The sequence below is a fragment of the Vibrio hepatarius genome, assembly GCF_018860525.1.
Taxonomy (GTDB): Bacteria; Pseudomonadota; Gammaproteobacteria; order Enterobacterales; family Vibrionaceae; genus Vibrio; species Vibrio hepatarius_B.
Genome location: NZ_JAHKPM010000032.1, coordinates 57,672 through 219,222, shown reverse-complemented (window position 1 = coordinate 219,222; position 161,551 = coordinate 57,672). Strand labels below are relative to the sequence as shown.

At 40.2% G+C, this 161,551-nt stretch carries 154 protein-coding genes, 4 tRNA genes and 2 pseudogenes (1 of these 160 running past the window's edge); 48 read left to right on the top strand and 112 right to left on the bottom strand.

Annotated elements, in window-relative coordinates; genetic code table 11:
- Positions 1 to 12: 12 nt before the first annotated feature.
- The 5 genes from tuf to KO511_RS09745 form a co-directional block, all read right to left on the bottom strand.
- The gene (tuf, locus tag KO511_RS09765; RefSeq protein WP_215987243.1) at positions 13 to 1,197 is read right to left on the bottom strand and encodes an elongation factor Tu; all 1,185 of its coding nucleotides are present in this window, start codon (positions 1,195 to 1,197) and stop codon (positions 13 to 15) included.
- Positions 1,198 to 1,300: 103 nt separating this feature from the next.
- Positions 1,301 to 1,376, bottom strand: a tRNA-Thr gene (locus KO511_RS09760).
- A 13-nt stretch (positions 1,377 to 1,389) separates the two neighbouring features.
- Positions 1,390 to 1,464, bottom strand: a tRNA-Gly gene (locus tag KO511_RS09755).
- Positions 1,465 to 1,498: 34 nt separating this feature from the next.
- Positions 1,499 to 1,583 (bottom strand) — tRNA-Tyr (locus KO511_RS09750).
- A gap of 35 nt (positions 1,584 to 1,618) precedes the next feature.
- Positions 1,619 to 1,694 (bottom strand) — tRNA-Thr (locus tag KO511_RS09745).
- 207 nt (positions 1,695 to 1,901) lie between these two features.
- On the opposite strand from KO511_RS09745, the gene coaA reads away from it, so the two are divergent.
- Positions 1,902 to 2,825, top strand: a complete 924-nt coding sequence (gene coaA / locus KO511_RS09740; protein WP_215987242.1) for a type I pantothenate kinase — start codon at positions 1,902 to 1,904, stop codon at positions 2,823 to 2,825.
- A 95-nt stretch (positions 2,826 to 2,920) separates the two neighbouring features.
- Here the strand turns inward: coaA and KO511_RS09735 are convergent, their stop codons facing one another.
- A complete protein-coding gene (locus tag KO511_RS09735; protein ID WP_215987241.1) occupies positions 2,921 to 3,268 on the bottom strand; it encodes a 5-carboxymethyl-2-hydroxymuconate Delta-isomerase in 348 nt (115 codons plus the stop codon).
- 248 nt (positions 3,269 to 3,516) lie between these two features.
- Between KO511_RS09735 and tpiA the strand changes: the two genes are divergently transcribed.
- Together tpiA and KO511_RS09725 are read left to right on the top strand one after the other, a co-directional pair.
- Positions 3,517 to 4,287, top strand: coding sequence for a triose-phosphate isomerase (tpiA, locus tag KO511_RS09730; protein ID WP_215987240.1), 771 nt, complete (start codon positions 3,517 to 3,519; stop codon positions 4,285 to 4,287).
- A gap of 107 nt (positions 4,288 to 4,394) precedes the next feature.
- A complete protein-coding gene (locus KO511_RS09725; RefSeq protein ID WP_215987239.1) occupies positions 4,395 to 5,738 on the top strand; it encodes an MATE family efflux transporter in 1,344 nt (447 codons plus the stop codon).
- A gap of 24 nt (positions 5,739 to 5,762) precedes the next feature.
- Here the strand turns inward: KO511_RS09725 and rraA are convergent, their stop codons facing one another.
- From rraA to efp, 3 genes are all read right to left on the bottom strand, one after another.
- Positions 5,763 to 6,281 (bottom strand): ribonuclease E activity regulator RraA, encoded by a 519-nt coding sequence (gene rraA, locus KO511_RS09720; RefSeq protein WP_215987238.1) that lies wholly within the window; start codon positions 6,279 to 6,281, stop codon positions 5,763 to 5,765.
- Between the two features lie 76 nt (positions 6,282 to 6,357).
- Complete coding sequence (locus tag KO511_RS09715; protein ID WP_215987237.1) at positions 6,358 to 7,275, bottom strand: 1,4-dihydroxy-2-naphthoate polyprenyltransferase; 918 nt, start codon at positions 7,273 to 7,275, stop codon at positions 6,358 to 6,360.
- Positions 7,276 to 7,394: 119 nt separating this feature from the next.
- Positions 7,395 to 7,961, bottom strand: a complete 567-nt coding sequence (gene efp, locus KO511_RS09710) for an elongation factor P (protein WP_125319369.1) — start codon at positions 7,959 to 7,961, stop codon at positions 7,395 to 7,397.
- A gap of 33 nt (positions 7,962 to 7,994) precedes the next feature.
- Here efp and epmB point away from each other — a divergent pair, with 33 nt between their 5' ends.
- Positions 7,995 to 9,017, top strand: a complete 1,023-nt coding sequence (epmB, locus tag KO511_RS09705; RefSeq protein WP_215987236.1) for an EF-P beta-lysylation protein EpmB — start codon at positions 7,995 to 7,997, stop codon at positions 9,015 to 9,017.
- 86 nt (positions 9,018 to 9,103) lie between these two features.
- On the opposite strand, the gene pfkA is transcribed toward epmB, so the two are convergent.
- The 3 genes from pfkA to KO511_RS09690 all read right to left on the bottom strand — a co-directional run bounded on the left by pfkA (position 9,104) and on the right by KO511_RS09690 (position 11,853).
- Positions 9,104 to 10,066: a 6-phosphofructokinase gene (gene pfkA / locus KO511_RS09700; protein ID WP_215987235.1), complete on the bottom strand. Its 963-nt coding sequence runs from the start codon at positions 10,064 to 10,066 to the stop codon at positions 9,104 to 9,106.
- A gap of 270 nt (positions 10,067 to 10,336) precedes the next feature.
- A complete protein-coding gene (gene fieF / locus KO511_RS09695; RefSeq protein ID WP_215987234.1) occupies positions 10,337 to 11,245 on the bottom strand; it encodes a CDF family cation-efflux transporter FieF in 909 nt (302 codons plus the stop codon).
- 110 nt (positions 11,246 to 11,355) lie between these two features.
- On the bottom strand, positions 11,356 to 11,853 hold the full coding sequence (locus KO511_RS09690; protein ID WP_215987233.1) for a CpxP family protein: 498 nt from the start codon (positions 11,851 to 11,853) through the stop codon (positions 11,356 to 11,358).
- A gap of 184 nt (positions 11,854 to 12,037) precedes the next feature.
- On the opposite strand from KO511_RS09690, the gene KO511_RS09685 reads away from it, so the two are divergent.
- The 4 genes from KO511_RS09685 (at position 12,038) to trmL (ending at position 15,363) form a co-directional block, all read left to right on the top strand.
- Positions 12,038 to 12,727, top strand: coding sequence for a response regulator (locus KO511_RS09685; protein ID WP_215987232.1), 690 nt, complete (start codon positions 12,038 to 12,040; stop codon positions 12,725 to 12,727).
- Positions 12,727 to 14,106, top strand: a complete 1,380-nt coding sequence (cpxA, locus tag KO511_RS09680) for an envelope stress sensor histidine kinase CpxA (RefSeq protein WP_215987231.1) — start codon at positions 12,727 to 12,729, stop codon at positions 14,104 to 14,106. Before KO511_RS09685 ends, cpxA begins: the two co-directional genes overlap by 1 nt.
- 78 nt (positions 14,107 to 14,184) lie before the next feature.
- A complete protein-coding gene (locus KO511_RS09675; RefSeq protein WP_215987230.1) occupies positions 14,185 to 14,802 on the top strand; it encodes a superoxide dismutase in 618 nt (205 codons plus the stop codon).
- An 84-nt stretch (positions 14,803 to 14,886) separates the two neighbouring features.
- Positions 14,887 to 15,363 carry a tRNA (uridine(34)/cytosine(34)/5-carboxymethylaminomethyluridine(34)-2'-O)-methyltransferase TrmL gene (gene trmL, locus KO511_RS09670; protein ID WP_215987229.1) on the top strand — a complete coding sequence of 159 codons (477 nt, stop codon included), beginning with the start codon at positions 14,887 to 14,889 and terminating at the stop codon, positions 15,361 to 15,363.
- A gap of 72 nt (positions 15,364 to 15,435) precedes the next feature.
- Here the strand turns inward: trmL and trpS are convergent, their stop codons facing one another.
- The 12 genes from trpS to pilM form a co-directional block, all read right to left on the bottom strand.
- Positions 15,436 to 16,452 carry a tryptophan--tRNA ligase gene (trpS, locus tag KO511_RS09665; protein ID WP_215987228.1) on the bottom strand — a complete coding sequence of 339 codons (1,017 nt, stop codon included), beginning with the start codon at positions 16,450 to 16,452 and terminating at the stop codon, positions 15,436 to 15,438.
- 109 nt (positions 16,453 to 16,561) lie between these two features.
- On the bottom strand, positions 16,562 to 17,248 hold the full coding sequence (locus KO511_RS09660; protein WP_215987227.1) for a phosphoglycolate phosphatase: 687 nt from the start codon (positions 17,246 to 17,248) through the stop codon (positions 16,562 to 16,564).
- A 5-nt stretch (positions 17,249 to 17,253) separates the two neighbouring features.
- Positions 17,254 to 17,925: a ribulose-phosphate 3-epimerase gene (rpe, locus tag KO511_RS09655; RefSeq protein ID WP_215987226.1), complete on the bottom strand. Its 672-nt coding sequence runs from the start codon at positions 17,923 to 17,925 to the stop codon at positions 17,254 to 17,256.
- 99 nt (positions 17,926 to 18,024) lie between these two features.
- The gene (locus KO511_RS09650) at positions 18,025 to 18,852 is read right to left on the bottom strand and encodes a Dam family site-specific DNA-(adenine-N6)-methyltransferase (RefSeq protein ID WP_215987225.1); all 828 of its coding nucleotides are present in this window, start codon (positions 18,850 to 18,852) and stop codon (positions 18,025 to 18,027) included.
- A 70-nt stretch (positions 18,853 to 18,922) separates the two neighbouring features.
- The gene (locus tag KO511_RS09645; protein WP_215987224.1) at positions 18,923 to 20,422 is read right to left on the bottom strand and encodes an SPOR domain-containing protein; all 1,500 of its coding nucleotides are present in this window, start codon (positions 20,420 to 20,422) and stop codon (positions 18,923 to 18,925) included.
- 42 nt (positions 20,423 to 20,464) lie between these two features.
- On the bottom strand, positions 20,465 to 21,553 hold the full coding sequence (gene aroB, locus KO511_RS09640) for a 3-dehydroquinate synthase (RefSeq protein WP_215987223.1): 1,089 nt from the start codon (positions 21,551 to 21,553) through the stop codon (positions 20,465 to 20,467).
- Positions 21,554 to 21,584: 31 nt separating this feature from the next.
- The gene (aroK, locus tag KO511_RS09635; protein ID WP_125319353.1) at positions 21,585 to 22,103 is read right to left on the bottom strand and encodes a shikimate kinase AroK; all 519 of its coding nucleotides are present in this window, start codon (positions 22,101 to 22,103) and stop codon (positions 21,585 to 21,587) included.
- 243 nt (positions 22,104 to 22,346) lie between these two features.
- Positions 22,347 to 23,702 carry a type IV pilus secretin PilQ gene (locus KO511_RS09630; protein ID WP_252724304.1) on the bottom strand — a complete coding sequence of 452 codons (1,356 nt, stop codon included), beginning with the start codon at positions 23,700 to 23,702 and terminating at the stop codon, positions 22,347 to 22,349.
- A gap of 9 nt (positions 23,703 to 23,711) precedes the next feature.
- On the bottom strand, positions 23,712 to 24,215 hold the full coding sequence (locus tag KO511_RS09625) for a pilus assembly protein PilP (RefSeq protein ID WP_215987222.1): 504 nt from the start codon (positions 24,213 to 24,215) through the stop codon (positions 23,712 to 23,714).
- Positions 24,205 to 24,792 (bottom strand): type 4a pilus biogenesis protein PilO, encoded by a 588-nt coding sequence (pilO, locus tag KO511_RS09620; protein WP_215987221.1) that lies wholly within the window; start codon positions 24,790 to 24,792, stop codon positions 24,205 to 24,207. Before pilO ends, KO511_RS09625 begins: the two co-directional genes overlap by 11 nt.
- Positions 24,785 to 25,342, bottom strand: coding sequence for a PilN domain-containing protein (locus tag KO511_RS09615; RefSeq protein ID WP_215987220.1), 558 nt, complete (start codon positions 25,340 to 25,342; stop codon positions 24,785 to 24,787). The genes pilO and KO511_RS09615 overlap by 8 nt, the downstream gene beginning before the upstream one ends.
- A complete protein-coding gene (pilM, locus tag KO511_RS09610) occupies positions 25,332 to 26,255 on the bottom strand; it encodes a pilus assembly protein PilM (protein ID WP_215987219.1) in 924 nt (307 codons plus the stop codon). The genes KO511_RS09615 and pilM overlap by 11 nt, the downstream gene beginning before the upstream one ends.
- Positions 26,256 to 26,397: 142 nt before the next feature.
- Here pilM and KO511_RS09605 point away from each other — a divergent pair, with 142 nt between their 5' ends.
- Positions 26,398 to 28,926 (top strand): penicillin-binding protein 1A, encoded by a 2,529-nt coding sequence (locus KO511_RS09605; protein WP_215987218.1) that lies wholly within the window; start codon positions 26,398 to 26,400, stop codon positions 28,924 to 28,926.
- A 90-nt stretch (positions 28,927 to 29,016) separates the two neighbouring features.
- Here KO511_RS09605 and oxyR read toward each other — a convergent pair whose 3' ends face one another.
- Positions 29,017 to 29,907, bottom strand: a complete 891-nt coding sequence (oxyR, locus tag KO511_RS09600) for a DNA-binding transcriptional regulator OxyR (RefSeq protein WP_215987217.1) — start codon at positions 29,905 to 29,907, stop codon at positions 29,017 to 29,019.
- Positions 29,908 to 30,059: 152 nt separating this feature from the next.
- Between oxyR and KO511_RS09595 the strand changes: the two genes are divergently transcribed.
- The 3 genes from KO511_RS09595 (at position 30,060) to KO511_RS09585 (ending at position 32,717) form a co-directional block, all read left to right on the top strand.
- Positions 30,060 to 30,788: a glutathione peroxidase gene (locus KO511_RS09595; RefSeq protein WP_215987216.1), complete on the top strand. Its 729-nt coding sequence runs from the start codon at positions 30,060 to 30,062 to the stop codon at positions 30,786 to 30,788.
- Positions 30,789 to 30,859: 71 nt separating this feature from the next.
- Entirely contained in the window at positions 30,860 to 32,332 is a 1,473-nt protein-coding gene (locus tag KO511_RS09590) for a dihydrolipoyl dehydrogenase (RefSeq protein WP_215987215.1), read from the top strand.
- A 133-nt stretch (positions 32,333 to 32,465) separates the two neighbouring features.
- A complete protein-coding gene (locus tag KO511_RS09585) occupies positions 32,466 to 32,717 on the top strand; it encodes a DUF3624 domain-containing protein (RefSeq protein ID WP_215987214.1) in 252 nt (83 codons plus the stop codon).
- 181 nt (positions 32,718 to 32,898) lie between these two features.
- Here KO511_RS09585 and argH read toward each other — a convergent pair whose 3' ends face one another.
- From argH to argC, 4 genes are all read right to left on the bottom strand, one after another.
- Entirely contained in the window at positions 32,899 to 34,773 is a 1,875-nt protein-coding gene (gene argH, locus KO511_RS09580) for an argininosuccinate lyase (protein ID WP_215987213.1), read from the bottom strand.
- Positions 34,774 to 35,008: 235 nt separating this feature from the next.
- Positions 35,009 to 36,223 (bottom strand): argininosuccinate synthase, encoded by a 1,215-nt coding sequence (locus tag KO511_RS09575; protein ID WP_215987212.1) that lies wholly within the window; start codon positions 36,221 to 36,223, stop codon positions 35,009 to 35,011.
- Between the two features lie 59 nt (positions 36,224 to 36,282).
- The gene (argB, locus tag KO511_RS09570) at positions 36,283 to 37,077 is read right to left on the bottom strand and encodes an acetylglutamate kinase (RefSeq protein WP_215987211.1); all 795 of its coding nucleotides are present in this window, start codon (positions 37,075 to 37,077) and stop codon (positions 36,283 to 36,285) included.
- A 25-nt stretch (positions 37,078 to 37,102) separates the two neighbouring features.
- The gene (gene argC / locus KO511_RS09565; protein ID WP_215987252.1) at positions 37,103 to 38,107 is read right to left on the bottom strand and encodes an N-acetyl-gamma-glutamyl-phosphate reductase; all 1,005 of its coding nucleotides are present in this window, start codon (positions 38,105 to 38,107) and stop codon (positions 37,103 to 37,105) included.
- 154 nt (positions 38,108 to 38,261) lie between these two features.
- Here argC and argE point away from each other — a divergent pair, with 154 nt between their 5' ends.
- The 3 genes from argE (at position 38,262) to KO511_RS09550 (ending at position 43,184) form a co-directional block, all read left to right on the top strand.
- Positions 38,262 to 39,398, top strand: a complete 1,137-nt coding sequence (gene argE / locus KO511_RS09560) for an acetylornithine deacetylase (protein ID WP_215987210.1) — start codon at positions 38,262 to 38,264, stop codon at positions 39,396 to 39,398.
- 215 nt (positions 39,399 to 39,613) lie between these two features.
- A complete protein-coding gene (gene ppc, locus KO511_RS09555; protein ID WP_215987209.1) occupies positions 39,614 to 42,247 on the top strand; it encodes a phosphoenolpyruvate carboxylase in 2,634 nt (877 codons plus the stop codon).
- Between the two features lie 397 nt (positions 42,248 to 42,644).
- Positions 42,645 to 43,184: a PadR family transcriptional regulator gene (locus tag KO511_RS09550; protein WP_171360240.1), complete on the top strand. Its 540-nt coding sequence runs from the start codon at positions 42,645 to 42,647 to the stop codon at positions 43,182 to 43,184.
- 56 nt (positions 43,185 to 43,240) lie between these two features.
- Here the strand turns inward: KO511_RS09550 and cysE are convergent, their stop codons facing one another.
- From cysE to epmA, 5 genes are all read right to left on the bottom strand, one after another.
- Positions 43,241 to 44,062 carry a serine O-acetyltransferase gene (gene cysE / locus KO511_RS09545; RefSeq protein WP_171360239.1) on the bottom strand — a complete coding sequence of 274 codons (822 nt, stop codon included), beginning with the start codon at positions 44,060 to 44,062 and terminating at the stop codon, positions 43,241 to 43,243.
- Between the two features lie 57 nt (positions 44,063 to 44,119).
- A complete protein-coding gene (gene gpsA / locus KO511_RS09540) occupies positions 44,120 to 45,154 on the bottom strand; it encodes an NAD(P)H-dependent glycerol-3-phosphate dehydrogenase (RefSeq protein ID WP_215987208.1) in 1,035 nt (344 codons plus the stop codon).
- 218 nt (positions 45,155 to 45,372) lie between these two features.
- Positions 45,373 to 45,840: a protein-export chaperone SecB gene (gene secB / locus KO511_RS09535; protein WP_215987207.1), complete on the bottom strand. Its 468-nt coding sequence runs from the start codon at positions 45,838 to 45,840 to the stop codon at positions 45,373 to 45,375.
- Between the two features lie 137 nt (positions 45,841 to 45,977).
- Positions 45,978 to 46,412, bottom strand: coding sequence for a rhodanese-like domain-containing protein (locus tag KO511_RS09530; RefSeq protein WP_215987206.1), 435 nt, complete (start codon positions 46,410 to 46,412; stop codon positions 45,978 to 45,980).
- Between the two features lie 111 nt (positions 46,413 to 46,523).
- Entirely contained in the window at positions 46,524 to 47,495 is a 972-nt protein-coding gene (gene epmA / locus KO511_RS09525) for an elongation factor P--(R)-beta-lysine ligase (protein WP_215987205.1), read from the bottom strand.
- 412 nt (positions 47,496 to 47,907) lie between these two features.
- Here epmA and frdA point away from each other — a divergent pair, with 412 nt between their 5' ends.
- From frdA to frdD, 4 genes are read left to right on the top strand one after another with little or no spacing between them, the layout of a single operon-like run.
- Entirely contained in the window at positions 47,908 to 49,713 is a 1,806-nt protein-coding gene (frdA, locus tag KO511_RS09520; protein WP_215987204.1) for a fumarate reductase (quinol) flavoprotein subunit, read from the top strand.
- Positions 49,713 to 50,477, top strand: coding sequence for a succinate dehydrogenase/fumarate reductase iron-sulfur subunit (locus tag KO511_RS09515; RefSeq protein WP_215987203.1), 765 nt, complete (start codon positions 49,713 to 49,715; stop codon positions 50,475 to 50,477). The genes frdA and KO511_RS09515 overlap by 1 nt, the downstream gene beginning before the upstream one ends.
- Entirely contained in the window at positions 50,474 to 50,857 is a 384-nt protein-coding gene (gene frdC, locus KO511_RS09510) for a fumarate reductase subunit FrdC (RefSeq protein WP_215987202.1), read from the top strand. Before KO511_RS09515 ends, frdC begins: the two co-directional genes overlap by 4 nt.
- A gap of 12 nt (positions 50,858 to 50,869) precedes the next feature.
- A complete protein-coding gene (frdD, locus tag KO511_RS09505) occupies positions 50,870 to 51,247 on the top strand; it encodes a fumarate reductase subunit FrdD (protein ID WP_215987201.1) in 378 nt (125 codons plus the stop codon).
- A gap of 94 nt (positions 51,248 to 51,341) precedes the next feature.
- Here the strand turns inward: frdD and KO511_RS09500 are convergent, their stop codons facing one another.
- The 6 genes from KO511_RS09500 to priA all read right to left on the bottom strand — a co-directional run bounded on the left by KO511_RS09500 (position 51,342) and on the right by priA (position 58,384).
- Positions 51,342 to 52,025 (bottom strand): nitroreductase family protein, encoded by a 684-nt coding sequence (locus KO511_RS09500; protein WP_215987200.1) that lies wholly within the window; start codon positions 52,023 to 52,025, stop codon positions 51,342 to 51,344.
- 169 nt (positions 52,026 to 52,194) lie between these two features.
- Positions 52,195 to 53,526, bottom strand: a complete 1,332-nt coding sequence (hslU, locus tag KO511_RS09495) for an HslU--HslV peptidase ATPase subunit (protein ID WP_215987199.1) — start codon at positions 53,524 to 53,526, stop codon at positions 52,195 to 52,197.
- A gap of 38 nt (positions 53,527 to 53,564) precedes the next feature.
- Positions 53,565 to 54,107: an ATP-dependent protease subunit HslV gene (gene hslV, locus KO511_RS09490; RefSeq protein WP_215987198.1), complete on the bottom strand. Its 543-nt coding sequence runs from the start codon at positions 54,105 to 54,107 to the stop codon at positions 53,565 to 53,567.
- A gap of 156 nt (positions 54,108 to 54,263) precedes the next feature.
- Positions 54,264 to 54,806 (bottom strand): SPOR domain-containing protein, encoded by a 543-nt coding sequence (locus KO511_RS09485; RefSeq protein ID WP_215987197.1) that lies wholly within the window; start codon positions 54,804 to 54,806, stop codon positions 54,264 to 54,266.
- Positions 54,807 to 54,930: 124 nt separating this feature from the next.
- Complete coding sequence (gene cytR / locus KO511_RS09480; protein ID WP_215987196.1) at positions 54,931 to 55,938, bottom strand: DNA-binding transcriptional regulator CytR; 1,008 nt, start codon at positions 55,936 to 55,938, stop codon at positions 54,931 to 54,933.
- Positions 55,939 to 56,185: 247 nt separating this feature from the next.
- The gene (gene priA / locus KO511_RS09475; protein ID WP_215987195.1) at positions 56,186 to 58,384 is read right to left on the bottom strand and encodes a primosomal protein N'; all 2,199 of its coding nucleotides are present in this window, start codon (positions 58,382 to 58,384) and stop codon (positions 56,186 to 56,188) included.
- A gap of 281 nt (positions 58,385 to 58,665) precedes the next feature.
- Between priA and rpmE the strand changes: the two genes are divergently transcribed.
- Together rpmE and KO511_RS09465 are read left to right on the top strand one after the other, a co-directional pair.
- Positions 58,666 to 58,881, top strand: coding sequence for a 50S ribosomal protein L31 (gene rpmE / locus KO511_RS09470; protein WP_125319321.1), 216 nt, complete (start codon positions 58,666 to 58,668; stop codon positions 58,879 to 58,881).
- Between the two features lie 243 nt (positions 58,882 to 59,124).
- Positions 59,125 to 60,402 (top strand): malic enzyme-like NAD(P)-binding protein, encoded by a 1,278-nt coding sequence (locus tag KO511_RS09465; RefSeq protein WP_215987194.1) that lies wholly within the window; start codon positions 59,125 to 59,127, stop codon positions 60,400 to 60,402.
- 141 nt (positions 60,403 to 60,543) lie between these two features.
- Here the strand turns inward: KO511_RS09465 and metJ are convergent, their stop codons facing one another.
- Positions 60,544 to 60,864, bottom strand: a complete 321-nt coding sequence (gene metJ / locus KO511_RS09460; protein ID WP_125319319.1) for a met regulon transcriptional regulator MetJ — start codon at positions 60,862 to 60,864, stop codon at positions 60,544 to 60,546.
- Between the two features lie 219 nt (positions 60,865 to 61,083).
- On the opposite strand from metJ, the gene KO511_RS09455 reads away from it, so the two are divergent.
- The 3 genes from KO511_RS09455 to metF all read left to right on the top strand — a co-directional run bounded on the left by KO511_RS09455 (position 61,084) and on the right by metF (position 65,788).
- The gene (locus KO511_RS09455) at positions 61,084 to 62,253 is read left to right on the top strand and encodes an O-succinylhomoserine (thiol)-lyase (RefSeq protein ID WP_215987193.1); all 1,170 of its coding nucleotides are present in this window, start codon (positions 61,084 to 61,086) and stop codon (positions 62,251 to 62,253) included.
- Positions 62,250 to 64,661, top strand: coding sequence for a bifunctional aspartate kinase/homoserine dehydrogenase II (locus tag KO511_RS09450; protein WP_215987192.1), 2,412 nt, complete (start codon positions 62,250 to 62,252; stop codon positions 64,659 to 64,661). Before KO511_RS09455 ends, KO511_RS09450 begins: the two co-directional genes overlap by 4 nt.
- Positions 64,662 to 64,897: 236 nt before the next feature.
- Positions 64,898 to 65,788: a methylenetetrahydrofolate reductase gene (gene metF / locus KO511_RS09445; RefSeq protein WP_215987191.1), complete on the top strand. Its 891-nt coding sequence runs from the start codon at positions 64,898 to 64,900 to the stop codon at positions 65,786 to 65,788.
- 94 nt (positions 65,789 to 65,882) lie between these two features.
- On the opposite strand, the gene zapB is transcribed toward metF, so the two are convergent.
- Together zapB and KO511_RS09435 are read right to left on the bottom strand one after the other, a co-directional pair.
- Positions 65,883 to 66,125 (bottom strand): cell division protein ZapB, encoded by a 243-nt coding sequence (gene zapB / locus KO511_RS09440; RefSeq protein ID WP_215987190.1) that lies wholly within the window; start codon positions 66,123 to 66,125, stop codon positions 65,883 to 65,885.
- Positions 66,126 to 66,475: 350 nt separating this feature from the next.
- Positions 66,476 to 66,886, bottom strand: a complete 411-nt coding sequence (locus KO511_RS09435; protein WP_215987189.1) for a hypothetical protein — start codon at positions 66,884 to 66,886, stop codon at positions 66,476 to 66,478.
- 229 nt (positions 66,887 to 67,115) lie between these two features.
- Here KO511_RS09435 and glpX point away from each other — a divergent pair, with 229 nt between their 5' ends.
- Positions 67,116 to 68,123 (top strand): class II fructose-bisphosphatase, encoded by a 1,008-nt coding sequence (gene glpX, locus KO511_RS09430; protein WP_215987188.1) that lies wholly within the window; start codon positions 67,116 to 67,118, stop codon positions 68,121 to 68,123.
- A gap of 129 nt (positions 68,124 to 68,252) precedes the next feature.
- Here the strand turns inward: glpX and groL are convergent, their stop codons facing one another.
- From groL to KO511_RS09325, 21 genes and pseudogenes are all read right to left on the bottom strand, one after another.
- Complete coding sequence (gene groL / locus KO511_RS09425) at positions 68,253 to 69,899, bottom strand: chaperonin GroEL (protein WP_215987187.1); 1,647 nt, start codon at positions 69,897 to 69,899, stop codon at positions 68,253 to 68,255.
- Between the two features lie 81 nt (positions 69,900 to 69,980).
- Positions 69,981 to 70,274 (bottom strand): co-chaperone GroES, encoded by a 294-nt coding sequence (locus tag KO511_RS09420; RefSeq protein ID WP_125319272.1) that lies wholly within the window; start codon positions 70,272 to 70,274, stop codon positions 69,981 to 69,983.
- Between the two features lie 200 nt (positions 70,275 to 70,474).
- Positions 70,475 to 70,810: a DUF3135 domain-containing protein gene (locus tag KO511_RS09415; RefSeq protein ID WP_215987186.1), complete on the bottom strand. Its 336-nt coding sequence runs from the start codon at positions 70,808 to 70,810 to the stop codon at positions 70,475 to 70,477.
- Between the two features lie 270 nt (positions 70,811 to 71,080).
- Positions 71,081 to 72,139, bottom strand: coding sequence for a UDP-N-acetylglucosamine--undecaprenyl-phosphate N-acetylglucosaminephosphotransferase (wecA, locus tag KO511_RS09410; RefSeq protein WP_215987185.1), 1,059 nt, complete (start codon positions 72,137 to 72,139; stop codon positions 71,081 to 71,083).
- Positions 72,140 to 72,576: 437 nt separating this feature from the next.
- A pseudogene (locus KO511_RS09405) lies at positions 72,577 to 72,849 on the bottom strand (UDP binding domain-containing protein); the annotation flags it as partial.
- Between the two features lie 99 nt (positions 72,850 to 72,948).
- Positions 72,949 to 73,959 carry an NAD-dependent epimerase gene (locus tag KO511_RS09400; RefSeq protein ID WP_215987184.1) on the bottom strand — a complete coding sequence of 337 codons (1,011 nt, stop codon included), beginning with the start codon at positions 73,957 to 73,959 and terminating at the stop codon, positions 72,949 to 72,951.
- An 11-nt stretch (positions 73,960 to 73,970) separates the two neighbouring features.
- Positions 73,971 to 75,137, bottom strand: a complete 1,167-nt coding sequence (locus KO511_RS09395; RefSeq protein ID WP_215987183.1) for a nucleotide sugar dehydrogenase — start codon at positions 75,135 to 75,137, stop codon at positions 73,971 to 73,973.
- A 61-nt stretch (positions 75,138 to 75,198) separates the two neighbouring features.
- A complete protein-coding gene (locus tag KO511_RS09390; protein WP_215987182.1) occupies positions 75,199 to 76,314 on the bottom strand; it encodes a glycosyltransferase family 4 protein in 1,116 nt (371 codons plus the stop codon).
- Positions 76,315 to 76,385: 71 nt separating this feature from the next.
- The gene (locus KO511_RS09385) at positions 76,386 to 77,363 is read right to left on the bottom strand and encodes a glycosyltransferase (protein ID WP_215987181.1); all 978 of its coding nucleotides are present in this window, start codon (positions 77,361 to 77,363) and stop codon (positions 76,386 to 76,388) included.
- A 140-nt stretch (positions 77,364 to 77,503) separates the two neighbouring features.
- Complete coding sequence (locus KO511_RS09380; protein ID WP_215987180.1) at positions 77,504 to 78,070, bottom strand: acyltransferase; 567 nt, start codon at positions 78,068 to 78,070, stop codon at positions 77,504 to 77,506.
- A complete protein-coding gene (locus KO511_RS09375; RefSeq protein ID WP_215987179.1) occupies positions 78,060 to 79,313 on the bottom strand; it encodes a hypothetical protein in 1,254 nt (417 codons plus the stop codon). Before KO511_RS09375 ends, KO511_RS09380 begins: the two co-directional genes overlap by 11 nt.
- Positions 79,314 to 79,318: 5 nt before the next feature.
- Positions 79,319 to 80,158, bottom strand: coding sequence for a glycosyltransferase (locus KO511_RS09370; RefSeq protein ID WP_215987178.1), 840 nt, complete (start codon positions 80,156 to 80,158; stop codon positions 79,319 to 79,321).
- On the bottom strand, positions 80,155 to 81,396 hold the full coding sequence (locus KO511_RS09365) for a hypothetical protein (protein ID WP_215987177.1): 1,242 nt from the start codon (positions 81,394 to 81,396) through the stop codon (positions 80,155 to 80,157). Before KO511_RS09365 ends, KO511_RS09370 begins: the two co-directional genes overlap by 4 nt.
- A 9-nt stretch (positions 81,397 to 81,405) precedes the next feature.
- A complete protein-coding gene (locus tag KO511_RS09360) occupies positions 81,406 to 82,410 on the bottom strand; it encodes a hypothetical protein (RefSeq protein WP_215987176.1) in 1,005 nt (334 codons plus the stop codon).
- A 2-nt stretch (positions 82,411 to 82,412) separates the two neighbouring features.
- Entirely contained in the window at positions 82,413 to 83,813 is a 1,401-nt protein-coding gene (locus KO511_RS09355) for a hypothetical protein (RefSeq protein WP_215987175.1), read from the bottom strand.
- 576 nt (positions 83,814 to 84,389) lie between these two features.
- Entirely contained in the window at positions 84,390 to 84,623 is a 234-nt protein-coding gene (locus tag KO511_RS09350) for a hypothetical protein (RefSeq protein ID WP_215987174.1), read from the bottom strand.
- Entirely contained in the window at positions 84,595 to 84,744 is a 150-nt protein-coding gene (locus KO511_RS22530) for a hypothetical protein (protein ID WP_354668157.1), read from the bottom strand. Before KO511_RS22530 ends, KO511_RS09350 begins: the two co-directional genes overlap by 29 nt.
- Positions 84,745 to 85,790: 1,046 nt before the next feature.
- The gene (gene rfaH / locus KO511_RS09340; RefSeq protein WP_215987173.1) at positions 85,791 to 86,309 is read right to left on the bottom strand and encodes a transcription/translation regulatory transformer protein RfaH; all 519 of its coding nucleotides are present in this window, start codon (positions 86,307 to 86,309) and stop codon (positions 85,791 to 85,793) included.
- A 273-nt stretch (positions 86,310 to 86,582) separates the two neighbouring features.
- Entirely contained in the window at positions 86,583 to 88,751 is a 2,169-nt protein-coding gene (locus KO511_RS09335; protein WP_215987172.1) for a polysaccharide biosynthesis tyrosine autokinase, read from the bottom strand.
- Between the two features lie 39 nt (positions 88,752 to 88,790).
- Positions 88,791 to 89,231, bottom strand: a complete 441-nt coding sequence (locus KO511_RS09330; protein WP_215987171.1) for a low molecular weight phosphotyrosine protein phosphatase — start codon at positions 89,229 to 89,231, stop codon at positions 88,791 to 88,793.
- Positions 89,232 to 89,293: 62 nt separating this feature from the next.
- Positions 89,294 to 90,430 carry a polysaccharide export protein gene (locus KO511_RS09325; RefSeq protein WP_215987170.1) on the bottom strand — a complete coding sequence of 379 codons (1,137 nt, stop codon included), beginning with the start codon at positions 90,428 to 90,430 and terminating at the stop codon, positions 89,294 to 89,296.
- Positions 90,431 to 91,224: 794 nt separating this feature from the next.
- Between KO511_RS09325 and KO511_RS09320 the strand changes: the two genes are divergently transcribed.
- The 5 genes and pseudogenes from KO511_RS09320 (at position 91,225) to tnpA (ending at position 95,725) form a co-directional block, all read left to right on the top strand.
- Positions 91,225 to 91,476, top strand: a complete 252-nt coding sequence (locus KO511_RS09320; RefSeq protein ID WP_215987169.1) for a hypothetical protein — start codon at positions 91,225 to 91,227, stop codon at positions 91,474 to 91,476.
- Between the two features lie 99 nt (positions 91,477 to 91,575).
- Positions 91,576 to 92,232, top strand: a complete 657-nt coding sequence (locus KO511_RS09315; protein ID WP_215987168.1) for a YjbF family lipoprotein — start codon at positions 91,576 to 91,578, stop codon at positions 92,230 to 92,232.
- 5 nt (positions 92,233 to 92,237) lie between these two features.
- Positions 92,238 to 92,969: a capsule biosynthesis GfcC D2 domain-containing protein gene (locus KO511_RS09310; RefSeq protein WP_215987167.1), complete on the top strand. Its 732-nt coding sequence runs from the start codon at positions 92,238 to 92,240 to the stop codon at positions 92,967 to 92,969.
- Positions 92,966 to 95,173 carry a YjbH domain-containing protein gene (locus KO511_RS09305; RefSeq protein ID WP_215987166.1) on the top strand — a complete coding sequence of 736 codons (2,208 nt, stop codon included), beginning with the start codon at positions 92,966 to 92,968 and terminating at the stop codon, positions 95,171 to 95,173. Before KO511_RS09310 ends, KO511_RS09305 begins: the two co-directional genes overlap by 4 nt.
- A 154-nt stretch (positions 95,174 to 95,327) precedes the next feature.
- Positions 95,328 to 95,725: pseudogene (tnpA, locus tag KO511_RS09300) on the top strand (IS200/IS605 family transposase).
- A gap of 229 nt (positions 95,726 to 95,954) precedes the next feature.
- Here the strand turns inward: tnpA and KO511_RS22290 are convergent.
- Together KO511_RS22290 and KO511_RS09290 are read right to left on the bottom strand one after the other, a co-directional pair.
- Positions 95,955 to 96,719 (bottom strand): Wzz/FepE/Etk N-terminal domain-containing protein, encoded by a 765-nt coding sequence (locus KO511_RS22290; protein ID WP_354668156.1) that lies wholly within the window; start codon positions 96,717 to 96,719, stop codon positions 95,955 to 95,957.
- Positions 96,720 to 96,956: 237 nt separating this feature from the next.
- Entirely contained in the window at positions 96,957 to 97,391 is a 435-nt protein-coding gene (locus KO511_RS09290) for a GNAT family N-acetyltransferase (RefSeq protein WP_215987165.1), read from the bottom strand.
- Between the two features lie 59 nt (positions 97,392 to 97,450).
- On the opposite strand from KO511_RS09290, the gene murB reads away from it, so the two are divergent.
- The 3 genes from murB to pssA all read left to right on the top strand — a co-directional run bounded on the left by murB (position 97,451) and on the right by pssA (position 100,906).
- Positions 97,451 to 98,494: a UDP-N-acetylmuramate dehydrogenase gene (murB, locus tag KO511_RS09285; protein ID WP_215987164.1), complete on the top strand. Its 1,044-nt coding sequence runs from the start codon at positions 97,451 to 97,453 to the stop codon at positions 98,492 to 98,494.
- A complete protein-coding gene (gene birA / locus KO511_RS09280) occupies positions 98,494 to 99,456 on the top strand; it encodes a bifunctional biotin--[acetyl-CoA-carboxylase] ligase/biotin operon repressor BirA (RefSeq protein ID WP_215987250.1) in 963 nt (320 codons plus the stop codon). The genes murB and birA overlap by 1 nt, the downstream gene beginning before the upstream one ends.
- 109 nt (positions 99,457 to 99,565) lie before the next feature.
- Positions 99,566 to 100,906, top strand: coding sequence for a CDP-diacylglycerol--serine O-phosphatidyltransferase (gene pssA / locus KO511_RS09275; protein WP_215987163.1), 1,341 nt, complete (start codon positions 99,566 to 99,568; stop codon positions 100,904 to 100,906).
- 28 nt (positions 100,907 to 100,934) lie between these two features.
- Here the strand turns inward: pssA and KO511_RS09270 are convergent, their stop codons facing one another.
- The 31 genes from KO511_RS09270 to KO511_RS09120 form a co-directional block, all read right to left on the bottom strand.
- Positions 100,935 to 102,875 carry a nucleoside-diphosphate sugar epimerase/dehydratase gene (locus KO511_RS09270; protein ID WP_215987162.1) on the bottom strand — a complete coding sequence of 647 codons (1,941 nt, stop codon included), beginning with the start codon at positions 102,873 to 102,875 and terminating at the stop codon, positions 100,935 to 100,937.
- Positions 102,876 to 102,936: 61 nt separating this feature from the next.
- Positions 102,937 to 103,485, bottom strand: a complete 549-nt coding sequence (locus KO511_RS09265; protein ID WP_215987161.1) for a sugar transferase — start codon at positions 103,483 to 103,485, stop codon at positions 102,937 to 102,939.
- On the bottom strand, positions 103,482 to 104,438 hold the full coding sequence (locus KO511_RS09260) for a UDP-glucose 4-epimerase family protein (protein WP_215987160.1): 957 nt from the start codon (positions 104,436 to 104,438) through the stop codon (positions 103,482 to 103,484). The genes KO511_RS09265 and KO511_RS09260 overlap by 4 nt, the downstream gene beginning before the upstream one ends.
- Positions 104,435 to 105,175, bottom strand: coding sequence for a glycosyltransferase family 2 protein (locus KO511_RS09255; RefSeq protein ID WP_215987159.1), 741 nt, complete (start codon positions 105,173 to 105,175; stop codon positions 104,435 to 104,437). Before KO511_RS09255 ends, KO511_RS09260 begins: the two co-directional genes overlap by 4 nt.
- 6 nt (positions 105,176 to 105,181) lie before the next feature.
- On the bottom strand, positions 105,182 to 106,372 hold the full coding sequence (manA, locus tag KO511_RS09250) for a mannose-6-phosphate isomerase, class I (RefSeq protein WP_215987158.1): 1,191 nt from the start codon (positions 106,370 to 106,372) through the stop codon (positions 105,182 to 105,184).
- An 84-nt stretch (positions 106,373 to 106,456) separates the two neighbouring features.
- Complete coding sequence (locus tag KO511_RS09245) at positions 106,457 to 107,884, bottom strand: phosphomannomutase (protein WP_215987157.1); 1,428 nt, start codon at positions 107,882 to 107,884, stop codon at positions 106,457 to 106,459.
- Between the two features lie 20 nt (positions 107,885 to 107,904).
- On the bottom strand, positions 107,905 to 109,335 hold the full coding sequence (locus KO511_RS09240) for a mannose-1-phosphate guanylyltransferase/mannose-6-phosphate isomerase (RefSeq protein WP_215987156.1): 1,431 nt from the start codon (positions 109,333 to 109,335) through the stop codon (positions 107,905 to 107,907).
- Between the two features lie 156 nt (positions 109,336 to 109,491).
- The gene (gene fcl / locus KO511_RS09235) at positions 109,492 to 110,457 is read right to left on the bottom strand and encodes a GDP-L-fucose synthase (RefSeq protein WP_215987155.1); all 966 of its coding nucleotides are present in this window, start codon (positions 110,455 to 110,457) and stop codon (positions 109,492 to 109,494) included.
- Positions 110,458 to 110,468: 11 nt separating this feature from the next.
- Complete coding sequence (gene gmd, locus KO511_RS09230; RefSeq protein ID WP_215987154.1) at positions 110,469 to 111,575, bottom strand: GDP-mannose 4,6-dehydratase; 1,107 nt, start codon at positions 111,573 to 111,575, stop codon at positions 110,469 to 110,471.
- Position 111,576: 1 nt separating this feature from the next.
- Positions 111,577 to 112,818: a glycosyltransferase gene (locus KO511_RS09225; protein WP_215987153.1), complete on the bottom strand. Its 1,242-nt coding sequence runs from the start codon at positions 112,816 to 112,818 to the stop codon at positions 111,577 to 111,579.
- Positions 112,799 to 113,833: a glycosyltransferase family 4 protein gene (locus KO511_RS09220; RefSeq protein ID WP_215987152.1), complete on the bottom strand. Its 1,035-nt coding sequence runs from the start codon at positions 113,831 to 113,833 to the stop codon at positions 112,799 to 112,801. Before KO511_RS09220 ends, KO511_RS09225 begins: the two co-directional genes overlap by 20 nt.
- Positions 113,826 to 114,770 (bottom strand): acyltransferase family protein, encoded by a 945-nt coding sequence (locus KO511_RS09215; RefSeq protein ID WP_215987151.1) that lies wholly within the window; start codon positions 114,768 to 114,770, stop codon positions 113,826 to 113,828. Before KO511_RS09215 ends, KO511_RS09220 begins: the two co-directional genes overlap by 8 nt.
- Positions 114,745 to 115,527 (bottom strand): glycosyltransferase, encoded by a 783-nt coding sequence (locus KO511_RS09210; protein WP_215987150.1) that lies wholly within the window; start codon positions 115,525 to 115,527, stop codon positions 114,745 to 114,747. Before KO511_RS09210 ends, KO511_RS09215 begins: the two co-directional genes overlap by 26 nt.
- A complete protein-coding gene (locus tag KO511_RS09205) occupies positions 115,517 to 116,725 on the bottom strand; it encodes a glycosyltransferase family 4 protein (RefSeq protein WP_215987149.1) in 1,209 nt (402 codons plus the stop codon). The genes KO511_RS09210 and KO511_RS09205 overlap by 11 nt, the downstream gene beginning before the upstream one ends.
- A complete protein-coding gene (locus KO511_RS09200) occupies positions 116,722 to 117,480 on the bottom strand; it encodes a class I SAM-dependent DNA methyltransferase (protein ID WP_215987148.1) in 759 nt (252 codons plus the stop codon). The genes KO511_RS09205 and KO511_RS09200 overlap by 4 nt, the downstream gene beginning before the upstream one ends.
- On the bottom strand, positions 117,477 to 118,580 hold the full coding sequence (locus KO511_RS09195) for a DegT/DnrJ/EryC1/StrS family aminotransferase (protein ID WP_215987147.1): 1,104 nt from the start codon (positions 118,578 to 118,580) through the stop codon (positions 117,477 to 117,479). Before KO511_RS09195 ends, KO511_RS09200 begins: the two co-directional genes overlap by 4 nt.
- On the bottom strand, positions 118,577 to 119,008 hold the full coding sequence (locus KO511_RS09190; protein ID WP_215987146.1) for a hypothetical protein: 432 nt from the start codon (positions 119,006 to 119,008) through the stop codon (positions 118,577 to 118,579). The genes KO511_RS09195 and KO511_RS09190 overlap by 4 nt, the downstream gene beginning before the upstream one ends.
- Positions 118,986 to 120,218: a glycosyltransferase gene (locus KO511_RS22430; RefSeq protein ID WP_215987145.1), complete on the bottom strand. Its 1,233-nt coding sequence runs from the start codon at positions 120,216 to 120,218 to the stop codon at positions 118,986 to 118,988. The genes KO511_RS09190 and KO511_RS22430 overlap by 23 nt, the downstream gene beginning before the upstream one ends.
- Positions 120,219 to 120,240: 22 nt before the next feature.
- Positions 120,241 to 121,131, bottom strand: coding sequence for an FkbM family methyltransferase (locus KO511_RS09180; protein WP_215987144.1), 891 nt, complete (start codon positions 121,129 to 121,131; stop codon positions 120,241 to 120,243).
- Positions 121,131 to 122,798 carry a hypothetical protein gene (locus KO511_RS09175; RefSeq protein WP_215987143.1) on the bottom strand — a complete coding sequence of 556 codons (1,668 nt, stop codon included), beginning with the start codon at positions 122,796 to 122,798 and terminating at the stop codon, positions 121,131 to 121,133. Before KO511_RS09175 ends, KO511_RS09180 begins: the two co-directional genes overlap by 1 nt.
- Positions 122,795 to 124,303: an oligosaccharide flippase family protein gene (locus KO511_RS09170; RefSeq protein ID WP_215987142.1), complete on the bottom strand. Its 1,509-nt coding sequence runs from the start codon at positions 124,301 to 124,303 to the stop codon at positions 122,795 to 122,797. Before KO511_RS09170 ends, KO511_RS09175 begins: the two co-directional genes overlap by 4 nt.
- Positions 124,300 to 125,517: a hypothetical protein gene (locus KO511_RS09165; protein ID WP_215987141.1), complete on the bottom strand. Its 1,218-nt coding sequence runs from the start codon at positions 125,515 to 125,517 to the stop codon at positions 124,300 to 124,302. The genes KO511_RS09170 and KO511_RS09165 overlap by 4 nt, the downstream gene beginning before the upstream one ends.
- Positions 125,510 to 126,487, bottom strand: coding sequence for a GDP-mannose 4,6-dehydratase (locus KO511_RS09160; protein ID WP_215987140.1), 978 nt, complete (start codon positions 126,485 to 126,487; stop codon positions 125,510 to 125,512). Before KO511_RS09160 ends, KO511_RS09165 begins: the two co-directional genes overlap by 8 nt.
- Before the next feature lie 111 nt (positions 126,488 to 126,598).
- Positions 126,599 to 127,630 carry a nucleotidyltransferase family protein gene (locus tag KO511_RS09155; protein WP_215987139.1) on the bottom strand — a complete coding sequence of 344 codons (1,032 nt, stop codon included), beginning with the start codon at positions 127,628 to 127,630 and terminating at the stop codon, positions 126,599 to 126,601.
- A gap of 157 nt (positions 127,631 to 127,787) precedes the next feature.
- Entirely contained in the window at positions 127,788 to 128,456 is a 669-nt protein-coding gene (locus tag KO511_RS09150) for a PIG-L deacetylase family protein (protein WP_215987138.1), read from the bottom strand.
- Positions 128,453 to 129,340, bottom strand: a complete 888-nt coding sequence (locus tag KO511_RS09145) for a methionyl-tRNA formyltransferase (protein WP_215987137.1) — start codon at positions 129,338 to 129,340, stop codon at positions 128,453 to 128,455. The genes KO511_RS09150 and KO511_RS09145 overlap by 4 nt, the downstream gene beginning before the upstream one ends.
- Before the next feature lie 239 nt (positions 129,341 to 129,579).
- Entirely contained in the window at positions 129,580 to 130,260 is a 681-nt protein-coding gene (locus tag KO511_RS09140) for a cytidylyltransferase domain-containing protein (RefSeq protein ID WP_215987136.1), read from the bottom strand.
- Complete coding sequence (locus tag KO511_RS09135; protein WP_215987135.1) at positions 130,257 to 131,315, bottom strand: N-acetylneuraminate synthase family protein; 1,059 nt, start codon at positions 131,313 to 131,315, stop codon at positions 130,257 to 130,259. Before KO511_RS09135 ends, KO511_RS09140 begins: the two co-directional genes overlap by 4 nt.
- Positions 131,312 to 132,772, bottom strand: coding sequence for a NeuD/PglB/VioB family sugar acetyltransferase (locus KO511_RS09130; protein WP_215987134.1), 1,461 nt, complete (start codon positions 132,770 to 132,772; stop codon positions 131,312 to 131,314). Before KO511_RS09130 ends, KO511_RS09135 begins: the two co-directional genes overlap by 4 nt.
- A gap of 2 nt (positions 132,773 to 132,774) precedes the next feature.
- The gene (locus KO511_RS09125; protein WP_215987133.1) at positions 132,775 to 133,920 is read right to left on the bottom strand and encodes a LegC family aminotransferase; all 1,146 of its coding nucleotides are present in this window, start codon (positions 133,918 to 133,920) and stop codon (positions 132,775 to 132,777) included.
- A gap of 12 nt (positions 133,921 to 133,932) precedes the next feature.
- A complete protein-coding gene (locus tag KO511_RS09120; RefSeq protein ID WP_215987132.1) occupies positions 133,933 to 135,123 on the bottom strand; it encodes a UDP-N-acetylglucosamine 4,6-dehydratase in 1,191 nt (396 codons plus the stop codon).
- A 138-nt stretch (positions 135,124 to 135,261) separates the two neighbouring features.
- Here KO511_RS09120 and rfaD point away from each other — a divergent pair, with 138 nt between their 5' ends.
- From rfaD to KO511_RS09075, 9 genes are read left to right on the top strand one after another with little or no spacing between them, the layout of a single operon-like run.
- Positions 135,262 to 136,203, top strand: coding sequence for an ADP-glyceromanno-heptose 6-epimerase (rfaD, locus tag KO511_RS09115; protein WP_215987131.1), 942 nt, complete (start codon positions 135,262 to 135,264; stop codon positions 136,201 to 136,203).
- A 36-nt stretch (positions 136,204 to 136,239) separates the two neighbouring features.
- Positions 136,240 to 137,373 (top strand): glycosyltransferase family 4 protein, encoded by a 1,134-nt coding sequence (locus KO511_RS22525; protein WP_354668155.1) that lies wholly within the window; start codon positions 136,240 to 136,242, stop codon positions 137,371 to 137,373.
- The gene (locus tag KO511_RS09105) at positions 137,303 to 138,598 is read left to right on the top strand and encodes an O-antigen ligase family protein (protein WP_215987130.1); all 1,296 of its coding nucleotides are present in this window, start codon (positions 137,303 to 137,305) and stop codon (positions 138,596 to 138,598) included. Before KO511_RS22525 ends, KO511_RS09105 begins: the two co-directional genes overlap by 71 nt.
- Complete coding sequence (locus KO511_RS09100; protein WP_215987129.1) at positions 138,591 to 139,145, top strand: acyltransferase; 555 nt, start codon at positions 138,591 to 138,593, stop codon at positions 139,143 to 139,145. The genes KO511_RS09105 and KO511_RS09100 overlap by 8 nt, the downstream gene beginning before the upstream one ends.
- A 21-nt stretch (positions 139,146 to 139,166) precedes the next feature.
- Complete coding sequence (gene waaF / locus KO511_RS09095) at positions 139,167 to 140,195, top strand: lipopolysaccharide heptosyltransferase II (protein ID WP_215987128.1); 1,029 nt, start codon at positions 139,167 to 139,169, stop codon at positions 140,193 to 140,195.
- A 6-nt stretch (positions 140,196 to 140,201) separates the two neighbouring features.
- The gene (locus KO511_RS09090; protein WP_215987127.1) at positions 140,202 to 141,221 is read left to right on the top strand and encodes a glycosyltransferase family 9 protein; all 1,020 of its coding nucleotides are present in this window, start codon (positions 140,202 to 140,204) and stop codon (positions 141,219 to 141,221) included.
- Between the two features lie 2 nt (positions 141,222 to 141,223).
- Positions 141,224 to 142,003 carry a glycosyltransferase family 32 protein gene (locus tag KO511_RS09085; protein ID WP_215987126.1) on the top strand — a complete coding sequence of 260 codons (780 nt, stop codon included), beginning with the start codon at positions 141,224 to 141,226 and terminating at the stop codon, positions 142,001 to 142,003.
- Positions 142,000 to 143,274, top strand: coding sequence for a lipid IV(A) 3-deoxy-D-manno-octulosonic acid transferase (gene waaA, locus KO511_RS09080; protein WP_215987125.1), 1,275 nt, complete (start codon positions 142,000 to 142,002; stop codon positions 143,272 to 143,274). The genes KO511_RS09085 and waaA overlap by 4 nt, the downstream gene beginning before the upstream one ends.
- The gene (locus KO511_RS09075; RefSeq protein ID WP_215987124.1) at positions 143,271 to 143,951 is read left to right on the top strand and encodes an acyltransferase; all 681 of its coding nucleotides are present in this window, start codon (positions 143,271 to 143,273) and stop codon (positions 143,949 to 143,951) included. The genes waaA and KO511_RS09075 overlap by 4 nt, the downstream gene beginning before the upstream one ends.
- Position 143,952: 1 nt before the next feature.
- Here KO511_RS09075 and KO511_RS09070 read toward each other — a convergent pair whose 3' ends face one another.
- The 9 genes from KO511_RS09070 to KO511_RS09030 all read right to left on the bottom strand — a co-directional run bounded on the left by KO511_RS09070 (position 143,953) and on the right by KO511_RS09030 (position 152,082).
- Entirely contained in the window at positions 143,953 to 144,687 is a 735-nt protein-coding gene (locus tag KO511_RS09070) for a glycosyltransferase family 25 protein (RefSeq protein ID WP_215987123.1), read from the bottom strand.
- 8 nt (positions 144,688 to 144,695) lie between these two features.
- A complete protein-coding gene (locus tag KO511_RS09065; protein ID WP_215987122.1) occupies positions 144,696 to 145,697 on the bottom strand; it encodes a glycosyltransferase family 2 protein in 1,002 nt (333 codons plus the stop codon).
- The gene (locus tag KO511_RS09060; RefSeq protein ID WP_215987121.1) at positions 145,697 to 146,557 is read right to left on the bottom strand and encodes an NAD-dependent epimerase/dehydratase family protein; all 861 of its coding nucleotides are present in this window, start codon (positions 146,555 to 146,557) and stop codon (positions 145,697 to 145,699) included. Before KO511_RS09060 ends, KO511_RS09065 begins: the two co-directional genes overlap by 1 nt.
- Positions 146,557 to 147,096, bottom strand: a complete 540-nt coding sequence (locus tag KO511_RS09055; protein WP_215987120.1) for a dTDP-4-dehydrorhamnose 3,5-epimerase family protein — start codon at positions 147,094 to 147,096, stop codon at positions 146,557 to 146,559. The genes KO511_RS09060 and KO511_RS09055 overlap by 1 nt, the downstream gene beginning before the upstream one ends.
- Before the next feature lie 54 nt (positions 147,097 to 147,150).
- The gene (rfbH, locus tag KO511_RS09050) at positions 147,151 to 148,464 is read right to left on the bottom strand and encodes a lipopolysaccharide biosynthesis protein RfbH (protein WP_215987119.1); all 1,314 of its coding nucleotides are present in this window, start codon (positions 148,462 to 148,464) and stop codon (positions 147,151 to 147,153) included.
- Positions 148,464 to 149,546, bottom strand: coding sequence for a CDP-glucose 4,6-dehydratase (gene rfbG / locus KO511_RS09045; RefSeq protein ID WP_215987118.1), 1,083 nt, complete (start codon positions 149,544 to 149,546; stop codon positions 148,464 to 148,466). Before rfbG ends, rfbH begins: the two co-directional genes overlap by 1 nt.
- Positions 149,547 to 149,549: 3 nt before the next feature.
- The gene (gene rfbF, locus KO511_RS09040) at positions 149,550 to 150,323 is read right to left on the bottom strand and encodes a glucose-1-phosphate cytidylyltransferase (RefSeq protein ID WP_215987117.1); all 774 of its coding nucleotides are present in this window, start codon (positions 150,321 to 150,323) and stop codon (positions 149,550 to 149,552) included.
- A gap of 19 nt (positions 150,324 to 150,342) precedes the next feature.
- On the bottom strand, positions 150,343 to 151,308 hold the full coding sequence (locus tag KO511_RS09035; RefSeq protein WP_215987116.1) for an FAD-binding oxidoreductase: 966 nt from the start codon (positions 151,306 to 151,308) through the stop codon (positions 150,343 to 150,345).
- A gap of 78 nt (positions 151,309 to 151,386) precedes the next feature.
- The gene (locus KO511_RS09030; RefSeq protein WP_215987115.1) at positions 151,387 to 152,082 is read right to left on the bottom strand and encodes a 3-deoxy-D-manno-octulosonic acid kinase; all 696 of its coding nucleotides are present in this window, start codon (positions 152,080 to 152,082) and stop codon (positions 151,387 to 151,389) included.
- A 93-nt stretch (positions 152,083 to 152,175) separates the two neighbouring features.
- Between KO511_RS09030 and KO511_RS09025 the strand changes: the two genes are divergently transcribed.
- Both KO511_RS09025 and KO511_RS09020 read left to right on the top strand, forming a co-directional pair.
- A complete protein-coding gene (locus KO511_RS09025) occupies positions 152,176 to 153,246 on the top strand; it encodes a glycosyltransferase family 9 protein (RefSeq protein ID WP_215987114.1) in 1,071 nt (356 codons plus the stop codon).
- A gap of 22 nt (positions 153,247 to 153,268) precedes the next feature.
- Positions 153,269 to 154,054, top strand: coding sequence for a glycosyltransferase family 2 protein (locus KO511_RS09020; RefSeq protein ID WP_215987113.1), 786 nt, complete (start codon positions 153,269 to 153,271; stop codon positions 154,052 to 154,054).
- A 49-nt stretch (positions 154,055 to 154,103) separates the two neighbouring features.
- On the opposite strand, the gene KO511_RS09015 is transcribed toward KO511_RS09020, so the two are convergent.
- The gene (locus KO511_RS09015) at positions 154,104 to 155,138 is read right to left on the bottom strand and encodes a glycosyltransferase family 9 protein (RefSeq protein WP_215987112.1); all 1,035 of its coding nucleotides are present in this window, start codon (positions 155,136 to 155,138) and stop codon (positions 154,104 to 154,106) included.
- Positions 155,139 to 155,248: 110 nt separating this feature from the next.
- Between KO511_RS09015 and coaD the strand changes: the two genes are divergently transcribed.
- Positions 155,249 to 155,743, top strand: coding sequence for a pantetheine-phosphate adenylyltransferase (gene coaD, locus KO511_RS09010; protein WP_125320271.1), 495 nt, complete (start codon positions 155,249 to 155,251; stop codon positions 155,741 to 155,743).
- 23 nt (positions 155,744 to 155,766) lie between these two features.
- Here coaD and mutM read toward each other — a convergent pair whose 3' ends face one another.
- From mutM to radC, 5 genes are all read right to left on the bottom strand, one after another.
- On the bottom strand, positions 155,767 to 156,573 hold the full coding sequence (mutM, locus tag KO511_RS09005; protein ID WP_215987111.1) for a bifunctional DNA-formamidopyrimidine glycosylase/DNA-(apurinic or apyrimidinic site) lyase: 807 nt from the start codon (positions 156,571 to 156,573) through the stop codon (positions 155,767 to 155,769).
- Between the two features lie 30 nt (positions 156,574 to 156,603).
- Positions 156,604 to 157,089 (bottom strand): hypothetical protein, encoded by a 486-nt coding sequence (locus KO511_RS09000; RefSeq protein ID WP_215987110.1) that lies wholly within the window; start codon positions 157,087 to 157,089, stop codon positions 156,604 to 156,606.
- A gap of 215 nt (positions 157,090 to 157,304) precedes the next feature.
- On the bottom strand, positions 157,305 to 157,475 hold the full coding sequence (gene rpmG, locus KO511_RS08995; RefSeq protein ID WP_004410866.1) for a 50S ribosomal protein L33: 171 nt from the start codon (positions 157,473 to 157,475) through the stop codon (positions 157,305 to 157,307).
- A gap of 13 nt (positions 157,476 to 157,488) precedes the next feature.
- Positions 157,489 to 157,725 carry a 50S ribosomal protein L28 gene (rpmB, locus tag KO511_RS08990; protein ID WP_125320274.1) on the bottom strand — a complete coding sequence of 79 codons (237 nt, stop codon included), beginning with the start codon at positions 157,723 to 157,725 and terminating at the stop codon, positions 157,489 to 157,491.
- A 279-nt stretch (positions 157,726 to 158,004) separates the two neighbouring features.
- Positions 158,005 to 158,670 carry a RadC family protein gene (gene radC / locus KO511_RS08985; protein ID WP_436840216.1) on the bottom strand — a complete coding sequence of 222 codons (666 nt, stop codon included), beginning with the start codon at positions 158,668 to 158,670 and terminating at the stop codon, positions 158,005 to 158,007.
- 229 nt (positions 158,671 to 158,899) lie between these two features.
- Between radC and coaBC the strand changes: the two genes are divergently transcribed.
- The 3 genes from coaBC to lpxL form a co-directional block, all read left to right on the top strand.
- The gene (gene coaBC, locus KO511_RS08980; protein ID WP_215987108.1) at positions 158,900 to 160,105 is read left to right on the top strand and encodes a bifunctional phosphopantothenoylcysteine decarboxylase/phosphopantothenate--cysteine ligase CoaBC; all 1,206 of its coding nucleotides are present in this window, start codon (positions 158,900 to 158,902) and stop codon (positions 160,103 to 160,105) included.
- Positions 160,106 to 160,288: 183 nt separating this feature from the next.
- Positions 160,289 to 160,879 (top strand): nucleoid occlusion factor SlmA, encoded by a 591-nt coding sequence (gene slmA / locus KO511_RS08975; protein ID WP_125320277.1) that lies wholly within the window; start codon positions 160,289 to 160,291, stop codon positions 160,877 to 160,879.
- Positions 160,880 to 160,887: 8 nt separating this feature from the next.
- Positions 160,888 to 161,551: the 5' portion of an LpxL/LpxP family Kdo(2)-lipid IV(A) lauroyl/palmitoleoyl acyltransferase gene (gene lpxL / locus KO511_RS08970; protein ID WP_215987107.1), read on the top strand. The gene runs 287 nt beyond the window's last position; the window shows 664 of its 951 coding nt (coding positions 1-664); its start codon is at positions 160,888 to 160,890; the stop codon falls past the right edge of the window.

Below are 161,551 nucleotides of genomic sequence, written 5' to 3'. Positions count from 1 at the left end.
AATTCCTATGAATTAGTCGAAGATCTTAGCAACAACACCAGCACCTACTGTACGGCCGCCTTCACGGATCGCGAAACGAAGACCATCGTCCATAGCGATTGGTGCAATTAGCTCTACAACCATCTTGATGTTATCGCCTGGCATTACCATCTCTACGCCTTCTGGTAGTTCGATGTTGCCCGTTACGTCCGTTGTACGGAAGTAAAACTGTGGACGGTAACCTTTGAAGAATGGCGTGTGACGACCACCTTCATCTTTAGACAGTACGTATACTTCAGACTCAAACTTAGTGTGTGGAGTGATTGAACCTGGCGCCGCTAGTACTTGACCACGCTCTACTTCATCACGCTTAGTACCACGTAGAAGTGCACCAACGTTCTCTCCCGCACGACCTTCGTCTAGAAGTTTACGGAACATCTCAACACCTGTACAAGTCGTTGACGTTGTTTCTTTGATACCAACGATTTCTACTTCGTTACCTACGTTTAGAATACCACGCTCAATACGACCTGTTACTACTGTACCACGTCCTTGGATTGAGAATACGTCTTCGATTGGCATTAGGAATGGTAGATCGATTGCACGCTCTGGCTCTGGAATGTAAGAATCTAGAGCTTCTGCTAGTTCAACAATCTTCGCTTCCCACTGCTCTTCACCGTTTAGAGCTCCTAGTGCTGAACCTTGGATAACTGGTAGGTCATCACCTGGGAAGTCGTACTCTGAAAGCAGTTCACGTACTTCCATTTCTACTAGTTCTAGTAGCTCTTCATCGTCAACCATGTCACATTTGTTCATGAATACGATGATGTATGGGATACCAACCTGACGACCTAGTAGGATGTGCTCACGAGTCTGTGGCATTGGGCCATCTGTTGCAGCAACAACTAGGATACCACCGTCCATCTGTGCAGCACCTGTGATCATGTTCTTAACATAATCCGCGTGTCCTGGACAGTCTACGTGTGCGTAGTGACGTGATGGAGTGTCGTACTCTACGTGAGAAGTAGCGATTGTGATACCGCGCTCACGCTCTTCTGGAGCGTTATCGATCGATGCGAAGTCTTTCGCAACACCGCCGTACACTTTAGCAAGAGTTGTACAGATTGCAGCAGTTAGAGTGGTTTTACCGTGGTCAACGTGGCCGATAGTACCAACGTTTACGTGCGGTTTCGTACGTTCAAATTTTTCTTTAGACATGAGTTGTCCCTCTAGGTACGGATTGAGGTGGCTTTGATGACCACGCAACCAAAAAGTATTGGTGATAAAGTATATATCAAAAGGAAAAGTTTGCTTTTAGAGCTGGTGCTGATAGGCAGACTCGAACTGCCGACCTCATCCTTACCAAGGATGCGCTCTACCACCTGAGCTATATCAGCACTCATAATAGAGTGGAGCGGGCAGCGGGAATCGAACCCGCATCATCAGCTTGGAAGGCTGAGGTAATAGCCATTATACGATGCCCGCAACGCGTAACTCTGTGAGCTATTCCTAAATAATATGGTGGGGGGGGACGGATTCGAACCATCGAAGGCAGTGCCGGCAGATTTACAGTCTGCTCCCTTTGGCCACTCGGGAACCCCCCCAAATTTTCAAACCATTATAAACAAAAAAAATATAATGGTGCCGACTACCGGAATCGAACTGGTGACCTACTGATTACAAGTCAGTTGCTCTACCTACTGAGCTAAGTCGGCATAAGTGGAGCGCATTCTAGTGAAGGATGCGCTACCTTGCAATAGGTAAATCAAAAAAAAACGTTTTTTTACTGGGTTTACGGTTGTTTGTTGAAAATTCGAGCAAACAAGTCGCTAAAATAACCTATTTTCGCCCCTTATGTTTGGCAATTCGCTTAGGTTATTGTATTTTCGCAGCTCTTACCGCGAACCTCAGTTAGGAAGACTATGACTCCATATCTCTCTTTTACTCGCCAGCATTGGGCAGAATTACGTAATTCTGTGCCCATGACACTTTCTGAGCAAGATCTCATTGAGCTACAGGGTGTGAATGAAAGCCTAACTATGAAAGAAGCAGTTGAAATATATCTACCACTTTCTCGTCTACTTAACTTATATGTAGCAGCAAGGCAGAGTCGTAACTCCGTACTCAATAACTTTCTTGATAACTCAGAAAAGGCGCCACCTTTTATCATTGGAGTTGCAGGAAGCGTCGCGGTAGGAAAAAGCACAACGGCACGGCTACTTAAAGAGTTACTCTCTCGCTGGGATAATCACCCCACAGTAGAGCTCGTAACAACAGATGGATTTCTATACCCAACCAAAGAATTAGACGATAAAGGAATCCTACACCGAAAAGGCTTCCCTGAATCTTATGATATTAAACGTCTTATCGAGTTTGTATCCGATGTCAAAGCGGGTAAACCTAACCTAAAAGTGCCTGTGTACTCACATATCACATACGATATTACTGACGATGTTAAAGTCGTCGATCGACCTGACGTACTTATTATTGAAGGACTTAATGTATTACAAAGTGGAATGGACTACCAAGATGATCAGCATAGAGTGTTTGTCTCCGATTTTCTTGATTTCTCTCTGTATGTAGATGCTGAGAGTAATGTTATTGAGCAGTGGTATGTTGAACGTTTTCTCAATTTCCGCTTAGGGGCCTTTACTGAACCTGGATCTTTCTTTAGTCATTATACAAAACTCAGTGAGCAAGAAGCGACAGAAGAAGCGCATCATGTCTGGCGATCCATTAATGGCATCAATCTTAGAGAAAATATATTCCCCACAAGAGGACGAGCCCAGCTCATCTTGAAAAAGGGGCAAGACCACACGGTAGAAGAAATCTTGCTAAGAAAGTAGCTAATCAAAAAGGACTAGGGTTGCCCATTTTTGCCACCCTAGTTTAAAAGCCATATAGTCAGCCATCGCCAGAGTTAATCCCATTTTCACTCAAGCTAGTTGAGTACTTTTTGAAAACATTCCCGATCCATATCTCGGATATTAATTGTTAAACTATGTACTTCTCCAGCCTGCGCTTGAAGAACTTCCATTAACTGACACGATAGCTGCTGTTTTTGTTGTTGCGTTCTTCCGTCAAGTAAATCAAAACTAACGTGAATAAAATCCTCATTATTACCTGTATCGCCTATTAACCAATCCTGGCAACGGAAAGAGCGAGATTTTACCGATTCAGCATCAAACAAACCGCAGCTAAGTGCCACATGATGCAAAGATTTAAGAAGATTTCTTACATCCACCACTTTCTCTACAGTATGAGCGTATTCCATGACTAAATTAGGCATAGTATTCCTTAGTAAGTTTTAAATATACACAAGCCATATAACTATGACGGTTGCGATTTATTGTTCCAAAAACCAATAAACACTATCAGCTTCAATTTATAATGCCGAGGTTACTACACATAAACTGCTTCATAGATCACTTACGCCAAGCCAATAAGTCATGACGCTAATCATGATCTCGCTAGTTTTATCTGTTATATTCTTACGAAGATTTTTTACATTAATTTATTAATTACGGAGATATTCCTATGCGTCGTCCTGTAGTCATGGGTAACTGGAAGCTTAATGGTAGCAAAGCGATGGTGAATGAGCTGATAACTGGCCTAAACACCGAACTTGAAGGCATCGACGGTGTTGATGTGGCTATAGCTCCACCAGCACTTTATATCGATCAGGTAGAAAAACTGATCGCACAAGGAACTAACAACATCATCCTAGGTGCACAAAATGCCGACCTTAATAATAGCGGTGCATTTACTGGTGACATGTCTCCTGAAATGCTCAAAGACTTTGGTGCCACTCATATCATTATTGGTCACTCAGAGAGACGTGAATACCATAATGAATCAGACCAATTCATTGCCAAGAAATTTAACTTCTTAAAAGAAAATGGCCTTAAGCCAGTTTTTTGTATCGGCGAATCCGAATCTCAGAATGAAGCGGGTGAAACAGAAGCAGTTTGCGCTCGCCAAATCAATGCCGTAATCGATACGTATGGCGTTGAATCATTGAACGGTGCAATTATCGCATATGAGCCAATTTGGGCTATCGGTACAGGTAAAGCGGCAACTGCTGAAGATGCACAACGTATCCATGCATCCATTCGTGCTCTTATTGCAGAGAAAAATTCTGCTGTTGCTGAGCAAGTCATCATTCAATACGGTGGTAGTGTCAAGCCAGAGAATGCACAAGCTTATTTCTCTCAACCAGATATCGACGGTGCACTTGTCGGTGGAGCATCACTTGATGCTAAAAGCTTCGCTGCCATTGCTAAAGCCGCTGCAACTGCGAAAGCATAGTGCTTTAATTTATAAGATAAAGGTCAGTATCTACTGGCCTTTTTTGTGTCTTGTTCCTCAATCAAGTATCCTACCCTTTTCTTCGTCCATTAGAGCTGTTGTTCGAGATGCAAGATAAGCATGGCCTGCTAACTGGCCCTATCCCACAAGTGCTCAGACAGATGACCATTCCGATGATATTCGGCATGATTTCTATTCTAATGTTTAATTTAGTAGACACTTTTTTTATTTCTTTATTAGGTACTAAAGCGCTAGCATCAATTAGCTATACCTTCCCTGTTACCTTCGCTCTAAATTGTATTACCATGGGTATAGGTGTCGGTCTATCAACGATCATTGCGCATCTGCTTGGTCAAGATAAAACGGTGGGCGCTGCCCGCTTTGCAACTCATGGTGTATTACTTGCCGTAGTATTAATTACCATCACATCTGGGTTAGGCCTCGCAACTATCCACTCGTTATTCACTATGTTGGGCTCTCCCAAAGAACTACTACCTTTAATTGATCAGTACATGCATGTCTGGTACCTCAGCATTCCACTACTGGTTATCCCTATGGCTGGTAACAGTGTGATACGAGCAACAGGAGATACCAAAACGCCGGCCAAGATCATGATACTCGCTGGTATCATTAATGGTGTACTCGATCCTCTATTTATATTCGGCTGGGGGTCTTTTCCTGAGCTTGGCATTCAAGGGGCTGCAATTGCCAGTGCACTAAGCTGGTTAGGTGCATGTATTTGGTCATTGTATATTCTCATCCGGCGTGAGCGTATGCTGGCACCACCTTGTGCACGTTATCTTATTAGCGACTGGAAAAAGATTCTTAAGATTGGAACTCCTGCAGCGCTCTCCAATGCAATGATTCCGTTATCATGCGCATTATTGATGCTTTTGATTTCCAATCATGGCACAGCGGCAATCGCAGCATTTGGAGCTGCCCAGCGGGTAGAGTCGATTTTAATTCTAGTCTTAATGGCATTGACGTCAGCCCTTACCCCCTTCATCGCGCAAAATGTCGGAGCTGATAACCACCAGCGCAGCTTTGATGGCTTATTTATCAGCATGCGCTTTGCCCTTATTTTTCAAATGGGGGTTTTTATCGCCATTATTCCACTTAGTATTCCTCTGGCATCACTCTTATCTCAAGAACCATCGGTTAAAAGTTTACTCTGGCACTATCTATTAGTTGTACCATTTAGTTATGGTTTTCAGGGCATAGTCATGTTGCTTGTGTCTGGGCTCAATGCATTACACGAACCTTTAAAAGCATTTCAGTGGAACTTTATGAGGCTATTTTTGTTTATATTACCAGGGGCATGGCTAGGCAGTTCTTGGCTTGGGATCGAAGGGCTATTTATCGGCATTGCCCTTGGTAATATGCTAGGAGGGATACTGGGTTACTTGTACGCCTTACAATTAAGGCGGCGCTATTTATTGCAAACCATCTAATGTAATCGAGAAATACTAACCCACTCACTCGGCTAGTAGTTCATCTTCTCCAACTTCAAGATCAACATCTAATCTCTCTTGGGAAAGAATAACACCTGTGTTATCTGCGTATAAGAAGTCTTCTGGAAGAAAGGTTACCCCCCCAAAATTCACCGCAACATCAACCTCACCTAACCGCTGTGATGTGGCACCAACAGGGATTGAGGCTAACGCTTGAATACCGACGCTCATATCTTCAAGTTCATCCACTTCACGAACACAACCGTATACCACAACCCCTTCCCATTCGTTCTCTTCTGCTATCGAGGCTAGTTCAGCATCCACTAATGCACGACGTAATGAGCCACCACCATCAATAAGCAACACTCGATCTCGGCCATCTTGTTCAAGAACTTCCCGAACCAAACCATTATCTTCAAAGCACTTAATAGTAGTAATCTGTCCGGCAAATGAGGCACGACCACCGAAGTTGCTAAACATTGGCTCTAGCACATCCACTTGCTCTGAATATATGTCGCATAAAACCGACGTATTGTATTCCATAGTGTTCCTTCCCATGCGGTTCGTCATCTCAATCGAGTATATAGGCACATTAAGTCATTGCAATGGCAAGTCTCAATTAACTGACCAGAGTTTGAGCTATAACCACTCCTGCAAACAATAAATTTGTCACCAGAGAACATTTAACGATAACAGGCATCATAGGAGCAATTTGTTTAGGCCGCTGTGTATCCCACACTGACTTGCCATGCTTATATATCATAAAAGGACTCAACAAGAAGGGGAAACTAAACCATAAAGATACTGGCTGAAGTATTAAATAACTAATAAATGCTAACAAAGACCCTACTAACAATAATGCATGGTATTGTTTGGCATTATGAGACCCTAACCTTACAGCAACCGTTCGCTTACCACACTCTTTATCATTTTCGATATCACGCATATTATTGATATTAAGCACAGCGACAGCCAGTAGTCCACAGCCGATAGCGGGGAGCCCTAGTAGAGGGGTAACCAGGCCAGTATGAAGAAAAAAAGTACCTATCACACCAAGTAAACCAAAAAATAGAAAGACAGCAATATCCCCCAGGCCTGCATACCCATAAGGTTTGTTACCAACGGTATACGCTACTGCAGCAATAATTGCCAATATACCCAGCACTATAAAAGCCAGAATATTATTTAAGCTATCAAGGGCATAAAAAATTAAGGCTAGCCCAGATAATACGGTCAAAAGAATAGTGATCATTATCGCTTGCTTCATATAAGCCCGTGTCACCGCTCCAGATTGAAGAGCACGCACAGGACCAAGACGCATATGATTATCGGTACCTTTAACCGTATCACCATAATCATTGGCCAGATTCGATAATATCTGTAGTAGTGTCGCGGTCAAAAAAGCGAGCAGCGCTATCACCAAGGAAGCTTGATGAGAAGAATAGGCAAGCGCACTTCCCGTTGATATCGAAACGAAAGCGAGTGGTAATGTTTTAGGTCGAGCGGCATTGAGCCATATATCTAACGATTTCTTCATGCTCAACAGTGTATCTTTATGGTGAACAGCAACCATTGTGATACATCAAAAAAACAGTGTAAACACAAAAAAAGCCACTTAAGTGGCCTTTGTTGTTAGATGGATAAACCAAATAAGTGTTATTTAACGCGACCTACATATTCACCTGAGCGAGTATCTACCTTAATCACTTCACCAATGGAAATAAACAAGGGAACACGAACCACAGCACCGGTAGACAAAGTAGCAGGCTTACCGCCTGTACCTTGAGTATCACCTTTTAATCCAGGATCGGTTTCAGTCACTTCCAGTTCAACAAAGTTAGGTGGCGTAACCACGATAGGATTACTGTTCCAAAGCGTTAACATACAAGTATCATTTTCAACCAACCACTTCGCATTATCACCCAGTGCTTTTTTATCTGCTGCTAACTGCTCGAATGTTTCATTATTCATGAAGTGGTAGAATTCACCATCGTTGTACAAATAATCTAGGTCAATATCCATGACATCCGCAACTTCAACAGTGTCACCAGATTTGAATGTCTTCTCTAGTACCTTACCTGAAAGCAGCTTACGGATCTTAACGCGGTTAAATGCTTGGCCTTTACCTGGTTTGACATACTCATTTTCGAGAATGACACAAGGCTCATTATCAAGCATAATTTTGAGACCACCTTTGAATTCATTTGTGCTAACCGTAGCCATTTTTTCCTCTTACCATTCTTCGAGTTAAATTTAATGCAGCATATCATAACCCGAAAAGTTGATTCTGTTGAGCAAAACTGGGTCAAACAACTAGCGAATGGGATCTCGGATCCTGAAAAACTTCTACAAATTCTTGAGATTGACCCCTCTCCATGGCAACGCGGATTTGCCGCCAGAAAGTTATTTTCTCAGCGTGTACCACAAAGTTTTATTAATAGAATGGAAAAGGGAAACCCATTTGATCCTTTATTACGTCAAGTATTGCCTTTAGAAGAAGAATTTGAAGTACACACAGGTTACTCAAACGACCCTCTTGAAGAGCAAGATAATTCTATACCTGGGCTGTTACACAAATACCGCAGTCGCGCACTAATGATCGTGAAGGGAGGCTGCGCGATTAACTGCCGTTATTGTTTTCGACGCCATTTTCCCTATGATGAAAACAAAGGCAGCAAATCAGTTTGGATGCAAAGTCTGGCCTATATCCAAGATCACCCAGAGCTGAACGAGGTGATCCTATCTGGCGGCGATCCTCTGATGGCAAAAGACCAAGAGCTGGATTGGCTAATTGAAAATATAAGTGCTATTTCGCACATCAAACGACTACGAATTCATACACGCTTACCTGTCGTCATTCCAGACCGAATCACTCTGGCGCTAAAAGAGCTGCTTTCCAGCACTCGTTTGCAAGTCATTTTGGTCACTCATATTAATCATCCAAATGAAATCAATCCGGATTTAAAAAAAGCGTTATATGGTTTACGAGATGTAGGTGTCACTTTGCTCAATCAAGGGGTAATGCTCAAAGGAGTCAATGACAATGTTGATACACAAGTGTCATTAAGTGAAGCTCTATTTGATGCGGGGGTGCTTCCCTATTACATGCATGTTCTCGATAGAGTTCAAGGCGCGGCACACTTTTATATCTCTGATGATAGAGCAAGAGCAATTATGTCAGGCGTGATTGAACAAACATCTGGTTACTTGGTACCTAAACTAACTAGGGAAATTGGTGGTAGAGCGAGCAAAGTCCCTCTCGATCTTCAGCTTGAATAAATAGTTTACTGATAAATTTTCAACCACTATTTTGATGACCAAAAGCCAGTGGATTCCACTGGCTTTTGAGTAAAAACTAGCAACGACTAAAATAGTTCTTCTGCAACCTGATAAAGGTCTTCGCGCACTGGGCGCTTCATATTTTCAATCGCATCAATAATATCATGATGAACAAGCTGCTCTTTTTGAATACCAACACAGCGACCACCTTGACCTTTCATTAACAGGTGTACCGCATAGTTGCCCATACGAGATGCCAAAACACGATCGAATGCCGTTGGGCGTCCACCACGTTGAATGTGTCCAAGTACCGTTGCTCGTGTTTCCCGCCCAGTAGCCTGTTCGATCTCTTTAGCTAACTCATTAGCGTCCATCATCAGCTCAGTCAAAGCAATGATCGCATGCTTTTTACCTTTCTTGATACCATCTTGAATATTACTGATAAGCTTTTTTTTATCTAAACCAGTTTCTGGAGTAATAATGTATTCGCAGCCACCAGCAATGGCTGACATAAGAGTCAAGTCACCACAATGGCGGCCCATGATTTCAACAATAGAGATACGCTGATGTGACGATGAAGTATCACGTAAACGATCAATAGCATCGATCACTGTATTAAGTGCTGTTAGATAGCCGATGGTGTAATCAGTACCTGCGATATCATTATCTATAGTGCCTGGCAAACCAACACATGGATACCCCATTTCTGTCAGCTTCTTAGCTCCCATATAGGAACCATCACCGCCAACAACGACTAAAGCTTCAATCCCATGTTTTTGCAGATTTTCAATCGCTTTCTCTCTTACTGCAACATCTTTAAATTCTGGGAAACGCGCTGAGCCAAGAAAGGTCCCACCTTTATTGATCACATCAGAAACGCTTGAACGATCAAGTTTCTTGATCCTATTTTCATACAGGCCAAGGTAACCGTCTTGAACACCATAGACCTCTAAACCTTCCGATAGCGCCGTACGCACCACACCACGAACTGCTGCGTTCATTCCCGGTGCATCACCGCCGCTTGTCAAAACACCGATCTTTTTAATCATGCTCACCCTCAATTTTTTGGGAATCTTATTTCAATTTTTACGTCAGCAATTTTCATGATTATTACTGACAAGATCCTTTTATCTACACAATATGTTACCTTGAAGCACAAGGAATACTACTTTTATTTGCGTCAAAATATGTAACTTTGCTACTTATGTAAGAGTATTACAGTTCATCCCAAACAAAGATTTGATACATATCAGGATAGCTGCAAATTATCGAATCGCTGCAAAGATCATTAAAGGGTCAAATTACTCTCGCTAAATCTATTACCAGCTGTGCGCTTTTTGATCTTTTTCTGGGCCAAGTACCACCGAATATGGGTCTTGATGAATCAAGACATCAGCATGTGGAAAGCGCTCTAAAAGCTTATGCTCAACCATATCTGAAATTCGGTGAGCTTCGATAAGTGGCATTTGGTCTTCAAGCTCTAAATGAAGCTGAATAAAACGAGTTGGTCCAGACATACGAGTTCGCAGTTGATGTACACCCAAAACTCCTTCAACAGAGAGGCAATGAGTTTTTATCTCTTCTAATTCATCATCAGGGAGTTTACGGTCTAATAACGTTTGAGTCGCTTCACGCACCATCCGCACTGCGCTATATAAAATGTACAGACCAATACCGATAGCAAACACGGCATCAGCTTGATTAACACCAAACCAATTTAAAGTTAAAGCCAACATAATCGCAGCATTCATATACAAGTCAGATTGGTAATGAAGAGAGTCTGCAGCAATCGCCTGACTACCGGTTTTTTTCACTACATGTTTCTGAAATACGACTAGACCGAACGTTACTAAAATAGCAAATAGGCTCACATAGACCCCATATTCCGGAGACTGAAGTTCATGAGGCCTAAAAAAGCGTTCAACGCCATTTAGAATGAGAAACACTGCTGAGCCAGAAATAAACATTGCTTGAGCAAGAGCAGCCAAAGATTCAGCCTTTCCATGTCCAAAAGTATGTTCTCTATCAGCAGGTTGAAGTGAATACCTCACTACCACTAGATTAACCAAAGAAGCGGCTATATCAAGCATGGAGTCAATCAAAGAAGCTAATAAGCTTACCGATCCTGTGACCCACCATGCTGCCAACTTGGCAATAAGTAGAATGGTCGCAACGATTGTTGCCGTCCAAGCAGCAAGAGTGACTAAACGTGCATATTCGTGTTTCATAAGTTAAAGGCTTTCAAAGCATTGCTTTAAGTTAAGTATAACCTCGTCACGAGTTGAATAAAAATGAAACTAAAAAGACGGCCAAAGGCCGCCAAACACATAACTTCACATTAACTTTTCGTTAAACGTTCTTGCCGTTTTTGAGCCCGTTTTTCATCACGTTCCTTCTGCACTTCGATATATTTAGTTTTTTGTTCCGGAGTCAAAACACTCAATAATTGATGCTGTTTTTCTAACAATTTAACGTTGTGTTCTGTCTGCTTTTCAAGCATGACTTTAGCAAGCTCGTGCGCTGCTTCCTTGTCAAATGAGTCGGCCAGTAGCAATGCTTGCATTTTTTCTTTATGAGCCTGCCTCTCTTCTTGATGAACTGCAAAATTCTCTTGGTATTGCGCTTTAAAATCTTTTTTCATCGCTTCACGCAAGTCTTTCAGTTGTGCCTGCTGTTCTTGTGTTAAATCCAGCTCACGCATCAGACCACGATCAAGAGTGAATTCTTTATGTCCTTTCTTACCATGTTCCTTGCCATTATTGGCAAATACACTCACAGAACCAAGAGTCAATGGAAATATAACCATAGCTAATATTAACTTTTTCGCTGTTTTCATATTCAAACCTTTCCTATCAAAGAAATAAACTTTGCTGCTTGGCAGCTCTGACTCTAGCATAGGATTGGTAATGTAAAGTGACGTCTAGGGAGAGTAAAAAATCGTAAAGAGGCAAGATTAAACTAAAGCTCAACCTAATTAATCAGTACTATTAAGTGAAAGGAAACAATCGAGGTTACATTGTATGGCACATATTCTGTTGGTTGATGATGATACAGAGCTCACTGCTTTACTGAAAGAGGTATTAGCACTAGAAGGTTATAGCGTATCTGAAGCCAATGATGGTGAGGCCGGACTCGAGGCGATACACAAAAATATTGATTTGGTACTTTTAGATGTGATGATGCCAAAGCTCAATGGCATCGAAACACTAAAGCGCTTACGTGAGCAGTGGGAGACCCCAGTATTGATGCTGACTGCCAAAGGTGAGGAAATAGACAGAGTGATTGGCCTTGAACTTGGGGCAGATGATTATCTCCCAAAACCCTTTAGTGATAGAGAGTTACTGGCTCGTATACGCGCAGTTTTACGTCGAACTCAATCAAAAAAAACCAATCCGAAAAGTATTGATTGTATTGAGTACCAAGATATCAAAGTTTTCCCTGGCAAACAGGAAGCATACTGCCAAGAGAAATACCTTGAATTAACCACAACTGAGTTCGCTTTACTAAGTCACTTCGTGCAACATCCCGGTGAAACACTCACTAAAGAAACACTCAGCTTAGATGTACTTGGTAAACGTCTCGCAGCATTTGATCGAGCTATCGACATGCATGTATCCAATTTACGTAAAAAACTCCCTGAAAGACAAGATAGAAAACCACGCATTAAAACCTTGCGCGGGCGTGGTTACTTATTAGTTGAGGAAAACTAATGCGCCTACCTAAGATCACTAGCCTTTACGGGCGTATTTTCGCTATCTTTTGGTTCACTATGTTTTTAGTCTTAGTTGCAGTGCTGTCTTTACCTCACTTAGATCCCAGAAGATCAAGAGATATACCTGCAACTCATTATACGAAACTGCTCGAAGCCAAACAAAAAATTGAAAAGCGCTTTGCTCCTGAAAAAGATCTTAGGCGGATTATTTTTCAGTTGGAGGGCCCACGCCGATCACCGAGAGATCCACGTCCACGCTTTGTGCTTACAGATCTTGAGGGTAATATTTTAACCACCCAAGACCGAAAAGATTTTAAACTCAAAGCCGTACAAAACTTTATTACCAGCATCGAAGATCCAGAAAAGCCCAAACAGCGGCTGTATGGACATTACATGGTTGCAGGACCTTTGCCAATCACGCTAGCGCAAAATGAGCTCTTACTTTACATCGGGGTAAAGTGGAATCAACCTCCACCTTTTCTATTACGCCTATTCGATAAACCATTTCAATTATTATTCGCCGTCATGCTAGTCAGTACACCTCTTTTGTTGTGGTTAGCATGGGCGCTAAGCCAACCAGCTCGCAAACTTGAGCGTGCAGCTAAACGAGTCGCAAAAGGCGAATTTTGTGTCGACCCCGAGTTAGAAAAAGGAACCTCGGAATTTAGACAAGCAGGTAAGAGCTTCAACCAAATGGTTGAAGCAGTAAATCAAATGATTTCAGGCCAACAGAGGCTATTATCTGATATTTCACATGAATTACGCTCCCCTCTCACACGGTTGAGGATGGCAACCGCTCTGGTATCACGAAAACAGGGAGATAGTGTTGAACTTAATCGCATTAACACAGAGGCTCAGCGACTAGAGCAGATGATTAGCGAACTACTAGATCTATCACGAATGCAATTAGATAGCCATGTTTCAAGAGAGCAGCAACCTCTCAGCAGCTTATGGGAAGCTATTCTATCAGATGCTCAATTTGAAGCTCAGCAGATGAGTAAATCTCTTATCTATACAGATATCCCAGAACGGGTAATTTCTGGCAACCCCAAACTCCTTATGAGCGCACTAGAAAACATTGTGCGAAATGCTATCTACTATGGTAAAGATCTCATCCAAGTTTCTTTAATAGTGGAATATGACCGACTCACCATTACTGTAGATGACAATGGCAAAGGCGTTCCAGAACAGGAGTTAGACGCCATATTTCGCCCTTTCTATCGGGTATCTACCGCTCGCGATCGTCACAGCGGAGGTACTGGCCTGGGTCTCGCGATTACAGAAAATGCCATTCGTCAGCACAGTGGGGCAATAAGAGCACAACGTAGCAAGCTTGGAGGCTTAAGTATGGAAATCACTCTCCCTCTGAGTGGATAGAATAACCTTACAAGATCACAGTTGATAATGGATCTCATTATCATTTAATCTATATCCTCTAAATAAGGAGGATTGACTATGACCCATACTTTTCCACATTTACCTTATCCCTATGATTCTCTTGAGCCATACATTGATGCTAAAACCATGGAAGTACATTATAGCAAGCACCACCGGGCTTACTTTGATAAGTTCATGGCAGCTATCCAAAGCACTAAATTAGAATCTACTTCTTTGTATGAAATATTCGCCAATATGTCACAACACCCCCCAGCAATACGTAATAATGGTGGAGGGTTCTACAATCACATTCTATATTGGAACTGCATGACACCAAATGGAGGCGGAGCACCAACAGGCAAGATTAATGATGATATTATTTCGACATTTGGCAGCTTTGAAACATTTCAACAACAGTTCACTGAAGCCGCTATTAATACTTTTGGTTCAGGCTTTGCTTGGCTAATTGTCAAAGATGGCCAGCTTAAGATTACCTCCACTAGTAATCAAGACAATCCTTTAATGGACGTTGTTACTGTTCAAGGTGAACCCATCTTGGCTCTCGATGTTTGGGAGCATGCGTATTACATCAGCTATCAAAACCGTCGACCAGAATATATTGAAGCTTGGTGGAATGTAGTTAATTGGGATGCCGTTAGCGAGAATTACATCCAAGCTCTTGCCCAAAATAAATAGCAAAACTCAATCTGCGCACTTGGCGGCTCCCCCAAGCCGCCTTATAATTTCCAGCCTAATTCCAAATAGCGCAAGACCAACACAATGTTTGATATCGCTTTGTATGAACCAGAAATTGCCCCGAATACTGGTAACATTATTCGCTTATGTGCCAACTGTGGTGCCAACCTTCACTTAATTGAGCCACTTGGTTTTGATTTGGAAGAAAAAAAAGTTCGCAGGGCTGGGTTGGACTATCATGATCTTGCGAGAGTGACTCGCCATCAAAACTACCAAGCATTTATCCAACACCTAGAAAAGCAACGAAGCGAGTTTCGTATCTTTGCCTGCACAACGAAAACGACAGGTCATCATGTCGATACCCAATATCAAAAAGGCGACGTGCTATTATTTGGCCCAGAAACACGTGGGTTGCCCGCCGAACTGATTGAAAATACACCTATGGAGCAGCGGATACGCATTCCAATGATGCCAGATGCTCGCAGCTTAAATTTGTCTAATGCAGTGGCCATCATTGCGTTTGAAGCTTGGCGTCAAATGGATTTTGCAGGTGCTCAGTAAATATCAGTTAAACAAAAGACAAAAACGGACTCGAATGAGTCCGTTTTTTGAATGTTCTTTAAGATTTTAATACTACGGACGGGCAACAAAACCGACAGCTTGATAGACCTTACTCAAGGTTTTCGCCGCACGTGCGGAAGCCTTTTCAGCTCCTTGCTTCATAACACTGTCCATATAAGAACGATCGGCGCGAATACGGTGGTATTCCGATTGAATTGGCTCTAGCATTGCGACTAAAGCTTCACCGACATCTTTCTTGAATGGACCATACATTTCAACGCCTTTATATTGCGCTTCAATTTCTTCAAAGCTCATTCCAGTTGCCACGGAATAAAGTCCCATCAAGTTAGATATACCTGCTTTATTCTCCCAATCATGAACAATACGTGGCGGTGTTTCAGTATCAGTTTGAGCCTTATTGATCTTCTTAATAATTGATTTTGGTTCTTCCAATAACGTGACAACATTCTTACGATTATCGTCTGATTTGGACATTTTCTTGGTTGCATCCTGCAAACTCATAACACGTGCATTCACTGTGGGAATATAAGGCTCAGGTACAGTGAAAATCGGCGCATCTGGCGCATAAATGTTATTAAAGCGAGTCGCGATATCACGCGCCAATTCTAGGTGCTGTTTCTGATCGTTACCCACAGGTACTTGGTGAGCTCCATACAGCAAAATGTCTGCCGCCATCAGAACAGGGTAACCAAATAAACCCGCATTCACATCATTGGCATATCGAGCAGATTTATCTTTAAACTGGGTCATTCGACTCAGCTCTCCCATTTGGGTATAACAATTAAGAAGCCAGCCCAACTGCGCATGCTCTGGTACATGAGATTGAACAAATAGCGTGCTCTTTTGTGGATCAACACCAACGGCCAGACAAATCGCCAATGCATCTAGCGTCGCTTCATGCAGTGCTTTAGGGTCCTGGCGAACCGTAATCGCATGAAGGTCAACCACACAGTATTGGCAATCATAATCGTCTTGCATCTGTTGCCACTGACGTAGAGCACCCAAGTAGTTACCGATACTTAGTTCACCTGAGGGTTGAACACCACTCAATACAATGGGCTTGCTCATGAGAATGATTCCTTGACTTCTTAATCTAAAAAATGAAAAAACCGCATAGCTTGTCTACCACGCGGCGTACTCAGTGTACTCATTAACGAGTATTTTGGAAGATCTTTTGTTACAACGGCGGACAAACCTGAGCAACATCGAGCAAATCAGCAATGCAATCTGATACAAAGTCTGGCTTTGAATCCGAGATCGGCTCGCCATGATTGTAGCCATAGGTAAGTCCAAATGATAAGCAGCCAGCATTTTTTGCAGCTAAAATATCATTTTTTGAATCTCCAACCATCAACATCTGCTCTGGCTGTAACTCATACTTCTCAAGTAACCAGTTAAGGGCAATAGGGTTTGGCTTCTTATCAGGAAAAGTGTCACCACCAATAACATCACTAAAAAAGCTATCGATTTGATGCTTTTCCAATACATCAGGAACAAATTTAGACGGCTTGTTGGTCACCAAAGCCATCACAAAACCTGCTTGATGAAGCTGCTCGAGAGTTAGCCTAACTTTTGCGTACAAGTGGCTCAGCTGATGTCCAGTTTTCTCATAATAATCATCAAACAGCTGACGAGCCTTAGCTTGGAGCTCAGGATCTAAATCGGGGTTAACTTCAATGCTAGCACTCAAGGCTCTCGCGATAAGCACATCAGCACCATTACCAACGTAGTCACGCACTTGTTCTTCGGTAACACGAGGAAAACCAAGGGCTTGTACTGTCTGATCTGCAGCTACAGCAAGATCTGGCACACTATCAAGTAAAGTGCCATCGAGATCAAACGCGATCAATTTTATATTACTCATCTAAGCTACCTTACCTTTGCTAACTCTGCACGCATTTGATCAATCACTTGCTTATAATCTGGTTGATTAAAAATCGCCGAACCTGCAACAAACATGTCCGCGCCTGCTTGAGCAATTTCTTTGATATTTTCGACCTTAACCCCACCATCAATTTCTAACCGAATATCGCGTCCAGACTGTTCGATTAGGCGACGCACCGCTTTGAGTTTATCAAGCGTTTTAGGGATAAATGATTGCCCACCAAAACCAGGATTAACTGACATAAGTAAAATCATATCGAGTTTATCCATAGTATAATCAAGGTGAGATAAAGGTGTGGCTGGATTCAATACAACACCTGCTTTACAACCGTGTTCTTTGATAAGCTGTAAGGTGCGGTCAACATGCTCAGAAGCTTCGACATGAAAGGTAATCATAGAAGCGCCCGCTTTGGCAAAATCTGGAATAATGCGATCAACAGGTTTTACCATCAAATGCACATCAATTGGCGCAGTAATGCCGTAATCACGCAACGCTTGGCAAATAGGAGCACCAAATGTGAGGTTAGGTACGTAATGATTATCCATCACATCAAAATGAACCACGTCTGCCCCTGCAGCGAGGACTTTATCAACGTCCTCACCAAGACGTGCCATATCAGCAGATAAAATGGATGGAGCGATAAGGAAATCTTTCATACCGGACCTCTAATTAATGTAGGCAAACTCAAAAGACCAATTTAACCACATTCTACCGAAGCAAAAGCACATAAGATAGCTTAGATAAGCGAAATGTCGCTAACGGTGATCGCTTGGTCTAAACAAAGCTAATAGCTCATCAACTTTATTTCTTCCTGCTCCATTGCGACTAATGGTGCGCTTCACTTTAACAACATTGAGCTCTGCACCATGATACAAACGACGTGTCAAAGTGGTGTCATGGTTAGAAATCAAAACAGGGATATGACGCTCTTTAGCCGCCTTTTCTGCCACATCAGCAAGCGCAGCCTGATCATCTAACGTAAATCCGTTACCTGAATAAGAAGTAAAGTTAGCTGTGGTTGATAAAGGCGCATAAGGCGGATCGCAATAGACCACACTCCCTTTGCGTGTGCGCCTAAATGTGTCCGTGTAACTTTCGCATACGAAAGTAGCCTTTTTAGCTTTATCTGCAAAAAACTCTAATTCAGCTTCTGGGAAATACGGTTTTTTATACGAACCAAAAGGGACATTAAATCCCCCTTTTTTGTTATAACGACACAAACCGTTAAAACCAAATCGGTTCATATAAAGAAAAGCTAGTGAACGGTACATAACATCATCAGTGCCGTTGAACTCTGCTCGAACCGATAGATAAAACTCTTTACGATTGTTTTGGGCAACAAACCAACGTTTCGATTCAGATATATACTTTTGAGGGTTTTCTTTCAGTAAGTTGTAAAGGTTAATTAGATCTGGGTTAATATCTGCAAGAAGATAATGCTCATAATCTGTATTAAGAAAAACAGAACCAGCTCCAACAAAAGGTTCAACTAGCTTCCGCCCTTCTGGTAAGTACCGCTGGATATCTTCAACAAGTCCATATTTTCCACCAGCCCATTTCAGAAAGGCACGCTGCTTCTTCATCTAATGCTCTAAATCAATCAACCAAAATTAAGGCTGCGAAATGTAACATATTTTTTGTCTCAACTCAGCGTTATTTCACTCGTTCAATCTCTCGATGCACTTGACTGAGCGACTTCGCCCAAGGCTCCAATTGCTGTAAATCTGCTGGCAAGGATTCTACAGCATCTCTGGCAACCTGAATTGTTGGGTAGTTTTGATAAGTGATGATAAACCACTCAGCTTCACTGCGTAAAGTTGGGTAGATATATACGCTACCTGCCAATTTGTGTTTATCCAAAAAAGTCTGCACTTCTTCTAGAGATTGAACTGCTGCCAATTGTAATGTGTAACTCCTTGAAGATAAGCGCTTTAACTCACTTTTGGAAAAAGAAAACGCTACCACGGGTTTGATCTGCTTTTCGGGTTCAGATACAAGCGTTTCAGTCAGTGAAGCGCTCTCTTTCTTTGCAGGCAAAATACGAATATTGGGATTAGAAACCGGTTTCTCGACCGCCAATGTGTCGGCCTTTTCAGGTTTACCTTCTATTAACGCATCAACAACTTCAGAAGTGATCACAACACGCTGCTGACCATCATGAGCATTACCTACACTAGAGGTTTGTTCTGTCACCTTAGGAGGCAAAGCCTCTGAATCATCGTCCATCGATACTACCATTTTATCTGTATCAGCCTCAGATACAGAGTCAGGTTTTTGTAACGAAATATCAGATTCGCTATTTTCAGATAATCCAGGTAGTACTGCCTCTTCAGACTCATCTGCCATTTGAAGTGACTTTTTCTCTGGCGAAGGCTGAGACATCATCCACCAATAACCTCCTCCTATGAGGAGAAGCAGAGTAATAACAAGTAGTGCAATATTGACTGGTGAGCCAATTATTGAACGAATAATGATCCTTTTTTCCACTTTATGGTCCCCTAAAGCCATAATGTCACCCGGCTGTAGGGCAACGGTACGATATGCATTACGCACGCGCTTTTCTTTCTCATCTTCGACAAAGCGAATCACTAGATGTTCAAAAAATCGATCGGCTTCATCTTGGCTCAATGGATCTATCTCTAAATCTATTGGCTTATGATCTTGACCATAACTCAAGCGCGTCAGTAACACATCAAGTGAATTAGACTGAGCAAATAAAACCACATTAACTGTCCAAGCAGGGTTGTCTTGCGCTTCAAGAATCAACATCCACAGCTCTGAAACAAATGATTCTTTCAACTGTTGAGCATCATCAATAACAATGACAACATCACAGCCTTCTTCATTAATTTGGCGAGAAAAGCTTTCAGTCAAAGGGTCGGTGGGATCAAACATCGGCTCTGAAAAAAGCTGCGTCAAGATCATTGTGCGCCGCTGTTGATCATCTTGATTAGGGTGGCACATTAACAAGGATTGGTTTTTGTCGGTGGCCCAAGCTTCCAAATAACGTTGGGCTAACCAAGATTTACCAGATCCTAAAGCACCACCAACAGTGACTAGATTCGAACCAAAATTAGTCAGTAATTGCATACGCTCAAGCAGCTCTACTTGAGTATCTAACTCCAACACACGGGATTCATGCGTTAAGCTCATTCAAACCATCCTAATAACAGCCTACTGTCTAAAGCAAACAACTCATATATTGCGACAAAAATCGATTGCTTGTCGAATAATCGATTCAGGCACACCTTTAACAACTTCGGCGCTACCAATTCCAGTAGGTAACACTAAGCGCAGCTCACCAGAAAGTACTTTCTTATCACGCATCATATGTTTCATGAAATCGTCAAAAGTCATCGTATCTGGTGTATGTACAGGCAATTGCGCTTTCTTTAGTATAGAGAGAATTCGCTCTACTTGCTGCTGTGTAATAAGACCTTGAAGTTGAGCGGTTTTAGCGGCCATCAAAGTACCAGAAGAGACGGCTTCACCGTGCAACCACTTACCATAGCCCAACTCTGCCTCAATCGCGTGGCCGAATGTGTGCCCTAGATTTAGTAAAGCCCTAAGCCCAGACTCTTTTTCATCTTTCGCAACCACCTCCGCTTTGATTTGACAACAGCGTGCAATAGCATAAGTCAAAGCTTGTTCATCTTGCGCGTAAAGTTTATCAAGGTTTTCTTCCAACCAGGCAAAAAATACCTTGTCGTAAATAATCCCATACTTTATGACTTCAGCGACACCAGCAGCAAATTCTCTGCGTGGTAACGTGGCAAGGCAATCTGTATCAATGATTACTGATTTAGGCTGATAGAAAGCCCCTATCATGTTTTTGCCTAATGTGTGGTTGACCGCAGTTTTCCCTCCAACAGACGAATCGACTTGAGACAACAATGTTGTCGGGAGCTGGATAAAATCAACCCCGCGTTGATAGCACGCCGCAGAAAAACCTACTAAGTCACCAATGACACCGCCGCCGAGGGCAAGGATGACGACATCACGAGAAAAGTTACCTTCAAGAAGGTAACTCATCACAGTATCGAAAGTTTCCAGTGATTTATATTGCTCACCATCTGGCAGCTCAAGTACAGAGACATCACAACCAAAGTGACCAAGAAGGGTTAGCACTTTATCAGCATACAGAGGAGCGACTGTGACATTGGTAATCACAACCACTTTTTGTTTTGCCGGCAAAAATGAAAGGTGGGCCGGATCATTAAATAATCCGGCACCAATTAAGATTGGATAGCTACGCTCACCTAAACTGACCGTAATCCTTTCCATGGGTATTCTCCAGTTGCTAATATTTAACGTGTTAACGTTCTTCTAGCATTTTTACAATCTGGTTGGCTACCACTTTTGCACTTTGATCGTCAGTTCGCACTGTGTAGTCCGCAATTTCCTCATAAAGAGGGTTACGTTCACCAGCCAGCGACTCAAGCACATCACGTGGACTATCCGTCCGTAATAAAGGACGTTTTTTGTCACGATTTGTGCGTGCAAGTTGCTTTTCGATCGTTGTCTCTAGATAAACAACGATCCCGCGCGCGGAAAGACGATTGCGGTTTTCTTTACTATTAATAGAACCACCACCCGTCGCAAGAACAATTCCTTGCTCCTCCGTCAGATCGTTTATCACCCCCTCTTCACGTACACGGAAGCCGTCTTCGCCCTCGACATCAAATACCCAAGCGATATCTGCACCAGTGCGTTCTTCAATTACGGTATCCGAATCGACAAACTCCATGTGAAGTTGTTGAGCCAAGTGTCTACCAATTGTACTTTTGCCAGCACCCATAGGGCCGACAAGAAAAATATTGCGTTTTTCAGCCATGTTTAGCAGTAATTTACAACGTTAATTCAATGACATCGCCACAAGATAACCAGAAATCTCTGGCCTATGATATGCTTGCAGCACCAATTCCTCACAGATAATTCGTGATAAGACCCGAAATTATCTAGGTAAGGTGACACTATTGCAAATTTATTTTCATCTGTTTTTTAATTTGCTAGGGCCTAAGCACCTTTTGTGGTTGATTTTTATGCAATATAAAAGCATTTAATCCACCGCTTGGGCCTAGGGAACAATCACGGTTGGTGTAACAAAAATAAGCAATTCACTCTTACCCATTTGCTGATAGCTCCGCCTAAATAGGCCTCCTATCACTGGAATGTCTCCCAAAAGTGGCACCTTTTCAACAGTATCCGACACACTGTGTTGATAAATCCCTCCTAATACTATTGTTTCACCATCATTAATAAGCACCTGGGTACCTATCCGCTGAGTATCTATAGCCACGGCTTCACCTGTGCCTGTTTTCACAACTTGGCCAGGCCTATCCTGCGTAACCTTTAAATCTAAAATTAAACGGTTGTCAGCCGTAATTTGTGGCGTTACTTTAAGACTTAAAACCGCCTTTTTAAAATTGACGCTTGTCGCTCCACTTGATGCTGCTTCCAAATATGGAATTTCCGTACCTTGTTCAATATAGGCAGGTTGCTTATTGGTTGTAATCAAACGTGGACTAGATATCACCTCAGCACGAGCTTCTCTTTGCAACGCTGACAGCTCAAGGTCAAGCAAGATACCACTACTCAATTTAGCGACTTGCAAGGCAATTGTCGAGGCAGTACTAGAAGTCACAGCAAGATCCACATTAAGAAATTCATCAAGAGCCGCTTCACTTTCCGTATATAAACTAATATTGGATAGGTTATTTTCGATTGACCCTCCAAGAGAATAACCACCATTCATCGCGCTTAGTCCCCAGCGAACACCAAGCTCTTGTACATCCCCTTCGCTTAAACTGACTATACGCGCTTCAATTTGTACTTGCTTAACCGGTACATCTAGCGCCGCTATGATAGGCTTCATCGCACTAATATAAGCCATTTGATCTCGAATCAGTAAAGAATTAGTTCTTACATCTACCGATATAGAACCAAATTCAGACAACATGGAGGTTGTAGCCTCATTGCCAAGTATATCAGCAATATCCGCCGCATCAGCAAAGCGCATGGCAATAATGACTGACTCAATCGATTCTGAGTTATGAGAAAGCTTGTTATTAAGCATGCCTAGTTCAGATTTTGGTAATACTAGCAAACTATCACCAACTCGACGCTTCTCAAGCCCTTTAATCAATAAAATCATATCAAGTAAGTGCGACCAATATACCTCTTTAAGCCTAAGCGTCACTTTTCCAGATACAGAATCAGATACAACTAAATTAAAATCACTATATTCGGCAAGCTGTTGCAATACACTTCGAACTGGGATGTCCTGAAAGTTAACAGATAATTTTCGGCCAAGGCGATCATCTTCTGATGTATCAGATTGAAAGGCAACGATAGTTTCAGCACGAATATATACAATTGAAAGCAAAGAAATACTTATCAACATCGTAATTTTTTTTATCACGCCATGCATCATAAGTATGTCCTACTCGGAAATGGTAAGACTGATATTATTCACCAATCGACACACCTCATGTTGAGCCTCCCATTGACCTATCTGGACTTCATCAGAGGAAATATTGGTGATGATAGCTTGATTTAAACCAATTTCTTGTCCGACTACGCCAGCTCTAAGTATGCCATCAGGGAGCTCTATCATAGCGATATATTCACTTTGTCGGTAAATAACACCTGCCAGTCGCAGTTTTTCTAATGGGAAAACAATCGCAGCATGTACAGAAGGTTTAGCGGTCATTGAATCGCAGGGTGATGGTTCAGACAATAGCAAAGGAACCGAAAAAGGATCGCGTTTCAGCGGTAGTTTTATATCATTCAGATAATTATAATTTTGTATGGATTGGCCCATAACATCATTCTTAATCACCAAATTCAGATGAGAAGTCATGTCACCTTTTGCTTCCAAAGATAGTGAGTTGACCTCATAGCCCAGCAGCAAGCCACTGAGAATAATAATAAGTTCAACTCGCATTTTTATTCCCTAAACTCTCCGCTAAAAAAAACACATTACCTTGCACATGTAGCGCATTATCATGTCTATCGACACGGCTCCATTGAAGCTTATCGAAATAAATCAAATAAGGGCTTTTAGCCGTCGAACGGAAAAAATCAACCACCTGCGAGTAATGGCCATGGAGTTCAATCTGAAGTCCTAAGATGGGAGCAATATCAGTACTATTGCTGTCACCTTGAACGATGCTAGACAAGTCTAAAGAATGTTGCTCTGCTATTTGACTTAACCGCTTTACTATTTGGGGTAAACTCTCTGAACGAGTGACTTGGGCTCGCAAGCGTTTTTCGGTCTTTTTTAAGTCGGCGAGTTCTCCTGAAAGTTTATCTAATCGTACCTTATTATCATTTGAATTTAGAACCTGTATCAGTTGAATCTCTTTTTCTCCAAGAGACTCCAGTACCTTTAGCTGTGGATTAAGGTATACAAAAAAAGCAACGACAAAGATAAAGATAAGATAACCAGCAAAAAAGAGACACTGAACCGATGTGCTCAACTTAGCAAGAGAAAGTAAAGAAAAATATTGTCTATTACTCATGAATACGCTCAACCAATTCAAACAAGATGGTAAAAAACAGATAATTATGCTGAGTACTTGAGTCATTGCCACGTAATTGCTGCACGGTAACTGCATTAGCACCAGGCGATTGATTTAAAAGAGTTAGCAGCTCACTAAGATTTGCGGAAGTCGCGGTTATCCCTTTAAGTTGAACCTGGTTGCCAGTTAAACTAATTTGATTGAGATACACTCTCTCAGGTATGGTTTCAGATAACATAAGCATTAAATCTAAAGAACGGAAACGCTGAACATCGAACCGAATTAAAGTGCTTATAGCAGATTCTATTTGCTCTATATTCTGTTGGGTCAGCTTTCCTCGCTCTTTCTGTTCAACAATCCATTGACTTCGCTCACTAAGTAGAGCTACTCGCTCTTGTTGTTTCTCCACTTTTGAAGCTAGATATTTTGCTAAATAAATACAGGTGAGAGCACCCACTATAGTGACGACACACAAACGAGATATTAAAATACGAATCTGATATCCACGGCGTTTTTCTCGCCATGGGATAAGGTTGATGTTATAACTCATAAACTTGCTCCAGCCATTTGATACCACTTAAGGCCAGGCTCAAAGCCCTAGAATATTCACCAAGTGTCTGAACTTGATGATTGGTTTTAAATCTTACTAACTCGGGCAAATTTAAAAATACACAATCAAATTTCGCCTCTGGTATTGACTCACATATTCGATCTGGATTTAACCTACTTTCTCCAGTAAGCCATACCCCGCTAGGTTGTATATTAAGTAACTGAATATGACGATAGAGGCTCCTTAATCCGTCTAAAATTGTGCTTTTTTCGTCTCCCACCTCAAGATGATGATAAACACTCCCCTGCACTTTGGATTCAAAGTACATAGACAAGTGAGAACCATTAAAATCAATAAGTAACCAATTATGTTGTTGATAATAGTCAACAGCTTGTCGCCAAAGCTGGCTAAGGTTGTAGGAGTATGGATTGATGAGTAAGGGAGTTAGTTTCGCTTGAGAACAGGCAGCCATCAGACCATCAATGTCATACTTGCGAGTGGCATAAACTTGATATGTATGCTTGTTATTTTCATCATGGTTAGGTAAAACAATAAAATCAAAATAGAGATCGTCAACCTCAATTAAAGAATGTTGCGAAAAAGCTTGTTCAATAGCAAAAAGAGATTCCTCTTCACTTAATCCGCTATCTAACTGTAATTGCTTAGTTATTATCGCATTATCTGGAATGCTTAGGCACACTTTACGACTAAATAAGGGTAAAGCCTTTCTTAGTTCTTTTAGATTCTTTACAATTTCCTGATAATTTAACCTGTCGTTATCAGTAAGAATATCGTCGTCAATAGCTACTTGGTGATAACAAACCAGTTTGCAAGTGTTTTTTCCAGGCTTTAACACCACGGCTCGAATATACCGGTGGTTAATGTCAACGCCTGTAATTAATGATTGGCCCATGCTGCTCAGCTCCGTCAGGTTAACGTAGCCCACTAATTTAATTCCATTTATTTAGTGGGCGCATAAACACATATGAGCTACGTTTTTAGCTTAAACTGTACGAGTTTGCATAACGTAAGCGTAATTAATCAGGGATTCTCCGGTGAAGTTCATAAAGCGATTGTTTGTTTTCGTATTGGTTTGCACACTGCTTGGGATTGGTACCATTTTTGGTTTCTATCTTTATGTCAAACCTGAGTTGCCCGATGTAGCAACATTAAAAGATGTCAAACTGCAAACACCCATGCAGATATTCAGTCAAGATGGCAAACTCATCTCACAGTTTGGTGAAAAACGTCGTATTCCAGTGACCTATGATGAAATCCCACCACATCTAATTGAAGCACTAATTGCGACAGAAGACAGTCGATTCTATGAGCACCCCGGGATAGATCCTATCGGCATCACTCGAGCAGCACTTGTCGTAGCGATTTCAGGTTCAGCAAAGCAAGGAGCGAGTACCATCACACAACAACTCGCCCGTAATTTCTTCCTTTCTAATGAAAAGAAGATCATGCGCAAAATAAAAGAAATTTTTATCGCCATTCATATTGAGCAGTTATTAAGTAAACAAGAAATTATGGAGCTGTATGTCAATAAGATTTTCTTAGGCTATCGCTCCTATGGTTTTGGCGCTGCTGCGCAAACATACTTTGGTAAAGATCTTAAGGATCTTACGCTTAGTGAAATGGCAACGTTAGCCGGAATGCCGAAAGCTCCATCAACAATGAACCCAATATATTCACTTCAGCGTGCAACAAATCGTAGAAATGTCGTACTACAGCGCATGATAAATGAAGAATACATCACTAAAGCCGAATTCGAACAAGCCCGTAGTGAAGTGATAATGTCACGCTATCACGGCGCTGAAATTGAACTCAAGGCTCCATATGTCGCCGAGCTTGCTCGATCTTGGATGGTTGCACAATACGGAGAAGATGCGTACACCTCCGGTATGAACGTTTATACGACTGTGGACTCTAAATTGCAGTCTGCTGCTAATCAATCAGCAATCAATAACTTACTTTCCTACGATGAGCGACATGGCTATCGAGGCGCAGAGAAAACTCTTTGGTCACAAGGTCAAAAGCCCTTCGATACAGAAAAATTCGATGAAATATTAGCCAAGGTGCCGACATACGGAGAACTCACTCCAGCCATTGTTACTGACGTCACCGTTCAACAGGCCCAAATATGGGTTAAACATCAAGGCTACCAGACACTTGAGTGGGATGGCATCAAATGGGCTCGTAAATTCTTAACTGACGAACGTCAAGGCCCTGCACCAAGCTCAGCAACTGAAGTTCTCGCTACTGGAGAGCAAATTTGGGTGCGTAAGAGAGAAATTCAACACCAAGAAAGCCAAGAAACTAGTACGAGCTGGAAGTTGAGCCAAGTCCCTAATGCCAACACTGCATTTGTGGCCATGAACCCTGAGAGCGGTGCAGTACTTTCTCTCATTGGGGGGTTCAACTTTGTACATAACAAATTTAACCGTGCTACACAGTCAGTAAGACAAGTCGGATCAAGTATTAAGCCGTTTATATACTCGGCAGCAATAGATAAAGGGCTAACGTTAGCAACCTTGGTCAACGATGCACCTATCAATCAGTGGGATAAAAGCCAAGGAACAGCTTGGCGACCAAAAAACTCACCGCCTACCTACATAGGCCCAACCCGTTTAAGGATTGGTCTTGCACAATCAAAAAATGTTATGGCAGTACGAGTACTGCGTGAAGTTGGCTTAAATGAAACACGCAAGTATCTGACTCGTTTTGGTTTTAATCTTGATCAATTACCACGCTCAGAAACCATAGCATTAGGGGCGGGTAGCTTAACACCAATGAAAATGGCTCAAGGCTATTCTGTATTTGCCAATGGGGGTTACTACGTAGAACCCTATTACATAAGTAAAATTGAAGGCCCATTTGGTGATCTAGAATTTGAAGCTGAGCCTAAACTCATTTGCCGTGAGTCCTGCTCAGAAAATGATTTAGATAACCTAGATAATGAATTTTTAGAACAAGACGTTGACCCTAATAATGCTAATCAAGCCGCTCAATACGCTCCAAAAGTCCTTTCTGAACAAACCGCATTTTTAGTGCGAGAAATGATGTATAGCAATATCTGGGGAGGAGGAAACTGGAGCGAAAAAACTGGCTGGAATGGAACTGGGTGGAGAGCACAAGCACTAAAACGCCGTGATATAGGTGGAAAAACCGGTACAACCAATGATTCCAAAGATGCTTGGTACAATGGCTATGGGCCTGGAATGGTTGCCATCTCTTGGGTAGGCTTTGATGACCACACCCGTAAGCTAGGACGAACCATACCTAATAGCAACCTTAATAAAGAGCAAATTTCTGGTGCGGAGGCTGGTGCAAAGACCGCTCAGCCGGCTTGGGTTGACTTTATGAAAGCAGCACTTACTGATGTACCCACTCAAGAAAAAGAGATCCCTGCCAATATTGTTCGAGTAAGGATAGATCGTAACTCTGGCCTACTAACCAACAAATTTGATTCAAGCTCAATGTTTGAATACTTCGTTGAAGGCACAGAACCAGTCGACTACGTCAGCGATGAAGTAATGGATACCATTTATACCTCAACAGAAAACGAAGAACTGTTTTAAGTATTTATATCGCAGGATTAAACTCTTAGAACTTAGGAATACGACTACCAAAACCTCAAGCAATAGATTTGGATATTAAAATATCCAAATCTATTGCCTTTCTAACTGCTGCTTTATTGTTCCTGCTAACTGTTCAAAACGAGCTTTGAGCGGAGAGCCCGGACGATAAGCAACCACAATGCTCCTAGAAGGCACGGGATTGATCGCTTTCACATAGCAAACACCATCTTTATATTTTTCTTTTGGTATTGAAAGTTCAGGTAACAAAGTGATCCCTCCACCTGCAGCAACCATGTTGCGTAACGTTTCAAGACTCGTCGCTTTAAACCGTTCATCATCTTTTGCCCCAGCGGCAAAACAAAAGCCCAAGGCTTGGTCTCTCAAGCAATGTCCATCACCCAATGCAAGTACTGTTTTACCATTAAGTTCCAACATATCGATTTCATCTAGTTTTGACCATTCATGATCACATGGAACGGCAACACTAAGAGGCTCTTCATACACTTCAATCTCCTTGAAGGGTTCCGTCTCAGCAACAGAAGCCAACACCAAGCAATCCAGTTTTCCATCCTCTAGTTGCCTGACCAATTGATTAGTTTGAGCTTCGTGCAAAAATAACTCAAGATCAGGAAATTTCTCCTTTAACACAGGAACAATCTTGGGCAACAAATAGGGACCAACCGTGGGAATAAAACCAATATGCATAGGGCCTGTCATCGCCTTACCTTGACCACTCGCCATATCTCGAAATGTTTTTACCTCCGACAAAATTCGTTTCGCCTGCCCGACTAACTGAAGGCCAGCATCAGTAAATAATACTCGACGGCTACTTCGCTCAAGCAAAGCTGTACCTAATTCATCTTCTAGCTTACGAATTTGACCACTTAAGGTTGGCTGGCTAACAAAACACGCTTCTGCCGCTTTACGAAAGTGATTATGCTCTGCTAATGCCACCAGATACTCAAAATCGCGAATGTTCATTCTCAGCTACCTAAATAAAATAGAAAAATCCTATCGATACCATAGCATTAAACGATTGGAGCTATCAAAGTAAATTTAAAATAATAGCCTCATCAACATCAATCACATTCACTGCTGATAGACCTTATTCAATATTATCAAAGGAAACCACAATGCATACATCGAAAGAAAACCACAGTATACCGCAAGTCACATTCCCAACTCGTCAAGGCGATGCTTGGGTAAACGTCACCAGTGAAGACGTTTTTAAAAACAAAACTGTGATTGTCTTTAGTTTACCAGGAGCCTTCACCCCAACTTGTTCATCTAGCCATCTACCACGCTACAATGAACTATTTCCTGTTTTTAAAGAGCATGGCGTAGATGAAATTTTATGTGTCTCTGTCAATGATACTTTTGTTATGAATGCTTGGAAAGCGGATCAAGAAGCCGAATTCATCACCTTCTTACCCGATGGTAATGGTGAATTCACTGATGGTATGGGCATGCTGGTCGATAAAAATGATATTGGCTTTGGAAAACGCTCATGGCGCTACAGCATGTTAGTAAAAAATGGGGTTGTTGAGAAAATGTTTATTGAGCCTAATGAACCTGGCGACCCATTCAAAGTTTCTGACGCTGACACTATGCTCGCCTATATTGCCCCAGAGCACAAAGTGCAAGAGTCAATTACCGTATTCAGCAAACCTGGTTGCCCATTTTGCGTTAAAGCAAAACAGAGTTTGATAGACCACAACCTTCAGTATGAAGAAGTCATATTGGGTAAAGATGCTACCACCGTCAGCTTACGTGCAATTTCCGGACGTGCCACTGTGCCACAAGTTTTTATTGGTGGTAAACATATTGGTGGCAGCGAAGAACTGGATTCCTACCTAAACTAATTCAAGCTCCCCCTCAATATCACCATCGAAGTGATGTATCACTTCAATGGTTCTTAAGACAGGAATCTAAAATGAAACAGCTTAATGTCGATGTTGTAGTGATCGGTGGCGGTACAGCAGGTCTTGGGGCCTACCGTGCTGCTAAGGCGCACACATCAAGTGTAGTGATGATTGAAGGTGGTCCTTATGGCACTACCTGCGCTCGAGTAGGTTGTATGCCATCTAAATTGCTTATTGCAGCAGCCGAAAGCGTCCACCAGATTGAAAAAGCTCCCCTATTTGGTATCCACCCACAAGGCGACATAATCATCAATGGTCGCGAAGTTATGGACCGAGTCAAACGAGAACGTGATCGTTTTGTCGGTTTTGTCCTCGAAAGTGTCGATGAAATACCAGCTCAAGACAAAATTAGTGGGTATGCTCAGTTTATTGATAACAACAAGTTACGTATCGATGATCATACAGAAGTCATCGCCAAGCGCACCATAGTCGCTACAGGCTCTCGTCCTGCCTACCCTAGTGCTTGGGATGAACTGGGAGATCGCCTGATCATTAACGATGATGTCTTTGAATGGGATGACCTACCAAAGTCAGTTGCTGTATTTGGCCCTGGAGTAATTGGACTAGAGCTAGGTCAGGCGTTGCATCGTCTTGGTGTAGAAGTCAAGCTATTCGGCCTTGGAGGTCAAGTCGGTCCTCTCACAGACCCTGAAGTGATGAGCTATGCAGATAAAACCTTCAAACAAGAGTTTTATCTCGATGCCAACGTCAAAGTGGAACAAATGAAGCGTATTTCAGCCTCTGATGGTTCAGGTGAAGATAAAGTTGAAATACAATTTATCAACCATGGTGGTGAGCTAGAGACATTCATTGTTGACTACGTTCTTGCCGCAACAGGTCGTAGACCTAATGTAGACAAGCTAGGGCTAGAAAATACATCCGTTAAGTTAGACGATCGTGGAGTGCCAACGGCGGATCATTACACGCTACAAACATCTGTAGGTAATATATTTATTGCAGGTGATGCAAGCAACCAAATTCCTTTACTTCATGAAGCCGCAGATCAAGGTCGTATCGCGGGTGATAACGCAGGGCGATATCCCGATATCCGCGCTGGACTTCGCCGCTCATCTATTTCTGCCGTATTCTCGGACCCACAAATAGCTATGGTAGGCGAAAGCTTCAAGCAGCTTGAAGTACGATTAGGAAATTGTGGCTGCTTTGCGACAGGTGAAGTCTCTTTTGAGAATCAAGGTCGCTCTCGAGTCATACTACGCAATCAAGGGCTTTTGCATATTTACGGTGAGCAAGGGACTGGTCGCTTCCTCGGAGCTGAGATGATAGGACCAAACGCAGAACATTTAGCCCACCTACTCGCTTGGGCACACCAAAACAAGATGACAATATCCGAAATGCTTGATATGCCCTTTTATCACCCAGTGATAGAAGAGGGAGTAAGGACCGCGCTACGTGATCTGAATGCCAAATTGCATTTAGGCCCAGAGATGATCAGGCACTGCCTCGATTGCGGTCCTGGCTGCTAACCTAAATACTATCGATAATGATAAAACGAGCCACTGGCTCGTTTTTATTTTTATGAAAAACAACTAGTTGCGAGAAGGACTTTCAACTAAGCTTGATGCATTACCTCAATTTTACTATCCAGAAATCATACATATGACATGCAAATATTGTGATGGAAATTGGTTTTGGAAAAAAATAGGCCGATGTAAACGCTGCATTATACAGCTCACTTGCCTATCCGTTATTAGTTGGATAATTTGGTGGTATGCAGGAAAAAGTAACCCTAAATCTATCGAATCTATTTCGTTAATAGTCGCAGGGGCTTCGGTTCATGGGTTACTATTTCTTCACCTTTGGATACGCTTCATCGTCTTGCCATGGCGACATAACAAACGAAAGGTTTAAAACTAAACTTAACATATTCCGCAAAATTGAAGCGAAAAAAAGCCCCAAAGCCAATTTCGGTTTTGGGGCTCTCTTAGATAATTCTAAGAAAAAGCAGTGGTATATAAATAGACTCTGCTTTTTTCATAAGGTTCCACAAAAATGCGATCTTTTTTGATCTTTTTAAAAACGACTCGACTAATTACGCAACATTTGCCCGTGCTATCGACTTTTCAACCAAGTTAATCTCTAGTGCTACTTCATCGCAAGCATGTTGACGAGGACATTGTTCACAGTCTTTCAATACCTTTTCAGGCAACAAAGATTTAGATGTAGGCAAAAATTGCAGCTTCATAAAAAATTCAGGGGTTCGAGTCAGAACAAACACCTTTTTAATTGCCATTTGGCGCGCTTTCTCAACCAAGTAATGCACAATTGCACTACCTTGCCCTTGGCCTTGCCAGCCAGCCTCAACACCTAAAGAACGAATTTCTGCCAAACCTGAGTCATATACAAAGAGAGAAGCACATCCGGTTACTTCACCATGATGTTCAGCAACGACAAATGATCCTATGTCACGTACCAACTCGTTGCGAGAGCGTGGGAGATTTTCCCCCATACTCGCCCAGTAAGCAACCATACCTTCTAGAGATTCTGTATCAGTTAAGCGAGCCGGACGAACATTTACTGCGTAAGCATCGCGTGCAATCAAACGGCCTTCTGCTTGTTCAACCGCATGAGATACCTGTTTTGGCGATACCCCACCTAATGCGCTGCGTTTCTCCAAGCACGAGTCAATAGTTAAGATGCCATAAACATCCTTTTCAATACTGGATGAAAATTCTTTTAGCTCTTCAATGGATAACTCTTCGAGAGCACATCCCTTAGCAATAGCACCAACAACAGCGACACCAACAATATGGTGAGCTTCACGAAATGGAATACCTTTAGCCACAAGATAATCCGCTAGTTCAGTGGCATTTGCATAACCTTGCTTTGCTGCTTCTAGTGTCCGGTCACCATTAACTTTAATACCATCAAAACATAATGCCGCCATTTCTATACAATCGTTCCAAGTATCTAAAGCATCAAACAGACCTTCTTTGTCTTCTTGCATATCTTTGTTATACGCAAGTGGCAAAGCTTTCACCGTCATCATCATTCCAGCCAGTGAACCATAGACACGACCAGTTTTACCACGAATCAACTCTAGCGCATCCGGGTTCTTCTTTTGTGGCATCAGTGATGATCCAGAAGTCACCGTATCAGCAAGCTCAATAAAGTTAGACTCACCAGAGTTATAGAAAATCATATCTTCAGCCAAACGAGATAGATGCAACATAGAAATCGACGCCACTGACATCAATTCCATAACATGGTCACGATCTGAAACCGAATCAAGTGAGTTTCGCGTGGCGCGGTGAAAACCAAGGTTGTGCGCAAGCTTTTCTCGGTCAATTGGATAGGCAGTACCAGCCAAGGCTCCAGAGCCAAGCGGACATGTATCTAAACGTTCCATTGCATCTTGCAAACGAGAATAATCTCGCTCAAACATTTCTAGATAAGCTAAACACCAATGGGCAAAGGTCACAGGCTGTGCACGTTGTAGATGAGTATAACCAGGTAGGACGGTGTTCTGATGGGCTTTTGCTACGGCTACCATTTGAGATTGGAGGCGGTCTAAAGCCATGAGTAGTTGCTGACCCTGTTGACGACACCACAACTTGAGATCGGTCGCGACTTGGTCATTACGAGAACGACCAGTATGGAGCTTCTTCCCTAGATCCCCAACTTTGCCTATCAATTGCTGTTCAACCCAAGAGTGAATATCTTCTGCATCAGAGCTTAGAATCTGGTGGGGATCTTCCATAACCGCCAGTTTGAGTTCATTTAGTGCTAGTTCAAGTTTTTGTTGTTCTTGCTCATTGATAATATCTACAGACAGAAGTGCTTTGGACCAAGCAATCGATCCAACAATGTCTTGTTCTGCCAATCGGAAATCAAAGCGCAATGAATCGTTAAATTCTTTGAATCTTGTATCTGCTGCTTGGGTAAATCTTCCACCCCATAATGCCATTGCGTCTCTCCTGATTACCAGTGTTCACTCACTCTGTGAACCATTACGTTATCTATATCACTCTGGGTTCAACCCAGTTTTATCTTTGGCTCAAAGTTACGGCAAATTACACAAAAGATAAAGTATAAATTCATTATTTTAACATATTTATTCAAGACAACATGAAAGTGACAGTATTATAGGCAAATAAAAAAGCCCAATTGCAAAGGCAAATGGGCTCTTTTATTATTGACTGTTAATTTTTTTGGCTATTAAGTGCTCGAATGCGACTAGAAAGCGAGTAAAGACGAATAAACCCTTCTGCATGGCTCTGATCATAGACTTCATCCTCACCAAAAGTTGCAAACTTCTCACAGTATAAACTGTTTTCTGAATGCTTCTGGGTCACTATTGCTTGACCCTTGTAAAGCTTAACAACCACTTCTCCATTGACATCCTTAGCCAATTCCTCTGAAGCTGCCAAAATTGACTTACATAAAGGAGTAAACCAACGGCCATCATAAACAAGATGAGAAGCCTTTACGCCAAGTTCTTCACGAAACTCAAAAGCAGCTTTATCGAGGACCAATTGCTCAACCGCACGCAAGGTTTCCATCATAATGGTCCCTCCAGGAGTCTCGTAGCAGCCACGAGACTTCATACCTACCAAACGATTCTCAACAATGTCGATACGGCCAATACCATGCTTAGCGCCCTTCTGGTTTAAATAGACTAGGGCGTTGTATGGTGTCATATTTTCACCATCAACAGCGACAACTTCACCCTTTTCCACCTTCAAAGTAACGTATTCTGCCTCGTTAGGCGCTTGCTCAGGATCGACCGTCCAAACCCAACAGTCTTCATTTGGCGCATTCCAGGTATCCTCAAGAACACCACCTTCTGTTGAAATATGCCAAGCATTTGCATCACGCGAATATATTTTCGTCAATGAAGCACTACATGGAATATTGCGCTCTTTTAAGTAATCAAGGCACTCTTCACGACTAACAAGATCCCATTCTCGCCAAGGCGCGATAACCTTAAGATCTGGGGCTAATGCCGCGAATGCTCCCTCAAAACGCACCTGGTCATTACCTTTTCCAGTACACCCATGACATAAAGCATCAGCCCCTACTTTACGTGCCACTTCTACCTGAGCTTTTGCAATAATTGGCCTAGCCATTGATGTACCAAGCAAGTATTTACCTTCGTAATACGCACCAGTTTTTAACGTTGGATAAATATAATCTGCGACCATTTCTTCTTTTAAGTCAGCGATATAGCACTCAGATGCCCCCGACGCTTTTGCTTTTTCTTCAATACCTTGCAACTCTTCATCACCTTGGCCTACATCTGCGACAAAGGCTACCACATCACAATCATAATTTTCTTTTAGCCACGGAATGATCACCGAGGTATCAAGACCGCCAGAGTATGCGACGACAACTTTATTTATTCTTACTTTGCTCATTTTTCTCTCTCTCCAAAATCTCAGCGCTGCACATGGCGGTCAGTGCTGTAGGTAACTATCTAATTATTAGGTAAAAACTGAGTTCCGATACTTTGCCCAGCAAATAGCTTGGCGAGATTTTCTGGGTAACGCCAAGTGGCTATCTCAATTGAACGCCCAAGAGTCGTAGCAGCTTCCAGAGCAGAATTCACCTTGACAACCATGCCATCGGTAATAACACGCCCATCAATAAGATTTTGCGCTTCTTGCTCATTTAGGCTCTTGATAAGATGTCCCTTACCATCAAGCACACCACTAACATCTGATAGCAGCACAAGTTCAGCATCCATTGCGCCTGCAACAGCAACCGCCGCCTGATCAGCATTGACATTCATCATCTGCCCGTTAATTGTCAAACCAATGGAGCTGATAATAGGCAAAGCACCCGTTTCAAAAATCGCTTGCAGTAGTGTCGAATCTCCAGGAGTAACCTTACCAACAGCCCCAAGTTGTGGATCTAATTCATGTACTTGGCATAAACCACCATCGGCAAGGCATAAACCAATAGTATTCAAACCATCTTTAATTGCTTGCCCTTGAAGCATTTTGTTTGCTGTTCCTGCCAAGGCACCAGCAATCAAAGGAATTTGCTCGTATGGTGTTACACGCAAGCCATCTTTTTTCACCGTTTCCAATTGCAACTTAGCCATAAGCTCGTCCACCAGGTAGCCACCTCCGTGAACGATCGCAATGGGTCGCTGAGCCAAAGTTTGATAGTCAGCAATTGCACAAAACACCTGACTTAAGGTCTCTGTACATGACAATGCAGCACCGCCAAGCTTAATCACTAATGGAGTTTGTTTTTTATTTGTCATTATTTTTCCTTTTTTACCCACCGATTTACGCAAGGGCTGTTAGCTCTGGAAATCCATAGTGGATATTTAAGCATTGCATCGCTTGACTTGAAGCACCTTTGAGCAAATTATCAATCGCAGAGACTACAATGATGTGTTCGCCCTGAACCTTCCAACCGATATCGCAAAATGGGGTGTTTTCTACATTCTGAATGCTTGGTAATTCCGACGATAATAAACGTACAGCAGGCTTGTCTTTGTAGGCCATACTAAATGACTGTTCGATTTGTTCCTCGTTGACACCTTCAGCTAACTTCATCGTTATCGTCGCAAGAATACCCCGCTTAAAATTACCAAGATGAGGCGTAAAAATAACCTCAGTACCAAGATGGCTAGCAATCTCAGGTTGGTGTCTATGATTAAAGACTCCATAGGGTTTTAAACTGACTTCACAATAGCTATTAGTCATAGATGCCTTTCGACCTGCGCCGGACACACCACTGGTTGCATTTATGATTGGCCATTGTTGAATATCCAAAAGTTCAGCATCGACTAAAGGTTTAATGGCAAGTTGTGAAGCCGTGGGATAACATCCCGGCACTGCGATCAACTGAGCTTTATTAATGCTGTCTCTGTTCCATTCAGCCAAGCCGTAGGCGGCAATCTCGAGACAATCCTGATGCTGATGTTGAAAACCATAAAATTGTTCGTAAAAACCTTCTTGCTTGACTCTAAATGCACCTGACAAGTCAAAGACTTGGCATCCATTTTCAAGAAAAATAGGTACTAAGTCATGACTGACTTGATGGTCGGTAGCAAGGAACACCACATCATTTTGAGAAGCAACCAATTCTGGATTTTTCAAAGGTTCAACCGATTGCCTCATCACACCTAATAGCTTTCCATGTAACTGGGAAATGCACTTTCCTGCATCTACACTCTTGGCTGAGACATACAAACCAGATAGGGTAAGTTGTGGGTGTTTATGAACCATAAGTGCGAGTTCAGCCCCGGTGTAACCGCTAGCGCCAATAATTGTGGTTTTGAGCATATCGAACATTCAATTAGACCTTTAAATATTACCATCATTCGTGATTATAAATTTAAAAAACACCACACTTAACGGTTTTTTATTCATTAAAAATGATTTATTATGTCTTTTACCTTCATTAATCATTCATGTCAACAGTCAAAGCGAACTTAATATGCAATTACCTAGCTTTATGGAGGTCTATAAGGGCCTGATATCAACGTCTTCAATTAGTTCAACCGACGCAAGTTGGGACGAAGGCAACGCTAATGTCATAGACAAACTAGCTTGCTGGATGCAAACGATAGGATTTGAAATTGACATAATCAAAGTCTCAGAGGGGAAATTTAATTTACTCGCCAAAAAAGGAATGGGTGAAGGCGGGCTACTACTCGCAGGTCACAGTGATACCGTCCCTTTTGATCAAGGCCGCTGGAATTTTGATCCTCACAAACTCACTGAAGCTGATAATCGCTTTTATGGTTTAGGGACAGCGGATATGAAGGGCTTTTTTGCTTTTATCTTTGAGGCCGTAAAAAAAGTCGACTGGAGTAAGCAAACTAAGCCACTGTACGTACTAGCGACCTGCGATGAAGAAACCACTATGCTTGGTGCGCGGCATTTTACTGACAATACCCCGATAAAACCTGACTACTGTATTATCGGTGAACCGACAAGCCTAGTCCCAATACGTGGCCACAAAGGACACATGGCTAATTCAATTCGGGTAACAGGAAAATCTGGGCATTCATCCGATCCAGCCCTTGGCGTCAATGCCATTGAGATTATGCATGAAATCCTATTTGCCATGATGCAACTGCGCGATAAACTGATTAAGGAATATCATCATCCTGGATTTGCGATCCCAAGCCCAACTCTAAATCTCGGGCATATACACGGAGGAGATAGTGCTAATCGAATTTGTGGCTGCTGTGAACTGCACTATGACGTACGCCCTCTACCAGGAATTAGCTTGGACAGTTTAGACAATATGCTACGCGGAGCTCTAAAAGACATCGAAGCAAAGTGGCCCGGAAGAATCGAAATCACCGCACTGCATGAGCCCATCCCTGGCTATGAGTGCCAAAACAATCAACCATTTATCACTGGTGTAGAGGAGATATGCGGCACCAACAGTACAACTGTAAATTACTGCACAGAAGCCCCTTTCCTTCAGCAACTTTGTCCTACATTAGTCCTAGGCCCAGGTTCTATTGAACAAGCTCACCAGCCTGATGAATTCCTTGCATTTGAGTTTATAGAGCCAACGATAAACGTGCTTTCTAAGGCAATGTACAAATACTGTTTCTAGATTAAATCTGGCTGGTATCTTTTCCAGCCACCCACCACCATCTTGTAATTAAATTTCAATATGTATCAACAAAAACACACTATGGAATAAATCACATAACCTTGTTGATACTTGCAAACTTAGCCAACAGCATTTGACTCTCATTAATATTTTTCGCTAGATTGTCTATTCAACAAGGAACAATGGATGTAATTTTTTTACAAGGTAGGATAATAATGAACGAAAAATACTCTGCTCTTCGAAGCAATGTTAGCATGCTAGGACACTTGCTTGGTAACACCATCAAGGATGCTCATGGTGATACCCTTTTGGAAAAAGTAGAAACAATTCGTAAGCTTTCAAAATCTGCTCTTGCCGGTAATCAATCAGATAGAGAAAACCTAATTGATGAAATTAAAAACCTACCCGATGATCAACTCACACCCGTTGCTCATGCCTTTAACCAATTTCTGAATCTAACCAATATGGCGGAACAATACCACACGATTTCCCGCCATTATGATGCACATGTTTGCGAGCCTGACACCATTAGCACATTATTTTCAAAACTCAGCAACAATGGAATTAGTAAACTCGATACTGCTCAGGCAGTTCGTGAACTCAACATTGAATTAGTCCTCACAGCGCATCCAACAGAAATAACGCGCCGTACTATGATCAATAAGTTGGTTAAAATCAATAAGTGCTTGTCAAAATTAGAATTAAATGAAATCTCGAGTAAAGAACGCCTTAAAACAGAACGGCGTCTTGAACAACTAATAGCCCAAGGTTGGCATTCTGATACAATTCGTCAGCAACGTCCGACGCCACTAGATGAAGCAAAATGGGGCTTCGCTGTTGTCGAGAATTCGCTGTGGGAAGCCGTTCCAGATTTTCTACGAGAACTTGATAGCCGAGTGCGTGAATACCTGCAAGAAGGCTTACCTATTGATGCTCGGCCGGTTCATTTTTCCTCATGGATGGGAGGGGATCGTGACGGCAACCCATTTGTAACACACACCATTACCCGTGAAGTCATGCTACTGTCACGATGGAAAGCCGCAGATCTCTACCTTGGTGATATTAATGACCTAATTAGCGAACTATCAATGACACGCTGCAATGAGGTGGTACGTCAATTAGCAGGCGAAGACGAGCATGAGCCTTATCGAGCCATTCTTAAACAGTTACGCGCTCTACTGACAGAAACCAAGCAAACCCTTGATGAGAAAATTAAAGGCCATAGCCTTACCGCTAAGGCACCGTTACAGACAATAGAGCAATTGTGGCAACCACTGTACGCCTGCTATCAGTCTCTTCATCAATGTGGGATGGGTATTATCGCGGATGGTTCCCTCTTAGATACACTTCGACGCATCAAAGCGTTTGGTGTCCATTTAGTCCGCTTAGACATTCGCCAAGAAAGTACCCGTCATTCTGATGTTTTATCTGAACTTACACGCTATTTGGGTATTGGTGATTATAATCATTGGAACGAACAAGATAAAATCGCCTTCCTGACCAATGAACTCGCCTCTAAAAGGCCATTGCTACCGAGAAATTGGCAACCATCAGAACCAGTGCAAGAAGTGCTAGACACCTGCCAAATCATAGCAAAACAGCCTCGTGAAGCATTTGGTGCGTATGTGATATCAATGGCACGTACAGCATCAGATGTCCTAGCAGTACATCTGCTACTTCAAGAAGCTGGCTGCCCATACCGAATGGATGTTTGCCCACTATTTGAAACTCTCGACGATTTGAACAATGCCGAGTCAGTCATCAAACAGTTGATGGGAATTGATTTATACCGTGGCTTCATTCAAAACCAACAGATGGTAATGATAGGGTATTCTGATTCAGCAAAAGATGCCGGGGTTATGTCTGCTGGATGGGCTCAATACCATGCGATGGAATCATTGGTAAAAGTTGCAGATGAGGAGGGTATTGAACTGACCCTATTCCATGGCCGAGGCGGAACAATAGGTCGTGGTGGTGCTCCTGCACACGCAGCATTACTTTCTCAGCCTCCCAAAAGTTTAAAAGGCGGGTTAAGAGTAACAGAGCAAGGTGAGATGATTCGTTTTAAACTAGGCTTGCCTGACGTTGCTGTCAATAGCTTTAACCTCTACGCTAGTGCTATTTTGCAAGCCAATTTGTTACCACCACCTGAGCCAAAACAAGAATGGCGCGATCAGATGAATCTTCTTTCTAAGGTCAGCTGCGAAGCCTATAGAAATGTGGTTAGAGGCCAAAAAGACTTTGTTGCATATTTTCGCCAAGCAACACCAGAACTTGAACTAGGTAAATTACCTCTGGGCTCTCGCCCTGCGAAACGAAACCCAAACGGTGGCGTAGAAAGCTTGCGTGCGATTCCGTGGATTTTCTCATGGAGTCAGAACCGCTTAGTACTGCCCGCTTGGCTCGGAGCTGGTGCAGCCATTCAACATTCAATCGACAGTGGACACCAAGTGTTACTTGAAGAAATGTGCCGTGAGTGGCCATTTTTCTCCACACGATTAGGGATGCTAGAAATGGTTTACACTAAGTGTAACTTGGAGATCTCTCGCTACTACGATGAGCGCTTAGTCGAACCTAAGCTACTTCCTCTCGGAGATAATTTGCGCGAGCAATTGAGTAAAGACATCAAAGCAGTATTAAATGTCGAAAATAATGAGAATCTAATGCAAAGCGATCCCTGGGGGCAAGAGTCAATTCGCTTACGCAATATCTACGTAGAACCACTCAACATGCTACAAGCAGAATTACTCTATCGAACCCGCCAGAACAACTCAGCATCTCCAGAACTTGAAGAGGCCTTGATGGTCACCATTGCTGGTATAGCCGCTGGTATGCGAAATACAGGCTAAAAACCCATAAAAAGGATAAATTGAGGCTGCCAACATAGGCATCCTCAATGCATCCGATGCTAAAAACACCAAAACAACAAGAATAATAAAACAAATACCAACAAAAAAAACAAGAAAAACAGAATAATAATCTGATATAATAATTTATTGAGCTAATTATCAGTTTTTTAGCTCAATTAGTTTTTCTATTCCACTTTATGCTTATTATTTAGATATAATATTGCTCCTTTGCGATGAACAATAAAATTATAAATCGCTCTAGGTGATAAAACGGCTTTTAAGGTGACATGGCCAACTTTGTTGGCGCTGCTAAATATTTACTGATGATAAGTGCCATAGAAGCACAACAGTAATCAAGCAGTTATTAAGTATTTATTTGACCATTTGGATTAAAGACATGTCATTACCACACGTTATCCTAACAGTTCTCAGTACACGCAATGCAACTGGATATGATATCACCAAAGAATTCTCAGCCACTATTGGTTATTTTTGGAAAGCAAGTCATCAGCAGGTCTATCGCGAGCTCAACAAAATGGCTCAAAACCAGCAAGTTACTTGTGTTTTAGAGCCTCAGGAAGGCAAACCAGACCGCAAAGTTTACTCAATTACTGAAGCAGGACGCGTTGCTCTTGGTGATTGGTTCGATCAACCAACAGCCCATCCAACAGTTCGTGATGAGTTTTGTGCTAAGTTGATGGCTTGCGCTGTACAACCATCCGCACCTTATCGCAAGCAACTTGGGGAACTAGTCGAAGAATCACGTAAGCTTGTTGCGCATTACAAAGAAATCGAGAATGCTTATTACTCAGCACCTGCGACACTCGACAAACAACAGCGTCTTGAACGTTTGACACTGCGTCGCAATCTATTAGTACGCCAAGCATGGGTAGAATGGGCCGAAGAAACACTTTCAGAGCTCGATGCACTAGCCTAAAATGATTAAAGAAGTTAAAGGGTTGATCTTATAGTCAACCCTTTATTTTAAAGACCTTAGATACCATCACCACCGACAAAACTTTGAGAACGGCCATTAAATTGTTGGTCCATATCAAGAGAAGGCTTATCAGTCTTAGGGCGCCCAACAATTTTAGCAGGGACACCAGCTACCGTAGTATGAGGTGGTACTGGTTGTAAAACCACAGAACAAGAACCAATTTTAGCACCTTCACCAACCTCGATATTACCAAGGATCTTGGCACCAGCACCTATCATCACACCCTCACGTATTTTCGGATGTCGATCACCACATGCCTTACCTGTACCACCTAAAGTAACATCCTGAAGAATCGATACATCATTTTCGACAATCGCCGTTTCACCAATGACTATTCCCGTCGCATGATCAAGCATAATACCTTGGCCTATACTTGCAGCAGGGTGGATATCCACCTGACAAGCAACGGAGATTTGATTTTGCAGATAGGTCGCAAGCGCTATTCGCCCTTGGTTCCATAACCAATTGGCCACACGATATCCCTGAAGAGCATGGTATCCTTTCAAGTACATCAAAGGCATAGAATACATAGAAACAGCAGGGTCACGATTCACTGTGGCACAAATATCACAAGCAGCAGCCTCAGTGATGGAGTTATCAGCATTAAAAGCTTCTTCAACCACTTCACGGACAGCCATCGCTGGCATTGATGCCGTGTTGAGTTTATTTGCTAAAATATAGCTTAAGGCAGCAGCTAGGCTATCATGCTTAATGATCGTGGCATGATAGAAACTTGCCAGCATCGGCTCTTGCTCAGATAAGTCACGAGCTTCTTCCACTATCGTCTGCCAAATTTTCTGTGTTTCACAATGTTTCATTTCTCAACCTTACATCCAAATACATCTAGATGCCTTTGCCTTAACCGTTATCGACCTCTAAGCTTCTGCTTTTTTATCACGGGCAAGTAAATCCCTTGCAGCAAGGTGCGCATCTTTACCTTGATACAGTACTTGATATATTTGGTCAACAATTGGTAATTCAACACCCACTCTTTTTGACAGCAACCATACCTCTTTCGTATTGCGATACCCTTCAACAACCTGACCTATTTCATCCTGAGCATCTTGCACCCCTTTCCCCTCTCCTAATGCCAAGCCAAAACGGCGGTTACGCGATTGGTTGTCTGTACAAGTCAACACAAGATCACCAAGCCCAGCCATCCCCATAAAGGTTTCTGGTTGAGCTCCAAGTGCGACGCCAAGTCGAGTCATTTCTGCTAGCCCACGAGTAATAAGTGCAGTGCGAGCATTAGCACCAAAACCAATACCATCAGACATACCAGCACCAATGGCAATAACATTTTTAACCGCCCCACCAAGCTGCATACCTGTAAAATCACTATTGGCATACACTCGAAAGGTTTTACTGCAATGTATTTTATCCTGAAGATCAGCAACAAAACCTTCATCTGGTGAAGAAACAGATATCGCAGTAGGCATTCCCATAGCCAATTCTTTCGCAAATGTTGGTCCTGAAAGTACAGCCAACGGATAGCTATCACCAAGGGTTTCTTGAGCAACATCTTGAAGCAAACGACCTGTTTCTGGCTCGAGACCCTTAGTCGCCCAACAGAGCCTAGAATCTTTGCGCAAATGAGGCTTAGCCTTAGCCAATACTTCAGCAAAAACATGACTTGGAACGACGATAAGCAAGTCTCGACTTTCTTGCACTGCCTTTACTAAATCAGCTTCCACAATCAAGGATGGCGGAAATTCAACTCCAGGTAAAAATGCATGGTTAGCGCGTTCTAATTGTAAGCGTGACATATGCTCAGGGTTATGCCCCCAGAGGACTACATTTGCACCATTTCTCGCCAATGATATTGCGAGAGAGGTACCATAGGAGCCTGCGCCAAGTACGGTCATTGCTATCTTTTTACTGTCGCTGCTCATGGTGTATGTATCTGTCATGATTTTACCTGATTAGTATTGAAGACCAACGAATCATGCGTGTTGAGCCTAAATTAAACATTCCATCTGATAGTAAACGAATCATCAGAAGAGTGAGTACCATTACACAACATTGTACGTTGTATATGAAAATTGTACGTCGCAAATGAAAAATGCACATTGCATCACTCATGTGACGCTCTGTGCATTTCATTGAACTTCAGTAATAGCCTTGAAAGTTAGGCTTCTACTTTACCTTCTTCCTGAGCTTGTTGCTGCAAGTAGTTCATGAACAATGAATCAAAGTTCACTGGCGCAAGGTTAAGTTGCGGGAAGGTTCCTTTTACGACCAAGCTTGAGATGGTTTCACGAGCATAAGGGAAAAGAATATTTGGGCAGAATGCACCCAAGCAATGAGCAAGCTGACCTGACTCCATTTTATCAGCGGTAAAAATTCCGCCCTGTTGAACTTCACATAAAAACGCTGTTTCTTCTTCATTTTTAACTGTCACGGTTAAACGTAATACAACCTCATACACGCCTTCACCAAGCTCACGGCTCTGAGTGTCTAAATCAAGTTTGACATCTGGATTCCACTCTTTTTGAAACATGTTTGGTGAGTTAGGTGCTTCAAAAGACACATCTTTAAGAAAAATACGTTGAATTGCGAAGTTCTGAGCTTCTTGTTGTGGTGCTGCTTCAGCCATTTTAAAATCCTTTACTAATCGAGTTGCCTGCGTAGAGGCTTAGCGAGAGTTTTATTCATAGGTGCCATTATCAAAAATGTCACACCTCTCTCATACAAACACCGCTTTATCAAGCGACGCTCAAAAACCATTGAAAATTACTTTTTGCCTTTCACTAATGGGAGGTTTGCTTCATTCCAAGCAATCAGACCATTTTTAAGCAAACTGACATTTTCAAATCCAGCATTTGCCAGAAGGTTAGCGCTCTCTTGCGCTGTCTGACCTGTCTTGCATACAACGATAATTGGGCTAGATTTGTAATTTTCAAGTTTACCTAAGTTACCGGCTTTAATATCAGAAGGTAAAATGTGAACTGCGTCCGTAATATGACCCGTGCGAAAGTCATCTTTACTACGGATATCAATCACAACTCCTTTCTCACGGTTCATTAGATATGTGGTTTGTGATGCTGTAATTTCTTTATAAGCCGCTGTACTTGTTTTCACGATATTCATGATAAGGGCAACAAATATGCCTACCCAAACCAAAGAAAGGATCAAATTTTCTTGAAAAAATGCGATGTACTCTTGCATATCCTGCGCTCTTCGATACTAGAACCGCTTATTGGCAGCGGTCCTGAAATGTAAATTTAGACTGCTATTATAACGAGGATGGCCTCTCTTAGCGAGATATAACCTATAGATTCACGCCCGGTAAAAAGGAAAGGCTATTACCTGTTCAATGTGCTCTTCTTGAGCAGCTAACATCATAAGTCGGTCTATCCCCAAAGCAACACCCGCGCACTTAGGAAAACCAGCCTCAAGAGCTTGAATCAAACGATAATCAATCGGTTGAGTCGGCAAACCTAAACACTCACGTTTATGGTTATCTTCTTCAAAACGTTTTAGTTGTTCCTCTGCGCTATCAAGCTCATGAAACCCATTTGCAAGCTCAACACCTTTAAAATACACTTCAAACCGTTCTGCGACTCTAGGGTCCTCGAGACTAATTTTTGAAAGTGCAGCCTGAGATGCAGGAAAATCATAAACAAAAGCTGGTTCCTGTTGACCAATTTGAGCTTCAATACCCACACTAAATAACAGCTGCAACAAGGTATCTCGGTCTTTCTCATCCTGAGCTATATCGCCAAGCCCCAGATTATTTGCAATTTCTCTTAACGTAGACATTGTAGCTTCTAGTGGACAGACACCTAACACGCCAAGAAAAGCCTCTTGATAGGTCATACGCCTGGCTGGCTTTACTTTAAGAGTCAGCTGCATAAGCTGATCCATTTCATCCATTAACTGGTGGTGGTCAAAGCCCACTCGATACCATTCCAACATGGTAAATTCAGGGTTATGGTAGCGCCCACTTTCTTCATTCCTAAAAGACTTACAAATCTGATAAATACAGCCACTTCCTGCGGCCAAAAGACGTTTCATGTGAAACTCAGGGCTAGTCATTAAATACACAGCTTGCCCTCTAGCATAATTTGGCCCGACAAAATTTGTCTCAAAGGCATGTAAGTGTATATCTGTCACCGCTGCATGACTAAGCGCAGGCGTATCAACCTCTAACACAGATCTATCAGTAAAAAATTGACGAATTTCCTGTAGTAATTTCGCTCGGCCTTTAAGCTGAGCTAACGACGCTACCGGCTGCCAAGTTTTATGCATTTCTGACTACTCATGAATATCTACTTTGAATGGGAAATTATCACCTTTCTCTTCATTTGCAAGTCTGGCAGTCATTTACTTTCAATACAGGTGAGGGCTGGAGAAAACGGAGCGACAAAATACCGCGAAGCAACTCCTTATAGAAATCCAGGCGAGGCTAAGGGCTAAAGTGGTTTTCTCACATCACTGCACTTCAACGCATCATTTCATCATATGTTGAGTAAAATCATGTCGTGATAGCACTCACATTACGGATATTTTTTATACCTGCATGTGCATTATCGAAGCAAAAACCTAATTACATCAATTTTTATCGCTTACCTCTCTCTTACACTGACCTCAACTTTTATAGGGATTTATCCTTAATAAATAACAAGCGGATAACTTCGCAATTTCATACTGGAGAATAACTGTGAAAACCATCACCACAGATATCGCAGTCATCGGGGCTGGCGGCGCTGGTCTTCGCACTGCTATTGCAGCGGCTGAGGAAAACCCTAATTTAGACATTGCACTTATTTCCAAGGTCTATCCAATGCGCTCTCATACTGTCGCAGCAGAAGGTGGCTCAGCAGCAGTAATCAAGGATGAAGATAGTTTAGACAATCACTTCAACGATACTATTGGAGGTGGCGATTGGCTATGCGAGCAGGACGTTGTTGAATATTTTGTAAAAAATGCAACTCATGAAATGATCCAAATGGAACAATGGGGTTGCCCCTGGAGCAGAAAACCCAATGGAGAGGTCAATGTACGTCGCTTTGGAGGTATGAAAGTTGAGCGCACTTGGTTTGCAGCCGACAAAACTGGCTTTCATATGCTGCATACCCTGTTTCAAACCTCGATTAAATACCCAAACATCAAGCGATTTGATGAATACTTTGTCGTTGACTTGCTCGTTGACGGCGAGGATATTCAAGGACTGGTCGCTATCCATATGTCAGAAGGTGAACTGATAGCAATTAAAGCCAAATCTGTTGTTCTGGCAACAGGAGGCGCAGGTCGTGTCTATCACTGTAATACTAACGGGGGTATTGTAACAGGAGATGGCATGGCAATGGCTTACCGTCATGGTGTTCCATTAAGAGACATGGAATTTGTTCAATACCATCCAACAGGTTTGCCTGGCACAGGTATTTTAATGACGGAAGGCTGCCGTGGTGAAGGTGGCATTATCGTTAACAAAAATGGCTATCGATACCTACAAGATTATGGCATGGGGCCAGAGACACCTGTCGGCCAACCTAAGAACAAATACATGGAACTCGGTCCTCGTGACAAGGTTTCGCAAGCGTTTTGGCACGAACAAAAAAAAGGCAACACCATCAAACATCCACTTGGTGATGTTGTCCATTTAGACCTACGCCACTTAGGCGAAGACTACCTTCAGGAACGCTTACCCTTTATATGTGAATTGGCCAAAGCTTATGTCAATGTTGACCCAGCAAAAGAACCGATTCCTATCCGCCCCACCGTCCATTACACCATGGGTGGCATCGAAACAAACCAAAAATGTGAAACTCGGATTAAAGGTCTATTTTCTGTTGGAGAATGTGCATCTATCGGGCTTCATGGCGCCAATCGTTTAGGCTCTAACTCATTGGCTGAGTTTGTAGTATTCGGACGTGTTGCAGGTGAACAAGCGGTCAAACACGTTGCTCAATTCAAGGGCTGGAACCAAGCATCTATATCTGAACAAATTCAATCAGTTGAGCTAGAAATAAAAGCCTTAATGAACCAGGAAGGTGACGAAAACTGGGCCCAGATACGCGATGAAATGGGCCATGCCATGGAAGCGGGCTGTGGTATATATCGTCAACATGATTTGATGCAAATAACTATTGATAAGATTTCCGAGCTAAAAGAACGTTTCAAGCGCGTGAGCATAAAAGATAAAGGCAAGGTATTTAATACCGACCTACTCCATGCCATCGAGGTAGGTTATGGATTAGAGGTCGCAGAAGCCATGGTCCACTCAGCAATGTTACGTAAAGAATCACGTGGGGCCCACCAACGCCTCGACAATGGATGCACTGAGCGAGATGACATTCATTTTCTCAAACATTCTTTGGCTTTTTATAATAAGGATGCTGCGCCCAATATCGAATACAGCGACGTTACTATTACCAAGTCACAGCCTAAAGCTCGCTTATACGGCGAAGCGGCAGAAAAAGCCGCCGCACAAGAAAATAAGAATTCATTACAGGAGAGTATGTAATGACTGATTGTCCAATCAAAAAAATTGAGATTTTACGCTACGATCCAGAACAAAACACACAGCCATATTGGCAAACATTTAACATTCCCTTTAATGACACCATGTCTACCTTGGATGCATTAGGCTATATCAAAGATAATGTGGATAAAAACCTATCTTTCCGCTGGTCTTGCCGAATGGCGATCTGTGGCTCATGCGGGATCATGGTTAATGGCGTTCCTAAATTGGCTTGTAAAAGCTTTCTGCGCGACTACCCTGAAGGCATAAAAATTGAGCCTTTAGCTAACTTCGCAATCGAAAAAGACTTAATCGTCGACATGACACCTTTTATCGAGCGACTAGAAGCGATCAAACCTTACATTATCGGCAATGATCGTACCCCCAAAGACGGCACCAATATACAAACTCCAGAACAAATGGCCAGATATAAACAATTTGCTGGCTGTATTAACTGCGGATTATGTTATGCCGCTTGTCCTCAGTTTGGGCTAAACCCCGAATTTATCGGGCCTGCCGCGCTAACTCTTGCCCATCGTTATAACTTAGATAGCCGTGATAACGGTAAAGCACAGCGTATGGCAATAATTAATGGTGTCAATGGCGCTTGGGGCTGTACTTTTGTGGGGTACTGCTCTGAAGTATGTCCAAAACATGTTGACCCAGCTGCCGCAGTCAATCAAGGCAAGGTCGAATCCTCAATGGACTTTGTCATTGCAATGCTAAAGCCTGATGGAAAAACACTAGTGCAGGAGGCTGAAAGATGAGTAATCGCAAACCCTACGTCCGTAAAATAACTCGGACTTGGTGGAAAGATCACCCTTTCTATCGCTTTTATATGCTTCGAGAGGCGACAGTTCTGCCCTTAGTGTTATTCACCTTATTCCTCACATTCGGCTTAGGTGCTCTGGTAAAAGGAGTGGACGCTTGGCACACTTGGCTTGAGTTTATGGGCAATCCCATTGTTATTACGATTAATATTCTTGCGCTAGCGGGAAGTCTACTTCATGCGCATACGTTCTTTAGTATGATGCCTCAGGTTATGCCCATTCGCATAAAAGGTAAGCTTTTAAATAAGAGGATGATTGTTTTTACTCAATGGGCAATCGTCGCATTCATTTCACTGACTGTACTTATTATTGTGTAAGGAGCTATGACTATGAAACCTAACTTCTCTGTAGACACCACTCCAAAACGTTCCGATGAACCAATCTGGTGGGGTTTATTTGGTGCAGGGGGAACTTGGTTCGCCATGATAACTCCAGTCACAATTCTAGTCTTGGGAGTATTAGTGCCTATGGGAATTATCGAATCCAATACACTAAGCTATGACCGAGTCCAGACCTTTGCTAGTAGTCTCATTGGCGGGCTATTTATCATTGCCACTCTCGCATTGCCAATGTGGCATGCTATGCACCGCATCCATCATGGAATGCACGATCTAAAAATACATGCAGGTCTAATAGGTAAGATTGCTTGTTATGCACTTTCAGCCATCATCTCAGCCTTAGCTGTAATTTTTATCGTCATTGTATAGCAAGATACCAATACGGGCCTAAAGCTCTTTCGATATGAACTTGTATAGAGACGGTAGGCCCAAACGCTTTCGCGCCATCTATCGTTTGATACTTTCATTCTATAAAAGTCGCGATATCATCTAATGCTTTCTTGTTTAATGCGTGCTTAGGTATTGTTGCCCCTTCATCTGGATAGCCCGTCACTATTAACATGTAAGGTCTATCAATATCTGGGTCACGATGGCATATTCCAGTCAAAAAGCTCATCGGTTTTGGCGTGTGAGTTAGTGTTGCCAGCCCAGAATTATGCAAAGCCTGAAGTAGAAACCCCGTAGCAATACCTACAGATTCATGCACATAGTAGTTCGCCTGCTCTCTATCATTATTGATACCCCCTTTTTTCTTAGAAAATACAGCAATTAGCCAAGGTGCTTTCTCCAAATATGACTTATCAGCATCGGTGCCCAAAGGTTTTAATGCATCGAGCCACTCTTGGCCAGCCCGCCCTTGGTAAAAGGTTCGCTCAAGTTCCTCAGCAGCCTGCCTTATGTCCCCTTTAACCCGGCTATTATGAATTGCCACAAAGTGCCATGGCTGATGATTTGCTCCACTAGGTGCTGTCCCGGCTGCACGTATACAATTCTCTATAATATCTTTTGCTACTGTTCGATCTGAGAAGTTGCGAATAGAATGGCGGCGCTTAAGTTGCTGATAGTTTTGTTTTGCCCGATCAGACATCTCTTCTACCGGTAATTCAATAAAATCACTCAATGGATAATGAGATTCGGCATTCGACATAAGGCTTCCTTACACTGTGAATATCATTCCAATATAGCGATCAATAGGTATGCCGTGGGAGGAAAAAGGTGAGCGAAATAAACGCTGAGAGTCAGTGCAAATTTTCTGGGCAAGAAAAAGCCGATCATGTGATCGGCATTACTCAGATCGTATTGAATTCTCTAAAGGGTTAGAGAATAAAGCGACTTAAGTCCTCATCTTCAACAGTGTCACCCAATTTTTCTCTTACGTATTCAGCATCAATAGTGAGTTTAGAACCCGCTTTATCTGTTGCTTCGAAAGAAATTTCGTCCATCAAACGTTCCATGACAGTATGCAAGCGGCGAGCTCCGATATTCTCAGTGTTTTCATTAACTGTCCAAGCAGCATCAGCAATTTGAGCAATACCATCTTGGGTAAAATCAATATCAACATCTTCTGTTTTCATCAGCGCAACATACTGTTCTGATAAAGAAGCTTTAGGTTCAGTTAAAATACGTTTGAAATCGTCACTTGAAAGCGCCTCTAACTCAACGCGAATAGGCAAGCGTCCCTGTAATTCAGGGATTAAATCTGAGGGTTTTGCGACTTGGAATGCACCTGAGGCAACGAACAATATATGATCAGTTTTAACCATGCCATGCTTAGTTGACACCGTACTACCCTCAATAAGCGGCAGTAAATCTCTCTGAACACCTTCACGAGACACATCCGGGCCAGAGCTTTCACCACGCTTACAAATCTTGTCGATTTCATCTATGAATACAATACCATTGTTCTCAACATTGAAAATCGCCTGTTCTTTGAGCTCTTCTTGGTTAACTAATTTAGCAGCTTCTTCTTCGGTTAGAGCTTTAAACGCATCTTTAATCTTAAGCTTACGTTTTTTCTTAGTTTCACCCGCCAAGTTTTGGAACATTCCTTGAAGTTGGTTGGTCATTTCTTCCATACCTGGAGGTGCCATAATTTCTACACCCATTTGCGGAGCAGAGACATCAACTTCAATTTCTTTATCGTCTAATTTACCCTCTCGTAACTTTTTACGAAAAGACTGACGAGTAGTGGAACTCTCCTCAGCTTGTTCATTCTGCCCCCAAGCATCACGTGCAGGTGGTAAAAGCGCGTCAAGAATACGCTCTTCGGCCTGCTCTTTTGCTCGAAACTGGACTTTTTCCATCGCTTGCTGGTGAGTCAATTTAATCGCCACATCAGTCAGGTCGCGAATAATCGTTTCCACTTCCTTACCAACGTAACCAACCTCTGTGAACTTGGTTGCTTCCACTTTAATGAAAGGCGCATTTGCAAGCTTAGCTAAACGACGGGCAATTTCAGTTTTACCAACCCCAGTCGGGCCAATCATTAAAATGTTCTTTGGGGTAACTTCAACACGCAGACTTTCTTCCAGCTGCATTCGTCGCCAGCGGTTACGCAAAGCAATAGCAACAGAGCGTTTGGCGTTATCTTGACCGATAATATGACGATTTAGTTCATGAACAATTTCACGAGGAGTCATTTCAGACATAATAGAATTCCTTTAGTTCTTATAACCACTATCTTTGCTTATTCAATCTTCTCTGCTGGAGTTTCTAGTTCTTCGATAGTGTGATATTGGTTAGTAAATACGCAGATATCACCTGCGATTTTTAGCGATTTCTGAGCAATTTCACCTGCATCCAAGTCGGTATTTTCAAGCAATGCTGTCGCTGCTGCTTGGGCAAAGCTACCACCAGAACCTATAGCAATCAGATCGTTTTCTGGCTGAACAACATCACCGTTCCCTGTAATAATCAAAGACGCAGTCTCATCTGCTACAGCCAGCAAGGCTTCCAACTTTCTCAACGCACGATCGCTGCGCCAATCCTTTGCTAGCTCCACTGCTGCTTTAGTCAGGTGACCTTGATGCATTTGCAGCTTACTTTCAAAACGCTCAAAAAGAGTAAATGCGTCAGCTGTACCACCAGCAAAACCAGCCAACACTTTATTGTTGTATAGGCGACGAACTTTACGTGCGTTACCTTTCATTACAGTGTTACCCAGTGACACTTGTCCATCACCAGCGATGACGACTTTATTATTTCGGCGTACAGATACAATAGTAGTCACGAGTGGAGCCTCATAAGTATTTTAATTTCAATGTTAGATAATATATGAGGTTATTAATTGACAAATTCAAGGGAAGGAAGAGTTTCAATCGAGAATACTAAATGACGTTGCGACTCTTTAGCATCCAATGCTAACAATCAAACAAAGTCCAGTTAATTACTGCGTATCCTTCCAAATAGCGCAAGGCTCTATCTTCACACGTTGCAGCTTGTGCTTATCCCTTTCAGCATCACGCTTATATTTGTATGGACCTAGAACAACTCGATACCATTTACTGCCTTCTTTTTTGCGTATTTTGCTATTTAAACCTTGGAAAGCAATATCAAGCTTACGAGCTTCAGCCTGCGCTGCATTGGTATAAGCCCCACACTGCATAATATATGGAATCTCAGATACCACTTGCTCTTTAGCTATCACTTCGATTTCGCGGCTTGGTAAAGATTCGACATAATCCCACTTCTCTTCAGGGGGAGGCGGAAGAACTTTTTTTGGTTTTGACTTAGATTGCTTCTGCTGCACGACAGGTTGAGGCGGCTCTGGATCATTACTCAAAATATAAAGCCCATAACCAAACCCACCAGCCAAGCTCAAAGCCAACAGACCACTACGCCAAGGTTTTCTGCTAGTGGACGGTTTTTTACGCGGTGTTTTTCTTCCACTATTACCACGACCGCGTTTTACGTAATCTCTATTTGCCACTACTGTATGTCTATGTCTGCAACCTCTGCTGCTATGGTAATGCAGATTGCGTCCCGATAACAGCGGGGAAATGGAAGCGACACATCAAAATGCATCGCTTTTAAGCACAGCTTAGAAATCAGCCCTAACAATTTCGGGGAGGTGCTGCACTATCTCGAATAATCAATTGAGTCTCGAGCAATCGAGAGCCTGCTCTAACATCCTGTCCTCTTAATAGATCTAGCATCATCAACATAGCTTGACGGCCAATTTCATAACGAGGCTGCGAAATTGTCGTCAGTGGCGGATCACAATATTGCGCAAAGTGAATATCATCAAAGCCTACTACCGACAAGTCCGAAGGTACACGTAAACCTAATTTTTTCGCTTCTTGAATGGCTCCAATCGCCATAGCGTCGTTATGACAAAAAATAGCAGTAGGCGGCTCAGGCAACGCTAATAGCTGCCTAATCCCTTTGGCACCATCTTCAAATGTAAAGCGCCCCTGAATACAGTAATTGGGATTCATGGTAATACCCGCTCGACGGAGCGCTTGCTGATACCCTTGGTGGCGAAACTGGCACAAAACTGCGGACTCTGGTCCAGATAGTTGAGCTATGCGCTTGTGCCCCATTTGAGTCAAATAATTTACGACTTCAAATGCTGAAGTTAGGTTATCAATATGTACCGTAGGTAGCTCAAGTTCTGGCGCAAATTCACATGCCATTACCATTGGCGGTAAATTTTTCTGTTCTGGCTTGCTGACATCAAATGGTAAATCAGTTCCAAGCAGCAACATACCATCTGCTTGTTTGGTAAAAACCAGATTAACGAAAGAGCTCTCTCGTTTTTTCTGTTGCCCACTATCACCAAGTAACACTATGTAGCCATGCTCCACAGCTGCATCCTCAATCCCACGAATAATCTCGGTGTAGTAGGGATCGCAGATATCTGGAATGATAGCGATTATAGTTTTAGACTCATTCCTACGTAGGTTACGTGCCAGTGAATTGGGTGAATACCCTGCTTCTAATACCGCATCCTCGACTCGCTTCCTTGTGGCTGAAGATACTTTTTCCGGATTCATCAGCGCCCGCGATACCGTCGCAGTTGAAACGCCAGCCAGCTGAGCAACATCCTTCATTGTCGCCATAGATTTATTACCCTCTTTATATTCTAAACATGGTAGCGCCTTGAGCTACCTGAATCGATAGTGATAGGCTGCCCCCCTATCAAGACGATTATCTTCCCGACAAATCGTTTATCTATCGCGTATCATTAAAATAAATCATTCAAATCAATTCATAGTTTATTCATTTCAGCGCAGAATATTACGGGGTGATTAACAAAAATCAGACTAGCTGCGAGATATGAATCACAATTAAATGAAAAAGCTGAAATCAGCTTAAATCCTGCGGCTCAATATCTAATGACCAGCGCACTTTTTTCGAATTTGGTAACAACTGAATCGCGGGTTTAGCACTCATAAGCAACTTTTGCATTATCGAGCGACTCTTAGTCTGGAGCATCAATTGCCAACGATGCTTGCCCGCTCTTTTTGCTAAAGGAGCTGGTGTAGGTCCAAGGATCTGACAATCCTGTTTAAATAAAGGGTGCACTTCGAGTGTATAGCGCACCTGACGTAAAAAGTTCTCAACATCCTGAGATTGATTGGCTTCTGCACGAACTAACGTTAAAAACGAATAGGGAGGCAAGTTGGCTATCTGCCGCTCTTGTAATGCAGACTCAGCAAAATGCCGATATCCGTTAGTAATCAATGTTTGGAGTAAGCTGTGATCAGGGTGATGGGTCTGAAGTAGTACTTCTCCGGGTTTACTGGCACGTCCAGCTCGACCTGCGACTTGAATAAATAACTGCGCTAACCTCTCAGAGGCTCTAAAATCACTGCTATACAAGGAGCCATCAACATCAAGTAAAGCCACAAGCGTCACATCAGGAAAGTGATGCCCTTTTGCTAACATCTGAGTACCGATTAAAATCTGATATTCCTTATTACGGATGGCACCAAGGGCCGACTCTAAACTGCCTTTACGTCTAGTGCTATCACGATCAATCCGAATCGTTTTATAATCTGGGAAAAGTATCGATAGCTGCTCATGCAACTGCTCAGTACCAACACCTACAGTAACCAGTTGAGAAGAACCACAGCCATGACACTGTCTTATCGTAGCTTGCTGAGAACCACAATGGTGGCAACGTATTTCATCACTAGATTGATGATACGTATAATAAGCATCGCATCTTTTGCATTCAGCAATCCAACCACAATCATGACACATTAAAGCGGGTGAAAAGCCACGACGATTGAGAAAAAGCATAACCTGATTACCAGCTTCAAGGTGTTTTCGCATCTCAGCGATTAAAGCAGCAGAAAGACCACTTTCTAAATACTGCCCTTTAACGTCGATCACTTTGTTCACGGTTGGTAAAGCTTTGCCTGCTCGTAACGACAGGGTCAGATGGTGATATTTTCTAGATAATGCATTATGCAACGTTTCGAGAGCTGGTGTAGCAGAGCCAAGCACAATCGGTATATTTTCTTTACTTGCTCGCATTATAGCGACATCACGAGCATGATAGCGAAGACTGTCTTGCTGCTTATACGAAGCATCATGTTCTTCATCAACAATAATAATGCCAAGGTCAGCAAAAGGCGTCATCAGCGCAGAACGAGTACCAATGACAATACCCGCAGCTTTATCTCTCGCACTTAGCCATGCATTTAACCTTTCACTGTCATTTAAACCAGAGTGGATTACAGCAACAGGTAAGTTGAAGCGTTTTCTAAATCGATTGATTGTTTGTGGAGTTAAGCCAATTTCTGGCACCAAAACTAAAGCTTGTTTTCCCTGCTCTAGTACCGGTTTTATAAGATTAAGGTAAACTTCTGTTTTACCTGAACCAGTGACTCCTTCAAGTAAGAAACAGCCAAACCCTTGGGAATTATTCACGGTTGCAACAGCGATGGCTTGTTCTTCATTTAATGCGGGCTTATTCACTATGGCCTCAACACTATCTGCCCATTGAGGTTTTGGGTTACTCTCAATCGATGTTATCCAGCCCTTTTGTGCTAATTTCTTTAATACGCTTGGAGTAACTTGCTGACCTATCATGTATTGATGAGAAGTAGGACCATTTTCTAGTATCTTCATCACCTGCGCATGCCTTACTGCACGACCAAAACCTTGCATCAGCTGATCACGCCCAACTGACGTGATGCACCACTCAATAATTGGGGCTAAAGTCGCAGGCTTTCCTTTACGCAATAATGCTGGTAGAGCATTCGCCAGTGTCTCACCCAATGGATATTGATAAAATTTTCCGCACCACTGAAGAAGTTCGTACAAACCATTACTCCATATCGGCTCTAGGTCCAAAACTTGCTTAAGTGGCTTAAGTTTGGCCAAATCAAATTCAGAATCATGGCCCAAGGCAATGACAATCCCAACCATATTCTTGGGCCCAAATGGCACCATAACCCTTCCACCGACAATAGGAATCAAATGAGAAGGTATCTGATAATCGAACTGCTTATCAAGGGGAACCGGCAGAGCTACTCTGGCTATAGTTGGGCGCATATAGGAATAATACTGAAGAGAAGAAACGTGATTAGTCTAAGGTAAAAGTGACCTGCGGGAAAGTAACTGGATTATGTTGGTCATCCGCTCTGCCTAGCGGCTAAAAAAGTAGCAAATTAATGAGTAAATTGGTTGATCCTGAGCACTCTATTCATTAGAATGTCGCGCCTGAGTGATATGGCTTGCCAAAGTGCAGCGGTATCCAAAATTAAATTTTTTAACTTACGTGTGGTGTCCGGCTTAGAATCGGATAGCGACACGGCCTATATAGAGGTTTTCCCATGAAAGTTGGTATCCACCCAGAATACAAAGCAGTTAAAGCAACTTGCTCTTGCGGTAACTCTTTTGAGTTCAACTCAACTCTGACTAAAGAGTCAATCCACCTAGATGTATGTGATAAATGTCACCCATTCTACACTGGTAAGCAACGTATCGTTGATACTGGCGGCCGTGTTGATCGATTCAACAAGCGCTTCGGTGCTCTTGCTTCTAAGTAAGAAATTACTTCTTAGAAGATGAAAAGGACGCTAAAGCGTCCTTTTTTGTTTTTGCCATATATTTTGCTTGATAGCTTGTCATAGGCAACCATTCAGTTGAGCTATCTCTCACTATCTGGTCTTATCTCCTATCAATTAGGCTATTTTGTCACTTTAGCCCGCACTCTCACCTTTGCAGCTTGATTGACTTAATCTAGAATGAATTCTCCCTATCTAAATCATTATTAACGAGTATCTACACCCATGTCCGATGACCATAGCCAAGTACTTTCTCCTGAAGAGCAATTCCGTCAGCAAGCTTTGGATTACCATGCACATCCAATAGCAGGCAAAATTTCCGTAGAGCTATCTAAACCAGCTGAAACCGCCGGCGACTTAGCACTGGCATACAGTCCTGGCGTTGCAGAACCTGTACGTGAAATTGCTCAAAACGCCGACAATGTCTACAAGTACACCGCAAAAGGCAATATGGTCGCTGTCATCTCGAACGGTACAGCAATTCTAGGTCTTGGTAACTTAGGTCCTCTAGCATCAAAACCTGTCATGGAAGGGAAAGCGCTATTATTTAAACGCTTTGCAGGTTTAGATTCTATCGACATTGAAGTAAAGCACCGTACACTTGAAGAGTTCATCGATACGGTCGCCAACATTGCAGATACCTTTGGTGGGATTAACTTAGAAGATATTAAAGCACCCGATTGCTTTGAAATCGAGAAACAGCTTATTGAGCGCTGTGATGTCCCCGTCTTCCATGATGATCAACATGGTACAGCAATCGTCACAGCGGCAGGCATGCTCAACGCTATCGAACTACAAGGGAAAAAGCTCGAAGAAGCCACAATTGTGTGCTTAGGCGCAGGTGCCGCAGCTGTGGCATGTATGGAGCTATTGATAAAGTGTGGCGCAATGCGAGAAAAGATTTACATGCTTGATCGCAAAGGAGTGATACACACCCGCCGTGATGACCTCAACCAATACAAACAACTATTTGCCAACAACACAGATAAACGAACTCTAGAGGACGTAATAGAAGGAGCCGACCTATTCTTGGGTGTCTCTGGGCCAAACTTACTTGAGCCTGAAGCACTTAAGTTAATGGCAGACAAACCCATAGTGTTTGCTTGTTCTAATCCAGATCCTGAAATCAAACCAGAACTCGCTCATCAAGTTCGCGATGATCTTATCATGGGCACTGGACGCAGTGATTATCCAAACCAAGTAAACAATGTACTGTGTTTCCCATTCATTTTCCGCGGCGCTTTAGATGTGCGCGCCAGCGAAATTAATGATGCCATGAAGCTTGCTGCCGTCGACGCTATCAGAGAATTGGCTAAAGAAGACGTACCTGCTGGAGTTCTAAAAGCTGCAGGTGTCGATAAGCTTCAGTTTGGACCAGATTATATTATTCCTAAGCCTATGGACCCACGCCTATTACCACGTGTAGCCAAAGCTGTTGCGAATGCCGCAGTAGAATCAGGTGTCGCTCGTATCGATATGCCTGAGAACTATATGCAGCCATAGCAGTGTTTTTGCTTACAAAAAACCGCTGACTAAAAAGCCAGCGGTTTTTTATCTTGAGCACAGCAAAGGTAAACCCGTACCAACCTTTGTTAATCTAGTAAGCCAATACCGATATTAATTACAATCACTTTGGCTAAAAATTTATTCTTCATCATAAGATTCAAACGCAATTCCCATCTCAGTCATGAGCTTTTTCACTTCTGCCGGAATATCATCGGGGCGATCTTTTCTTAAGTCTTCATCAGTCGGTAATGGCTGGCCTGTGTAGGCGTGCAGGAAAGCTTCACAAAGCAGTTCACTATTGGTCGCATGGCGTAGATTATTAATCTGGCGACGAGTACGCTCATCAGTCAAAACCTTCAATACTTTCAATGGGATAGATACCGTTATCTTTTTAACTTGCTCACTTTTCTTCCCATGTTCAGCATACGGGCTAATATACTCACCGTTCCAATCTGCCATTGCGCACCTTTAATGATTGATTATGTATAAAATTATAAGAGGTAATTTTAGCGGGATTTATGTCCATAAGCAAAGATATATAGACGTCTAGATGTATTGACGCCCAAAAAAACTCAAGGTAAAGTAAAAAGAGTTGATTGGAATAACATATCTCTAACATTGATGAAAAGGTATAGTGTTATTTCCAAATAGGTTACTAATGTTCGAAAGGAAACACTTATGAGCCCCCGAAAAGCAGCCACAATAGCAGTTCGTACTGGTATCGAATCGGACACCCAATATCATGCTGTTGTGCCACCAATATACCTCTCAACAAATTTTGGCTTTCCAGCCTTTGGTGAAGTACCGAAATACGATTATACCCGTTCAGGGAATCCAAATCGTGGATTGTTAGAACAAGCTCTTTCTGAGTTGGAGTCGGGTGAAGGGGCTGTGGTAACCAATTGTGGCACATCAGCACTTAACTTATGGATCTCAGCTTTTCTTGGGCCAGATGACATAATTATTGCTCCACATGACTGCTATGGCGGAACCTATCGATTATTTAACACACGTGCTCAAAAAGGTGATTTTAATGTTCTTTTTGTTGACCAGTCGGATGAACAAGCTCTTGATGCCGCCCTTGAGCAAAAGCCGAAACTTATCTTGCTAGAAACCCCTTCAAACCCACTGGTTCGCGTAGTTGATATCGCCAATGTGTGTGATAAAGCCCATAAGGTTGGAGCTAAAGTTGGCGTTGACAACACCTTTTTAACACCTGTATTTCAAAAACCATTAGAGCTAGGGGCTGACTTTGTTATTCACTCTACCACCAAATACATTAATGGGCATTCTGACGTCATTGGCGGGGTAATCATTGCCAAAAACAAACAGCACTGTGACGATTTAGCATGGTGGGGAAACTGTATAGGGGCAACCGGTACCCCTTTCGATAGCTATATGACATTGCGCGGCATTCGTACTCTTAGCGCAAGAATGAAAGTACACGAAGAAAGTGCGAATCAAATTTTAGACTATCTCAAATCACAATCTTTCGTCGGGCAAATTTATCACCCTAGTCTCCCTGATCACCCTGGGCATAGCATTGCCAAGAAACAACAATCAGGATTTGGTTCCATGCTGAGTTTCGAGTTTTCGGGCAACTTTGAGCAACTAAAATTCTTCGTAGGTGAGCTGACGCTATTTTCGCTCGCAGAATCACTTGGAGGCGTTGAAAGCCTGATTTGCCATCCAGCTTCCATGACGCATAGAGCCATGGGAGAAACTGCTCTTGAAAAGGCGGGAGTCTCTCAACAGCTTTTACGTTTATCTGTCGGCCTGGAAGACGCTGAAGATCTGATTAACGATTTAGAACAAGCATTTAGTAAAACCAAGGAGTCGCTCCTATGAGCCAACAGCGGCAGTTACATAAATTTGGTGGAAGTAGTCTGGCAAACCCAGATTGTTATCGCCGAGTAGCCAATATAATCAAAGAGTATTCTAATCCTGATGATCTGATAGTGGTCTCAGCCGCAGGAAAAACAACTAACCACTTAATAGAGTTTCTGGATGCCTTAAATAAAGATGGTCGTCTCGCTCACGACGTTCTTCAATCCCTGCGCCAATTCCAAATACAACTAGTTAACGAACTCTTTCAAGATGGGGCACAAACCAATCTTATTGCTACTCTCGACGATGAGTTTAGTACTTTAGGTGAGCTCACCGCCCCATTAAATACCGCTCAAAAAGCCTCGGTACTTGGCCATGGTGAAATATGGTCGGCACGCCTACTCGCCAATTTACTCAATCAAAATGGTTTACAGGCCATTGCCCAAGACTCACGTGCTTTTCTCCGTGCAGAAGCATCAACGCAACCAGAAGTCAACCGAGGTACTTCCTACCCTTTAATCAAAGAAGTTCTGGCTCAGCACGCTAATCATCGTATCGTCATTACTGGATTTATGGCTCAGGATGAACAAGGTCATACTATCTTACTTGGACGTAATGGATCGGATTATTCAGCAACCGTTATCGGCGGTCTGGCAGAAGTTTCAAGAGTCACAATTTGGAGTGATGTCGCCGGTGTATACAGCGCAGACCCTCGTCTTGTTTCCGATGCTTGCCTATTACCCTTGCTACGCTTAGATGAAGCCAATGAACTCGCCCGTTTAGCAGCCCCTGTTCTACATAGCCGCACTCTACAACCCGTCGCACAAAGTTCTATGGATCTCCACTTACGCTGCAGTTATGACCCAGAGGCAGGTTCGACACGCATTGAACGAGTACTTGCCTCAGGGCGAGGCGCAAAAATCATCTCCTCATTAAATGAAGTTCTATTAATTCAGCTTCACTTTTCTTCTGGGCATGATTTTGAACGGCTAAAACAGGAAACACTGACAAGCCTTAAGCGAGCTCAACTCGACCCTCTTACTTTTGAGGCCCAAGATGATCAGCAAACACTTCGCCTCGCCTATACCTCAGAAATTGCTGGTGGCGCTTTAGAGTACCTACAAGATGCCGCTATCGAAGCTGAAATAAAGCTCAAAGAGGGTTTCTCTTTAGTTGCGACAGTTGGCGCGGGCGTGACAAAGAATGCTAACCATTGCTATGGCTTCTACCAAAAACTCAAATCCGCACCTGTCGAATTTATCGCTGAGTCCCAGTCTGGGCTGAGTCTTGTGGCTATATTGCGTAGCACCAACACATCAAACCTAGTCAAAGCCATTCATGGCCAACTCTTTCAAGCATATAAGCGAGTAGGTATAGCTCTGTGTGGCAAAGGAAATATTGGCTCAAGTTGGCTTGATCTATTTGCGAAACAAAAACATAAATTAGAAAAACGCCATGGCATTAGCTTTGAGCTGATTGCCATAGTAGATAGTCAAAATTACTGGCTCAACCCAGAAGGCATTGATCCAACGAATATTACTCATCATTATGAAGAGGAAGCGATTGGATACAATGAAGATGAGTGGATTAAAAAACTCGGTGCTATTCAAGGTTATGATGATGTCGTTGTACTAGATGTTACCGCTAGCCATCAACTTGCACAGCGCTATACGGATATTGCCGAACAAGGTATGCACCTAATATCTGCTAATAAAGTCGCCGGTTCTGCTTCAAGTCAATACTACCACCAAGTTCAAAGTGCATTTGCCAAGATTAATCGCCACTGGTTCTACAACGCAACCGTGGGGGCTGGTTTACCAATTAATCACACCGTCAGAGATCTTCGTGAAAGTGGTGACGATATTCATGCATTGTCAGGTATTTTTTCCGGCACGTTATCCTGGTTGTTCCAGCAATATGATGGCAGTGTTCCTTTTGCAGAACTCGTTGAACTTGCTTGGCAGCAAGGCTTAACAGAGCCGGATCCTCGCCATGACCTCGATGGTTCAGATGTAATGCGAAAGCTTGTTATTCTGGCTCGCGAAGCAGGGCTAGATCTTGAACCTGAGGCAGTAAAAGTCGAGAGTCTAGTTCCAAAAGAGCTAGCAAGGTTAACACTTGATGACTTTCTCGATAAAGGCCAGATATTAAGTGAAATCGTGGCTGAACGGCTAGCAGAAGCCCAAAACGAAGATAAAGTACTTCGCTATGTGGCCCGACTGGAGAAAAATGGCTTAGCGACTGTAGGTGTTGAAGCGTTGAATAAAAACCATGCGCTGGCCAATTTATTACCATGCGACAATATCTTTGCTATAGAAAGTAAATGGTATAAAGACAACCCTTTGGTCATTCGAGGGCCAGGGGCAGGTAGAGAAGTGACAGCTGGAGCAATACAATCCGATCTCAACTTACTCGCAAGTTTACTTTAATCTTTTAGCGCAGCCATTGGCTGCGCTTTTATTATTCCATTTAGGGGGTTTTGCCCATTTAGATAAAAGCCAGCGGCCTATAATTGAAAAAGACTAATATTTGACTTGAAGAAAATTCATGATCTCATGGTTGACTTTACATCGTATTCATTACATTCTTTAGACATATAGACGTCTAAACGTCAATTTGAAATTTAGCATTTTGTGGTCATGCTAAACCACACGGAGAAAGTAAGATGGGATACACACACGCTGGCCATATCGATGCCTTAAACCAGAACGTCGCGGAGCTTTCTGACAATATCAATGTGTCATTTGAGTTTTTTCCGCCTAGTAGCAAAAAGATGGAAGAAACATTATGGAACTCAGTTCATAGATTAAAGACGCTACAGCCAAAGTTTGTCTCAGTAACATACGGAGCCAACTCAGGAGAGCGTGACCGTACTCACTCCATAATTAAAGAAATTAAAACTCAAACAGGCCTTATTGCGGCACCTCACCTAACATGTATTGATGCTTCCAGAGAAGAGTTAATCCACATTGCAGAAGATTACTGGAGCAATGGCATTCAAAGTATCGTCGCACTGCGAGGTGATATACCACCAGGCGGTGGAAAACCTGAGATGTATGCTTGCGACCTCGTCACTCTACTTAAAGAGCGCCACGACTTTGATATTTCTGTCGCAGCCTTTCCAGAAGTCCACCCTGAAGCAAAAAGTGCTCAAGCTGATCTTCTCAATCTAAAACGTAAAGTAGAGGCAGGCGCGAATCGTGCGATTACTCAGTTTTTCTTTGATGTCGAAAGCTATTTAAGATTTCGTGATCGGTGTGTCGCAGCAGGAATTGATGTAGAAATCGTGCCCGGAATCCTGCCAGTCTCTAACTTTAAGCAAGCCTCTCGCTTTGCTGCGCAAAACAACGTAAAAGTACCAAGCTGGATGGCTAAACAGTTTGAAGGCTTAGATGATGACCCAACCACCAGGCAGTTAGTCGGCGCAAGCCAAGCAATAGATATGATTCGGATTTTAAGCCGTGAAGGCGTCAAAGATTTTCACTTTTACACACTCAACCGCGCCGAGATGACTTATGCACTTTGTCATACACTAGGTGTAAGGCCTAAGGTATAAGAGAATCAATAGCAATACACAATATTAAGTCATCAATAACGTACATAATAAAAAGGGTTGACCATGGTCAACCCTTTTTATTGCACAGTCGTCATTATTCGACTTCGTCCATTTTACCTAACAGGTTACGAATACGGTCCTGCCAAGCAGATTGTTCTTGTTGCATTTGTTCCGCCTTCTGCTCCATCTCTTCGCGACTCGAACGTAACTCATCAGCCTCTACGGCAAGCTTCTGTTTTTCTTCTTTGAGCTCTTCGACTTCCATCTGCAGAAGTGCAATTGTATCAACTGCAGTTTGTATTTTTGTTTCTAGTTTTTCTAGTACTTCAAAAGACATCTTGGCCTACCTTGTATTATCCGATTATCGTGAAGCGCTGTACTCCACCTTATGCTCTCATTCTACTCAGGCAGAGAGTGAGAAACACGCTCTATATTGTATTTTTTACACCATTCGATTAAAAAAACAGCATACCTTGACAATACACTGACGGAGAAGGACTCACCGCACATTTTTTATGTGTTTTCATCATACTTTTATGAAGTTAGATCTAGCTAACTTACCAATAATACAACTATATGGGTGAATAACAAAAGTGGTAAAACCAGCCTCATCGAAATATAGGCAGTTAAAGCTTCCTTTACACCATAAGGCTCTTAGTGCCTGCCAGTTTATTATTCTAGTTCCGACTATTTTTGCAAAGGTTTACATAAACCGTGGAAAAGCACATTGGCCGCTAGACTACCAGTAAATATATTAACTAACACTAACAATACTTGTGTCAGACTGTGCAGAATCTCTCTGGAAAAGTGATGATTAGACCACCTCATGAACATTTCTATCGCTTCATTACTAGCAAGTAAAATATCTACAGAAGCAAATGTACCAAGAAAAATTAACCCTAACGCAGTGGCAATACACTCACTTCTTTTTTTAGCGAGAGTTAAAGCCCACAGTAATCCACCAATTAAGCTACTGTAAGCAAACAAAGCAAAAAAAGGAAAGAACAAATAGACATCAAACAAGTAAGCAGAGCAGAACAACACCACAAAAAGCAAAACTGTGAAGATGAAAACTTGGCAAAATTGAAATCTTTCCATCACAAAACCTATCTCGATAAATAGTACATTCTAAGACTAATTTAAATATCAGTCATTTGCACAGCACAACAAACAGGCAAGGGTTAGCCATAGAGTTAGTCTAACATGTCTAGTTTGTAGAGTAATTTCAACTCTTACCTGACATTTTTAGCGCTTTTTTTACCAGATCCAACTATGCTAAAATTCGCTCAGATTACCCTTTTCTGCCCTACTTTTATTTGGAGCAAATATGAAACGTGATTTAGCGATGGCTTTTTCTCGCGTAACAGAAGGCGCAGCCTTAGCTGGTTACAAATGGTTGGGACGCGGTGATAAAAATGCTGCCGATGGTGCAGCCGTTGAAGCCATGCGCATTTTGTTAAACCAAACTGAAATAAATGGTCAGATAGTGATCGGAGAAGGGGAAATCGATGATGCACCCATGCTGTACATCGGCGAAACAGTGGGGCTAGGTGGCGAAGAGATTGATATTGCTGTCGATCCAATTGAAGGCACCCGAATGACAGCAATGGGGCAATCGAATGCATTAGCTGTGTTGGCCGCAGGAGAAAAAGGAAGCTTTCTCAAGGCACCTGATATGTACATGGAAAAACTGGTTGTTGGCCCCGGGGCTAAAGGCTGTATAGACCTCAATAAACCCCTTATAGAAAATCTGGAAAACATAGCCAAAGCACTGAATAAAACGCTCGATACATTAGTCGTTATTACCCTTGCGAAACCGCGCCATGATGAAGTGATAGCACAGATGCAAGCAATGGGTGTGCGAGTTTTTGCTATACCCGACGGTGATGTGGCAGCGTCAATTTTAACCTGTATGCCAGAGAGTGAAGTCGATGTCATGTATGGCATTGGCGGCGCTCCTGAAGGCGTCATTTCTGCTGCTGTGATTCGCTCTCTCGATGGAGATATGCATGGACGATTGCTACCCCGCCATCATGTGAAAGGTGATAGCGAAGAAAACCGCATTTACGGCGCCGATGAGCTTAACCGCTGCAAAGAAATGGGCGTTGAGGCTAACCTAGTCCTGGCTATGGAGGACATGGCTAAAAGTGATAATGTTATTTTTTCCGCCACAGGTATTACTAAGGGAGATCTACTGGAAGGGATCACTCGACAGGGTAATATAGCGACTACAGAAACACTGCTCATAAGAGGAAGATGCCGTACAATCAGGCGCATCAAATCGACCCACTATCTTGAACGTAAAGACCCACAATTAAGAGAAATTGTTTTATAAACACAAAGATTTCATCTTAGGGTAATGGCTATATTTATAGATTTAATATGTTTAAAGATTTACCATACTTAAAGATATAAAAAACGGAGACACTGGTCTCCGTTTTTCATTCAGCTAAGTGATGAGGGCTTACATCATGCCGCCCATACCACCCATTCCGCCCATGCCGCCCATATCAGGCATCGCTGGTGCATCTTTTTGTGGCTTATCAGTCACCATAGCTTCTGTGGTGATCATAAGACCCGCGATAGATGCTGCGAATTGAAGCGCAGAGCGAGTCACTTTAGTTGGGTCTAGGATACCCATCTCTAGCATGTCGCCATATTCACCTGTTGCAGCATTATAACCGTAGCTACCCTCACCGCCTTTGACGTTATTCGCAACGACAGACTCTTCATCACCTGCATTTTGCGTGATTTGGCGAATTGGAGATTCCATTGCACGCAATGCAACACGAATTCCGACATTTTGCTCTTCATTGTCACCTTCAAGGTCAACAATTTTAGAAGCAGCGCGGATAAGTGCTACACCACCACCAGCAACAACACCTTCTTCAACAGCTGCGCGAGTCGCATGCAATGCATCCTCAACGCGGTCTTTCTTCTCTTTCATTTCAACTTCAGTCGCAGCGCCTACTTTGATCACAGCAACACCACCGGCAAGCTTAGCAACACGCTCTTGCAGCTTCTCTTTGTCGTAGTCAGAAGTTGCTTCTTCAACCTGCTGGCGAATTTGAGCAACACGGCCTTCAATCATAGACTGTTCGCCTAGACCATCGATGATAGTGGTGTTTTCTTTAGTAATCGCAACACGCTTCGCTTGACCAAGATCTTCTAATACCACTTTCTCTAACTCAAGACCTACTTCTTCAGAGATAACCGTACCGCCAGTTAGGGTAGCGATATCTTGTAGCATAGCTTTACGACGATCACCAAAACCAGGCGCTTTAACTGCAGCAACTTTAACAATACCACGCATGTTGTTGACAACGAGTGTTGCTAACGCTTCACCTTCTACATCTTCCGCAATAATCAGAAGAGGGCGAGAGGCTTTCGCGACTGCTTCAAGAGTAGGAAGCAACTCACGGATGTTTGATATTTTCTTATCAATCAGCAAGATAAATGGATTTTCCAGCTCAACAGAACCAGATTCTTGATTGTTGATGAAGTACGGAGATAGATAACCACGATCGAACTGCATGCCTTCTACTACATCGAGTTCATCTTGAAGAGCTTGGCCTTCTTCAACAGTTATCACGCCATCTAGGCCAACTCGTTCCATTGCTTCAGCAATAATTTTACCTACGCTAGTATCTGAGTTTGCAGAAATAGTACCTACCTGCTCGATTTCTTTGCTGCCTTTACAGTCAACAGAAAGCTCACCAAGCGCTTTCACTGCTGCAATAACAGCTTTATCAATACCACGCTTAAGATCCATTGGGTTCATGCCGGCTGCAACCGCTTTCAAGCCTTCGTTAACAATGGATTGGGCAAGAACCGTCGCAGTAGTAGTACCGTCGCCAGCAGCATCATTTGCTTGAGAAGCGACTTCTTTAACCATTTGTGCACCCATGTTTTGGAACTTATCTTCAAGTTCAATTTCACGAGCTACCGATACACCATCTTTAGTAATAGTTGGTGCACCAAAAGATTTGTCTAGAACAACGTTACGGCCTTTAGGGCCTAGAGTTACTTTTACTGCGTCAGCTAGGACATTGACGCCCTCTAGCATTTTAATACGCGCATCATTACCAAATTTAACGTCTTTAGCAGCCATCTTTAGTTTCCTTTTCTAAAATTCTTTAGTTTTATTCGATTAACAGTTGAATCTGAGTAAAATTACTCAATGATTGCTAGCTTATTGCTCAACGATAGCCATGATGTCACTTTCAGACATAACTAGGACTTCTTTACCGTCGATTTTTTCAGTTTTCGTACCGTAACCCTCAGCGAAAATCACTGTGTCACCTACGTTAACATCGAGAGGCATAACTGTGCCATTCTCTAGAATGCGGCCTTTACCAATAGCCAAAATCACACCGCGAGTTGATTTCTCTGCAGCAGAACCAGTCAAAACAATACCACCTGCTGATTTTGACTCAACTTCTTGGCGTTCTACGATAACTCGGTCATGTAATGGACGAATGTTCATCGGTCGTCTCTCCTGAGATTTTTATGTTGTTGGATAAATACCTAGTGCGATAACACAAGGCGTCAAAGTCTTGTGTTATCTATATGTGGGATGTCTTAAAGAAATCCAAGGGGTAGGAGAGATATTTTTGTGATCGAGCTCAGAGAAGTGCATAGGAATACGTTCCGATGAACTTTGGCTACTTCTTATGTTTCTTTAGTTCATCGCCAGTCTGCAAGGGGAATGATCTGAGCAGTAATGTTATTTTCAGTTTCAACAGTATCACCTTCCAATACATCCTGAAACTTAACCATCTGAGAAACCAATTCTCGCATCAACACAACATTGGCATGATTCGGATTTTTACAATTATCAACTACTCGATCAATATGACTTTGCTGAGCCCAAAGCCTATCTTGCATTTCTTCAGAGGCCGACATAATCATCTCTTTGCACATTTCATGCTTGAATTGAGCAAAGCCCTCAGGGTTGGTCTCTGCAAGATCGATGAGCTCATCGAACGAAGGAAGAGTTTGATTGATTAATGGTAAGTTCATACTATCCCCAAACAAAGTAATAATTCTATCAATTAAAATATAGACGGTTTGCTGGGGTTGTGCGAATTCGTACTAGAGCAAATGAAAGGAGACTTTTAGAGAACGGATACTGGTAGCACTCTAACCAGAATACTAGTTTAAAAAAAAAGGGGAGTATGCAAACCGATGGAGGAATGAGCTATATGTTTCCACGGTAGCTAGACAGACTTGTGAAACCAGAGATATCTAGTCTGTCATTAAGAAAGAACCTACTGCTTATGCAAAACAACTCTATTGCATATCCAGTTGATGTGAATACGTGGCCTCTGTACTCGCTTTGGATATGTAATCAGTTAGTGCCTTGTATACTGCAAAACAAACTAAGAATGCGGCAAACATGGCTGGCTCTGAGATATCTGTCAACTCACCAAACACACCAAAACCGACAAAAGATGTTGCAAGCAAAGAAATTACCAAAAGTGCCTGACGAGAGCTTAGACCAAGACGCTGCAATATGTGGTGTAAGTGTTCTCTATCTGGTTTAAATGGAGAATCACCACGAAGTATGCGTTTACACATCACGGTTACCATATCCATCAAAGGCAATGCAACCAACCAAAGTGCGGTGATTGGACGCATAGAATGTTCAGCTGTTACTTGGCTCGTTTCGAGCAGAAGCCAAATGACGGTGAAACCTATCATCATACTGCCAGCATCACCCATAAAGACTTTCCGTTTTATTCCAAATACGCCAAGATTCATTAATATATAAGGGAGCAAAGCAGCAATAAAAGCAACACTTAAGTAAGCTAAACCCGCCGTATTATTTTGCATGGCCAATAAACCTACTCCAGATAATGTAATAATAGCCTGGCTTCCTAACAGACCATCAATGCCATCCATCATATTAAAAGCATTAATTGCGCCAATTACAGCTAATACGGTAACAATAGGGCTGAATACCCCAAGATAAATATCACCAAAGCCAAAAATATCTCCAATGCTACCAAGCTTAATACCTGATGCATAAATCATAGCTATAGACAATATCGCTTGGACCAAGAGCCTAACCTTAAAGCTAATATCGTATTTGTCATCCAAAACGCCAAGTATAATAAGTGTAGAAATACACATAGAAAATAACGAACTATGGGATATGACATTCGGGTTTGATAACAAAAACTGGATAACAGCCATACAAATAGATATTCCACCAACGAGTGGTATAGATCCTGAATGTAATTTCCTCACATTCGGCTTGTCTACCAAGTTTATAGCAATTGCAATTTTTCTCATCAAAAAAAGATAGATTAGCGAACAGGAGCTAACCAGTGAAAATTCTAGTAACATAAATGCAATATATTTGTTAGTTGAATATCCATTCTACTCAAATAATAATATTGTGTATATGGTAATAACTTAGTTATTGATAAAAAATTAAAGATAATATCAACATTATCAAAAGTGAGAACATCATTACAAACTAGTAACAATATTTAAAAAACAAAACAGTCAATAACATGCATAAATGCCTAGCTTAATTTCACGTTTTATTATTTTAGATAATTTAGTAATTGATATTAAGTATTTAAGATAATACTTAATATTATAGCAATGATAAAAAATGGAGAAATATCATGCTATTAAATATCATAAAGATGTGGGAGGGTTAATGCTGAGATTAGATAAAAACGTGGTCCTGACTATACTACGTAGATTTGTAGAAAATCAGAACCTTTTTATAGATGAGTAAGTTCAGATGTTAAAAATAAATTGCGTTATGCGAATTAGTCTGAGCCGAATAAATCACGCGTATAGACTTTATCTGCGACATCTTGAATTTCTTCAACCATGCGGTTAGACACAATAACATCACACGCGGATTTAAACTGCTCAAGATCAGTTAGCACGAGAGAATGGAAGAACTCTTTTTCCTTTAAAGCGGGTTCATAAACAACCACCTCTATACCTTTAGCTTTAATCCGCTTCATTACTCCCTGTATTGAAGATGCTCTAAAGTTATCGGATCCCGACTTCATAACCAAGCGATAAATACCTACCTCTGGTAATTTTAATAGCGATAACAACATAGCGTTAGACAGGCTGACAGAACCTGTTCCGATAACCGCTATTTTCATTAAATCCAACCAATAAATAATTTAGTTTGATTTGTTATAATATTCTTTGTACCAATCAATAAACTTTTTAACGCCTTCTTTTACGCCAACCATAGGCTTATAACCCGTAGCAGAAAATAAATCCTCGGTATCTGCATAAGTTTGATAAACATCACCGGGTTGCATATCTCTAAAATTCTTCGATGCCTCTATTCCGAGCTCATCTTCTATAGCTTTAATAAAATCCATAAGATTGATCGGACTACCATGACCAATATTGTATACCGCATACGGAGCAGAGCTACTTGCAGGAGTCCCCTCTTCGACAGTCCAGCCTTTATTGGGCTGTGGAATAACATCGGAAATTCGAACTACACCCTCTACGATATCATCGATGTAAGTAAAATCACGCCACATGTCACCATTGTTATTGATATCAATCGTGTCGTTATCCAGAATCTTCTTAGTGAAGATAAACGGCGCCATATCTGGGCGACCCCATGGACCATAAACCGTAAAGAAACGCAAGCCTGTCGTCGGAATGTCATACAGATGAGAATAGCTATGGGCCATCAGCTCATTCGACTTCTTGGTCGCTGCGTACAATGAAACGGGATGATCAACCGAATCGGACGTTGCAAACGGCGTTTTCGCATTTAAGCCGTACACCGAGCTTGAAGAGGCATAAACCAAATGCTGTACTTTATTGTGACGACACCCTTCTAGAATGTTTAAGTGACCCACTAGATTTGAATCGGCATACGCATGTGGATTTTCAATTGAATAACGCACTCCTGCTTGTGCAGCTAAATGGATCACTTGATCAAAATGTTCCGCTTTAAACAAGTTAGCCACTTCATCGCGATCGGCAATGTCTAACTGCACCAGTTTGAAATTGGCATGCTGAATACGCGCTAGGCGAGCTTCTTTCAAAGCCACATCGTAGTAATCGTTAAGGTTATCGACACCAATAACTTGATGACCTTTCGTCGTGAGCTGCTCTACTACCGCACTGCCGATAAAACCCGCTGCGCCTGTTACCAAATATTTCATTGTTTTAATCCTTAATCTGAGCCAAATAGATCGCGTGTATACACTTTGTCTTGTACATCCGCCAGCTCTTGAGCCATCCGGTTAGATACAATCACATCACAGCTTGATTTGAACTGTTCGAAATCTGTTAGCACCAATGAGCGGAAAAACTCTTTTTCTTTTAGCTCTGGCTCAAACACCACAACTTCAATACCTTTGGCTTTGAGGCGCTTCATGATGCCTTGAATACTAGAAGCACGGAAATTGTCAGAGCCCGATTTCATCACTAGGCGGTAAATACCCACGCGTATAGGATTACGTTTAATGATTGAATCGGCGATAAAATCTTTACGAGTGGTGTTTGAATCAACAATTGCACCAATAATGTTGTTAGGCACGTCTGAATAATTCGCGCGCAGTTGTTTGGTATCTTTTGGTAAACAGTAGCCACCGTAACCAAACGAAGGATTGTTATAGTGCGAGCCAATACGTGGATCTAAACATACACCATCAATAATTTGACGCGTGTCTAAGCCGTGAGATTCAGCGTAAGTGTCGAGCTCGTTAAAATAAGCGACGCGCAGTGCCAAATAGGTGTTTGAGAACAGTTTTACCGCTTCCGCTTCCGTCGAGTCTGTAAACAGGATTTCAACGTCTTTCTTCACCGCCCCTTCTAACAGAAGGTTCGCGAATACTGTCGCGCGTTCAGAACGTTCGCCCACCACAATACGAGATGGATGCAGGTTATCGTATAGCGCTTTACCTTCACGCAAAAACTCTGGAGAAAATATCAGGTTTTCACATTCTAACTCTTGTTTAATACGCTCGGTATAGCCTACAGGAATGGTAGATTTTATCACCATCACCGCATTTGGGTTAATCGCCATCACATCTTGGATAACGGCTTCAACTGAAGAGGTATTGAAGTAGTTGGTTTCTACATCATAGTCTGTCGGTGTAGCAATGACTATATAGTCTGCATTGGAATATGCCAATTCTTTATCCAGTGTCGCAGTAAAATTAAGCGATTCATTTGTGAAAAAATCGGTAATTTCCGTATCAACAATCGGAGATTGCTTGTTATTAAGCATCTCTACTTTTTTCGCCATGATATCAACAGCTACAACTTCATGGTGTTGAGCTAATAACATCGCGTTAGACAGGCCAACATAACCTGTACCAGCAATAGCAATTTTCATTTTAACCAACTTATTATTTTAATACCGGAGGTTAAACCCTCGGAATATAATCATTAAAAAATTAACTCAGTGCAGATTTCACGGCTTGTATATATTTGTTGATGACAATCTTTTCATCGAATTCATTCTCGGCCTTAAAGCGACTGTGCAAGCCCATCTCCAAACGCTGCTCATGTGAATGGGTAAGCATTAACTCAAGCTTATCTACAAGACTTGGTGTACTGCGAGGCTTACACAAATAACCATTAATACCGTCATCGACCACCTCCCTGCAACCAACATTATCCGTCGTCACAATAGGCTTACCCACCGCACAGGCCTCAAGTAACGATTTAGGCACCCCTTCGCGATAAAATGAAGGCAGCACCATACAATCAACTTGCGAGATTTCTTTCTCAACCGAATCAGACGTTCCCAAATAGTTGACAATCCCTTCGTCGACCCAAGATTGCATATCTTGCTTGGATACCGCAGAAGGATTATTCACATCAAGGAAGCCTAAGAGGCGAAACTCAACACTATCTCCATACTGAGCTTTTAGCTCACGCGCCGCTTCTACATAATGGCCGATACCCTTGTCATAGAGCATTCGTGCTATCAATAGAAAACGCACGGTGCCATCATCTTGGCTAGGTGATACTACAAAACGAGATAGATCAGCACCAGATCCTGGTACACGATCGGTAATCTCTAAAGGAGCAAGGTTATGCTTCGCAAACAATGCTTTATCATCTTCGTTTTGGAAAAAAATAGTGTGCGCTTTAGGTTGGCTAATTTTATAAAGAAAACGAGCTAACTTTGCCGTTAGGTTTTCATTAATAAACACCATCCCTAGACCAGCTATATTATTGATAGACTTAGCACCAAATAAAGTTGCAGCTAGCGTGCTATAAATATTGTTCTTTGGTGTAAAGTTCAACACAACTGCTGGGCGAATTTTTCGGTACAAATTAACGAACCCAATAAACGTTAAGATGTCTCTTATAGGGTTAGTTCCACCTTGATCAATATCGATATGGTGGTGCTGAGCGCCAAGTTCTTTAAGTTTCGTTGAATAAACGTCGGTTGGTGCAACTGTTGTTACAGCATACCCTGCTTTCAGTAAAGATTTTATTGTGTTTTTACGAAAGTTATATAGATACCAACTGGTATTAGCTGTAATAATAATACAATTCATTACACACCTTTTAATTATTTATTTGAAATATTTAATACGCGCGAGTCTATTGATGTATACTTCCCACTCATCTATAAAGAACTTATAAAAAGATTGAAAAAGTCATCTCTCGTTTTGCTAACCGTAGTAAATTTTTGGGCTTGACTCCATGAGTAAAAATTCAAATTATTATAGGTATCAAAGTCACTAATTATTTCATTTACCATTTTTGCAAGAGCCATAGAATTACCAGGTTCAAATAACATACTTGGGTGAGCGAGCTCTGGGATTCCACCGACATTAGAGCCTAAAATAGGTATAGAAAATGACATTGCTTCAATTATTGATCTGGGAAGACCCTCAGTGAAACTAGGTTGTATATATATATCTATTTCTGTAAACCACTTGTAAATCTGTTCTCTTTCAGCAATAACTCCTATCTGTTTTATACGATAATCAGAAGCCATTCTTAATTCAAAAAAGGAATCCACTGAACCACCAACAATCTGGAGTTCAATACTATAATCTATAAAATCTAAAGCTTTCACTAAGCTGGCGATACCTTTAAGTTTTAATGCAGGATTTGCAATAACACCCAATACAATTTTCTTTTTATGACTGATACTTTTTTTTATGAATTCTTGCGATTCTATTTCGACATCAGAGCAACCCACGGTTAGGCCCGTTGTTGGGTATCTTGATTGTAAGTAATCTAAGGTAACATAAAGTACGTGACTAGCTTTTCTTATAACTCTTTTGGTTCTCCATTCTAGAATTGGTGCATAAATCTTAGCCAAAATATCACCACGGTGCCAAAGGCAATCTAGTGCTGAGGCTACAACTTCTGTAATATATGGCTTATTTAATTTTCTAGCGATATCTGAAGAAATAATTCCTAACTCACTAGGGAGCCTAGCGATCAAAAAATCTTTATCTTCTATTTCACTAGTGATCACATCTAAAATAGAAGTTCTATCTAAAATTCCTTCACGCGATAAAGGTGCCGGTAAGCCAATAATTTTAACGGAGGGCCCACAAGAAATATACTTTTCGTCAGGGGGGCCATCCACGAGTTTAAACCTAGAGACAACCGTGATGCTATCACAATAATCTAAGTATTTGGATAATGTTGTGTAAGTTAGCTTCCCTTTCGAATAATAATTATTATTATATTTAAGGAATACATGATCATGAACAAATAAACAATCCATTATAATGACTTTACTTTTTTTACTGGTGAACCTACATATAATGAGTTGGAATTCAACTCACCTTTTACAACTGAATTTGCAGCGATAGCAACCCTTTGCCCAATCCTAGCACCACTTAAAATACGCACACCACAACCTATCCAAACATCGCGCTCTACAATTATACTATTGAGTTTTAGATCATTATATTTAATTGATGTGGACTTTTCATTCCAAGTATGTTCAAAACTTATGAGCGAAGCGGCATGAGCTATTGACACATCATCGCCAATACAAATACCGCCTATTGAGTCAATGTAACAATTATCGTGAATACTGACATTGTTGCCTATCGATAAAGTATCTGTATTTTTAAAAACAACCCATCGTCCTATATAAACATTACTTCCTATAGATTGGACCACCGAGCTCAAAAATAAGTATCTTACGAATAGTCCAATTTTTCCTGGAAGGAAAGAGAATAAGTCAAGCACAAACAAGTTTAATTTTTTAGGAAACATCTTGAGTAAAAAAACAAATAGCTTTATGACAAAACTTAATTTTTTAAATATAAGTCTACCTTTCATTATAAAAACCAAATCTAATTGAATACATACCATAGAAAACAACAACAAACAGCAGTGACTGTGTAGTTATTAAATGACTTATAACCTCACCTTTAACATGAAGTAATAAAAAACAGCCAACAAAAAAGTACAAAAATTTTTTGTCGATATTATCTCTATAAAACTTTAAAAAGATATTGACATTAAAGAAGAAAAATAAAAATATTGGCATAGAGAAAAACAAACCATATAGGTACATATTACGCATATAGCCAGGATCTGAGTGCATGAATGGAGCACCATCAGCTCCTATATATCTACCAAGCCCTAAAAGAATAACATCTAATGAAAGACCATGGTACATACTAAACAAAACATTAGATGACGAAGTAGAAAGACCGTCCCCTTCTAAATAATTAACTAAAAATTCAAATGCAAAAGGTATAAAGACATCTATAACAAAATCATACTTACCCAACACTTTAAGCAAAGGCACAATCAGCAATGCAGAAAGCATTGAAACGACAAACAACTTTGTAAATATTACTTTAGAATTATGGTTTCTCCAACTAAGTAGCCAATAGGAAATAGCAATCACTCCCCCTAAAGCCGATGTACGCCCAGCAGTTAAGCCGCAAAAGAAAACTATTATAAAAAGAATAATATCAAAGTAACTAACTTTACTTTTATTTAAAAGATAGTATGCAATAAACAATTGCCCAAGAACAAAAACGGCTGAAAGGGAAAAGAACTGACCGCCAGCTAAAGATAATCCCCGGACTCCTTGGTACTTTTCATAAATATCAGCTTGATCACTAGCTTGAAAAATTTTTATGATACTCCAAAAATCGTAGCTAAGTAGAGAAAGGATCACTATAAAAGATTGAAGATAAAAACTGATTGAAATTATTTTTGATATATATAAAAGCTTATTTTTTTTATTTTTAGATGTTCTAGCAATAGCATAAGCAGGAGGCAAACAAGCAAAAATAACAACAAACTGAGAGGCTAAGGCATTAAGCTTGTCAAAATCATATGTAGAATGCAATATAACCACAAGCAAGGTTGTTAATACTATTAAAAAGAAAAGTAATAATAAAACTAATAAATCACTCTTCAGTGTCTGAGTGTAGAAGTCACTCCTTAATACACAAAATGGTATTGATATAATAAAAGCTAGTATAGCAGAATTATAGAAAAAAGGTATACGAAAAGAAAATATAAGAAAAAAGACTAAAAAAACATGAAATATGGTCTTATGCATATAAATCACCTTTTCTTCATAACGAGCAGCACATATTTAAAATATTGAATAATGTCTAAATTATAAATATTACGTAAGAAGAATCTAAACATAACATATAACGTTGGTATCTGTTTAGATATTTTCTCAAGATCGTCACCAAAATTAAAAATATCGTTATTAAAATATTTTTCTCTAATCAAACATGAATTTAAATATTGCTCAGTTTTTTTAGATTGAGAGATACTTTCTTCATGAACCCTGTAACTCAATAATGTTTCATCCAGATTAGCTATGTTATAACCTTTATTTAAACGAAGCCATGCAGCATAGTCTTCCACATACAAGTCATTAAAATTATAGAAACCAGCTTTCAATACTGAAGATCTAATCATTACGCCAGGATGAATAACTGGTGAGTTAATTAAAGAAAATGTGTTGATGGCTTTACTTCCAGTAGGTCTTTTCAATCGCCCGATCTCAATACCATCTTTATCTATTTTTATAGCTTGTAAACCTAATAGATCAACTTCTACGTTTCCATCCATAAAATTGACTTGTTTAGTGATTCTATCCAAATGTGCTATATCATCAGAGTCCATACGAGCGATCAAGATTCCTTTTGCGACCGAAATAGCTTCATTAAGGGAAAATATTAGCCCTTTATTTTCCCTCGATATAACTACTACTCTTGAATCTATTTGTTGATAATGCAGCATTATATCTAACGAGCAATCAGTAGAGCCGTCATCTATAATAATTACCTCAATATTTCTATAAGTCTGGTTTAATATTGATTCAATACAATCTTTTAAATATAGCCCTCCATTATATACGGGAATAATAACACTAACTAATGAATTCATTTTACCCTCTTATATAAATTGTAAATTATATAAAATAAGCCTATTTTTTTAAAAAAATCACGAGATTTCCATTTTAAAACAGCTTTATTTTTCAATAAAATGTTGGCTAGTTTTTCTTTACTAGTAGCTTTATCGAGATTTTTTAAACCTAACCCCGCCCTATTCAAAACCTCACTCGAGAGGAAAGGGTAATTATGAAAGTACCTAAGATCAGAGATATTATATTTTATTTTTAGTAGTTCATCATATTTAACACCAAATAGAACACAAGTATTACTATATATACCTTTGTCTTCAATCGCTTCTAGGTTTGAAATTTCAATCCAGTTACTGTTTTTATTCATCATTTCCAAGCCATCTTTTGAAAGAATTGTTCTGGCTAACAATTTGCTTTCAGAGGCATTATCAGTTATGTGTAAGGCATGCTTACCTTTTTTAACAACTGCTCTAATTGCCTCTTTTATCTTCAATATACTATTAAGCGATTCTCCTTTAATAAAGTAAAAAACTACCGAACTTTTATTTTCAAAACAAGGAAATATTTTATTGTATAAACCTTTATATCCATCTTCAACAGAACCAATCCAATTCTCTTTAGGATATAAGTGTAACATTAGATTTTTCTTACCGATATCAGTAAATTTCAGTTCTTTCCTATATATTATTTTATCGTCTAAGATACTTTCGATAGCAGATACTTTATTTATAGAACTTGGCCATACACAAGCAATATATATATTATTAAAAGTTTCTACAAGGTTAAACGCAGCAAGATCTAATTGCTTTTGATTCATACCCATTTCACTCAAATGACTAAAACTATAATCTAAACTCTCATGCTCAATTACTCTGACAGGAATATTAGCTCCTAGATAGCTTAATATTGTAGCACGATGTGCTCCATTTATAAGTGAGTTGCTTTGATTAATAGGCACCAAGCCTTTATTCTTGTCAAAACAATTCTCATTTATAGAATTGTATAAGCTTTCAAAACTATTACAGTAAGATTCAACCCCGCTTTTATTTGACCCCAACTCTTCAAACTCACCAGAGGTCAAAATCCTAATGTGCTCAATATATTGCTCCTTCGCGTTGGATGGTTCCACAATACCATTAGTAAAATCTCTTAAATACGCTAATTTAAAACCTATATCAAACCTACTACATGATAAAATCTCATTGAATGGGATATCATTTATCTTACCAGTGCTTCTATTTATTAAATGTTGTTCTGACATAATATTCTCTTAATACTTCAATATTAAAATTCGTAAATAGCGTTTTATCATCTTAAATAAAGATGGATTTATATTATGCTTTTTTTTATTCTTCATTTTCAATTTTCTATAATTCAAATTTACTGGTAGGCTTAAATCATGAGGTAGATAGAATTCATAATCATTTTCATTCATGTAGTTATTTAATAAATATAGAAGCTGTCTCTCATTACAGTTTTTAATAAATCCATCACCTTTTTTTAATATTGAGGATAACCTTTCAATACTAGTCTTTGTGAAATTTTTTTTCTGTAATAATAGATGATAAAGTAAAGAAAAAAAATGATTTTCATCATTAGGAATAGGAACTATATCATTAGAAAAAACTCTAGTTCTTAGCATTCTTTTTTGCCAATTTAAATCGTAATATTGATCTCCTAAAAATCTAATGTCGAGATCAATAAATTTGCCCTCAATCTTGACCTCGTATCCACTGATTCCACTTGATCTCTTTCTAGCATTTGCAACGTTTACAAATAATTCACGATCACTACATAATAAATCTATATCGTGATCATTACCGAAAAAGTTATATGGTAAAAATTGATAATTTCTTAATACTAACCACTCTAAATTTCTATTTAAATGGAAGAAAAATTCTTCCATACTATTCCAACCATCAAAACCAGGTATGTCTGTTTTTAATTTATATTGAAACTGCCCTTCTAATTCATCTTTAAATAAAAACATACTAGTTAATAGTTTATAATCAAAATCATTATCACTATAAAATACACCTTTAGAACAAGAATACCCATCTTTTGATAATTCAGTAGATTTAAACTCTCGCTGGCTTGGTGAAGTTATGTAAAGATAGAATGAAGAACTGTTAATTTTATATTTAAAGTTCAAGGACTTAAATTTTTCATTTATAAAATTTAACTTATTATCTGTAACTTCAACTTCGAAAGTTTTATTAATGGTGCATTCTAATCTATCAGAAATATTATCTTCTGATATTATTAAGTCAAACATATTTAAAACCTGATTATTTTATATCGATAAACTGATAAGAAAAAAATTAACAAATAAAAAAATGAACTTATAATTATTTTTGTAATAATATCTGTAAATAAAACACCAATAACTGATGATACAGACAATAAAGATACTAATATCACTAAGTTTGGTATTATTTTCAATTTTATTTCAAATTTTTTACCAATACTTTTAAATATATAAAAAATGCTTATTAATAAGAAAAGCAGAATGTAGATAGGTATCTGGTACATACCCTCACTATCAACAAAAAACGTAATGGGGATTAATGAAAGTGCCGGGATTATATTAGGCATGATCAATGACTTAGTGTTATAGGTTGCATGACCAATTAATCCAATATGGTTTTTAAACACCTTAAAGAACTCAATAAACACTCCCAACACTATGTATAGTCCAACAGAACTATAATCACTTCCTAAAAGAAAATAAGGAAAAAGTTCATAGTTACTTATGATGAAAACGCCTAAAAATATATATATTGGCATGATGTTGTTTAACATTATATTCCATTGCTTTACTCTATTTTCAGGTGATTCATCTAAAGATATCTTCTTAATAAAGTTTGGTTTAAAAACTTGCGTCAATACAGATTCGAAAGCAGAAAAGATACTAGATGATATAGATAAACCTAGTGCTATGTAGGCAAGGTTTTCCACTCCAAATTTATCTTCAACTATGTACCTATACCCCGTAGTCTGTAACCAAATAACTAAGGAGACAAATGCCAGAGGAGTGATAAATTTTATTATTTTTAAATAATCTATTTTTAGTAGGTATTTTTCAAATTTATTTATCGGTTGTTCAACCAGAAGGAAGATCACTATGGGGATAGACAATACCTGAGAGATATAAAGGCCTAAAAGCCAGTAATATGCCTTAAAATCATTTACGTATATAGAAAGAACAGAGGCTATAAGTCCAAAAACAACAATTGATGAGAGAGTTATTGTAAACTTTACGTTTTTGGCAAGTGTATTTAGGCTATTTGTCAATGTAATATAATTCGAACCTATTAAAGCAATGGTAACTAATATTAAAAAATCTTTAATTTCTATATATTTTTTAAAATCTAGAAGAATATAAATTGTCCAAGAAATAGCGACAGCAATCAGGATTAACAAGAAACGAATTAAAAGCAGAAAGGCCACTCCATTTGCCATATTTTCTTTAATCTTGAAAATATTCCGATTAAAGTAAGTTCCAATAGGTGTAATAAAAAGCCCTATGAGTAACGTTACTACTCCCGTGTAAAAGTAGTATATACCAACTTCTTCTTTAGTTAAAAACTTTGTCACTAACTTTAACGTGGCTACGAGTACTAATATTTGAATTAATCTTCCTATTATAATTATTGAAATATTTTTAAATTTTAACAACCTCACCACCTTTATTGACGTTTTTATTAATTATATAAATTAGTAAGATATAAATAGTCTAAATATTATAATTTATTGGGAAAATTACTTAATTAAATAATAGAAGCATAGTCATCTACACAAATTGAGAAAAAAACGAAGTATCCAATTCTTTCATCCTGTTGATTTCCTCTGTCGTGTAAGAGCTGAATACTTCGAGCAAATGTAGTATCTAACCGTGAATTCTGACTCCTTCACGACCTCTTCCTTTTGTCGTAAAGAAACAACGATACCCATTGTTTTTAGCGCTGGCCATTCAAGTCCAACATCACCTAAAACACTCAAAGCACTATTCGTTCAGGCCAGTCTATTTTCCAAACGACCATGAGACTTACCTTAGATGCCATACGAATCACCATCGTGATTTTGTTGCAGCATACTCATATCGAACTAATCATTAAACGCTAGCTCTAAAAGTCCTAGATTACCTTTAACCGCCAGTAAGTAATCGGCATTCTTATCACGTGTTTTCTGAGGTATTTTCTTTTGACATCCTATTACATCAATAGTGGCTAAACAACCAAATATATCAAACAGTTACACTAACTCTGGAATAGCAATGATCTCCTTGGATTTCCGATAAACTTTATGTTGTCCAAGAATGACACCATTTTCCGTCGCACAAGAGTTCACCATGTGAATAGCACTAAGGCCGCGAGAGTCATCATAAGAGCCCCTAACGGTTTTACCGCCATTGGCAATCACTTCACCCTTAGTAAGCTCAGTATAATCCTTCATCAATTCAATAAAATTTCTGTAGGCGAGTAGCATCAATCATTCCCATAGCTCTTGTTATTGTCGATGTAGAAATTACACTATGACTAAAATCACCAAACTGATTTAAAAAATAGAACCGTACTTGACCGGAAAGTACCGCGCAAATTGTTAACAAAGTGATATCAGTTAACTTGTGTTCGACTTTGCCTTGTTGGCGGCAATCGGGATGACATCAAAATGCATAAACCGGTGTTGGTTACTCACTGTTGGACCTCCAATTTTTCTATAGAGGTATTACACTGAAAATAATCTACAAATTGATTATCAATTACATGATGCTACTAGCTAACCATATTGAAAAATAGAGTGCCTAACAAACCACGAAGCCTTAAAAAATGTGCATATTGATGATTTTTTAGGTCTGGCGCCCAAAGGCAAAAAAACGCACAATGTATCTCATCTTTTTCCCGTTATAAAGCTCTTTAAAGCACTCACATCATTGGTACTGCAAAGTACGTACTTGCGCAATAGCAAGGAGTTCGCTTTTGCGAAAGTCGAGTTTTATTTCTACTCAACTGACTGTATTAGGTAAATACCTGCATTCGCGACCGTAATTTTCACTGAACGATTTAGAGCTTTCATTAACAGAATTGAACGTACTTCGGAGTCATTCTCCAAATAGATAGCTTCAATACGATAAAATTGAGCATTTTAAATAGCCACTGTTTCACCCGATTTAGGTAACAGTTCTTTTGAGGGGAATCGATTTCTTTTTGTTGGAGTGACTCGATAAGAACCTGTGATACTATTTTTGCTTGTCTACCTAATCGCACAAAATCGCCGACACCTCGAGTCGAACGAACCGAAGTCGAATGCGTGGTTTCGATTTAAAAATTGACAAGTAGTAACGTTCAAAAAGCAGCTCTTGCTTGACGATCTCTAATTAACCACGTTTGTAGTAAAGTAAAGTCCAATTCACAACTAAAACTGGCGTTGTTTTCGATCTTTTTATCTCAGACATTCAAACCCATCAAAGAAACTTTTATTCATTTTGAGACAGTCGAAATTTCGCCATCCCTTCTAGAGCCTACTGTTGCGTAATTTCTTAAAACCGTCGCAATGAGTAACATATAAAAAGTAATCTAGCTTTCATCGAAATATAAGATCATTCTGGCTTTAAAAAATTATTCAATTTGCATCTAAGATGACTTGCATAAAATATCAACATTCCAAAGGTAAGATATTTTTATTATCAACGGTCAGCTTGGTCGGTCGACTTAACATCTCTATTAATAAAATACTGCGCTTTTCACCATCAGATTCTAAAAAGATCCCTTTAGCATTTTTATATAATCCATCATTGACTAACATTTCAGTTCCAGGCGGAATGGACTCATCCACCAATTGGTCAGCCCTTTGTTTTAAGTCTGTTATTAAAACATCCGGTACAACTTGTGGCTTTCCGGCAAACCTGACATAGTCGTAGACGCCAAAGGTATTTTTCACTTTTGATGCCAGAATAGATGAGGGATCTAAATAAACAAAAATATAGCCGGGAAAAATTGCTTCGCGGACAACTTGCTTTTTACCACGACGTACTTTAACCACATCAACAAGCGGATAATATGAGGTGACCGATTGATTAGCAAAATTTATACTTGCGCGCGGCTCTTGCTTGGGTTTACACCTAACTAGAAACCATTGATTATTTTGATTATCGCTCTGAATATTCTTCATCATAATAAATGCCACCTGTAATGTTTAATCTATTTTTAACTATCAATGAAAAATATCGGGCAATAAAAAAGCACGCTACCGCCCTTAGGTTACAGCCCCCAAATGCTTAAACTTTTAACCAAATTTTTTATCTATTCAATATGCAAATTTGCTTAATATTAAATAATTATTTTTATATTAATAACAAAATGACCAAATTTTCTGTAAATATATGGGAATGAATCTATTTTCTAAGAAGACTATTTAAAAGAATTAAGCTCTTAAAAAACTAGTTAATTATGCGTTGTCATTGGAATATTTATAGCTATAGTAGGCATCCCCATATGAGGCTTTCTTTTCTACAGCATTAAAGATTACACCTTTCACATTTACGCCTGACTGTTCAAAACGGCTTCTTGCTATTTCAATCTCTTTTACTGTGTTTTTCCCGTAGCGCGTCACCATTAAGGCAGTTCCAACATGGCGACCTATAATACTTGGATCGGTTACTGCAAGAACAGGTGGTGTGTCAATAATTACCAAGTCGTAGTTTTGCTCAGCCCACTCAACTAATTCTTTAAATCTTTGATGCATTAAAAGCTCTGAGGGGTTCGGTGGTATTTGGCCACGGGTAATAATATGCATATTTTCAACACCGGCACTTTTTACCACTGCAGAATGCTCGACCGCACCAATCAAATAATCAGATAGGCCACTTTCGGCTTTAAGCCCAAATGGCTGATGCAAATAACCTTTGCGCATATCTGCATCAATTAATAGCACTTTTTTACCTGCTTTTGCTACTACAGCAGTAAAGTTAATCGAAACAAAGGTTTTACCAACGTTAGGCGCCGGTCCAGAAATCATTAGTACGTTATTTTTTGCTTCAAGCATTGCAAAATGTAGGCTAGTACGTAGGCCACGCAGAGCTTCTATCGACAGATCTGCTGGGTTACTCTCAGCCAAAATCATCTTCGCTTGCTTATTTTTGTTCTTACCGCTCTTACGTTGTTTAGTGATAAACTCCGATTGTAAAACAGATTTAGGGATGCTTGCGTAAACTGACAGTCCAAGCTCTTCAATATCTGCTGGATTTTCAACACCTTTATTCAAGGCAGCTTTTAATAATACGAAGGCAACACTGAACATTCCACCAAGCAGTGTGGCTAACACTACAATAAGCGCTTTTTTCGGTTTTACTACTCGTTCAAAAGCTTGGGCACTATCTAAGATGCGTACATTGCCCACTGTACCCGCTTTAATAATGTTTAGCTCTTGGACTTTATTTAACAGCTGAATATAAATCTGCTGGTTAACCTCAACATCACGAGTCATACGTAGTATCTCACGCTGAGTTTTTGGTAACTTTTGCACTTGTTTATTTAAACGATCTCTTTCATTAAACAGAACTTGGCGTTTATCCAATAAAGACTTATATGCAGGGTGGTCGGTAGTAAAGCGTTGACTAATTTCACTTTCTTTAAATGTTAGTTGGTTAAGTTGCGCTTCAAGTTTGACCATCACCTCTAAAGTAGACTTAGCCTCTAAGGTTAAATCGATAGACTCATTATCTTGACGGTAACGGTTTAAGGTATCCTCAGCGCCATTTAGCTCTAATTTGATAACTGGTAAATGTTGCTCTAAAAAGTGTAAACTTTTCTCTGCTTCAGCGGAATTGCGTTTCACATTCTGTAAAAAATAGTTTTGGCTGATATCATTGAGAATAGCTTGGATTCTAGCCCTGTTTTCACCAGTAAAAGACAGCTCTATTATACCGGTTTGCTTACCACGTTCGTTGATAGACAAATTTTCTTTTAGCCATTGGATCGCTTCTAACGGGCTCCGCTTACTAATATTGAATATTGTATTGTTCGCCGCATCCAATTCAGCGACAAACAATTTATAATCGCCAGACTTCGCAAGCTCTCCAACATGACCAGAGAGAATAATACGGCTATCATCACGCACCAACTTATAAGACTTCGTGTCAGGATCAGTGACAATAATTTGATAAGAAAACGCTAAACTTTCACTTGGCAGTTCGAATTGACTCGCCTGAATACGAGGTTGAGATCCCGTAAGGCGCGCAATACCTTTACCAACGACAGGAAAGTAGTCAGGTTCAATAATTGTCGTAAGATTAAATTTATCAACCGTATCACCAAGTATCATGCGAGACTTGATGATCTCAATTTCAGCAGCCGCTGAAGACTCTTGCGCGAACAATTCGCCCATATCCCCAACCATGGCCGAAATACCACCTGAACTTTTTTGCTCAATTTGAATAAGCGCATCTGCTTTGTAAATAGGTGTGGATAAAAGGGCAAATGCTACACCAGCAATTGCAAAGCACATAGTGACAAGTAGCACTATCCACTTACCATCAATAAGAATGCCGAATAACTTGCCTAAATCAATCTCATCAGAAACGCTATCCATGCGCTGCTTAATCTGTTGTGTGGTCATTATCTATAACGTCCTAAAACCTATTTGGGAGTTGAATTACTATAATTTTTTCGCCCAAGCTTGCGCAGCTTGTTCAATAAGATGATAAGCATAATCAAATGCTTCTTTACTTTGCTTATACGGATCTGGGACATCTTTCTGACCTATCCACTGCCCAAATAGCATGGTCTTGCCACGTACTTCTGGTGCTATGGAGGTTATGGCTTCAATGTGTCTTTTTTCCATCACTAATATCAAATCAAATTCAGCACATAGAGACGAGCTTACTTGTTGTGAGTGGTGGCTTGATAAATCTATATCATTTTCTGCTGCCACTAAAATGGCCTTATCATCAGCTGGTTTACCGACCAATTGACTCTTTTCCGCCGCCAATCCTGCTGATGAAACATTTGCACCGGGTAATAGCTTCTGCAAGGCTGCCTCACCGATTGGTGAACGACATATGTTTCCGACACATACAACGAGAATATTATTAAACATAGTTATTTATCATCTAAGGCATAGAGGCTAGTTTTAGCCTCTATAAAGGGTCACATTAATTTCTACGGCCAATTGCGAATACGCAATACACCTTCACTCAAGTTATTAAAACCGTTGATCGTTGGCAAGAACTGCCCTAAAACACGATTCCATCGGCTAACTGGAGCCGCTGTCACATAAACGATATCATATGGGTTAAGATCAAACTCTGTTCCTACCACTAATGCAGATGCATCTTGCATATTAAGTTGGTATACATCAGCCATACGATCTGATTTATCGTCAGAACTGCGAATAACGAACACGCCCGTTGCATCAGCAGATAATTCACTGATCCCACCAGCACTGCTCAAGGCTTCAGTAAGCGTCATACCAGCTCGATCTATTTTAAGTAGTTTCGGCTCATTGACTTCACCCATAACAAACACTTTCTGATTATCGTTACGAGGGACATGGATAATATCTCCAGGTTGTAATAATTTATTTTGCATGAGATCGCCTTTCTGCATCAATCCATACAGGGAAATGTGTTCTTCTGCACCCATTCTAGTCAAGGACACATTGCGCCAATCTGCATTTTCAGAAAGTCCACCTGAGCGATTAATCGCATCGAGCAAAGTCAATGGGATGTTTGTGATCGGCTGCTGACCCGGCTTTGAAACCTCACCTGTGACATAGGTTTTTTTTGAGCGAAACGCGGCAACATTGACATCCACTTGGGGGCTTTCAATATATTTAGCTAACCGATCGGCAACATCTAAACGAATCTCACCAACTGTTTTTCCTGTTACTTCTACAACGCCAATATAGGGGTAGAAAATTGTACCGTCCGCATGGACCCAATTACCCGCCTCTGATGCACTGCGATAAGATCCCGCTGGTATTGTCAGCTCTGGATGATCCCATATAGTGATGTTTAAGATATCTCCCACACCCACTTGATACTGATATTTAGCTATTTCTATATCAAGCTCTGGATTAGACTGAGGGACCAAAATATCCTTTACCTGGTAACTAGATACCGTTTGAGCGGTGAGCGGATATAGATTTACGACGTCAGAGATATCACCACTTTGATTCTCAACAGAGTGAGATACTAGATTTTTGTTGCTGGTTGATAAATGAGAGCCAGGAATGGCACAGCCTGCTAACAAAGCTGGAATCAGCATAATTAAACAACGGTACATTTTAATCTTCATTGCGAACCAAATCGTATAAACGAGAACATGCGGTAATGTTTAGGTGATGTAAAAATCGAACACTTTAGAGCTCCACTCTATTAATAACCACCGCTCAACAACCTAATTGAAATTTATAGTCCACTTAAGATGAAACGCCTTTTAGCACAGGTAAATTTCAAGTGTAACTTTTGAAGCGCGTATACTATCTCGATTTACTTTAAATCACAAATTATATATCAGTTACTATCATTTACTATCAGTTACTAATGGTTAAATTTACATCTCAACGTTACTATCGCTTAACCGTAACCGATGGAAAAACAAAGAAAAATAACATGTCAATAATATAAAAAGGATATTTACATAGCGTCTCAAAAAAGAGAATGTCGATTTTAACGGTAGCCAAACAACAGAGTTTCATTGATTTAAAGCACTTCAAATTAAAATTTAAACACTTGTAATAATTCACTTTATGCCAATCAGAAAACCTAAGAAATTAGTATCAAAAAAATCCTCAAGATCGAAACAAAAAAACAATGCAAAAATAAGCTTGAATTTGACTTTATTTTCAATCTTTTCGTATATTGTGCTTAGACTCCATTGATTTAAAAAATAGGCCACTTAAATTAAAGAATCAAAACCTCTAAGTTAACAGTACCAGAACTCTTATTAATAAACTTTATTTAGAAATAATGTATTTATAAACGTAATTCTTTTTACATCTTTGTAAGTATCCCATAGAATTATAATGGGCGTGCTTATCAATACGCTTCATACGCTCTTTTATATTTATTTTTTGGAGGAAATTCACAATGAGAAATACCGCTCTTGCAATTCTTTTTGCTCTTGGTATGTCTACAAACGTATTAGCTGCAGGCGAAGAAGTCGCTGCTTCATCTAGCTCAACTGGCGGCGCTGCGGGTGCTTCTGCAGCAACGACTGCGGCAACGGGCACAGTAACTGCTACGGCTGTCACTGTTGGTGCCGTAGCAATTACAGCTGTTGCTGTAGCTGCTGCTAACAACAATGACGGTACTAGCGGTACAGACGGAACAACAAGATAACCTCTTGGTCTAGAAAATACCCTGAGTAGATATCTCAGGGTACTTTACTCCCCCCAATAAGACTCACATTATATTTGAGTACAAAACAGTGCAGTTGCTATGAAGCATTTTCGTTTTCTAATTGTTTGCCTTTTGGCCATCGTTTCCGGATGTAGCCAGTACATTAAAGATACAGGCTCCACAATAAAAGAGGCCTTTACAGGCTTACCTGACGCCATTGTTACTTCAGAAAAAGTAACTTCCCTCCCCTATGCGAGCATTTACGCAAGAGTGAATGATGGGCCTAGAGTTTTTATGGTTTTGGCCTTTACGGAACTCAATCCGAGCACGGGCAGCATGAAGTTGAAGTGGCTGTCATCTGATGGCGCTATGATTGCAACAGAAAATGGCCGCGTAGTAAAAACTCTCCTCTTACCAAGCCATAACCTACTTAATTTCAGTGGTTCAAGCCCAATACACGTATCAGGTTTGGAATCAATGTCTTGGCAAGCGTCCTATGACTGGCAGCCGGGCTACCATTTCAATCAGCAAGCAAGTATTCAATCAAGTGTTATTGGTAAAGAGTTAATCACTTCTCTCATTTGGCAGAAGGAAACTCAAAAAGTCGCAGAGACTGTAACAGTTTCAAATACTAATAAAACTTATAAAAATATTTTTTGGATTGACCAACAAGGCATTGTTGTAAAAAGCAAGCAATGGGCTATCCCTGAACACTTAAAGATTGAACTCGAAGTTCTCAAACCCTACAAAGGCTAAATACCATGATCTCACGTATCCTAGCCTCGCTAGCTTTGTTCTTATCCTTCAATACTCTCGCAGCTGCACTTGTTGTTCAAGTTCCCGCCAAAAACGTATTATTTGAATACACTCAACCAGTGCGTCTAAGTGACGTTATTCAAGATATTAAAGACAACACCAACGACTATAGTGATGCCTTTTATATCGCCAATCAGCTTTTTGATAAAAACCAACAACAGAAAGCAATCGAATTAAAAGCAAGTATCATCACTAGACTCCGTCTGTTAGATGGTCCAAATTCAGCACTTGCTAATACCATGATCAAACAAATCGAAAGCTGGAATATTGGCTATCGATTATTTATCCCATTAGATCATGATGAAATTCTAATTCAAGACAAACTTAATCCTATTCTTTCAGGGAAATATGAGCTTATATTTCCAAAGCGTAATCATATTTCATATATTGAAGGCTTAGTAGAAACACCTTCCACAGTGGATGTTTCAAACTTCCCATTACTTTCTGAAGCGGTTAATACAGTTAAGCGATTGGCTGGGGCAAACAACAGTTTTGCTTGGGTTATTTATCCTGATGGACACACATCAAAGCTTGGCTACGCCTATTGGAATAATGACGGTACGCAGTTACCTTCAAACACCTCTGTCTTTGTCGGTTTTAACACCGACTCTACACTTATCAACTCCCTTGAAAAAGACATTGTCAAACTCATCAGCATGAGAAAAGCCAGCCAATGAACAAACGTTGTACTCTTAGCTTTGTTACTCTACTTAGCCTATTTTTATCATCTAACACATGGTCCGAAACCTCAGCTGATTGGAAAGTTTCTCAATCTGACTTTGGTGGCACCGGGTTAATGCAAACACCGACAGGAAGAATGGCCAAAGAAGGTGAGTTTAATGTCGGTATCACGGTCAATAACGATTACCAACACTATATGGTTTCTCTACAGTTAATGGACTGGTTAGAAACCACGCTTCGCTACACCAGAGTACCAGATGTTCTCTTTAGTAATGATGCAAATTATAGTGGAGATAACCTCTACACAGACAGGGGGGTTGATTTTAAAATTAAGCTGCTAGATGAAAGCTACTACCTTCCTGAAACTTCTATTGGGGTGAGGGACTTTGCTGGTACGGGACTTTTTGATGGCGAATATCTCGCTGCAACAAAACGCTTTGGCAGTCTAGATTTTACTCTCGGTTTCGGTTGGGGATACCTTGGCCAAAGTGGAACTGTGACTAATCCAGCTTGTAAACTCAGTGATAGTTATTGTACTCGCCAAAGCGATTATAAAGGCAGTGGCGGTGAGTTTGATGCTCAGCGTTGGTTTAAAGGGCCTTCGGCGATATTCGGCGGCGTAGAATACCAAACACCTTATCAACCTCTGCGCCTTAAAGTTGAGTATGAAGGCAACGACTACTCTGAAGATTTTCCCAATACAAGAAATGCGTCTAAACCTATGGTGCAAAGTACGCCATGGAACTTTGGCATAAATTACCGTCTTGGGGATTGGGGAGATGCCAAACTTAGTTACCAACGCGGTAACACCCTAACTTTTGGCTTTAATCTATATACTAACTTTAATGATATAAAACCAATCTGGCGTGATGAAGATAAGTTGTACTCCAAAGCCCAATTGCGTCCAACAGAAGAGAATACCGACTGGCAAAACGTTGCTAATCAAATTGAGCAAAACGCAGGTTATAGCAATAACTCCATTTCGCTGGATAAAGACGTTGTGACACTCAAAGGTGAACAAGTTAAATATAGAGATCGAGTACAAGCGATTGATCGAGCTGCAACTATCCTTACTCACCATGCCAATGAATCTATTCAACTCATCCAAATTGTTGAACAAAAAAATGGTATGGGCTTAACTCAGACCAATATAGACAGGAAAGCCTTTGTTAATGCATCCAATTACATGTCTCCAGATGCCAACGTTGAAGATAGTCTATCCTATTTAGAACCAGAAGCGACTCCAAAGGTAAGGATAGCCACCAGTAAAAACAATTGGGATTACGGTATCGACCCAGTATTACAACAAAGTATTGGTGGGCCTGAATCTTTTTATCTCTATAGTATCGGCTTAAGTGCCAAGTCTAATTACTGGCTAACCGATAACCTAGAATTAGGTGGCTCTTTATATTTCAACCTTGTCGATAATTACGACAAGTTCAATTATGTTGAAAATTCTCCTCACGTTAGGAATTACTCTACGCCAAGAGTTAGAACTATGTTCCGTGCCTATGTCGATGACAATCCGGTTAGGTTAGAGAATCTTCAGCTAACTTGGTTTGAGCAACCAATGGAAGAAGTTTACACCCAAATGTATGGTGGCTATTTGGAAATGATGTTTGCTGGCATTGGGGGAGAAACTCTCTATCGACCATTAAATACTAACTGGGCACTTGGAGTGGACTTCAATTTAGTCAGTCAGAGAGACCCTGATTCTTGGTTAGGGGTATATCAAGATGACTATTTCTTCTATGACGAAGCACAGTGTGATTCTCGCATTCCTTCATGCCAGGCTTATGTATTGAGCCGAGGTACTACAGGACATGTCACTGGCTACTATATGCCGACTTGGTCTTTCCTTGATAGCACTTTAATAAAAGTCAGCGCAGGTAAGTTCTTAGGAGGCGATTTAGGGGCTAGAATTGATCTTTCCAAGCAATTTGACACAGGTATTATCGTTGGCGCATACGCTACACTGACCAACTTAACCCCGGATGAATATGGTGAAGGGAGCTACAACAAAGGTTTCTACATATCAATCCCATTCGATATACTCACAGTCAAGCCAAGTACTAGCCGTGCGACCATAAGCTGGGAGCCACTCACTCGAGATGGGGGGCAAATGTTACGTAAGAAACATTCCCTATTTGATGAAACAGACGCCCGCTCACCTTGGTATCAAAGACCAATTAGCAACTGATAAAAAGGATGGCGGCTATTGTCGCCATATTTTTATTTTCAGCCCGAAACCGCCTACTTCAGTAGGTGGTTACCATTCAATTAAGCTTTGCCTGTAGTTCTACCCATACTAAACGGTCCCTTGATTTTTAGCGAAGTCAAAGAGAAAAAATAGCATGAGTAGATATAATCAAGCTTCCCACGTATTTTGGAGATATCAATACCCATAGTGTGGTTACCAAAATATCGTTTTAGACTGTTGAACAACAACGTAGGAAAAGAAGCTTATCGGTGCATCAATGTGTACTGTAATCAACTTGGATACGAGATTGTAGAATTCAACGTTCAGATATACCACATTCATTTAGTTATAAAAGTGCCTCAGAAGCTATCCATGTCCAAGTTGAAGGGCGTATTGAAAGGCAAAATAGCCTTAAAACTCTTCAGTAAGTTTCCATATTTGAGGATAAATAAACTGTGGGGTAACCACTTTTGGCAAAGGGGCTATTTTGTCTATAGTGTAAGTATTAATGAAGAAATCATTCGACGCTATGCAAGACATCAAGAGAAATAGGAGCGCTTGGAGCAGCAACAGTTAGCGCTAGACTAAACAAAGGCAACCTTCTTTAGAAAGTAGTAATTTACTTACATCGGCTCCATCCTACAAACTTAGATTTGCATTCTCTGTTCAACTAATAAACTATGGAGAAAAATTATCACAGCTATTACATTCGAACATAAGCTAATTAGGAGTTGAGATATAAGACCACAGCAAACTGACTCGATCATGTCATAGTCTCATGCTAGTCGTCTCCACGACAAAAAGCGAAGCGAATCAAAACAATAAAAACACCTAGCACGCACCCAAATAGCAACCCCAATACAAAAATTACAGCACGTTTAGGTTTGGTATGTGAGGCAGGTATAACAGGTTCACTTATTTGTCTCACTAGTTTTGAATCCGGAACTTCTAGTAATGCTTTTTTGAAAAGCAGCTGTGCTAACAATTCGTCTAGATAGTCTTTAGTCTTCTCCGGCACATTTTTACTTTGGCTAGCAAGAGCTTTAATCGATATATTTACCTTATCCAGTTCATTTATTTTTAACACCCGATTCAAAGCATTAGAAAGCAAAGTCACACCATCAAATGCAGCCTGAGGATCCTGAGAAACGTTTGATATCAAGAGCCGCTTACTATGTTTGTCATAAGACAAAGTTACGCCATCAAATTTCGTTTCACTTATATCAATGTCAGATAAAACTAGCTTTTTAAGCTCACTACCACTAAAAAACAGAGGAGAAAAACTTCGCTCAGTTAAGTTTATGAAATCATAGAATCTACTTTCCACTATAAATGACGATTGAGACTCGTAAATATTTGGCTGTTTAAGCATATACAGCGTAGCGCCTATCGAAAATACCAAAGTCACTGCAATGATTACCCATTTACCACTCCAAAGCTCTTGCAATAACTCTCTCAAGTCAATGTCATCATTACTTCTAAACGAAGTAGGAGTTGGCTGTGCATATTGCTGACTAGCTAATGAAGCATATTGTTGATCTCTCACTGGTAATCCTTGATCTCTAAGTGACTAAAAATTAATTTTTTATTACAATACTACACAGTGTTACTAGAAGCACCCAAAATGTTCTCAAATATCCCAATACCAGCTATCAATTAGCTGGAGAAGACAACCGAACGCCCTTTCTTTATAAATTCTATAAAATCAACAGCTTAAAACCAAAAACCTCCGATCATAAACCATTATGGTTCATGAGATGAATATAGCAAGCACTTCACTGCACTAGTTTGACAGATGAGGTAAATATTGCATCGGAACCAATTTTTTAGTCAGGCTATATCGCTTAAAAAGATTGTTTAATAGGCTAGGCAATTGCTGCGGTTCCAACGCTTGAAAACCATGCTGACCATAAAAGGATTCAAGATGCTGGTAAGCAAAGCAGAAATCTTGATTAGTTAACACCCGCTCCTCACAGTAATTCATCATCTGGTGCCCAAACCCCTTTTCTCTATATTCAGGGATCACCATCATCCCTGTTAGCAAACGGTACTGCTCGACGCTTCTCAACCTTACTGCCGAGGTAAGTTGGTTTTCAAAGTAGCCAACTAGTATCAGTTCATCTTTTTTTGCTTTACCTGAGGGGTAATAAGCCTTATATAAACGAGCCACGATCGGCAACTTCATTGGATCTAACACTTCTATATGTAATGGACTCATTATCACCAAACTGCAAATTAAGGTAGAATGATGGCAGTTTAGATTACTCGATAAATCCAATGCAAATTTTATCCAATGCTGACCTTAGTCGTTTTCATACATTTTCGATAGAGCAAACCTGTCAATACTTAGTGGAAGTGAAAACCGTTGACGATATTAAAGACGTTTATCAAAGTTCAAAATGGTCAGGCTTACCCAAATTAATACTAGGTAAAGGCAGTAATGTATTGTTCACTCAGCCATACCAAGGCGTGGTAGTTATCAATCAACTGCTTGGAAAAAGCGTTACTGAAACGGAGCATCATTGGCATTTGCACGTAGCAGGTGGTGAAAACTGGCCTGATTTGGTGAAATGGAGCGTAGAAAAAGGCTACTTTGGCCTTGAAAACCTAGCGCTTATCCCCGGCTGTGCTGGCAGTGCGCCAATACAAAATATTGGTGCGTACGGCGTTGAATTTAAAGATTTATGTGATTATGTGGAAGTGCTTTGCTTAGACACTTTTACTATCAAGAGACTAAGTGCTCAGCAATGCCAATTTAGCTACAGGGATTCAATTTTCAAACATGAACTCTATCAGCGGGTGATTATAGTCGCTATAGGCATTAAGCTAACGAAAAGTTGGCAGGCAAATATTGAATATGGCCCACTGCAATCTATAGCCACTGAAGGGATAACAGCTAAACAAATTTTTGAACGAGTATGCCAAGTTCGCAGTGAAAAACTTCCCGATCCAGTAAAAAGCGGCAACGCTGGTAGCTTTTTCAAAAACCCTATCATCTCTGAGCAACACTTAAATCAACTACAAAAAAAATATCCAGATATCGTCGCCTATGCAGTCTCTGAGGGTGTAAAAATTGCGGCTGGCTGGTTGATTGAGCAATGCCAACTAAAAGGTATCAGTATTGGAGGCGCTCAAGTACATCAAAAACAAGCGCTAGTACTGGTAAATAAAAATAATGCCACCAGCGAAGATGTTGTGGATTTAGCGGCCAAAGTTTATACCGATGTATTAAAAAGATATCAGATCCCGCTTGAACACGAAGTTCGCTTTATAGGCTCGGAGGCTGAAACAAACCTTGCCAACTTGATAGAGAAGCAATGATGAAAGACCATTCAATCAAACTTACAATATTGAAATCATTATCTCAAGGTGGGTTTCATTCAGGTGAAGAACTTGGTGAAAAACTTGGCATATCAAGGGCTGCAATCAGCAAACATATAAAAGGCATTCAAACTTGGGGGGTCGATATCTTTCGAGTCCAAGGCAAGGGGTATCAACTAGCCAAACCCATGCACTTGCTCGATCACGATATAATACAAACTCAAGCAAGCAATCATATCGAACTCATACCTATTATCGACTCTACCAATCAATACTTACTGGATAGAATCAATATTTTGGACTCTGGCTCCGTCTGCTTGTCTGAATATCAAATCAAAGGGCGCGGTCGACGAGGCAAGGAATGGATTTCCCCTTTTGGATCTAACTTGTACCTATCTATGTATTGGCGACTTGATGCTGGTATAGCTGCCGCAATGGGCCTTAGCTTAGTCGTCGGCGTTGCTATAGTTGAAGCGTTAGAACAGCTTAATCTCAAAGGAGTTAAGCTAAAGTGGCCAAACGATCTGTACTACCAAGATCGTAAATTGGCGGGCATTTTAGTCGAGATGTCTGGACAAGCGGGAAGCGCAGCTAATCTTGTTATCGGTATGGGGCTCAACTTGATGATGACCGAGAAAACTAAAGGTATCACACAACCATGGGCGAGCTTATCTGAAGTAGCAGGCAAACAGGACATTGATCGTAACCAGCTTGCAATAACCATGATCCAAACACTCAATAAAGCTTTACTTGATTACGAACTACAAGGCATGCAAGGGTTTGTAGAAAGATGGAATCGTTTAGATAACTTCATCCATCGCCCAGTCAGGCTCATCATGGGTCAAAGGGACATTATTGGTATATCACATGGCATTAATGAACAAGGTGCTGTATTACTTGAAACAGAAAATGGACTCGAAACTTACATTGGTGGTGAAATTAGCTTACGTCCTCACCATTGAATAGCAAGTTTTACAATTGTGCAGCTAGAACTAAGAGCTGACCGCTAGGAACTGCTAATGCATTTTGCTACTATCCTCGTCCATTTTAAGTAAAGGCACTTAGTCCAACATGATGACTCAAAGGAATTTATTCGAACAACTTCCTACTTTGGCTCAAGATCCAACCCAACTGGAAACGCTATTTTCAGCTAAAGACTTTCGAACTCGCTTAATTGAAGCGATTCGTCAGGCAAGTAAACGGATTTACCTTGTTGCACTTTACTTAGAAGATGATGAAGCTGGAAGAGAGATCTTAACCGAACTTTACCAAGCCAAACAAAATAACCCGGGGCTTGAAATTAAAGTTTGTGTTGATTGGCATAGAGCACAGAGAGGGTTAATTGGCGCAGAACCCGGTGAAACTAATGCCACAATGTATAAGAGTTTTGCTACTCAATACTCCTACCAAATCCCAGTATTTGGCATTCCAGTTAGAGGGCGAGAAGTCTTTGGCGTATTGCACTTAAAAGGCTTTATTATTGATGATCAAGTGATCTATAGCGGAGCGAGTTTAAATAACATCTATCTACATTACCAAGAACGTTATCGCTTCGATCGTTATCAAGTCCTACATAATAAAACACTTGCTAATACCATGGTCAGCTTCATTGAAAAAGAAATGATTGAGCATCCTGCCGTTCATGATCTAGCTTCGCCCACTCAACCCAGCACTAAACAAATTAGAGTTCAAATACGTCAGTTAAGAGCATCATTGGCCAAAGCGAGCTATCAGTACCCAACACAAACCATTTCGCAAGATCAAGTTGCACTAACACCTCTTGTCGGAGTGGGCAAAAAACGCAACAAGCTTAACCAGGCAATAAATCAATTGCTTGCAGAAGCCAAGCAAGAGATTTTCATCTGCACACCGTATTTTAACTTTCCGCGTAGTGTCGCCAGAGAAGTGAGAAAAGCGATCAGACGCGGAGTAAAAGTGACTATTGTCGTGGGTGATAAGACTGCTAATGATTTCTACATTTCCCCCGAAGAAGAATTTAAAACCATTGGTGGACTACCCTACCTGTATGAACGTAATTTGCGCCTATTCGCTAAAGCAAATGAAGCGCACATTGCCAGTCGAAAACTATCTATCCATTTATGGAAACATGATAACAACAGTTTTCACCTTAAAGGTGTATGGGTTGATAAGCGCTATATGCTGATAACTGGCAGTAACTTGAACCCAAGAGCTTGGAGTTTGGATCTAGAAAATGCCATTCTCATCCAAGATAAGCACTACCACCTAAAGGCACAATTTGAAAAAGAAGCAGAAAATATTCTTCAGAGCACTCAACTTATCTGTACCTACAGACAGTTAGAGAAAGCTGAAGATTACCCAGAAGCTGCCCAAAAACTGATTCGCAAGATTACTCGTGTTAAAGCAGATAGGGTGCTGAAGCAGATTTTATAGGAAATTTGGCCTAACTTGGGGCTATATTTCAGTGGATAACGGTATCTAAAGATTCATCTTTAAGAGCATGTAACTTTTTCCAAACGAGATCACCGATGCCATCTGTAGGGGTAAATTCCGTCGGTGCTTCAATTAGCAGCTTCCTGATTTTTTCATACTCGAAATTGTGGCATGCACCATCAAGTGAATCTAGCAGTATGCCATATTCATCTATAGGTAAGTACCTTTCATTCGCAGTCATAATCCTTGGGTGTTCGGTTTGCGATACATTGTCTCCGATTAGAAGCTCCTCAAAAAGCTTTTCTCCAGGACGAAGGCCGGAAAATTCAATCTCAATGTCTCCATAAGGATTGTTCTCATCTTTCAATTCTAACCCTGATAACTGAATTAAGTTAACTGCCAAATCGGCTATTTTTACTGGCTCTCCCATATCAAGCACAAAAACATCGCCACCTTTACCCATAGCACCAGCTTGAATAACTAGTTGTGCAGCCTCAGGAATAGTCATAAAATAGCGAATAATATCTGGGTGGGTGACCGTCACAGGGCCACCACAAGCAATTTGCTTTTTAAATAAAGGTATCACTGAGCCAGAAGAACCTAGAACATTACCAAAACGAACCATACAGAAGCGAGTACCATTTTCTTTGTTACCTTCTTGCTCGGCTAAAGCTTGCAAGCCAAGCTCCGCCATACGCTTGGTCGTTCCCATTATATTGGTTGGTCTAACAGCTTTATCCGTTGAAATTAATACAAATGACTCAACACCTGACTCAATCGCAGCCTTAGCCGCGTAATATGTACCAAACACATTATTTCTTACTCCCTCTACCACATTATATTCCACCAAAGGTACATGCTTGTAGGCAGCAGTGTGATATACGGTATTAACACTAAAACTTTTCATCACAGTAGCAAGACGGCTCACTGCTTGAATAGAGCCAAGTAGGGGAATTATTTCTAGGTCTATATTTTTATTAATTAACAAGCCCTTTAGCTCTCTATCGATCTGGTATAAAGCAAACTCAGATAGTTCAAACAAGACGAGAACTTTGGGTTGCTGAAGAATGATTTGCCTGCAAAGCTCAGAACCAATTGAGCCGCCAGCACCAGTCACCATCACTACTTTATTTTTTATATTTGATTCCAAGAGAGTTTTGTTAGGTTCTACTGAATCCCTACCCAGAAGATCCTCGATTTGAACATCTTTGAGTTCATCAATATTAGCTTTACCCTCAACTATATCCTTCATATCTGGAACCGTAAGGACTTCTGCTGGAAGATGAACCAAAGAGTCGAGTATTTCTTTGCGACGTGCTCGTGATGCACTAGGCACAGCTAACAGAATCTGACTCACAGAGTGTTTTTCGATGAGCTTCTCCGCTCGGCCTATACTTTTAACTTTAAGGCCCATTATAATTGTTTTGTATAGTGTTTTATCCTCATCGATAAAGCCAATCACCTTGTGTGTCTCTGAAGATCGTAACGCTAGAGCCAACTGGCGGCCTGCTGCTCCTGCACCATATATTAAAACTCGCTTCATACTTTTAGCGTTAACTTGTGAAACTAAGACCCGAACAATTAAACGAGATCCGCCACACAATAAACATAAAAAAGCACCATAAATGATTGGTACAGAGCGAGGGACAGGAGCATCAAAGTAAAAAGCTAAAACGGAGATAGAAGCTGCGGAAATGACAGTGCCTATACTAACAACAGCTAAAGCGTGAAATGTAAGAAACCTGAGGATTGCTCGATATAGCCCAAGCCTAGTAAAAACAATAACTGTTACTAGCAAGGTTCCAATTACTACGTACCAAGTCAAATAGCTTTCAAATGGCTCTACGTTACCGATCCGACTCCAGTAAGCGGCATAAAAAGAAGTAACAACAAAAAAAGCATCAATCACGATGCTGATTATGCGTTTAAAAGTCCTAGGTAAATCCCAAATGTGGTTTAGGCTAGCCATACTAATACTCTTTTTAATTCTTACCCTATTCAAGAGCCACGAGTAAGTGTGGTACACATTTCTATTTAACCGCATCTCCACTACCACTCCCTGTAGCTGACCTTATTATATACTTAAAGTAGTCTCTTAGATTAAGTGTATCGATCATCTGCTTGTCAACCTTTGCCAGTAATTCAGGCGTGGACATATCGATATTTTGAATTTGGGCTAAGCCAGTAATACCGGGTAACACATCGTAAACACCAAGTGCATCCCGCTTAATAATTAATTCCTGCTGATTAAATAAGTTAGGACGTGGGCCAACAAGGCTCATATCACCTTTGAACACATTAATCAGTTGTGGGAGTTCGTCAATCTTAGTTCTGCGCAAAAAAGAACCAAACTTTGTAATAGAAGTCGCACTGGCGAGATGACTCGCTACAGATTGAGTTTCCACAAACATGGTTCTGAACTTTACTAACTTGAAGGGTTTCTTGTTACGTCCTACTCGCTCTTGAAAAAAAATTGGTGAGCCTGTATCAAAGAAACCAATCATAGTAACAATCACTAGTATAGGTAATAAAAAAATCAACCCTAAAAGAGCTGCGAAACAATCAATAAAACGAATCATTTTTTACCATTATTCTTAGTATGTAGGAAAGCTTTAGCTGCTTTTGCGAAGCCTTCTTGTAATGTTTGTGGAGGGGTCCACCCTAATGTTTTTTTTGTATATTTAATATCCACTTGCAAAGAACCAGTCAATCTATCAATAACATCTGATTTATTAAACAGCTTACCTGCAAGAATGTAACACCAAACAGGAAGAGGTAATTGCCATTCTGATTTACCTAGAGCAACAGCCATTTCACGAACCATTTCCGACGTAGAAATATCATGGTCATCAGAAACTAAAAAAACTTGATCCGCTGCCTTTTCACTATCAATACAGGTGATAATAAGATCGACAAGATTATCAAGAGAAACCAAGCTACGTCTGTTTCCTGTAATACAACCAAAAGGCATAGGAATTCCTTTCGATACCAAATTCATCAAAGAGGCGAAGTTAGCCTTAACACCAGGACCATATATTAACGTAGGTCTAATGATGACAACATCCATCTCTGTGAGTTTACTCAACTGTCGTAGCTCAAGTTCTGCTTCTGATTTTGACAATCCGTAATTATCAACTGAAGCATGGTCATCATCCATCCGAAAAGGATGATTATACTTTGTTTTCTCTCCATTAACCTTGATACTACTTATAAAAATAAACCGTTTAACTCCAGCTTCAATCGCTTGTTTAGCGAGATTAATAGTCCCTTTTGTATTAACCTCTCTAAATAGCTTTAACGGCTCACAAGATTTATCCACCATGAGGTGGACGCGCCCAGCACAATGAATTACGGTTGAACAGCCACTTAAAGCCAATGAGTAGTCATCGTGCCCGTTTATTTCTGCGCGTTGAAATCGGTAAGCTTTATGCTTGTTCTCTTTCCCTCGGTCAAGAAGCGATAATTCTCGGTTTTGACACAACTCAACTATACGGGAGCCGAGGAACCCATTGGAGCCAGTAATCAAAATCATTTAAATATTAACCCCATTATTTTTTCTGGATACTTACTAAGCACAGATAACCAAGAGCAAGGTACTCCATTATTTCTGCACGACTGTATGATTTCTTTATTGAGCAATAGGCTTGCCGATATACCAGAAGTACTAACGCCACCTTCTCTCATCTTAACGATTTCTTCTTGTAGGTATGAGATATTGGTATCAGGGAAAGAAAATGCTCTAACCAAGTAATCAAAGTCTGCAGCAATTTTAAAATCTAAGCTATACAAACCGATACGATGAACAAGTTCCTTCTTGAAGTAGCATGAAGGATGGGCAGGCATAAACCCTCTAGAAAACTTTGATTTATAGAATCCTTTAGATGAATAGTGTCTTGTTTTTTTTGTGAAAAAAAAATTATAGAACCCGACATCACCATATACACCTTCAACATCTCTTGCATGCTGAACAATATTCGCAATTGTGCTTTTTTTAGCTAGTATATCATCTGAATTTAATATTCCGATCAAGTCTCCCGATGCATGCAATAGACCTTTATTCATCGCATCATAGAGACCATTATCATTTTCGCAAATAATAACATCAATAACATTACTATGCTGATGTACGATTTCCATTGTATTATCTGATGAGTTTCCATCTATAACGATATACTCAATGTCTTTATAAGTCTGACTTGCAATCGACTTAATCGTATCTTTAATGGTTCTCTCTGAATTATAACACACGGTAATGATTGAAACTTTCATAGTCACCTAACAATAAGCTCTAGCTACAGAGCCTTTACCTGATATGCGGTATTTACCTAACGATGCCGGAAGAACCACAGATTCTCCTGCGCGCAATACTCTACTTTCCATATCCGTAATAAGCGTCACTTGATTCGACAAGCACAGCAGTATCTCTGGTGAAGTTGTAGTTAAAGATATTGTATTCCGAAGTTTCAATACATCAAAGTTAAAGTCTTCAACTGGAACAGGGTACACCTCTCGATTATTTTGGATACCATGATGATTTAAAATCAAGCTTTCGAAAGTAATAGGCTGAAATTTTGTATTTTTAATTAATTCTTCAATATCAATATACTTAAGTGTCAAGCCTGCCCTTAAGACATTATCTGAGTTAGCCATTACTTCGATAGCCAACCCTTGAATATATGCGTGAGGGGTTTCAGGATACAAAAACATCGCCTCTCCTGGTTGAAGTTCAACGACATTCAACAACAGTGGTCCAAACAAACCGATATCTTCTGGGTAAATACCACAGAGTCGAGAGATAAGTGATGATGCTTGATAAGCAAAGTGATCTTCATCTATTGTTTTTACTGCCCCTAGAAGCTCATTAATAACCTGTACTTTCAACTTTTCCTCTAACGAGAGTAATGCGGTAAAAAAGACCTCTAGAGTCAATGAGTTCGGTTTTTTTTTAAAAGGCTGAAAGATTTCTTTCAACGTAGGGAGCCCCATAGCATCAAAATTTGCCACAATCTGATCGAATTCTCGAAAGCCATTCATGGCAAGATACGGAGTGAGCGCATATACAAACTCAGGTTTGTGGTTTGGATCCTTAAAATTGCGATTTGGAGCATCTAGCGCTACCCCTTGCTCATTTTCTTCAGCGAAGCCTAATTCAGCAGCCTTTTTCGATGGATGAACTTGTATGGACAAGGGTTCTTCTGCAGCTAGAATTTTCATAAGAAAAGGGAGCGATGAGGCACGCCCCTTGGAGCCCTTCCCCAACCAATAGTCCGGGTTATTAGCAATAACATCACATAAAGAAACATCAACGCCAGCTTGAGATATACGGGAGCTTGCGGAAGGGTGAGCTCCCATCCAAATTTCCGCTTGGCGTTCAAGTGTCGAGTTATCGATACCGAAGTAGTCTCGAATAGCAGTACGACTTCCCCAAGAGAAGTTCTTTATTGGGTTATTTAACGTATAAATCATAAAACTGACGCTCAGAAAGATAGAGCCATGCTTTTACACATAGCTCTGTTATTGGTTATTCGCTGATTCTAAAGTCATCAAAAGCTAAATTAACCTGATGCCCTCTAACACTTTCTCAACCAAAGCAACCGCATCTTCCATTCGATCAGCTTCCGCATAACAACGCATTTCAGGAGCATTACCAGATGGACGTAAATGAATGACTGTACAGTTGGATAACTCTAATCTTAAACCATCGGTGCTATCAACACTAATAACATTAAACTCTGACAAATCCAGAGCCTCTAATAACTGTTTAGTATCTTGACGGCCACTCTCCAATATCGATAACCCCTGTTCTGTAGCAAAATTTTTAATACGGTCACTATGGGTGAAGCGCTGTGGCAAGCTGCTTACCAAGTTTTTAATAGATGATGTTTTCGCTAAAAAAAGTAACATTAACGCTGGTAAAATGGCGTCTCGCGTTGGTAAAGCTTTTAAAAGTTTACCATTCACAGGGATATCACTTCCCAGCATATATCCCCCATTAGCTTCAAACCCAGCAATCCTTTGATAAGTTTCAGCTAATTCAGGAAATTCAGCGATGACATAAGGTGATCCAATTCGAGTTTTTGAAACAGCTTTAAATTCAGAAGATTCCGCGATAATTGTGTTGCAATTAACAGGTATTGCTAGCGCATCAACTTGAAGCGCTTTCGAGCAAAGAAAACCTAGGATATCGCCTCTCAGCCATTCACCGTTCTCATTAGCAACTAATGGACGGTCACCGTCTCCATCAGTGGAGAAAATAAAATCTAAATTATACTGCTTGGACCATAAACGAGCTTTCTCTTTATCAGACTCAGCTACCGCTTCTGTGTCAATAGGGACAAACTCGTCAGTACGCTCTAAAGAGATAACTTCGGCACCAAGCGACTTAAAAAGCCCTTGATAAATATCTCTTCCAGCACAAGAGTGCTCATAAATCCCAATACGCTTATCTGCTAGGAAATCTCCATCAAACAAATCAACATAACGCTCTCGATACAGCTCAGCAGCTCTTAAATCAATCGTTAGCTCAGGCAATTTATTGATAGCTCGAAAATATACTTTCTCGGTTAAGATAGCCTGCTCATCTGCCTTTGTGATCTCTCCATCTGGACGATAGAACTTAATTCCATTGCGATCAAATGGAATATGAGACCCCGTCACCATTATACACGGCATGCCATCTTGCATAGATGTATACGCTAGAGCTGGAGTCGGCACAACACCATAGTAAACGGGCTCTATACCAGCATCAGTAAGCGCTTGAATGATAGCTTGCGCCATTGCTAGGCTACTTGGACGGTTATCAATTGCAACAGCCACTTGAGTGAAGGTAAAACTTTCACGCATTGATACGACAAATGCATGAGTAAATGCAGCACATACGTCTGATGTAAACTGAGTTACGAGACCTCGTGCACCACTAGTGCCGAATTTAACACCAGAAGCACTAAGCACTTCGCTACTGATTCGTTGTGTTACCATAATTTAATCTCAATGAGTAGTTAGTAGTCGCCACCAAACTTAGATGCTTGCTCATCAAAGCGAACAATATCGTCTTCTTCTAAGTACACCCCAGAGCGAACTTCTATGAGCTCTAAAGGTACCTGTCCTGGATTTTCTACAGAATGGGAGGTCCCTACTGGAATGTAGGTTGATTGATTCTCAGTAAGAAGGAAAGTCTCGTTACCTTTTGTCACTTTAGCCGTACCTGACACGACAACCCAGTGTTCAGCTCTATGGTGATGCATCTGAAGAGCTGTTTTCTCTTGTGGCTTTACTAACACCTGTTTCACTTGATAACGCTCGCCCTGAGATACAGTTTCATGAGAGCCCCATGGTCGAAATATTTCTTGATGTTGCTGACACTCTGTTCGATTTTGTTGTTTCAGCAGATTTACGATCGACTTTACATCTTGAACTTTATCTTTATGGGCTACTAATACCGCATCTTTTGTCTCTACGACGACAAGGTTTTCAACGCCAACTGTAGCAACAAGCTTGTTTTGGGAATAAATATAACTATTATTAGTTTGCTCAGTTAAAACATCTCCCCTAGTAGCATTGCCCTGATCATCTTTATTATTCACTTCCCAAAGTGCTGACCAAGAGCCAACATCACTCCAGTTTGCATCCATTGGGACAACAACAGCTTTGTCTGTTTTTTCCATTACTGCAAAATCTATTGACTCATCAGGAATCTGCGTGAACAAATCTGGTGGCATACGAATAAAGTCTAGGTCTTCAAAATGACTCTGATAAGCCCGCTCACAAGAAGATGCTATATCTAGTCGGTGTATTCCAAGTTCTTCGAGATATGTCGAGGCCTTGAACAAAAACATACCACTATTCCATAGATATTCACCATTTGAGAGGTACTGCTGAGCTTTGAGAAGATCAGGTTTCTCAACAAAGCGGCTTACACTATAACCACCAGAACAACCCTCACTGTCTATGCTCATCCCTTTCTTGATATACCCGTACCCAGTTTCAGGTGAAGTCGCCTTAACACCAAATGTCACCATCTTACCAATTTTCGCATAAGGTAATGCTGTTAGAACCGACTGATGAAACGCTTTATCATCCCGGATCACATGATCAGCAGCCAAGACTAACAGCAATGCATCTTCATCTTTTTCAACAGCAAATTTTGCTGCAAGAGCTATAGCTGGCGCCGTATTACGCCCAATAGGCTCTAAAAGAATACCTGAATGTTGAGAATTGACCCGACGCAATTGTTCAGCAACTAAGAAACGATGCGATTCATTGCAAATTAAAAAGGGGTCTTGATGATCTAATCCTGACATTCTGGATAGCGTTTGTTGAAGCATAGTCAGCTCGCCAGTGACCGCTAAAAACTGTTTGGGGTATTTAGTTCGAGATAGGGGCCAAAGTCTACTACCAGAGCCACCAGCCATAATCACAGGTATAAGCATATAAACTCTTTGTTCAAAGAAAATACTGAAAAATCAATTCAACATATCATATCATTAAGCTTCGAAGAGAGACTGTAAAATTCAGAAACATTTAGTCTATTTTATTGAGTTGCGCCCGAAATCCATCATGGCGCACTAAAAACGCGGCCTCAACAATCACCTTCTATAGGCATCTTGGTTATCTAAAAACCATTGATACGTTCTAATCAATCCTTCTTCCAAAGTTGTTGATGCTTCCCACCCAAGCTCTCTAATTTTTGACACATCCATCAATTTTCTAGGAGCACCATCAGGCTTCGAGTTATCAAATTCGATTTCACCTTGAAAGCCTACGACCTTTGCAACTGATTCAACTAACTCTCTAATGGTACAGTCTACCCCAGAGCCAAGGTTTATATGACTAAGCATATCCTCACTTTGCTTCTTATAGATCGCTTGATCTAAATTCATGACAAATATAGAGGCATCCGCCATATCATCAACATACATAAACTCTCGCCTTGGATTTCCACTTCCCCATGCAACAACTTTTCGGGCTTTTTTTATTCTAGCTTCATGAAAGCGACGTATTAAAGCAGGAATCACGTGTGAGTTTTCTGCATGAAAGTTATCATTTTCACCATATAGATTAGTTGGCATGACACTTCTATAATCTCTATTGTGTTGACGGTTGTATGACTCACAGAGCTTAATGCCCGCTATTTTCGCAATGGCATAGGGCTCGTTTGTTCGCTCCAGAGTCCCTGTAAGCAAAAATTCCTCTTTCATCGGTTGTTCAGCCTGCTTAGGATAAATGCAAGATGATCCAAGGAAGAGTAACCGCTGAATGCCAGCATTGTGAGCTGAATTGATTACGTTGCATTGCACTTGAAGATTTTCATAAATAAAATCTGCAGGAAACATATTATTTGCTTGGATACCACCAACTTTGGCAGCTGCCAAATAAACTTCGTCTATAAGGTTACTCGTAAAAAAATTATCGACATCAGCCTGATTGGTTAAATCTAAGTTTTGACGTTCACAAGTAATTACTTGCACATTTTTGTATGATTCTAGCTTACGAACTATCGCCGAACCAACCATGCCTTTATGTCCAGCAACAAAGACTCTTTTGGTTGTCATATCTTACCCCGTTAACTCTCTAAAGAGATACTGACATCAAAGCCATGCTCTTTCAGCACTATATGCTGTTTCGCTTTCAACAGATCTTCAGCAACCATCTCTGAACACATTTCTTCAACAGATATTTCTGGAGTCCAACCAAGAACACTTTTAGCTTTTGTTGGATCGCCTAACAGTGTTTCCACTTCTGCTGGGCGGAAGAAGCGCGGGTTCACTTTAATAATTACATCACCAATACTCACTTTAGGAGACTTAGCTTCATCAATACCAATGACCTTGCCAACTTCATCAACACCCTCACCGGAAAACTCTAGTTCAATGCCCACTTCTTTAGCAGACATACGAACAAACTCACGAACAGAAATTTGCTTACCTGTCGCAATAACAAAATCTTCCGCTTTTTCTTGCTGGAGCATCATCCACTGCATGCGAACGTAATCTTTTGCATGCCCCCAGTCGCGAAGGGCATCCATATTACCGAGCTCTAAACAGGATTCTATTCCTTGAGAAATATTAGCTACAGCTCGTGTAATCTTGCGTGTAACAAATGTCTCTCCACGGCGAGGAGACTCATGGTTAAACAAAATTCCGTTACATGCATACATGCCGTAAGATTCTCGATAATTCACCACTATCCAATAAGCGTACATTTTAGCTACGGCGTACGGAGAACGAGGGTAAAAAGGCGTAGTTTCTCGTTGAGGTATTTCCCTCACCTCACCATAAAGCTCCGAAGTCGAAGCTTGATAAAATTTAGTCCTATTTTCCAAACCATTAACACGTATTGCTTCTAGTAGACGAAGTGTACCCATTGCGTCGACATCTGCAACATACTCAGGCGACTCAAATGAGACTGCAACATGTGACATAGCCCCTAAGTTATAAATTTCGTCTGGTTGAATGTCCTTGACTAATCTAACCAAGTTACATGAGTCAGTTAGGTCACCATAATGAAGTTGAATACGAGCTCCATGGCTAACCAGAGGATCAATACGTTCAGTGTTGTAAGATGAAGCTCTGCGAATGAGACCATGGACTTCATAACCTTTTTCAACCAATAGTTCAGCCAGATAAGAACCATCTTGCCCTGTAATACCTGTTATAAAAGCCTTTTTCATACTAATTACCATTCGTCATTTTATAAATATCATGCCATTGTTTAGAAATCACATCATTACTATAACGTTTAAGAATATGATCACGTCCCAACTTGCCCATTTTTTGTAACTCGTCATCCGTTAGTGCCATAGTTAGCTCGATAGATGATGCGAACTTCGCGACATCAAATGCTGGAACGAGAAAGCCTGACTCTCGATCTGAAACTATATCAGTCAAGCCGGAGTTATCAAAAGCAATCACTGGTGTTCCACATGATAAACTTTCAGCGGCCACTTGCCCAAAGGATTCTATCCTGGAGGGTACAACCGTTACATCTGCACTACTATAAACTTTTGCTAACATATCTACTTCATAGATCTTACCTAACTCTATGTGCTTGAAGCCACAAGTAACAGAAACTCCAGATTTATCCCCACCAAAACTTAACAATACCGCTTTCCTAGCTTTTTTATTTACTCTTTGCAAAGCACTTTTAAGCAAGTCATATCCTTTCAAGTAACTTTTACCACCAGAGGCCCCATATAAAATAACGAAATCAACATCCTCCAACTGGAAACAAACACGAACATCACACTTCTTAAATGGCTTGAATACGTTAGTATCTATTGCATTACCAACCACATCTATATGTACCTTCGAGAAAATTTCACTCGCATTAGCCTTATTCTTCAGATACAGAGAGGGAGCTGTAACTATAACATTACTCTTTCTAAGAAGAGCATTTAATTGAAGTTTTCTACGGTAGAAAAACGCCTCGAAAAAATTGTACCTCTCTGGCTGAATCTCTTCCAAAACACAGTGTTCATAGTTTGAAAACAGCCAGTCATCATGCATCGTAATTATGACTTTTCTATTGTCGTTATCTTTTAATATTTTTTTAATTAAAGAGATTGAAATCGTGTCGTTATTAATCCAGTGCATATGTATAATACAAGCTTGGGATTTCAATATATGTTTTTTTACATGTCTAGATGAGAATAAATTAAGAGACTTTTTACCAACTCCATTTCGACAAAAAACTGTTAGTAAAGCATACTCAAAAATCCTTAAAATATAGTGGAAAGCAAACTGTAGTCTGGTTGGGCCCAACACTAATTTATTATTTGATTTTTTTTCAGCCACAATAACTTGTATTTCTTCTGCAAAATTCAGAGTGCGAACTTGCCGAGTTGCAGCTATAGCTGCTCCACCGCGTCTATCAGAAAAAGAATATACCTCGATTTTATTTTTTGTACTGTTCAACTTGATACTCTTCTAATGCATTGAAATCATACTTACTGACACGACAAGAATATTCATAATAATTTTCCTTTAAGTAAGACAACTTTTTGGACAGATCACCTTCATCATAAATATCATAAGCCAACCCTAGGTTTGTATCCAAAACTAGGTCTTGCATACATCCAACTTTATTTGAGCAAATAATTGGCAACCCAGAAGCAAGAGCTTCTTCTATAACTAACCCCCAAGGTTCAGAAATAGAAGGTAGAACAAATATATCATGCGCCGAGTATACTTCCGGCAACCTATTGTTATCCACGTAGCCTTCAAAAATAATATTATCAAACCCTCTAGACACTTCTTTCAAAGTCAATTCATCAGGACCACTACCTACTATTGTTAAAGAGAATCCTTCTAACTCCGCTATAACTTTAATTAACTTTTCCAGACCTTTCTCTGGAGACAACCTTCCAACATAAAGCAAGTTCCCCAAGAATTTTCTACCAATAGGTCGTTTAATATTACGGTTATTATTTCTAATGCCTACACCTAAAGTCTTAACCATCTCATTAGTATAATTAAACTCGTCAAGAAGAGCCCTATGAGCCTTGCCACTATAATAAACTCGATTTATCAACTTCAGAAATAGCTTCTTCAATAATGAGCGAAATCCAGCAACCTTAGAATCATTGATACTAGATTCCAAACATAGAGCATTTTTCTTATTGGGGCTTAAAAGAGCAATTACCCAAAACTCCATCAAATCCCAACCACCAATAGCAACTTGCTTATAATTTGTCATCAACAGCTCCTTCACCAACTTAAAACAAGAATGAAAACGAGATCTACTTTCAAATGAAGTATCACTTAATACAACGTAATCGAAGTGATAATTAGATACTGTAAAATCAGAATTTCGGATGACTGAAGATTGACCAATGAATAACACTTTTACTTTTTTTTCTTTTGCTATTTCATTATACAAGTTACATTTATAAAAAGAAGGCAAATGAGTTACAAATACTAAATCATACATATTCAAATATCTTCCAATGACTGAATTTATGCTTTAAAAAGATAACTGGTGATAAAAGAAGCACAGAGCCGAAAAATGTGGCATACCATAAATTGTCACCTAAAAACACATTAAAGAAAACAAACGAGATATTATTTGTATACGGATGAAGAAGGTAAATAAGCATCAAAGAAGGAGTAACAAATGAAAGCACCTTTGAGAATAAACTAAACCTAAACAATGTTAATAAAGGATAAACCAGGCAAAACAAAAAAATTGGAAATAGAATTTGTGATATATTTCCTGGCACTTGCCCTCCACCAATATCAAAATAGGGAAGTTTATCAATAAAGAGAAGTAGATATAAGACCGAAAAAATCCAAGCCGCATTCTTATTTGTCGCGCTGAATCTGAAGTATAAATGTCCAAAAATAATATAAGAACAAACAAAGTACGCTTTCCCCACCCCAAAAGGAAGATTGACAATGTATCTAACAACATCAAGCTCTGTCATTAAAACAAAGGAAAGGAAAAAAGAAAACAATAAAAACCTTTGATTCAACATATAAAAAGACATTTGTTTTCCCAAAAATAACACTGGCAAAAACCAAAGAGCAAACCCATAGTATGCAGCTTCTGAATTTATAAAAAAATAAGCATCTATAAGCACTTCAAAAATAGAAGATAAGTCTCTACTTAAAATAATTCTTTTCAATATTTCAGTAACAAAGCCAAGTATAGAGAAAACTAAGAAAGGAAGTAAAAGTCTTTTGGAGTCCTTAACTATTATATTTTTAAAAATAACGTTCTTATCGAGAAAAAATCCCGATAAGATGAAGAAAAATGGCATATGGAAAGAAAAAATAGAATAAGTATAAGGAGAGTTTATATGACCAAGTACAACCAAAAGTGACAGAACAACCTTTAGTATATCAGCCGGATAATTTCTTAAATACATTTAAGACCTTCTTCACATAATACTTACTAAGAATAAAAACATTGACCAATGAAAGCAAAGTAGGTGACGCCACCTTGTTTCTTCTCTTTATCAAATCATACTCATTTAGGACCTCTCTGATTCTACCAGCACCAACCCCTCCACTCATCCACTCTGCAACCATCACATCTTTCAATATAACATTTGGGAAAGAGTGATAGGCTCTCAAAAGATGCTCATAGTCCATCGCGTATCGACAGTCTAAACTGAACTTTCCATATTTATGAAAAAACAAAGACGATGTCAGGAGTCCTTGATGAGGTAAAGACATTCGAAATAAAAGAGAGCGTTTTTTAAATTCACTAAAATTTGGATTAATACCTTGTACTTCACCAGTCAAAATATCAACTCTTTTAACTTTACCGCAAACCAAAAAATCCTGCTGGTAGTCAACATCACTTAAAAGCTGAGACAAAGATTCACTCGAACAAAATTTATCACCAGCTCCTAAAAAGTATACATAACCAGGTTCTATACTCTCTAACCCTTTATTAAATGCATCACTGATACCCTCATCATTTTCTGAGACAAAATAATCTATAGAATCACAAAACCTTTCAATGACAGAATGAATACCATCATTTGACCTACCATCAATAATAATAAGTCTTTTATTAGAGTAAGACTGGTCATTATAGGAAGTAATAGTTTCAATTAAGTCTTCTGATTGATTGTAAGTCGCACATACAACGTTAACCACTGCCCCTTTACTGACCATTTCTTCTACCCCATCGCTTGCTAATATAACAATATTTATTAAAAATTCTTAATAACCCATCAATAAACTCGTCTTCGCCCCAGCTGGATAGTACTTCCTTGCCCTTTGCATCCATATAATCCTTGGAATAGTCGCCTTTGATTAGCTTTAGCAGCTTTTCCACCAAGCTTTTGGGGTCGTTTAAGTCGACATAAAAAGCAGCATCTCCTAACTGCTCCCGAAAAGAAGGGACATCAGAATAGCAAACAGCTGTACCGTAGTGTAATGCCTCTAGCGGTGGGATATTGGTTGGCCCTAGCAATGTAGGCATTACTAAAGAAAGCGACTGTTTGTATAAAAAAGGCATCTCTGACTGATCAACAAAACCCACATAATGTATTAAGTCCTCAACCCCGATATCTTTAGCGTAGTTGAGCACATAGTCCAAGTTCCCTTTATCAGATCCTGAAAAAACAACCGAAATGGAAACTCGGTGGACTTTACGCAAAATAGATATCGCGTCTAAAATATAGATATGGTTCTTATGTGGCCAAAACTGAGCTGGATAAAAAATATAGTTATTATCTATTTTATATTTAGATTTAATATCTATATACTCATGAGAGTCTCTATCTATACAAGGTAAAAATTTTAATACTTCAACACGACTCTCATCTAAATTATATTTATCTATAGCTCGTTTAAAACCGTAATGAGAATCAACTGTCACAGCAAAAGCCTTGCTTAAGCAGGACTTATACATTTCTTCTCTAAGAAGAAATTGCCCATCACCGGAAATGTCAGGAAACTCGGGATAGTCTAAATGGCCTAAATCCCACAAGGTAAATATATAGGAAGTTTTAATTAAGCTACTTGCCAAAGGGTTAGGATATAGAAAGTAGATAAGATCGATATCGTCCTCGATAATTTTCTTCTCAAAAGTTGATATTTGCTTATTAAACGAATTTAATAATTTAAACCCAAAAGTTGTAGAAACGAAGCTTCGATGTAACTTACTTAACATACCTTCGTTCAATTTTATAAAATCTAAATTTAATGCGGCATGTTCATGAATAGTTGAACTTTCTAGACAGTAATACTTAAATGAAAAATCTTGATAATTCGCTCCAATACTATTTATAAGAGAAAGTGTTCTATGCTCATATTGAAAACCTCCCCCCGACTCAAATCCACTACCAACAACAACACCGACATTCATCCTTTAACTACCCACACAACATTCCAACTACTCAGCTTTGGTTCTTCATTAGTTAACCATTCATATTTATCAATGACTTCAAACCCCAACTGGCTTAGAATCAATTCTAATTCTGGGTCAAAAAAATATCTCATTGAGTGTGTTTCTTTTTTTACAACCTTGTCCCCTGATAGTAAATCATCAATATGTATTTCATAATTGACCTCTACTATATTACTAGCAACCTTTAATTCTGGCTCTGCTAATCTTGTAACTTTAATATCTTGGTTACTTAATCTCTTAACTCTCGTAGCTGGCAAGTCGCTAAGTACTGCAGGTCCATACCAAAAATCGAAGATAAAATATCCACCGGGATTCAAGTGGTTTTTAATCTGGTTTAGAGTTTCGGCGAGAGCCGTATTATCATTTTGGTAAGACATGACATGAAACAAAGAAACTATCACATCAAACTTTTTATCAATTGAAAATGTCCTAGAATTTCCTAGACTAAATGAAATGTCATCGCTGCTCTTTGACTTATTTCTTTCTCTTGCTAGGTCTAACATCTCAGAGCTCAAATCGATACCATGTACTGAAAACCCTTTATCAAAAAAAATCTCTGCATGTTTTCCCGTACCACAGCCAATATCTAAAAGTGATTTTTTTCTTGCATCAGTAGGCAACAGGGAAACAACATACTCTACTTCTGATAAATAACTCTTATCTTCATACATCAAGTCATAGAATTTAGAGTATAATTTACCAAATTGACTCATAATAAAACCTCTCGTATTGCGTCTGACACGTATTCTATTTCTTCATTTTGTAAAGCAATTCCACTTGGTATATAAAAACCTTTTTTATAGATTGCTTCACTATTGGGTAGGCTTACCGCTTTAAATAGTCCCATTTCATTGAATACTGGTTGTTGGTGCATTGGATAAAAGAATGGCCTTGTACCAATCCCTTTACTTTGCAGCATATTCATAATATCTGAGACACGATATTCATCATCTTTTAATAAAATGGGATACACCCAGTAAATGTTTTCACAATACTCAGTTTTAGGTATGGGTAAGTGTATAGAAGCAATATCGGACAGAGCTTCATTATATAATCTGCCAATTTCTCTTTTCCTGGTAATGGTTCTTTCAATTTTCTCCAACTGAGCAACTCCAACAGCAGCTTGAAGATTTGTCATCCGATAGTTGTACCCTATTTCATCGTGGATGAACCTTTCTTGACCGAAGCATAAGTTTCTAATTTTTCGAGCTCTTTCATCAAGAATTATGTCGTTTGTAAGAACCATCCCACCTTCGCCAGTGGTTATAAGCTTGTTTGGATAAAAACTAAAGGTGCTAATATCGCCAAAACTACCACATTTTTTTCCTCGATATTCTTGACCAATCATCTGCGCTGCATCTTCTATAACTTTTAGATTGCGCTCTTTAGCTAAATCCAAAATAGGCTGAATATCAACTGTTAGCCCATAAAGATGTACAACCATTATGGCACTTGTCTTAGAGGTTACTTTACTAGCTATATCCTCTACTTTTACATTAAAGGTTCTGGGATCACAATCCACAGCGACAGGCATCAAACCATTTTTAATGATTGATTGAGCACACGAAATAATAGTGAAAGTAGGCATAATAACTTCACTACCCAAAGGGAGCGAAAGAGCTTGGATAGCGATATCCAAAGCGGCACTGCCATTAGCACACGCAATAGCGTGCTCACGCCCCATATATGAAGCCATTTGATCTTCAAACTGGTTAACAAACGGCCCTTCGCTACTAATCCATCCACTATCAATACATTCTATTAAATAACGCTTCTCATTCCCATCAAGAAGGGGGGTGTTTACAGGTATCATTTTACGACTCTCACATCACAATCCATAACAGGCTCAAAACGAACCTTGTCGAGCTCACCAGCATAGGGGCCTTGTTTAATCTCAATAATTTCGCTGTCCTCAAGCATAACAAAACCATGGCCACCATATGCTAATAGAACAACATCTCCTTGGTGAAGAATATGACTTTCCAAGTAAACTTGATCATCGCTATAATAATCCACTCTAACTTTACCACTTTTAATCACCAACACCTCTTGTGTATATTTTACATCTCTAGGAACCGGGTTATGTGTGTGAGGGGGAATAACATAGTTTTCTGGGCGATGCATATACGCTAGTTGCTGTGAAAATTCATTGGGAGTAAAAAATTCTATTCCCTCAGAGTGATAATTATTTCTAATTATCACTGACAATAAACGGTCGTTATAATGAACCTGTTGAATCATCGAGAACCTCTTTCAAAATTGATTTAGCTTCCAATTTTAATGCTTCAACACTGTTAAACTCGCATACAAGATTGAGGCAGGCATCTGCCATATTTTTCGCTAATTCTTTTTCATTGATTACTCTAATAGTATGAAGGGCAAAATCTTGCGCTGTATCCGCAAGTAGAAGATGCACCCCATCTTCTATAGGTAAGCCTTCTGCCCCAAGAGTAGTTGATACTGTTGGTATATGACAAGCAGCCGCTTCTAGTATCTTAAATCGAGTACCTGATTCAAACATTAATGGTACGACTGAAACCGCTGCTTGTGATAAATATGGTAACACGCTATCAACTTTTCCCAATATGGACACATTCTTATTATTAATATCAGCCAAGGTTTCAATGGATCCCGAACCAACTATATTCATGTGTACTTCTGGAATTTTTAATACAATAAGAGGTAAAATATCATTAATGAACCACCGCGCAGCTTTATCCATCGCTGAATTAGGACTAAAAGAGCCAGCAAGATATATTGTTTTTTCCTTGGAGTCTCCGACTTCTTTCAGATTAGAATCATAGTCATCAATATCGACTACATTAGAGAAAACTTTCACCTTCTGCTTCACACAAGATAAAGTACGGTAGTAATTAGCATCAACTTCCGATACAGCTGTTACTATATTTGATAAGTCAACCAGCTTCTTTTCTTCAAGTTCCTTCTCGCTTCCTAGCTTTTTGATTAACTCTTTTCGTTGCGGGTCATTTTCAAATGGGACTTCTCGTAGGATAAACCTAGACCAAACACTATCTGTATCACATACGATAAAAAGTTCTGAGTTTAGCTCTCGAACTCTTTTTATCAAATTATAAGAAATATTCCCATAGCCGAACCATACACACCTGATCCCATTTTTATATGCATACTCAACAATAAAGCGCGCATCTTTATCCAACAAAGAACAAAAAGTAGAACGCTTTATTCGTTGCAGCTTTCTTATATACTTATTGAACGATAAATTTCTTATTGAGGGCACATAATCAAATTTACATGCAATTTTAGCATAAAAATTTTCTGCTACATCTCCACCTAAATCATACTTCGGTGTCTGAGATATGACATGCAACTCACACATTGCAGACAAAGCCTTTATCGAGTTTTTTATACGTAGTTGTGGGCCACCTGCGGATGGGTATTGTACACTTGGACTTGTAAATAGCACTTTCACTTATGTATTCCTAAAATTTTATTTACCAAGCAAAGAGTATATATGGACGAGATGGAGTGAAGTACCCGTACATTCCACGAAACTCGATATTATAGTCTGGATTAATGGATTTAATTATCTCTGCGCACTTGGAAGCATTCTCGTAGCTATGGTAGACTGCAATAGCAAGGTTAGGTTTAAGATCTCTTAATGTTTTTTCAGCACCTAACAGCGCATCCATCTCAGCGCCTTCAATATCCATCTTAACTAAACCTCTCGATAGATCCAATCCATGGGTTGCAGAAATTTCGTCTAGCGTAGTAACGCGGACCTTATTCTTTTTATATTTGCAACTACTATCACTTTGTACCCCAAGAAACGAATCGCATGGGTTGCTTGCATTATATACAAAATCCATTTCATCATTTTTCTTACCTAGTGCACATTGTTCCAAAAAAAATTGACCCAATTCAATTTCCTTATGGAAGCTCTGCCCCAAGGCCGACTTCATAGCTTGAAGCGGTTCAATAGCTATAACTTTGCAATCTCTATTTTTAGAGAAAATAAACTTCGAATAAAAACCTTCACAGCAACCAGCATCAATAACCCAACTTCTATCAGTGTGAGACATCATTGGGTGGTCATAAGAGGAAGGGTTCTCAGAAAATTCGTCAAAAATTTCATGATATAGCCAAGGTAAATCATCATGACTATAATCTACAGGCCAGAAAATTTCTGATTTATCAAATGATACCTTATTAAGGTAATCCTTATTAATAACTTTTGGGGGATCTAACTTTACGCCAATTTCAGTCTTATATAACTCAAGATCACATTTACTAAATTTGTATGTTCCTCTGGGAAACCAAACCTCAAATTTAAGTTCACAATATTTATAGTCGCGCTTTACTCTATTTAAAATTCTATTAAACATTAACTTTCCTTTATCCACCGATCTGAACGAAGAATCGGCGCGCCTTTGACAATTGAATCCAATATATAGTCTAAGTGCTCGTTATGGCCTGGTTTCAAATCTTCTATACTGTCTATTAGTATGTTTACTCTTCCATTATTATCTTTTGAATGGTCAAAAGACACTAGGCCATGCCTAGTGTAATAGTGAAAAAAGTTGAACTTCAAGAATTTCTTCGCCAACTTTTCTACATCTGAGTTGTCTGAGATACCTACACGTAACTCCCTTTCTAAGTTATAGAAATACTCTTCTAGCGTTTCAGGATCGCAAGTGAAGCCATAGCTTCGATAGTGGGATTTACCAGCTACTATAACTGACTTTCCTCTTGCTGCCATCTCTATACCTACCGATGTTGTGAACACTAAGCCAATAGATGCAAAAGGCAATAATTGATAAACAGATACAGCAGCCTTAGGAGAAATGAAAATTACATTATCAGGAAGTAAAGTGAACACCTTCTCTAACATAGATTGAACAGTTTCAATTGTCTGAGGTATTTCTGGGTAATGCTCTGCAGGATGGGACTTAATAATAAGTTGATAATCTGGGTTATCTCTGAACCATCTAATTGTTTGGATTATCCATTCCCCCATAGAGGAAGTAAATACTTCTTTATTCAACGCAGCTAAATCCCACACAACATTGGAGGATAGCAATGCAGTTGGCTTAGTCTTGTCTATCAAACTAAAATCAAAGTACTCATCTTTATAATCCGATAAAGATGCTGTATCAATGATCATATCTCGACCACCCTCTCTATCTTTTAGCCACTGATTAACACGGCTCTCTTCATCTGGAGTTAGTTCCTGTTTTGAATAGCTTTCCCAAGATGGTTTAAAATTGAGGCTCATCGAGGCATCATTGTAAGCATAGCTCCAGCCTCCGACTCGTGTTCCGCTCCAGTGGGAATAAAAAGGGATGCCATTCTCTTTGGCTATCAATTCCCATAGCTTCCACATTCCATAAAAGCTGTCATTAGAAATTATTCGTGTTGGTTTTACTTTACTTATAATCTTTTTAATCGCGAACTTAATAACTAGCAGATTTTTTAAATGAGACCTTCCGAGTTCTTCATGCCCATAAATAAGAGATTTATCAGCAACGACATAATTATTTACCAGTATATCTTTCGCCCATAAACCTATTTCCCAACCGCTAGAATCTTTGTAATCAACCCAGCCTCCTTCCGTGATTTTTCCCATTATGTTTTCAACTTCACGGTTATCTTCATCAGTAATATATGTGGAGTATTTATAAATATTTTTCTTATCGAGCTCACTCCACAGTTTTGATGAACACTTCTGACAATGAGCACAGCTAGAATCAAAATCCGTGTGATCTTTCCATACTCCCCCATACACGTTACATTCGATACTTTGTACACCATCGCAAAATGCAGAGAAAACTTCACAGCCTCTCATTTTCAGCGCTATTGACATTATTTTGTCATGAATAAATGAGGGCTCATAAATACTAAATGAATGAGAGAACAAGATTTTTTCACCATTAGGCACTATCTTTTCTTTTCTGAGTTGCTTGTGAAAAGCATTCAGTGTCTTAGAATTACCCATTTTATTGGATTGTACATCCCTGATTACTTCTTTGATACGGTTAGTAATTTTCTTCATCTAATTCTTCTCAAAAACACACTTTTTATTTTCATATAATCCTCTTTGTACAAGAAGAGTGACATGATAATCATGGTTGGAACAGTCATGATTATAAATAGCGATAAAAACATAAACCAAGTTTTAATGTCCACTAACGAATATAGGCCTAAATTAGTCACCATAATCAACACAAGAACTAGAAAAGGAAATAAATTCTTTACAACTATAGATTTCGGGTTTATACCAATATTTCTACAGTAGTATGGGAAAATAATAAAAACACCTATATAAGTAGAAATTACAGTCCCGATAATTACCCCGCCAAATCCGTAATATTTTACAAGAACGATACTCAACGTTAAATTAAGCAGTGCAGAAAAAATCCCATATATTTGAATATGTCTTATTTTATTCATTCCTATAGAGACAACCCCCAACACCCCGACAACCGGTGTTAATGCATATTGCAAGATAAATACTGATGACCATAAACCATAGACGGAATATTCATTTCCAACCCATAAAAATATAAAATCCTGTGCAAAAATGGCACTCAAATAAATTATGGGAGTATAAAATATCAAACTGTATCTAAATAGTTTCTCTGAAAATAGCTTTATATAGGTGGTATCGTTTGATTTACACGCTCGAAATATCACAGGTTGGACACTAGAGAGCAAAGAGGAATAAATACCTTGCAGTACATAAAATAATTTAGTGACAATCGAATAAATTGCCACATAGGAAATAGGAAGAAAATAAGCTAAGATTAATGTATCAACTTGGAATGATAACATTGCAATAAACTCTAAAATCATCAGCTTAAAACTAAAGCTTAATATAGATTTTCTGATTTTTTTATTTGGGATTTTCAAATCACATCTATATTCAGGGTTATAGATTTTATATATACAAATAAGAACCAAGCCAATAGATGATAATAATATATAGAATACACATAGCAAGGTTTTTAAAGAATACCCTTGTGACAACATAAGTATCAAAATAAGTGATGTTGAAACAGTAATAACTCCTTTAACGAGATTCAGGACTTCTTGCTTCATTAATCCAATAAAGAGTGCTTCAAATACCTTCATTGGCCAAAGTATCACAGCAAAAATAGAAGATATTGATATCATTGATATAAAAATATCGACATTATCCTCATCGAGAGATAGGAATTCTGCTAGGGTATGGCTAAAAGAATATAGAAATACTGATATAAAAAACCCTATAGTTATGTATATCAAAAGACTAAAGTTAATACATTGAAATTGTAGTTTCTTATCTCCTAATTCTTCACTTTCTGAAACATGTTTTATTATTCCACCAGATAGTGAAGTGTTAAGAAATATAAAATAGTTCATAACTGTCATATTAAGAAGCCACAAACTATAAAATTCATTCCCCATGTAGTTAATGAAAATTGGAACTGAGACAAAACCAATGATTGAGTTGATAATAAAAAATACTATATTTGAACTCGTGTTAGTAATAAAAGCTTTTACACTTCTAGCTGTCATATCCAACTCCCACAAGGCTGATTTCTTTTTGGAACACCATCATCAACCAGATACTTCTCTATAACAATTTTGATACTCAAGCAGATAATTAACGAGTAACCGAAACTCATGATATTAGGCCGCTGTAAAAGTAATAATGCCAGGCCTAAAATACAAAGGTCATGCCTAAATTTTAAACCAAAAATTATAAAAAATATAACAACCAAATAATAAACATGAGATAAACCAATCCCCAATAAATTTAGTAATGACAGGGGGTTCTCTCCGAAACTCTTAAAAGAACTATTACATAAATTAATATCAGTAATACAGCTTGAACTTACTCCCCAAAAAAAACTGTCTAAATTGATAAGGTCAATTGAGTTAGAGATGTGCTCTGCTCGATTATTACCAACTATACCTATGTTCTCGTCATACATAAACCTTCCAATAAAGTTGTCATAGAGCAAATCGACTACATGATGTTCACTAAATATAGCTAATAAAAAAAGAGGGAAAAACGAAGCTATTAATACTACTTTACTTATACTGTACTTAACCTTTCTTTCTTCTTGTAATAAATGTATAAAAGCATAAATTACTTGAGCAACACTTAACGTAATCATTCCCCCTAAAATGAGAAACCAGGTTTTTTGTTTAGAAAAACCTAACATATGCCTAGATGCGCATATAAAACAGATAAAGAATGACAGTGCCCCTGGCTCATCAAAAATACCAGCTGGCCGGATTAAACCATATAGTGACCAGTTGGTTAAGGTAGTGAGGTATAAGAAAACTCTTCTTCCATTATAATCAAACGTTATATTAGGATCCCCGCCTAAAATCGAGTAAATAAAGCCAATAAATGAAAAAATAATTATAAATATTAGTATATTACTAAAAACACCTACGATATATCTTAACTCATCTTCTCGAATATAACTTACAACTATCGAAGACATTAAAAAATAAATTGGAAAATATACTAGTTTTGCATCCAGCCAATAAAATGCCAATATTATAGCTAAAGCGACTATAAATACCAGATAGATAATTAGCACCAAATTTATTTTTCGAAAGGCTATGAACAAACAAGATAAAATAAAGCAAATTAACAAGCTAAATATATTTCCATTATTTCCAAAAAAATAAATATATATTGGTGTAACAGAAAATGCACTTGCCAAAAAAAATAATAATGCTAAGAATCTTCTAGTTACTAAGGCACTATTCATTATAGTTCACTTTATTTTTCTTGATCATCAAAGGAATTATATCTTTCATTCTCTTGCTTGGTTTCCAACCAAGATTTATATTGGCCTTGGTAGCATCGCCACAACTATAACGTATATCATTTGGTCTATGGAATTCATTAGAAATTTTGACATACTCTTTCCAATCCATGCCTAATTGTTTAAAAACAGTGCAAACAAAATCCTCAAGAGAGTTAGCTACACCTGTTGCAATAACATAATCCTCCGCATTGTCTTTTTGAAGCATTAACCACATAGCTTCCACATACTCAGGAGCCCACCCCCAGTCTCGCGAAATATCTAGACAGCCTAATTCTAAATGGACGTGATCTCCTCCAGCTATTTGTCTGGCAGTTGAAATTACTTTCTGGGTTACAAAATGCTTCGGTCTTAATGGCGATTCGTGATTAAAAAGAATACCAGTGCAAGCATACATTCCATAAGACTCTCTATAGCTATTTACAAACCAGTAAGCCGATACTTTTGCTGCTGCATAAGGGCTTTGGGGCTTAAATGGTGTATTTTCGTTGGCTGCTCTTCCTTTTGTATCACCAAAGCACTCACCAGATCCGGCATTATAGATTCTTATGTTCTTATCGTACTTTCGGCAAGCTTCCAAAACATTCAAAGTTCCTAAAGCAATACTACTAATGGTTTCAACCGGTTCCACAAATGACATTCCTACAGAAGACTGCCCCGCTAGGTAATAAACTTCATCCGGAGATGAAGCTTTTATAACTTCGAAGACACTTTGGTAGTTCTCCGGATTCATTGTAGTAACCATTACCTGATTCTGTATTCCAAGTTGCCTAAGGTTACCCAAATGAGCATCTCCCTTTTTTCTTGTCGTACCCCAAACTTCGTAACCTTTCGATATAAGAAACTTGGATAACCAACCGCCATCCTGTCCACTAACACCGCATATAAGAGCTTTTTTATTTTTTTGTTTCATAAACATTCCGAGTTTCAGAAATTTACCCGATGCAATAAAGTTAATGTGAAGCTATCAATCGTAAATACCTTTAACATAACTTCACATGTTCAGATTATTAGTCCCCAAAACTTACACCAAATCATCTATATCGAGATTAGCTTGTCTATAATCCTCTTTATGACCAATATCTAACCAATATTTATCAACATGAAAAATAGAAGGGTTAAGACTTTTATCAATTAAACTATTAAAAAGTGTAGGCATATCATAAAATGTATCTCTGGGTACGTGAGATAGAATAGAAGGGGAAAAAATATATATGCCTGCATTCACGTCAAACGAGTAGGTTGGTTTTTCCTCAATCCGCTGAATTGTTTTCTTATTATCAGTTTTTATGACGCCATAAGGTATATTATATTCGAATCTCTTAACACACATTGTTGCTAGTGTTTTTCTATCTATATGATATTGAAGGATCTCTTCAAAATCGACATCTGTCAGTACATCACCATTAATCACCAAAAAAGGTTCTTCTAGGTTTTTATCTATAAGGCTTAAAGCACCCGCGGTTCCTAAACGCTGTTTTTCTACGACGTAATCAATCGTCACTCCAAAGTTTTTTCCACCACCAAAGTAATCAACAATAACGTCTCGTTTATAGTTTAGGCAAAAGATAAAGCGGTGAAACCCCTGCTCTCTAAACTGCTCCACAATACGTTGCAGCATTGGCTTACCGCCTACATGCAACATTGGTTTTGGAGTGTGTTTAGTCAGATTTCCTAAACGGGTCCCTAAACCACCGGCCATGATAACGACTGTATTATCCTTTGAAACAAACTCAATTTCGTCTAAGGAAAAGATTGACTTCAGATTCCCTTTATCATCAATCAAAGGCATGTGACGCCGATGAGCATTCCTTAGATTTGCGACAACATCACTCTTGACCGCATGATAACTCATAGTCAACGGCTCTCTATTGATAATCTCATGCAGATCATCTGTTTGTCTTAAGATTGCACGACGTATATCACCATCAGTAACAATGCCAATCAAAGCACCTTGTCTATCAATAAAAGCTAGCAATCCAATACCACCACGATCTAATGCTTCTATGGCTTCATTTAGCTTGCTTTCAACCTTTAATAAAAACGTATGCTTCATCGTTAATATACCTCCTTGTGTCTATCGTTCATGACACAATAACTTCACCGCTAGACCATTTGCATCCAACTGGGACATAATTGATTCACTGAATTGGTACTCTCTAACTTCTGATGTTATTTTCTAGCTTTCTTGTTTTATCTATGCTGCCTAGGGCTCAAAGTATTTCCTTAATCAACATAAATGACTCTGCAGCTTCTGAGTTGCATTGTACACCTCGCACTCTCGCCAAAGCCTCTAGTGCAACCCTAGAACGAGGAAAGGGAAAGTCATGGACTTCTGATTCAAACATAGCCAAGATATCAAGCTTTTCTTCCAAATAATCAGTAATATCAATGAACACGTTAGGTTTGAACCCACCATCTTCAGGTTTCAAACCAAAATCAGTCTCTGATAGCGTTTCATAAGCGAGGACTTTCTTTACAAAAGGATAACGAAATGATTTGGTTGCAGACATTACCGCATCGTAAACAATTTCATGGTCACTATGGGCATCATTTCGATATACTGTAAACACTAACTCTGGTTCCAGTCGGTTGATAACTTGACTAATTGAGCCAATCACTTCCCCTTTAGGGCGCGTTTCCAACTGAGCTGGTGGAAATTCAAGCTGGTGGGTTTGACTAAAACCATATGCCTTCGACACTTTTTCTATCTCAAGCTTTCTAGCTCGAATTTGCTGCGCTGTAAAACCAGCTTTATCCGTCATTCCAGTAACTAAAAGCCAATGCACGATGTAGCCTTGATCGATGAATTTCAAAATACTTCCACCGCAGCCCAAGGTTTCGTCGTCAGCATGTGGAGCTACAATGAGCACCGTCTTCATATATGTTCACCAACTTCTAACTGATTTTCGTTTGGGGTATAAAGCCATATTGCGCCAGTACCTGACGTTTTAATTAACAAGCCATTCCCCTGTTTTGATAATACTTTTCCAGGCTCTATATCTCTGGGGAATTCCTCGAAAGATAAAACACTTCTTTGTACAGTAATGCATTGGTCATTGTACTTCATCTCAGCACCAGGATAAGGTGGAGCTAATGCTCTAACTAAATTATGAATGGATTCAGCGCTCATTCGAAAGTCAATAACACCATCTCTACGACTTCTTTTCCGCCAGTAAGTTGCTTGAGAATGATCTTGCTCTGAGTAACTAATAGTTCCAGAAACTAAGTCAGAAGCCAATTTACCCAATTGAATTTGCGATGAATCTAAAATTTTTTTATATAGACTCGTTGCGTTATCTCTAACCTCAATAGGTATTGGGACCTGACTAATTATTGGTCCTGAGTCAGCACCTTCATCCATTAAGAAAAATGTAGATGCCGTCTCCTCTAAGCCTAATACTAAAGCCCAAATAATTGGGTGTCTTCCCCGATTGCTTGGCAGTTGAGCTGGATGGTAACCAATCACACCCATTTTAGGTACATCAAGCACACGTTTGCTTAGTAAGTAACTCCACCCAATACAAAAAACAATATCGAGATCGAATCCTGCTAAAAAATCAGCAGTTTCCTCTTGCGCATTCGGGAGCTCAATCTGATAAGGTATATTATTTACTTCACAGATGTATTTTATGTCACAAAAATCAGAGTTAACTGTTGACTTCTCTTTAGTGACAACAGTGGCAATGGTCAGTCCTTCCACACCTAATAAAGTTTGCAGTGCTGCTCGGCTAGAGTCCACACATCCAATAAATCCTGCTCGCATTTTTATATAACTTTATGTCAAAATTGATTTAGAAATCGAAACTGCAACATGATCTCTTCTTAATTTTCAAAATGTTGTTTCCAAAAATTCTTTATAACACCAATTAGGATGGCTCTTATCATAAATTAGAACTTGGATTGTAATCACTCAATTGGCTAATCTCATCAAAATAGTAAACCTACCGCTCTTAATATTCTAATGCAATGCCTATTTACTGGGTAGGAAGAAGGCAAACCTCTTCAAGCTCTCTTACTCAGTAAAAAATTTGCATAATCAAAATCGTCTTGAGTATCTATGTCAACAGATCGTTCCCTAGGCATAATATATGGAAAAGTCTTGTTATTGTGATATTTACCACTACGAATCAACCCTGCTTTGAAAACATAAACGGCACCATTTGGGAAAAATGAAGGACGATAATCTTGGCGGTTGTTAAGAGTTTCATCCAAGAAAATACTCTCTAACTTTCCATCAGTATCGATATATTTGTGCCATGAGATTGGATGGTGCTCCTCACAATATGAGATCACAGAGTCAGCTTTTTTATTTTTAAACAAAGTAACGGCGTTATCGATATCTTTCGCTGTACGTAGCGGAGAAGTCGGTTGAAGCACTGTAAAGGCGTCTATTTTATACCCATACTCTTTTTCCAACCGGTCAATGGTATATATATAATTATCTATAGCTAGAGACTCATCTCTAGCTAATTCTGAAGGCCGGAGAAAGTGACCAGTCGCCCCGCGCTTAACTGCGGTGTCAAAAATTTTCTGACAATCCGTTGATATAATTACTTCAGAGATCGAATCTGACTCCAACGCAGCCTCTATTGTATATTCTATCAAAGGTCTTCCACATAAAGGTTTGATGTTCTTATCCTTTAAGCCTTTGGAGCCACCACGAGCAGGTACTATCGCAATCATTTAACAAGATCTTCTTGCGTTAAAATGTGATCGTAAGCTAAATCCTTATTAACAGTCATTCCTACTACATACTCTGTCATCTCTGGTTTCAGTCCAGTACCCGGACGCTTATAGTCCAAATCAGAATCAAGAATAACGTCTCCAGTCTTCAAAGCTCGTGTTAAAACAATGCTTCGGCGAAACTCTTCCTTTTTTTCATCGGATTCAGGTGCAGAAATACGGTAGGTACCTAGTGCCTCATTGATTCGTTTTGCACCTCTTACAATAGCAGCTAGTTCATCTTTATTTGCGGAAACTTTGTGATCCCACCCTTCCATTTTTTTATCCAAGGTAAAGTGTTTCTCAATTAAACAAACTCCCATTGCGACAGAAGCAAGTGGAATTTCAATACCAATTGTGTGATCTGAGAAACCTACGCAATACTCAGGATACGCATTCATTAGAGTTTTAATGTTATTAAGATTTACATCGCTATCAACCGGAGGATAAGTTGCCACACAGTGCAAAATTAGAATATCTTTGTTGCCTGCCATCTCTATGCACTTTATCGCTCTGTCGATCTCATACATTTCACTAAGCCCAGTAGAAATTACCATCGGCTTTCCTTTTCTCGCCAAGTACTCAAGAAATGGATAGTTATTGAGATCCATTGAAGCTACCTTGATAAACGGAGTGTTCATCTCATCAACAAGAAAGTCAGCTTCTCGTTTACTAAAAGGTGTCGATGTACAGTCAACCCCAACCTCATAAGCAAAGGATTTCATATCAAGCAACTCTTGTTCTGAAATAGAGTATTCTTCAACGATATCTTCTAACGTGTAATCAGTTCGGTCTCGATAATCATCAGCGACAAAATAATTATCGTCATACTTTTTCCTAGCAAAAATACTATCTTTTGACCAACTCTGAAACTTAACACAATCGGCACCTGCCTCTTTTGCTTGTACAATTAGCTTCTTAGCAAGATCCATATTTCCGTTATGATTTGAACCAAGTTCAGCAATAATATATGGCTTACAAAAATTAAATACGCTTTTATTTTCTGTTAGATTCATTTTTTAACCTTTTTAGCAATGACTTCCCACCACAGTAGTGTGCCGCTATTTGTTTGGTTCATTCCTAGTATACTAGCGCTATCGGTGGAATCTTTAAGTTGCTCTACCAACTCATTGTTCGCGTTTAGTTCCACTTGATAGGTCTCGCTAATAAGTAGCATATGCCGATAGTGAGTCTCTCGTACCTTCAAAGTTTGTTTAAGTCTCTCTAAAGTCATATGCCCAATACCAACTGTATTAGCTTGATGTTGTCTATAATAAGTGATTGCTTTATTGGTAAATACAGCGCGCTTTGATTGATACAGCAGTAATGAAAAGAGATACCAATCAACAGCCACCAGATCATTTGAAAAGCACATACTATCCTTGGTAACATCAGTGAGACGAATGGCTGTATTTGTCAACCCAAAAAAATTCTTATCACGAATGAAGTCTATAGGTATCTCTTGACCATCTAATATTCTAGACGATAGGATCTGAGTTGCTATCACCCCAGAGTCACAGAACGTCGTCATATCATTGACTACAATATCGTAATCTCCAAGTAGCTGTAGTGATTGTTCAATTCGATTATCAGAGAAATAGTCATCGATATCAGCGAATATCGCAGCGTCATAATGTCCATCAAGCGCGTACTGACACATACGTTCACGATTTTTAGCAAAATTTTTTGCTGGTTCTAACTCTATAATGTTCAGTTCATTGTATTGACGTCTTAAAGAACTTAAATCACCGAACCCATCATTTATCAGGATGATATCAAAACCTTGTATTGTCTGAGCAACCAACGAATTGAAAAAGTCTTGGATATAGCCTTCGTTCAGTGGAAATATTGTTGTTAATACCGCTGTTTTCATTGGAACTATTAGCTTATGGCATGCTGAGTAACAGCTACCGGCCTTAACAAAGTCCTGTTTTTTTGTATTTGCACCTTGAACTACTACAGCATTGCTACCAACAAATGTGCCCTCCTCCACCCTAGCGCCTCCATTAATCACAGCGCCAGTGGAAATATGGCAATGAGCAGAAATATTTGCATCATGTTCAACTAGGGATTTAGTATTAATTATACAATTTTCCGAAATAACAGCTCGAGCATTGATAAGACAATCATGCATTATGATTGCACCATCACCAATTTTAGCCGTCCGGGCAATATACGCTCTCGGAGAAATAACTGTTGCCAATTTTGCATTGAATGCTGTGAGCTTCGAGTATAAACGCTCACGTGTATCACTAGAATGTATTTGACCTACAGTGATCAGAAAGTGATACCCTAATTCGACATAAACATGTATAGCATCATCTGTATCTAGAATTTGATATCCAGACAAACTAGTCCCTACCTTATTTGCATTATCCAATATGCCAACAATCCTATAGGTACCTTGTGATTCAATTACATCAATACAGGAAGCGCAATGACCACCACCCCCGACAAGAATAAGCTCCTTCACTCTCAATTCCTTATAGGGCTACTAGGTAAATTCACTAGACTTTTTTCGAGATATTCAGAAACAACTAGTTCACCGCGAATCGCCTCCTTAAACATCGGTAGTCTATGCATAAGCTGCCAAATTGGTCGAGTCATCACACCCGAATCATTTGTACATTTAAGCACCTCTTCGCGACTTTTTTTATCCGGACAGATGACCGCATTTAACCAGTAGTTTGACTGCGCATATTCTGGCTCAGTAACAAATTTGAAGTCTGTTCCTCTAAAGAAATCCTTGTAGCTCTCTGCAAGCAATCTCTTTTGTTTCAAATATTGTTCGATGACTTCCATCTGCGCACAGCCTAAAGCTGCATTTAAGTTAGGCATACGATAGTTAAAACCTGGTTCATCATGCAAGAATTCATAGGGATGGGCGACTTTCGCTGTCGTAGTGATATGCTTAGTCCGTGTACCTAATTTTTGAGTTTTGCATAAAATCATACCACCGCCTCCAGTAGTAATGATTTTATTGCCATTAAAACTGACAGCACCAAGTTCACCTACAGTACCCGTATGCTTGCCCTTATAAAACGAGCCTAGACTTTCAGCAGCATCTTCAACCAAGGTGATGTTCCATTTCAAGCAAACAACAACCAATTCGTCAAGCTCTACAGGATGACCAAAGGTATGCATTGGTACAACCGCTTTTATCCTTCTCCCTGTTTTTTTGTGGATACATCCAGTATCTGTAACTTCAGCATTATCTTCTAAGAATGCATCAACAGCCTTAGGACAAAGCCCTAAACTCACCGGAGACACATCGACAAAAATAGGCTCAGCACCCATATGATATAGGGCATTACAAGTTGCAACAAAGGTTAAAGCTTGCGTTATGACTAGGTCACCTCTTTGAACATCAGCCATATACAATGCCGCATGTAGTGCCGCTGTACCATTTACTGTTGCTACTGCTTTGCTCGCACCAGTATAAGCCTCTACTTTACGCTCAAAATCGTCTACAAATTTTCCAACGCTAGAAACAAACGTACTTTCAATCGTTTCCATCACATAGGCTTTTTCGTTGCCATCAAATGTGGGGACGTGTAAGGGAATAAATTCGTTAGTTTTGTATTTATCCCTAACAAATTCAACTATCGATGTCGCTTTCATTGAATGCTCCACTTACATCTTGCTATCTAGGTACTTACCCATTTCTTTATGCCCGAAGTCAGGGAGCATAGTAAAGAACAATTTTACAATTTGTTCTTTACTCCAAACTCGCTCAACTTTCATCTTAAAAATACTATCTTCAAACAAAGTAAGGAGCGCTTGCTCATAAAGAAGATCATTTTTGATGATGCCTAAATTTTCGAATCGAGACATATCCAACTCTTCTTTATCAGTAAAAAACTCTTCGAAGTCTTTTTCACCCGTTGTATTACTTGCGGTAAACAAGCATGGCCATTTGCCCTGTTCTGGCAGCGTATGTGCAAGTCGGCGAGCCTCTTCTTCTGTTTCACATAAGTGAGGTTCAAAGCCAAGCTGTTCTAGATATTTCACAGCGATATCTGAAAACGAAATGAGGTGTAGAGCCTCACTCAGTTTTGGGAAGAAAATGTCGCGATTTTCACCAAATATACAAGACATTAAACATAGCTCACCCGATTCTTGAGGAGTAACAAAATAACGCTTAATGTCATTGGGAGCAACGATAGGCTGACGCTTTTGGATACGTTGGTTAAATCCGTGTAGCAAAGAACCATCAGAGAATGCAACATTTGCAAAACGCGCCGTTGAGATCGCCATTAGCTCACTTTTACGCATCAGGAACATTTCCATAATGCGTTTTGACGCTCCCATCATATTGACCGGATTTGCCGCTTTGTCTGTTGAAACACAGAAGTATTTGTTCACACCAGAGTCAATAGACTGTTGAATGGTTTTATCTGTATTAAAGACGTTTACATCAATCATACGCATCAATGTGTAAGGATCTTTTTCACTTCTGACATGCTTAAGTGCTGATAAGTTCAACACATAATCAAACTTACCATCTGCCTTAATAAAGGCATCATACTCTAGAGAACCAATGTCCAAAGCAAATGTTTGAAAATCACCATTAATATAGCCAAGTGAGCTGCGAATATCCCGAACTAGCTCTACCATGTTATTTTCACTAATATCAACAACATGCAACTTCCTCGGGTTACGTTTAAATATTTCTTTAGTGACCGCTTGTCCGATTGAACCTGCGCCACCCAGAACAAGGAAACTTGACTCAGAAATAATGCGTGATAATTCTGCTTCATGGCTTTCAATGTCTTTTGTAAACAAGGCTTCGGTACGACCGATTAAAGGCAAAATGTTACTCACTCAATAATTCCTTACTTGGTGTGACTAGCAAAATTAATAGGAGTATATCTAGAAAGTGGATTGAAAGACAGGTTACAAATAAACAAGCACGGTGATAGAATTAAAAAAATATACTCTTTAAGTACAACTGAGGTCACTATGATCATCGTAACTGGTGGCGCTGGTATGATTGGCAGCAACATCATCAAAGCGCTTAACAGCAAGGGCATTAACGACATTCTGGTCGTAGATAACCTAAAAAACGGTAAAAAATTCCAGAATCTTGTCGACCTAGATATCGCTGATTACATGGATCGCGATGATTTTCTCACGCAAATCATGGCTGGTGATGATTTTGGGCCAATCGACGCCATTTTCCATGAAGGTGCTTGCTCTGCCACCACTGAGTGGGATGGTAAATATATGATGCTCAATAATTATGAATATTCCAAAGAGCTACTCCATTTCTGCTTAGAACGAAGCATCCCTTTCCTGTACGCATCTTCTGCAGCCACCTATGGTGAAACAAATAAATTCATTGAAGAAAAAGAACATGAGGGTGCACTCAACGTATACGGCTACTCAAAGCAGCAGTTTGATAACTATGTTCGCCGCATATGGCAAGATGCGGAAAAACACGGAGAGAAACTATCTCAAGTAACGGGTTTTCGTTACTTTAATGTGTATGGCCCCCGTGAACAACACAAAGGTTCTATGGCATCCGTCGCTTTTCATCTCAACAACCAGATGAGTGCTGGAGAAAATCCAAAACTATTCGAAGGCAGTGAATCGTTCAAACGAGATTTTGTTTATATTAGTGATGTAGCTGACGTCAACCTATGGTTTATGGACAATAAGGTATCTGGCATTTTTAACCTAGGTACAGGCAAAGCTGAGTCTTTTGAAGAGGTCGCTAAAGCAGTAATCAAATTTCATGGCAAGGGCCATATTGAAACGATCCCGTTTCCTGAACATCTGAAAGGTGCCTACCAAGAGTATACTCAGGCAGACCTAGCAAAGCTTAGGCATGCTGGATGCACACACCAATTCAAAGGTGTTGCAGAAGGTGTCGCAGACTATATGCAAATAGTTAACAAATAATGTTAAATAATCGGCTAGCTAAACAAAAGAGTCTTTGTGTCTAAACCCGTTATTCTTCACATCTGCCTCTCCCATGGTTGGGGAGGGCTTGAAATGTACCCAATTCGAGTTGGCTCTGAGTTTCTAAAACGCGGATACAAAGTATACGGCTTGTGTATAAGGGGAACTCAGGTTGCTAAAGGGATGAAAGAACATGGTATTGATACCTTTGAGGTTGATAGCAAAATTTCTCTTATTATCAAGCAACTATTCAAATTAAATCATTGGCTAAATAAACGGCAAATTTCCATAATTCATAGTCACAAATCAGGGGATATCATCATCCCAGCGTTATTGACTTTACTTACAAAGCGATGTTCATTCTTTACTGAACACATGGGCGTAACAAGGCCAAAGACAGATCTATTTCACAAATGGGTATATTCTCACCTTGATAGAGTTTTCTCTATCAGCAATGAAACCTATAGACGAAACTTAAAAGCCTTACCTCTTGATGCTGGAAAAATCTCACAACTTTGGTTGGGCACCGATGTTTCTTTATCGCCAACTATTCCAGCAGATGAAGTTGCAAAGATCAAACAAGAACTCAGCATACCAAACGAAAGCCTTGTGATTGGTAATGTTGGCAGAATTTGTATAGGGAAGGGGCAAGGCGAATTACTTGAAGCCTTTTCTCTTTTGCAAGATACAGATACATATCCGAACCTTCACCTTCTATTAGTAGGAGGGCTAGATGTCTCTGAAGGTTCTGAAAACAACTTTGTCGCTTCTATTAAAGCTCGTATACAGGAACTCCAGTTCAAAGATAGGGTTCATTTGGTCGGGTATCGAAAGGATACATCACGGATGCTAGCAATTATGGATATCGTATGTTTGCCGAATCATAATGAGGCATTCGGTTTAACCGCTATAGAGGCAATGGCGGCTCAAAAAGCAATTATTGGGGCAAATACAGGCTCACTGCCAGAAGTGCTAGGGGAAACCGCCTTGCTTTGCACACCGACAGACCCAGATAGCATTTCAAAACAACTTGAAAAGTATTTGACATCTACAACGCTGCGAGACATAAACTCCAATCTCGCACATCAAAGAGCCCTAAATGAATTTTCAATGGAAGCGCATATTTCCAAACTCACAGAACATTATACGAATAAAAATGGCATTCTTTAAAACTATAAATAAGAAAGAAGAGCTCTCCGCTTTACTAATATTTTTAGTATTAAGTCTTTTGCTTATCACTAAGAATTTTTCTGTCGGCGTGGTTGTGATAGCATTGTTATTATCAATAATAAATATTGCTAAAGTCCAAAAGCGCATTTTTTTAGACAAAATAGATATACTGGTCATAATATGCCTAAGTGTATATTTCGTCTCGAACCTCCCATTATTTATATCTGAGAACTGGAACTTTCGGTACTTTAAAGGTGCATCTCGCATAGCATTGTGCATACCTATCTATCTGTACTTTAAATATTATTTATCAACCCAAAAAGTATATTTTTTACCTATGATTTGGGGAACTATATTGGGTTCTTTGGGGGCGTTTTTAATCGCCGGCTACCAGTTTTTCATTGAAGGAAGACCTAGAGTTGATGGTTTTCTTTTTAGCATAAACTTTGGTTATCTAGCCTGCTCATTAGCGGTTTTATCTATAGCGCTGATGAAGCTTAAAAAATATCGTGGACTCTTGATACTAAGCCTTGCTTTTGCTTCCTCTGCTACTCTAATGACTTTAACAAGAGGTGCTATTATTACCATTCCAATCGCACTTTGTATGTATTTTATCTTTGAATACAAAGAAATCGGATTAAGAAAGGTTTTTATTGTAACCACTGCGTGTTTATCTACATTATTCGTTATCTATAGCAATAGCCCTGCCTTTCAAGAGAGAGTTAGTTTTACCGCCCAAGAGACTCACAGTATTCTAGGTGGAGATATATCATCTTCTGAATCGGCAGGGGGAAGATTAATGCTCTGGGATGCCTCTATAGAAGCACTAAAATTAAGCCCTGTTATTGGACTTACCTACTCTGAGCGTGAGGATTTAAATCAAGAATTATATAAACGGGGCGTCATCAACGATTGGACTGCAAATGTTAAAAGAGGTCATGCTCACAGCCAATATTTTGAGCAGATTGCTTCAGGAGGAGTCTTGGGGATCGTTGCTCTATGCTTTATGTTAATCGTCCCTCTTCTATATTTTTTCCACTACCGCAGGAAATCTAATGCTGCTTATGTGGGTACATTTTTTGTTCTCACCATATCAATATGCTGCCTCACTGAAGTCGCTTTGCAGCAAAACCTTATCAGTACTTTTTATGGTTTTATGCTAGCTTTACTTTTTGCAGTAACACAACAAGAAATCAAAGAATGCAACGAGGTCAACAATGGTTAGCTTTGCTCTAAGAGTTAAAAACAAGTTTAAAATCAAAGGCTTGCATAACATCTCAATAGATTCATCTTCCAGATTGCGTGGGTGTAAGATAATTATTAAAGGAAAAAACAACACATTACACATTGGGGCCAATGTTAGGTTGAGAGATAGTGAAATCGAACTCGATGGGAATAACTGCACACTATCTATCGGTGACAACACTATTATTGGCCATGGGTGCTACCTTTCTTCTCGGGAAACGGATACTGGCTTAGTTATCGGAAATGAATGCATGCTTTCTCGCAACGTCAAAATAATGACAAGCGATGGTCATGATATCATTCGAGATAATCAACGAATTAATATCGCCAAAGGAATTTATATCAGCAACAAGGTCTGGCTGGCAGATAACGTTACCATACTCAAGGGAGTCAATGTTGGAGAACATTCCGTTATCGGCATAAACTCAACATTGACTAAATCGGTAGGTGCCCACGTTATTGCTGTCGGTAATCCTGCCAAAGTGGTACATAATGAAGTATCATGGAGCAATGAGTTAACCTATTAAGCCCTTCATCTAAGCATTAACATGAAAGTCCTAATTATCGGCCCATCTTGGGTAGGCGACATGGTCATGTCGCAAAGTCTTTATACTAATCTAAAAGCTAAATATCCAGATTGCGAAATTGATGTGCTGGCACCAGCTTGGTGTAAGCCGATCCTAGAGCGCATGCCTGAAGTTAATACAGCGATTGAAATGCCTATTGGACATGGGGAGTTAAATATATGGGGTCGCAGAACCGTAGCGAAACAATTAAGAAACAGAAACTACACCCACGCTTACGTACTACCAAACTCAGCTAAGTCAGCTCTAATTCCTTGGTTTGCCTCTATTCCCAATAGAGTCGGTTGGAAAGGTGAATTCCGGTACGGCCTCTTGACCGACCTGCGGCCAAACAAAAACGTTTTCCAATACATGGTTGAGAGGTACGTCGCTCTATCGTCAAGCAAAGCTAATATGCTTAATGAGGTCTTCTTGGCAACATGTCCAAAGCCAAAATTAACGGTCGATCTGGAGTCTCAGGCTAAAGCCATATCAAGATTAAAGCTAAGAAATGACAAACCTATAATAGGCATTTGTCCTGGTGCAGAATTTGGCCCAGCCAAACGCTGGCCCGATAAATACTACGCAAAATTAGCACAATACATAATTAGTAAGGGTCAATACGTTTGGTTGTTTGGTTCCACAAAAGATCAACAAGTAACCCAAGCAATCAAATCAGTACTGAGTCTCAAAGAGCAAGATAGCTGCTTTGATTTAGCTGGTAAAACCTCTTTAATAGAGGCAGTCGATCTACTTTCTGCATGCAATACTGTGGTTTCAAATGATTCAGGGCTAATGCACGTGTCATCTGCAGTAAGCTGCAATATTGTTGCAATTTATGGTTCCAGCTCACCAAAATATACTCCACCTCTAACAGATAAGCTCAAGATGGTGCATACTGACGTCAACTGTAGGCCATGCTTTAAACGTGAGTGTCCACTCGGGCATTTAGATTGCCTCAACAAACTGATGCCAGAGCAAGTTATCTCCGCTTTAGAAAGTTTTATCGAGTAATAAATAATGAAACACCTTTGGTTTGAGCGCGGTGCTTACGCCTCAAAAAAAGCTCGTCATTACTTAGAGAATGATTTCGAGCCTAAAAATATTAAAAAAATATCTATTATTCGCCATGCGGCTCTTGGTGACCAAGTCATCACTAGGCCTTTTATCGTAGAAGCTCGGAAGTTTTTTCCCAATGCAGAAATAACCTTGGTACCTGTCTCAAATTATATGTATGGCATCCCAGACGACCTCGTCGATCATGTCCATGTGATGCCAGGCAAAGTACCAGGGAAAAAAACGACTGCTAGAGAAAAGATTGCAAGTATTCGACAGCTTGGTGAGCAAGATATCATATTTGATTTAGCCAGTACCAATAGATCACATTGGATGATGGCATTAAGCAAAGCCAAAATAAAAATGGGCTTCCCATATAAGTGGTTCTACAGAGGTTCTCTCTATAATACCGCTGTTCTTCGATCTGACTTTCAACCAGAAGTGGAATGTATGTTGGATATGCTCAAGCTGCTTGGACACAACCCAAGCCATCCTCTTGATTTTGCTTTTCCAGACAACAGAGAACTCAGACAAAAAAACAACCCATACATTTTGTACTTCAATGGTGCTTCTCAACCAAGGAAAATTCTCTCATACGAGCAAATGCATTCACTGTTAGAACAAGCGATAAATGAACATCATGATTACACTCATGTCTATTTGGAGGGTAAGAATGAGTTTGAGAAAGGAGATTTTTGTCAAGATTTACTCAAATATAAAAACTTCAAAATTCAATCATGTTTGCCATTAGAAGAGCTCGTAGACATCACAGCCAAAGCGACACTCATGGTTGCTCCAGACACTGGTGTGCGTAATATTGCTATCGCCACACACACACCGACTGTGAGCGCATTTTTCGCAACCGTACCATTTAGATACACGCCGCTTTATGAAAGGCACGATATTGTAATGACTCCTTGTGGAACAACGCCTTCTACCGAGCATATCTGCCAAATTATAACAAAACGTTTGAAGAAAAATTAATTATGAGTAAATTGTTGGCATTAATTTCAGGAAGACTAATACGCTTGTTGGGTAATTTCTTTAAACTGTTATCTTACCCTTTTCACTGGCTCTTTCCTGATAAACGCTTTAAAATACCTTCAGTATCAAAAGCAAAAATTGTTTCTAAATCACCTTGTAAGGTGACCAAAATCATTTGGCAAACAAATTACTCGGCTCGATGCACGCTTCCTGTTTATCTAAATTATCTATTTAACAGATTAATGTCCTTGGACTTTGAATACCGATATGTAAGTACTGAAGAAAGGGAAATGTTCGTAAAACAGCATGCCCCAGCACGTGTTTATGATGCGTATATGAGACTCAATGATGGCGCAGCTCAAGCTGACTTGTGGCGTCTTGTTACTCTCAATGCTTGTGGTGGTATTTATATGGATATAGATGCGACATTAGTCTGGCCCTTGAAACGCCTCATCCAACAAGATTATGACGCTTTGTATCTCACTCTTGACAAAAATGGCCACTATACCAATTTTTTCTTAGCTACAGCGCCAAACAACCCTATTTACCTCGATACAATCAACAAGATAGTGGATAACATAGAACAAGAAAAAGTGTCACAAGGTGTTTACCACTTGACTGGCCCTATGGTGTTAACTGATACAATTAGTGACCAAGAGGTCGAGTCGAAAAGTCGAAAATATGTAGCTATTCAAGGCACATTTACCAATGAATATTTCCAGTACATAGATAAACCCAGAGGAAAGTGGACCCACAAAAAGCCAGAAGATTTACTAAAGTGATTCGTTTTTTTTATACCCTTGTTCTATTTTTGATTACACCATTTTTTCTGCCCAGTTTGTACAAAAGTAAACAAGGTAAGCCAAGTGTGGGAAAAAGGTGGAAAGAACACTTTGGCATGACTCCAAACATTAACAACCCAGATAATCTGCCTGTAATATGGATTCACGCCGTATCCGTGGGTGAAGTCCAGGCAGCAATTCCACTAATTAAAGCGCTAAGTACTTCGAAACCAGATCATAAAATCATCATAACGACCACCACATCAACTGGAGCTAAGCAAGCTGAAGTCATATCTGGCATCGCAGAACATAGATATATGCCTCTCGATTTTTCTTTTTGTGTCCGACTCTTCATAAACAAAGTAAAGCCCAAACAGCTTCTTATTATTGAGACTGAACTGTGGCCTAACACATTGGCAAGTGCAAAAAAAGCTGGTGTATCCATTAGCATTGTCAATGCACGTCTATCTGAAAAGTCACTCAAGGGATACCTAAAACTCAAAGCATTAGTAAAACACATGCTCGATAGCATTGACTTAATCATTTGCCAACATGAAGATGACAAGGAACGCTTTCTTAAATTAGGAGCTCGTCAGAAAAGCTTAGCTGTTTCAGGGTCGATTAAGTTTGATATTCACATTGAAGAACAAATCAAAATCAAAGGTTTGGAGTTAAGACAAAAACTAGGTTTAGACCGTCCTGTTTGGATTGCGGCAAGTACACATGAAGGCGAAGATAGCATTATTTTGTCCGCCCACAGGATAGTGTTAGATTCTGTGGCCAATGCAATTTTAATCTTGGTACCTAGACACCCTGAAAGATTTAAAGCTGTTGAAATCCTAAGTAGAAAAGAGTTTTTGACAGTATCTCGTACAAGTGGTGAGACCATAGAGCAGGCTACAATCGTCTATCTTGGTGATACTATGGGTGAAATGCTTATCTTACTGGAAGCCAGTGACATTTGCTTTATGGGCGGGAGCTTAATAGGAGATAAGGTAGGCGGACATAACTTACTAGAGCCTGCGGCTTTAGGGAAGCCAACCCTGACTGGTCCAAGCTATTTCAACTTCACAGACATAACTAACCAGCTCATCTCTACCGGTGGGTGCCAAGTCATACGCTCGGACATAGAGCTAGCAAACTCTATTATTGATCTTATCGAATCACCATCACAACAAGCAGAACAAGGTATGTCCGCATACAAAGTTGTTGAACAGAACCGTGGCGCTTTGAAAAAGACCCTATCTTACATACTTGAGAATACACTATGAGTTTTAAGAAGCTTTCCAAGATATACCACTATATTCGCTGTATACCTAAAACTCTACTTTTTAACTTCTACTACCTTCCTTTCAATCAGGCTATTAAATTTCCTATTTTAATCAATCACCGTACCAAGTTCGTGCAGCTTAGGGGCAGGATCACCATTCCTAATTCAGCCAAAACGGGAAAAATCAAACTGGGTTTTGGTAGAGTACAAATTGCAGATAATAAATACTCGCGTTTGATTTGGAACGTCGGGAAGAGAGGTGAAGTACACCTAGGAGAACATATTAAACTTGGGACTGGGTCTCGATTACATATTGAGGGTAAGTTAGTGGTAGGTTGCGAAAGTAATTTTACTGGCGAGACTACTATTATCTGCAATCAAGAGATTATATTCGGTAGAGAATGCTTAGTTTCATGGCACACTTTATTTATGGACTCAGATCTGCACCAAATCACCGACAGAAGCAACGCCATACTAAACCCAGATAAAACGATAAAAATAGAAGACAAAGTGTGGATAGGGGCCAGATCAACGATTACCAAGGGTGTACACATAGGAAAAGAGTCCGTCGTAGCTAGTAGCGCAACAGTTTCAAAAAACTTTCCTAACTATTCAGTGATTGGAGGTAACCCTGCTAGCCTTATCGGTGACTTTACAGGGAAACAATTTAAGAGGTAAGTTACCGGACTCTAACTTTTTTCGCATTCCACCAACACAAACGAATGAAGCGATAAAAACGATAAAACTCTCTCGTCGCTTTGAAATAGATCGGGGGTTTAAGTTTAGGTCCGTTATTTTGTATCGTAGTCCCCATATCACAGCGATCAATCACCAAATAAGGAATGATACCGGTGCATTTTATACCCGTTCGATAAGACTCACCGATATAGTTATCCACTGCACATATCCAACGTTTGCTTTTCTCCAGTAACTTTTTAGCTCCACGGGGAGATAAACTATAACCTCTTGTGCCACTTAAATTATTATGCCAAAACACACTCTGAACACCGCCATCAATCTCTTCAAGTAAGGTTACTTTCCCTTTCTGATGCTCAACACGAATGTACTCATAACCCTTTTCATGCATGCGCTTTAAATGGGCCAAAGAAGGCTTCATATGTGATGTGGGTAAACAATCATCTTCAATAATTAAGATGGGTTCGTTCAACTCTACACATTTCTGCCAAAGTCGATAATGACTAGCATAGCAGCCTCTTTCTCCAGGTGTTAACGGTCGGCTACGTAAAACTCTGCGGTGCAAATCATCGGGCCGATCAACTAAATCGCTTGGTAAACCTTCTCGACCGTCAATAGCATTAAAGAATGTGAACGGAACTTCCAATTCTTCTAACATTCGAGCTATCCGCTCTCTTCTATCTATCGAAGACGTCAATGAGATAACAAAAACTTTCATACATTCCTCTACAGAAATACTTTCGTTAGTACTTTTAGCATTGACCAAAAAAAACGAACACGAAAAATAGCAATCAACTTCAAATCCAAATCACTAAGTTTGACATGTTTCTTTACTACACCAAAATCTAACTCTTTGTTTAAACGCGATAAGCGTTCGAAGTACCGAACAGAAAGAACACGGCAAGTGAATGAAATAAGCGGAGACTGATTATAAAAAGCCGCCCTCATATCAAAATCATTGCAAATAAACTTTTCTAACACAGCCTTCTTCATACTTTCATTTTCAGCCCAGCGATAATGCGATAAATTTGCTGTAATTTTTACCGAACTATATTTATTGATGTATCGACACAAAAAGTCGTAGTCTGATGTTGGATAAAGATCTGGGTTAAAGCCACCCAAAGAAAGACATGCTTGTTTGTCGAGTAACATCCCTAAAGAGCCGGGGTTAATGTTACCCCAAAAGCAGTCCTCAAGCGCCAATTCCTTGGTCGCAATTTTACTACCTGCAAGATAAGGTACAATCTCACTGACATGATTAAAGCTTCTATTACTTGGCTTTACCAAACTGTATTGATCATACTCAGAAACAACAGGTAACCAGTTTTCGTCCAACAAGTCATCGTCATTAAGAATGGTTAATTTCTTAGCGTTCGCAAGCTCTATACAACGATTCCAGTTACCAAACATACCGATATTTTCATGATTAACATAATATCTAACATTGCAGGACAAAGACTTCAAAGCTTCAACAATTTGCTGAGAAAACTCTTTAGAATCATCGTTATCCACTATAACAACTTCAAACTTAACCGTGGTGTTTTGTCTAGCGACAGACTCCACGGCCTCCAACAAAAGCTGAGGCCTTCTAAAAGTAGGAATGGTGATAGATACCCTCAATTCATCTATATCGATAGGTTCATAGCTGAACTCTAGATGAGATTTGACCACTTTAAATTGTTCAAAATGATTAACAGTGGAGCCTAAAAAGAACATATTATCTTTCATCAAATCAACTCTTTGATTCCATCTTCAATGGACACTTGCTTATACCACCCTGGAAGGGTTTTATACGTTTGAGCAGGTAAGGTCATAACTTCTCTGTCACGATAGGCTCGCGCTCCCCAGTTAATCTTAATCGGCTGTTCCAAAACTCTCTCTATTATGCCAACCAGTTCTTTTAGCGAGGTATCATCGCCAGTTAGAATCGAAAACTCCTCATTTCGAGTCTCTACCATCGACATTACGCGCTCAAGTGAGATTTGCACTGCACTTAAAACATCACTGATATGGCAGGTTTCAAAGCGCTGACTTCCAGGGCTCATATCTAATGAAGACTCATTTTTGGCTGTTTCAATAAGCAACTGAATGATTTTTTTTCTGTGATCAGCTTTGCCATAAGTATCATTCAAATGGATACTTAAACTACTCCACTGATGCGCATCACTGTAATAGCTGAGAAGCTCTTGAAAAGCTTGCTTGGTAGCAGCGTATAGATTGGCATAGCTATGATCACGGTCACCAAACTTTTGCCACGTGGTACCTATATTGACAATACGTCTAACGCCAGTTTGCTTCATAGCTTCGAGTAAATTGGCACCAAAGCAAATATTTGCATCGATTAAAGGTGCAATATCTTCTTCTCGATGGACTGCGGTATAATAGGTTGCTAGATGAAGTACAATATCAACATCTTTAAGAGCGACCTTAATTGATTCGATAGAACCATCATAAACGTAACTTTTCACCGCATCGCCAACGCCCGATTTCACATCCCTAACAAGAGCATGGATTTCGTAGTCTGATTGGAATTGCTTAATAAATTGGCTACCGATAAAACCTGTGCCACCAGTCATTAATATCTTCACTAGAATGGACTCTTATAATCGCTTAATAACGGAAATGCCTGATCACGTTCAGAAATCACTAATTCGCTAGAGTCAATATCCAACCCCACACTTGACCAGTGTATACCCTTATCTAGCTCCGGTTCGTAAACATGATCCGTTTTATAAAGTAGAGTGGCTCGCTGTGAACAAGTTAAAAAACCGTGAGCAATTCCTTTTGGCAAATAAAGTAACTGGGGCTGATTCGAATTAAGCTGCACCTTTGTCAACCTGCCATAAGTTGGTGATGAGCTCCTAATATCAACAAAAAAATCCATCACCTCGCCTTCTACACATGTCACTAGCTTGTTATGTGCCGCTGGTGGTTCTTGGAAGTGAAGCCCTCTAAGTACATTTTTATTAGAAACAGAATAAAACTCTTCTTGAAGGTCAAAATCGGATAGTGGCGTACCTTCGAAGTGGTTTGGGTGATATGTTTTAATAAACTCACCCCTATGATCTTCAAACTTGGGTAAATCAATCAAATAACAACCAGCAATGTCTAATTCAGATATATTCATATGTTAAAGAAGCCAATGATTTCTCATTGGCTTTCCAATACTCGTTAGGTTTATTTAGAAACTAACACCAAAGAACTCTTCAAACTTTTCAATAATGAAATCTAAATGCTCTTGACCTAGTCCAGGGTAAACACCAATCCAGAATGTATTGTTCATAATGAGGTCGGTATTCGTGAGATCGCCAACGACTCTATAGTTAACACCCTCAAAATACGGCTGCCGAGTCAAATTACCAGCAAAGAGAAGGCGTGTGCCAATACGGTATTGGTCCATGAATTTGAGAAGGCCAACACGCTCAATACCTGCCTCTTCCCGTAAAGTAATTGGGAAGCCAAACCATGAAGGGTCACTGTTTGGCGTGGCCTCTGGCAAGATGATGAATTCCTCGCATGAAGCCAAACCCTCTAGCAGATAGGAATAGTTATCTTTGCGTTTTTGAACTAGCTCTTCAACTCTATCCATTTGCGCAAGACCACACGCTGCCTGCATATCGGTAATCTTTAGGTTATAGCCTAAATGGGAATACGTGTATTTGTGATCATAGCCTTCTGGTAATGAACCCAACTTCTGATCAAAGCGTTTACCACAGGTATTGTCGCAACCTGGTGGACAATAGCAATCACGGCCCCAGTCACGAAATGACTCAACTAGCTTGCGCAGCTCACTGTGTTTAGTAAATACAGCTCCACCTTCTCCCATAGTTATATGATGGGCAGGATAAAAACTTACTGTCGCGATATCGCCGATGCTTCCGACCATTTTGCCATCATAAGTTGACCCTAGTGCATCACAACAATCTTCAATCAGCCATAGATTATATTTATCAGCAACACGTCGCGCTTCTTTGAGATCAAAGGTATTTCCGAGTGTGTGAGCAACCATGATAGCTTTAGTCTTGTCAGAAACAGCTGCCTCTATCATTTCAGGCTTAATTTGGTACGTTGGAATATCAACATCAACAAATACGGGAATTAATCCATTTTGAATCGTTGGGTTGACAGTAGTTGGAAAACCAGCAGCAACAGTAATAACTTCATCACCTGGTTTTAATTGACGCTCTCCAAGTTTAGGAGACGTAAGCGCGGTGAGCGCAAGAAGATTAGCAGAAGATCCTGATGTTGTTGTCAAAACATAAGGAACGCCTAAATACTCAGCTAAACGCTTTTCAAAAGCATCGTTAAATCGACCAGTCGTCAACCAACCGTCTAAAGACGCTTCCACCATAAACTGTAGTTCTTTTGCGCCAAGTACTTTACCCGAAGGAGGTACAACGCTCTCTCCGCCGACAAAGTTTTTTGGTGCATACTCTAGTTCAGCATATTGCTCAACAAGCTCAGCAATCTTAGCTCTTATTTGCTCTTTCGACATTACTTATTACCCAACCTAGAGGCCATGTATTGATTTATTTCATCTATTGTATGTGACCTAACATCTTCATCATTAAGCCAAGCTTTATGCCAGTTAACGATCTTAGTTAAGGTCGTTTCTAAATTCCAAATGGGCGTCCAACTTAAACGCATCTTCGCCTTTGAGCAATCCAACTTGAGGTAGTGCGCTTCATGAGGATGAATGTCTTTACACAACGACCATCGAGCCCCATTGCCCCATAATCGCGCGACTTGGCTAACTATTTTTTCAACTGGCCATGCATCTTCATCTTTCGGTCCAAAATTCCACCCTTCGGCAAAATCCGGGCCATCAAGGTATAACTTTTCTGCAATCAATAGATAGCCTGAAAGTGGTTCTAACACGTGTTGCCAAGGACGAGTGGCATGGGGGTTTCGGATTTCGACACCATTCACTTCACCAAATGCTTTTAGTAAATCGGGAATAAGCCTATCTGCTGCCCAGTCTCCTCCTCCAATAACATTACCCGCTCGAACAGAGGCTAAAGCACAGCCATGGTCTTGGTATTTATCTGCATTAAAGAAAGATTGGCGATAGGATGAAGCCACCAGCTCAGCACAACCTTTACTATTACTGTACGGGTCATATCCTCCCATAGGGTCATTTTCTCGATAGCCCCAGACCCATTCTCTATTTTCATAACACTTGTCAGATGTTACATTCACAATGGCCTTAACCCCACCGACTTGCTTAATCGCTTCAAGCAGATAGACAGTACCCATTACATTTGTTGAATAAGTGTCTATTGGTTCATCATACGACAACCGCACCAATGGTTGTGCAGCCATATGAAAGACAATTTCTGGTTGAAAGTCATGAATTGATTGGCGAAGACAGGCGAAATCTCGAATATCCCCTTCTTCTGACATCATTCCTTGACCAACCTTGGCTTCTTCAAACAAGCTTGGGGTAGTAGGTACAGAAAGTGAATAACCCTTAACTATAGCTCCCATTTCTTGGAGCCATAAGGATAACCAACTTCCTTTAAAACCAGTATGCCCAGTAAGAAACACGCGCTTTCCTGACCAAAACTTAGGGTTCATTAGTTACTCCCAAACTTTCCAAGGTGCTTCACCAGAATGCCATAACTTATCAAGATAAACCTTATCACGCAGCGTATCCATAGGTTGCCAAAAGCCATGATGCTCATATGCCATCAACTCTCCATCCAGTGCTAACTGATTTAGAGGATATTGCTCCCAAACGCAATCATCACCATTTATGTAGTCAAGAACCTGTGGCGACAGTACGAAAAATCCACCATTAATCATGGCTCCGTCTCCTTTGGGTTTTTCCTTGAAACTCATAACCTGACCTGACTGCATATCTAGGGCACCAAAGCGCCCAGGAGGATAAGTTGCCGTCAATGTCGCTTTTTTACCATGCGATTTATGGAACTCAATAGTTTTAGTAATATCAATATCACCAACACCATCCCCATAGGTAAAGCAAAATGCCTCTTCATCTTTTAAATAATCAGAAACACGCCCCAAACGGCCACCGGTCATTGAGTTATCACCAGTGTCTACCAAGGTAACAGTCCATGGTTCAGCACGCTTGCGGTGCACCTTCATTTCATTATTTTTCATATCAAAGGTGACATCTGACATATGTAAAAAGTAATTAGCAAAATACTCTTTTATTACATAGCCTTTGTAACCACAGCATATGATAAAGTCATTAATACCATGCGCGGAATATTGCTTCATAATATGCCAAAGTATTGGTTTACCACCAATTTCAACCATAGGTTTGGGCTTGAGAGACGTCTCTTCACTTAAGCGAGTGCCTAAACCACCTGCCAGTATTATCGCTTTCATTTAATTGCTCCAACTTATATTATTTTGCGGGAGTAAATGCATCTGAATGAAAATGCTGCTTAGTTAAGTTATGTCGAAAAAACAATTCCCGCGCAGAGTCAATCATTGCTACAGAACCACACGCGTAAACATCATAATTATCTAAGTCTGGTATATCTTCAATCACCGCATTTTGTACATAACCTTTACGCCCCACCCACTCGGGTGACTGAGATAAGACAGGAATAAATAATATATTGCCCAATGGCTGAATGATTTTTTCCAAATCTTTACAATAAAGTTCACCTGGTGTTCTCATGCCCCAATATATCCTTACTTGTCTTCTATCACCCTCTTCAACAAGGCTTTCAACCATGGCTTTTACTGGCGCAATCCCTGTGCCTGTGGCAAGAAATATCAGCTTTCTACTTGAAGGGCGGGTAAAGAAAGTTCCTTTAGGTCCTTCAATTCTCATCAGTTGATTCTCTTGGATACTTGAAAATATATGTTCGGACATTTTGCCTTTGGGCACATTACGAATATGCAACTCTACTTCTTTACTAACGTGCATTGCGTTAGCAATTGAGTAGCTGCGCTTAATGCCTTTAAACATTAAGTTCAAATACTGACCCGCTACAAACTCAAATTTGGCTGTTGGGGGGAAACGCAACTTAAGAACGGCAATATCTCTCGTTGGGTAGGTGATACTCGCGACTTTACACGGCAGGGTTTGCTGCTTAATTTTAGCCAACTCTGAAAAAAACTCTGCTTCTATAGTCACATCAGACAGAGGTTTAGATTGACAGGTCAGCACTGTACCGGTAGTCACAACGCAACCATCTTGGTTTAAGATCTGTCCTGATAATACTTTGGCCTCACAGACTCCACAATCGCCGTTTTTGCAGCTGTGCTCTAACATCAGATTTTGCGCTAAGGCATCATCGAGTAAATTATCTTCACTGCTAAAGTGAATCCCAGACGGAGCAAGTGTTACGTCATATTGCATCGGATTTAAAACTACACTTTCTAAATTAATACCACATTATAATCTTTGAAGGACCTCTGTGCGAGATGAGAATAAAACTTACAATTGAGATGTAATTGTAGGCCACTCAGCTTTACACCAATGAATCGTTTTTTGCGCTAATTCCTTTTCAAACGATCGCTTAAGTCTATCGAGATTACCCTGTTTCCAAGCATCGCCGGGCTGGTAAAGGCACTTATCAAAGTCGATTATCCACACTTTTCCACTGTCATCTATCAGGATATTGTGAATATTGAGATCAGTATGGTTGACCTGAGCATTATGCATTTTACCAATTTCCTGGCCAATTTTTTGATACAATTCTGCTGGAAGTGGCTCTTTAATCAAGATAGAAAACAAATCTTGAGCATTCGGTATTTTTTCACTCAGAAGATCAGCTTTGTATATCAACCCGCTACGAACCGCTCTTGCAGCAATAGGTTTGGGAACATTAACACCGGCTTTTATTAGGGTCTTAAGCAGATCAAACTCCTTAAAACTACGGGTTTTTCCCCAACCTAAAAATAAGTAGCTATCGGCAATCAATTTACCAAACAAACCACCACGGCGATAATGCCTCAAAGCTGCTTGTATAGTTTGCGTTTGGACAAACCAGGTGGTGCCTCGCCCCTGAGCATTGCCAATTACTTTACCTTGCTGCTGCCAAAATTCAGGAGAGAAAACCTGCATTGGGTCATCTTTAAGCAAAGTTTCATCGTACCAAATTGTTTGGTTATCAAAATGCAACATTTTCATGCTTGGTTTTCTCTGAATAAATGCTGACTGGTATTTTACATTTATTGAATGGCTCTGCATAATCTTCAACACCGCTAGTGACAAGAAATATCTATGAGCCTTTTTTCATCTCCGCCTGATTCTCTGTGCATTCTGCGTTTATCCGCCATTGGCGATGTGTGTAATGCCGTTGCCGCAGTGCAGGCGATTCAGCGTCAGTGGCCTCAAACAAAGATTGTCTGGGTTACTGGTAAACTTGAAGCAAAGTTGCTGGAAGGAATATCAGGTATAGAAATAATAGTTTTTGATAAAAAAGAAGGCTGGCAAGGATATAAAAAGCTATGGCGAGCGCTGAAAGGACGCAAATTTGATGCACTTTTGCATATGCAATACGCCTTTAGAGCTAGCCTTGCTACCTTAGGTATCAAAGCTACGTATAAACTTGGTTTTGACGCAGTTAGAAGCCAAGATTTTCAGACTTTATTTACTAACGTCAAAGTCCCTTCTCCTAGTTCGATGCACGTACTCGATGGCTTGCTGGCATTTGGCCATACGTTAGGTGTTGCAGATATGACACCAACTTGGTCACTAGCTTATTCAGATCAAGACAAATTCTGGGCAACAAAACAACTGTATGCCGAGAAAAGAAGCCTTGTCCTCGTTCCTGCTGCAAGTAAAGCATACAAAAATTGGACTCTGCAAGGATACTTAACCTTGATCCAGCACGTCACTCAGCAAGACTGGCAAGTTGTCTTGGCTGGTAGTCCTGCTCAAATAGAGCTGGATTTAGCCGCCGAGATAGAAAGCCAATCTAAATATGACATCAATAATCAAGTTGGTAAAAGCTCGCTCAAACAAATGCTCGCTCTCATCGACAATGCCGATCTTGTCATCGCACCTGATACTGGCCCAGCGCATATTGCCAACGCTATGAATACTCCAGTAATTGGGCTCTATGCACATCACAATCCACAGCGAACTGGCCCCTATCAATATCGCCAATATGTAGTTTCAGCTTATGAGGAAGCCGTCTTGGCTGAGACAGGAAAGTCTTTTGAAGAACTTAACTGGCGAGCTCGCGTTAAAGACAAAAATGCTATGCAGCGTATTCAACCACAGCAAGTCATCGCTATGTTTGATAAAATGACTAGCGAACTGGATCTGACTACCAATCTGCAAAAGTAATTCTAATCTATGAGGTATCCGTGTGAGTAAACCAAGTATTGCGGTCGCCTTGATCGTAAAAAATGAAGCACAGCACTTAAAAGCCTGCCTTGAAACCGTACATAGCTGGGTGGACGAAATTGTAGTGTTAGACTCTGGCAGCACGGACAATACTGAAGCTATTGCCCGTAGCTTCACCGATAAATTTTTTGTTAATACCAGTTGGCCTGGTTTTGGGCCGCAGCGTCAATTAGCACAGTCATACGTAGAGTCTGATTATGTTCTTTGGCTTGATGCCGATGAGCGCGTCACACCTGAACTTAAAAACAGCATCATATCAGCAGTGAGTGCTAACCAACCAGATACCATATACCAGACTGCGCGGCTAAGTTGGGTCTTTGGCCGTTATATCCGCCACTGTGGCTGGTACCCAGACAAGGTTCTACGCTTATACCCAACCAAACTGACACAATACAATGACGCACTGGTGCATGAAAAAGTCCAAGTATCTAAAGCAATGAAAGTGGAAACACTAAAAGGCGACCTTATTCATTTTACCTATAACGACATGAACCACTATTTGGTTAAGTCAGCAGGGTATGCCAAAGCGTGGGCTGAGCAAAGAGAGAGAAAAGGCAAACAGAGCAGTATTTCACAAGGCATATTGCATGCTCTTGGCTGCTTTTTGAAGATGTATGTTCTAAAGGCAGGATTCCTTGACGGTAAACAAGGCCTGCTGCTTTCTTTACTATCGGCGCATTCGACCTTTGTTAAATATGCCGATCTCTGGATTAGAAGCGAAACAGACAAGATGCCAAGCTCGTTTTAAATCGGTCTTGCTTAGCAAGCCAAAGGCAAAAGTTGGCGCCTTTGGCCCTTTATTCCAACTTGCTGTTTACCCATGGCTGTAAGTCTTTAACAACGGAACTGATATCAATTCTGGCCATATCTTCCTGGCTGGCTTTATCATCCGCTTGTGGTGGACAGAAAGCAATGTGATTATCTTGGGAGTTAATCGGCTTCCAACGCAGCGGTGTTGCAGAGCGCTTACTGGGGAAAAACCCTACAGTTGGCACGTCGATAGCAGCAGCGATGTGCAGCGGTCCTGTAGAACCTGCAATAAACACATCGGCGCAAGCAATGGCAAGAGCAAAATCAATTAAGCCCTCGTTCTTGTCATAAACCACAGAATATCTGCCTTTTTCTTCTAACAAACTGTGTAATTCTGCTGCTTTTGGTTCCTCTCCGGGGCCGGCGGTTAGCACGACCTCTGACTCTGCTGATAACCCACAAATCAGCTCGGTATACTGTGATAAAGAAAGGTTGTTAGCAGAGCCTCCGCTACCTACATGGACGAACAGCCAAGGTCTCTCTCTATTCAAATCAAATTGCTGCGCGAGCTTTTGCTTTTGGTTGTCAATTTCTTGGGATGAAAAAGACAAATAAGGCGCTTTAGGCTCAACTATCTCTTTGCCGAGATCAGTTAAAAAAGCTCTTATTAAGTCGAGGTTGTATTCGTATTCAGGCTTAGCCGATTGTGAACGCTTCTGCTTAATACGCTTATTGTATAAAATCTGCGCCAGCTTAGTCGCTGGTGCCAAACGATACGGAATGTTTGCTTTCCAGACTAATTTGGCGTTGTAAATTGTCGAAAATAGATTAATCGAAGCATCAAAGCACTCAGACTTTAGTATCTCTACCAAAGATGACTGGGCTTGTTTAGTACCCTTACTTGTCGGATCAACAAGCACCTCATCTATCCAAGGACAAAGCTTGGCAAGAGCTACAGTATAGCTAGGAACCAACGCAGTGATCTTACAATCAGGTAAAGAGGCTTTAAGCATGGCAAAGCTTGGCCAAGCAAGCATAAAGTCGCCAATTTTATCGTTTCGGACAACCAGTATTTTTTTCATTACATTTCAAGAGATCGAACTTTTGTCTCAATGATAACGGCTAAGTTGGGTAAACGTGAGCCTTTTTGTTACCATTAAGCGAGATAAATAAATCTATTGAGTACATAACAGTGACCAAAAAACGTCTTTCCAGAGTAATATACCCAGGGACTTTTGACCCTATCACCAATGGCCACTTAGATCTGATAGAGCGAGCAGCTGATATGTTTGACCAAGTCACCATAGCCGTTGCAGCAAGTCCTAGTAAAAACACCATGTTCACATTAGATGAACGAGTAACCTTCGCCCAGCAAGTAACTCAGCATTTAGATAATGTTAACTCTAAAGGTTTTTCCGGCTTGATGGTTGATTTTGCCAAACAAGAAAACGCAAATGTTCTGATTCGAGGCTTGCGCACTACAGTAGACTTTGAGTATGAGTTTGGTCTCACCAATATGTACCGCAGATTAATGCCAGGTTTGGAAAGTGTATTCCTAACTCCTGCAGAAGAGCATGCGTTTATCTCTTCAACGATTGTACGAGAAGTGGCTATTCATGGCGGTGATGTGACTAACTTTGTACCAGAAGTAGTAGCGTATGCATTAAAAGGAAAAAACCATATATAAAATCAGCGGCAAAGCCGCTGATATCATTGCTGGCAATTATCACAGAAAAACGTATTACGCTGACCAATTTTCTGCTCTTGAATGGTTCCACTACAGTTCTGGCAAGGCTCACTAGCCCTACCATATACTTGCAATTTTTGTGCAAAGTAACCTGGCTTGCCATCTGCTTGAGCAAAATCCTTAAGCGTGGTTCCACCTTGCTTAATTGCAGTATCGAGAACCTGCTTTATTTCCTTCACTAGCCTTACCCATTCGTTATCAGTAAGTGAGCCAGCAGAACGACTAGGGTGAATTCGAGCGCCAAACAAAGACTCACTGGCGTATATGTTTCCGACACCAACAACAATCTTGTTGTCCATAATAAACTGCTTCACCGCAACGCGCTTTTTGTTTGCTTTAGCCATGATATATGGCGCATCAAATGCTTCTGTTAAAGGCTCTGGCCCCATTTTAGCCAATGCTTGATGCTCACCATTTTCAGTCCAGAGCCAAGCACCAAAACGTCTAGGATCGTTATAGCGCAACACTTTTCCATTGGTCAGCTTTAAATCTACGTGGTCATGCTTGCTCGGCTCTATTTCTGCATCGAGCACTCGCAGCGAGCCTGACATACCTAAGTGTACAATCGCACTGCCAACATTAGTTTCAATGATTAAATACTTGGCTCGACGAGAAATACTGCGTATTACCTGGCCTTCCATTTTCTTTAATTCATGAGGGATATCCCAACGTAATTTAGGGGTTCGAAAAGTCAGTTTTGCTACTGTTTGTCCGGCTAGGTGTGGAGTGATGCCCAGACGACTTACTTCCACTTCAGGTAATTCAGGCATAGGACTCTTATGCTTATTGGATAGAGTCGACTAAGGTAACAAATAATCAGGCTTAACTGAAATCGCTACCCATTGATCTTGCCAGTTTTTTAAGAGCCAAAATTTCGGAGTTTTATAGAAGGTGATCCTCTGGGGCTCTTCTTGATCTTGATACCAAACTTCAATTGTACGCGGCGAACTCAGCTGAGGTTTAAGGCTATCAAAAGTCTGCACGCTGACTTGGGTGCCCATTAAGCTTATCCAGCGCTGAGCTAATTCAGCCGCAGGCACATAGCTTTGCTTAGTTAGGTTCCATTGTCCATTTTGGTATTCCAACGACCAATCAGAAAAATGCAGCGCCCTTAACTCAGCCGATGGATTTAGTAGGTAGGGATGAGCATCACTAATAACTGTCGAGTCATCATTAATTAAATAAGTTTTAATAATGGTTGGCAGATTAAGAATCATAATAAAGGCAATAATGCCTAGAATCATGATGTTGTTCCAGCGACGACGCCTCGAAGTAGAAACACGCATGGGTTGAGTTTTCCGTTTAAGTTACTGTAACAAAAGGTAGCAGAAAAAAATCATGAGGGAAATGAAAGAGAAATTTGCTTTGATTGGCAAATCATCTCTAAATAGATAGTTAAAGCGAGATCTACACTTAAATATTGACGAAAAACAAAAAACCCAGCAAATATGCTGGGCTTCTAGTATAGACTTCCGCTAGAGAAGCCTAGAAGAAGAATCAATTACTTGATTTTCGCTTCTTTGTACATAACGTGCTGGCGAACAACTGGATCAAACTTTTTGATCTCAAATTTGCCTGGCATATTACGCTTGTTCTTATCAGTCGTGTAGAAGTGACCAGTACCTGCTGAAGATACTAGACGGATTTTCTCACGTACGCCTTTCTTTGCCATTGCCTATTTCCTCTTAAACGTTTTCGCCATTTGCGCGAATGTCAACAAGAACAGCATCAATGCCTTTCTTGTCGATGATACGCATACCTTTAGCAGATAGACGTAGTTTAACAAAACGTTTTTCGCTCTCTACCCAGAAACGATGAGTTTGTAGGTTCGGCAGAAAACGACGCTTAGTAGCATTACGTGCGTGTGAACGGTTGTTACCCGTTACTGGACGCTTACCAGTTACTTGGCATATTCGTGACATGAATGTCTTCTCCAAAATCGTTTCAGCTCGATATCAACCTTGGTGGCCGAACCTCTCTATTTCTTCTCGTAGAAGAATGTAGAGGTCTTATACCGTTATGGAAACCCATACAAGGCTATCAAAGGTCGCGCATTATACTAACTTGACTAGCATTGCTCAAGACCCGAACAGATCCTTTTTCAAGGTTTTCGTGATCTTTTTTAGGCAGAGCTGATAATAGTTCAAAAAATGTCGGGCGATTGTAGCAGAATTCACGCAACTCACAACAAGTAATGTGATTTAAATCCATCCACGTTCTGCAAAGGAAACCACCTCCCCATCACCAACCACAAAGTGATCAAGGATACGAATATCGACTAGAGCCAGTGCATCCACGATACGACGCGTGATTCGGCGGTCTGCCTGACTTGGCTCAGCAACGCCAGAAGGGTGATTATGCGCTAATATCAAAGCCGCTGCATTGTGATCAAGCGCCCGCTTTACCACCTCTCTTGGATAAACAGATGCACTGTCAATCGTACCCTCAAACAATACTTCTCCTTTAATTACTCTATGCTGGTTATCCAAAAACAGAATATAAAAGGCTTCACGAGAACGATCGCGTAATCTACTGACTAGATATAATTTGGTCTGTTCAGGGCTAGTCAGAGCTTCCCCTCTCGCTAAGCTTTCATATAAGTAGCGCTGCGTCATTTCTAATGCTGCTTGCAATTGAACATACTTAGCCTCACCGAGTCCCTTATACCGACAGAGTTCTGTTTTGCTTGCAGAAAACAAGCAACGCAATGACCCCAAATCCCTAAGAACCCAATCTGATAACTGCAAGACATTCATGCCCTTAGTGCCTGTACGTAGAAAAATAGCTAACAGCTCAGCATCCGTAAGCGACTGAGCTCCTCGGGTTAACAACTTTTCCCGCGGTAAGGAGTCGCGAGGTAGTAACATAGATACAATCTTCATCTGGGGAACAGTAAACCAGCATAGCTACAACCATGCAGTTAATCACATTAAATGATTTTGCCTTCGAGCAAGTGAAAGATTTTCAGTAAATAATAGGTATATAAGTACGGAGACAAAACAAAAAATGGTGAAACTAAAAACAAACCGTGCCATTTCTAGAGTCTAAATCTGCTGCGTGGTAATCTAGTCACAGTATTTTTAAAGGATGATCATCATGCAAACACTCGCGGGCAAAAAGATCCTACTTGGTATCGGTGGCGGTATTGCTGCTTATAAATGTGCCGATTTGACTCGTCGACTGATTGAACGGGGCGCAGAAGTGCAGGTTGTCATGACCAAAGCTGCCAAAGAGTTTATTACTCCCCTAACCATGCAGGCAGTCTCTGGTCGGCCAGTTTCTGATAGCCTTCTCGATCCCGCAGCTGAAGCTTCAATGGGCCACATTGAGTTAGCTAAGTGGGCTGATTTAGTGCTCATAACCCCAGCAACCGCAGACCTTATCGCTCGGATTGCATCTGGCATGGGCAATGATCTTCTAACCACGTTAGTTTTAGCAACCGATGCCCCTATCGCTGTCTCTCCAGCGATGAATCAGCAAATGTATCTCAACCTAGCAACTCAAGAAAATATAGCCACATTGCAAAGGCGAGGTCTACATATTTGGGGACCAGCCTCGGGTGAACAAGCCTGTGGTGATATTGGCCCAGGCCGCATGTTGGAACCAATGCAATTAGTAGAAAAATGCGAACAGTTTTGGGGAGACCAGCCCCTGACAGGAAAGTCAGTATTGATTACAGCAGGTCCAACACGTGAATCCATCGACCCTGTACGCTACATTTCAAACCACAGCTCAGGGAAAATGGGCTTTGCATTAGCACAAGTCGCGGCGCAACTGGGAGCATCTGTAACTTTAGTTGCAGGCCCTGTATCACTCAAAACGCCAGCAAACACACATCGAATTGATGTGGCAAGCGCTGAAGAGATGCACAATACCGTTATGCAGCATTCAGTTGATTGTGATATTTTTATCAGCTGCGCTGCTGTCGCTGATTATCGACCAGAGTCTGTTGCCAAACAAAAAATTAAGAAAACAGATGGCAATGATGATATGACGATTACTATGGTCAAAAACCCAGATATAGTAGCCTCCGTTGCCAAAATGACTCGCAACCGTCCATTCACTGTCGGTTTTGCAGCAGAGACTCAAGATGTAGCACATTACGCACGCACTAAATTGATTAATAAAAAGTTGGATATGATTTGTGCTAACGATGTCTCATTAGAAGGACAAGGCTTTAACAGCAACAATAATGCAGTTACTCTATACTGGAAAGAAGGTGAGCAGTCACTTACCCTTGCATCAAAACAAAAAATTGCTCAGCAAATACTAATGCGTATTGCTGATAAACTAAGCAATTGAGTCGCTCGGGCCTGCTACACGTTCGAATAACATTACTCGCGCGAGTGCAATAAAAAACGCGCAAGATAAACAGACTCTAATCTAACATTCAGAAAAGTCGTCTATTCCGCCCATCCTAGTTTACTAGCTTGGGCTAATGCCTATGTTTATTGGCATTAACAGTGGCAAACAAGGAACTCATTCATGGCCGGAACAAAAAAAAGCAACCGCCGGGAAGAAATACTACAGGCACTGGCACAAATGCTGGAATCTCACGATGGAGCCTCTCGGATCACAACAGCTAAACTAGCAAAGCATGTTGGTGTATCAGAAGCCGCTTTGTATCGACACTTCCCAAGCAAAGCTCGCATGTTTGAAGGTCTGATCGAGTTTATTGAAGAATCCTTGATGTCACGCATCAACCGAATTCTGGATGAGGAGAAAGACACATTGACGCGTATTCGCCTAGTTTTGCAGCTTATTTTAGCCTTCGCTGAGCGAAATCCTGGTTTAACACGCATTTTATCTGGCCACGCACTGATGTTCGAAAATGAACGTCTGCGTGAACGTATTAATCAATTATTTGAACGAATCGAAACCTCGATTCGACAAATTCTACGTGAACGTCAATTAAGAGAGGGGAAAGCGTTTCCTGTCGATGAACCCACCCTCGCAGCGCAGTTGCTAGGGCAAGTTGAAGGTAGCTTGAATCGCTTTGTCCGCTCAGATTTTAAATACCAGCCAACGGCCAACTTTGAGCAATACTGGGCCTTACTGAGTGCACAAATTAAGTAACAACCACTATGAGCAAAAAAAATAGCTTAGAAAAACCAACGTTTTCTTTTAGCCTGCTTCACCCAAAAAATTGGGGGGTATGGCTTGGATTTGGCTTGCTAGCCCTTATCGTTAATTTACTTCCCTACACCCTACTTCTCAAAATAGGTAGAGGAATCGGGTCGTTTGGGATGAAAATCAGCAAATCAAGAGTAAAAATTGCCAAACGCAACCTCGAACTTGCTTTTCCCGACATGTCAGCCAAAGACGTAGGCAACATAGTCGAGGAAAATTTCAAGAATACAGGTATGGCCCTAATTGAAACTGGCATCACTTGGTTTTGGCCCACTTGGCGCTTTAAGCGTATTTTAATTGCTAAAGATATTAAAGAGCTGCAAAAACACCAACAAGATGGGAAAGGTGTATTACTGTGCTGTGTGCATGCTTTAAACCTTGAAATTACCGCTCGTGCATTCGCTGTACTGGGCCTTCCCGGGTTTGGCGCTTACCGACCACACAGTAACCCTGCTTATGAATTTATTCAGTACCGAGGTAGGACTCGCAATGGTAATCAGCTAATTTATCGCCGTGATTTAAAACAAATGGTACGTGTGCTGCGTCAAGGGAACAGACTATTTTACTTGCCTGATCAAGACTATGGGCACAACAAATCGGTATTTGTTCCCTTCTTTG

Bases quoted from the DNA above. Each gene is read 5' to 3' on its own strand.
- tuf (WP_215987243.1), bottom strand. From the start codon at position 1,197: ATGTCTAAAGAAAAATTTGAACGTACGAAACCGCACGTAAACGTTGGT.
- coaA (WP_215987242.1), top strand. From the start codon at position 1,902: ATGACTCCATATCTCTCTTTTACTCGCCAGCATTGGGCAGAATTACGT.
- KO511_RS09735 (WP_215987241.1), bottom strand. From the start codon at position 3,268: ATGCCTAATTTAGTCATGGAATACGCTCATACTGTAGAGAAAGTGGTG.
- tpiA (WP_215987240.1), top strand. From the start codon at position 3,517: ATGCGTCGTCCTGTAGTCATGGGTAACTGGAAGCTTAATGGTAGCAAA.
- KO511_RS09725 (WP_215987239.1), top strand. From the start codon at position 4,395: ATGCAAGATAAGCATGGCCTGCTAACTGGCCCTATCCCACAAGTGCTC.
- rraA (WP_215987238.1), bottom strand. From the start codon at position 6,281: ATGGAATACAATACGTCGGTTTTATGCGACATATATTCAGAGCAAGTG.
- KO511_RS09715 (WP_215987237.1), bottom strand. From the start codon at position 7,275: ATGAAGAAATCGTTAGATATATGGCTCAATGCCGCTCGACCTAAAACA.
- efp (WP_125319369.1), bottom strand. From the start codon at position 7,961: ATGGCTACGGTTAGCACAAATGAATTCAAAGGTGGTCTCAAAATTATG.
- epmB (WP_215987236.1), top strand. From the start codon at position 7,995: ATGCAGCATATCATAACCCGAAAAGTTGATTCTGTTGAGCAAAACTGG.
- pfkA (WP_215987235.1), bottom strand. From the start codon at position 10,066: ATGATTAAAAAGATCGGTGTTTTGACAAGCGGCGGTGATGCACCGGGA.
- fieF (WP_215987234.1), bottom strand. From the start codon at position 11,245: ATGAAACACGAATATGCACGTTTAGTCACTCTTGCTGCTTGGACGGCA.
- KO511_RS09690 (WP_215987233.1), bottom strand. From the start codon at position 11,853: ATGAAAACAGCGAAAAAGTTAATATTAGCTATGGTTATATTTCCATTG.
- KO511_RS09685 (WP_215987232.1), top strand. From the start codon at position 12,038: ATGGCACATATTCTGTTGGTTGATGATGATACAGAGCTCACTGCTTTA.
- cpxA (WP_215987231.1), top strand. From the start codon at position 12,727: ATGCGCCTACCTAAGATCACTAGCCTTTACGGGCGTATTTTCGCTATC.
- KO511_RS09675 (WP_215987230.1), top strand. From the start codon at position 14,185: ATGACCCATACTTTTCCACATTTACCTTATCCCTATGATTCTCTTGAG.
- trmL (WP_215987229.1), top strand. From the start codon at position 14,887: ATGTTTGATATCGCTTTGTATGAACCAGAAATTGCCCCGAATACTGGT.
- trpS (WP_215987228.1), bottom strand. From the start codon at position 16,452: ATGAGCAAGCCCATTGTATTGAGTGGTGTTCAACCCTCAGGTGAACTA.
- KO511_RS09660 (WP_215987227.1), bottom strand. From the start codon at position 17,248: ATGAGTAATATAAAATTGATCGCGTTTGATCTCGATGGCACTTTACTT.
- rpe (WP_215987226.1), bottom strand. From the start codon at position 17,925: ATGAAAGATTTCCTTATCGCTCCATCCATTTTATCTGCTGATATGGCA.
- KO511_RS09650 (WP_215987225.1), bottom strand. From the start codon at position 18,852: ATGAAGAAGCAGCGTGCCTTTCTGAAATGGGCTGGTGGAAAATATGGA.
- KO511_RS09645 (WP_215987224.1), bottom strand. From the start codon at position 20,422: ATGAGCTTAACGCATGAATCCCGTGTGTTGGAGTTAGATACTCAAGTA.
- aroB (WP_215987223.1), bottom strand. From the start codon at position 21,553: ATGGAAAGGATTACGGTCAGTTTAGGTGAGCGTAGCTATCCAATCTTA.
- aroK (WP_125319353.1), bottom strand. From the start codon at position 22,103: ATGGCTGAAAAACGCAATATTTTTCTTGTCGGCCCTATGGGTGCTGGC.
- KO511_RS09630 (WP_252724304.1), bottom strand. From the start codon at position 23,702: ATGATGCATGGCGTGATAAAAAAAATTACGATGTTGATAAGTATTTCT.
- KO511_RS09625 (WP_215987222.1), bottom strand. From the start codon at position 24,215: ATGCGAGTTGAACTTATTATTATTCTCAGTGGCTTGCTGCTGGGCTAT.
- pilO (WP_215987221.1), bottom strand. From the start codon at position 24,792: ATGAGTAATAGACAATATTTTTCTTTACTTTCTCTTGCTAAGTTGAGC.
- KO511_RS09615 (WP_215987220.1), bottom strand. From the start codon at position 25,342: ATGAGTTATAACATCAACCTTATCCCATGGCGAGAAAAACGCCGTGGA.
- pilM (WP_215987219.1), bottom strand. From the start codon at position 26,255: ATGGGCCAATCATTAATTACAGGCGTTGACATTAACCACCGGTATATT.
- oxyR (WP_215987217.1), bottom strand. From the start codon at position 29,907: ATGAACATTCGCGATTTTGAGTATCTGGTGGCATTAGCAGAGCATAAT.
- KO511_RS09595 (WP_215987216.1), top strand. From the start codon at position 30,060: ATGCATACATCGAAAGAAAACCACAGTATACCGCAAGTCACATTCCCA.
- KO511_RS09590 (WP_215987215.1), top strand. From the start codon at position 30,860: ATGAAACAGCTTAATGTCGATGTTGTAGTGATCGGTGGCGGTACAGCA.
- KO511_RS09585 (WP_215987214.1), top strand. From the start codon at position 32,466: ATGACATGCAAATATTGTGATGGAAATTGGTTTTGGAAAAAAATAGGC.
- argH (WP_215987213.1), bottom strand. From the start codon at position 34,773: ATGGCATTATGGGGTGGAAGATTTACCCAAGCAGCAGATACAAGATTC.
- KO511_RS09575 (WP_215987212.1), bottom strand. From the start codon at position 36,223: ATGAGCAAAGTAAGAATAAATAAAGTTGTCGTCGCATACTCTGGCGGT.
- argB (WP_215987211.1), bottom strand. From the start codon at position 37,077: ATGACAAATAAAAAACAAACTCCATTAGTGATTAAGCTTGGCGGTGCT.
- argC (WP_215987252.1), bottom strand. From the start codon at position 38,107: ATGCTCAAAACCACAATTATTGGCGCTAGCGGTTACACCGGGGCTGAA.
- argE (WP_215987210.1), top strand. From the start codon at position 38,262: ATGCAATTACCTAGCTTTATGGAGGTCTATAAGGGCCTGATATCAACG.
- ppc (WP_215987209.1), top strand. From the start codon at position 39,614: ATGAACGAAAAATACTCTGCTCTTCGAAGCAATGTTAGCATGCTAGGA.
- KO511_RS09550 (WP_171360240.1), top strand. From the start codon at position 42,645: ATGTCATTACCACACGTTATCCTAACAGTTCTCAGTACACGCAATGCA.
- cysE (WP_171360239.1), bottom strand. From the start codon at position 44,062: ATGAAACATTGTGAAACACAGAAAATTTGGCAGACGATAGTGGAAGAA.
- gpsA (WP_215987208.1), bottom strand. From the start codon at position 45,154: ATGACAGATACATACACCATGAGCAGCGACAGTAAAAAGATAGCAATG.
- secB (WP_215987207.1), bottom strand. From the start codon at position 45,840: ATGGCTGAAGCAGCACCACAACAAGAAGCTCAGAACTTCGCAATTCAA.
- KO511_RS09530 (WP_215987206.1), bottom strand. From the start codon at position 46,412: ATGCAAGAGTACATCGCATTTTTTCAAGAAAATTTGATCCTTTCTTTG.
- epmA (WP_215987205.1), bottom strand. From the start codon at position 47,495: ATGCATAAAACTTGGCAGCCGGTAGCGTCGTTAGCTCAGCTTAAAGGC.
- KO511_RS09515 (WP_215987203.1), top strand. From the start codon at position 49,713: ATGACTGATTGTCCAATCAAAAAAATTGAGATTTTACGCTACGATCCA.
- frdC (WP_215987202.1), top strand. From the start codon at position 50,474: ATGAGTAATCGCAAACCCTACGTCCGTAAAATAACTCGGACTTGGTGG.
- frdD (WP_215987201.1), top strand. From the start codon at position 50,870: ATGAAACCTAACTTCTCTGTAGACACCACTCCAAAACGTTCCGATGAA.
- KO511_RS09500 (WP_215987200.1), bottom strand. From the start codon at position 52,025: ATGTCGAATGCCGAATCTCATTATCCATTGAGTGATTTTATTGAATTA.
- hslU (WP_215987199.1), bottom strand. From the start codon at position 53,526: ATGTCTGAAATGACTCCTCGTGAAATTGTTCATGAACTAAATCGTCAT.
- cytR (WP_215987196.1), bottom strand. From the start codon at position 55,938: ATGGCGACAATGAAGGATGTTGCTCAGCTGGCTGGCGTTTCAACTGCG.
- priA (WP_215987195.1), bottom strand. From the start codon at position 58,384: ATGCGCCCAACTATAGCCAGAGTAGCTCTGCCGGTTCCCCTTGATAAG.
- rpmE (WP_125319321.1), top strand. From the start codon at position 58,666: ATGAAAGTTGGTATCCACCCAGAATACAAAGCAGTTAAAGCAACTTGC.
- KO511_RS09465 (WP_215987194.1), top strand. From the start codon at position 59,125: ATGTCCGATGACCATAGCCAAGTACTTTCTCCTGAAGAGCAATTCCGT.
- metJ (WP_125319319.1), bottom strand. From the start codon at position 60,864: ATGGCAGATTGGAACGGTGAGTATATTAGCCCGTATGCTGAACATGGG.
- KO511_RS09455 (WP_215987193.1), top strand. From the start codon at position 61,084: ATGAGCCCCCGAAAAGCAGCCACAATAGCAGTTCGTACTGGTATCGAA.
- KO511_RS09450 (WP_215987192.1), top strand. From the start codon at position 62,250: ATGAGCCAACAGCGGCAGTTACATAAATTTGGTGGAAGTAGTCTGGCA.
- metF (WP_215987191.1), top strand. From the start codon at position 64,898: ATGGGATACACACACGCTGGCCATATCGATGCCTTAAACCAGAACGTC.
- zapB (WP_215987190.1), bottom strand. From the start codon at position 66,125: ATGTCTTTTGAAGTACTAGAAAAACTAGAAACAAAAATACAAACTGCA.
- KO511_RS09435 (WP_215987189.1), bottom strand. From the start codon at position 66,886: ATGGAAAGATTTCAATTTTGCCAAGTTTTCATCTTCACAGTTTTGCTT.
- glpX (WP_215987188.1), top strand. From the start codon at position 67,116: ATGAAACGTGATTTAGCGATGGCTTTTTCTCGCGTAACAGAAGGCGCA.
- groL (WP_215987187.1), bottom strand. From the start codon at position 69,899: ATGGCTGCTAAAGACGTTAAATTTGGTAATGATGCGCGTATTAAAATG.
- KO511_RS09420 (WP_125319272.1), bottom strand. From the start codon at position 70,274: ATGAACATTCGTCCATTACATGACCGAGTTATCGTAGAACGCCAAGAA.
- KO511_RS09415 (WP_215987186.1), bottom strand. From the start codon at position 70,810: ATGAACTTACCATTAATCAATCAAACTCTTCCTTCGTTCGATGAGCTC.
- wecA (WP_215987185.1), bottom strand. From the start codon at position 72,139: ATGTTACTAGAATTTTCACTGGTTAGCTCCTGTTCGCTAATCTATCTT.
- KO511_RS09400 (WP_215987184.1), bottom strand. From the start codon at position 73,959: ATGAAATATTTGGTAACAGGCGCAGCGGGTTTTATCGGCAGTGCGGTA.
- KO511_RS09395 (WP_215987183.1), bottom strand. From the start codon at position 75,137: ATGAAAATTGCTATTGCTGGTACAGGTTATGTTGGCCTGTCTAACGCG.
- KO511_RS09390 (WP_215987182.1), bottom strand. From the start codon at position 76,314: ATGAATTGTATTATTATTACAGCTAATACCAGTTGGTATCTATATAAC.
- KO511_RS09380 (WP_215987180.1), bottom strand. From the start codon at position 78,070: ATGAAAGGTAGACTTATATTTAAAAAATTAAGTTTTGTCATAAAGCTA.
- KO511_RS09375 (WP_215987179.1), bottom strand. From the start codon at position 79,313: ATGCATAAGACCATATTTCATGTTTTTTTAGTCTTTTTTCTTATATTT.
- KO511_RS09370 (WP_215987178.1), bottom strand. From the start codon at position 80,158: ATGAATTCATTAGTTAGTGTTATTATTCCCGTATATAATGGAGGGCTA.
- KO511_RS09365 (WP_215987177.1), bottom strand. From the start codon at position 81,396: ATGTCAGAACAACATTTAATAAATAGAAGCACTGGTAAGATAAATGAT.
- KO511_RS09360 (WP_215987176.1), bottom strand. From the start codon at position 82,410: ATGTTTGACTTAATAATATCAGAAGATAATATTTCTGATAGATTAGAA.
- KO511_RS09350 (WP_215987174.1), bottom strand. From the start codon at position 84,623: ATGCTACTCGCCTACAGAAATTTTATTGAATTGATGAAGGATTATACT.
- rfaH (WP_215987173.1), bottom strand. From the start codon at position 86,309: ATGATGAAGAATATTCAGAGCGATAATCAAAATAATCAATGGTTTCTA.
- KO511_RS09335 (WP_215987172.1), bottom strand. From the start codon at position 88,751: ATGACCACACAACAGATTAAGCAGCGCATGGATAGCGTTTCTGATGAG.
- KO511_RS09330 (WP_215987171.1), bottom strand. From the start codon at position 89,231: ATGTTTAATAATATTCTCGTTGTATGTGTCGGAAACATATGTCGTTCA.
- KO511_RS09325 (WP_215987170.1), bottom strand. From the start codon at position 90,430: ATGAAGATTAAAATGTACCGTTGTTTAATTATGCTGATTCCAGCTTTG.
- KO511_RS09320 (WP_215987169.1), top strand. From the start codon at position 91,225: ATGAGAAATACCGCTCTTGCAATTCTTTTTGCTCTTGGTATGTCTACA.
- KO511_RS09315 (WP_215987168.1), top strand. From the start codon at position 91,576: ATGAAGCATTTTCGTTTTCTAATTGTTTGCCTTTTGGCCATCGTTTCC.
- KO511_RS09310 (WP_215987167.1), top strand. From the start codon at position 92,238: ATGATCTCACGTATCCTAGCCTCGCTAGCTTTGTTCTTATCCTTCAAT.
- KO511_RS09305 (WP_215987166.1), top strand. From the start codon at position 92,966: ATGAACAAACGTTGTACTCTTAGCTTTGTTACTCTACTTAGCCTATTT.
- KO511_RS09290 (WP_215987165.1), bottom strand. From the start codon at position 97,391: ATGAGTCCATTACATATAGAAGTGTTAGATCCAATGAAGTTGCCGATC.
- murB (WP_215987164.1), top strand. From the start codon at position 97,451: ATGCAAATTTTATCCAATGCTGACCTTAGTCGTTTTCATACATTTTCG.
- birA (WP_215987250.1), top strand. From the start codon at position 98,494: ATGAAAGACCATTCAATCAAACTTACAATATTGAAATCATTATCTCAA.
- pssA (WP_215987163.1), top strand. From the start codon at position 99,566: ATGATGACTCAAAGGAATTTATTCGAACAACTTCCTACTTTGGCTCAA.
- KO511_RS09270 (WP_215987162.1), bottom strand. From the start codon at position 102,875: ATGGCTAGCCTAAACCACATTTGGGATTTACCTAGGACTTTTAAACGC.
- KO511_RS09265 (WP_215987161.1), bottom strand. From the start codon at position 103,485: ATGATTCGTTTTATTGATTGTTTCGCAGCTCTTTTAGGGTTGATTTTT.
- KO511_RS09260 (WP_215987160.1), bottom strand. From the start codon at position 104,438: ATGATTTTGATTACTGGCTCCAATGGGTTCCTCGGCTCCCGTATAGTT.
- KO511_RS09255 (WP_215987159.1), bottom strand. From the start codon at position 105,175: ATGAAAGTTTCAATCATTACCGTGTGTTATAATTCAGAGAGAACCATT.
- manA (WP_215987158.1), bottom strand. From the start codon at position 106,372: ATGATTTATACGTTAAATAACCCAATAAAGAACTTCTCTTGGGGAAGT.
- KO511_RS09245 (WP_215987157.1), bottom strand. From the start codon at position 107,884: ATGGTAACACAACGAATCAGTAGCGAAGTGCTTAGTGCTTCTGGTGTT.
- KO511_RS09240 (WP_215987156.1), bottom strand. From the start codon at position 109,335: ATGCTTATACCTGTGATTATGGCTGGTGGCTCTGGTAGTAGACTTTGG.
- fcl (WP_215987155.1), bottom strand. From the start codon at position 110,457: ATGACAACCAAAAGAGTCTTTGTTGCTGGACATAAAGGCATGGTTGGT.
- gmd (WP_215987154.1), bottom strand. From the start codon at position 111,575: ATGAAAAAGGCTTTTATAACAGGTATTACAGGGCAAGATGGTTCTTAT.
- KO511_RS09220 (WP_215987152.1), bottom strand. From the start codon at position 113,833: ATGTATGATTTAGTATTTGTAACTCATTTGCCTTCTTTTTATAAATGT.
- KO511_RS09215 (WP_215987151.1), bottom strand. From the start codon at position 114,770: ATGTATTTAAGAAATTATCCGGCTGATATACTAAAGGTTGTTCTGTCA.
- KO511_RS09210 (WP_215987150.1), bottom strand. From the start codon at position 115,527: ATGGTCAGTAAAGGGGCAGTGGTTAACGTTGTATGTGCGACTTACAAT.
- KO511_RS09205 (WP_215987149.1), bottom strand. From the start codon at position 116,725: ATGAATGTCGGTGTTGTTGTTGGTAGTGGATTTGAGTCGGGGGGAGGT.
- KO511_RS09200 (WP_215987148.1), bottom strand. From the start codon at position 117,480: ATGAGTCAATTTGGTAAATTATACTCTAAATTCTATGACTTGATGTAT.
- KO511_RS09195 (WP_215987147.1), bottom strand. From the start codon at position 118,580: ATGATACCTGTAAACACCCCCCTTCTTGATGGGAATGAGAAGCGTTAT.
- KO511_RS09190 (WP_215987146.1), bottom strand. From the start codon at position 119,008: ATGATTCAACAGGTTCATTATAACGACCGTTTATTGTCAGTGATAATT.
- KO511_RS09180 (WP_215987144.1), bottom strand. From the start codon at position 121,131: ATGTTTAATAGAATTTTAAATAGAGTAAAGCGCGACTATAAATATTGT.
- KO511_RS09175 (WP_215987143.1), bottom strand. From the start codon at position 122,798: ATGAAGAAAATTACTAACCGTATCAAAGAAGTAATCAGGGATGTACAA.
- KO511_RS09170 (WP_215987142.1), bottom strand. From the start codon at position 124,303: ATGACAGCTAGAAGTGTAAAAGCTTTTATTACTAACACGAGTTCAAAT.
- KO511_RS09165 (WP_215987141.1), bottom strand. From the start codon at position 125,517: ATGAATAGTGCCTTAGTAACTAGAAGATTCTTAGCATTATTATTTTTT.
- KO511_RS09160 (WP_215987140.1), bottom strand. From the start codon at position 126,487: ATGAAACAAAAAAATAAAAAAGCTCTTATATGCGGTGTTAGTGGACAG.
- KO511_RS09155 (WP_215987139.1), bottom strand. From the start codon at position 127,630: ATGAAGCATACGTTTTTATTAAAGGTTGAAAGCAAGCTAAATGAAGCC.
- KO511_RS09150 (WP_215987138.1), bottom strand. From the start codon at position 128,456: ATGAAGACGGTGCTCATTGTAGCTCCACATGCTGACGACGAAACCTTG.
- KO511_RS09145 (WP_215987137.1), bottom strand. From the start codon at position 129,340: ATGCGAGCAGGATTTATTGGATGTGTGGACTCTAGCCGAGCAGCACTG.
- KO511_RS09140 (WP_215987136.1), bottom strand. From the start codon at position 130,260: ATGATTGCGATAGTACCTGCTCGTGGTGGCTCCAAAGGCTTAAAGGAT.
- KO511_RS09135 (WP_215987135.1), bottom strand. From the start codon at position 131,315: ATGAATCTAACAGAAAATAAAAGCGTATTTAATTTTTGTAAGCCATAT.
- KO511_RS09125 (WP_215987133.1), bottom strand. From the start codon at position 133,920: ATGAAAGCGACATCGATAGTTGAATTTGTTAGGGATAAATACAAAACT.
- rfaD (WP_215987131.1), top strand. From the start codon at position 135,262: ATGATCATCGTAACTGGTGGCGCTGGTATGATTGGCAGCAACATCATC.
- KO511_RS09105 (WP_215987130.1), top strand. From the start codon at position 137,303: ATGAATTTTCAATGGAAGCGCATATTTCCAAACTCACAGAACATTATA.
- KO511_RS09100 (WP_215987129.1), top strand. From the start codon at position 138,591: ATGGTTAGCTTTGCTCTAAGAGTTAAAAACAAGTTTAAAATCAAAGGC.
- waaF (WP_215987128.1), top strand. From the start codon at position 139,167: ATGAAAGTCCTAATTATCGGCCCATCTTGGGTAGGCGACATGGTCATG.
- KO511_RS09090 (WP_215987127.1), top strand. From the start codon at position 140,202: ATGAAACACCTTTGGTTTGAGCGCGGTGCTTACGCCTCAAAAAAAGCT.
- KO511_RS09085 (WP_215987126.1), top strand. From the start codon at position 141,224: ATGAGTAAATTGTTGGCATTAATTTCAGGAAGACTAATACGCTTGTTG.
- KO511_RS09075 (WP_215987124.1), top strand. From the start codon at position 143,271: ATGAGTTTTAAGAAGCTTTCCAAGATATACCACTATATTCGCTGTATA.
- KO511_RS09070 (WP_215987123.1), bottom strand. From the start codon at position 144,687: ATGAAAGTTTTTGTTATCTCATTGACGTCTTCGATAGATAGAAGAGAG.
- KO511_RS09065 (WP_215987122.1), bottom strand. From the start codon at position 145,697: ATGAAAGATAATATGTTCTTTTTAGGCTCCACTGTTAATCATTTTGAA.
- KO511_RS09055 (WP_215987120.1), bottom strand. From the start codon at position 147,096: ATGAATATATCTGAATTAGACATTGCTGGTTGTTATTTGATTGATTTA.
- rfbH (WP_215987119.1), bottom strand. From the start codon at position 148,464: ATGTCGAAAGAGCAAATAAGAGCTAAGATTGCTGAGCTTGTTGAGCAA.
- rfbG (WP_215987118.1), bottom strand. From the start codon at position 149,546: ATGAACCCTAAGTTTTGGTCAGGAAAGCGCGTGTTTCTTACTGGGCAT.
- rfbF (WP_215987117.1), bottom strand. From the start codon at position 150,323: ATGAAAGCGATAATACTGGCAGGTGGTTTAGGCACTCGCTTAAGTGAA.
- KO511_RS09035 (WP_215987116.1), bottom strand. From the start codon at position 151,308: ATGCAATATGACGTAACACTTGCTCCGTCTGGGATTCACTTTAGCAGT.
- KO511_RS09030 (WP_215987115.1), bottom strand. From the start codon at position 152,082: ATGAAAATGTTGCATTTTGATAACCAAACAATTTGGTACGATGAAACT.
- KO511_RS09025 (WP_215987114.1), top strand. From the start codon at position 152,176: ATGAGCCTTTTTTCATCTCCGCCTGATTCTCTGTGCATTCTGCGTTTA.
- KO511_RS09015 (WP_215987112.1), bottom strand. From the start codon at position 155,138: ATGAAAAAAATACTGGTTGTCCGAAACGATAAAATTGGCGACTTTATG.
- mutM (WP_215987111.1), bottom strand. From the start codon at position 156,573: ATGCCTGAATTACCTGAAGTGGAAGTAAGTCGTCTGGGCATCACTCCA.
- KO511_RS09000 (WP_215987110.1), bottom strand. From the start codon at position 157,089: ATGCGTGTTTCTACTTCGAGGCGTCGTCGCTGGAACAACATCATGATT.
- rpmG (WP_004410866.1), bottom strand. From the start codon at position 157,475: ATGGCAAAGAAAGGCGTACGTGAGAAAATCCGTCTAGTATCTTCAGCA.
- rpmB (WP_125320274.1), bottom strand. From the start codon at position 157,725: ATGTCACGAATATGCCAAGTAACTGGTAAGCGTCCAGTAACGGGTAAC.
- radC (WP_436840216.1), bottom strand. From the start codon at position 158,670: ATGTTACTACCTCGCGACTCCTTACCGCGGGAAAAGTTGTTAACCCGA.
- coaBC (WP_215987108.1), top strand. From the start codon at position 158,900: ATGCAAACACTCGCGGGCAAAAAGATCCTACTTGGTATCGGTGGCGGT.
- slmA (WP_125320277.1), top strand. From the start codon at position 160,289: ATGGCCGGAACAAAAAAAAGCAACCGCCGGGAAGAAATACTACAGGCA.